General features: G+C 68.4%; 205 protein-coding genes and 3 tRNA genes (2 of these 208 cut by a window edge). 127 read left to right on the forward strand and 81 right to left on the reverse strand.

Annotated elements, in window-relative coordinates:
- Both AC3ENO_RS00280 and AC3ENO_RS00285 read left to right on the forward strand, forming a co-directional pair.
- Positions 1 to 1,347 carry the 3' portion of an ABC1 kinase family protein gene (locus AC3ENO_RS00280; protein WP_434968630.1) on the forward strand. The gene continues 630 nt to the left of window position 1, outside the view, so 1,347 of the gene's 1,977 nt are visible here — the last part of the coding sequence; its start codon lies off the left edge, out of view; the stop codon is at positions 1,345 to 1,347.
- Positions 1,335 to 1,832, forward strand: a complete 498-nt coding sequence (locus tag AC3ENO_RS00285; protein ID WP_434968631.1) for an NUDIX hydrolase — start codon at positions 1,335 to 1,337, stop codon at positions 1,830 to 1,832. Before AC3ENO_RS00280 ends, AC3ENO_RS00285 begins: the two co-directional genes overlap by 13 nt.
- Here the strand turns inward: AC3ENO_RS00285 and AC3ENO_RS00290 are convergent.
- Positions 1,789 to 2,625 carry a hypothetical protein gene (locus AC3ENO_RS00290; RefSeq protein WP_434968632.1) on the reverse strand — a complete coding sequence of 279 codons (837 nt, stop codon included), beginning with the start codon at positions 2,623 to 2,625 and terminating at the stop codon, positions 1,789 to 1,791. The genes AC3ENO_RS00285 and AC3ENO_RS00290 overlap by 44 nt on opposite strands.
- Positions 2,626 to 2,751: 126 nt before the next feature.
- On the opposite strand from AC3ENO_RS00290, the gene AC3ENO_RS00295 reads away from it, so the two are divergent.
- The 10 genes from AC3ENO_RS00295 to AC3ENO_RS00340 all read left to right on the forward strand — a co-directional run bounded on the left by AC3ENO_RS00295 (position 2,752) and on the right by AC3ENO_RS00340 (position 13,096).
- Positions 2,752 to 3,123 (forward strand): VOC family protein, encoded by a 372-nt coding sequence (locus AC3ENO_RS00295; RefSeq protein WP_434968633.1) that lies wholly within the window; start codon positions 2,752 to 2,754, stop codon positions 3,121 to 3,123.
- A 104-nt stretch (positions 3,124 to 3,227) separates the two neighbouring features.
- A complete protein-coding gene (locus tag AC3ENO_RS00300; protein ID WP_434968634.1) occupies positions 3,228 to 3,878 on the forward strand; it encodes a GntR family transcriptional regulator in 651 nt (216 codons plus the stop codon).
- The gene (locus AC3ENO_RS00305; RefSeq protein WP_434968635.1) at positions 3,875 to 5,401 is read left to right on the forward strand and encodes an MmgE/PrpD family protein; all 1,527 of its coding nucleotides are present in this window, start codon (positions 3,875 to 3,877) and stop codon (positions 5,399 to 5,401) included. Before AC3ENO_RS00300 ends, AC3ENO_RS00305 begins: the two co-directional genes overlap by 4 nt.
- A complete protein-coding gene (gene prpB / locus AC3ENO_RS00310) occupies positions 5,401 to 6,303 on the forward strand; it encodes a methylisocitrate lyase (RefSeq protein WP_434968636.1) in 903 nt (300 codons plus the stop codon). Before AC3ENO_RS00305 ends, prpB begins: the two co-directional genes overlap by 1 nt.
- Before the next feature lie 61 nt (positions 6,304 to 6,364).
- On the forward strand, positions 6,365 to 7,549 hold the full coding sequence (locus AC3ENO_RS00315; protein WP_434968637.1) for a bifunctional 2-methylcitrate synthase/citrate synthase: 1,185 nt from the start codon (positions 6,365 to 6,367) through the stop codon (positions 7,547 to 7,549).
- Complete coding sequence (locus AC3ENO_RS00320) at positions 7,546 to 8,721, forward strand: thiolase family protein (protein WP_434968638.1); 1,176 nt, start codon at positions 7,546 to 7,548, stop codon at positions 8,719 to 8,721. Before AC3ENO_RS00315 ends, AC3ENO_RS00320 begins: the two co-directional genes overlap by 4 nt.
- Before the next feature lie 99 nt (positions 8,722 to 8,820).
- Positions 8,821 to 9,609, forward strand: coding sequence for an enoyl-CoA hydratase-related protein (locus AC3ENO_RS00325; protein WP_434968639.1), 789 nt, complete (start codon positions 8,821 to 8,823; stop codon positions 9,607 to 9,609).
- 53 nt (positions 9,610 to 9,662) lie between these two features.
- On the forward strand, positions 9,663 to 10,439 hold the full coding sequence (locus AC3ENO_RS00330) for an electron transfer flavoprotein subunit beta/FixA family protein (RefSeq protein ID WP_434968640.1): 777 nt from the start codon (positions 9,663 to 9,665) through the stop codon (positions 10,437 to 10,439).
- Between the two features lie 10 nt (positions 10,440 to 10,449).
- On the forward strand, positions 10,450 to 11,430 hold the full coding sequence (locus tag AC3ENO_RS00335; RefSeq protein WP_434968641.1) for an electron transfer flavoprotein subunit alpha/FixB family protein: 981 nt from the start codon (positions 10,450 to 10,452) through the stop codon (positions 11,428 to 11,430).
- A 4-nt stretch (positions 11,431 to 11,434) separates the two neighbouring features.
- On the forward strand, positions 11,435 to 13,096 hold the full coding sequence (locus AC3ENO_RS00340; protein ID WP_434968642.1) for a cytochrome b/b6 domain-containing protein: 1,662 nt from the start codon (positions 11,435 to 11,437) through the stop codon (positions 13,094 to 13,096).
- A 42-nt stretch (positions 13,097 to 13,138) separates the two neighbouring features.
- Here the strand turns inward: AC3ENO_RS00340 and AC3ENO_RS00345 are convergent, their stop codons facing one another.
- Together AC3ENO_RS00345 and AC3ENO_RS00350 are read right to left on the reverse strand one after the other, a co-directional pair.
- Complete coding sequence (locus AC3ENO_RS00345) at positions 13,139 to 14,521, reverse strand: permease prefix domain 1-containing protein (protein ID WP_434968643.1); 1,383 nt, start codon at positions 14,519 to 14,521, stop codon at positions 13,139 to 13,141.
- Between the two features lie 2 nt (positions 14,522 to 14,523).
- Entirely contained in the window at positions 14,524 to 14,880 is a 357-nt protein-coding gene (locus tag AC3ENO_RS00350; protein ID WP_434968644.1) for a PadR family transcriptional regulator, read from the reverse strand.
- A 140-nt stretch (positions 14,881 to 15,020) separates the two neighbouring features.
- Here AC3ENO_RS00350 and AC3ENO_RS00355 point away from each other — a divergent pair, with 140 nt between their 5' ends.
- Genes AC3ENO_RS00355 through AC3ENO_RS00365 form a run of 3 tightly spaced genes read left to right on the forward strand, consistent with a single transcriptional unit; the run spans position 15,021 to position 17,826 of the window.
- Positions 15,021 to 16,286 carry a sensor histidine kinase gene (locus tag AC3ENO_RS00355; RefSeq protein WP_434968645.1) on the forward strand — a complete coding sequence of 422 codons (1,266 nt, stop codon included), beginning with the start codon at positions 15,021 to 15,023 and terminating at the stop codon, positions 16,284 to 16,286.
- The gene (locus AC3ENO_RS00360) at positions 16,274 to 16,951 is read left to right on the forward strand and encodes a response regulator transcription factor (protein WP_434968646.1); all 678 of its coding nucleotides are present in this window, start codon (positions 16,274 to 16,276) and stop codon (positions 16,949 to 16,951) included. Before AC3ENO_RS00355 ends, AC3ENO_RS00360 begins: the two co-directional genes overlap by 13 nt.
- Positions 16,948 to 17,826 carry a DUF4097 family beta strand repeat-containing protein gene (locus AC3ENO_RS00365; RefSeq protein ID WP_434968647.1) on the forward strand — a complete coding sequence of 293 codons (879 nt, stop codon included), beginning with the start codon at positions 16,948 to 16,950 and terminating at the stop codon, positions 17,824 to 17,826. Before AC3ENO_RS00360 ends, AC3ENO_RS00365 begins: the two co-directional genes overlap by 4 nt.
- Before the next feature lie 27 nt (positions 17,827 to 17,853).
- Here the strand turns inward: AC3ENO_RS00365 and cofE are convergent, their stop codons facing one another.
- A complete protein-coding gene (gene cofE / locus AC3ENO_RS00370; protein ID WP_434968648.1) occupies positions 17,854 to 18,645 on the reverse strand; it encodes a coenzyme F420-0:L-glutamate ligase in 792 nt (263 codons plus the stop codon).
- A gap of 49 nt (positions 18,646 to 18,694) precedes the next feature.
- Complete coding sequence (locus AC3ENO_RS00375) at positions 18,695 to 19,201, reverse strand: GNAT family N-acetyltransferase (protein ID WP_434968649.1); 507 nt, start codon at positions 19,199 to 19,201, stop codon at positions 18,695 to 18,697.
- Between the two features lie 132 nt (positions 19,202 to 19,333).
- Here AC3ENO_RS00375 and AC3ENO_RS00380 point away from each other — a divergent pair, with 132 nt between their 5' ends.
- Both AC3ENO_RS00380 and AC3ENO_RS00385 read left to right on the forward strand, forming a co-directional pair.
- Positions 19,334 to 19,894, forward strand: a complete 561-nt coding sequence (locus tag AC3ENO_RS00380) for an acyl-CoA thioesterase (RefSeq protein WP_434968650.1) — start codon at positions 19,334 to 19,336, stop codon at positions 19,892 to 19,894.
- Between the two features lie 142 nt (positions 19,895 to 20,036).
- Positions 20,037 to 23,762: a proline dehydrogenase family protein gene (locus AC3ENO_RS00385; RefSeq protein ID WP_434968651.1), complete on the forward strand. Its 3,726-nt coding sequence runs from the start codon at positions 20,037 to 20,039 to the stop codon at positions 23,760 to 23,762.
- An 18-nt stretch (positions 23,763 to 23,780) separates the two neighbouring features.
- Here AC3ENO_RS00385 and AC3ENO_RS00390 read toward each other — a convergent pair whose 3' ends face one another.
- Together AC3ENO_RS00390 and AC3ENO_RS00395 are read right to left on the reverse strand one after the other, a co-directional pair.
- A complete protein-coding gene (locus AC3ENO_RS00390; RefSeq protein ID WP_434968652.1) occupies positions 23,781 to 24,521 on the reverse strand; it encodes a YidC/Oxa1 family membrane protein insertase in 741 nt (246 codons plus the stop codon).
- Positions 24,522 to 24,643: 122 nt separating this feature from the next.
- A complete protein-coding gene (locus AC3ENO_RS00395; protein ID WP_434968653.1) occupies positions 24,644 to 24,916 on the reverse strand; it encodes a DUF6412 domain-containing protein in 273 nt (90 codons plus the stop codon).
- A 189-nt stretch (positions 24,917 to 25,105) separates the two neighbouring features.
- Between AC3ENO_RS00395 and AC3ENO_RS00400 the strand changes: the two genes are divergently transcribed.
- From AC3ENO_RS00400 to rocD, 6 genes are all read left to right on the forward strand, one after another.
- Positions 25,106 to 26,353 carry an FAD-binding protein gene (locus AC3ENO_RS00400; RefSeq protein ID WP_434968654.1) on the forward strand — a complete coding sequence of 416 codons (1,248 nt, stop codon included), beginning with the start codon at positions 25,106 to 25,108 and terminating at the stop codon, positions 26,351 to 26,353.
- A gap of 105 nt (positions 26,354 to 26,458) precedes the next feature.
- Positions 26,459 to 26,893 (forward strand): hypothetical protein, encoded by a 435-nt coding sequence (locus tag AC3ENO_RS00405; RefSeq protein WP_434968655.1) that lies wholly within the window; start codon positions 26,459 to 26,461, stop codon positions 26,891 to 26,893.
- Positions 26,893 to 27,129, forward strand: coding sequence for a helix-turn-helix transcriptional regulator (locus AC3ENO_RS00410; RefSeq protein ID WP_434968656.1), 237 nt, complete (start codon positions 26,893 to 26,895; stop codon positions 27,127 to 27,129). The genes AC3ENO_RS00405 and AC3ENO_RS00410 overlap by 1 nt, the downstream gene beginning before the upstream one ends.
- Positions 27,126 to 28,157, forward strand: a complete 1,032-nt coding sequence (locus AC3ENO_RS00415) for an NAD(P)-dependent alcohol dehydrogenase (protein WP_434968657.1) — start codon at positions 27,126 to 27,128, stop codon at positions 28,155 to 28,157. The genes AC3ENO_RS00410 and AC3ENO_RS00415 overlap by 4 nt, the downstream gene beginning before the upstream one ends.
- Positions 28,158 to 28,385: 228 nt before the next feature.
- Positions 28,386 to 29,273, forward strand: coding sequence for a dimethylargininase (ddaH, locus tag AC3ENO_RS00420; protein ID WP_434968658.1), 888 nt, complete (start codon positions 28,386 to 28,388; stop codon positions 29,271 to 29,273).
- The gene (rocD, locus tag AC3ENO_RS00425; RefSeq protein WP_434968659.1) at positions 29,270 to 30,496 is read left to right on the forward strand and encodes an ornithine--oxo-acid transaminase; all 1,227 of its coding nucleotides are present in this window, start codon (positions 29,270 to 29,272) and stop codon (positions 30,494 to 30,496) included. Before ddaH ends, rocD begins: the two co-directional genes overlap by 4 nt.
- Positions 30,497 to 30,632: 136 nt before the next feature.
- Here rocD and AC3ENO_RS00430 read toward each other — a convergent pair whose 3' ends face one another.
- A complete protein-coding gene (locus AC3ENO_RS00430; RefSeq protein ID WP_434968660.1) occupies positions 30,633 to 32,192 on the reverse strand; it encodes a molybdopterin-dependent oxidoreductase in 1,560 nt (519 codons plus the stop codon).
- Positions 32,193 to 32,292: 100 nt separating this feature from the next.
- Here AC3ENO_RS00430 and AC3ENO_RS00435 point away from each other — a divergent pair, with 100 nt between their 5' ends.
- From AC3ENO_RS00435 to AC3ENO_RS00445, 3 genes are read left to right on the forward strand one after another with little or no spacing between them, the layout of a single operon-like run.
- Positions 32,293 to 33,966, forward strand: coding sequence for a circularly permuted type 2 ATP-grasp protein (locus tag AC3ENO_RS00435; protein WP_434968661.1), 1,674 nt, complete (start codon positions 32,293 to 32,295; stop codon positions 33,964 to 33,966).
- The gene (locus AC3ENO_RS00440; protein ID WP_434968662.1) at positions 33,960 to 34,892 is read left to right on the forward strand and encodes an alpha-E domain-containing protein; all 933 of its coding nucleotides are present in this window, start codon (positions 33,960 to 33,962) and stop codon (positions 34,890 to 34,892) included. Before AC3ENO_RS00435 ends, AC3ENO_RS00440 begins: the two co-directional genes overlap by 7 nt.
- Positions 34,889 to 35,734 (forward strand): transglutaminase family protein, encoded by an 846-nt coding sequence (locus AC3ENO_RS00445; RefSeq protein ID WP_434968663.1) that lies wholly within the window; start codon positions 34,889 to 34,891, stop codon positions 35,732 to 35,734. The genes AC3ENO_RS00440 and AC3ENO_RS00445 overlap by 4 nt, the downstream gene beginning before the upstream one ends.
- Before the next feature lie 30 nt (positions 35,735 to 35,764).
- On the opposite strand, the gene AC3ENO_RS00450 is transcribed toward AC3ENO_RS00445, so the two are convergent.
- Positions 35,765 to 37,258, reverse strand: a complete 1,494-nt coding sequence (locus tag AC3ENO_RS00450) for an MFS transporter (RefSeq protein WP_434968664.1) — start codon at positions 37,256 to 37,258, stop codon at positions 35,765 to 35,767.
- Between the two features lie 83 nt (positions 37,259 to 37,341).
- On the opposite strand from AC3ENO_RS00450, the gene AC3ENO_RS00455 reads away from it, so the two are divergent.
- Together AC3ENO_RS00455 and AC3ENO_RS00460 are read left to right on the forward strand one after the other, a co-directional pair.
- On the forward strand, positions 37,342 to 37,971 hold the full coding sequence (locus tag AC3ENO_RS00455) for a TetR/AcrR family transcriptional regulator (RefSeq protein ID WP_434968665.1): 630 nt from the start codon (positions 37,342 to 37,344) through the stop codon (positions 37,969 to 37,971).
- 141 nt (positions 37,972 to 38,112) lie between these two features.
- Complete coding sequence (locus AC3ENO_RS00460; protein WP_434968666.1) at positions 38,113 to 38,661, forward strand: OsmC family protein; 549 nt, start codon at positions 38,113 to 38,115, stop codon at positions 38,659 to 38,661.
- Between the two features lie 9 nt (positions 38,662 to 38,670).
- On the opposite strand, the gene budA is transcribed toward AC3ENO_RS00460, so the two are convergent.
- A complete protein-coding gene (budA, locus tag AC3ENO_RS00465; protein WP_434968667.1) occupies positions 38,671 to 39,387 on the reverse strand; it encodes an acetolactate decarboxylase in 717 nt (238 codons plus the stop codon).
- Positions 39,388 to 39,428: 41 nt separating this feature from the next.
- On the opposite strand from budA, the gene AC3ENO_RS00470 reads away from it, so the two are divergent.
- Positions 39,429 to 40,547, forward strand: a complete 1,119-nt coding sequence (locus tag AC3ENO_RS00470; RefSeq protein ID WP_434968668.1) for a glycerate kinase — start codon at positions 39,429 to 39,431, stop codon at positions 40,545 to 40,547.
- 32 nt (positions 40,548 to 40,579) lie between these two features.
- Here the strand turns inward: AC3ENO_RS00470 and AC3ENO_RS00475 are convergent, their stop codons facing one another.
- The 3 genes from AC3ENO_RS00475 to AC3ENO_RS00485 form a co-directional block, all read right to left on the reverse strand.
- The gene (locus tag AC3ENO_RS00475) at positions 40,580 to 41,869 is read right to left on the reverse strand and encodes an MFS transporter (protein ID WP_434968669.1); all 1,290 of its coding nucleotides are present in this window, start codon (positions 41,867 to 41,869) and stop codon (positions 40,580 to 40,582) included.
- Complete coding sequence (locus AC3ENO_RS00480; RefSeq protein ID WP_434968670.1) at positions 41,866 to 42,312, reverse strand: MarR family winged helix-turn-helix transcriptional regulator; 447 nt, start codon at positions 42,310 to 42,312, stop codon at positions 41,866 to 41,868. The genes AC3ENO_RS00475 and AC3ENO_RS00480 overlap by 4 nt, the downstream gene beginning before the upstream one ends.
- Positions 42,313 to 42,399: 87 nt before the next feature.
- Positions 42,400 to 43,557: an ROK family protein gene (locus AC3ENO_RS00485; protein WP_434968671.1), complete on the reverse strand. Its 1,158-nt coding sequence runs from the start codon at positions 43,555 to 43,557 to the stop codon at positions 42,400 to 42,402.
- Between the two features lie 197 nt (positions 43,558 to 43,754).
- On the opposite strand from AC3ENO_RS00485, the gene AC3ENO_RS00490 reads away from it, so the two are divergent.
- The 5 genes from AC3ENO_RS00490 to AC3ENO_RS00510 all read left to right on the forward strand — a co-directional run bounded on the left by AC3ENO_RS00490 (position 43,755) and on the right by AC3ENO_RS00510 (position 50,192).
- Complete coding sequence (locus AC3ENO_RS00490) at positions 43,755 to 45,071, forward strand: ABC transporter substrate-binding protein (protein WP_434968672.1); 1,317 nt, start codon at positions 43,755 to 43,757, stop codon at positions 45,069 to 45,071.
- Complete coding sequence (locus tag AC3ENO_RS00495) at positions 45,068 to 45,982, forward strand: carbohydrate ABC transporter permease (protein ID WP_434968673.1); 915 nt, start codon at positions 45,068 to 45,070, stop codon at positions 45,980 to 45,982. The genes AC3ENO_RS00490 and AC3ENO_RS00495 overlap by 4 nt, the downstream gene beginning before the upstream one ends.
- Positions 45,979 to 46,887, forward strand: coding sequence for a carbohydrate ABC transporter permease (locus tag AC3ENO_RS00500; protein WP_434968674.1), 909 nt, complete (start codon positions 45,979 to 45,981; stop codon positions 46,885 to 46,887). The genes AC3ENO_RS00495 and AC3ENO_RS00500 overlap by 4 nt, the downstream gene beginning before the upstream one ends.
- Positions 46,888 to 46,962: 75 nt before the next feature.
- Positions 46,963 to 48,660, forward strand: coding sequence for a glycoside hydrolase family 13 protein (locus AC3ENO_RS00505; protein ID WP_434968675.1), 1,698 nt, complete (start codon positions 46,963 to 46,965; stop codon positions 48,658 to 48,660).
- 83 nt (positions 48,661 to 48,743) lie between these two features.
- A complete protein-coding gene (locus AC3ENO_RS00510) occupies positions 48,744 to 50,192 on the forward strand; it encodes an MFS transporter (protein ID WP_434968676.1) in 1,449 nt (482 codons plus the stop codon).
- A gap of 18 nt (positions 50,193 to 50,210) precedes the next feature.
- Here AC3ENO_RS00510 and AC3ENO_RS00515 read toward each other — a convergent pair whose 3' ends face one another.
- Positions 50,211 to 51,842 carry a DHA2 family efflux MFS transporter permease subunit gene (locus AC3ENO_RS00515; RefSeq protein WP_434968677.1) on the reverse strand — a complete coding sequence of 544 codons (1,632 nt, stop codon included), beginning with the start codon at positions 51,840 to 51,842 and terminating at the stop codon, positions 50,211 to 50,213.
- A 67-nt stretch (positions 51,843 to 51,909) separates the two neighbouring features.
- On the opposite strand from AC3ENO_RS00515, the gene AC3ENO_RS00520 reads away from it, so the two are divergent.
- From AC3ENO_RS00520 to AC3ENO_RS00535, 4 genes are read left to right on the forward strand one after another with little or no spacing between them, the layout of a single operon-like run.
- The gene (locus AC3ENO_RS00520) at positions 51,910 to 52,758 is read left to right on the forward strand and encodes an alpha/beta fold hydrolase (protein ID WP_434968678.1); all 849 of its coding nucleotides are present in this window, start codon (positions 51,910 to 51,912) and stop codon (positions 52,756 to 52,758) included.
- A gap of 28 nt (positions 52,759 to 52,786) precedes the next feature.
- Positions 52,787 to 53,836 (forward strand): lipoate-protein ligase LplAB, encoded by a 1,050-nt coding sequence (lplAB, locus tag AC3ENO_RS00525; RefSeq protein ID WP_434968679.1) that lies wholly within the window; start codon positions 52,787 to 52,789, stop codon positions 53,834 to 53,836.
- The gene (locus tag AC3ENO_RS00530; protein ID WP_434968680.1) at positions 53,815 to 54,678 is read left to right on the forward strand and encodes a DNA-methyltransferase; all 864 of its coding nucleotides are present in this window, start codon (positions 53,815 to 53,817) and stop codon (positions 54,676 to 54,678) included. Before lplAB ends, AC3ENO_RS00530 begins: the two co-directional genes overlap by 22 nt.
- A 33-nt stretch (positions 54,679 to 54,711) precedes the next feature.
- A complete protein-coding gene (locus tag AC3ENO_RS00535; protein WP_434968681.1) occupies positions 54,712 to 55,698 on the forward strand; it encodes an LLM class F420-dependent oxidoreductase in 987 nt (328 codons plus the stop codon).
- An 18-nt stretch (positions 55,699 to 55,716) separates the two neighbouring features.
- Here the strand turns inward: AC3ENO_RS00535 and AC3ENO_RS00540 are convergent, their stop codons facing one another.
- Both AC3ENO_RS00540 and AC3ENO_RS00545 read right to left on the reverse strand, forming a co-directional pair.
- Entirely contained in the window at positions 55,717 to 57,216 is a 1,500-nt protein-coding gene (locus AC3ENO_RS00540) for a carboxylesterase/lipase family protein (protein WP_434968682.1), read from the reverse strand.
- On the reverse strand, positions 57,213 to 57,800 hold the full coding sequence (locus AC3ENO_RS00545) for a TetR/AcrR family transcriptional regulator (RefSeq protein ID WP_434968683.1): 588 nt from the start codon (positions 57,798 to 57,800) through the stop codon (positions 57,213 to 57,215). The genes AC3ENO_RS00540 and AC3ENO_RS00545 overlap by 4 nt, the downstream gene beginning before the upstream one ends.
- 102 nt (positions 57,801 to 57,902) lie before the next feature.
- Between AC3ENO_RS00545 and AC3ENO_RS00550 the strand changes: the two genes are divergently transcribed.
- Both AC3ENO_RS00550 and AC3ENO_RS00555 read left to right on the forward strand, forming a co-directional pair.
- Entirely contained in the window at positions 57,903 to 59,231 is a 1,329-nt protein-coding gene (locus AC3ENO_RS00550; protein ID WP_434968684.1) for an MFS transporter, read from the forward strand.
- A 55-nt stretch (positions 59,232 to 59,286) separates the two neighbouring features.
- Positions 59,287 to 61,572, forward strand: coding sequence for a glycoside hydrolase family 3 C-terminal domain-containing protein (locus AC3ENO_RS00555; RefSeq protein WP_434968685.1), 2,286 nt, complete (start codon positions 59,287 to 59,289; stop codon positions 61,570 to 61,572).
- A gap of 59 nt (positions 61,573 to 61,631) precedes the next feature.
- Here AC3ENO_RS00555 and galK read toward each other — a convergent pair whose 3' ends face one another.
- Positions 61,632 to 62,792 (reverse strand): galactokinase, encoded by a 1,161-nt coding sequence (gene galK / locus AC3ENO_RS00560; RefSeq protein WP_434968857.1) that lies wholly within the window; start codon positions 62,790 to 62,792, stop codon positions 61,632 to 61,634.
- Positions 62,793 to 62,836: 44 nt separating this feature from the next.
- Entirely contained in the window at positions 62,837 to 64,000 is a 1,164-nt protein-coding gene (gene galT, locus AC3ENO_RS00565; protein WP_434968686.1) for a galactose-1-phosphate uridylyltransferase, read from the reverse strand.
- A 47-nt stretch (positions 64,001 to 64,047) separates the two neighbouring features.
- Between galT and AC3ENO_RS00570 the strand changes: the two genes are divergently transcribed.
- On the forward strand, positions 64,048 to 65,049 hold the full coding sequence (locus AC3ENO_RS00570; RefSeq protein ID WP_434968687.1) for a LacI family DNA-binding transcriptional regulator: 1,002 nt from the start codon (positions 64,048 to 64,050) through the stop codon (positions 65,047 to 65,049).
- 43 nt (positions 65,050 to 65,092) lie between these two features.
- On the opposite strand, the gene galE is transcribed toward AC3ENO_RS00570, so the two are convergent.
- From galE to AC3ENO_RS00600, 6 genes are all read right to left on the reverse strand, one after another.
- Positions 65,093 to 66,070 carry a UDP-glucose 4-epimerase GalE gene (gene galE / locus AC3ENO_RS00575; RefSeq protein WP_434968688.1) on the reverse strand — a complete coding sequence of 326 codons (978 nt, stop codon included), beginning with the start codon at positions 66,068 to 66,070 and terminating at the stop codon, positions 65,093 to 65,095.
- 25 nt (positions 66,071 to 66,095) lie between these two features.
- Positions 66,096 to 67,829, reverse strand: a complete 1,734-nt coding sequence (locus AC3ENO_RS00580; protein WP_434968689.1) for a glycoside hydrolase family 35 protein — start codon at positions 67,827 to 67,829, stop codon at positions 66,096 to 66,098.
- Complete coding sequence (gene arfA / locus AC3ENO_RS00585; RefSeq protein WP_434968690.1) at positions 67,826 to 69,352, reverse strand: arabinosylfuranosidase ArfA; 1,527 nt, start codon at positions 69,350 to 69,352, stop codon at positions 67,826 to 67,828. The genes AC3ENO_RS00580 and arfA overlap by 4 nt, the downstream gene beginning before the upstream one ends.
- A 126-nt stretch (positions 69,353 to 69,478) precedes the next feature.
- Complete coding sequence (locus AC3ENO_RS00590; RefSeq protein WP_434968691.1) at positions 69,479 to 70,822, reverse strand: ABC transporter substrate-binding protein; 1,344 nt, start codon at positions 70,820 to 70,822, stop codon at positions 69,479 to 69,481.
- 86 nt (positions 70,823 to 70,908) lie between these two features.
- Positions 70,909 to 71,787, reverse strand: a complete 879-nt coding sequence (locus AC3ENO_RS00595) for a carbohydrate ABC transporter permease (RefSeq protein ID WP_434968692.1) — start codon at positions 71,785 to 71,787, stop codon at positions 70,909 to 70,911.
- Positions 71,787 to 72,707 (reverse strand): carbohydrate ABC transporter permease, encoded by a 921-nt coding sequence (locus AC3ENO_RS00600; RefSeq protein ID WP_434968693.1) that lies wholly within the window; start codon positions 72,705 to 72,707, stop codon positions 71,787 to 71,789. Before AC3ENO_RS00600 ends, AC3ENO_RS00595 begins: the two co-directional genes overlap by 1 nt.
- A gap of 232 nt (positions 72,708 to 72,939) precedes the next feature.
- On the opposite strand from AC3ENO_RS00600, the gene AC3ENO_RS00605 reads away from it, so the two are divergent.
- Positions 72,940 to 73,935: a LacI family DNA-binding transcriptional regulator gene (locus tag AC3ENO_RS00605; RefSeq protein WP_434968858.1), complete on the forward strand. Its 996-nt coding sequence runs from the start codon at positions 72,940 to 72,942 to the stop codon at positions 73,933 to 73,935.
- Positions 73,936 to 74,046: 111 nt separating this feature from the next.
- Positions 74,047 to 75,084: an FUSC family protein gene (locus AC3ENO_RS00610; protein ID WP_434968694.1), complete on the forward strand. Its 1,038-nt coding sequence runs from the start codon at positions 74,047 to 74,049 to the stop codon at positions 75,082 to 75,084.
- Between the two features lie 28 nt (positions 75,085 to 75,112).
- Here the strand turns inward: AC3ENO_RS00610 and pgm are convergent, their stop codons facing one another.
- Complete coding sequence (gene pgm / locus AC3ENO_RS00615) at positions 75,113 to 76,753, reverse strand: phosphoglucomutase (alpha-D-glucose-1,6-bisphosphate-dependent) (RefSeq protein ID WP_434968695.1); 1,641 nt, start codon at positions 76,751 to 76,753, stop codon at positions 75,113 to 75,115.
- Positions 76,754 to 76,851: 98 nt separating this feature from the next.
- Between pgm and pheA the strand changes: the two genes are divergently transcribed.
- Positions 76,852 to 77,826: a prephenate dehydratase gene (gene pheA, locus AC3ENO_RS00620; protein ID WP_434968696.1), complete on the forward strand. Its 975-nt coding sequence runs from the start codon at positions 76,852 to 76,854 to the stop codon at positions 77,824 to 77,826.
- A gap of 66 nt (positions 77,827 to 77,892) precedes the next feature.
- Here the strand turns inward: pheA and AC3ENO_RS00625 are convergent, their stop codons facing one another.
- The 5 genes from AC3ENO_RS00625 to AC3ENO_RS00645 all read right to left on the reverse strand — a co-directional run bounded on the left by AC3ENO_RS00625 (position 77,893) and on the right by AC3ENO_RS00645 (position 83,666).
- A complete protein-coding gene (locus AC3ENO_RS00625) occupies positions 77,893 to 79,260 on the reverse strand; it encodes a cryptochrome/photolyase family protein (RefSeq protein ID WP_434968697.1) in 1,368 nt (455 codons plus the stop codon).
- 72 nt (positions 79,261 to 79,332) lie between these two features.
- Positions 79,333 to 80,415 carry an LLM class flavin-dependent oxidoreductase gene (locus AC3ENO_RS00630; protein WP_434968698.1) on the reverse strand — a complete coding sequence of 361 codons (1,083 nt, stop codon included), beginning with the start codon at positions 80,413 to 80,415 and terminating at the stop codon, positions 79,333 to 79,335.
- A 123-nt stretch (positions 80,416 to 80,538) separates the two neighbouring features.
- A complete protein-coding gene (locus AC3ENO_RS00635) occupies positions 80,539 to 81,048 on the reverse strand; it encodes a CinA family protein (RefSeq protein WP_434968699.1) in 510 nt (169 codons plus the stop codon).
- 72 nt (positions 81,049 to 81,120) lie between these two features.
- Positions 81,121 to 82,488, reverse strand: a complete 1,368-nt coding sequence (locus tag AC3ENO_RS00640) for an HNH endonuclease (RefSeq protein ID WP_434968700.1) — start codon at positions 82,486 to 82,488, stop codon at positions 81,121 to 81,123.
- Positions 82,489 to 82,583: 95 nt separating this feature from the next.
- A complete protein-coding gene (locus tag AC3ENO_RS00645) occupies positions 82,584 to 83,666 on the reverse strand; it encodes a diacylglycerol/lipid kinase family protein (RefSeq protein ID WP_434968701.1) in 1,083 nt (360 codons plus the stop codon).
- A 62-nt stretch (positions 83,667 to 83,728) separates the two neighbouring features.
- Between AC3ENO_RS00645 and serS the strand changes: the two genes are divergently transcribed.
- The 3 genes from serS (at position 83,729) to AC3ENO_RS00660 (ending at position 86,063) form a co-directional block, all read left to right on the forward strand.
- The gene (gene serS, locus AC3ENO_RS00650) at positions 83,729 to 84,994 is read left to right on the forward strand and encodes a serine--tRNA ligase (protein WP_434968702.1); all 1,266 of its coding nucleotides are present in this window, start codon (positions 83,729 to 83,731) and stop codon (positions 84,992 to 84,994) included.
- On the forward strand, positions 84,991 to 85,899 hold the full coding sequence (locus AC3ENO_RS00655; RefSeq protein ID WP_434968703.1) for an HAD family hydrolase: 909 nt from the start codon (positions 84,991 to 84,993) through the stop codon (positions 85,897 to 85,899). The genes serS and AC3ENO_RS00655 overlap by 4 nt, the downstream gene beginning before the upstream one ends.
- Positions 85,900 to 85,975: 76 nt before the next feature.
- Positions 85,976 to 86,063 (forward strand) — tRNA-Ser (locus tag AC3ENO_RS00660).
- Between the two features lie 271 nt (positions 86,064 to 86,334).
- Here the strand turns inward: AC3ENO_RS00660 and AC3ENO_RS00665 are convergent.
- Positions 86,335 to 88,440: a DUF4012 domain-containing protein gene (locus AC3ENO_RS00665; RefSeq protein ID WP_434968704.1), complete on the reverse strand. Its 2,106-nt coding sequence runs from the start codon at positions 88,438 to 88,440 to the stop codon at positions 86,335 to 86,337.
- Between the two features lie 301 nt (positions 88,441 to 88,741).
- Between AC3ENO_RS00665 and AC3ENO_RS00670 the strand changes: the two genes are divergently transcribed.
- From AC3ENO_RS00670 to AC3ENO_RS00710, 9 genes are all read left to right on the forward strand, one after another.
- Positions 88,742 to 90,028: an LCP family protein gene (locus tag AC3ENO_RS00670; RefSeq protein WP_434968705.1), complete on the forward strand. Its 1,287-nt coding sequence runs from the start codon at positions 88,742 to 88,744 to the stop codon at positions 90,026 to 90,028.
- Positions 90,029 to 90,105: 77 nt separating this feature from the next.
- Positions 90,106 to 90,194 (forward strand) — tRNA-Ser (locus AC3ENO_RS00675).
- A 317-nt stretch (positions 90,195 to 90,511) separates the two neighbouring features.
- Entirely contained in the window at positions 90,512 to 91,033 is a 522-nt protein-coding gene (locus tag AC3ENO_RS00680; protein ID WP_228178416.1) for a DUF1877 family protein, read from the forward strand.
- Positions 91,034 to 91,098: 65 nt separating this feature from the next.
- The gene (locus AC3ENO_RS00685; RefSeq protein ID WP_434968706.1) at positions 91,099 to 92,550 is read left to right on the forward strand and encodes a DUF3375 domain-containing protein; all 1,452 of its coding nucleotides are present in this window, start codon (positions 91,099 to 91,101) and stop codon (positions 92,548 to 92,550) included.
- Positions 92,547 to 93,206, forward strand: a complete 660-nt coding sequence (locus AC3ENO_RS00690) for a DUF4194 domain-containing protein (RefSeq protein ID WP_053547123.1) — start codon at positions 92,547 to 92,549, stop codon at positions 93,204 to 93,206. Before AC3ENO_RS00685 ends, AC3ENO_RS00690 begins: the two co-directional genes overlap by 4 nt.
- Entirely contained in the window at positions 93,203 to 96,556 is a 3,354-nt protein-coding gene (locus AC3ENO_RS00695; RefSeq protein WP_434968707.1) for an ATP-binding protein, read from the forward strand. Before AC3ENO_RS00690 ends, AC3ENO_RS00695 begins: the two co-directional genes overlap by 4 nt.
- Entirely contained in the window at positions 96,553 to 97,674 is a 1,122-nt protein-coding gene (locus tag AC3ENO_RS00700) for a DUF3322 domain-containing protein (RefSeq protein ID WP_434968708.1), read from the forward strand. Before AC3ENO_RS00695 ends, AC3ENO_RS00700 begins: the two co-directional genes overlap by 4 nt.
- A gap of 112 nt (positions 97,675 to 97,786) precedes the next feature.
- Entirely contained in the window at positions 97,787 to 98,311 is a 525-nt protein-coding gene (locus tag AC3ENO_RS00705; RefSeq protein WP_434968709.1) for a helix-turn-helix domain-containing protein, read from the forward strand.
- Positions 98,312 to 98,336: 25 nt separating this feature from the next.
- Entirely contained in the window at positions 98,337 to 98,921 is a 585-nt protein-coding gene (locus AC3ENO_RS00710) for a PIN domain-containing protein (RefSeq protein WP_434968710.1), read from the forward strand.
- Positions 98,922 to 99,295: 374 nt separating this feature from the next.
- Here AC3ENO_RS00710 and AC3ENO_RS00715 read toward each other — a convergent pair whose 3' ends face one another.
- Positions 99,296 to 99,925, reverse strand: a complete 630-nt coding sequence (locus AC3ENO_RS00715) for a hypothetical protein (protein WP_434968711.1) — start codon at positions 99,923 to 99,925, stop codon at positions 99,296 to 99,298.
- Between the two features lie 131 nt (positions 99,926 to 100,056).
- Between AC3ENO_RS00715 and AC3ENO_RS00720 the strand changes: the two genes are divergently transcribed.
- Entirely contained in the window at positions 100,057 to 101,235 is a 1,179-nt protein-coding gene (locus tag AC3ENO_RS00720; protein WP_434968712.1) for a MalY/PatB family protein, read from the forward strand.
- 63 nt (positions 101,236 to 101,298) lie between these two features.
- Here AC3ENO_RS00720 and AC3ENO_RS00725 read toward each other — a convergent pair whose 3' ends face one another.
- The 3 genes from AC3ENO_RS00725 to AC3ENO_RS00735 form a co-directional block, all read right to left on the reverse strand.
- A complete protein-coding gene (locus AC3ENO_RS00725; RefSeq protein WP_434968713.1) occupies positions 101,299 to 101,469 on the reverse strand; it encodes a CsbD family protein in 171 nt (56 codons plus the stop codon).
- Between the two features lie 94 nt (positions 101,470 to 101,563).
- The gene (gene ppsA / locus AC3ENO_RS00730; RefSeq protein ID WP_434968714.1) at positions 101,564 to 103,969 is read right to left on the reverse strand and encodes a phosphoenolpyruvate synthase; all 2,406 of its coding nucleotides are present in this window, start codon (positions 103,967 to 103,969) and stop codon (positions 101,564 to 101,566) included.
- A gap of 20 nt (positions 103,970 to 103,989) precedes the next feature.
- Complete coding sequence (locus AC3ENO_RS00735) at positions 103,990 to 104,826, reverse strand: pyruvate, water dikinase regulatory protein (protein WP_434968715.1); 837 nt, start codon at positions 104,824 to 104,826, stop codon at positions 103,990 to 103,992.
- 333 nt (positions 104,827 to 105,159) lie between these two features.
- On the opposite strand from AC3ENO_RS00735, the gene AC3ENO_RS00740 reads away from it, so the two are divergent.
- Complete coding sequence (locus tag AC3ENO_RS00740) at positions 105,160 to 106,326, forward strand: cytochrome P450 (RefSeq protein ID WP_434968716.1); 1,167 nt, start codon at positions 105,160 to 105,162, stop codon at positions 106,324 to 106,326.
- A gap of 45 nt (positions 106,327 to 106,371) precedes the next feature.
- Here AC3ENO_RS00740 and AC3ENO_RS00745 read toward each other — a convergent pair whose 3' ends face one another.
- Together AC3ENO_RS00745 and AC3ENO_RS00750 are read right to left on the reverse strand one after the other, a co-directional pair.
- A complete protein-coding gene (locus AC3ENO_RS00745; protein WP_434968717.1) occupies positions 106,372 to 106,896 on the reverse strand; it encodes a flavin reductase family protein in 525 nt (174 codons plus the stop codon).
- A gap of 35 nt (positions 106,897 to 106,931) precedes the next feature.
- A complete protein-coding gene (locus tag AC3ENO_RS00750; protein ID WP_434968718.1) occupies positions 106,932 to 107,456 on the reverse strand; it encodes an NADPH-dependent FMN reductase in 525 nt (174 codons plus the stop codon).
- Between the two features lie 349 nt (positions 107,457 to 107,805).
- Between AC3ENO_RS00750 and AC3ENO_RS00755 the strand changes: the two genes are divergently transcribed.
- Positions 107,806 to 108,387 (forward strand): TetR/AcrR family transcriptional regulator C-terminal domain-containing protein, encoded by a 582-nt coding sequence (locus AC3ENO_RS00755; RefSeq protein ID WP_434968859.1) that lies wholly within the window; start codon positions 107,806 to 107,808, stop codon positions 108,385 to 108,387.
- A gap of 10 nt (positions 108,388 to 108,397) precedes the next feature.
- On the opposite strand, the gene AC3ENO_RS00760 is transcribed toward AC3ENO_RS00755, so the two are convergent.
- On the reverse strand, positions 108,398 to 108,970 hold the full coding sequence (locus AC3ENO_RS00760) for a hypothetical protein (protein ID WP_434968719.1): 573 nt from the start codon (positions 108,968 to 108,970) through the stop codon (positions 108,398 to 108,400).
- A gap of 30 nt (positions 108,971 to 109,000) precedes the next feature.
- Between AC3ENO_RS00760 and AC3ENO_RS00765 the strand changes: the two genes are divergently transcribed.
- The gene (locus AC3ENO_RS00765) at positions 109,001 to 109,696 is read left to right on the forward strand and encodes a Pr6Pr family membrane protein (RefSeq protein ID WP_488185748.1); all 696 of its coding nucleotides are present in this window, start codon (positions 109,001 to 109,003) and stop codon (positions 109,694 to 109,696) included.
- A gap of 33 nt (positions 109,697 to 109,729) precedes the next feature.
- Positions 109,730 to 110,410: a PhzF family phenazine biosynthesis protein gene (locus AC3ENO_RS00770; protein ID WP_488185749.1), complete on the forward strand. Its 681-nt coding sequence runs from the start codon at positions 109,730 to 109,732 to the stop codon at positions 110,408 to 110,410.
- Between the two features lie 31 nt (positions 110,411 to 110,441).
- Here the strand turns inward: AC3ENO_RS00770 and dacB are convergent, their stop codons facing one another.
- Positions 110,442 to 112,004, reverse strand: coding sequence for a D-alanyl-D-alanine carboxypeptidase/D-alanyl-D-alanine endopeptidase (gene dacB / locus AC3ENO_RS00775; RefSeq protein WP_434968722.1), 1,563 nt, complete (start codon positions 112,002 to 112,004; stop codon positions 110,442 to 110,444).
- A 115-nt stretch (positions 112,005 to 112,119) separates the two neighbouring features.
- On the opposite strand from dacB, the gene AC3ENO_RS00780 reads away from it, so the two are divergent.
- The 10 genes from AC3ENO_RS00780 (at position 112,120) to AC3ENO_RS00825 (ending at position 121,705) form a co-directional block, all read left to right on the forward strand.
- Complete coding sequence (locus AC3ENO_RS00780) at positions 112,120 to 113,979, forward strand: ABC transporter ATP-binding protein (protein ID WP_434968860.1); 1,860 nt, start codon at positions 112,120 to 112,122, stop codon at positions 113,977 to 113,979.
- 130 nt (positions 113,980 to 114,109) lie between these two features.
- A complete protein-coding gene (locus AC3ENO_RS00785; RefSeq protein ID WP_434968723.1) occupies positions 114,110 to 114,328 on the forward strand; it encodes a hypothetical protein in 219 nt (72 codons plus the stop codon).
- Positions 114,329 to 114,399: 71 nt separating this feature from the next.
- Positions 114,400 to 115,416 carry a LacI family DNA-binding transcriptional regulator gene (locus tag AC3ENO_RS00790; protein WP_434968724.1) on the forward strand — a complete coding sequence of 339 codons (1,017 nt, stop codon included), beginning with the start codon at positions 114,400 to 114,402 and terminating at the stop codon, positions 115,414 to 115,416.
- 119 nt (positions 115,417 to 115,535) lie between these two features.
- Positions 115,536 to 116,243, forward strand: coding sequence for an L-ribulose-5-phosphate 4-epimerase (locus tag AC3ENO_RS00795; RefSeq protein WP_434968725.1), 708 nt, complete (start codon positions 115,536 to 115,538; stop codon positions 116,241 to 116,243).
- Entirely contained in the window at positions 116,240 to 117,850 is a 1,611-nt protein-coding gene (locus AC3ENO_RS00800) for a xylulokinase (protein ID WP_434968726.1), read from the forward strand. Before AC3ENO_RS00795 ends, AC3ENO_RS00800 begins: the two co-directional genes overlap by 4 nt.
- Before the next feature lie 32 nt (positions 117,851 to 117,882).
- Positions 117,883 to 119,385 carry an L-arabinose isomerase gene (gene araA / locus AC3ENO_RS00805; RefSeq protein ID WP_434968727.1) on the forward strand — a complete coding sequence of 501 codons (1,503 nt, stop codon included), beginning with the start codon at positions 117,883 to 117,885 and terminating at the stop codon, positions 119,383 to 119,385.
- Between the two features lie 44 nt (positions 119,386 to 119,429).
- Positions 119,430 to 120,395: an aldose 1-epimerase family protein gene (locus tag AC3ENO_RS00810; RefSeq protein WP_434968728.1), complete on the forward strand. Its 966-nt coding sequence runs from the start codon at positions 119,430 to 119,432 to the stop codon at positions 120,393 to 120,395.
- A gap of 45 nt (positions 120,396 to 120,440) precedes the next feature.
- On the forward strand, positions 120,441 to 120,818 hold the full coding sequence (locus tag AC3ENO_RS00815) for a DUF5684 domain-containing protein (RefSeq protein WP_434968729.1): 378 nt from the start codon (positions 120,441 to 120,443) through the stop codon (positions 120,816 to 120,818).
- Positions 120,819 to 120,923: 105 nt separating this feature from the next.
- A complete protein-coding gene (locus tag AC3ENO_RS00820) occupies positions 120,924 to 121,544 on the forward strand; it encodes an asparagine synthase (RefSeq protein ID WP_434968730.1) in 621 nt (206 codons plus the stop codon).
- An 88-nt stretch (positions 121,545 to 121,632) separates the two neighbouring features.
- Positions 121,633 to 121,705: transfer RNA gene (locus tag AC3ENO_RS00825), tRNA-Arg, on the forward strand.
- A gap of 75 nt (positions 121,706 to 121,780) precedes the next feature.
- Here AC3ENO_RS00825 and AC3ENO_RS00830 read toward each other — a convergent pair.
- Positions 121,781 to 121,966 carry a hypothetical protein gene (locus tag AC3ENO_RS00830; protein WP_434968731.1) on the reverse strand — a complete coding sequence of 62 codons (186 nt, stop codon included), beginning with the start codon at positions 121,964 to 121,966 and terminating at the stop codon, positions 121,781 to 121,783.
- A 178-nt stretch (positions 121,967 to 122,144) separates the two neighbouring features.
- Between AC3ENO_RS00830 and AC3ENO_RS00835 the strand changes: the two genes are divergently transcribed.
- The 4 genes from AC3ENO_RS00835 to AC3ENO_RS00850 all read left to right on the forward strand — a co-directional run bounded on the left by AC3ENO_RS00835 (position 122,145) and on the right by AC3ENO_RS00850 (position 125,840).
- Positions 122,145 to 123,341, forward strand: coding sequence for a CaiB/BaiF CoA transferase family protein (locus AC3ENO_RS00835; RefSeq protein ID WP_434968732.1), 1,197 nt, complete (start codon positions 122,145 to 122,147; stop codon positions 123,339 to 123,341).
- Entirely contained in the window at positions 123,325 to 124,500 is a 1,176-nt protein-coding gene (locus AC3ENO_RS00840; RefSeq protein ID WP_434968733.1) for an acyl-CoA dehydrogenase family protein, read from the forward strand. Before AC3ENO_RS00835 ends, AC3ENO_RS00840 begins: the two co-directional genes overlap by 17 nt.
- Positions 124,501 to 124,658: 158 nt before the next feature.
- On the forward strand, positions 124,659 to 125,120 hold the full coding sequence (locus tag AC3ENO_RS00845; RefSeq protein ID WP_434968734.1) for an Hsp20/alpha crystallin family protein: 462 nt from the start codon (positions 124,659 to 124,661) through the stop codon (positions 125,118 to 125,120).
- A 111-nt stretch (positions 125,121 to 125,231) separates the two neighbouring features.
- Positions 125,232 to 125,840, forward strand: a complete 609-nt coding sequence (locus AC3ENO_RS00850; RefSeq protein ID WP_434968735.1) for a TetR/AcrR family transcriptional regulator — start codon at positions 125,232 to 125,234, stop codon at positions 125,838 to 125,840.
- A 31-nt stretch (positions 125,841 to 125,871) separates the two neighbouring features.
- Here AC3ENO_RS00850 and AC3ENO_RS00855 read toward each other — a convergent pair whose 3' ends face one another.
- Positions 125,872 to 126,318: a MarR family winged helix-turn-helix transcriptional regulator gene (locus AC3ENO_RS00855; protein WP_434968736.1), complete on the reverse strand. Its 447-nt coding sequence runs from the start codon at positions 126,316 to 126,318 to the stop codon at positions 125,872 to 125,874.
- Between the two features lie 42 nt (positions 126,319 to 126,360).
- Between AC3ENO_RS00855 and AC3ENO_RS00860 the strand changes: the two genes are divergently transcribed.
- Positions 126,361 to 128,199: a DUF2207 domain-containing protein gene (locus tag AC3ENO_RS00860; protein ID WP_434968737.1), complete on the forward strand. Its 1,839-nt coding sequence runs from the start codon at positions 126,361 to 126,363 to the stop codon at positions 128,197 to 128,199.
- A 384-nt stretch (positions 128,200 to 128,583) separates the two neighbouring features.
- Positions 128,584 to 129,498, forward strand: coding sequence for an aggregation-promoting factor C-terminal-like domain-containing protein (locus AC3ENO_RS00865; protein ID WP_434968738.1), 915 nt, complete (start codon positions 128,584 to 128,586; stop codon positions 129,496 to 129,498).
- A 198-nt stretch (positions 129,499 to 129,696) separates the two neighbouring features.
- Here AC3ENO_RS00865 and AC3ENO_RS00870 read toward each other — a convergent pair whose 3' ends face one another.
- From AC3ENO_RS00870 to AC3ENO_RS00925, 12 genes are all read right to left on the reverse strand, one after another.
- On the reverse strand, positions 129,697 to 130,071 hold the full coding sequence (locus AC3ENO_RS00870) for an HtaA domain-containing protein (RefSeq protein WP_434968739.1): 375 nt from the start codon (positions 130,069 to 130,071) through the stop codon (positions 129,697 to 129,699).
- On the reverse strand, positions 130,071 to 131,588 hold the full coding sequence (locus tag AC3ENO_RS00875) for an aldehyde dehydrogenase family protein (protein WP_434968740.1): 1,518 nt from the start codon (positions 131,586 to 131,588) through the stop codon (positions 130,071 to 130,073). Before AC3ENO_RS00875 ends, AC3ENO_RS00870 begins: the two co-directional genes overlap by 1 nt.
- A 16-nt stretch (positions 131,589 to 131,604) precedes the next feature.
- Positions 131,605 to 132,261, reverse strand: a complete 657-nt coding sequence (locus tag AC3ENO_RS00880) for an HD domain-containing protein (RefSeq protein ID WP_434968741.1) — start codon at positions 132,259 to 132,261, stop codon at positions 131,605 to 131,607.
- Positions 132,258 to 133,550 (reverse strand): NAD(P)/FAD-dependent oxidoreductase, encoded by a 1,293-nt coding sequence (locus AC3ENO_RS00885; protein WP_434968742.1) that lies wholly within the window; start codon positions 133,548 to 133,550, stop codon positions 132,258 to 132,260. The genes AC3ENO_RS00880 and AC3ENO_RS00885 overlap by 4 nt, the downstream gene beginning before the upstream one ends.
- Positions 133,550 to 133,873 carry a 2Fe-2S iron-sulfur cluster-binding protein gene (locus AC3ENO_RS00890; protein ID WP_434968743.1) on the reverse strand — a complete coding sequence of 108 codons (324 nt, stop codon included), beginning with the start codon at positions 133,871 to 133,873 and terminating at the stop codon, positions 133,550 to 133,552. Before AC3ENO_RS00890 ends, AC3ENO_RS00885 begins: the two co-directional genes overlap by 1 nt.
- Positions 133,874 to 133,885: 12 nt before the next feature.
- Positions 133,886 to 134,638 carry an SDR family NAD(P)-dependent oxidoreductase gene (locus AC3ENO_RS00895; protein WP_434968744.1) on the reverse strand — a complete coding sequence of 251 codons (753 nt, stop codon included), beginning with the start codon at positions 134,636 to 134,638 and terminating at the stop codon, positions 133,886 to 133,888.
- Positions 134,635 to 135,345, reverse strand: a complete 711-nt coding sequence (locus tag AC3ENO_RS00900) for an HD domain-containing protein (protein ID WP_434968745.1) — start codon at positions 135,343 to 135,345, stop codon at positions 134,635 to 134,637. The genes AC3ENO_RS00895 and AC3ENO_RS00900 overlap by 4 nt, the downstream gene beginning before the upstream one ends.
- Positions 135,346 to 135,364: 19 nt before the next feature.
- Positions 135,365 to 137,194, reverse strand: a complete 1,830-nt coding sequence (locus tag AC3ENO_RS00905; protein WP_434968746.1) for a PEP-utilizing enzyme — start codon at positions 137,192 to 137,194, stop codon at positions 135,365 to 135,367.
- Positions 137,195 to 137,276: 82 nt separating this feature from the next.
- Positions 137,277 to 138,374 carry a PEP/pyruvate-binding domain-containing protein gene (locus AC3ENO_RS00910; RefSeq protein ID WP_434968747.1) on the reverse strand — a complete coding sequence of 366 codons (1,098 nt, stop codon included), beginning with the start codon at positions 138,372 to 138,374 and terminating at the stop codon, positions 137,277 to 137,279.
- A 5-nt stretch (positions 138,375 to 138,379) separates the two neighbouring features.
- Positions 138,380 to 139,615: a cytochrome P450 gene (locus tag AC3ENO_RS00915; protein WP_434968748.1), complete on the reverse strand. Its 1,236-nt coding sequence runs from the start codon at positions 139,613 to 139,615 to the stop codon at positions 138,380 to 138,382.
- Positions 139,616 to 139,647: 32 nt separating this feature from the next.
- Positions 139,648 to 140,493 carry an IclR family transcriptional regulator gene (locus tag AC3ENO_RS00920; protein ID WP_434968749.1) on the reverse strand — a complete coding sequence of 282 codons (846 nt, stop codon included), beginning with the start codon at positions 140,491 to 140,493 and terminating at the stop codon, positions 139,648 to 139,650.
- A gap of 19 nt (positions 140,494 to 140,512) precedes the next feature.
- Positions 140,513 to 142,195 (reverse strand): phytoene desaturase family protein, encoded by a 1,683-nt coding sequence (locus AC3ENO_RS00925; protein WP_434968750.1) that lies wholly within the window; start codon positions 142,193 to 142,195, stop codon positions 140,513 to 140,515.
- A gap of 161 nt (positions 142,196 to 142,356) precedes the next feature.
- On the opposite strand from AC3ENO_RS00925, the gene AC3ENO_RS00930 reads away from it, so the two are divergent.
- The 5 genes from AC3ENO_RS00930 to AC3ENO_RS00950 are packed head-to-tail and all read left to right on the forward strand — an operon-like array spanning position 142,357 to position 148,722.
- Positions 142,357 to 142,872 (forward strand): acetyl-CoA carboxylase biotin carboxyl carrier protein, encoded by a 516-nt coding sequence (locus AC3ENO_RS00930; RefSeq protein WP_434968751.1) that lies wholly within the window; start codon positions 142,357 to 142,359, stop codon positions 142,870 to 142,872.
- A 3-nt stretch (positions 142,873 to 142,875) separates the two neighbouring features.
- Positions 142,876 to 144,243, forward strand: a complete 1,368-nt coding sequence (locus tag AC3ENO_RS00935; protein WP_434968752.1) for an ATP-binding protein — start codon at positions 142,876 to 142,878, stop codon at positions 144,241 to 144,243.
- On the forward strand, positions 144,240 to 145,805 hold the full coding sequence (locus tag AC3ENO_RS00940; RefSeq protein WP_434968753.1) for a pyruvate/oxaloacetate carboxyltransferase: 1,566 nt from the start codon (positions 144,240 to 144,242) through the stop codon (positions 145,803 to 145,805). The genes AC3ENO_RS00935 and AC3ENO_RS00940 overlap by 4 nt, the downstream gene beginning before the upstream one ends.
- Positions 145,802 to 146,701: an HAD-IIA family hydrolase gene (locus tag AC3ENO_RS00945; protein ID WP_434968754.1), complete on the forward strand. Its 900-nt coding sequence runs from the start codon at positions 145,802 to 145,804 to the stop codon at positions 146,699 to 146,701. The genes AC3ENO_RS00940 and AC3ENO_RS00945 overlap by 4 nt, the downstream gene beginning before the upstream one ends.
- Positions 146,698 to 148,722, forward strand: coding sequence for an acetoacetate--CoA ligase (locus tag AC3ENO_RS00950; RefSeq protein ID WP_434968755.1), 2,025 nt, complete (start codon positions 146,698 to 146,700; stop codon positions 148,720 to 148,722). Before AC3ENO_RS00945 ends, AC3ENO_RS00950 begins: the two co-directional genes overlap by 4 nt.
- A 64-nt stretch (positions 148,723 to 148,786) precedes the next feature.
- Here the strand turns inward: AC3ENO_RS00950 and AC3ENO_RS00955 are convergent, their stop codons facing one another.
- A complete protein-coding gene (locus AC3ENO_RS00955) occupies positions 148,787 to 149,800 on the reverse strand; it encodes a helix-turn-helix transcriptional regulator (RefSeq protein ID WP_434968756.1) in 1,014 nt (337 codons plus the stop codon).
- A 100-nt stretch (positions 149,801 to 149,900) separates the two neighbouring features.
- On the opposite strand from AC3ENO_RS00955, the gene AC3ENO_RS00960 reads away from it, so the two are divergent.
- On the forward strand, positions 149,901 to 150,353 hold the full coding sequence (locus tag AC3ENO_RS00960) for a VOC family protein (RefSeq protein ID WP_434968757.1): 453 nt from the start codon (positions 149,901 to 149,903) through the stop codon (positions 150,351 to 150,353).
- A 120-nt stretch (positions 150,354 to 150,473) separates the two neighbouring features.
- Entirely contained in the window at positions 150,474 to 152,192 is a 1,719-nt protein-coding gene (locus AC3ENO_RS00965) for a long-chain-fatty-acid--CoA ligase (protein WP_434968758.1), read from the forward strand.
- Here AC3ENO_RS00965 and AC3ENO_RS00970 read toward each other — a convergent pair.
- A complete protein-coding gene (locus tag AC3ENO_RS00970; protein ID WP_434968759.1) occupies positions 152,179 to 152,838 on the reverse strand; it encodes an amino acid deaminase in 660 nt (219 codons plus the stop codon). The two genes, AC3ENO_RS00965 and AC3ENO_RS00970, sit on opposite strands and share 14 nt — an antisense overlap.
- Positions 152,839 to 152,977: 139 nt before the next feature.
- On the opposite strand from AC3ENO_RS00970, the gene AC3ENO_RS00975 reads away from it, so the two are divergent.
- From AC3ENO_RS00975 to AC3ENO_RS01005, 7 genes are all read left to right on the forward strand, one after another.
- Positions 152,978 to 153,676: an HAD family hydrolase gene (locus AC3ENO_RS00975; RefSeq protein WP_434968760.1), complete on the forward strand. Its 699-nt coding sequence runs from the start codon at positions 152,978 to 152,980 to the stop codon at positions 153,674 to 153,676.
- Position 153,677: 1 nt separating this feature from the next.
- Positions 153,678 to 154,691, forward strand: a complete 1,014-nt coding sequence (gene phnD / locus AC3ENO_RS00980) for a phosphate/phosphite/phosphonate ABC transporter substrate-binding protein (protein ID WP_434968761.1) — start codon at positions 153,678 to 153,680, stop codon at positions 154,689 to 154,691.
- Positions 154,692 to 154,728: 37 nt separating this feature from the next.
- On the forward strand, positions 154,729 to 155,571 hold the full coding sequence (gene phnC / locus AC3ENO_RS00985; protein ID WP_434968762.1) for a phosphonate ABC transporter ATP-binding protein: 843 nt from the start codon (positions 154,729 to 154,731) through the stop codon (positions 155,569 to 155,571).
- Entirely contained in the window at positions 155,568 to 156,377 is an 810-nt protein-coding gene (gene phnE, locus AC3ENO_RS00990; protein ID WP_434968763.1) for a phosphonate ABC transporter, permease protein PhnE, read from the forward strand. Before phnC ends, phnE (AC3ENO_RS00990) begins: the two co-directional genes overlap by 4 nt.
- Entirely contained in the window at positions 156,374 to 157,246 is an 873-nt protein-coding gene (phnE, locus tag AC3ENO_RS00995) for a phosphonate ABC transporter, permease protein PhnE (RefSeq protein WP_434968764.1), read from the forward strand. The genes phnE (AC3ENO_RS00990) and phnE (AC3ENO_RS00995) overlap by 4 nt, the downstream gene beginning before the upstream one ends.
- A 25-nt stretch (positions 157,247 to 157,271) precedes the next feature.
- The gene (locus AC3ENO_RS01000) at positions 157,272 to 158,084 is read left to right on the forward strand and encodes a MurR/RpiR family transcriptional regulator (protein ID WP_434968765.1); all 813 of its coding nucleotides are present in this window, start codon (positions 157,272 to 157,274) and stop codon (positions 158,082 to 158,084) included.
- 96 nt (positions 158,085 to 158,180) lie between these two features.
- On the forward strand, positions 158,181 to 158,552 hold the full coding sequence (locus tag AC3ENO_RS01005) for a VOC family protein (protein WP_434968766.1): 372 nt from the start codon (positions 158,181 to 158,183) through the stop codon (positions 158,550 to 158,552).
- A 10-nt stretch (positions 158,553 to 158,562) separates the two neighbouring features.
- Here the strand turns inward: AC3ENO_RS01005 and AC3ENO_RS01010 are convergent, their stop codons facing one another.
- The gene (locus AC3ENO_RS01010) at positions 158,563 to 159,324 is read right to left on the reverse strand and encodes a DNA alkylation repair protein (protein WP_434968767.1); all 762 of its coding nucleotides are present in this window, start codon (positions 159,322 to 159,324) and stop codon (positions 158,563 to 158,565) included.
- Between the two features lie 153 nt (positions 159,325 to 159,477).
- Between AC3ENO_RS01010 and AC3ENO_RS01015 the strand changes: the two genes are divergently transcribed.
- Positions 159,478 to 160,524 carry an isopenicillin N synthase family dioxygenase gene (locus tag AC3ENO_RS01015; RefSeq protein ID WP_434968768.1) on the forward strand — a complete coding sequence of 349 codons (1,047 nt, stop codon included), beginning with the start codon at positions 159,478 to 159,480 and terminating at the stop codon, positions 160,522 to 160,524.
- Positions 160,525 to 160,530: 6 nt separating this feature from the next.
- Here AC3ENO_RS01015 and AC3ENO_RS01020 read toward each other — a convergent pair whose 3' ends face one another.
- Positions 160,531 to 163,251: a S8 family serine peptidase gene (locus AC3ENO_RS01020; protein WP_434968769.1), complete on the reverse strand. Its 2,721-nt coding sequence runs from the start codon at positions 163,249 to 163,251 to the stop codon at positions 160,531 to 160,533.
- Between the two features lie 142 nt (positions 163,252 to 163,393).
- On the opposite strand from AC3ENO_RS01020, the gene AC3ENO_RS01025 reads away from it, so the two are divergent.
- The gene (locus AC3ENO_RS01025) at positions 163,394 to 164,218 is read left to right on the forward strand and encodes a formate/nitrite transporter family protein (RefSeq protein WP_434968770.1); all 825 of its coding nucleotides are present in this window, start codon (positions 163,394 to 163,396) and stop codon (positions 164,216 to 164,218) included.
- On the opposite strand, the gene AC3ENO_RS01030 is transcribed toward AC3ENO_RS01025, so the two are convergent.
- A complete protein-coding gene (locus tag AC3ENO_RS01030; protein ID WP_434968771.1) occupies positions 164,187 to 164,552 on the reverse strand; it encodes a DUF2834 domain-containing protein in 366 nt (121 codons plus the stop codon). The genes AC3ENO_RS01025 and AC3ENO_RS01030 overlap by 32 nt on opposite strands.
- A gap of 42 nt (positions 164,553 to 164,594) precedes the next feature.
- On the opposite strand from AC3ENO_RS01030, the gene AC3ENO_RS01035 reads away from it, so the two are divergent.
- From AC3ENO_RS01035 to AC3ENO_RS01045, 3 genes are all read left to right on the forward strand, one after another.
- Positions 164,595 to 165,452: an HAD family hydrolase gene (locus AC3ENO_RS01035; RefSeq protein ID WP_434968772.1), complete on the forward strand. Its 858-nt coding sequence runs from the start codon at positions 164,595 to 164,597 to the stop codon at positions 165,450 to 165,452.
- 38 nt (positions 165,453 to 165,490) lie between these two features.
- Entirely contained in the window at positions 165,491 to 166,324 is an 834-nt protein-coding gene (locus AC3ENO_RS01040; protein ID WP_434968773.1) for an aldo/keto reductase, read from the forward strand.
- Positions 166,325 to 166,440: 116 nt separating this feature from the next.
- Positions 166,441 to 166,770: a hypothetical protein gene (locus AC3ENO_RS01045; RefSeq protein ID WP_434968774.1), complete on the forward strand. Its 330-nt coding sequence runs from the start codon at positions 166,441 to 166,443 to the stop codon at positions 166,768 to 166,770.
- A 13-nt stretch (positions 166,771 to 166,783) separates the two neighbouring features.
- Here the strand turns inward: AC3ENO_RS01045 and AC3ENO_RS01050 are convergent, their stop codons facing one another.
- Both AC3ENO_RS01050 and AC3ENO_RS01055 read right to left on the reverse strand, forming a co-directional pair.
- Entirely contained in the window at positions 166,784 to 167,782 is a 999-nt protein-coding gene (locus AC3ENO_RS01050; protein WP_434968775.1) for a DNA-3-methyladenine glycosylase family protein, read from the reverse strand.
- Between the two features lie 152 nt (positions 167,783 to 167,934).
- Positions 167,935 to 168,624, reverse strand: coding sequence for a winged helix-turn-helix domain-containing protein (locus AC3ENO_RS01055; RefSeq protein WP_434968776.1), 690 nt, complete (start codon positions 168,622 to 168,624; stop codon positions 167,935 to 167,937).
- Between the two features lie 552 nt (positions 168,625 to 169,176).
- Between AC3ENO_RS01055 and AC3ENO_RS01060 the strand changes: the two genes are divergently transcribed.
- From AC3ENO_RS01060 to AC3ENO_RS01090, 7 genes are all read left to right on the forward strand, one after another.
- Positions 169,177 to 170,226 (forward strand): LacI family DNA-binding transcriptional regulator, encoded by a 1,050-nt coding sequence (locus tag AC3ENO_RS01060; RefSeq protein ID WP_434968777.1) that lies wholly within the window; start codon positions 169,177 to 169,179, stop codon positions 170,224 to 170,226.
- 125 nt (positions 170,227 to 170,351) lie between these two features.
- On the forward strand, positions 170,352 to 171,662 hold the full coding sequence (locus AC3ENO_RS01065; RefSeq protein WP_434968778.1) for an ABC transporter substrate-binding protein: 1,311 nt from the start codon (positions 170,352 to 170,354) through the stop codon (positions 171,660 to 171,662).
- A 92-nt stretch (positions 171,663 to 171,754) separates the two neighbouring features.
- Positions 171,755 to 172,735, forward strand: a complete 981-nt coding sequence (locus AC3ENO_RS01070; RefSeq protein WP_434968779.1) for a carbohydrate ABC transporter permease — start codon at positions 171,755 to 171,757, stop codon at positions 172,733 to 172,735.
- Between the two features lie 59 nt (positions 172,736 to 172,794).
- Entirely contained in the window at positions 172,795 to 173,622 is an 828-nt protein-coding gene (locus AC3ENO_RS01075) for a carbohydrate ABC transporter permease (protein ID WP_488185750.1), read from the forward strand.
- Positions 173,622 to 175,883 (forward strand): alpha-xylosidase, encoded by a 2,262-nt coding sequence (yicI, locus tag AC3ENO_RS01080; RefSeq protein ID WP_434968781.1) that lies wholly within the window; start codon positions 173,622 to 173,624, stop codon positions 175,881 to 175,883. Before AC3ENO_RS01075 ends, yicI begins: the two co-directional genes overlap by 1 nt.
- A complete protein-coding gene (locus tag AC3ENO_RS01085; RefSeq protein ID WP_434968782.1) occupies positions 175,880 to 177,370 on the forward strand; it encodes a GH1 family beta-glucosidase in 1,491 nt (496 codons plus the stop codon). The genes yicI and AC3ENO_RS01085 overlap by 4 nt, the downstream gene beginning before the upstream one ends.
- A gap of 47 nt (positions 177,371 to 177,417) precedes the next feature.
- Positions 177,418 to 177,711, forward strand: a complete 294-nt coding sequence (locus AC3ENO_RS01090) for a GNAT family N-acetyltransferase (RefSeq protein WP_434968783.1) — start codon at positions 177,418 to 177,420, stop codon at positions 177,709 to 177,711.
- 18 nt (positions 177,712 to 177,729) lie between these two features.
- Here AC3ENO_RS01090 and AC3ENO_RS01095 read toward each other — a convergent pair whose 3' ends face one another.
- The 4 genes from AC3ENO_RS01095 to AC3ENO_RS01110 are packed head-to-tail and all read right to left on the reverse strand — an operon-like array spanning position 177,730 to position 181,828.
- Positions 177,730 to 178,692 carry an alpha/beta hydrolase gene (locus AC3ENO_RS01095; RefSeq protein WP_434968784.1) on the reverse strand — a complete coding sequence of 321 codons (963 nt, stop codon included), beginning with the start codon at positions 178,690 to 178,692 and terminating at the stop codon, positions 177,730 to 177,732.
- Positions 178,693 to 178,695: 3 nt separating this feature from the next.
- Positions 178,696 to 179,520 carry a carbohydrate ABC transporter permease gene (locus AC3ENO_RS01100; RefSeq protein ID WP_434968785.1) on the reverse strand — a complete coding sequence of 275 codons (825 nt, stop codon included), beginning with the start codon at positions 179,518 to 179,520 and terminating at the stop codon, positions 178,696 to 178,698.
- On the reverse strand, positions 179,517 to 180,473 hold the full coding sequence (locus AC3ENO_RS01105; RefSeq protein WP_434968786.1) for a carbohydrate ABC transporter permease: 957 nt from the start codon (positions 180,471 to 180,473) through the stop codon (positions 179,517 to 179,519). Before AC3ENO_RS01105 ends, AC3ENO_RS01100 begins: the two co-directional genes overlap by 4 nt.
- A gap of 5 nt (positions 180,474 to 180,478) precedes the next feature.
- Positions 180,479 to 181,828 carry an ABC transporter substrate-binding protein gene (locus AC3ENO_RS01110; RefSeq protein ID WP_434968787.1) on the reverse strand — a complete coding sequence of 450 codons (1,350 nt, stop codon included), beginning with the start codon at positions 181,826 to 181,828 and terminating at the stop codon, positions 180,479 to 180,481.
- Between the two features lie 234 nt (positions 181,829 to 182,062).
- Between AC3ENO_RS01110 and AC3ENO_RS01115 the strand changes: the two genes are divergently transcribed.
- The 4 genes from AC3ENO_RS01115 to AC3ENO_RS01130 all read left to right on the forward strand — a co-directional run bounded on the left by AC3ENO_RS01115 (position 182,063) and on the right by AC3ENO_RS01130 (position 188,908).
- On the forward strand, positions 182,063 to 183,109 hold the full coding sequence (locus AC3ENO_RS01115; protein ID WP_434968788.1) for a LacI family DNA-binding transcriptional regulator: 1,047 nt from the start codon (positions 182,063 to 182,065) through the stop codon (positions 183,107 to 183,109).
- A 79-nt stretch (positions 183,110 to 183,188) separates the two neighbouring features.
- A complete protein-coding gene (locus AC3ENO_RS01120; protein ID WP_434968789.1) occupies positions 183,189 to 184,343 on the forward strand; it encodes an exonuclease SbcCD subunit D in 1,155 nt (384 codons plus the stop codon).
- Complete coding sequence (locus tag AC3ENO_RS01125; protein WP_434968790.1) at positions 184,340 to 187,330, forward strand: AAA family ATPase; 2,991 nt, start codon at positions 184,340 to 184,342, stop codon at positions 187,328 to 187,330. The genes AC3ENO_RS01120 and AC3ENO_RS01125 overlap by 4 nt, the downstream gene beginning before the upstream one ends.
- Before the next feature lie 54 nt (positions 187,331 to 187,384).
- Complete coding sequence (locus AC3ENO_RS01130; RefSeq protein WP_434968791.1) at positions 187,385 to 188,908, forward strand: MFS transporter; 1,524 nt, start codon at positions 187,385 to 187,387, stop codon at positions 188,906 to 188,908.
- A gap of 60 nt (positions 188,909 to 188,968) precedes the next feature.
- Here the strand turns inward: AC3ENO_RS01130 and AC3ENO_RS01135 are convergent, their stop codons facing one another.
- Complete coding sequence (locus tag AC3ENO_RS01135) at positions 188,969 to 189,526, reverse strand: phosphorylase family protein (RefSeq protein ID WP_434968792.1); 558 nt, start codon at positions 189,524 to 189,526, stop codon at positions 188,969 to 188,971.
- Between the two features lie 80 nt (positions 189,527 to 189,606).
- Here AC3ENO_RS01135 and AC3ENO_RS01140 point away from each other — a divergent pair, with 80 nt between their 5' ends.
- Positions 189,607 to 190,200, forward strand: coding sequence for a hypothetical protein (locus AC3ENO_RS01140; RefSeq protein WP_434968793.1), 594 nt, complete (start codon positions 189,607 to 189,609; stop codon positions 190,198 to 190,200).
- 7 nt (positions 190,201 to 190,207) lie between these two features.
- On the opposite strand, the gene AC3ENO_RS01145 is transcribed toward AC3ENO_RS01140, so the two are convergent.
- Positions 190,208 to 192,286, reverse strand: a complete 2,079-nt coding sequence (locus AC3ENO_RS01145) for an NAD(+) synthase (RefSeq protein WP_434968794.1) — start codon at positions 192,284 to 192,286, stop codon at positions 190,208 to 190,210.
- A gap of 90 nt (positions 192,287 to 192,376) precedes the next feature.
- Between AC3ENO_RS01145 and AC3ENO_RS01150 the strand changes: the two genes are divergently transcribed.
- Positions 192,377 to 196,072, forward strand: a complete 3,696-nt coding sequence (locus tag AC3ENO_RS01150; protein ID WP_434968795.1) for a TM0106 family RecB-like putative nuclease — start codon at positions 192,377 to 192,379, stop codon at positions 196,070 to 196,072.
- A gap of 45 nt (positions 196,073 to 196,117) precedes the next feature.
- Positions 196,118 to 197,119 (forward strand): magnesium and cobalt transport protein CorA, encoded by a 1,002-nt coding sequence (locus tag AC3ENO_RS01155; RefSeq protein ID WP_434968796.1) that lies wholly within the window; start codon positions 196,118 to 196,120, stop codon positions 197,117 to 197,119.
- Positions 197,120 to 197,139: 20 nt separating this feature from the next.
- Here the strand turns inward: AC3ENO_RS01155 and upp are convergent, their stop codons facing one another.
- Complete coding sequence (gene upp / locus AC3ENO_RS01160; protein WP_434968797.1) at positions 197,140 to 197,772, reverse strand: uracil phosphoribosyltransferase; 633 nt, start codon at positions 197,770 to 197,772, stop codon at positions 197,140 to 197,142.
- A 59-nt stretch (positions 197,773 to 197,831) separates the two neighbouring features.
- On the opposite strand from upp, the gene AC3ENO_RS01165 reads away from it, so the two are divergent.
- Positions 197,832 to 198,269, forward strand: coding sequence for a nucleoside deaminase (locus AC3ENO_RS01165; protein WP_434968861.1), 438 nt, complete (start codon positions 197,832 to 197,834; stop codon positions 198,267 to 198,269).
- A gap of 18 nt (positions 198,270 to 198,287) precedes the next feature.
- Here the strand turns inward: AC3ENO_RS01165 and AC3ENO_RS01170 are convergent, their stop codons facing one another.
- The 3 genes from AC3ENO_RS01170 to AC3ENO_RS01180 are packed head-to-tail and all read right to left on the reverse strand — an operon-like array spanning position 198,288 to position 201,367.
- Positions 198,288 to 199,217 carry an LLM class F420-dependent oxidoreductase gene (locus tag AC3ENO_RS01170; protein ID WP_434968798.1) on the reverse strand — a complete coding sequence of 310 codons (930 nt, stop codon included), beginning with the start codon at positions 199,215 to 199,217 and terminating at the stop codon, positions 198,288 to 198,290.
- A gap of 11 nt (positions 199,218 to 199,228) precedes the next feature.
- Positions 199,229 to 200,212, reverse strand: a complete 984-nt coding sequence (locus AC3ENO_RS01175; protein ID WP_434968799.1) for a cation diffusion facilitator family transporter — start codon at positions 200,210 to 200,212, stop codon at positions 199,229 to 199,231.
- A 42-nt stretch (positions 200,213 to 200,254) separates the two neighbouring features.
- Positions 200,255 to 201,367, reverse strand: coding sequence for an alpha/beta fold hydrolase (locus tag AC3ENO_RS01180; RefSeq protein ID WP_434968800.1), 1,113 nt, complete (start codon positions 201,365 to 201,367; stop codon positions 200,255 to 200,257).
- 160 nt (positions 201,368 to 201,527) lie between these two features.
- Here AC3ENO_RS01180 and proC point away from each other — a divergent pair, with 160 nt between their 5' ends.
- The 3 genes from proC (at position 201,528) to AC3ENO_RS01195 (ending at position 204,495) form a co-directional block, all read left to right on the forward strand.
- Positions 201,528 to 202,364: a pyrroline-5-carboxylate reductase gene (gene proC / locus AC3ENO_RS01185; RefSeq protein WP_434968801.1), complete on the forward strand. Its 837-nt coding sequence runs from the start codon at positions 201,528 to 201,530 to the stop codon at positions 202,362 to 202,364.
- 57 nt (positions 202,365 to 202,421) lie between these two features.
- The gene (locus AC3ENO_RS01190) at positions 202,422 to 203,807 is read left to right on the forward strand and encodes a TrkH family potassium uptake protein (protein ID WP_434968802.1); all 1,386 of its coding nucleotides are present in this window, start codon (positions 202,422 to 202,424) and stop codon (positions 203,805 to 203,807) included.
- Between the two features lie 100 nt (positions 203,808 to 203,907).
- On the forward strand, positions 203,908 to 204,495 hold the full coding sequence (locus AC3ENO_RS01195) for a potassium channel family protein (protein ID WP_488185751.1): 588 nt from the start codon (positions 203,908 to 203,910) through the stop codon (positions 204,493 to 204,495).
- Between the two features lie 39 nt (positions 204,496 to 204,534).
- On the opposite strand, the gene AC3ENO_RS01200 is transcribed toward AC3ENO_RS01195, so the two are convergent.
- Complete coding sequence (locus AC3ENO_RS01200; RefSeq protein ID WP_434968804.1) at positions 204,535 to 205,206, reverse strand: potassium channel family protein; 672 nt, start codon at positions 205,204 to 205,206, stop codon at positions 204,535 to 204,537.
- Entirely contained in the window at positions 205,199 to 206,635 is a 1,437-nt protein-coding gene (locus tag AC3ENO_RS01205) for a TrkH family potassium uptake protein (RefSeq protein ID WP_434968805.1), read from the reverse strand. Before AC3ENO_RS01205 ends, AC3ENO_RS01200 begins: the two co-directional genes overlap by 8 nt.
- Before the next feature lie 91 nt (positions 206,636 to 206,726).
- Between AC3ENO_RS01205 and AC3ENO_RS01210 the strand changes: the two genes are divergently transcribed.
- The 3 genes from AC3ENO_RS01210 to AC3ENO_RS01220 all read left to right on the forward strand — a co-directional run bounded on the left by AC3ENO_RS01210 (position 206,727) and on the right by AC3ENO_RS01220 (position 207,654).
- Positions 206,727 to 207,137: an ArsR/SmtB family transcription factor gene (locus AC3ENO_RS01210; RefSeq protein WP_434968806.1), complete on the forward strand. Its 411-nt coding sequence runs from the start codon at positions 206,727 to 206,729 to the stop codon at positions 207,135 to 207,137.
- A gap of 134 nt (positions 207,138 to 207,271) precedes the next feature.
- Positions 207,272 to 207,463, forward strand: coding sequence for a helix-turn-helix domain-containing protein (locus AC3ENO_RS01215; protein ID WP_127473071.1), 192 nt, complete (start codon positions 207,272 to 207,274; stop codon positions 207,461 to 207,463).
- A 92-nt stretch (positions 207,464 to 207,555) separates the two neighbouring features.
- Entirely contained in the window at positions 207,556 to 207,654 is a 99-nt protein-coding gene (locus AC3ENO_RS01220; RefSeq protein WP_003792170.1) for a 30S ribosomal protein bS22, read from the forward strand.
- A 152-nt stretch (positions 207,655 to 207,806) separates the two neighbouring features.
- On the opposite strand, the gene AC3ENO_RS01225 is transcribed toward AC3ENO_RS01220, so the two are convergent.
- On the reverse strand, positions 207,807 to 209,054 hold the full coding sequence (locus AC3ENO_RS01225; protein WP_434968862.1) for a mechanosensitive ion channel family protein: 1,248 nt from the start codon (positions 209,052 to 209,054) through the stop codon (positions 207,807 to 207,809).
- Positions 209,055 to 209,242: 188 nt separating this feature from the next.
- Positions 209,243 to 210,061: a tyrosine-protein phosphatase gene (locus AC3ENO_RS01230; RefSeq protein ID WP_434968807.1), complete on the reverse strand. Its 819-nt coding sequence runs from the start codon at positions 210,059 to 210,061 to the stop codon at positions 209,243 to 209,245.
- 83 nt (positions 210,062 to 210,144) lie between these two features.
- On the opposite strand from AC3ENO_RS01230, the gene AC3ENO_RS01235 reads away from it, so the two are divergent.
- Both AC3ENO_RS01235 and AC3ENO_RS01240 read left to right on the forward strand, forming a co-directional pair.
- A complete protein-coding gene (locus AC3ENO_RS01235; RefSeq protein WP_434968863.1) occupies positions 210,145 to 210,414 on the forward strand; it encodes a glutaredoxin family protein in 270 nt (89 codons plus the stop codon).
- Complete coding sequence (locus AC3ENO_RS01240; protein WP_434968808.1) at positions 210,411 to 210,713, forward strand: Dabb family protein; 303 nt, start codon at positions 210,411 to 210,413, stop codon at positions 210,711 to 210,713. The genes AC3ENO_RS01235 and AC3ENO_RS01240 overlap by 4 nt, the downstream gene beginning before the upstream one ends.
- Positions 210,714 to 210,722: 9 nt before the next feature.
- Here the strand turns inward: AC3ENO_RS01240 and AC3ENO_RS01245 are convergent, their stop codons facing one another.
- The 5 genes from AC3ENO_RS01245 to aspS all read right to left on the reverse strand — a co-directional run bounded on the left by AC3ENO_RS01245 (position 210,723) and on the right by aspS (position 216,211).
- Entirely contained in the window at positions 210,723 to 211,841 is a 1,119-nt protein-coding gene (locus tag AC3ENO_RS01245) for an ABC transporter ATP-binding protein (RefSeq protein WP_434968809.1), read from the reverse strand.
- A complete protein-coding gene (locus tag AC3ENO_RS01250; RefSeq protein WP_434968810.1) occupies positions 211,838 to 212,641 on the reverse strand; it encodes an ABC transporter permease in 804 nt (267 codons plus the stop codon). The genes AC3ENO_RS01245 and AC3ENO_RS01250 overlap by 4 nt, the downstream gene beginning before the upstream one ends.
- Positions 212,638 to 213,555: an ABC transporter permease gene (locus AC3ENO_RS01255; RefSeq protein WP_434968811.1), complete on the reverse strand. Its 918-nt coding sequence runs from the start codon at positions 213,553 to 213,555 to the stop codon at positions 212,638 to 212,640. Before AC3ENO_RS01255 ends, AC3ENO_RS01250 begins: the two co-directional genes overlap by 4 nt.
- Positions 213,552 to 214,685, reverse strand: coding sequence for an ABC transporter substrate-binding protein (locus AC3ENO_RS01260; protein ID WP_434968812.1), 1,134 nt, complete (start codon positions 214,683 to 214,685; stop codon positions 213,552 to 213,554). The genes AC3ENO_RS01255 and AC3ENO_RS01260 overlap by 4 nt, the downstream gene beginning before the upstream one ends.
- A 182-nt stretch (positions 214,686 to 214,867) precedes the next feature.
- Positions 214,868 to 216,211, reverse strand: coding sequence for an aspartate--tRNA(Asn) ligase (aspS, locus tag AC3ENO_RS01265; protein ID WP_434968813.1), 1,344 nt, complete (start codon positions 216,209 to 216,211; stop codon positions 214,868 to 214,870).
- Positions 216,212 to 216,268: 57 nt separating this feature from the next.
- Here aspS and AC3ENO_RS01270 point away from each other — a divergent pair, with 57 nt between their 5' ends.
- The 7 genes from AC3ENO_RS01270 (at position 216,269) to ccsB (ending at position 222,372) form a co-directional block, all read left to right on the forward strand.
- Positions 216,269 to 216,769 (forward strand): DUF6264 family protein, encoded by a 501-nt coding sequence (locus AC3ENO_RS01270; protein WP_434968814.1) that lies wholly within the window; start codon positions 216,269 to 216,271, stop codon positions 216,767 to 216,769.
- Positions 216,770 to 216,895: 126 nt separating this feature from the next.
- The gene (locus AC3ENO_RS01275; RefSeq protein ID WP_434968864.1) at positions 216,896 to 217,504 is read left to right on the forward strand and encodes a DedA family protein; all 609 of its coding nucleotides are present in this window, start codon (positions 216,896 to 216,898) and stop codon (positions 217,502 to 217,504) included.
- Positions 217,505 to 217,556: 52 nt separating this feature from the next.
- Positions 217,557 to 218,186: a histidine phosphatase family protein gene (locus AC3ENO_RS01280; RefSeq protein WP_434968815.1), complete on the forward strand. Its 630-nt coding sequence runs from the start codon at positions 217,557 to 217,559 to the stop codon at positions 218,184 to 218,186.
- Between the two features lies 1 nt (position 218,187).
- Complete coding sequence (locus AC3ENO_RS01285; RefSeq protein ID WP_434968816.1) at positions 218,188 to 218,808, forward strand: TlpA family protein disulfide reductase; 621 nt, start codon at positions 218,188 to 218,190, stop codon at positions 218,806 to 218,808.
- Positions 218,805 to 219,560, forward strand: a complete 756-nt coding sequence (locus tag AC3ENO_RS01290) for a cytochrome c biogenesis CcdA family protein (protein ID WP_434968817.1) — start codon at positions 218,805 to 218,807, stop codon at positions 219,558 to 219,560. Before AC3ENO_RS01285 ends, AC3ENO_RS01290 begins: the two co-directional genes overlap by 4 nt.
- Positions 219,541 to 221,292 (forward strand): cytochrome c biogenesis protein ResB, encoded by a 1,752-nt coding sequence (gene resB / locus AC3ENO_RS01295; protein WP_434968818.1) that lies wholly within the window; start codon positions 219,541 to 219,543, stop codon positions 221,290 to 221,292. Before AC3ENO_RS01290 ends, resB begins: the two co-directional genes overlap by 20 nt.
- Positions 221,293 to 221,301: 9 nt before the next feature.
- Entirely contained in the window at positions 221,302 to 222,372 is a 1,071-nt protein-coding gene (ccsB, locus tag AC3ENO_RS01300) for a c-type cytochrome biogenesis protein CcsB (protein ID WP_434968819.1), read from the forward strand.
- A 51-nt stretch (positions 222,373 to 222,423) separates the two neighbouring features.
- Here the strand turns inward: ccsB and AC3ENO_RS01305 are convergent, their stop codons facing one another.
- Positions 222,424 to 224,382, reverse strand: coding sequence for a YhgE/Pip domain-containing protein (locus AC3ENO_RS01305; protein WP_434968820.1), 1,959 nt, complete (start codon positions 224,380 to 224,382; stop codon positions 222,424 to 222,426).
- Positions 224,379 to 227,276 carry an MMPL family transporter gene (locus tag AC3ENO_RS01310; protein WP_434968821.1) on the reverse strand — a complete coding sequence of 966 codons (2,898 nt, stop codon included), beginning with the start codon at positions 227,274 to 227,276 and terminating at the stop codon, positions 224,379 to 224,381. The genes AC3ENO_RS01305 and AC3ENO_RS01310 overlap by 4 nt, the downstream gene beginning before the upstream one ends.
- 133 nt (positions 227,277 to 227,409) lie before the next feature.
- On the opposite strand from AC3ENO_RS01310, the gene AC3ENO_RS01315 reads away from it, so the two are divergent.
- On the forward strand, positions 227,410 to 227,507 hold the 5' end (the start) of the coding sequence (locus AC3ENO_RS01315; RefSeq protein ID WP_434968822.1) for a TetR/AcrR family transcriptional regulator. It continues 577 nt past the right edge of the window; only the first 98 of its 675 coding nucleotides appear in the window; the start codon lies at positions 227,410 to 227,412; the stop codon falls past the right edge of the window.

A 227,507-nucleotide genomic window follows, 5' to 3' on the forward strand; every position in this document is an offset into this window, starting at 1 on the left:
CGACCGATCGCCGACGTCTTCGCGTCGATCGAGCCGGAGCCCCTGGCTGCCGCATCCGTTGCCCAGGTGCACGCGGCGACCCTCGTCTCGGGCGAGCGCGTCGTCGTGAAGATCCAGCGTCCGTCGGCGCGCGCACAGGTCACCACGGATCTCGACATACTCGAGCGCCTGGCGCGCGATGCCGAGCGGCGCACCGACTGGGCAGCCGACTACGGCGCAGTGGCTCTGGTCACCGAGTTCTCTCGTGCGCTGACCGAGGAGCTGGACTACCGCGTCGAGGTGGCAAACGCTGAGATGCTGCGCGGGGCCATCGCGAAGACTCACGCGATGCCGCTGCGCATCCCCGAGACGTTCCGAGAGTTGTGCACGCAGCGGATGATCGTCCAGGAGCGCATCGACGGCCTGCCCTTCGGCAAGCTCCCCCCGGGAGCGCTCGAGCCCGGCGACGCTCGTGCGCTTGCCGACGGCGTACTCGACGCCGTGTTCGAGCAGATCGCGGTGCGCGGGGTGTTCCACGCCGACCTTCACCCGGGGAACCTGATTCTGTGCGACGACGGGGCTGTCGCGCTCATCGACTTCGGTGCTGTGGGCGTGCTGGAGGCGAGCATGCGGCGGCTCCTTGTGCCGCTGCTGACCGCGATCGCCGCCGACGACGACCGGGCCGCGACCGATATCGTGCTCCTGCTGTGCGAGCCCGATCCGAGCGGCGTCGATCAGGCAGCTCTCCAGCGGGACATCGGCGCCATCATCACGCGTGTTCGCAACGCGCCCGCCGGTGAGGATGTCTTCCGGCTCCTTCTGGACACCTTGCGCCATCACCGGCTGGCGCTGCCGCCGTCGCTGCTCCTGGTGTTCCGGACGCTCGGTTCGCTCGAAGGAAGCCTTCGTCGGGTCGCGCCGGGCTACGACATGGTCGGTCAGGCGCTCACGCGCGCACCGCACTTCGCTCGCAGCATGCTGTCGCTGCGGACCGCTGCCCTGTCGGCGCAGACGCAGCTCGCGCTCGCGCTGGAACAGGTACGCCGTGTGCCGCGTCGCATCGAGAACATCTCGCGCTCGCTCGAGGCAGGCACCTTCTCGGTGCGCCTGCGCTCGTTCGAGGGAACGGGGGAGCGGCGGTGGATCGAGGGACTGCTGGGTCAGGTGACGAGCACGATCGTCGGGGTCACGCTGTTGGCGACCGGAATCGCCCTCGCGATCTCATCCGGCGGTCCGCCGCTGACCGACGATGTGCCGCTGTTCCCGTTCCTGGGCAGCGTCGTGGGCCTCGGCGGTCTCCTGCTGCTGGTGCGCAGTTTGCGCACAGCTCTGCGCCGTCGCGGCGGTGACAGTTCGTGGTCACCCTGAGTGCGGGCCTGCTGGCCTATCGCCGCCTCTCGTCGTCGGACCATCCCCCGACGTCGTTCGAGGTCTTGATCGCCCATATGGGTGGGCCGTTCTGGCAGCGCAAGGATGCGGGAGCGTGGACGATCCCCAAGGGAGAGTTCGACCCCGCGGTGGAGTCTGCGCTCGAGGCCGCGCGGCGGGAGTTCCGCGAGGAACTCGGTGTGGAGCCTCCCGCCGGCGAGCCGATCGAGCTCGGATCCTTCCCCGCTGCCCGCAAGGTCATCACCGTCTACGCGGTCGACGGCTCCGCCCTCGATCTCTCCGATCTCGTGTTCGGTGAGTTCGAGCTCGAGTGGCCGCCGGGGTCGGGTCGGCGCGCGCGTTTTCCGGAGGTCGATCGCATCGCCTGGCTGCCGCCGGCTGCCGCCGCCGAGAAGCTCACCGCCTCACAGCGGCCCGTGCTCACGGCGTTGGCTGCCGTGCTCGGTGGTCGCGCGGTCGGGTGAGCGGTGGGGTCAGTTCCGCATCCGAGTAGACACCTACCCGATCGCCGACCAGTATGAACTGCAGCTCGGTGCCCTCGCCGAAGCGTTCGAGCGCCTCTGCGGGGGCATCCGCAGCGAGCGGTACCGCGACGATCGCGGGGAACGTTCCCGTACCGCAGCCGGAGTACAGGTTCCCCGAGAAGGACTCTGGGTCCTGATCGCGCTGATCGGTCGTGAAGATCACGAGGCACTCACCGCCTGGGCCATACGTGCTGTTGAGAACCCTCGTCACGGTGAACCCGGCGAACCGGTAGCCGGCGGACTGCTGCGAGGGATCCCCGAAGAACGGCGGCGCCTCGACAGACGGGTCGGGCTCCAGTGCGGCGACCTGTCGTGCGCCGGTCTGGTCGGAGATCACCGGAATCGATGCAAGCGCCCAGGTGACGGATGCCGCGAGCGTCGCGGCGGCGGCGATCGACACGATCCAGAGGGCTCGCGCGAGCGGCGGCGTCCGCGTCAGAGGCGACGACACCGCCCGCTCTGGACGCCCGGGGTCGGCCGCAGAGTCGATTTCCGATGGCTCATCCGCTGGCCGGGCCGGCGCGGCCTGCCCGGCCAGGTCGGTCTGCGCTGACGGCGTCGACACGGGCGCAGGCGGTGCCCCGTCCGCGACATCCGGTTCCTGCTCGCGTCGCGCGTCCGCCTCGAGCTGTTGGAGCCGCTCGTACGCCGCGGGATCGCTGAGGATGTCCGCGTCCGGGCCGTACGCCCGGGCCCGGAGCGCACGCAGTTCAGCCTCGGCCTCCGCATTCATCGCTTCATCGTTGCACGGCACAGTCCGGACATCCGGTGTGACGAGTCCTCTTGTCGCCGGCCCCCGCACGGATCAGACTGGCTGCGTCGCGCGGCCCGCGACGCAGCGCTCACGGAGGAGGACGCCATGGCTCACGGAGACATCACCCACATCGATATTCCGGTTGCGGACATGAAGGCCGCGACGCAGTTCTACGAACGGCTCTTCGGCTGGCAGATTCGGGAGCTCCCCGGATTCGAGGGCTACCCCATGTGGCAGGCACCCAACCAGATCAGTGGCGGCGGACTCGCCCCGCGGAGCGAGGGGTTCACGCAGCCGCGATCGTACGTCGAGGTCGACTCGATCGACGAGACTCTGGCGGCCGCGACGGATGCCGGCGGCTCGATCCTGCTCCCCAAACAGCCGATCGACGACGCGAGCTGGTGGGCGGTGATCACGGACCCCGAAGGAAACGTGATCGGCCTGTACGAGGGCGCGCCGGGCGCGACCGAGGGCTAGCGCCTTCGTCACCCGTTGCGTCCTCTTTGTATACGCAAGAGCCGAGAAGTGTGCGCTAGTCACACCGAGTGCTACTTTGTGTATACAAGAGACGGGAGGCGCCGATGAGGGCGAGCGATCGTGCGTACCGCATGCTCCTCACGGAGATCCAGCACGGCGTCCTCCCGGCCGGCGCTGTTCTGGGCGAGGTCGAGCAGGCCGCACGCCTGGGGGTGAGCCGGACCCCGCTGCGCGAGGCGATCGCGCGCCTCGCGGCGGACGGGCTCGTCGTGCAGCAGTCGCCTCGGGTGACGGTTGTCTCCGACGTGGATGCCGACGACATCCGCGCCCTCTTCGAGTTCCGCCGCGCCCTCGAGGAGGCGGCGGCGCGGATCGCCGCGACGCGAGCCGACCCCGCCGAGTTCGCTGCGCTCGCCGCTGAGTTCGACCGCACGTCACTGCGGGGCGAGGGGCGGGAGCGCTACTACGAGCTGATCTCCCGGTTCGAGGCGGCACTCGATGCCGCTGTCGACAACGCCTATCTGAGCTCGGCACTCCGCACGATCCGGACACACCTGGTCCGAGTCCGCCGTCTCGCGCGCGAGAACCCGACGCGGCTGAGTGCATCCGTCGGTGAGCACCGTCTCATCGCCGCCGCGATCGCCGCTCAGGACCCCGACCTTGCCGCCCACGCGACTCACGTGCATCTGCACAATGCCCTCACCAGCATCCTCGCCTCTCTCTCGGAGGCCCGCACCGAACCCGGAGCAGCATGACCATCACGCACCACGTCCGCGTCCACCGCAGCGACGAGAACCTCCCCCGCGAGGGCCAGCTCGCCTGGCACATTGCCGAGGTCGCTGCCGATCCGGTGCCCGTCGAGCCCGAAGTCGTCGACATGATCATCAACCGCGTCATCGACAACGCGTCAGTTGCCGCGGCATCCCTCACCCGACGACCCGTGAGCGCGGCCCGCCAGCAGGCGCTCGACCACGCGGTCTCGGTCAGCGGCGCGGGAGCCACCGTCTTCGGCTGCGCGAACGAGCGGCGTACGAGCCCCGAGTGGGCGGCGTGGGCTAACGGGGTCGCGGTGCGAGAGCTCGACTACCACGACACGTTCCTGGCGGCCGAGTACTCGCATCCGGGTGACAACATCCCGCCGATCCTTGCCGTCGCGCAGCACGTCGGTACCGACGGTGCAGCGCTCGTTCGCGGGATCGCCACCGGCTACGAGATCCAGATGGACCTCGTGCGGGCGATCTCGCTCCACAAGCACAAAATCGACCACGTCGCCCACCTCGGCCCGTCGGCTGCCGCCGGCATCGGCACGCTGCTGGGCCTGGATGCCGAGACGATCTACCAGGCGGTGGGGCAGGCGCTGCACACGACGACCGCAACCCGCCAGTCCCGCAAGGGCGAGATCTCGACCTGGAAGGCCCACGCCCCGGCCTTCGCCGGGAAGATGGCGGTCGAGGCCGTGGACCGCGCGATGCGCGGCGAGACCAGCCCGAGCCCCATCTACGAGGGAGAAGACGGGGTCATCGCCTGGATGCTCGATGGCAAGGATGCCGCGTACGACGTGCCGCTTCCCGGGCCGGGAGAGCCCAAGCGGGCGATCCTCGACTCGTACACGAAAGAGCACTCGGCGGAGTACCAGGCGCAGGCGTGGATCGACCTCGCCCGCCGGCTCGGCACCGAGCGGCCCGACCTGCGCGACCCCGCGAACATCGCGAGCATCGTGCTGCACACCAGCCACCACACCCACTACGTCATCGGGTCGGGCGCGAACGACCCCCAGAAGTACGACCCGCACGCCTCCCGCGAGACCCTCGACCACTCGATCCCCTACATCTTCGCGGTCGCCCTGCAGGACGGCGCGTGGCACCATGTCGACTCATACCTGCCCGAGAGAGCGGCGCGACCCGACACCGTCGAGCTGTGGCACAAGATCACGACCGCCGAGGATGCCGAGTGGACGCGCCGCTACCACTCCGAGGACCCGGACGAGAAGGCCTTTGGTGGTCGGGTCGAGATCACGCTGACCGATGGGACGACGCTCGTCGACGAGATCGCCGTCGCCGACGCGCATCCGCTCGGGGCCCGGCCGTTCGCCCGCGAGGACTACATCCGCAAGTTCCGGCTGCTTGCCGAGCCGGTGCTGAGGCCTGAGGAGATCGAGCGCTTTCTCGACCTCGCGCAGCGCCTTCCGGAGCTCTCGGCCATCGAGGTGGGACAGCTCAACATCGTCGCGACGTTCGGCATCCTGGCCTCTGCCCCGGCCCCCAAGGGTCTGTTCTGATGCTGTCTGCGACAGCACCAGCCGCCGACAAGCGCCGCGCGCTGCGCGAACGCCTCGCGTCGGGGGAGCTGCTGCGCTTTCCCGGTGCGTTCAACCCCCTCTCTGCGCAGCTGATCGAGCGCAAGGGGTTCGAGGGCGTCTATGTCTCGGGTGCGGTACTCTCGGCCGACCTCGGGCTCCCCGACATCGGCCTCACCACCGCGACCGAGGTCGCCGGGCGCGGCGCCCAGATCGCCCGCGTCACGAATCTGCCGACGCTCATCGACGCCGACACGGGCTTCGGTGAGCCGATGAACGTCGCCCGCACGATCCAGACGCTCGAGGATGCCGGAGTCTCGGGCGCCCACATCGAGGATCAGGTCAACCCCAAGCGGTGCGGTCATCTTGACGGGAAGTCGGTGGTCGACGCCGACACGGCGATCAAACGCATCCGCGCCGCCGTCGAGGCCCGCCGCGACCCCGACTTCCTCATCATGGCGCGCACCGACATCCGCGCCGTCGAGGGGCTGGATGCCGCCATCGACCGCGCGAAGGCCCTCGTGGATGCCGGGGCCGACGCGATCTTCCCCGAGGCGATGCGCGACCTGTCGGAGTTCGAGGCGATGCGCGCCGCGATCGACGTGCCCCTGCTGGCGAACATGACCGAGTTCGGCAAGAGCGACCTGTTCACGGTGGACCAGCTCCGCGACGTCGGCATGAACATCGTCATCTGGCCCGTTTCGCTGCTGCGGATGGCGATGGGGGCGGCCGAGCGGGCGCTGGACACCCTGATCGACGACGGGAGCCTGACCGGCCAGCTGGATCAGATGCAGCACCGTGCCGATCTCTACGAGCTGATCGACTACGAGAGCTACAGCCGCTTCGACACGAACATCTACACCTTCTCCGTCGACCGATCCTGATCAGTCAGCCGAGTCCGGGCAGACGGGCCAGGCGCACCGACACATTGCAAAGGAGCATCCCGTGACCGAAGACATCCGCAAGGGCCTCGTCGGCGTCATCGCCGACGTCACAGCTGTCAGCAAGGTCAATCCCGAAACGAACAGCCTGCTCTATCGCGGCTATCCCGTTCAGGAGCTCGCGGCCACGCAGCCGTTCGACGCCGTGGCGTACCTGCTGTGGCAAGGGGAGTTGCCGACGGATGCCCAGCTGGCTTCCCTGCGCGACACCGAGCGCGCGCATCGCGCCCTCGCCGACAACGTCAAGGCGGCGATCGACCTGCTTCCCCTCGGTGCGCACCCCATGGACGAGGTGCGCACCGCCGTCAGCGTCATCGGCGCCAACGACACGCGCGGCTCCGCGTCGGTGCTCGACACCGCAAGCCCTGAAGAGAACCTTCAGCGCAGCATCCGTCTGTTCGCCGCATTGCCGGCGATCGTCGCCTACGGGCAGCGCCGCCGCCGGGGCCTGGACCCGGTCGCACCGCGTGAGGACCTTGACTACGCCGCCAACTTCCTGTGGATGACCTTCGGTGAGGAGCACGACGAGGTCGTCGTCGACGCGTTCAACCGGTCGCTGATCCTCTACGCCGAGCACTCGTTCAACGCGTCGACCTTCACGGCACGGGTCATCACCTCCACCATGAGCGACCTCTACTCCGCCGTTGTCGGGGCGATCGGCGCGCTGAAGGGCCCGCTGCACGGTGGGGCGAACGAGGCCGTGCTGCACATCTTCGACGAGATCGGCTCCGCCGAGAATGTCACCGCGTGGCTCGACACCGCGCTCGCGCAGAAGCGCAAGATCATGGGCTTCGGCCACCGGGTGTACAAGCGCGGTGACTCGCGGGTTCCCACGATGAAGGCGGCGCTGGACACCCTCGTTGCCCACTATGACCGGCCGGACGTCGCGGCGCTCTATGACGCGCTCGAGTCGGAGTTCATCGCGCGCAAGGGCATCTATCCGAACCTCGACTATCCGTCGGGGCCCGCGTACAGCCTGATCGGTTTCGACACCCTGACCTTCACGCCCCTGTTCGTGGCCGCACGCGTCACGGGCTGGACGGCGCACATCATGGAGCAGCAGGCCTCGAACGCCCTCATCCGTCCACTCTCCGCCTACACCGGTCACGACGAGCGCCACGTCGAAGGCTATGTGCCCGACACCTCGGCGATCGATGTGCGGGAACGACCCGAAGAAGCCGCAGAATGACCGCAGCCGTCATCGTCGACGTCGTCCGGACGCCCTCCGGGCGAGGCAAGCCCGGCGGCGCCCTCTCACGTGTTCATCCCGTCGACCTCGCGGCGGGCACGCTGAGCGCACTCCTCGAGCGCAACGGGCTCGATTCGCGTCAGGTGGATGACGTCCTCATGGGGTGCGTCAGTCAGACCGGCGATCAGGCCGCCAACATCGCGCGCCAGGCGGTCCTGGCGGCCGGGTTCGATGAGACCGTGCCGGCCGCCACGATCGATCGGCAGTGCGGTTCGAGTCAGCAAGCCGTCCACTTCGCCGCCCAGGGCATCATCGCCGGGGCATACGACGTCGTCATCGCGGCGGGGGTGGAGTCCATGAGCCGCGTTCCGCTGGGCTCATCGGGCACGGGTGGCGCGAGTGCTGACGGCATCCAGCGTCGCTATCCCGACGGACTCGTGAACCAGGGCGTCTCGGCGGAACTCATCGCCCAGCGGTGGGGCCTCACGCGGGCGGAGCTCGACGCGTACGCAGCGCGGTCGCATCGGCGGGCAGCCGAGGCCGCGTCGGCCGGCCGGTTCGCATCCGACCTGCTGCCGGTGCGCACTCCCGACGGCCTTGTCGAGACCGACGAGACCATCCGCCCCGCGACGACGGTCGACCAGCTCGCCGGACTCTCGCCCGCCTTCCGTGCCGACGATCTGGTCGAGCGCTTTCCCGACCTCCGCTGGCAGATCACGGCCGGAAACTCCTCACCGCTGACGGATGCCGCCTCGGCCGCCCTCATCATGAGCGAGGACCGTGCCCACGCGCTGGGACTCACCCCTCGGGCGCGGTTTCACGCGTTCGCCGTGGTCGGCGACGATCCGGTCATGATGCTCACCGCGCCGATCCCCGCGACGCGCCGCATTCTGGAACGCACCGGCCTGTCGATCGAGGACCTGGATGCGTACGAGGTGAATGAGGCGTTCGCATCCGTTCCCCTCGCGTGGCTGCGCGAGCTGGAGGCCGACCCGGCCAAGCTCAATCCGTGGGGCGGAGCGATCGCACTGGGCCACGCCGTGGGCGCCTCCGGCACACGGCTCCTCGGAACCCTCGTCGCCTACCTCGAGCACACCGGCGGACGCTACGGGCTGCAGACGATGTGCGAGGGTGGCGGGATGGCCAACGCCACCATCATCGAACGGCTGTAGCCCACCTACAACCGGTTGGCATCGCGCTCGTGCTATAGGCAGGATCAACGCGGGCTGACCCCACGCAGTGTCGCGCAGCAGCGCGAGAGGAGAGCGGACATGAGCGAATTCATCGGAGAGTTCGAGACGATCATCGTCGAGACGCGGGGCCGCGTCGGCTGGATCGAACTGCACCGGCCCGAGGCTCTCAACGCCCTCAACTCCACCCTCGCGAGCGAGCTCGGTGCCGCCGTGGCGGCCTTCGACGCTGACGAGCAGATCGGATGCATCGTGCTGACCGGCTCGGAACGTGCGTTCGCCGCGGGAGCCGACATCAAGGAGATGGCCGACAAGTCGGTGCGCGACATGACCGTCGCGAGCCCGTTCGCGGGGTTGGTGGCTCTTGCCGCCGCGCGCACACCGATTGTCGCGGCGGTCGCAGGCTTCGCGCTCGGAGGCGGATGCGAGCTCGCGATGAGCTGCGACATCATCCTCGCCGCTGACACCGCGACGTTCGGGCAACCCGAGATCAACCTCGGCGTCATCCCCGGACTGGGCGGTACGCAGCGCCTCACGCGCGCGATCGGGTACTACAAGGCCGCCGAGCTCGTCCTGACGGGTCGGATGATGGATGCCGCCGAAGCCGAGCGGGCAGGACTCGTCTCCCGGGTCGTCCCCGCGGCAGACCTCGCCGCGGAGGCGATGACCGTCGCCGAGTCGATTGCGGCCAAGTCCCTGCCGGTCGCATACGCGGCCAAGGAGGCGCTGCGGGCTTCGCAGGAGAGCGGACTGGCCGAGGGCCTGCGATTCGAGCGGCAGGCGTTTGCCGCCCTGTTCGCCCTGGACGACCAGAAGGAAGGCATGGCGGCGTTCCGCGAGAAGCGGACCCCCCGCTTCACCGGCCGGTGACCGGATCCCGTTCGACAGCCGCCCATAGACTCGATGCAAGAAGGAGGAGCGCGATGAGGATTCTCGTCCTGGTGAAGGAGGTCCCCGACACGTGGGGGGATCGGGTGCTGAATCTCGAGACGGGCTTGGCTGATCGCGGTGCCAGCGAAGCCGTCATCGACGAGATCGGCGAGCGGTCGCTCGAGGTCGCGCTCTCGTACGCGGATGCCAACCCCGGCACCGAGGTCGTCGTTGTCATGATGGCGCCGGAGTCCGCATCCGGTTCGGTGCGTAAGGCGCTCGCGATGGGCGCCGCCTCGGCCGTTCATGTCGTGGACGATGCGCTCCTGGGCGCGGATCTGGGACTGACCGCCCAGACGCTGGCTGCCGCGATCACGCGGGCCGGGTTCGACCTCGTGATCACGGGGAATCAATCGACGGACGGCTCCGGGGGCGTCATGGCGTCGATGCTCGCCGAGCTGTTGGACGTGCCGAGCATCACGAGCATGAACAGCGTGACGATCACCGAGACGGAGGTCTCTGGCGAACGGTCCGTCGACGGCGGCTCGATGACGGCATCCGCCGAGCTTCCCGCGGTGATCTCGATCACGGAGCGGCTGCCCGATGCTCGTTTCCCCAACTTCAAGGGGATCATGGCGGCGAAGAAGAAGCCGGTCGAGGTGGTGTCGCTCGCGGATCTCGGCGTCGCCGCCGACGACCCGGATGCGGCGCGGTCGATCATGATCGCGGTGGCGCAGAAGCCACCGCGGTCTGCGGGTGTGAAGGTCGTCGATGAGGGGGACGCGGGCGTGCAGCTCGCGGAGTTCCTGATCTCGAACCGGTTGGCGTAAGGGGCGGATGATGGTGGATATCGCAGCGGATGCGGTGCTGGTCGTTTTGGATGTCACTCCCGGTGGCGCGCTCGCGGCCAGCAGTGCGGGTCTGATCGGTGCCGCGGCCGGTGTGGGAACCCCGGTCGCGCTGATCGTCGGGGAGCACGCCGAGGCGCTCGCTCCCGCGGCTGCCGAGCAGGGCGCGGCCCTCGTGCTGACGGCGACGCCCGCCGGTCACGGCCAGGCGCTGGGGGTGCCGGCGACGGATGCCGTTGCCGCTGCTGCCGCGTTCGTGAACCCGGATGCTGTGCTGCTGTCGCACTCGATCGAGTCGCGCGAAACTGCGGGCCGGTATGCTGCCCGCGCTCGTGCGGCGCTGTGCGTCGATGCCGTGGGCGTCACGCGCGATGACGAGGGGATCGTCGCGCACCACTCCGTGTACGGTGGCGCGTACAACGTGCAGGCTGCGGCGACGTTCGGCGCCCCCGTGATCACCGTGCGTCAGGGGGCTGTCGACGCTCGCGCGCAGGCGCAGCCCCTCGTGGTGGAGAAGCTCGAGGTCGCAGCATCCGGCCGCAAGGCCGCGACCATCGGGTCGGTCGACGAGGTCGTCGTGACCTCCGCCCGTCCGGAGCTGCGGGGAGCGGCCAAGGTCGTGTCAGGAGGGCGCGGGCTGGGCTCGGAGGAGAAGTTCGCGCTCGTCGAGCAGCTCGCCGATGTGCTCGGCGCCGCCGTGGGTGCCTCGCGCGCCGCGGTCGATGCGGGCTACATCGCGCAGTCCGCTCAGGTGGGACAGACCGGCGTCTCCGTCGCGCCGCAGCTGTATGTCGCCCTCGGGATCTCGGGGGCGATCCAGCACAAGGCGGGGATGCAGACGGCCAAGACGATCGTCGCGATCAACAAGGACGCCGACGCCCCGATCTTCGAGATCGCCGACTTCGGTGTCGTCGGCGACCTGTTCACCGTCGTCCCGCAGCTGATCGAGACGCTGCAGGCGAAGAAGGCCTGACGCGATGGCGACCTACGGGCGCACCCTGCGTCGCGGACTGCCCCGCATCCCCGGGGGCGAACCCTGGCCCCCCGCCGGCGAAGTGCCCGGTACCGCGGCGGCTGCCGCATCCGTGCCCGCAGCATCCGCCGCCGCATCCGGGCCCGCAGACGGTGCAGCGTCAGCGAGCGTAAGCCCTGCGGAGGTGTCGAACGAAGCCGCGACGTCGGCGCACGAAGCCGCAGCGCCGGCGGTGGCGGATGCCGCTCCCGCCGTGTCGGCAGCGCGGACCGTGCGCCGAGGTCTGCCTCGCGTGCCGGGCGGCGACCCCTGGCCCCCCGCATCCGCCGCCCCCGCCGCACCCGCCCCCGCCGCTGCGCCCTCCGTTGTGGCATCCGCGCCCGCTGACGTGCCGCAACACGCCGTGCCCGCCACGGCCGAAGAGCGGTTTGAGGCAACCGAACGATCCTCGCGCGTCGTTCGTCGGGGACTGCCTCGCGTCGCCGGCGGTGAGCCGTGGCCGACCGCCGAGATGGTCGCGGCGATAGCGGCATCCGGCGCCGAGGTTCGTGTGTCGCAGGGCGTCGGTTCCGACGGGGGCGTACGGCGTGTTGAGGCACACGAAGCGCACCCGGATGCCGACGCTGTCGCCACCGAGTCTGACACCGCCGTCGCGGTCGCCGAGCGCCCGGCGTACGACGTCACCGTGCCGCTTCCGTTCACGCCGACGGTCTGGGAGGGGGCATCCGCGCGGACGCGCCCGGCGCCCCGACCGGAGCCCGCTCGCATCGGCCCCTTCACGAAATCCCAGTGGGCCGGAACGGTGATCGTCGGTGGCCTGGGGCTGCTGTTTGCGGCCGCAATGGCGGTTCTCGCGGTGCGCTGGCTGATCTCCCTCGACGGGATGCAGGACTTCCTCGCAACCTATCCGGGCGAGTACCACCTGCCCGAGGGCGCGCCGGTCGGGTTCCCCGCGTGGCTGGGCTGGCAGCACTTCTTCAACGTGTTCCTGATGGTGCTGATCATCCGGTCGGGGCTCACGATCCGCACCGAGAAGCGGCCCAGCGTGTTCTGGGCGCCACGCAACAACCCCAAGGGCAAGGTGAGCCTGACGATCTGGTTCCACCAGGCCCTCGACATCCTGTGGATCGTCAACGGCGTGATCTTCGTCGTGCTGCTGTTGGTCACCGGACAGTGGATGCGGATCGTCCCGACGTCGTGGGACGTCTTCCCCAACGCGCTCTCGGCAGCGTTGCAGTACGTGTCGCTGGACTGGCCGACCGAAAACGGGTGGGTCAACTACAACTCGCTGCAGCAGCTGGCTTACTTCACGACGGTGTTCATCGCGGCGCCGCTGGCGATCATCACCGGCGTGCGGATGAGTGGAATCTGGCCGAAGAACGCGAAGGCGCTGAACAAGGCGTACCCGGTCGAGTGGGCCCGTGCGGTGCACTTCCCGGTGATGCTCTACTTCGTCGTGTTCATCATCATCCACGTCATCCTCGTGTTCGCGACCGGGGCCCTGCGCAACCTCAACCACATGTACGCCGCGACCGACGCGGACAACTGGGTCGGGTTCTGGCTGTTTGTGCTCTCGCTCGTCGTGATCGCCGCCGCCTGGGTCGCCGCGCGGCCGCTCGTGCTGGCACCCATCGCCAAGCTGTTCGGAAACGTCTCCGGTCGCTGACGGAGCGCCGCGCGCTCGTTCGGGAGCGCGCGGCGCGGCGGCTCACTGGAACGCGAACAGCGGCGGCAGAATCGCGGCCACCGCGAACGCCCACACGGCATAGACCGGCAGGAAACCCGTCTGCCACCTCTCGCGCGCCGCATGCGTGGTCTTCCCTCGCAGGTACCCCACCTGCAGCCAGGCTGCACCGGCGAGGCACGCGAGCAGGATGAGATTCAACCCCAGCGATGCGAGCTTGTTCGGGCTCGCGCCGAACTCTCCGATTCGGGTGAGCATGGCCGCGAGGACGAGCAGATCCACCGCGATGGCCGCGACGAGCATGACCAGCTGCAGCGTGTCGAACCAGCTCGCGGGAGCGTCAGATCTGTGCGCCGACAGGGTGTAGAGCAGCAGACCCAACACGACGACGAGGGTGACGTCGAAGATGATGAGGACGTCTCGCTGCGAAGCCATGCCCAGCAGCCCGGTCTCGGCATCCGCGCTCGCGGTGATCGTCTGCACCGCGGCCGCGGCGAGGAACGTCAGCAGCAGGAGGGTGAACAGCGGCGTGAACAGCTTGGTCAGCACGGGTGCCATGTTCTCGATGACGCTCTTCTTGGCGTCCACGAGCCATGCCGCCACGACGACAGCGCCCGCGGCACCGCACGGCAGGATCCAGTCCTCGGCCACACCCTCGATCGTGACGCCGATCGCGCTGAAGACCCCGAGCGTCAGCGCCACAAGTACGCCCCCGCCGATCGCGATGAGGGCGAGGTACACGACCCACTCACCGGTGAACCGGATGAAGTCCATGCGCGCCGAGGTGCTGCGCCACCCGGAGCCCACGTACGCGATGCCCACCGCAATCCACAGGGCGACTGTGAGGTGCAATACCGTCAGCAGGAGCGTGTCGGCGCCCGGCGCGAAGGGGAACGCGTTGACGATCACGGCGGCAGCCGCGAACGGCACCGCGACGGCGATCCAGGTGCGCCATCCCCGGGAGCCGCGCACCAGCAGATATGCCGCGAGCGCACCGAGGATGAGGATCGGTGCATTGCGCATCGTCACCTCGTCGGGGGCGCCCCACAGCGCCGGGAGCTTGATGACCACCGCTGCCACCATCGCGAACGCGACAGCCAGCAGGCCTCCCCGGCTCGGCCGTGTGGATTCGGCGGAACCCAGCACGAGCTGCTTCCAGAGCCGATCGGAGTGCTCCCGGGCGAACTCCCGCGAGAGCTGGTCGACGCGGCCGAGCCTGCGCACGGCGATGAGGAACGCCTCGTCCGGGGTCAGCCCCCGGCTCCGCAGGTCGTCGATCCGGTCACGCAGGTGATCCTCCAGCTCGTCGAGATCACCGTCGCCCAGGGCAGGATGGGCCTGCAGGAACGATCGCCACTGCATGATCTGTCGTTCCAGCTCGGCATCCGTGGTGCCTGTCGTCTCCATCGTCACGCCCCCACCGGTTCGGGACCTGACCAGCCGGTCGACCAGACGCGGTGCAACGCGCCAGACACGACTGCCCACTGCCGCCGCTGCTCGGCGAACGTCTCCCGTCCTGCAGCGCTGAGCCGGTACTGCTTACGACGGCGGCCCGTGGGGGCCTCGATCCAGCGTGCCTCGATCTGCCCGTGGCGCTCGAGCCGATGCAGCAGCGGGTACAGCATCCCTTCGCTCCACTCGAGTTCGCCGTCCGAGAGCTCCGCAATCCGTTGCAGGATCGAGTACCCGTAGGACTCGCCTTCCGCGAGGATGCCGAGCACGAGCGGTGTCGCGGCTGCCGCGACGAGATCCTTGCCGACTTTCATCTGCGCTCCCTGTTCGCGACGATCATATACATAGAACAGCAAGGTACATAGAGGTTCTAGGTCAACCGGGGGATATCCCCCGCGGACTCGACCGGCTGGCAGGGAAGCGGAACAGGGATGCCGAACCCTAGCGTGGAGGCATGACGACAACGTATTCGCCACCACGGCCGGTTGCGACGCCCGCCCGTATCGCCGGAGCCACCGCTCAGCTCGCGGCACTCGGTGTGATCGGGCCCGGCGTGTTCGCCCTGCTCGCGACGCTGCTGGGTCTCGGGCTCGGGCTGCTTCCGGTCCTCGGCATCGGTCTCCTGTTCCTTCTCCTCTTCGTCTACGTGCTGTTCGCCCTCAGCTGGCTCGAGAATGCACGCATCGACGGGCTCTACCGCTTCGGGCTGCCCCCTCGCCGCCCGCGCCGCAGCGACAAGTCCGGCTTCGGAGGCTTCCTCCACACGATCTGGCTCCAGTTCATCGATCCCGGGATGTGGCGCGCTGTCGCCAACGGCGCGATCGCGACGGTCCTCGGCTGGATCGTCCTCAGCCTCGTCGGGATCGCGGCCTCGGGGGTCGTGCTCGCGTTCTCGCCGCTGTACGCGGGCACGGCGGATGCTGTTCGGCTCGGCAGCACGTGGATCGACGTGTCCACGGCCTGGGCGGTTCCGGTCGGGGTCGTCGCGTCGCTTCTCGCGCTCGCGACGATTGTCGGCCTCGCCTTTCTGCACGGTGTGTTGGCGCGCGCCATCATGATCCCTTCGCGCGAAGCGGTGCTGGCAGAGCAGGCGCGGCAGTCCCAGGCGCAACGGGCCGGAGCCGTACGCGCCGCGGACGTGGAACGCACGCGCATCGAGCGCGACCTCCACGATGGCGTCCAGCCGCGGCTCGTGTCCGTCGGCATGACCCTCGGGCTTGCTCAGCAGAAGATCGACACCGACCCGGCGGCCGCGAAGGAGCTCATCTCCGAGGCGCACACGTCGACGAAGGCGGCGATCACGGAGTTGCGACAGCTGGCGCGCGGCATCCACACCTCGGTTCTCGACGACCGCGGCCTCGACGCTGCCCTGTCTGCCCTGGCCGCGCGATCGCCCGTGCCCGTCGTGCTCGATGTCCGGATCACCGAACGCTGCGCACCGACCGCCGAGGCCGCCGCCTACTTCGTCATCGCGGAAGCCCTGACCAACGCGGCGAAGCACTCGCGCGCTACGGAGGCCCGCGTGCTGGTACGGCAGCGTGAGGGCGGGGTCCTGTGGGCCCGTGTCGAAGACAACGGCATCGGTGGCGCTCGGGTCATTCCGGGCGGGGGCCTCGACGGGATCTCGAACCGCGCGATCGGCGCCGGCGGCACGTTCTCCGTCGACAGTCCCATCGGCGGTCCGACGACGGTGGAGGTGAGCCTGCCATGCGCATCGTGATCTGCGAGGACTCCGTCCTGCTGCGCGAGGGTCTCGTGCGGTTGCTCGAGGATGCCGGCCACGACGTGGTCGCCGCTCTCGGCGACACCGATGGCCTGACCGAAGCGGTCGCCGACGTGGACCCCGGGCTGTGCATCCTGGACGTGCGGCTGCCCCCGACGCGAACGGATGAAGGCATCCGCGCAGCCGTCAGCCTCCGCGCCGCTCGCCCCGACCTTCCCGTGCTCGTTCTGTCGCAGTACGTGGAGGAGCGCTACGCGAGCGACCTCATCGCCGGTCGCGGCGGCGCCCTCGGATACCTGCTCAAGGATCGGGTCGCCGATGTCGCCGAGTTCCTCGAATCCGTGGAGACCATCGCCGCGGGCGGCACCGTGTTCGACCCTGAGGTCGTCGCCCAGCTCCTGGGTCGGCGTGCGCGGGACGAGCGGATGCGTCGCCTGACCGAACGGGAAGCCACGGTGTTGGCACTGATCGCGGAGGGCAAGTCCAACCAGGCCATCGGACGCACCCTTCACATCAGCGAGGGCAGCGTCGAGAAACACATCACGGCGGTCTTCCAGAAGCTCGAACTCGAGCAGGACGACTCCGGAAACCGGCGGGTGCTCGCAGCCCTCGCCCACATCGCTCACGGCGGACTGCCGCCGCAGACAGGAGAACTCTCATGACCACCGATCTCACCCCGCCGTCGCCCGCGCAGACTCCCGCGTCGCAGTCGCAGGCGACTCCTCCCGGGGAAGCGCCGGACTCGCCCGTCACGCGCGGCTCTTCGACTGTCGTCGCGGTGCTGCTGATCGTTCTCGGCGCGCTCATCGTGCTCGGGGCGATCGCCGGGGCCGTTTTCAGCACCGTTCGCGCCGCAGCCGTGTCGACCGACTCGCGGACCGTCGCGGTCGCGGGTGTCGACGCTCTGTCGATCGAGCTGAACGCCGGCTCACTGGCCGTCGAGTACGCGGATGTCGACGAGGCCGAGCTCGAGGTGACCTCGCCTTTCGGAGGGGATCGCTGGACCCTTGAGCGCGATGGTGACACACTCACTGTCGCGTCTCCGCGGTGGGAGTGGGGCATGGGGTGGATCTTCGGCGGCAGCGGACGCGCCGTGCTGCTGCTTCCCCAGTCCCTGGAGGGTCTGGACGCCGACGTGCAGATGGCTGCCGGATCGGTCCGCGCCGACGGTGAGTTCGGCGTCGTGGACCTGAACGTCGGGGCGGGGGAGCTCGCGGTGTCGGGCGCGGCGGACGATGTGACCGTCGACCTCTCGGCCGGGCGCGCGACACTCGACCTCGCGAACGTGGACACTGCCGATCTCACGGTGAGTGCGGGGTCGATGGATGCCGATTTCGGCGGCGCACAGCCCAGCGACATCCGCGCCGGAGTCAGCGCCGGCTCTCTCACCCTCGTCGTTCCCGACGGCGCCTACGACGTCACGTCGGATGTGTCTGCCGGCAACTTCCGCAATGGCTTGGGTAGCGATCCCGGTGCCGACAGCACGATCTCGGTCGAGGTCTCCGCGGGGCAGGTGACGTTGCGCGCGGCGCGCTGATCGGAGCACGCGGGGGAGGGGCGAAGCTCAGGGCTTCGTCCCTCCCCCGCTCGTGTCCGATCCGGCAGCCCGTCCCGCCGAGTAGCCGGCGGCATAGGACTCGGCCGCGCCGGTGTGGAACATGTCGTGCTCGTGCGCGCGCACGATCGATCGTGCTCCGGGCAGGTCGAGAGGCCCGACCAGATCACCCCTGCCGCGGATGACGGCAACCGGCGTCCGCGCCGTCTTGCCCTTCACGAGATCCGCCGCGGCGGCGAGTTCATCGGCAACGCACGGCATCGTCACGACCAGCGGCCGCCCCTCGGCATCCGTCGCGCCGCGCAGGTCCTCGAACACACGGATCCCTGCCGCCCCGATCGCCGCATCCGTCTGCCCCTCACGCCACGCGCGCCCCAGGGTGTCGCTGATCAGGACGCCCACGTCGGCACCCGTCGCCGCGCGCAGTCCGGCGGCGAGGGAGCGCGCCGAAGCGTCCGGATCGATCGGGAGCAGCAGCACGGTTCCTTCGGGGGTGTTGGATGCGTCGACCCCGGCGGCGGCCGCGATGATTCCGAGCCGGTTCTCGACGATGCGCGTCGTGTGACCGGATGCCGCGACCCGCGTCGCGACGGTCCGCACGGTCTCGGCGGTGATCGCCTCCTCACGGTCGGTGGCGGAGACGAAGCGGCCCTCCGCCTTCGAGACGATCTTCGAGGTGACGACGAGGATGTCGCCGTCCACGAGTGAATCGCCAGCGGCGGTCGCGAGGACCGCGACGAGGTCATCGCCCGCAGTGATCTCGGGGATCCCCTCGAGGGGCCAGATGCGCAGTGCCGTCACGGTCGACTCGCCCGGTCTGCGCGATCAGAGCCAGCGCGACGGAGTGGAGTCACCGAACGAAGCGGACCTCGGTGAGGGTCTCGCCGAGGAACGCCTCGTCATGGGTCGCCCCATCGAGGGTGAAACCGTTGCGGGCATAGAACCGGTGCGCGCGGGGGTTGTCCGCCGCCACCCAGAGGTACAGGCCCTCTCCCTCCGCGACCGCCGCGTCGAAGAGTTGCTGACCGATCCCGGTGCCGTGGAACTTGTCGAGCAGGTAGATGAAGTAGAGCTCGCGCTCGCGCGGGGCGTCGTCGTCGCGTGCCGGCCCGGAGCCGACGAAACCGACGATCTCGCCGTCGACGAGCGCCGCGCTCATCCGGTATTCCTCGCCCTGCTCAGCCCAGTGTGTCCACAACTCCGCGAGTCTCTTCGGTGAGACGTTCTCCAGAGCTGCCTTGCTGATGAGGTGGTCGTAGGTCTCGTGCCAGCACGTCGCGTGGACGCGACCGAGTTCCTGTGCGTCGACATCCCGCACGGGCCTGACGATGACATCCGTCTGCGTTTCGGCGTTCATGGCCAGACTCTACGCGGGCGATCACGGGGAGAGAAATCGGCGCAAAGACGGGGGTGGTGCGCCACGCCGTCGCTGTGGGAATCCCACAACCTCGTGACCCGATGAAGAGAAATCCCTCTAGCATCGCCCCTCGTGAACGTACTGTGGCGAACCCTCCTGGTGATCTGGAGAGCGCGGTGGCGCAGGCGCCGGGAGGGGCAGATCTCGCCCACGGGTGTCGCCCGGATCCGGCTGACGACCCTGCCGACCGACATCGACATCCTGCGCCACATGAACAATGGGCGATACCTGTCCTTGTTCGACCTGGGCCGGTGGGATCTGTTGGTGCGTTCGGGACTGCTGGACGCGATGCGCGCGCAGGGGTGGTACGCCGTCGTTTCGAGCGAGACGATCTCGTTTCGCAAGTCGCTGCAGCTCTGGCAGCGTTTCGACATCGAGTCTCGCTTCATCGGGCACGACGACAAGGCGCTCTACCTGGAACACCGCGCGGTCGTGGACGGCGAAGTGTTCGCGCGGGCGATCATCAGGTCGCGGATGCTCAAGCGCACCGGCGGAACCGTGAGTCACGACGAGTTCTTCGCCGCTGTCGGCCGCCCGGATGACACCCCCGATGTGTCGTCGTGGATTCACGAGTGGGCTGCCGCGTCCGCGCTGCCGCCGACGAAGGCAGCTGCGCCGAGCGTGTGGAGCTGAACGGGCAGCCACCCCCGCGTGGCGGACCCTCGAGAACCGGGTCAGGGCCGCGATGATCGAGTCCGCGGGAGTCTGCATCGGCGCGGGTGCGGGCAGTTGTGTGCAACGCGGTCAGCGGCCCCACGCGACGTAGGCTGATCGCATGCAGGACATGCCCGAATCGGCGCCATCCGCGCCGCCGGGCGAGCTGGCGCAGCGGGCGATCGACCTCGCCGCGCGCTGGGTCGCCGACGCCGCCGACATCCCGGCCGATGCCTCAGCGGAGCGCCTCGCGGGAGTCCTGAAAGACCCGAACGGGCTGCCCTTCACGATCGGGTTCATCGACGGTGTCATGCGTCCCGAGAGCCTCACCGCCGCGGCATCCACCCTGTCACGAATCGCGCCCCTGGCGCCTGGCTTCTTGCCCTGGTACCTTCGCGGCGCCGTGCGGGTCGGCGGGGCGGTCGCGCCGGTTCTGCCGTCGCCGGTCGTGCCGATCGCGCGTCGCGCGCTGCGGGAGATGGTGTCGCACCTCGTCGTCGACGCGCGCCCGGAGAAGCTCGGCCCTGCTCTGGCGGCGCTGCGCGAGAGCGGGGCGCGGTTGAACCTGAACCTCCTCGGCGAGGCGGTGCTCGGCGAGCGTGAGGCGCGGCGACGCCTCGAAGGTATCCACGACCTCATCCGTCGTCCCGATGTCGACTACGTCTCGGTGAAGGTGTCGGCCATCGCGAGTCGTCTTTCCATGTGGGCGTTCGATGAACTCGTCGACGCCGTCGTGGAGCGGCTCCTGCCGTTGTACTTGACGGCCGCGGCGGGGCTGCCCGAGAACGGCGGCCGCACCTTCATCAACCTCGACATGGAGGAGTACCGAGACCTCGACCTCACGGTGGCGGTCTTCACGCGCCTCCTTGAGGACGAGCGGCTGCGGGACCTCGAGGCGGGCATCGTGCTTCAGGCCTACCTGCCCGACGCGCTTCCCGCGCTGCGCGAACTCACCGCCTGGGCGCGCCAGCGGGTCGCCGAGGGCGGCGCGCGCATCAAGATTCGGCTCGTCAAAGGGGCGAACCTGGCGATGGAACGGGTCGACGCGATCATGCACGACTGGCCGCTCGCCACGTATGACCGCAAGGTGGACGCGGATGCCAACTACCTGCGTTGCCTGGACGAGGCGCTGCGACCCCGCAACACGGATGCTGTCAGGGTCGGTGTCGCCGGTCACAATCTGTTCGACATCGCCTACGCGTGGGTCCTCGCCGGCGACCGCGGCGTCCGCGATGACATCGAGATCGAGATGCTCCTCGGCATGGCACAGGGGCAGGTTGCGGCCATCACGCGCGATGTCGGTCACGTGCTGCTGTACGTGCCGGTCGTCCATCCTCACGAGTTCGATGTCGCGATCAGCTACCTCGTGCGGCGCCTCGAAGAGAACGCGTCGAGCGAGAACTTCCTGTCCGCCGCATTCGAGCTCGCCGGTCATCCGGAGCTGTTCGAGCGGGAGCGGGATCGCTTTCTGGCGTCGCTCGATCGCGCGGCCGATCCGGCGCTTCCCGCGGGGCCCCATCGGCGCCAGAACCGCGGCGCAGAGGCTGAGCGCGAAGGCCGCGCCGACGGGCGCATCCTCCGCGACGCACCCCCGCCGCAGGCGGGAGGACTGACTCAGGCGGTGCTCGGCATCGCCCGCTCGTCCGAGTCCGACGACGGCATCGCCCGGTTCGGCGGGGTCGACTACGTCGAGACCGCGATCTACGCTCCGACGGAGTCCGACGCGGTGGCGCCGGGTGCGCCGGGCTTCCGCAACGCTCGCGACACCGACCCGGCCCTTCCCGCCAACCGCGAATGGTCGCGAGGGGTGTTCGAGCGCATGGCCGTGTCGACCGCCGGCGACCGGACCATCGCGGCGGCGCGCGTCACGGATGCCGATCACCTCCAGCAGATCATCTCGGGCGTCCGTTCCGCGGCGGGCCAGTGGGGGGCGCTCCCGGCGGCTGATCGCGCGGCCGTGCTCCAGGCAGCGGCGAGCGCGCTGGAGGCGCGGCGCGGCGAGCTCATCGAGGTCGCCGGGTCCGAGACCGGCAAGGTGTTCGCTGAGGCGGATGTCGAAGTGAGCGAGGCCGTCGACTTCGCGAATTACTACGCCGCCACCGCCCGCGAGCTCGATCGTGTCGCCGGAGCGGTGTTCGTTCCCGCCCACGTGACCGTCATCACCCCGCCGTGGAACTTCCCGATCGCCATCCCCGCGGGGGGAGTGCTCGCCGCGCTCGCCGCGGGGTCGGGTGTGGTCTTCAAACCGGCGCCGCAGGCCCGGCGGTGTGCGGCTGTCGTCGCCGAGGCACTGTGGGACGCCGGCGTGCCACGCGATGTCCTCGCCCTCATCGACCTCGACGAAGGGGCGCTGGGACAACAGCTGCTCACGCATCCGGATGTCGATCGGGTCATCCTCACCGGTTCGTTCGAGACCGCCGCGTTGTTCCGGTCGTGGCGGCCCGATCTGCCGCTGCTGGCCGAGACGAGCGGCAAGAACGCGATGGTGATCATGCCGTCGGCGGACCTCGATCTCGCCGCATCCGACCTCATCAAGAGCGCCTTCGGGCACGCCGGTCAGAAGTGCTCCGCCGCATCCCTTGCGATCCTCGTCGGTCCCGTCGGGCGCTCCGAGCGCTTCGCACGCCAGCTCGTGGACGCCGCGACCTCGCTGCGCGTCGGGCCGCCGACCGATCCGCTCGCGGAGATGGGGCCGGTGATCGAGCCGCCGCGCGGCAAGCTGGAGTGGGCGCTGACCACCCTCGACGAGGGCGAGCAGTGGCTCGTGGCGCCCGAGCCACTCGATTTCGGTCCCGAGTACGACGGTCGGTTCTTCCGTCCTGGCATCCGGGTCGGGGTGCAACCGGGCTCGCGCGTGCACCTCGAGGAGTTCTTCGGGCCGGTGCTCGGGGTCATGCACGCGAGTTCCCTCGCGCACGCGATCGAGCTGCAGAACGCCGTCGCGTACGGCCTCACGGCAGGTCTGTACACCCAGAACCCCGAGGACCTGGCGCTGTGGCTCGACCGGGTCGAGGCGGGCAATCTCTACGTCAACCGGGGGATCACCGGCGCGATCGTGCAGCGGCAACCCTTCGGTGGGTGGAAACGCTCGTCCGTGGGGCCGGGCGCGAAGGCCGGCGGTCCGAACTATCTGATCGGTCTCGGCAGGTGGCGGGGCACGGATGCCGGCGCGCCGTCCTCGACGCTGCATCTGCGCGGGCTCGATTCGCGCATCACGACCGTCATCGAGGCGGCGCAGGCGTCCCTCGACTACCGGGCGTTCGAGTGGCTCCGCCGTGCGGCACTCTCGGATGCCGTTGCCTGGAACGAGGAGTTCGGCCGGGTCAAGGATGTCTCACGTCTCGGTGTCGAGCGGAACCTGTTCCGCTACCGGCCGGTGGAGGTCGCGATCCGCGCGACAGGGGATGCGACCTGGCAGGCGTTGCTCCGAGTGATCCTCGCCGGTATCCGCACGGGGTCTGCGATCACCGTCAGCGCTCCGGTCGGTCTGCCCGCCGCGGTGCGTCGTGCGCTCAGTGATCAGGACGTCAACGTCTTCGTCGAGACCGATGAACAATGGCTTGACCGGGTCGCGCGGCCCGAGCAGGACGTCGCTGACGCCGTCGCCGGGGAGCCCGGGCCGGTCAGGCCGCCGCGAGTGCGCCTGGTCGGCGGTGCGGATGCGGTCGCGGTCGCGCACCGGGCGCTCGCGGAGGCGATCGGCGGTGACCCGGATGTCGCGATCTACGACAACGAGGTGACGACCGCCGGACGGATCGAGCTGCTGCCGTTCCTGCACGAGCAGTCGATCACGATCACCGCCCACCGCTTCGGCAACCCCGACGACTGGTCCGAGGGTGTGATCTAGGGACGCGCCCGCCGCGCATCACTCGAGCGGATAGGCCCGGCGCAGGATCCAGCGCTGGGCGAGGGTCCAGATGACAGTGACCGCAAGGTAGATCGCGGCCGCCAGCGGCACGAACGCCGCGAACACGACGCTCAGGTAGGGCAGGAAGCCGAGCGCGCGCTGCATTCCTCCGGATGTCAGCGGTGAGGCATCCGGCTCCGGGGGAAGGGTCGGGCGGAAGACGCGTCGGGTGATCTCGGCGACAACCGTCATCAGCGCGATCAGGATGCCGAACACGACAGCGGTCTCGACCGAGAACGTCCCGACCGACCCGACGAGGCTCGTGCCGAGCGGTACGCCGAGCAGGTGCTCGTTCAGCAGATCGTTCGGGTGGTCGCTCACGATGCTCCGCAGGAACACCGCGTAGATCAGGCCGACGATCGGAGCCTGGATCAGGGCGGGCAGGATGCCGGCAAACGGTGAGGTGTTCTCATCGCGATACAGCTGCATCATCTCGCGCTGCATCCGTTCGGGGTTCTTGCGGAACCGCCTCTGGATCTCGCGCAGCTGGGGCGCCAGGCGGGCGCGCATCTGCTCGGATCGCGCCTGGGCGATCCCGGCAGGCACGAGTGCAATGCGCACGAGGAGGGTGATGATGACGATCGCGAGGGCTGCGGAGGCGGCACCCGCGAGAGGGCTCAGAAGGGCTGACACGCTCATGAGGACGCGGTAGGCGGCGTCGAGAAGGAAAGCGAACGGAGGAAAGGCGAACAGGTCCACGGCGGACTCCCGGGTCGATGACGGATGCGGATGCGTCTGGCCGCAGGGTCATCGAACGTCCGTGTGCACGTCATGACGGATGCGTGCGTGAACTCCGGAAGAGGCGAACGAACGGGCGCGGCCTAGGCCGCGAGTCCCGGGGCCCTCGGGCGGGCGTGGCCCTCGGCATCCGGGTCGCTCTGCTCCACGAGCGCGGAGGGGTCGATCTGTCCGCCGGCTCGGGCGAGGCGCTGCCGGGCTGAGCCCGGGCGAGTGATCGCGTGGAGGGCGAGGACGGCGAGCGCGATCGTCGTGACGACGACAACCGCGAGCGTCACGGTGTTCGCATCGGCGAGTGTCAGCAGGCCGAGCGTCGAGAGGATGAGGGCGAGCAGCGCAGCGGTCGCGTTACGCATCCGTCGGCCTCCTCTCACCAGTGACACGGTAACACTGGGTTCTCGCGCGGCGCCGGTGAGGCGCAGCGGCGCAGATCGTGCGCGACGCGCCGGGACCGGCATCCGTGTGTCGGCGGGTCGGTCAAACCGTGCGCCGTTGCGACCAGCCGACTCCGCATGGCGCGGCACGGGCGTGCTGGAATGGGGGGCATGGTCGAGACGAACTGGGCGGGAAACCTCACGTATCGAGCCGAGGCCGTGCGGGCGCCGCAGAGCATCGACGAGCTTTCCGACATCGTCACCCGCAGCCCGCGGGTCCGCGCGCTCGGCAGCCGCCACTCGTTCAGCTCCATCGCCGACACGGAGGGCACGCTCGTGTCGCTGGCGAGGATGCCGCGGGAGATCGAGATCGACACGGATGCCGCCACGGCTCGTGTCTCGGCGGGGCTTCGGCACGGCGATCTGGTGCCCGCACTGGATGCCGCCGGGGTCGCGCTCGCCAATCTCGCGTCGCTCCCGCACCTCTCCGTCGCCGGTGCAGTGCAGACCGGTACACACGGCTCGGGGGACCGAACCGGGTCGCTTGCCACCCAGGTGCTCGGCGTCGAGATGATAACCGCCGACGGCGAGGTCCTGACACTGCGACGCGGCGATCCCGACTTCGATGGCGTCGTCGTGGGACTCGGCGCGCTCGGCATCGTCACGCATCTGACGCTCGCGCTCGAACCGGCCTACGAGATAGCACAGACGGTCTATGACGGCGCCCGGTGGGACGACGTGCTTGCCCGGTTCGATGCGGTCACGGGAGCGGGAGACAGCGTCAGCCTGTTCACCACGTGGCAGGATGCCGACACGATCGACCAGGTCTGGGTCAAGGCCCGCTTGGGGCATGCGACGGTCGACGCCGTGCTGGCAGCCGGAGGGCGCGAGGCAGATGGCCCGCGGCATCCGGTGCCCGGGGTTGGCCCCGAGCCCTGCACGGTGCAGGGCGGAGTTCCCGGTCCATGGCACTCGCGGCTGCCGCACTTCCGGCTCGAGTTCACGCCGTCTGCCGGCGCAGAACTGCAGAGCGAATACCTCATCGACCGGCGCGATGTTCCTGTCGCGATCGAGGCGCTGCGCGCGCTCGCGCCGGCGATCGCCCCGCTGCTCTACGTGTGCGAGGTACGCACGATGGCAGCCGACGACCTCTGGCTGAGCCCCGCATACGGCCACGAGACCGTGGGGCTGCACTTCACGTGGCGTCCCGACTCGGCCGGTGTCGAAACTGTGCTCCCCAGAATCGAAGACACCCTGCCCAAGTCGGCGCGGCCGCACTGGGGCAAGGTCTTCACGATGGATGCCGGACCCGTCAGCAGTCGGTACTCGCGGTGGGACGAGTTCGCAGCGCTGCGCGCGCGAATGGATCCGCACGGACGGTTCACCAACGACTATCTCGCGCGCCTCGGCCTCGGCTGATCTCACCGCGATCCGCAGATATGTAAAGAAAACTTGACATAGCGAGCGGCGGGGTCGTACGCTCGGGAATGTCAAAGATTCTATACATGAAAGGGGAAGATCGACATGGGATACGTGGAGAGAAATACCTGGTCGCAACTAATCGCGAGCGGCGCGGGAACCATCGTCTACCTCGCACTGGTGCTGCCACAGGTGTGGTCGATGCCGGTGGCCGCGATCGCCTGGCAGTGGCCCATGGTCTGGACGATCGCGGGGGCCATCGTGGTCTCGATCGTGATCAGCATCCTGTGGGGGATCGGCGCTGGGCTGCGTGATCCCGACGACGAGCACCGTGCCGACCAGCGCGACCGAGAGATCGAGCATCTCGGCGACCGCGTCGGTCAGGCCTTCATGGTCCTCGGCGGGTTGGCGGCGCTCATCCTGGCGATGGTCCAGGCCGAGTGGTTCTGGATCGGCAACGCGGTCTTCTTCGGGTTCTTCCTCTCCGCCTTCATCGGCGGTATCGCACGCATCGTCGTCTACCGTCGCGGGATGCCCTGATGGTCAAGCCGACAAGAATCACCAACACCATCCGCGCGACGCGGGAATCTGCCGGGATGACGCAGGCCGAGGTGGCGCGCCGCATCGGGGTCACCCGCCAAACGCTCATCGCGATCGAACAGGGCAAGTACTCGCCCTCTCTCGAACTCGCCTTCCAGCTATCGAGGCTCTTCGGAATAGCGATCGACGATCTCTTCCACTATCCGCCCACCACCGAAACGGACGTGACCCCATGAACGACAACGAATCCGACGCGGATTCACCCAAGGCCGCGCCGACGACCACGATGGCCGCGTGGCTCCAGCACCGCTACGGCGGACCCGAGGTCGTCGAGTCCGATCGGCTGCCCGTGCCCGCACCCGGCCCCACCGACCTTCTCGTCCGGGTGCGCGCGTGCGGAATCCACGCGGGCGATGCGCGCCTGATGCGCGGCGATCCCTACCTCGTGCGGCTTGCTTTCGGCATCCGTCGCCCTCGCGCAGCCGTTCGCGGGATGGATGTCGCAGGCACCGTCGTCGCCGTCGGCTCCGGGGTCACGGATTATCGACCCGGAGATGAGGTCGTTGCCGAGATCGGTGTCGGCGGGGGCCTGGCCGAGTACGCGATCATGCCCGCCGCCCGCGCCGTGGCCCGGCCCGACCACGTGCCGGCTCAGCTCGCCGCCGCGCTGCCTGTGTCGGGCGGAACCGCAGTACAGGCCCTGGATGCCGCCAGTGTCGGATCCGGAAGCCGCGTCCTGGTCATCGGTGCGGCGGGCGGTGTCGGCACCTTCGCCGTCCAGCTCGCCGCCCAGCGCGGAGCCGACGTGTGGGCGCTGGCGGGGGAGCGGGCGCTCGATCTCGTGACGGAGCTCGGTGCCGCCCACGTGTTCGACTATCGGCGGGTGCAGCCGGGATCTCCCGAGCTCCCCGCGGCATCCTTCGACGCCGTCATCGACATTGCGGGCACGGCGCCCCTGTCCGTGCTGCGCGGACTGCTGCGCGAGGGCGGGACGGTGGTTCTCGTCTCCGGGAGCGGCGGGCGGGTGCTCGGTCCTATGGGACGGATGCTGAAAGCCGCGTTCCTTTCGCGCCGGCGTCGCCGCATCCGTTCCCTCGCCGCCACGGCGAAGCCCGAGGTGGTCGCGCAGCTGCTGGAGCTGACGGGTCAGGGAAGCATCCGACCGGTGATCGAGCAGACGTACTCGTTCGCCGCAGCGCGGGATGCTCTCGCCCACGTGGATGCCGGACACACCGTCGGCAAGGTGGTCGTGACGGTCGAGTGAGGCGCTTCGGTGGGCGGGATCAGCTTCCGTCGGAGAGTTGTGGCGGATGTATCCGACCGAGGCCTCAGCGTCCGACCGGATCGGCGGGTCCAGACTCGGCGATATCTCTCGGCTGTTCGTGCCGAGGTCGTGCGAGAATAGTGCCCGGCGTGCCCGTGTCGCCGGCATCCTTCTGCTCCGCCGGGCCTCTGGACAGCGTCCGCCACCCGCACTCTCCAGGAGAACGACGTGACGACCACGACGCCCGCGCACACCACCGGAACGACCCGCACGGCTCACCGCCGCCGCTACCTCATGTGCCGCCCCGAGCACTTCACTGTCAGCTACACCATCAACCCGTGGATGGAGCCCGCCAAGCCCACCGATACCGCCAAGGCCGTCGCGCAGTGGCAGGTGCTCTATGACACGTACCTCGAGCTCGGACACGAGGTCGAGCTCATCGACCCCGCCGAGGGACTGCCCGACATGGTCTACACGGCAAACGGCGGCTTCGTGATCGACGGCATCGCCTACGCGCCCAAGTTCCGTTTCGCTGAGCGTGCGGGCGAGGAGCGCCACTTCATCGACTGGTTCCGCGCTGCAGGGTTCGAGACCGTCATCCCCGACGAAGTCAACGAAGGCGAGGGTGACTTCCTGCTCGCCGGCGACGTCATCCTCGCGGGCACCGGGTTCCGCTCCACCGGCGACAGCCACCGGGAGGTCGGCGAGGTCTTCGGCAGAGAAGTCGTGTCGCTGACGCTCACCGACCCGCGCTTCTACCACCTCGACACGGCGATCTCGGTACTCGACCCCGTGATCGGCGCGGACAACGGCGGCCCGGACGCGGCGAACATCGCGTATCTTCCTGGCGCATTCGACCAGCGCAGCCAGCAGATCCTTGCCGAGCGCTTCCCCGACGCGATCCGGGTGGCGGATGCCGACGGCGCCGTCTTCGGTCTGAACTCCGCGAGCGACGGATACAACGTGTTCATCTCGCCGCGTGCCGCCGGGTTCGAGGCGCAGCTGCGCGAGCGTGGCTACAACCCGGTTCTCATCGATCTGTCCGAGCTCCTGCTCGGAGGTGGCGGCATCAAGTGCTGCACCCTGGAGTTGCGCGCGACGGAGGCGACGGCGTGAGCGGCGCGCAGATTCCTGTCGACACGACGACGCTCGAGATCATCCGGGCCGAGGACGAACACCTCGCGCACAACTACCACCCGCTGCCGGTGGTGATCTCCCGCGGCGAGGGTGCGTGGGTCACGGATGTCGAAGGCAAGCGCTACCTCGATCTGCTGTCTGCGTACTCGGCCCTGAACTTCGGCCACGGGCATCCGGCGCTTCTCGCGGTGGCGCGGGAACAGCTCGACCGGCTGACGTTGACCAGCCGGGCCTACCACAACGACAAGCTCGGGACCTTTGCCGCGTCGCTTGCCGATCTGGCAGGCAAGGACATGGTGCTGCCGATGAATACCGGTGCCGAGGCTGTCGAGACGGGAATCAAAGTCGCCCGCGCGTGGGGCTATCGCGTCAAGGGAATCCCGGCCGACTCGGCGCGAGTGATCGTCGCCGGCGGCAACTTCCACGGTCGCACGATCACGATCGTCGGATTCTCGGATGATCCTGCCGCCCGCGATGCGTTCGGACCGTACAGCGAGGGGTTCGTGCAGGTGCCGTTCGGCGATGCGGATGCCATCGCGGCGGCGATCGACGAGAACACGGCAGCTGTCCTTCTGGAACCGATCCAGGGTGAGGCGGGGATCGTCATGCCGCCGGACGGATATCTCCGCGCCGTCCGCGATATCTGCGACCGGCACAACGTGCTGTTCATCGCTGACGAGATCCAGTCCGGCCTCGGGCGGGTCGGGGAGACGTTCGCCTGCGACCGGGAACAGGTGGTGCCCGACGTCTACCTGCTCGGGAAGGCCTTGGGCGGCGGCATCCTTCCCCTGTCTGCCGTTGTCGGGAACGCCGACGTCCTCGGGGTGATCCGTCCGGGCGAGCACGGCTCCACCTTCGGCGGCAACCCCCTCGCCGCGGCCATCGGGGAACGCGTCGTCGAGATGCTCTCGACGGGCGAGTTCCAGGAGCGTGCTCGCGCACTCGGGGCGCACCTGGAATCGCGCCTGGTCGAACTCGTCGGCCACGGCGTGAGCGCGGTCCGGGTCGCCGGCCTCTGGGCCGGCATCGACATCGACCCCCAGGTCGGCACAGGCCGGGAGGTCGCTGAGCGGCTGCTTGCGCGCGGCGTGCTGGTCAAGGACACCCACGGTCAAACGATCCGGATCGCGCCGCCCCTGGTCATCCGTGCCACCGAGATCGACTGGGCGGTCGAGCAGCTCCGCGTCGTGCTCGCGCACTGAGGTTCCCGCCGCCCGCCGCCCGCCCCCCCGCCCCCCCCGAGGCGCGAACCCACAGCATCCGCGCCGAACCCACAGGTTCTTGCGCGTGTAAGGTGTGGGCTCGCCGCGGACGGTGTGGGTTCGGCGGATGGCGGGGTCAGGCGACGTTGGCGATGATGGTGTGCCAGCCGGTTGCGCCATCGGGAGCGGGGGGCGCCTGGTCCGGCGTCTGGGTCTGGCCCTCGACGTTGGTCGCGCGGCACCGGATGGTGTGTTGGCCGGGCTCGTCAGCAGCCCAGGGGATGCTCCACTGCACCCAGGTGTCGTCGGAGATCGCCGGGGCAAGATCGGCCTGCCGCCAGGGGCCGTCGTCGATCTTCACCTCGACCCCCGCGACCCCGATGTGCTGCTGCCAGGCCACACCCGCGATGACGGTCTCGCCGACCGGAAGGGTGATTCCCGAACGCGGGACGTCGATGCGGGATTGCAGCTTGATCGGACCGAGCGCCGACCAGCCCCGCGGCGTCCAGTACCCCTCCGCCCGATCGAATCGGGTGACCTCGAGGTCCACGACCCACTTGGTCGCCGAGACGTAGCCGTACAGGCCCGGCACGACCATCCGCACCGGAAAGCCGTGCTCGGGCGGCAACGGTTCCCCGTTCATGCCGATCGCCAGGATCGCGTTGCGGTCGTCGGTCAACGCCTCCAACGGAGTCCCCGCGGTGAAGCCGTCGACCGACATCGATAGCACCATGTCGGCCTCAGCGGTCGGCCGCGCCCGGGCGAGCAACTCCCGGATCGGGTAGCCGAGCCACACCGCGTTGCCGACGAGGTCTCCGCCGACGTTGTTCGAGACGCAGGTGAGTGTCGTGGTGCTTTCCTCCAGCGGCAGGTCGAGAAGCTCGTCCCACGTGAGCTCGATCTCCTCCTCGACCATGCCGTGGATGCGCAGGCTCCACGTCGCAGGGTCGACCTGCGGAACGACGAGGGCGGTGTCGATGCGATAGAACTCGGCGTTCGGCGTGATGAGGGGGGAGATGCCCGGGATGTCGAGTTCGGCACCGGCGGGTACCGGGGGCGCCGCGGTCGCGGGCGCGGGGAGGGTCAGTGCCTCGCGCACCGTCGTGACCGCGCGTGCTCCGCCACGGGCGATGTTTCCGGCCACTGCCGCGATGACGCCCACGACGGTGGCGCCGCCCATCCACGCCAACGCCTGACGGCGGCTGGGGCGGGTACCCGCGTCCGGCGCATCCTCCACCGCGCGATCGGCGCGGCGCTGCAGCATCCGGACGAGAAGGTGGAGCGTCACGACCGCCACGGCGCCGGCGATGACCGAGGGGAGCCAGGCGATGCCGCTCGCGTCGCTGCGGGTCAGGGCGACGACGGCTCCGACGGCGCCGAACGCGCCGAGAAGCACGAGTCCCCACGGCGGTCTGCGCACCTGCAGGATGCCCGCGAGCCCAGCGAGCAGAACCAGGACGATCCCGATGCCCGTCAGCAGCGCGATCTTGTCATTCGTGCCGAACAACGCGATCGCGAGGTCCTTGCCCCAGGGGGGTGCCGCGTCGATGATCGCACCGCCGATGACCGCGAAGGGGCTGGATGCGGGAGCGAACAGAGCCGCGGACAGCTCTCCGATCCCCGCTCCGAGGACCGCCGCGGCGGCTCCTGCGAGAGCGGCGACAGCGGTGTCTTTCGTGCGTCGGGTGTCACCCACGTTCCCGAGGCTAATGGCGTATCGGCAGGGTGCGGCCCGTCCGTAAGGAATCGGAAAGATGGAAACACCCGTGCAACACGCCCGCGGCTAGGCTCGTGCCATGGGTGACCTGTTCGACGGATACGGCTCCACCGCGTCGACGCGAAAGACCGCTTCCGGAGTCCCTCCGTTCGACGAGATGTTCGCGAAGGCACCTGCCAAGGACGGATCCGCCGAGTCTCGGCGCGCATATCGGGAGCTGTATCAGGCGCTCGCGCAGATGACGCAGGAAGAGCTGCGAGGTCGCACCGAGTCCCTGGCAAGCTCGTACCTCGCGCAGGGGGTGACCTTCGACTTCGCGGGGGAGGAACGCCCTTTCCCGCTGGATGCCGTGCCCCGGGTCATCACCTACGACGAGTGGTCGCGGATCGAGGCGGGTGTGTCGCAGCGGGTGCGGGCGCTGGAGGCCTTCCTCGACGACGCGTACGGCCGGCAGCACTGCGTCCGCGACGGTGTCCTGCCTGCGGCGTTGATCGCCTCGTCGCAGTACTACTACCGGCAGGCGGCGGGCATCCACAGCGCCAACGGTGTACGCATCCAGGTCTCGGGCATCGACCTCATCCGTGACGAGCACGGCGAGATGCGCGTACTCGAAGACAACGTGCGCGTGCCCTCCGGGGTCAGCTACGTCATCTCGAACCGGCGCGTGATGGCCCAGACCCTTCCCGAGCTGTTCGTGTCGATGCGGGTGCGTCCGGTCGGCGACTACCCGAACAAACTGCTGGGTGCGCTGCGTGCGTCGGCGCCCCCCGGCATCGAGGATCCGAACGTCGTCGTGCTCACGCCCGGCGTGTACAACTCCGCCTACTTCGAGCACACGCTGCTGGCTCGCCTCATGGGGGTCGAGCTCGTGGAGGGCCGAGACCTCGTCTGCATCGGCGGCAAGGTCTTCATGCGCACCACTCGGGGACCGCAGCGCGTGGATGTCATCTACCGGCGCGTCGACGACGACTTCCTCGACCCGCTCCAGTTCCGGGCCGACTCCATGCTCGGAGCTCCCGGTCTGCTGCTGGCGGCACGACTGGGCAACGTCACGATCGCGAACGCGGTCGGCAACGGCGTTGCCGACGACAAGCTCCTCTACACCTACGTGCCCGATCTCATCCGCTACTACCTCGCCGAAGAGCCGATCCTGCGCAACGTCGACACGTGGCGCCTGGAGGACCCCACCGCTCTCGAGGAGGTGCTCGACCGCCTCGACGAGCTCGTCGTGAAGCCCGTTGACGGCTCGGGCGGCAAGGGTCTTGTCGTCGGGCCGGATGCCTCACCCGCCGAACTCGAGCGGCTGCGAAAGCGGCTGCTGGCCGACCCCCGCGGATGGATCGCGCAACCGGTTGTCATGCTCTCGACCATCCCGACTCTGGTGGAGGAGGGAGTGCGGCCGCGGCACGCCGATCTGCGCCCGTTCGCGGTGAACAACGGCGACGAAGTGTGGGTGCTTCCCGGAGGCCTGACCCGCGTCGCCCTGCCCGAGGGGCAACTGGTCGTCAACTCCAGTCAGGGTGGGGGATCGAAGGACACGTGGATCGTCGGCGGCGACGCCCCGCCCCACGTCGAGTACGGACAGGGCCACGGGCTTGCCGGGCTCGTCGCCGATCAGGCCTCGGTCACGGAGGCGATTCCGATCATCTCCCCCGAGCAGACCCAGCCGACGCACTCGCCGCAGGAGCGGCCACGCTCGCACTCCGAGCAGCAGGAGCAACAGCAGCAGGGCAAGGATGGCGCACCATGCTGAGCCGCATCGCCGAGAGTCTCTTCTGGATCGGTCGCTATATCGAGCGTTCCGACGGGACCGCTCGTATCCTCGACGTGCACCTCCAGCTGTTGCTCGAAGATCCCTGGATCGACGAAGACACCGCCTGCCGTTCGCTCCTGAGTGTCATGGGATCGGTTCCCCCGGACGGGCTGGAGGTCGTCGGTCGCGGGGACGTTCTGCAGCGGCTCGCGGTCGACCGGATGAATCCATCGAGCATCGCGTACTCGGTCACCTCCGCGCGCGAGAATGCCCGACGCGCGAGGGAGATCGTCTCCACCGAGCTGTGGGAGTGTCTGAACACGACGAACTCCCGGATGCCGCGACGTCTCCAGACCGACAAGGTGCACGATTTCTTCCAGTGGGCGCGTGAGCGGGCGGCGCTCGCGGTGGGGATCGTCGATTCGTCCACGAGCCGGGACGAGGCCTGGCAGTTCTTCACCCTCGGACGCAGCATCGAACGCGCCGACATGACCGCCCGGCTCCTCGCGACGCGGTCGCTGACGGAGGCGTCGGGGCCGTCGTGGACGACGATCCTCCGCTCGTGCGGCGCATACGAGGCATATCTGCGCACCTACCGCGGCATCCCGAGTGCGCGCAACGCGGCGGAGTTCCTGCTGCTGGACCGCCTGTTTCCGCGGTCGATCATCTACTCCATCCAGCAGGCCGAGGAGTGTATGTCAGCCATTGACCCGCGCGCCGACCGCGTGGGGCATTCCAACACCGTGCTGCGCGTCCTCGGCCGCATCCGCAACGAGCTCGAGTACACGCCCGTCGCCGACATCCTCAGCGATCTTCCCGACGAGATGGAACGCGTGCAGGTCGTGACCCGCGAGGCGTCGGAGGCGATCCGTCAGCGTTTCTTCCCGACGCAATCAGAGCCCAGCTGGATCGGAGAGCTCTCATGAAGCGCCTGCGCATCGAGCACCAGACCGCCTTCGCGTACCAGGGCGATGTGTCGGCGTCGTACAACGAGGCGCGGATGCTGCCGGGTTCGACCGACAGCCAGTTCGTGCTCAGCGCGTCCCTCGACATCGAGCCGTCGACGTCGGTCAACCACTACGTGGACTACTTCGGCACGCGCGTGACCTCGTTCGACATCCTGTCGCCGCACGCCGCGCTGACCCTTACTGCACGCTCGTTGGTCGAGGTGAGGCCACGCCCCCTTGAGCACGCCGACATGACGTGGGATCAGCTGCGCCGAGAGTCCGCGCGCTCCGTGGAGATCGTCGAGCAACTCGGGCAGACGGCGCGCACGGCGCCGCACCCCGAGGTGGCCGAGATCGCCCGCTCCATCGCCGCGCAGCACGACCAGCCCGGGCAGGCGGCGCACGCGATCGCGATGGCGATCGGCGACGCCGTCGAGTACGTCCACGGGGTCACCGGCGTCCACTCCGCCGGCGCCGAGGCATGGGAGGCGCGCAAGGGCGTCTGTCAGGACATCGCACACATCGTGCTCGGAGCCCTGCGCGAGGTCGGCATCCCCGCCCGCTACGTCTCCGGATACCTGCACCCGAAGGCGAACGCCGAGGTCGGCGTGCCCGTCGAGGGGGAGTCGCACGCCTGGGTCGAGTGGTTCTCGGGGTCGTGGGAGGGCTTCGACCCGACCAACAACACCGAGATCGGCGACCGCCATGTGCTCGTGGGGCGCGGGCGCGACTACAACGACGTGCCGCCGGTGCGCGGCGTCTATGCGGGGCCGTTCAAGAGCGACATGTCGGTGAAGGTGACGATCACGCGCGAGGCGTGAGAGGCATCCGGCAGCAACCCCGCGACGGCGTCAGTGCGCGAGGGCGGGTGACTCCGCCGTCTCGCTGTGGAAAGCGCTCGCGACCGAGAATCGCTTGCGTCGGAAGAGCACGGCCGCGATGACGGCGCCAACGATGAAGAACGCGGCGCTCCACCAGTACGCAACGGTGTAGCTGTGCACCGCGGCGTCGGCCAGGACCGTGTCGGAGACCGGCTGGTTGGCGGCGACGTAGTCGGCCAGCGCGGTGGCTGCGAGCGTGTTCAGCAGGGCAGTACCGATCGAGCCGCCCACCTGCTGGCTCGTGTTGACCATGGCCGAGGAGACGCCGGCGTAGCGGCGGTCCACTCCGAGTGTGGCCGTCTGGATGGCGGCGGGCATGATCGTTCCCATCCCGTACCCCAGGACCAGCAGCGGGGCCAGCGCGTCGAGATAGGTGCTGTCCGTGCCCAGGCGCGTGAACAGGATCATCGCCGCCGCGGCCAGCAGCATTCCGGTGGGCACGAGAATCTTGGGTCCGAGCCGGGGCAGCAGGACGTTCGTGCTCAACTGCGCAGCGAACACGAGCATGACGATCATCGGGAGGAAACCCACGCCGGTCTGCATGGGTGTGTAGGCGAGCGTCAGCTGGAAGTAGTACGTGACGAACAGGAAGACACCGAACATGCCGGCGCCGGTGATCATGACCGAGATGAAGGATGCGCCGCGGTTGCGGTCGACGACCACCGGGAGGGGGAGGAGGGGGTGCGCGGTCACGCGCTGCCACACCACGAAGCCGACGAGGAGCACTGCCGCGGCAACGAGCGACCCCCACGTCAGCGGCGCATCCCACCCGTCTGACTCCGCGCGGGAGAACCCGAAGACGAGGGCGAACAGGCCCGCCGAGGCCAGGAGCGTGCCGGGGATGTCCAGCTGCGGACGCGGCCCCTGGCGGCTGGCCGCGGGCACGAACACGAGAGCGAGCACGAAGGCGATCGCCGCGAAGAAGACGTTGATGGTGAGGTTCCAGCGCCAGTCGAACTGCTCGGTGAGGAACCCGCCGAGCAGGAGCCCGACGGCGCCACCGGCTCCCGCGATCGCTCCGAAGACGCCGAACGCCCGGGAGCGTTCGCGCGGGATGGTGAATGTCGTGGTCAGCACCGCGAGAGCTGTCGGGGCCAGAAGTGCCGCGAAAACGCCCTGCAGCGCACGCGCGGCGACCAGCATCTCGAAGGATCCCGCGAGACCGCCCAGGAGCGAGGCGACGGCGAAGCCGATGAGCCCGATGAGGAAGGCGAGCTTGCGTCCGATCAGATCGGACAGGCGCCCGCCCAGAAGCAGGAGACTCCCGAAGGCGAGGGAGTAGGCGGTGACCACCCACTGACGATCACCATCGGAGAACCCGAGATCGGCCTGCGCAGCCGGCAGCGCGATGTTCACCACTGTCGCGTCGAGGACGACCATGAGCTGGGCGATGGCCACCGTGCCGAGCGTCCACCATCGGCGCGTTGCAGGAGTCGTCGGGGCCGGGGAGGTCGGAGTCGTCACGCCGTCAGCGTATACGAAACCGACTAGTATCGGAAATGAACGGTTCCCGAAGTAGACTGGCTGAACGGACAGCGAGGAGTGTGATGGATTCGGAGACGACGGCCTCCACCGCCGCGCCCCGCCTCGGCCGGCCCCGCGATGCCTCTCGCGACGCAGACATCCTCGATGCGACGATCGCCGTGCTCGCAGAACAGGGGTTCGACGGGATGACCATCGACATGGTCGCGGCCCGGGCCGGGGCGGGCAAGGCGACTGTCTACCGCCGGTGGCCGTCGAAGGCCGATCTGGTCATCGATGCCGTCGCCTGCATGAAGATGAAGGATCTCGACCCTGCGCACCTGCCCGACACCGGGACTCTGCGCGGAGACCTTGTCGCTCTCGTGCGGGCGCCGGCCGCCGCAGATGCCGACCAGAAGATGCACGTCATGGGCGGCATCGTCTCGCTCGTCTCCCGTGAGCCCGAACTGGCCCGTACCGCGTACGCGGCGATTCTGCAGCCGCGGATCACGGCAAACCGCATCCTTCTTGAGCGCGCACGAGAGCGGGGCGAGACTCGCCCCGACATCGACGTGGATCACCTCGCTGCGCTCATGCCCGCCATGGTGTCCTTCCGCACGCTCGCGCAGCGCGAGCCGATCACGCGGGAGTTCCTCCTCTCGATCATCGACGAGGTGCTCTTGCCCGCGGCGGGAGTCGTGCGCTCCGACTCGTGAGAGCGCTTCGACTGACCTGGGTGGCGCGGCGCAGTACGCCGGATGACGATAGATGACCGCGCATGACGGGAGATGACCCGGCGTGACCGTAGATGACAGGCCGACTTCGAGCCGTGCCGGTCCAGGGTCTACCGTCGCCGCATGACTACTCTCGTCTCTTCATCCGCATCTGACATCGCCAGCGAGCGCGCGTCCCGGCTGGATGCTGCGGCATCCGCCTGGGGAGCGCGAATCGACGCAGACCGCACCGCAGCCCACCTCACCTACCGCGTTCGCGGTGTCGGCGAGGGAGCTGTCGCGACTCGTGTCCGCGCGGGCGGACACGAGTTCGTCATCGACGAACCGGCCGCGCTGGCCGGCGACGACGCGGCAGCGAGTCCTGTCGAGTACGCGCTCGGCGCGATCGCCGCGTGTCAGGTCGTCGTCTTCCGGTTGTATGCGCACGCCCTCGGCATCCCGCTCGATGGCATCGAGGTCACGGCAGAAGGCGACCTCGACGCCGCTCGGCTCTTCGGCAAGGACGACACGGTCCGGCCGGGGTTCTCCCAGGTGCGGGTGTCGATCGAGGTCAGCGGGGACGCCAGCGCAGCGGACTATGAGCGCCTTCGCCAGGTCGTGGACGCCCACTGTCCCGTGCTCGACCTGTTCGCCAACCCCACGCCGGTCACCACCGCGATCACCGTGCGCTGATCGACCCCCTCAGGACTCGGCCCGGTCGACCTGTTCGCGCAGGTCGTCCGGGTCGAGGTGCGCCCGGGCGAACTCATCGCTACGCGGCAACTCGAGGTGCAGATCCGTTCCGACGCACACGTGCACTTCTCCGTGTGTCATCACATGGTCCAGGACATGTCCGCCGCCGGTGCGATCGGACAGCAGAAAATGGGCGTGATAGCCCGGAACAGACAGGCCCTCCTCGAACGCCGGGGTGCGGAAACCGACGACTGTGCCCCGCACGCCGGAGAAGGTGGTCACGGCCTGCTCGGCCGTCGCCTCCACGAGCGGGCGGTACGGATGCTGCTGAACGTGCACCGCCCGAACCGTCATCCGTTCGTACACGCCCTCCACTCTCACGGCGTACATGTAGTTCGAGGATCCGAGGGTCGCGTCGATCATCGCGGTGACCTCCGCGCGCGTGTGCGTCCCGTCGATCGTGAAGGAGTGGTGAGGAGTGAACCGGGTGACGACGGCGTACGGCACGCTCTCGTCGTCCCCGGCCACAGAGGCGGAGCCGTCGTCGCGGAGTCGGTAGCAGGTGCCGTCGACGAGGACGAGCTCGCCGTCGAGCCCCGCAAAGGTACCGATGCCGAAGTCGCCACGGCGGCGGAGCGTGCCGACGGTCGTCTCACCGTCGTAGACCCCGTCCACAAGCGCGGCGATGACACTCGTCTGGTGAATGGTGTGGCGCGGTGTGGTCACGACCCGAGGCTAGCGCTCCCCGCATCCGTATACTCCCGGGCATGACGGTGCGGCGGCGGGTGGTGATCGCGCCCGACAGCTTCAAGGGTTCGATCTCCGCGCACCACGCCGCAGAAGCGCTCGCGCGCGGATGGCGTCGTGAGAGCCCCGGTGATGAGGTCGTGCTCCGGCCACTGGCGGATGGTGGGGAAGGAACCCTCGAGGCCTTTCTGGCTGCGATTCCCGGCGCGCGTCGACGCCACGTCCGCGTGACGGGCGCCGACGGTGCGCGCCACGACAGCGTGTGGGTGCTGCTGCCGCCGGATCCGCGGGGAGGCGGCGCGACCGGCGTCGTGGAGGTGGCGTCGACCTCGGGGATCGAGGCTCTCGCCGGCAGGCTGCGTCCCTGGGATGCGGGCACGGAGGGGCTGGGACAGGCGATGGCCGCGGCATTGGCTGACGGTGTGACGCGGCTGGTCGTCGGCCTGGGCTCGAGTGCTTCCACGGACGGCGGCGCGGGCATGCTGCGCGCGTTGGGGGCGCAGCTCACCGATGCGGAGGGCTCGCCCATCCGCCCCGGCCTCCGGGGCCTGCGCGACCTCGTCCGTGTCGACCTCTCGGGCATGGCGCGCCCACCCGCCGGCGGAGTCGTCGCGCTTGCCGACGTCGACAATCCGCTGTGCGGTCCTCGGGGCGCGGCTGCCGCCTTCGGGCCGCAGAAGGGGTTGCAGGCCAGCGAGGTCGCCGAGGCGGACGCGATACTCGCGCGGTGGGCGGGTCATCTCGCCGGGCCGCACGACATGCCGGGCGGCGGCGCTGCCGGCGGTACGGGGTTCGCGCTACGGGCCTGGGGCGCGCAGCTCGTGTCGGGCGCGGCATACGTGGCAGAACTCGCCGGGCTCCGCGACCTGCTTCACCCCGACACTGTCGTGATCACGGGAGAGGGGTCCTACGACGTCGGATCGGCGTCGGGGAAGCTGCCGTGCGTCGTTGCCCGAATCGTTCGCGACGCGGGGGCGCGTGCAGCTCTGGTGGCCGGGCGTATCGAGCAGGGCGCAGACCTCTCCGCCTTTGCCACGACGCTCTCGCTGACCGACATCGCCGGAGAGGGGGCATCCGCGCGGGCGGAGCCGCAGCGTCACCTCGAGACAGCAGGCGCCCTCCTCTCGCGGCGGCTGTAGCATCCCGCGCTGGCGCACGGCGTCGCCAGTGCTCAGCGAGGCGACGGGGTGTGCGCAATCGGTTGGGTGACGATCCGCAGCGGGCGGGTCTCATCCAACCGAAGCCGCAGTCGGCCGCCGCGGTGCAGGCGCCCGGACCACACCAACCAGGTGATGGCGATCGCCGCGGCGATGAGCGCGGCAAGGGTCCCCAGCTGGATCGCGGCGCGGGGGCCGAGCTCGTCGGCGACCCATCCCACGATCGGCGCGCCCACGGGTGTTCCGCCCAGGAGGATCGCGATGTAGATCGCGAGGACGCGACCGCGCATATGCGCATCCGTCGTGGCTTGGACGTAGCCGTTGGCGGTCGACAGGATGGTGACCACAGCGAACCCCGTGAACACCAGCGTCACCGCGTAGAGCGCATACGTCGGCATGACCGACGAGACCGCGGATGCCACCGCGAAGCCGAGGACCCCCGCGATGACGACACGGACCCGCGCGCGGTCGCGTCGTGCGGCGAGCAGGGCCCCCGTGAGCGAGCCGATTGCGAGCACCGAGTTCAGGAGGCCGAAGCCGTCGGCTCCCGCGCCGAATTCCAGCGCCATCGTGGATGCGTAGATCGGGAAGTTCATACCGAAGGCGCCGACGAGGAACACGACGATGAAGACCACGATCAGATCGGGTCGCGTCCCGACGTAGCGGAAGCCGTCCGACAGGCGTGAGCGGCCCTCCATGATGACCCGGGGGGCCAGCTCGCGCCGGCGCATGGCCAGCAGCGCGCCGATCGTCGCGAGAAAAGTCAGCGCGTTGACCAGGAACATCCAGCCGGTACCGACCAGCACGATGAGAAGGCCCGCCACGGCAGGTCCGATGATCCGTGCCGCGTTGAAGGATGCCGAGTTGAGGGCAACCGCATTGCTCGTGTTCTCGCGCGTGACGAGGTCGGACACGAAAGCCTGACGCGCCGGGTTGTCGAATGCGGCGACCAGGCCGAGCGCCAAGGCGAAGGCATACATGAGGGGCAGCGTCATGGTGCCGGTGAGGATGAGTGTTCCGATCGCTGCCGCGAGCAGGAGCGAGACCGCCTGCGTGGCCAACAGAATGTGGCGGCGATCGAATCTGTCGGTCACCCAGCCGGTGACCCCGACCAGGGCGAGCGGGGGGCCGAACTGGAGGGCCATGGTGATGCCGACGGCCCCCGCGTCGCCCGGGGTCAGCTCGGTCAGCACCACCCAGTTCTGCGCGGTCGACTGCATCCAGGCGCCGATGTTGGACACGAGCGCGCCGATGAACCAGACGCGGTAATTGAAGATCCCGAGGGACCGGAACATGGTGCTCATGCTCCGGCCAGTCCCTGCATGATGGCAGCGGCACGGACGAGGACTTCGCGGTCCGAGCTCCCCAGGGACGCGAGCGTCTGCTCGACCCACGCGTCGCGGCGCTTGACGGTCTCCTCCACGACAGCGCGTCCGCTCTCGGTGATCGTGACGATGACTTTGCGTCCATCGGTGGCGTCGGCCGATCGCTCGACGTAGCCCGAGTCCTGTAGGCAATTGACGGTGCGGTTCATCGACGGCGCCGACACGCGCTCACTGTCGGCTAGCTGACCCGGCGTCTGCGGGCCGTTGATCACGAGCGAGGCAAGCACAGAGAACTGTCCGTCGCTCATCGAGTCGATGGCGCGCTGGGTGCGCATGCGCCTGGCGAAGCGGAATACGCCGATGCGTACCTGTGTCGCCTCATCGGCGAAGGGGTGATCCTCGGAGGGCGCGGACTGGCTCATGTCGGTTACTTAGCATAGCTCATTAGCTTTGTTAAAGAATCGTGGGCGAACGCGGGGCATCGGCGTGGGCGAGCCCGCGGTGCGTTGTCAGCGCCGACCGCGCGGCGGCCAGACGTCGAGGGTCTGGGCGCGAGCCTGGGCGGCTGCGGCGGCGACTGCCCCTCGCGCAACGACGTCCGCGCCGAGTGTCGAGGCGATGAGGTCGGGGGCGGGCAGGTCGATGTCCGTCGGCAAGGACCGCCGCGCGGCGGCGACCACCTCGTCGATCCCGTCCGCGATCGCACCCGAGACGATGACCCGCTGGGGGTCGTACATGCTCCCGAGCACGCTGACGATGCGCGCGAGGATGTCGCCGACCTGATTCACGACGCGGCGCGCGACGGGGTCCCCCGCGTGCGCGTGCTCAAGCACGGTCTTTCCATCGAGCTGACCGGGTCCCAGCGTGCGGAGGGAACTGCTCGCGCTCGCGTCCGTCGCTGCGAGCGCATCCTCGGCAAGGCGCGCCGCGCGGATGCCGAGCCCGTCCGCTCCGCCGACGCCCTGGACATAATCGAAAGCCACCATCTCGCCGACGCCCCCGTGTCTACCGCGCAGGAGGTGTCCGTCGACGACGACCCCCGCCCCGAGACGGTCGCCTGCCAGGAGGGCGACGTAGTCCTCGCATCCTCGTGCCGCGCCCCACTCTGCTTCGGCGAAGGCCGCGAGCGAGGCGTCGTTTTCGATCCGCACCAGCGGTGCCCAGGAAAGGACGTCGACCAGGTCCGGGTTCATGCGCTCCCAGAAGCCATTCGGGTGACGGGGGGAGCGACCGGACCTGTCGACCGGAGCAGGGACGCCCACGCACACCGCGAGGACGTCCTCGCGCGTGCGGTTGCTCGCCGTGAGTGCGTCGTCGATCAGCCCTGAGAGCAGACCCTGGCGCGTCGGCCCGTCGTCGCTGTCGAGGGCGCGCGTCGCGCGTTGCTGCGAGAGGGGGTGTGATCGGAGATCCGTGAGGGTGACGCCGATGTGGCTGTTCCCGGCGTCCACGCCGACCAGAACGGCGGCGTCGGCGCGAAGGATGAAGCGGCGAGCGGGGCGCCCTTTGCGGTAGTCGCCGGCTTCGCGGGCGTTGGGCAGCTCGACGACCAAGCCGAGCTCGCACAGGGTGTCGATGGCTTCGATGGTGGTCGACCGGGTCAGGCCGGTAGCGCCCATGGCGTCGCTGGCGGTGAACTCTTCCGCGTCCCACGCGTATCGAAACATGGCGTACAGGCTGGCCGGACGGGGAGGGGCGGGGTCGCGGGACACCGATTCAGGAGTCGTGAGCGGCGTGGGCATAAGGGTCTTGATCTTTCGGGCGATGTCCTGCAATACTGCCGGGAGAACTTTGATTTGGCGAGTAAATTTAATCAACGACGATTTTGCTCACACGGAGGACGACGGTGTCACGATCACGACGGATGCTCAGGACCGCGGGAGCCGCCGCAGCCGTGGCCGCCATGAGCGCCACGATGCTGGCCGGCTGCTCTGCGGACGGCCGAGAGACGATTCGCTTCACGTTCAGCAAGCGTGAGGCCCTGGACTTCATGAGGGCGCTCGTCGAGGACTACAACGCCTCGCAAGGCCAGGTGCGCGTCGAGATGGACACCTCGGGAGTCGACGTCGTCTCGGCAAGCTTCGTACGCGGAAACCCACCGGACATCATGCTCGCCAACTACAACTACGAGGTCGCGCGGTTCGTGCAGCGATGTGCGCTGAGCGACCTGTCCGGTACCGAGGCCGCCGCGCGGATCCGCCCCGATCTCCAGCCGCTCATGGACCAGTACGGCACGTGCCCCGACCGGACGAGCGCACTGCCCTACTCGGTGATGGCGGCATCCGTCATCTACAACGAGGAGATCTTCGAGCAGCTGGGGCTCGACGTGCCCCAGACGTGGTCGGAGCTCCTGGCCACGGCAGACGCGCTGGAGGCTGCGGGCATCACGCCGTTCTACGGAACCTTCAAGGATGACTGGACGGTCGGGCAGGGCTGGTACGACTACTCGGTCGGCGGCTCGCTGGACGTGCTGCGGTTCTTCGACGACCTCGCGGCCGAAGGCGCCGACGTCGGTCCGGACTCCGCCGTCTCGTTCGAGCGGGACTTCGCGGAGCCGATGGACCGGATGATGCAGCTGGTCGAGAACTACGTGAATGCCGATGCGCCGAGCCGCGGATACGGAGACGGCAATCTGGCCTTCGCGCAGGGACAGGCAGCGATGTACCTGCAGGGTCCGTGGGCGCTCGGCGAGATCGCCAAGACGTCGCCCGACCTGAAGGTGGGCACCTTCCCGCTTCCGATGACCGAGGACCCCGACGATCTCGCGGTGCGCGTGAACATGGACCTCGCGGCCATGATCCCCGAGGGCTCTCGGCATCAGGAGGCCGCCCGCGACTTCCTTGAGTACCTCTATCAGCCCGAGAACATCGAGGCCTACAACGAGTCGCAGCTCGGCTTCACGCCGATCACCGGTGCGCCGGCGCCGAGCGATCCTCGGATCGCGGGAATGCGCGAGTACTACGACGCGGGCCAGGTCTATCAGGGGCCGTCCGTGCTCGTCCCCAAGACGATCCCGGTCTTCAACTACGCGCAGGCCATGGTGCTGGGTGCACCGCCGGCATCCGTGCTGGCCACGATGGACGAGGACTGGGCGCGTCTGGCTTTCCGCCAGCCCGCACCCACGACCGGCGACGCGCTCGGGGCGCCCGCCCAGACCGAGACGAAGGAGTCCGGACGATGACCGCCACTTCCACCCTGGTGACAGGAGCCGACCGACGCGGGCAGCGCAGCACGCGTCGTGTCGAGCCGATCTATTACGTGTTCCTGCTGCCCACGCTCGCCCTGTTCACGCTGGCGATCACCGTGCCTGCCGTCATGGGCATCTTCTTCAGCTTCACCGATTCGATCGGCATCGGATCCTGGAACCTCATCGGGTTCACCAACTACATCGCGTTGTTCAGCGACCCGGCGATCCTGCAGAGTTACCTCTTCACGATCGGCTTCTCGATCGCGACAGTCATCGTGGTCAACGTCGCCGCGTTCCTGCTCGCTGTGGGGCTGACCTCTCGCATCCGGTTCCGCACGGGGCTTCGCGCGGTGTTCGTGATCCCGATGGTGATCTCGGGCATCATCATCGCCTACGTCTTCAACTTCCTCTTCTCGAACTCGCTCCCCGCCGCCGGGGCCGCTCTCGGGGTCCCGTTCCTTGAAACGAGTCTGCTGGCCAACCCCGACCTCGCGTGGATCGCGATCGTCATCGTCACCGCCTGGCAGGCCATTCCGGGGACGCTGCTGATCTACATCGCGGGGCTGCTCTCGGTGCCCGGCGATGTCTACGAAGCTGCGGACCTCGACGGTGCATCGAAGACGCAGCAACTCCTGCGCATCACCCTCCCGCTGGTCGCCGGCTACGTGGTGATCAACGTCATCCTCGGCTTCAAGGGCTTCCTCAACGCATACGACATCATCGTCGGGCTGACAAACGGCGGCCCCGGCACCGCGACACGCAGCGTCGCCATGACGATCATCGCGGGCTTCAACGGGGGCGACTACGCCTACCAGATGGCCAACGCGACGATCTTCTTCCTCGTGGCCGTGGCTATCTCGATCCTCCAACTCTCGCTCACGCGCGGAAGGAACCAGATCTCATGACCAGTCAGCCCGCGCTCGCCTTCGAACAGGCCGATGCCGCCCTCGCGCCCCGCGCCCATCGTGAACGGCCCGCGAAACGCCGCGGCGAACGCGTCACCTGGTCGGGCACGATCATCCTCCTGCTGTGCTCGGTGACGGTGCTGCTGTCGCTCTACGTCACGATCAGCATGTCGCTGAAGACGACCGAACAGGCAGTCGACGGCAACGCATTCTCGCTTCCCGCGCCCTTCAGCGTCGATGGGTTCGTCGAGGCGTGGACCCTCACCAGGTTCCCGATCGGCGCGGCGGTGTCGATCCTGGTGACGGCGGGCACGGTGTTCGCGACCATCGTCCTCGCCGCATTCGCGTCGTACGCGATCGTGCGCAACTGGGACCGTCGACTGTTCCGCTACTCGTTCTTCTACCTGCTCGCCGCGATGTTCATCCCCTTCCCGGTCGTGGCTCTGCCTCAGATCCAGCTGACCGGCAGGCTCGGGCTGGACAATCCGCTGGGGGTCATCCTTTTGGCCACGATGTTCCAACTGAGCTTCAGCGTGCTGCTGTTCACTGCGTTCCTGCGCTCGATCCCGATCGAGCTCGAAGAGAGCGCGCGTATCGACGGTGCTACCACGTGGCAGACCTTCTGGAGGCTGATCTTTCCGCTCCTGGCACCCATGAGCGCGACAGTCGGGATCTTCGCGTTCCTCTACGCCTGGAACGACTTCATGATGCCCTCCCTCATCATCTCCGACCCCGCGCTCCAGACTCTGCCGGTGCGGCAGAACCTCTTCCAGAACCAGTTCAGCAACAACTACAACGTGTCGTTCGCCTCGTATCTCATGGCCATGGCACCCGCGATCGTCGCGTACTTGTTTGCTCAGCGCTGGGTCATGGCGGGAGTCACCCAGGGTGCGATCAAGGGGTGAGCCCCGCATCCGGCGCTTTCCGCTCTCGATCTGCCCTCCCGAACCGATCCCGAAATCGATCCCGAAAGGACCGCTGTGCCCGCGACTGAGACCGAACTCGACACCCGCACCGACCTCGCCCCGGCACCGTGGTGGCGGCAAGCTGTCGTCTACCAGATCTATCCCCGCAGTTTCGCGGATGCCGACGGCGACGGCCTTGGCGACATCCCGGGCATCACCTCTCGCGTGGACTACCTCGCCGAGCTCGGTGTCGATGCTGTCTGGCTGAGCCCGTTCTACCCGTCGGAGCTCGCCGACGGCGGCTACGACGTCGCCGACTACCGCAACGTCGACCCGCGCCTGGGAACGCTCGAGGACTTCGACCGGATGCTGGCCGCCCTGCATGCGCGCGGCATCAGAGTCGTGGTCGACATCGTTCCCAACCACACCTCCGACCAGCACGCGTGGTTCCAGGAGGCTCTTGCGGCCGGCCGCGGATCGGCGGCCCGGGAACGCTACATCTTCCGGGAGGGGTCCGGGCCCGAGGGCGCGGAGCCCCCCACCGACTGGGTGTCGATCTTCGGCGGCTCCGCGTGGGAGCGCGTTGCCGACGGACAGTGGTACCTGCACAACTTCGCGCGCGAACAGCCCGACCTGAACTGGGATCACCCGGAGGTGCGCGAGGACTTCGTGAAGACCCTGCGGTTCTGGTCGGATCGCGGCGTCGACGGTTTCCGCATCGATGTCGCGCACATGTTGACCAAGGACCTGACCGAGCCGCTGCCCTCCAAGGACGAGCTCGCACTCATTCCGCGGGACGGCAATCATCCGCTCATCGACCGCGACGATGTGCACGACATCTATGCGCAGTGGCGTGCTGTGTTCAACTCCTATGACCCGCCGCGCACGGCAGTCGCCGAAGCCTGGGTGGACCCCTCGCGGATCCACCTCTATGCCCGGCCCGAGAGCCTCGGACAGGCGTTCAACTTCGATCTGCTCGAGGCGGACTTCGATGCGCAGAGCTTCCGTCGCATCATCACCGACAACCTTGCGCTCGTCGCCGCGTCCGGCTCCTCGAGCACGTGGGTGCTCTCCAACCACGACGTCGTGCGGCACGCCACGCGCTACGGACTGCGCACGCCGACCGCGGAATCGACGGTGCCGACCCGACACGGTGGGCAGTGGCTCCTGGACGGCGGTCCCGAAGAGGGCCTCGACCGCGCACGGGGACTGCGGCGCGCGACGGCGGCGACGATGTTCCTGCTCGGGCTGCCGGGATCGACATACCTCTACCAGGGAGAGGAGCTCGGTCTCCACGAGGTCGCCGACATCGACCCCGCACAGCGTCAAGACCCGACCTTCTTCCGCACCGAGGGCGCGGAGATCGGACGTGACGGATGCCGCGTTCCGTTGCCGTGGCACGGCGACGGCCCGGGCCTGGGATTCGGGGCGGCGCAGCCCCATCTGCCGCAGCCGGCGTGGTTCGCGAATCTTGCGGTGACGCTGCAAGAGGACGACCCCCGGTCGACGCTTGCCCTCTACCGTCGCGCGCTGCACCTGCGCCGCCGGCTGGAAACCGCCGAGGAGCTGGAGTGGATCGAGACCGGTCGAGATGACGTGCTGCGATTTGCCCGACCCAACGGTTGGCAGGTGATCACGAACTTCGGCTCGGACCCGTATCCGCTGGACGCGTCGCTCGGTGGTGAGGTCGTGCTCGCGACATCCGGCGGCCCAGTCGCCGACGTCCCCGGCGAATCGACGGTGTGGATCGCTCCGCAGGGGATGAGCGACTAGCCGTTCGGGTTGCCGGCGCGCGTTTTCCCAGCGTTCACCTCGACGTCTCTCGGCGGGACGCGGCCTTGGCCACAATGGGGGTCATGTCCGCTCATGGAATGGCTCGGCACCTCGACGGACTGCGCTTCGGGCGCACCCATCGGAAGGTCTGGGTGCTGTCGGCGCTCGGCATCATGCTCGACGGGTTCGACTTCTTCATCATGGGGGTGGCGATCCCCCTGATCGTCGCCCAGTGGAACATCTCGCCGTTGGAGACGGGCATGGTCTCGAGCGCGGCGATCGTGGGCGCGATCGTCGGTGCGTCGGTCATGGGGAAGATCTCGGACCGGATCGGGCGGAAGCTTGCCTTCCGCATCGATCTCGGGATGTTCGTCGTCTTCGCGCTGGCCTCGGCGGTGGCCCCCGACATCTGGTGGCTCATCCTCTTCCGTTTCCTGCTGGGGATCGGTGTCGGCGCCGACTACCCGATCGCGTCGAGCTATGTGGCAGAGATCTCGCCGCGCCGGCTCCGCTCGCGGCTGCTGATCGGCGCGTTCAGCTTCCAGGCCGTCGGGCAACTGCTCGGCGCCCTCGTCGGACTGCTCGTTCTCAGCCTCGACCCTGTGCCCGAGGCGTGGCGGTGGATGCTCGCGTTCGGTGTCGTCCCCGCGCTCATCATCGTGATCCTTCGCCGGAATGTCCCCGAGAGCCCGATGTGGCTCGCCTCGATGCGCAAGTACGACGAGGCGATCGACGCGGTGACGCAGTTCACCGGTCGCACGCTCACGGTGGAGGAGGTCCGCCAGGTGACCGAGGAAGAAGCGGTCGCCGGTGTCGTCGAGCCCTCGGAGGAACGCGTGACGCGAGAGGAGCGCCGAGCCCTCTTCTCGAAAGGCGTACGCGGGACGACCGCTCTGACTGCCGTTCCCTGGTTCTTCATGGACATCGCAACCTACGGCGTGGGCGTGTTCACCCCGACGATTCTCGCGGCGCTCGCGCTCTCGTCATCCGCGAACTCCCAGTTCATCGCCGATGACATCACGTCCACGGAGGGCGCCGCCTTCCTCGACATCTTCCTCATCATCGGTTTTGCTGCCGCCATCCTCCTGGTGCGCAAGCTCGGCCTCATCGTGATGCAGACGACGGGTTTCATCGTGATGGCCGTGGGGCTCGTGGTGCTCGGGATCACGGACTTCCTGCCGCAGGACTCACCGCTCCAGCTCGCGCTGGTGTTCTCTGCGTTCGCAGCGTTCAACCTGTTCATGAACGCCGGGCCGAACTCGACGACGTTTGCGCTGCCGGCAGTCGCCTTCAGAACCGAGAATCGCGGCGCGGGTGCGGGCTTCGCCGCCGCGGCGGGCAAGACCGGCGCCGCGGTCGGGACGTTCTTCTTCCCGATCCTGCAGGCGGGGCTCGGGTTGTTCCCGACGCTGCTGATCATCGCCGCCGGATGCCTCGTTGCCGCGGCGGTCACCGTCGCCTTCCGTGCTCGCGCGCGCGGCGGCGTCGAGGGCGACGAGCGGACGATCCCGGTCGAGCCCGCGGGAGTCTGACGGCGCGATCGGCGTCGGTCACGTCGACTCGGTCTTCTCGGGCTCTCCAGACGCGTGCGCGGGAGCGCGGCCGTCGAGGGGATCCTCCGGGCGCCGCGACGACAGCGCGATCGTGGCCAGCAGTCCCACGGCGAGGAAGCCGGCGGCGGTGTACGCGGCAAGGCGGGTTCCGTCCGAGAAGGCGGTCTTGGCATCCTGGGCGATCGGCGCCGTGTCGGACGACTGCTCGAGCCCCGCGATCGCCGCACCCGCGCTGTCGACGACGGAGGTGACGACCTGATCGATCTGCTCGGGAGCAAGCCCGCGCTCCTGCAACGTGGACGACAGGATGCCTGCCGTGCTCGTGAACAGCACGGTGCCGAGGATCGCGATGCCCAGCGCCGAGCCGATCTGCCGCGAGGTGGATTGGGTGCCCGAGCCCTGGCCGCTGTACTCGACCGGGACATCCACCAGGATCACTCCCGTCAGCTGGGCGGTCGCGAGGCCGACGCCGAACCCGTAGACGAACAGGCCGGGAAGGATCCAGCCCCACGCGGCATCCGGTGCGATCACGATCGCGACCGCGACGATTCCGACGATCTCGGCGGCGATCCCGATGCGCACCACGATGACGGCGGATACCCGGTTGCTCAGAGCCGCCGCCGCTCCGCTCGCGACGAACGATCCGATCGCGAGCGCGAGGAGGATCAGGCCCGTCTGCAAGGCATCCAGCCCGAGAACGAACTGGAGCCACAGTGGGAGGGAGAGAATGAGGCCGAACTCCCCGAGGGAGACGACCAGTGCGGAGAGGTTGCCGTTGCGGAAGCTCGCGATCGAGAACAGGCTGAACGCGATGAGCGTCGACCTGCCCGCTCGCTCGCGGTGGATGCCCCATGCGATGAAGGCCGCCATGCCGAGGATCGCGATCGCGAACGCCACCGGCACGGGCGAGATCGCCCACGGCCACGTCCAGCCGCCGACCTGGAACTGGCCCTCACTCTGCCACCATCCGAGCGTTCGTCCCTCGATGAGCCCGAAGACGAGAGTGCCGAAGGTGAGGAACGAGAGCAGCCCGCCGACGTAGTCGATCGATCGCACGTGCTCGTCGCGGGACTCTGCCACCGTCAGCAGGACGCCGATGATGATGACGATGCCGAGGGGGATGTTGATCCCGAAGGCCCAGCGCCACGAGAACTCCGTGGTGAGCCACCCGCCCAGAAGAGGCCCGACGGCCGCCATCCCGCCGATCGTCGACCCCCACACGGCGAAGGCGATCCCGCGCTCCCTGCCCCGGAAGGTCGCGTTGATCAGCGAGAGCGTCGTGGGGAGGATCATCGCGCCGCCGACGCCTTGAACGAGGCGCGCGAGGATCAGGAGGTCGCCGGTCGGTGCGAAGGCCGCGGCGATCGACGAGCCCGCGAACAGAACGACGCCGATGATCATGAGTCGGCGGCGCCCGAAACGGTCGGCGAGCGACCCGAACACCAGCAGCAGCGACGCGAAGACGAGCGTGTAGGCCTCCTGCACCCACTGCACCTGGGTGGACGAGATCCCCAGGTCATCGACGATCGCGGGGATCGCGACGTTCACGATCGTCGAGTCGACGATGATCAGCGAGACGGCGATGGAGATGAAGACCAGGCCGAGCCAGCGGCGACGGGATGACACCATAGTCGCTAGATTATCTAGCGATATCGCGCATGCCAACCCACTCGTGCTGATCGCTAGGCTCGGCACCATGCCCGAGTTCATCGACGCGCACGGCGTCACGATCGTCTACGACGTCACCGAGCCCCGCTCTGCCCCCCGCGGCGTCGTCCACATCCTCCACGGTGTGGGTGAACACGCCGGGAGATACGGGGCGCTGACGACCGCGCTCGTGGATGCCGGATTCGTCGTCTACGCCGATGATCACCGCGGCCACGGTCGGACCGGGATGCGACAGCACGGCGATGCCGAGCGGCTCGGGCGGCTCGGTACCGGCGGGCACCGCGCGACCGTCTCCGCGGTGTGGCAGCTGATCGAACGCATCCGCGCGCAGCATCCGGATCTGCCCTTCATCCTGCTCGGCCACTCCTGGGGATCCTTCCTCGCGCAGATCATCGTCAATGACCACCCGCAGGCCGTCGACGCACTCGTCCTGAGCGGTTCGGCGCTGCGATGGCCCGGTTCGCTCAATTCCGGAGACCTCAACGCGCCGTGGAAGGGTCCGGAGGCGACGGGTGTCGAATGGCTCTCATCCGACCCAGCCGTCGGTGCGGAGTTCCTCGCGGACCCGCTGACGACCACCACGCCGCTTGCCCGGCTGTTCGGACTCCGCGACTCGCTGCGCATCATCGGACGCCCCCGGCGCAACCTGCCGAAAGACATCCCGACCCTCATCATGGTCGGCCGAGAGGACACCGTCGGCGGACCGCGCAGCAACCATCGCCTTGCCGATGCGTACCGAACCCGCTCCGGGTTCACCGACGTGACGACCCTGGTCTACCCGGGTGCGCGGCACGAGATCTTCAATGAGGCGCAGCAAGCAGAAGTGCGCGCGGATCTGCTCGCCTGGCTTGATGCCCGGTTCCCCGCCCGCGACTGACGTGCACACGCCCTCCTAGGCTGGTCCCATGCATGGTGAGTACAAGGTCCCCGGAGGCAAGCTCGTCGTCGTGGACCTCGATGTCGTCGACGGGCGGCTTTCGCAGGTGCAGCTCGCGGGGGACTTCTTCCTCGAGCCCGACGACGCGCTTGCGGCCATCAACGCGGCGCTCTCGGGACTGCCGGTCGAGTCGGATGTCGCCACGATCGCCGCAGCGGTCCGCGCTGCGCTCCCGGAGGGGGCGCAGCTGCTGGGGTTCACTCCGGAAGCAGTCGGCACCGTTGTGCGTCGCGCTCTGGTGACGGCATCCGGCTGGAAGGATTTCTCGTGGCAGATCGTCCACGATCGTCCGGTGTCGCCGCGGATGAATCTCGCGCTCGACGAGGTGCTCACCACCCGCGTCGGTGACGGGCGACGGATGCCGACCCTGCGGCTGTGGGAATGGAACGAGTCGGCCGTCGTCATCGGATCGTTCCAGTCGTATCGCAACGAAGTCGACCCCGAGGGTGCGGCGCGACACGGGTACGACGTCGTCCGCCGTATCTCGGGCGGCGGCGCGATGCTCATGGGCGCCGACGCGATCATCACCTACTCGCTGTCGGTGCCCGCGTCGTTGGTGGCGGGGATGACCTTCGCGGACTCGTACGCGTTCCTCGACGACTGGGTACTGCACGCGCTGCGCTCGCTCGGAATCGAGGCGACCTACCAGCCCCTCAACGACATCGCGAGCCCGCAGGGAAAGATCGGCGGGGCCGCGCAGAAGCGGCTCGCCAACGGCGGAGTGCTGCACCATGCAACCCTCAGCTACGACATGGACGGCCAGGTGCTCACGGATGTGCTGAGGATCGGGCGGGAGAAGCTCAGCGACAAGGGTACGACCTCGGCGGCCAAGCGCGTCGACCCGTTGCGCCGTCAGACGGGTCTGCCGCGCGAGGCGATCATGCAGAAGTTCGCTGACACGTTCGCGTCTCTGTACGGCGCCGAACCGGGTTCTATCACGCAAGAGGAATATGCCGAGGCTGAGGCCCTCGTCGCCTCGAAGTTCGCCACCGACGCATGGCTGCATCGGGTGCCGTGACCGTCACGATCCATCGCGGCGACAACCTGCCGCTGATGCGCGCGATGCCAGATGCCACGTTCGGTCTGATCTACCTGGATCCGCCTTTCAACACGGGTCGACTGCGGGAGCGGTCGGTCGAGTCGGCGGCAGCGCCCGGGGAGGTTCCGCTGCCCGGGTCCGTGACCAGGCGCGGCTTCCACGGCCGCGACTATGAGCGGCTTCGCGGCGACCTGCGAGTCTACGACGACCGGTTCGACGACTACTGGGGCTTCCTGGAGCCGCGACTGGTCGAAACGTGGCGGCTGCTCGCCCCGGACGGCACCCTCTACCTGCACCTGGACTACCGCGAGGCGCACTACGCCAAGGTGCTGCTGGACGCCGTCTTCGGGCGAGACCGGTTCCTCAACGAGATCATCTGGGCCTATGACTATGGCGCGAAGACCCGCAAGAGGTGGCCGACCAAGCACGACACGATCCTCGTGTACGTCAAGGACCCGACCCGGTTCTGGTTCGACTCGGATGCCGTGGACCGCGAGCCGTACATGGCGCCGGGGCTCGTGACCCCGGAGAAGGCGGCGCGCGGAAAGCTCCCCACCGACGTGTGGTGGCACACGATCGTCCCGACGACGGGCCGCGAGAAGACCGGCTATCCCACGCAGAAGCCCGAGGGTGTGCTCCGGCGCATCGTGCAGGCATCCGCGCCCCCGGGGCGCCCTGTTCTCGACCCGTTCGCGGGCTCGGGGACGACGGGCGCGGTCGCGCACGCGCTGGGGCACGATGCAGTGCTCATCGACAGCAACCCCGAGGCGATCGCCGTCATGCGCGCTCGACTGCCTCACGCGGCCGTGCTCGAAACCTGAGCGCGTCCGTCGAGCCCGCTCTACGCTGGCGGTATGCGATTCGGAATCTTCATCCCGCAAGGCTGGCGTCTGGACCTCGTGGGGATCGATCCCGCGCAGCAATGGGAGGCGATGAACGCACTCGCGCAGCGCGCCGATGCCGGGCCGTGGGAGTCGCTATGGGTATACGACCACTTCCACACGGTTCCGGCGCCCACCGAGGAGGCCACGCACGAGGCGTGGACGCTCATGGCAGCCTTCGCCGCGTCGACCAGCCGCATCCGGCTCGGGCAGATGTGCACCTGCATGGGCTACCGAAACCCCGCCTATCTCGCGAAGGTGGCCGCGACCGTGGATCTGGTCTCGGGTGGACGCGTCGAGATGGGCATCGGCGGCGGATGGTATGAGCACGAGTGGCGCGCGTACGGGTACGGCTTCCCCGAGCTGCGTGACCGGCTCGCGATGCTGCGCGAGGGTGTCGAGATCATGCATCAGGCGTGGACGACCGGGTCGGCCTCGCTCGATGGAAAGTACTACCAGGTCGACGGGGCCATCGTGCGGCCGCAACCGCTGCAGCGCCCGGGGATTCCCTTCTGGATCGCGGGCGGCGGCGAGAAGGTCACCCTCAAGATCGCCGCGAAGTACGCCGCCTACACCAACTTCGCGGGCAGCATCGAGGAGTTCGATCACAAGCGTGCCGTCCTGCACGAGCACTGCGCCGCGCTCGGGCGCGACCCGTACGAGATCACGCAGTCCTCGAACGTCAACACGATCGTGGGCGCGACAGAGGCCGAGGCTGAAGAGCGCCTCGCCCGGGTGCTGGCGCGGCTTGCTCCGCTGGTCGGCGCCGAGCACCTCGCCGGGATCGAGGCGGAGTATCGCGGCTCGCCTGGGTTCGGCACCCCCGAGCAGATCGCCGAGCGCCTCCAGGAGCGCGCGGCCCACGGGCTCGGATACGCGATCCACTACTTTCCCGAGGCGGCATACGATGCCAGCGGTATCGAGCTGTTCGAGCGGGAGGTCGTCGCGCACCTCGTGTAGACGGAGGCGGGCTCGCTGTCAGAGCAGGGCGCGGACGCTGGCGTAGCCGTCGCCGAGTGTCTCGGGCCCGGTGACGTCGAAAACGCGCGTGCGCCCGGGATCCTCGGACCATGCCAGCCATCCGGGAGTCCCGCTGCGCACGTACGCCGAAGCGGCGCCGTGCAGGACATCCGCCAGCGCTTGGGGCGGGTCATCGCCCGTGAGCTGGTCCACGCGTTCCCGGTCGAGCACGTCGAACCAGAACGGCACGTCGATGCAGTGGCATGCCCAGCCAATCCGCGTCGAAGCCCACGAGAATCGATAGACCCACGTCGGCGATGCTCTCCGCGCCCCCGCGATCCGGGCGACTCCCGCCCGGAACACCTTGTCGGACACATAACGGCCGAGGAGTGCGGCAGTTCCGCGGGCGCGCTGATCGGTATTGTCCGCCAGAAACCTGCGAGCCCGTCGGCGATCCACGCCCAGAGCCGCGAGCGCCACTCCTGCGGGCACGAACCTGAGCCGACCCTTGACGCCGTCAGTGACCATCGTGAACTCGTCGTCGGTCGCGCCCAGCACGAGCTCCTTGTCGGCGCCGACGCCGTGGGCGATCGAGTCCGGCGTCGGCGCCGTGAGCAGATCCCCGTCGATGAGCGGACCCCACGGCAAGCCCTCGTCGAGGAGGCGCCGCACGCCCGCCAGCTGAGTGCCGCCCGATGACCCCGCATCTTCTTGGAGTCCGACCAGGACGTCAGGGTCCGCGGCGGCGAACCCCTCCCGGGTGGCGGGGACCCCGGCGAGTTCCGCCAGACGCGCCGCTGCCGCCGTCGCACGCGACCGGGTGACATCGCCCAGCGCAGGTGAGAGAGCCCAGACTCGATGGAAGAGGTGCTGGGCGGCGGGCATCCCGAGCAGCGTGAGCACCGCGCCACCGCCGGCCGACTGGCCCGCGATCGTCACCGCGCCCGGATCCCCGCCGAACGCCGTGATCTCCCGCTGCACCCACTCCAGTGCTGCCAGCCAGTCGCGTACCCCACGGTTGCTCGGTGCGCCGTCGACGAGCCCGAACCCGTCGAAACCGAGGCGGTATGAGATCACGACCGTGACGATGCCGTGACGGGCGAACGTGCCACCGTCGTACCACGGGCTTGCGGGGGACCCTGAGACGTAGCCCCCACCGTGGATCCACACCAGCACGGGCAGCCGGGCCGTGGAGTCGCCGGGCCTCGGGGTGAACACGTTGACGTTGAGTGTCGAGTCGCCCGGTACGGATGGCTCGGGGATGAGTGTCACCTCGGCGACTGGTCCGCGCTGCGGCGTCGCACCGAAGGCCGTCGCGTCACGCACTCCGGTCCAGGGTGCCATGGGCGCGGGAGCGGCGAATCGGAGTTCGCCGACAGGGGCCTGCGCGAACGGAATGCCGAGGAAGGCCGCGCTGCGTTCCCCCGCCCGTTCGCGCCACACGCCGCGAACCGCACCGAGGCGTGTCTCGACGACCGGTGCGGCAGAGGCCGGGCCCGACTGTCGGGGCGCCGTCACCGTGTGCTCGATTCGCGAGGCTGCAGCGCGGCGAAGAGTTGGTCGACGATTTCGGCCATGTCGATCGTCGGGTCGAGCAGCCACTGAAGCTGCAGGCCATCTGCGACCGCCTGGAGGATGCGTGCGAACACGTCGGGGGACAGCGTCTCCGGCGCCGGCGTGAGGGCGAACGCCTCGCGCAGCGCGGTGCCGCGTTCCACGAAGTACGCGTGAGCGGGGTGGTCCGGGTGTGCAGCCTCGACGGCGAGCCTCGAGAAGAGCTCGACCAGTCCGGGAACGTCGGCGTTGTGGCGGATGACGCGCACAAAGCCCGCCCGGGCCTTCTCGCTGTCGGTTTCCGCCACGTCGGGGAGGACGCCGAAATGCTGGGCATCGTGCTCGTCGCGCTTGCGCAGCACTTCGGTGAACAGCTCTTCCTTGCTGTCGAAGTAGTGCAGCAGGCCCGCCTGACTGAGCCCGACGGCCTCGGCGATGCGTTTGACGCTGGCGCCGCTGTAGCCCTCGGTTGCGATCACGTCGAGCGCGCGTTCGAGGATCTCCTCACGCTTGGCGACGCCTTTCGCATACGAACCTCGTTGTGCCATGAGATGAGTGTGCCGAATGGCGCTTGTTTTTCAAAACCTAGTGTCATATGGTTTTCGGCGAGTCCACCGTCGGACCGCTTCCTTGCCCGAAGGGTATGTGCCATGACATCGCCGTCTGATTCCCCCCTGAGCCCCGCCGATCCTGCGCTGGTCGCGGCCGCCGGCCCCATGACCGAGAACACGTTCGTGGCCTCGGCATCCGGTACCGATGACCCGCCACCACCGATCAAGGGCCTTCGCCGATTGATGTGGTGGATCATCCCTGCCAACCTCGGCATCTTCATGCTCTGGGGCGCGATTCCCGGCATCCTTCTGCCGCAGCAGATCACCGTGCTGTTCGGGGAGGCGGACAAGGTCGCCAACCTCACGGTCGTCGCCACGATCGGTGCGTTCGCCGCCATGGTCGCTCAGCCGATCGCCGGACAGATCTCCGACCGCACGCGCACCCGGTTCGGCCGCCGGGCGCCGTGGCTGATCATCGGTGCGCTCGCGGGCTCCCTTGCCCTCGTAGGTCTGGCCTTCGCGAACTCGTTGGTCGGCGTCATCATCGCGTGGACCCTCGTGCAGATCAGCTTCAACTTCGCGCAGGGTCCGCTCTCGGCGGTGATGCCCGACCGCGTGCCGGTCGCCCGCCGCGGCACGTTTGCCGCCCTCACCGGTATCGGACTCATGGTGGGTGCGCTCGGCGGCTCGATCCTCGGCGCATTCTTCTACAACAGCGTCGCCGTCGGGTACATCGTGTTCGCCGTCTTCGCGGTCGCGATGCTGAGCCTGTTCGTGCTGTTCAACCCGGACTACTCGAGCCATGGTCTCCAACCGGAGCCGTTCAAGCTCGGGGACTTCCTCCGTACGTTCTGGGTGAGTCCGATCACCCACCCGGACTTCTTCTGGGCCTTCACCGGCCGCCTCCTGCTCTACACGGGCTACTTCGCCGTGACGGGATACCAGCTGTTTCTGCTGACCGACTACTTCCGCATCGAGGCTCCCGAAACCGTCATTCCGGTCCTTGGGCTCCTGAGTCTTGTCGGCATCCTCATCTCGACTGTCGTGTCGGGCCCTCTGTCCGACCGCATCGGGCGCCGCAAGCCCTTCGTCTTCGCTTCGGCGGCTGTCGTGAGTCTCGGCTTCCTGCTGCCGTGGCTCTGGCAGGACGTGACCGCATGGATCATCATGACCTTCATCGCCGGCTTCGGCTTCGGGATGTTCCAGGCCGTCGACACCGCGCTGATCAGCGAGGTGCTCCCGTCCGCGAAGTCCTTTGCAAAAGACCTCGGCGTTGTGAACATCGCTGCGACGCTCCCGCAGACACTCGCGCCCGCGGTGGCTGGAGCGATTGTGCTGACGTTCGGATACCAGGGCCTGTTCCCGGTGGCGATCGTGCTCGGCATCCTCGGCGCGCTCGCGGTATGGCCGATCCGATCCGTCAAGTAACCTCTCGCCCAGGTGAACCTGCCTTGGGCATGCCCGTCTCCCCGAAAGGAACCCCATGACCAACAACGACAGCGTCGATGCCACCGTCGCGGATCTGACCCTGGAAGAGAAGGCGTCGCTGACCAGCGGGCTGAACTTCTGGCACACCAAGCCTGTCGAGCGGGTCGGCATCCCGTCGATCATGATGACCGACGGTCCGCACGGCCTGCGCAAGCAGGCGGGAGCCGGTGACCACCTCGGCCTCGGCTCGAGCGTGCCCGCAACCTGTTTCCCGCCCGCTGTGGGACTGGGCTCGTCGTGGGATGTGGAGCTGGTCGATCGGGTGGGCCGGGCCCTCGGCGTCGAGACATCGATCGAGGATGTCGCCGTCCTCCTCGGCCCGGGCATCAACATCAAGCGCTCGCCGCTGTGCGGTCGGAACTTCGAGTACTTCTCCGAAGATCCGCTGGTCTCGGGAGTGCTGGGCGCGGCGTTTGTGAAGGGCGTCCAGTCGCAGGGTGTCGGCACCTCCCTCAAGCACTTCGCCGCCAACAATCAAGAGACCGACAGGATGCGGGCAAGCTCGGACATCGACCCCCGGCCGCTGCGCGAGATCTACCTCCGCGGGTTCGAACGGGTCGTGCGCGATGCGCAGCCGTGGACGGTCATGTGCTCCTACAACCGGATCAACGGCGTCTACGCGTCGGAGGACCCGTGGCTGCTCACCCGCGTGCTGCGCGACGAATGGGGCTTCGAGGGCCTCGTCGTCTCGGACTGGGGCGCCGTCAACGACCGGGTGAAGGGTCTTCCCGCCGGCCTCGACCTCGAGATGCCCTCCTCCAACGGCCGCACGGATGCCCAACTCGTCGCCGCGGTCCGCTCCGGCGAACTCGATGAGTCGGCGCTCGATGTCGCAGCAGGACGGGTCATCGATCTCGTTCGCAAGGCCCGGGCAGGAGCAGGGAAGGTGGCGGGACCGCTCGACGTCGACGCGCACCACGCCCTCGCCCGCGAGGCTGCCGGTCGCTCCATCGTGCTCTTGAAGAACGAGGACGGCATCCTGCCCCTGGCCAAGGACGCGACCCTTGCCGTCATCGGAGCGTTCGCCGAGAAGCCGCGTTATCAGGGTGCCGGCTCGTCGCTGATCAACCCGACCCGCCTCGACACGGCGCTCGAGGAAATCCGCGCGCTCGCCACCGGCGAGGTCGCCTATGCCCCCGGGTTCTCGCTGGCTGCCGATGTCGACGAGTCCCACGCGACGCGGTTGCGTGATGAGGCGGTGGCTGCGGCATCCGCTGCCAAGGTCGTCGTGCTGTTCCTCGGACTGCCCGCGCGACTGGAATCCGAAGGCTATGACCGCGACGACATCGATCTGCCCGCCGAGCAGCTCGCGGTGCTGGATGCCGTGCGAGAGGTCAACCCGAACGTCGTCGTCGTGCTCTCCAACGGCGGGGTCGTGGCGCTGCCCTTTGCCGAAGACGTCCCCGCGATCCTGGAGGGGTGGCTGCTCGGACAGGCCGGCGGCGGGGCGACCGCCGATGTCCTGTTCGGTGAGGTCAACCCGTCGGCCAAACTCACCGAAACGATCCCGCTGCGGCTGTCCGACACTCCGGCCTACCTCGACTTCCCCGGCGAGTTCGGACATGTCCGCTACGGCGAAGGGCTGTTCGTCGGCTACCGCTGGTATGACGCGCGGGACCTGGATGTCGCCTATCCGTTCGGTCACGGCCTGTCGTACACGACGTTCTCGTACACGGATGCCGCGGCATCCGTGACGGCGGACGGCGACATCGAGGTGCGGGTCACCGTCACCAACACCGGTGAGCGGGACGGGCGTGAGATCGTGCAGGTCTATACGTCGCTGCCGGGCTCGACGGTGCAGCGTCCCGTCCGCGAGCTCACGGGGTTCGCCTCGGTCGCTCTTGCCGCGGGCGCGTCGGCGGAGGTCATCGTGCCGGTCCGTCGAGCCGACCTCGCCTACTGGGACATCCGTGTCGATGGCTGGGTGGTCGAGGGCGGCCGGTACACGGTCGATGTGGGAGCGTCCAGCCGCGACATCCGCGCCTCGGTATCCGTTGCGGTGGACGGCGATTCGCTGCGGCTCCCCCTTTCGCGGGAGTCCTCGCTCGCTGAAGTGCTCGCCCATCCCGTCGTCGGTGAGATGGTCCAGGGAGCCTTGCAGCAGATGATGGCGGGAATGGATGGTCTCGAGTCGGTCATGCCCGAGGGCGTGTCGATGGAGAAGATGATGCTCTCGTTCCCGATCGGCCGGATGTCGATGATGGGCGGCGACCAGGTCAGCGCCGAGATGATCGACGGCCTCATCGCCATGGCCAACGCGCCTCAGCAGGAGCGGGCGTAGGTGCACATCGCTGAGGGAGGACGAGGGGCGTTGCCATCGTCCTCCCTCAGCGATACCTCCTACCGCGGTGAAGCTCCGCCGGGGTCGTCGCGGTGGGCGCCCGCGGAGGGCCGTACCGTGAACACCCGCGGCGTGCGGAATCCGGATGCCGAGAACGCGGCGGTCACGGCATCCGTCACCTCCGCCACGCGATCGCGGGGGACGAGAGCGATCGCTGCGCCGCCGAACCCGCCGCCGGTCATCCGGGCGCCGACCGCGCCACCGACCATCGCGGCTTCCACGGCGGTGTCGAGCTCGGGCACGGAGATCTCGAAGTCGTCGCGCATCGACGCGTGCGAGGCCAACAGCAGTTCACCGATCGCCAGCGGCCCGTCGCTGCGGAGCACGCGCACCGTCTCGATGACGCGCGCGTTCTCGGTCACGATGTGGCGCACGCGCCGGAACGTCTCGTCATCCATCACGGATGCCGCGCGCTCGAGGTCATCCAGCGTCAGGTCGCGGAGCGCGGCGACGCCCATCGCTGCGGCTCCGCGTTCGCAGGAGGCGCGGCGCTCGCGGTAGCCGCCGGTCGAATGCGCGTGCGTCACGAGCGTGTCGATCACGAGCACCTCGAGCCCGGCGTCCGAGAGCCCCAGGGGTACGACCTCGGTCTCGAGTGTCCGGCAATCCAGGAACACCGCGGCGTCGGTCTCGCCGAGCATCGAGGCGGTCTGATCCATGATGCCCGTCGGTGCGCCGACGGCCTCGTTCTCGGCGGTACGGCCCACGCGCGCCAGCTCCCGCTTCGAAAGCCCGGCGTTCCAGAGTTCATCGAGGGCCACCGCGACGGCGCACTCGATGGCCGCGGACGACGACAGCCCCGCGCCGACCGGCACCGACGAGGCGATTGCCAGATCCAGACCGTGCGCCGAGGCGGACTCTCCGGCGGCATGACGCAGGGCCCACGCCACCCCGAGCGGGTACGTCGACCATTCGGGGACAGATGCCGGCGCGGCGGACGCGAAGAGCTCATCGAGTCCGGCGATCGGAACTGACGCCGGGGTCTCATCGAAACTGGAGCGCACCCGCAGGACCTCGTCGGTCCGTGGCGCGACGGCGACTGCCGTGCGCGCATCGATCGCGAACGGCAGCACGAACCCGTCGTTGTAGTCGGTGTGCTCGCCGATCAGGTTCACGCGACCCGGTGCCGACCAGACCCCCAGGGGCGCGGCATCCGTCATCTCCCGCAGCAGCCCGAGGGCGGCGGCGTGCGGATCGGCGGCGCTCACAGCTGGACCCCCTCGACGGCGTCACGGAGGCGGGCCGCTGCATCCTCGGGCGGGATGTCGCCGATCCAGGCGCCCATCGCCGCCTCGGAGCCGGCGAGGAACTTCAGCTTGTCGGCCGCGCGCCGCGGCGAGGTGATCTCCAGCCGCAGGCGCACGCTGTCGCGGCCGACGTGGACGGGCGCCTGGTGCCAGGCCGCGATGTAGGGCGTCGGCGTCTCGTAGAGGGCGTCGATCCCGCGCAGCAGGCGCAGGTAGAGCGCGGCAAGCTCGTCGCGTTCGGCATCCGTCGTCTCGGCGAAGTCGGCGACGTGACGGTGCGGCATGAGGTGCACTTCGATCGGCCACCGCGCGGCAAAGGGAACGTACGCGGTGAAGTGATCGCCCGCGAGCACGACCCGGGGCCCGGTCTGCTCGAACTCCAGGACGCGCGCGAGCAGGTCGGGGCTGGTGAGGTCGATGTTCTCGAGCAGCCGGCGGGTGCGCGGCGTCACGTACGGGTAGGCGTAGATCTGACCGTGCGGATGCGGGAGCGTGACGCCGATCGCTTCGCCGCGGTTCTCGAACGGGAACACCTGCTGCACGCCCGGCAGTGCGGACAGTGCGGCGGTGCGGTCGGCCCAGGCCTCGATCACGGTGCGGGCGCGAGTCACCGTCTGCGTGCCGAACGAGCCGGTGTGCTCGGGGCTGAAGCACACGACCTCGCAGCGTCCGACGGACGTGCGCACGCGGCCGAGCCCCGGTGCCTCGAGGTCGTCGAGGCCGCGGGGCGGGTTGGATGCCTCGGGCGCCGTCCCGTGCGCCTCGGCCAGCGCCGGTCCGAACGAGGGGGAGCGGTTCTCGAACACCGCCACGTCATAGCGCGACGGGATCTCCGACGGGTTGGTCGGCGTCTGCGGGGCGAGCGGGTCGAGCTCCGCCGGCGGCAGGAACGCGCGGTTCTGACGCGCCGCCGCAATCGAGATCCAGTCGCCGGTCAGGATGTCCTGCCGCATCGTGGCGGTCTCGGGTCGGGGGTCGAGCGGGCGGGCGTCGATGGCGCGCTCCGCGCCGAGCGCGGTGCCCGGGTCGTCGTAGTAGAAGAGGTCGCGGCCGTCCGCGAGTGTCGTGTCGTGGCGGACGACACCGGCTCCGAGAGTGGTCGGTTCGCTGGGCGTGTTCACGATAACACGCTAGTCGTCGAGCGTGATACCGTCAACACGGAGGCTTCATGACCGGGCAGCGCCGCACATCCATGGCAGACGTCGCCGAACTGGCGGGGGTATCGGCCCAGACCGTGTCACGCGTCGTGAACGGAAGCCCCCGCGTCGACCCCGCCACTCGCGAGCGGGTCGAGGCGGCGATGGCAGCATCCGGCTACCGCGTCCACCGAGCCGCCCGGGCGCTGCGCACCGGGCGCACAGGCGTCATCGGCGCTGTCGTATCGACCCTCGCCACGGTCGGCAACTCGCTGCTGCTGCAGTCGGTCGTCGACGAGGCTTCCGTCCGCGGCTATGCCGTCGCCATCGCCCGTATCGGCGCAGGGGGGCCCGCGGAGGCGTTCGACCGGCTGCGTGAACAGGGAGTGGATGGCGCGATCGTCGTCAATGAGGCATCCGCGCTCTTGCGGGATGTCGCATTACCCGCTGACCTGCGCCTGGTCGTCGTCGACTCACCGCCGGACGAGCGCTACCCCGGGGTGGCAACTGCCCACGCGGAGGGCGCGGCGCTCGCCACGGCTCACCTGCTCGACCTCGGGCATCGTGTGATCGCGCACGTCGCGGGCCCCGCGTCCTCCTACGCCGCCACCGAGCGCGAGCGAGGGTGGCGCGAGGCGCTGGCCGCCGCGGGGTGTGAACCCGGCCCGGTCATGCGCGGTACCTGGTCCTCGGCATCCGGCTTCGACGCGGGGCAGCAGGTGCTGGATGCCGTCACCGGGCGCGCAGCGGTCACGGGCGTGGTCGTCGCGAACGACCAGATGGCCCTCGGGATGCTGCGGGCGGCGTCGGAGCGCGGCATGTCTGTTCCGGGCCGGCTGAGCGTCGTCGGGTTCGATGACGTCGACGACGCCGCGAACTACACACCCGCGCTCACGACCGTGCGGCAGCGCTTCGATGTGCTCGGGCAGCGCGCGGTCGCCGCGGTGATCGACGGGGCCGACGCCGGTTCGAGACAGGTGGTCGACGCCCCGCTGGTCGTGCGAGCGAGCACCGCTGAACCGGCCACCTCCTGATCAGGCGGCGCGAAACAGTCCTGCGCCGACCTCAGCGGCTGACTTAGCTCGCCCTCCGACGTGCTTCCCAGCCCGAACGCACCATCTCGTCGATCGAGTAGCGCATCTGCCAGTCCAGGTCGCGGGCGGCAAGCTCCCCGGTCGCGACGATCCGGTCCGGATCCCCTGGGCGACGGGGGCCGATCTCGGGGGTGAAGGCGATGCCGGTGACCCGTGCCATGGCATCCATGATCTCCCGCACCGACAGCCCGTTCTGGGAGCCGAGGTTGTAGGCGGCCTCGACCGGTTCACCCGCCAGCAGTCGCTGCGCGGCGGCGACGTGCGCGGCCGCGATGTCGCCGACGTGCACGTAGTCGCGCACGTTGGTGCCGTCGGGAGTGTCGTAGTCGTCGCCGTTGATGCGGGGTGTCTCGCCGGCCAGCAGCTTCTCGAACACGATCGGGAAGAGGTTGTGGGGGCTCGTGTCGTATACGGTGGGGTCGGCCGAGCCGACGACGTTGAAGTAGCGCAGCGAGGTGTGCCGAAGCGGGGCGTCGGTGTCTGCTGTCGCGCGAGCCTGGTCGGCGATCAGCCACTCGCCGATGAGCTTCGACTCCCCGTACGGCGAGGCCGGACGTTTGGGGAGGTCCTCGACCACGAGCGGCACGTCGGGCGTTCCGTAGACGGCCGCGCTCGAGGAGAACACGATGTTGGTCACGCCCGCCGCGGCCATCGCCTCGAGTACGACGCGGGTGCCTTCGACGTTCTGGTGGTACGTGTGCAGGGGCCGGGTGACCGAGACGCCGGCGTACTTGTAGCCGGCAACGTGGATGACGCCGTCGACGCCGTGCTCGCGCAACGTCTTCTCGACGAGGTCTCGGTCCAGAATGGACCCGCGCACGAGCGGCACACCGTCGGGGACGAACCCGTCATGCCCGCTGGAGAGATCGTCGATGACGACGGGATCCATTCCCGCGGTCGACAGTGCGCGGACGACGTGGGCACCGATGTATCCGGCACCGCCGGTGACAAGCCAGCTCATGGGTTCCATCCTGTCAGGTTCGCGCTCATTCCTCGGTGGGTCCGAGGAGGGCGGATGCCTCGAACCGCGCGGTCGCAGCCGTTGCGGCATCCAGCGTCAGAACGACGATCTCGTTGCGGCCCGCGCGCGTGACCGGCCCGGGAACATAGAGCGTGCGCTGCGGCCCGGCGCTCCAGAATCGGCCGAGGAAGAACCCGTTGACGAAGGCGAAGCCCTTGCCCCACGTCGCCGTGTCGACGAACAGGTCGGCGGCGGCGGCCAGGTCGAACGTGCCGCGCAGGGTGTCGCGGCCACCGACCGCCGACCCATTCGCGCCTCCCGGCACGGTGGCGACGGCGCGCTCGAGATGGACCGGCTGTGTCGTCCACCCGGTCAGTTCCGCGCCATCGATCCGGACCTCGCCGATCAGGCCCTTGGGCTCACCGAGGCGGATGTCGTAGTTGACGCGACCCTGGTCCTCGACCGTGATCTCGAGCACGGCCCCCGAGGGAAGACGCAGCGCCGTCTCGTGGAGTGTGCGCGAGAGGCGACCGATCTCGACGCCGTCCACGCGTACCCACGCGAGGTCCCGCACCTCTCCGACCGTCAGCAGTCCGCCGCTGCCACCGGGAAGGTCGGCGCGATAGTGCACGAGCGGTCCGACGTGTGCGAGATCGTCGAAGCTCGCGAGACCGTCGGTGCTCGCGCCGAGCGCGCTCGGCAGCCAATCCCCCTCGCGGGCGAGCTCGACCTCGAAGACGGGCGCTGCGGATGCCGTGGCCGGCAGCTCTGCGGGCACCTCGGTGTAGCGGGCGATCACCTCGCGGAACGCGTGGAACTTCTCGGTCGGGTTCCCCGCCTCATCCAGCGGCGCGTCGTAGTCGTACGAGGTGACGATCGGGGCGTACCGCCCCTTATCGTTGGCGCCATTGGTCGTTCCGAAGTTCGTGCCGCCGTGGAACATGTAAATGTTCACCGAGGCGCCCGCTGCGAGCAGGTCCTCCAGTTCGGCAGCGGATGCCGCGGCATCCGTCGTGTGATGTACCCCGCCCCACCAGTCGAACCAGCCGTCCCAGAACTCCGAGCACATCAGCGGTCCGGTGGGCTGGTGCTCGCGCAGGGTCGCCAGACGCTCGGTGGCCTTCGAGCCGAAGGAACCGGTGCGGTGCAGCGTCGGGAGGCTCCCGTTTCGCAGCATGTCGGGCATCGGCTGATCGACGGTCGTGAGGGGAACGGTGATGCCGGCAGCCTCGGTGACCCGCACGAGTTCTTCGAGGTAGGCGACATCTGCCCCGTAGGCGCCGTACTCGTTCTCGATCTGCACCAGGATGACGTTGCCGCCCTGATCGATCTGGCGCGGCGTGACGATCTCGTACACGCGCTGCAGATACTCGGTGACCGCCGCGAGGTACTGAGGTTCGCTGCGGCGCAACCCGATGCCGGGGGTGCTGGTCAGCCACACCGGCAGCCCGCCGTTGTGCCACTCGGCGCAGATGTAGGGGCCGGGGCGCACGATGGCGTACATGCCTTCGGCGGCGACGGCGTCAAGGAAGGCGCCGAGATCGTTCCACCCGGTGGCATCCCACTGCCCGCGCTGCGGCTCGTGCGCATTCCAGGCCACGTAGGTCTCGATCGTGTTCAGCCCCATGAGTCGAGCCTTGCGGATGCGGTCGGCCCAGTGGTCGGGGTGTACTCGGAAATAGTGGAGGGCTCCGGCGAGGATGCGGAAGGGGGCGCCGTCGAGAAGGAAGTCGTTCTCGCCGATGGCGAAGCGGGTCACAGTGCATCTCCTGCAGGGGAATCGAGCTCGACACGCACGCATGCCCAGCTCACGGGGGGAAGGGTGAAAGTGTGTGTGCCGCCGGCGCTCGCGATCGCAAGCTCGCGCGGGGCGACGAGTTCCGCCTCGGGACCGTTCGTCGCGCGGATATCGCCGTCCGGGCCCGCGAGGACGTGCGCGGCGACGACACGGCCCGGCGCTGTGAAGCTCACCTCCTGCGGCTCGGTCAGGCCGCGGTTGACCGCGAACAGAGCGAGACGGTCCTCCTCGAGCGTCGCCACGCTGGCGATCGTCGGAACAGTGCCGTAGCGCGCCGTGTCCACGGCCGCCGACTCGATCACCGGAACGACGACGCGACCGCGAGCGTGATGGGCGGCATCCGCGAACGGGAAGTAGGTGGGCTGGCGCCAGGCGGCGCCGCCGGGTTCGCACCGGATGGGGGCGATGACGTTGACCAGCTGGGCGAGGTTGGCCATCGAGACGCGGTCGGCGTGCGAGACGAGGGAGATCAGCAGAGAGCCGACGACGACCGCATCCAGCGCCGTGTACTCGTCCTCGATGAGGCGGGGCGCCTCAGGCCAGTCTCCGCTGAACACCGCGGGCTTGTCGACTTCGTTCCAGCGGGTCTGGTTCCAGACGTTCCACTCGTCCACGCTGATGCCGATGGGGCGGGTGATCCCGCGCTCTGCGCGCACCTCGTCGATGATGCCCGCGACCTCCTCGAGGTAGGCATCCAGCCCGACGCTTGACGCGAGGAAGCTCGCGGTGTCGCCGTCGTGTTCCTCGTAGTAGGCGTGCACCGAGATGTGGTCGACGAGGTCGGCGGTATGAGTGAGCACGGTGCGCTCCCACGTGCCGAAGGTCGGCATCTCGTGGTTGGAGCTTCCGGCGATCACGAGCTCGACATCCGGATCGATGAAGCGCATGAGCCGCGCGGTCTCGGCGGCGATGCGGCCGTATTCGTCGGCTGTCTTGTGGCCGATCTGCCACGGGCCGTCCATCTCGTTGCCCAGGCACCAGACACGGATGCCGAACGGGGCCTCACGGCCGTTGCTGCGGCGCCAGTCGCTGAGGGCGGTGCCGGAGGGGTGGTTCGCGTACTCGAGAAGCTGCGCGGCCTCGGCGGGACCCCGGGTCCCGAGGTTGACGGCCTCCATCAGTTCGAGACCGACGCTTTCGGCCCACGATGCGAACTCGTGCAGGCCGACGGCGTTGGACTCTGTGCTGTGCCATGCGGCATCGAGGCGCCGGGGACGCTCCTCGCGCGGTCCGACGCCGTCTTCCCAGCGGTAGCCCGAGACGAAGTTCCCCCCGGGATAGCGCACGATCGTCGCGCCGAGGCCCCGGACGAGATCACGGATGTCGCCCCGGAATCCGGCCGCATCGGCCGTGGGGTGGGTGGGTTCGTAGATGCCCTCGTAGACGCAGCGTCCCATGTGCTCGACGAACGTCCCGAAGATGCGGGGGGAGACGGGGGCACCGGGGGAGGAGAGATCGAGGGCGATCATCGCCGTGCGTGTCATGGATGACTCTCTTGCGGGGTCTCGCGGCGTGTCACTGCCGGGGTGGAAGGCGCAGTTGGTGAGCGCCGTGTGTGGATGGGGGCGGGGCGGCCGGTTCGCCACCCCGCCCCCATCGGCTGTCGGGCCTTACTTGTTGACCGTGAAGCCCTGGTCGTTGCCGTAGGTCACGAGCTGGTCCTGCCAGGCCTGGAGACCGACGTTGAGGTCGCTCTGGGTCTGGTAGGACTGACCGACGGTGTCGCCGAAGATGCTGTTGGCGTACACCTGGTACGGCAGGTATTGCCAGCCGGTGCGCACGTCGGCTGCGGCCTGAGTGAGCACCTGGTTGATCTGCTGACCGCCGAAGTACTCCGACTCCTGGTCGACGAATGCCGGGTCGCTCAGCTGAGCGGTCGTCGAGGGGAAGCCGCCGCTCTCGGCGAAGATCTCCAGGCTCTCGGGGTCGTTGTTGAGCCACTTCAGGAACGCGGCAGCGAGGGCCGGGTTCTTGCTCTGCTTCGTCACGGCCTGTCCGCCACCGCCGTTCTCGGCGCTGACCGGGGAACCGTCATACGAGGGCATGGGAGCCACGCGCCAGTCACCGGCACCGTCAGGGACCGACGACTCGAGCACGCCGGGCATCCAGGCACCGATCACGAGCGACGCGATCGTGCCGTCACCCAGGCCGGTGAACCACTCGTCGCTCCACGCGGGGATGTCGGCGAGCAGACCGTTCTCGAGCAGCTGGTTCCACATGTCGGCGAACTGCGTCGACCCCTCGTCCTGCAGGTCGATGGTGATGGTCGTGCCATCCGTCGTCTGGAACGGCTGGCCGCCGGCCTGCCAGATCATGCTCGTGGTGAAGCCGGCGTCGCCCGTGTCGGCGGCGATGAACTTGGTGGGGTCAGCGGCCTGAAGCTTCTCACCCGCGGCGATGAACTCATCCCACGTCGTCGGAACCTCGATGCCGTACTGGTCATACACGGTCTTGTTGTAGAACAGAGCCATGGGGCCGGAGTCCTGCGGCAGGCCGTAGATCTTGCCGTCGAAGTCCACCGAGCCCCAGGGGCCGGCGCTGTAGTCGCCCTCGAGGTCGGCGAAGCCGTACGGCGCGAGGTCGAGCAGCGAGTCCGACAGGGCGAACTGCGGGAACGCGTAGTACTCGATCTGCACGACGTCGGGGGCGCCCGAGCCCGCCTTGATGGCGTTCTGCAGCTTCGTGTATTCCTCGGTGTTGGTGCCCGCGTTCACGAGGTTCACGGTCACGTTCGGGTACTTCGCCTCGAACGCCTCGACCTGCGCCTCAGCGGAGGGTGTCCAGCTCCAGTATGTGATCTCGCCGCCGGCCTCGAGGGCCGCTTCGAGGTCGTCAGCCGAGCCGCTGCCGCCGCCGTTGTCGCCGGACGAGCACGCGGCCAGCGAGCCGCCTGCCAGCAGCACGGCGGCCGCTGCGACGCCTGCGCGGCGCAGAACCGTCTTCTTGAGTGTCATGAGAGTTCCTCACTTCGTTGTCGATGAACCCGGTGCAGGACGCGCCGGTGAGGGGTGGGGTTTTCGTCGGAGCAATGGCCCTCATCTCATTGCTTGACGCTTCCGGCGCTCAGCCCCGACTGCCAGAACCGCTGCAGCACGAGGAAGGCGACGACAATGGGGATGATCGAGAGGACCGAACCTGTGATCACCAAGTTGTAGATCGGCTGAGCGCCGACACCGATGGCCTGCGCGTTCCACTGGTTGAGCCCGACGGTGAGCGGATACCAGGTGGGGTCGCTGAGCATGATCAACGGCAGGAAGTAGTTGTTCCAGGTGGCTACGACCGCGAACAGCGCGACCGTCACGATCCCGGGCGTGAGCAAGCGGATCGAGATCGTGAAGAACGTCCGGAACTCGCCGGCACCGTCCATCCGTGCCGCCTCGAGCAGTTCCGTGGGAACGGCATCCGTTGCGTACACCCAGATGAGGTAGAGGCCGAAGGGGCTGATGAGTGAGGGGATGATGATCGCCCAGGGGGTGTTGGTCAGGCCCAGCTGGCTGAACATCAGGAAGGTCGGCACCGCCAGGGCCGTCCCGGGGACGGCGATCGCACCGAGCACGACGGCGAAGACCGCGCGGCGGCCGCGGAAACGATACTTGGCCATGCCGTAGCCGGCCATCGTCGCGAGGATCGTCGCACCGCCGGCGCCGACGACGACATACAGCAGAGTGTTGCCGAGCCAGCGCAGGAAGATCCCGTCGTTGTAGGTCAGCGTTTGGACGATGTTGTCCCAGAGGGCGAAGTCATCCGAGAACCAGAGACCGAACGTCGTGAACAGGTCGGCCTGCGTCTTGGTCGCGTTCACGAGCAGCCAGAACAGCGGCAGGAGCGTGTAGATCAGGTACACGCCCATGACGAGCGTGAGAACGAGCGAGCGCCGCGCGTGCGTCGGCGACGTGCGAGCCAGAGCCGGGGCGGCCATCAGCGGATCTCCTGTCGGCTGCCGCGAAGCTGCACGACATAGGCGATGATCGCGGTGATCAGGCCCATGATGATCGCGATGGTCGCGGCGTAGTTGTACTGCTGTCCGGCGAAGGACAGGTTGTAGGCGTACATGTTCGGCGTGTAGTAGGTCGTGATGACGTTCGGGGCCAGCGGCTTCAGGATGTTCGGCTCGTTGAACAGCTGGAAACTGCCGATGATCGAGAAGATCGTGGCGATCACAATCGCTCCGCGTACGGCGGGGATCTTGATCGAGAAGATCTGACGCCAGGCACCCGCGCCATCGATGGATGCCGCCTCGTAGAGCTCCCCGGGGATGGTCTTGAGCGCCGAGTAGAAGATCAGCATGTTGTAGCCGACGAACTCCCACGTCACGATGTTTCCGATCGACAGCAGCATCCACTCGGGGGTGAACGGCGCCAGCAGAGGGAAGCCGAACAGATCGTTGATGTTGCCGGTGAGGCCGAATCGGTCGCCGTAGATGTACCCCCACATCAGCACCGCGACCACGGCCGGGACCGCGTACGGCAGGAAGATGACGATGCGGTAGAAGCCGGATGCGTGCAGACGCGCACTGTCGATCGCAAGCGCTGCGGCCAGCGCCAGCACGAGCATGATCGGGACCTGGATGATGAGGAAGAGGAAGACGCGACCGAAGCCGTCCCAGAATTGCGGATCCGTGAAGGCGGTGACGTAGTTCGACAGGCCGACCAACGCGTTGCCGCCGACCAGCTGATCGCGGAACAGGCTCAGGTACAGCGAGTAGAGCAGCGGTGCGAGGAAGACCAGCGCGAACACGACCGCGAACGGAGCGACGAACAGCCACCCTCGTTGCTCAGTGGCCGACTGCGTCTTGCGTGAACGGCGTACGCGCGCCGGGTGTGCGCTGATGGTCGCCATTGTCCGTTGCCTCTTCCGTGAGCCCTAGGGGTCAGTGATGATCGCCCGGGTTGTTGCCGTGGTGGTCCGCACGAGGATTCGCGGAGTGGCGAACGCTCATGTTTACGTCAACATAACTCCCTCGGTCTAGGATGTCAACGTCAACATTGGAGTGAGGCACATGGCTGAAGCGGAGCCGTCGGGTGGTCGGCACAGCGGAATGGCGCGGGCTGCCCGCCGCCGTGAGACGTCCATGGCGGATGTCGCGCGGCGCGCGGGGGTGTCGGGCCAGACCGTCTCTCGCGTGGCGAACGGGCGTGACAACGTCGACCCTCTCACGCGCGATCGCGTGATCGCTGCCATGCGGGAACTCGGGTATCGACCCAACAGCGCCGCACGCGCACTACGCTCGGGACGCTTCCGCAGCATCGGCGTCATCATGTTCTCGCTGTCGTCCTACGGGAACATGCGCACCCTGGATGCGATCGCCTCCGAAGCCTCCGGCGCCGGTTACTCCCTCGCGCTCATTCCGCTGGACTCGGCAACGCAGTCGGACGTGTCGGGGGCGTTCGATCGACTCAGCGAGCACGCCGTCGACGGAGTGATCATCCTCATCGAAACCCACCAGCTGGATGAAGCGGAGATCGCCCTGCCCACCGGGCTTCCCGTTGTCGTCGTCGACTCGAGCGCTCGCTACGCATATCCCGTCGTCGACACGGATCAGGCGCAGGGGGCGACGCTCGCCACCGAGCATCTGCTCGACCTCGGCCACGAGACCGTCTGGCATATCTCGGGGCCGCGGGAGTCCTATGCGGCCGAGCGTCGCCGTGCTGCGTGGGAGGTTGCTCTCGAACGTCGTGGCGCGCGGATCCCCGACGTCCTCATCGGCGACTGGACGGCGGAGTCGGGGCACGAGCTGGGCCGCATCCTCGCGGCCAGGGCGGATGTCACGGCTGCATTCGTTGCGAACGATCACATGGCGCTGGGCGTCATGCGCGCCTTCCATGAGGCGGGACGGACCGTGCCGGGCGACCTCAGTATCGTCGGCTTCGACGACGTGCCCGAAGCTGCCAACTTCTGGCCGCCGCTGACGACCATCCGCCAGCGTTTCGACCGGGTGGGCGAGTCGGCGATGCGCGCGCTCATCGCCGAGATCGAGGGAGAGAGCCCCTCGGGCCGCGAGCTCGTGCCGACGACTCTCGTCGTGCGCAGCAGCACGGCCGTCCCGGATCGTGCTGCACGGCGTTGAGTCGTGCTCCTGGTGTTCGTGCTGCTGCAGCGACTTGTCACGACGCGGCGAGAATGACGCGGCGGAACCGGGGTGTCCGCGCCCGGTCCGCCAAGCCCCTACGATGTCGGCATGCGGGAGCTATGGGCGAGCCTCTTTCGCCTTGATCCGCTGACGGCTCCCGCCTGGCCCAGGGCGATCCGCGCTGCGGTCGCTCTGGGGCTCCCGGTGGCGATCGCGGCGCTGCTGGGTGTTCCGCATCTCGGCTACACCGCTGCGGTCGGCTCGTTCGCGGCCCTGTACAGCGGCACCCTGCCCGCGCGCGAGCGCGCCAAAGCCGTTCCGTTCATCGCGGTCGGCCTGGTGATCGCAGCGGCCTTGGGGGTCGCGGTGGGTTGGTCGAGGCCGCTGACGGTCCTGGTGCTGGCGCTGGTGGCGATCGTCGCGGCCGTCCTCGTGTACGGGTTCTCGGTGGGGCCGCCGGGTGTCATGTTCTTCGTGCTCGTGTACGGGATGTTCGCGCATGTGCGCGCCCTCTCCTCTGAGCAGGCAGCCATCCAGAGCCTTCTGGCGCTCGTTCTCGGGACGCTCCTGACCTACGTCATCGCCATCGCGCCGCTGTTCGAGAAGCGGCCGGATGCTCCGACCCGGCCCCTGCGTGAGATCCTTCCGCGCTCGCGCTGGGACGACGCGGCGCGCCTGCTGCTGGAGCGAACCATCATCGTGGCGGTGGTCGGATCGGTTGCGGGCCTGTTCATCGATCCGGTGCGGGCATATTGGATCGTCGCGGCGGGCGTCACCGTCGTGGGGATATCGGTCGTGCGCACCGCGACGGTCGGTCGTGGCGTCCATCGCATGGTCGGCACCGTCGTCGGCGCGGGCGTCTACCTGGTGCTCGTGCTCTTCCCCTGGGAACCGCTCGGAATCGCGGTGCTGCTGGCGGTACTGCAGTTCGGTATCGAACTCGTCATCGCGCGCAACTATGCGCTCGCGCTGATCCTCATCACGCCGCTCGTCCTCGTCCTGACGGGAGCGGCGGCGGGGCAGTTCGGCTCGGTGGAGATCGCGGGCGAGCGGATCGTGGACACGATCGTCGGCTCTGTGCTGGCGGTCGCCGTCACCTTCGTGCCGCTCCCGGCGCTCCGTGGCCGTCGGGGCGCGCGCGGCTGAGGCCCCCGAGGAATGACGAGCGGAGGGGTCAGGCTCCCAATGCGGCCGAGACGACGGCGCGCGCCTGCTCCTGCACCTCGCGCAGGTGCTCCTCGCCCTTGAGGGATTCGGCGTAGAGCTTGTAGACGTCCTCGGTGCCTGATGGACGTGCGGCGAACCAGGCGCTCTCGGTCTGCACTTTGAGACCCCCGATCGGAGCTCCGTTGCCGGGCGCGTGCGACAGCTTGGCCGTGATCGGCTCGCCGGCAAGTTCGGTGGCGGTCACCGACTCGGGCGAGAGCTTCGCGAGCGTCGCCTTCTGCGCGGGGGTGGCCGGCGCGTCGACCCGCTGATAGACGGATGATCCGAACTGCGCTTCCAGTTCGGCGTAACGCCGGGACGGCGACGTGCCGGTGACGGCGAGAATCTCGGCGGCCAGCAGGCACAGCAGGATGCCGTCCTTGTCGGTCGTCCAGACGGAGCCATCCGTGCGGAGGAACGACGCGCCCGCCGACTCCTCGCCGCCGAACGCGACCGAACCGTCCAGGAGCCCCGGCACGAACCACTTGAACCCGACCGGCACCTCGTACAGGTCCCGGCCGAGGGCGGCGACGACCCGGTCGATGATCATCGACGAGACGAGGGTCTTGCCGACAGCGGCATCGGGCCCCCATCCATCGCGGTGCGAGAACAGGTAATCGATGGCGACCGCGAGGTAGTGATTGGGGTTCATGAGCCCGGCATCCGGAGTCACGATGCCGTGGCGATCTGCGTCGGCGTCGTTGCCGGTGAGGATGTCGAACTCGTGGCGACGTGCGACGAGAGCGGCCATCGCGGACGGCGACGAGGGATCCATGCGGATCTTCTCGTCCCAGTCGAGCGTCATGAACTTCCACGTCGGATCAACATCCGGGTTCACGACGGTGAGGTTGAGGCCGTACACCTCGGCGATGAGCGCCCAGTACTCGACGGATGCCCCGCCGAGCGGATCGGCGCCGATCCGGATGCCCGAGCGCGCGATCGCACCGACGTCGATGATGTTCTCGAGGTCGCGCACGTAGGCGTCGCGGAAATCGTAGGAGCCGATGCGCTCGCCATCCATGTCGGCGTAGCGGACCCGCTTGACTCCTTCGAGGCCGGCGGCGATCAGCTCGTTGGCTCGATTCGCGATCCAGCCGGTCGCGTCGGTGTCGGCCGGGCCCCCGTGGGGTGGGTTGTACTTGAACCCGCCATCGCGGGGAGGGTTGTGCGAGGGGGTCACGACGATGCCGTCGGCGCGCGTCGGATCGTCGGGCGCCTTGCCTCGGTTGTAGGTGAGGATCGCGTGACTGAGCGCAGGGGTCGGAACCCATGAGTCACGCGAGTCGACGCGCACCCCGACACCGTTTGCCACGAGCACCTCGATCGCGCTGCGCTCGGCGGGGCGCGACAGCCCGTGCGTGTCGCGTCCGAGGAACAGCGGGCCCGCGATGCCGTTCGCGGTGCGATAGTCGACGATCGCCTGTGTGGTGGCGAGGATGTGCACTTCGTTGAAACTCGTCGAGAGGGACGAGCCGCGGTGGCCGCTCGTACCGAAGGCGACACGCTGCGAGGGTACTGCGGGGTCGGGCACCCGCTCGTAGTACGCGGCGATCAGTTCGTCGATGTCGATGAGGTCGGATTCTTCGGCGGGAAGACCTGCGCGGCTCATGCTCCCAGTCTGTCACCCGCGGGGCCCCGCGCAATGCCTTGACGGTCACGAGGATCCCCGCCTGCGGGAGGTCGAGCCGCGGTCTAGGCTGGGTTGCCGTGAGCGACGAGCCCGAAGCGAACCGCCGGACCTACAGTTACCTCGGTCCCGCGGGGACTTTCACCGAAGCCGCCCTGGCGCAGGTGCCCGAGGCGCGCGGTCAGATCTGGCGTCCGGTGCGCAACGTGGGTGAGGCGCTCGCTGACGTGGTCGAGGGTCGCTCGGACGCGGCGATGATCGCGATCGAGAACTCCGTCGACGGCGGTGTCTCGACCGCGCAGGACGCACTGGCCACCATGCCGGGGCTGCGTATCATCGGCGAGTATCTCGTGCCGGTGGAGTTCGTGCTCGTCGGTCGTCCCGGCACTCGCCTGGAGGATGTGTCGCTGGTGGCGGCGCATCCGGTCGCCTACGCCCAGTGCTTGCGGTGGCTGACGGCGAACCTGCCCGCGCACGCGCACATCCCGGCGTCGTCGAACGTCGCCAGCGCTGTCGGGCTCGTCGACGGGACATCCGACGCGCAAGCCGCGATCGCGGCTCCCGGCATCCTGGAGCACCTTGACGTGGAACTGCTCGCGGAGGGAATCGGTGACAACGCCGAGGCTGTCACGCGGTTCGTTCTCGTCGGTCGCACCGTCGCGCCGCCCGAGCCGACCGGTGCCGACAAGACCTCACTCATCGCGGAGCTGCCCGATGACCACCCTGGTGCGCTGCTCGAGATGCTCGAGCAGTTCGCGACCCGCGGGATCAATCTGAGTCTGCTCGCGTCCCGGCCGATCGGGGACGCGCTGGGACGCTACCGATTCGTCATCGACGCCGACGGGCACATCAAGGACGAGCGCATGGCCGATGCCCTGTTGGGGCTTCGGCGGTTCAGCCCCAAGGTGATCTTCCTCGGTTCCTATCCGCGCGCCGACCACGCGGTCGTGCGATACCCCGATCGGTACTCCGACGACGTCTTCGTCGAAGCCCGCGATTGGCTGCGCGGCCTTCTGTCGGGCGAGCCCGACGCTGACGCTGAGCCTGGCGTCTGAGTCCGGTGCTCGAGTCGGACTCGACGGCAGGGAATCGACGCGTCGCCGCCGACGGGCTCGAGGTCGTCAGCGGTTCTTGACGACCTCGTAGGCTGCCAGCGCCGCATCACGGGTCGCCTTGAGGTCGACGATCGGCTCCGGTGCGCCCTCGCCGGCGTACTCCGGAGCCCAGCGGTGCACGTACCTTCGGTCCGGGTCGAACTTTGCGGCCTGCAGCTCCGGGTTGAAGATGCGGAAGTAGGGGGCGGCGTCGGCACCGGATCCCGCGACCCACTGCCAGCTGAACGGGTTCGATGCGGCATCCGCGTCCACCAGGGTGTCCCAGAACCACTGCTCGCCCTTGCGCCAGTCGATCAGCAGATTCTTCGTGAGAAAGGATGCTGTCACCATCCGCACACGGTTGTGCATCGTGCCGGTATGCCAGAGTTCACGCATTCCGGCATCCACGAGGGGAACTCCGGTGCGCCCCCGCTGCCACGCCTCCAGCCGCGCCGGGTTCAGCCGCGGCCACGGGAACGCGTCGAACTCAGAGCGCCAATTCTTGGTCGCCAGGTCCGGGAAGTGGAACAGGATGTGCCATGCGAACTCTCGCCATCCGACTTCGGCGAGAAACTTCTGCGCCGCGGCGGCGTGGGGGCCGTCGGCGTAGCGGGCACGGGTCTGGTGCCAGACCTCGTGCGGGCTGATCTCGCCCCACCGCAGGTGCGGAGATAACCGCGAGGTGACGGGGCGGTCGGGCCTGTCGCGCCCCTGCGCATAGTCGGGCAGATCCTCGGCGAGGAATGCCGCGAGACGGGACTGGGCGGACGCTTCGCCGGGCTCCCACGTGTCGCGCAGGCCCTGGGCCCAGTCCGGGTCGGTGGGAAGAAGGCCCCAGTCCTGGAGGTCGTCGCTGTCGATCTCGAGGCGGGCGCCGCGAGCGGCGGTGGGCGCCGGCAGCGGGTCGCGCGGCTCGGGCAGGGCCAGACAGGCTTTCCAGAAGGGAGTGAACACGCCATAGGGCGTGCCCGACCCGGTGCGGACGGTCCAGGGCTCGAACAGGAGGTTGGCGCCGAACGAGCGCACGTCGAGGCCGGCATCCCGCAGATCCGACTTCAGGCGCGCGTCGAGCTCGCGTTCGGGCGCGGCATAGCGGCGATTCCAGTAGACCGCGTCGGCATCCGTCTCGGCGACGAGGGCCGGGATGACCTGACCCGCCGCCCCGCGACGCAGGACGAGCGAGACGCCGAGCTCGCCGAGGTCGCGCCGGAGCGCGTTCAGGCTGTGGTGCAGCCACCACCGGCTGGCAGCGCCGAGGGGACGGATGCCGGGGGAGTGCTCATCGAGGACGAAGACCGCGACGATCGGCTCTCCGCGCGTCACGGCTTCGTGGAGTGCGGGGTTGTCACCGATCCGCAGGTCGTCTCGGAACCAGACGATCGTGCGAGGAGTCACCTTGGGATGCTATCCGCGTCCTGATGCCGTGGGGCGCGATCGGGCGGCATCCGTGTGTGCCCGCGAGGCGACTCACGCCGCTGCGGCGAGGAGCTCCAGTGTGCGCAGGCGTGCGGGAGCGGCATCCATCGGGTCGTTGTCGCGGGCCGCCGAGACGGGGGAGATCATGATCTCGTCCACCTGCCACTGCGTCGCGAACGACCGGAGGCGCTCGGCGACGGCGTCCGGCGTCCCGATGAACCACCGTTCGCGAGCCCAGGAGATCAGCGGTGCTGCCAGCCCGTCCGTCTGCTCGGCTGCCGCGGCCTCTTCGACGGTCTCGAGAGCCGTCAGCGGGCGCCCGGTACGCAGCCGTGCCATCATCCGGACCTGGGGAAGTGCGAGCGCGTGCGCGTCGGCATCCGTGTCGGCGACCACGACGTTCGCGGTCAGGAACGTGCGCGGCTCGTCGCCGTCGACTGCGGGACGGAACTGCGATCGGTACAGGCCGAGCGCACGCTCGAGCCCTTCTCCGCTGAAATGGTTCGCAAACACGTACGGAAGTCCCATGGATGCCGCCAGCTGCGCCGAGTAGTCGCTCGAGCCGAGCAGCCATACCTCGGGTGCGGCGGTTGCCGCGGGCGTCGCGTGCACGGCATACTCCTGCCCCGACGTGAATCTCAGGCTCGCTCCTTCGGGGGAGGAGAGGGCGAGGATGTCGCGGATGTTGTCGGGGAAGCGCTCGACGTCGCTGGTGGTTCCGGACTGTCGCAGGAGTTGCGTGATGACGGGGTCGCTGCCGGGTGCTCGACCGATGCCGAGGTCGATGCGGCCGGGGGCGATCGCTTCGAGGGCAGCGAACTGTTCGGCGACGACGAGGGGCGAATGGTTGGGGAGCATGACCCCGCCCGAGCCGAGGCGGATGCGGGAGGTGCGCGCCGCTGCGGCTGCCACGAGCACGGGCGGTGACGTCGAGGCGACGGCCGGCATGTTGTGATGCTCGGCGAACCAGTAGCGCCGGTACCCGAGGCGGTCAGCGGCCTCCACGACGGCGAGGGACGCGCTGATCGCTTGCGCGCTCGTCTGCTGCGAACGGACGGGGACGAGGTCGAGGACCGAGAGGGCCAGTGGTGCGGCAGACATCATCAGTGACAACGGCGAACCGCGTGATCTCATTCCGAGAGCCTGTTCCGCGCAGCCGCCGACGCGTCTCCTCGCCCGGGGGCGGATCGGTGCGCGGGGGGTGAGGGGCCATCCGGGCGGGGGAGCTCGGGCGAATCGCCGGCCCGTGCGCTGTCACTATCGAGCGCTAGCCACTGCCCGCTCGGCGGTGTCGGCGAGGAGTGCCACGGCCGCGTCGACGGCGGCGGGCAGAACGTCATCGGGCTCGTCGCCGAGATGTAGGCGTACGTGGCCCGCCGCGGTCGCGGTCGCCCACCCGAGATACACCGTGCCCGGCGGATGGCCGTCCGCAGGTTCGGGCCCGCCGACGCCCGTCGTCGAGACGGCGATGTCCGCGTCCAGCAGCTGTCGCACGCCGGCGGCGAGCTGCTCCGCGCATTCCGGAGAGCACGGATCGAGGTCCGGTTCGACGCCGAGGACGTGTTGCTTGACGTCATAGAGGTACGCGACCACTCCGCCGGCGAACCACTGACCCGCCTTCTCGCCCTTGCCCACCTCGCTGGCGACAAGGCCCGATGTCAGCGACTCGGCCACGGCGATCCGCAGCCCATGATGCTGCGCGATCTCGGACAGTCGACGGATGGCGTCCTGTCCATGGTCGTCGTCGGCCAGTCGGATGTCGTTCATGGTCACCTCCGCGAGCAGGATAACCGCCGAGGTGCGCCACGGCATGCTCCGTTGCGGGGGCTTGCGCGGGAGTCAGAAAGGTGCTGGGTCGCTGGGGTCGTCGGGGGTGAAGTGCACGGAGACAGGGGGCGGATGGTCTGTGTAGATCCGGCCGGTGGGCGAGGTGAACTGGAGGATGCCACCGTCGAGCTGTCGAATGCGCCAGGCAGTGAACTGCTTCATCGAATGATGTCGTTGACACAAGTGGCACAGGTTCCCGTGCTCGGTCTTGCCGCCCTTGGCGTAGTCGTCGTTGTGGTCGACCTCGCAGTTGATCGCGGGGATGCGGCATCCGAGCGTTCGGCAGTGTTGGTCTCGGGCTCGAAGCCAGCGATTCAGGGCCGCAGGTCTGGCATACCCATCTGCGGCCAACACCGCCCCGCTGACCGGGTGGGTGACCAGCCGCTCCCACCAGGTTGCGCCGGCCGCGAGCTGGCGCGCGGTCTCGGGGTCGATGGGGGAGTGCCCCACGAGGTCCGCGGGTCCGGCCGTGTCGGTGGTGCTGCCGACAAGGGTGAGCGCGGGGATGACGACCTGCACCTTCGCGCGAATGGCGCCCAGGGGGCCCGTTCCGTCCCCGGCAAGGGGGTCGACAACGGGCGAACCAGCGAGCAGCAACTGTGAGAACAGGTCGGCTCGGATCTGGTCTATCGTCCGGGTATCCCCGGTGAAGGTGTGTCCGTCAACGTCGGGTTCTTCCTCGGCGGCATCTGGGGTCGGTCGCGAATCGATGACGAGTCTGGCCATCTGAGTGAGCCGGTCGTGGATGCCGATAGCGATCACCGTCGGCACCGGTGCGCAGACCTCGCTCATCCCGCCCGACAGGGGCCTGATCCGAACGGCGCGTCCCTCGCGTGCTTCCAGGTGACGCTCCGGCATGGTGCGCGGGTGCATGCGCTCGGCGAGGATCATGATCGACGAGCGAACCCGGTTCGCCGAGTCGGTCAGGCACCGTTCGGTGGCCAGGCGGTCGAACTCCGCGCGCACGTCGGGAGGCAGCGGGGCGCCGGCCTCGACGACGAGGGTGACGTGCTGACGGGTGATCGCCCCGGTCTCGCGTGCCGCGAGCAAGGTGGGATAGTCCTCGACGAGTTCGACAGCGTCATTGATCTGGCGCTGCATCGACCTGTCACTGACGCGCGAGGCGGCCGCGAGCTCCAGGGCGACCGAGCGCAGGGCCATATCGTGCGCGCGAACCCTCGCGCCCTGCCCGGATGCCTGCTTGCGTGCCAGCTGCCCGGCCCGAGCGAGCACGCGCACACGCGCCACCTCTTCGCGGGCTGCCCGAATCTCCACGTCCTCGAAGTCGGAGAGGATCTGGCGCAGGGCGCCGAGGTCGGCATCCGTGTACCCGATCACCGACCCGATCGGCCGGTCACCCTTTCCATCATTCGAAGACATGTTCTAATGATGGCAGGGGCCCCCGACATTGCGTGAGCGTGTAGGGCCGGAGCATTCTCATCGGCTGCGACCGACCTGACGGCGCTCGCGGCCTCCTACGGTGCGGTGATGTCGTGTCCGGCGGGAATCGCGATCACGAGACTCTTCTGCTCGACGCGGCACTCGATTCGTACGGCCTCACCGAACTCGTCCCCGTCCAACTGAACGTGCTGTGGGGCCTCGGGCATGATCTCGACGGTGGTGCCGCGCGAATAGACGATCGCGTTGTCGGCGGTGCGCAGTTTCAGCAGGGCCTGGGTGCGCTGGAAGCGACGGCGCAGGAAGCCGTTGATCCACGCGACCCTGCGCCACACGAAGAACCAGCCGAAGAACCCCTTGGGCTGGATGACGGCCACATCGAGCTGCCCGTCCGCGACGGATGCTTCGGGGATCAGCGTCAGTCCCGCCGGCAGTGAGCCGCAGTTCGCGAAGAGGACGCTCTGCACGCGGGCGGTCCGCATCCGCTGACCCGACACCTCGTACAGGATGCGGAACGGTTTGGCCGTCCACAGGGAACGTGCGGCCCCATCGACGTAGGCGATCCAGCCGAGCCGCTTCTTGAGATCGCTGTTCGTGTTCGCGATCATCGCCGCATCCATGCCCATGCCGCCCATGACGACGAACGCGTGCTCATGGTGCGATCCGTCCGCGCGCCGGATCTGGGCGATTCCGACGTCGATCGTCTCGTGGTCGCCGGAGAACGTCGCCGTCACCATCGCGTCGGGAGGTGACAGGGGCAGCTGCAGGTTGCGGGCCAGGAGATTCCCCGTGCCCGACGGAACGATCGTGAGCGGGACGCCGGTGCCGGTGAGCGCCTCGGCAACGGCGCGGACGGTGCCGTCACCGCCGGCGACGAGCACGGCATCCGCCCCCGCCTCCAGCGCTTCTCGCGTCGCGAGCTGGCCCAGATCATCGACCGTGGTCTCGAAGAACAGGGGGTTGCCCCAGCCGGCCTTTGCCGACTCGCGTTCGACCGACGCGCGGATGGCGTCCTCGTCGACCTTGATGGGGTTGTAGACCAGCGCGGCGCGCTTCTTGTCGGCCGGTTCGGTCTCGTGGCCCGCGGAATCGACCGGGGAGTCCGTTCCAGGGGTGTTCGTCGACGCGGCTTCCTCGTCGGGTGGGGAAGCGTGCGTCATGCACACACGATAACCCTCCCGCGGCGGGGAGCCGGATCAGGCCGCTGTGACAGACTTGTCGGGTGATCGATCCTGTGCTGCTTCGTGAGAATCCCGAGCTGGTCAAGCGCTCGCAGGAGGCTCGGGGGCACTCGTCCGACACCGTGGATGCCGCTCTCGCTGCCGATCGTGAGCGTCGAGCGGCGCTCACGGCCTTCGAGGAGCTTCGGGCTGCGCAGAACGCCCACGGCAAGAAGGTGGCGCAAGCGCCCAAGGATGAGAAGGCGGCGCTCGTCGCCGAGGCCAAGGAACTGAGCGAGAAGGTCAAGCAGGCCCAGCAGCGGGTCGCTGTTGCCGAGGAGGCGGCCGAGGAGGCGCTCTCGCGCATCGAGAACATCGTGATCGACGGTGTTCCTGCCGGTGGTGAGGCGGACTTCGTGACGCTGCGCACGCACGGCGAGCCGCGCGCCTTCGATTTCACGCCGCGTGACCACCTCGAGATCGGCGAGATCCTCGGCGCCATCGATGTGGAACGGGGCACCAAGGTGTCGGGCAGCCGCTTCTACTTCCTCACCGGCGTCGGGGCGCGCCTCGAGCTGGCCATCATGAACCTCGCGCTGGACCGTGCCCTGCAGGCCGGCTTCACTCCGGTCATCCCCCCGACACTCGTGCGCCCCGAGGTCATGCGGGGCACCGGCTTCCTCGGTGAGCACGCCGATGAGATCTACCACCTCGGTGAGGACGACCTGTTCCTCGTCGGCACGAGCGAGGTTCCGCTCGCCGGCTACCACATGGACGAGATCATCGACTTCGCCAAGGGCCCGAAGCGCTACGCCGGCTGGTCGACCTGCTACCGGCGTGAGGCGGGTTCGTACGGAAAAGACACCCGCGGGATCATCCGTGTTCACCAGTTCAACAAGCTGGAGATGTTCGTCTACACCACGATGGAAGACGCGGAGGCGGAGCACCTTCGCCTCGTGGGGATGCAAGAGCGGATGCTGCAAGATCTCGGCCTGGCCTACCGGGTGATCGATGTCGCCGCCGGCGACCTCGGCTCGAGTGCTGCGCGCAAGTACGACGTCGAAGCCTGGCTTCCCACGCAGGGCGCATACCGCGAGCTGACCAGCACGAGCAACTGCACGACGTTCCAGGCGCGACGTCTCGACATCCGGCACCGGCCAGACGGCGGCAAGACGCAGCACGTGGCCACGCTCAACGGCACTCTCGCGACCACGCGCTGGATCGTCGCGCTGCTCGAGACGCATCAGCGGGAGGATGGATCGGTCGCGGTGCCCGAGGTGCTGCGTCCGTATCTCGGTGGGATGGAGATCCTGGAGCCGGTCGCGTGACGGATGCCGCGCTGCCGCGCACTGGTGAAATCGAGGCGGTTCCCGAGGAGGATGCCGGCGAGATCGTCGAGGAACTCGCCGAAGTCACCGAGCGTCATCCGGGGAGCACCCCGCGTCTGCTGATTGCTCTGGACATCGACGGCACCGTTCTGCTCGAAGACGAAACGCTCAGCCCCGGGGTCGTCGACGCCGTCGAGCATGCGCGCCGGGCCGGACACGAGGTCATGCTGGCGACCGGTCGCTCGTGGTCGAGCACTCGCGGCGTCGTCCGCGTTCTCGAGATCGAACCCGACTACGTCGTCTGCTCGAACGGAACCGTCATCCTCAAGAAAGTGGAGGGTGACGAGGCGCACTACGAGCAGGTGCACACCGAGACGTTCGACGCGACGGAGGTCGTCACGCTCCTGCGCGAACACCTCCCCGACGCGAAGTACATGGTCGAGCTCGAGGACGGCAGCCGCCTCTACACCGAGGAACTGGACGACTGGAATCTGCTCGGCGCCCGCCGGGTGGAGTTCGACGAGCTGACGCGAGAGCCGGTGTGCCGCGTCGTGGTCGTCTCACCCGATCACGCCGAGGGCGACTTCGTGGACCTTGTTGCGCAGGTGGGCCTGAACGAGGTGTCGTACGCGATCGGCTGGACGGCGTGGCTCGACATCGCCCCTCCCGGCATCGACAAGTCGACCGCACTGGAGATGGTGCGAGAGTGGCTCGGCTTCGACCCGCACGACGTGCTCGTCATCGGTGACGGCCGCAACGACCTGGGCATGTTCGCGTGGGCGCTCGAGAACGGGGGTCGCGCGATCGCGATGGCGCAGGGTCCGCAGGAGGTTCTCGATGCGGCGGGCGAGGTGACGACATCCGTCCACGAGGGTGGTGTCGCGGCCATCCTGCGCGCGCTCTGACTCGGCGGGAGGAACCTCGCCGAGGTGGTCGGATAGAGTGGACGCCGTTCGATGGATGCCGTGTGCGGCGTCGTCGGGAGGGTTGTCCGAGCGGCCGATGGACCTGGTCTTGAAAACCAGTGGGCAGCAATGTCCCGTGGGTTCGAATCCCACACCCTCCGCCATCGGAAGAGGCGTCGCCCGGGGGGCGGCGCCTCTTTCGATTCTCGGGCGCGGCGGGTTCGAACCCTTGGGTGGGCCCACGCCGCCGGAGGCTCCGCGCGCCGCGTAGCGGCGTGTGGAGTGGCGGTGGGGACGAATCCCACACCCTCCGCCACGAGCAAAGCGGGTCCCGCAGGGGCCCGCTTTGCTCGTTATCGCCGGTTGAGCGGGATGCGAACGGAGTTGGGCCCACGCCGCTGGAGGCTCCGCGCGCCGCGCAGCGGCGACGAATTCTCAGCCGATCTTGGTGAGGGAGATGTTCGTCGAGCCCTCGGGGCTGGCGAAGAGGCTCGCGCAGTTCGCGTCGACCGTGACCTCGGTGTCGTTCGCGCCCGGCGTGTGACGAAGCTGCAGCGGGCCGAGAGGGCCCTCCGGGAGCTGAACCGTGTACGACACCGTGCGGGATTCGCCCATCGGCAGAAGCAGCGTGCGGCTCAGCCCTTCATTCCCGTGGTCGATGCCCGAGCGGTCGCGGAAGTACGAATCCTGGTAGTCGCCGCGCTTCGGGTCAGTCGAGAGGATCTCGCCGCCGGGAGGTGCGAAGAAGAGGACATCGAGCATCATCGTGCGCGGGTCGATCCCGCGGTTCACGTTGCGAAGCCCCAGCGTGTACTCGCTCTTGATGTCCTCCGTGATGCTGTTGTGGAGGTTCATCGTGACAGTGATGGTGCGCTCGTCGACGTTGCACGTGGCGTGCTGGTCGTAGGTGAGGTGATAGTTCAGCTTGCCGATGGAGTAGTCGTTGAAGTAGATGCCGAGCTGGGTGGCATCCGTGTTGTCTTCGCGCAGCGACGCGTCGAGGCCGTACTCCGTCGCGAACGCTTCGAGGCCGGGGTCGTCGAACCACATCTGTATGCGGCCCTCCGCGGCGCTGCGCACGAGCTGATCCCACATCGCCCCGAACTCCCAGTCGCCGCTCGTGAGGGCGCTGAACATCTTGGACGTCACCTCGTTGAAGAAGGCATCCATCGCGGCGTTGTCAGCGCCGAACCTTTCGTACGGCTCGCTCATGAGCAGCGACGCCGTGTTCTCGGGCGTGACCTGCTCTCCCGAGTCGAGGGTGAGGGGCCCGGTCGCCTCGATGAGGTGGGCCAGCACGATCGGGTCGATGGAGATCGCGCCATCGAACTCTGGCAGGTCTTCCCACTCGCGAGTCGCCTGGAACAGCTCCACGGCGCGCGGGAACTCCGGGGTCATCGTGAAGTTCGATGACCAGCTCACGAGTTCGCGGGGGTAAAGAGACCGGACGTCGCGAGGGAGGGTGATCAACGAACCGTTCACGGTGTCGAATCCCAGCGACGGAAGCCGCGAGTACATCAGATCGACGCCGTTGTCTTGCCCGACGAGTTCCGCCTGCCCGTTGTCCACTTTCAAGATCAGCCAGTGGGCGACCCCGCCGCCGGTCGCACGGATCTCGGCCGGGGTCTGGATCATGACCTGGTACAGCATCGGCCCATTGGCGCCGGCTGCCTGCAAGAGCGCGGGAAGGTTCTCTTGGGCGACCTTGAGGATCGGCACCGCCTGATCGAGCAGCGCGACCATCTCGTCCATCGGTTCGTAGACGGCGGGCAGGACGTCAGTACGGTCCATGCTCGCCGCAATGGCCGAGGCATCCTCGAACGACGAGATGACCGTCGGAAGCACCGTCTCGGCCTCCAGGAACGGCTGGAGGTTGATTCCGAGGCTTCCCTCGGCGCGCTGCTGATCGACGTTTGCGGCCGACACCATATCGACGACGGGCGGGATGGACTGGCTCGCGATCGTGTTGACCGCTTCTGCCACGGTGCGCACAGCAAGCACGTTGTTTCCGACGCGGGGAATGTTCGCTGCCAGATCCCACAGGGGGCCGTTCGCGGTCTCTGAGGCGCGCTGTGTGCGAGCCACGATGTCATCGCCGGCCTGCTGCAGCCGTTCCACGTCCGCAGAGACGGCGGCTTCGGCGAGACCACCCAGCTGTGACTTCACCACCTCCAGGTCGTCGCGAACCTCGAGTACCTGCAGCGCGAAAACGCCGCCGAGGATGACGGTGGCCACCGCGATCGCGCCGAGAGGGCTGAGTGCCAGCCAGAAGTTGCGCCACCCTCGACGCCGACGCTCGGCCCTCGTCTCGGGCGCGGCATGGCGTGCGATCGGCCGCGCGGGGCGCCGTCGTGTCCGCGCCTCGCGCCGGGTCATCGGCGCTCGCGCCGGCGTCGAGGAGGGCCCACGGGACGATCGCCGCGTCGTGACCGCTTCTGCGGGCACGCGCGAGGGGACCGCGGACTCAGTTCGCGGATTGTCGGGATCGGGTTCGCTTGCCGGGACGGAATCGGCCAGCCGGTCGCCGTCAACGGTGGTCACGGCGCAGATGTTACCGGTGGAGGGTTGCGTGAAAGCCGAGCAGAGGCCGTGAAAGACCGAAGCGGGTCGGCGCGAATCTCAGTGGACGCTCACACCGTGGTCAGCGAGCCCACAGTGCATGCTCAGCAGGTATGGCATAACCTACCTTTCTTAGGGCATCCATCGTTCGGCCGTGCCAACACCCGACGTATCCGACCTCAACGTTCCGTGGCCGGATGGTGTCTTGAGGGGCCGAAGTGGCCTTTCGGCGCGGCGTGAGCTGCTCGTCGCGGGCTGCGACGGTCGCCCGGAAGGGATCTTGGTGAGCAGGACAACACCGCAGCGCGGTCGTCGCACGGTGGCCCGTCACGGGGCGCTGAGGTCGCCGCATCCGTTCTCGGTCTTCATGAAGGCACTCGGCATCGTCGTCGCCGTCGTCCTCGTGTCGGGGACCGGGGTCGCCGCCTACACGGTCTATGACCTGGCCGCCAGCTACGCCACCGAGAACACGGTGGATCTCGAGGACCAGCCGCCCGTTCCGCCCGACATCGGCGCGATCGAGGGTGGGGTCAACCTCTTCGTCGCGGGCACTGACGCCTGTGAGCCCGAGTTCGCAGCGATCTTCGGTGACCGCTGCTCGGGCTCCGATTCCGAGGGTGAGCTCAACGACGTCAACATGCTCGTGCACATCTCGGATGCGCCGCGCCGGGTGACCGTCATCTCGTTCCCCCGCGACCTCATGCTCCCGATCCCCTCCTGCGACCGTGGCGACGGCTCGACGTCGTCCGCCATGAGCAAGCAGCCCCTCAACTCCGCGTTCTATGCGGGCGGAGGATCCGAGGGCGGCGGGCTGTCGTGCGTTGTGAAGACGATCTCGCAGTTGAGCGGCCAGAGCATCCCGTTCGCCGCCAAGGTCACCTGGGGTGGCGTCATCAACATCACCGATGCGATCGGCGGCGTGGATGTATGCGTCGAGGGCGGCATCAGCGATCCGCTCGCAGGCCTCTATCTGCCCGACGGGATCTCGACCGTATCGGGCACTCAAGCTCTCGCGTTCCTGCGCACACGGAAGGGCGTCGGCGACGGCTCGGACCTCGGCCGGATCAGCAACCAGCAGCAGTACATGTCGAGTCTCGCCAAGAAGCTCGTCAGCGAGAACGTCCTTTCGGACCCGACGACGCTGTATCGCCTGGCGACCGTCGCGATCGACAACATCACCAAGAGCTCGAGCCTGACTAACCCGCTGACGCTCGTTCAGATCGCGCTCGCGATCAAGGATGTGCCGTTCTCGGACATCGTTTTCATCCAGTACCCCACCTTGGGTGACCCCGACGACCCGAACAAGGTCGTGCCGAACTATGCCGCCGCCGACGAGTTGTGGGCGGCGCTCGAAGCGAACGTTCCGCTGGAGATCACCGGCAAGGCGGGCGTGAACGGGAGCGTCGTCGACGTGACCCCGACCGAGGAGCCGGCTCCCGCGCCGACCACGGACCCGACTGCGACACCCGCGCCCACCGAGGCTCCGGCTCAGGAGGCCGCGGTCCTCCCGAACTCGATCAGTGGCTCCACGGCGGCGCAGACCACATGCTCGGTCGGAAACCTCGGCTGACAGCATCCATTCGTCTCGTCAGACGGCAGCGGTTAGTATTGACGAGGTCGTTCGCCCGGTTTCGGTGACGGATGCCTGGAGACGTCGCATAGTCAGGCCTAGTGCACCACCCTGCTAAGGTGGAGTCCCCTCACGGGGACCGAGGGTTCAAATCCCTCCGTCTCCGCCGAAGAAGCCCCGGTCAGGGTGGTTTTCTTCCGCTCCTGCCACGATTTCCGCCATTTCTGCCACGTTTGCGAAGCGTTCCGTTCTGGGCGATCTGAGCTCGATCATGAGTTCCCGCTCATCAACCTGCTCGGTTGCGGCTGGACCGGGCGAAGGTTCAGTGCCGCTGCCCGCGAGACCGCGAGCGCATATCCCTCGGTCTCCAGGGGCGGGGCCATGCGAAGGCCGCCGTTCCTCCACAGCGGCGGATTCGGGCGCGTTCCCCCACGGCGTCGGTTGCGGTGATCGTGGCTGCGCCTGCGTCGGGATGCTGGCCGCATGGGAATCCGCTACTACGCCTATGCCTTCGATGCCGACCTTGCTCAGCAGGCGGTCGATGACCCGCACAGCATCCTCTCCAGCGACCCGCTCGCTGACGCGTGGGGCCTGGAGCCGCACGCGAGCGTGAGTGTCGCGACGTTCGAGCAGGTCTCACCGAAGCGCGACATGCTCTATCTCGACAAGGCATGGTCCGCTTTGCAGTCCCTCACGCGCTCGGGGCCCGGAAGTTCCGCCGCCGGCTCGTGCTACCGGATGTTCGAGGGGAACGTGACGATGCACGACATGGGCTGGGACCCGTGGGTGAGGACGATCCTCCCCGAGGAGGTGCCAGCGATTCGGGACGACCTCTGTGCGATCGACGAGGACCAGGCGCGAACGTGGGCGCGCACTTGGCGAAGCCGGCACGGAGTCGACGATGACGACGAGCTCCGCTACGTCCTCGACTACCTCACGCGGGCACAGGAATTCGTCGAGGCGCTCGCGACAGACGGTCGCGGGATGGTCTACCTCATCGGGTGACTCAGCCCGAGCTATCCGCCGCCGCCGCGTCAACGGATGTCGGTGTGTTCCTTCAGAATGGACGCGTGCCCGCCGTCGCCCAGGTTCTCGAGCTCGCCCAGCTTGCGGAGCGCGATGCGGCGTGGAAGCTGCTTCGAGCCGACAGCGCACCCGTGGTCGCCGGTCTTCTCGGCACCCACCTGGGCGGAGACGAGCGCCGAGTCGACGCGGAGGAGCTGTACGAGCGGATCGATGCCGACCTCGAGCGGCTCCGTGCGCAGGGGCTGATCTTGCCGCTGACTGCGAAGGGGTACTGCGGGGAGTGGCGATCGGCCGGCTTCCTGGTGCGTCGGCCGTCATCGGAAGCGCGGGGTGAGACGCTCGAGCTTTCCCCGGATGCGATCGCCGGGATCCGCTTCTTGCAGGGGCGTGCCGCCCCGCGTTCGAGTGTGACCGAGTCTCGGCTTGCGAGTCTTGCGGCGCAGGTCCGTCGCCTCGCGATCGACACCGATCCTGACGTGTCAGCGCGCATCGCGCTACTCGAGGAAGAGATCGAGTCGATTGAGCGGCGGATCGAGAGCCTGCGTTCCGGTGACGAGTCCGCGATCGATGAAGACCGGGCGCTCGAACGCGTTCGCGACGTGCTGGCGCAGGCGGCGGACGTGCCGGACGACTTTGCTCGGGTGCGTGCCGAGTTCGAGACGCTGAATGCGTCGCTGAGGGCGAAGATCGTCGAGTCCGATGTTTCTCAGGCGTCAGTCGTCGACGAAGTCTTCCGCGGAATCGACCACATCTCCGACTCCGATGCCGGCCGCAGTTTCGCTGCCTTCTCCCAGCTCGTGCTCGACCCTGCACTCGGTGCCGCATTCGAGGCCGACATCCGCCGCATCCTCGACCGCAGATTCGCTCGTGATCTCACCTCGGATGAGCGCCGGGCACTGCGCGCCTTCCTCGCAACGCTCAAGGGACGAAGCGCGGAGATCCACGACGTCATCACCCTGTTCGCCCGGGCGCTCCGCCGCTACGTGCAGTCGCAGGACTACCAGCGCGACCGGGTCCTGCGGACTCTTCTGCGGGAGGCTCAGCACGCGGGAATGGAAGCCGCCGCACACACGCGTCCGTGGCATCCGACGTCTCTCACGCTGGATCTCTCGGCCGTTGCGCTGTCGAGCGTCGGGGCGATCGACCTTCACGACCCCGCCGAATTCGCCGCCACCGAAGAGATCGTCACGCAGACGACAACCCTCGCGAGCCTCGAGGAGCTGCGGGCGATCGCTCGCGAAACCGAGATCGACTTCGACGAACTCACCCGGAACGTCAACGACCTGCTCGCCGAGGTGCCCTCGTGCACCGTCGCAGATGTCCTTGCTCGATACCCCGCGACGCAGGGGGTCGGCAGCGTGATCGGACTTCTCTCGATCGCCGCCGAGCAGGGCACCGTTGACGATGAGCCCGAGGTACTCGCTTGGCAGGGCGCCGACGGAGTTCCGCGTGCGGCGATTGTGGCCGCGCACCGATTCACAGGAGCGGTGGCATGACCGAGTCGACCACGGCGGATGTCGCCCCCGACGAGCACGGGGGCCTCTGGCGTGGCGACGCCGGCGAACTCCCTGATCGCACGAGGCGCGTCTTGCTGCGTCTGGTGCGTGGCCCGTATCTTTCCGGAGCGCGCGAGGCGCAGCTGTGGGCGGTGCTGCTCACCGACGAGGCTGTCCTCCGCTCCCGGCTCGCCGATTTGTTCCTCGAATTGGTCATCGATCGGGACAACGAGTTCGCCTTCGTCCGCAACGCTCCGTCCGAGGACGCCCCGAAGGCAGTGCGGTCTGAGGCGTTGACGTTCCTCGACACCGCAATGCTGCTTGTCTTGCGCCAGACGCTGCTGAGCGAGGAGGGTCGCGGTCGGGTGATCGTCGGGCAGGCGGAGGTGTTCGAGCAGCTCGCCGTGTTCCGCACCCCGGACCGTGATGAGAAGGACTTCGCGAGCCGCGTCAACTCGTCGTGGAACAAGATGCAGAACAAGCTCCGCGTGCTGCACGCCGTCGGCGATGACCGTGCCGAGATTTCGCCCGTGCTCCGACTGCTCGTCGATGCCGACCAGATCCGCGCGATCACATCGGAGTACCACCGGATCGCCCGAGAGGGTGGAGGAGAATCCGCTGCCCCGTCGACGGATGCGGAGGATGACACAGAATGACGATGCTGAGCTTCCCCACCGACGAGCCGGAGGTCGATCCGACCGGGCCCGGCCAGTGGCGCCTTGCCCAGATCGAACTCGTCAACTGGGGCACGTTTGCCGGCCACGTCGCCGTGGATGTCGCGCGTGTCGGCCACCTGCTAACCGGCGCATCCGGATCGGGCAAGTCGTCGCTACTCGACGCGATTGCCGCCGTCCTCACCCCCGATAGGTGGTTGCGTCTCAACGCGGCGGCTCAGGATGGCGCTTCCCGGCAGAGCGATCGGACGCTGATGAGCTATGTGCGTGGCGCCTGGAGCAAGGAAGCTGACGAGACTGCCGATCGGGCCACCACGACCTACCTGCGCTCGAAGGCAACCTGGAGCGGCATCCTGCTGCGCTACGAGAATCTCCGCGATGAACCGGTCGTCCTGCTGCGGGTGTTCCACGCACCCGGCACGCGCACCGAACCGACCGCGTTGAAGGACGCGCGGATCTTCACCCGAGGTCACATGGAGCTTCTCGACGTGAAGCCGCACGTCGAAGGCGGAATTGACGCGCGCCGCATGTCGAAGGCCTTCCCCGACGCGCTGATCACCACCGGCGGACGACACGGACGCTTTCACGAGCGGGTCATCCGTCAGTTCGGCTTCCGCGGAGATGCGACGCTTCAGCTTCTCCACAAGACACAATCAGCGAAGAACCTCGGAACCCTCGACGCGCTGTTCCGCGGGTTCATGCTCGACCAACCGGGGACCTTCGCGCGGGCCGAGACCGCCGTTGAGCAGTTCACGGAGCTCGATGCCGCGCACAAGCACGTGGTCGACCTGAGGAAGCAGGCTGATGCGCTCCGCAAGGTCGACGAGGCGATCACCGCGTTCGACCTGGCCGACGCGGAGATGGCTGCGATCTCCGACCTCCACGACGCGGTCGAGCCCTTCACAGCGGGACTCAAGCTTCGGCTCGCGAAGGAAGCCGCGGGCCCCGCACGCGCCGCGCTGGCGCGCGCCGAGAGCGACCTGAGCGACGCCGCGCGAGAGCAGCGGTTGGCGGCAGAGGCGCTGGAAACCGCGAAGGCGCGGGTCCGGGACGAGGGCGGCGCGCGCGTAGAGCTTCTGCAGGAGCGGATCGACAGTGCGCAGCGTGCCGAGGACATCACTAGGCAATATCGAGCCCAGTTGACCGCCGAGCTGATGCGCATCGGCGCACCAATGCCCGAAGACCCCGAGCAGTTTGCGGAGCTCCTTGCCGCGGCCGTCACCGAGGTTGCGCGCGACATCCCCGCTGTCTCGTATGAGGTGCGTGACGCCGCGAGTCAGGCGCGTAAGGCGCTGGACGAAGTCACCAGGCAGATTCAGGCGCTGAGAGATCACCGGAGCAACCTCGACGAGAAGCTTCTGAGCGCACGACGATTCCTCGCGGACGCTGTCGGTGTGCCGGCATCGGCATTCCCCTTTGCGGGCGAGCTGATCTCGGTCACCGAGCAGCACTCCGCCTGGCGCGGCGCGGCAGAGCGAGTGCTCGCTCCGTTTGCGTCGACGCTCCTCGTGCGGGACGAACATCTTGTCGCCGCACGTCGGGCAGCCGACTCGCGGACACTCGGTGTCCGGCTCGTCATCGAAGCGGTCCCGCACGCCGTCGACGAGCCGCGTCGCCCCAAGGATGCCCGCTCACTCGTTCATCGCCTCACGGTGAGCGACGGGCCCTTCGCGTCCTACGTCCGCAGGCGCATGGCCTCCGAGTTCGACTACGCCTGCGTTTCGCACCCCGACGAGCTTGATGACGTCGAGCGTGGCGTCACGATCGGCGGCCTCGTCAAGCGCAACTCACGCAGGTACGAGAAGGATGACCGTCACGAGGTCGGTGATGCCACTCGATGGGTGCTGGGCGGCGACACCCACGCGCGGCTCGAGGCTTTGCTGGAGCGTCGGCGGGAAGTGATGGCGGCGATGGAGGAAGCATCCGCCCGCGACGCCGAGGCCGACTCGCTTCGTCAGGACGCTGTCAGTCGGCGCGACGTCTTCACACGCGTATCGACGTTCAGCTGGGACCAAGTGGACCTCGCATCCGCGATGGCGGTCACCGCGGCCCAGCGCGACGATCTCCGGGTGCTCACCAGCGAATCGGGGACTCTCCGCGAAGCACAGGAGGCCGCGGAGCGAGCGACCCAGCGACTGGACGAAACGAACGCGAAGCACGCACGGGCGCTCGGAGCCCACGCTGTCGCCCGCAATCACGTCGAAAGCATCGAGGCACACGTCGCCGGACTCGAGGCGACCCCATATGCACCGGTCGAGGAGCGGATCGCCGACGCCCTCGAGGGCCGGTTCCGAGCCGAGCGACGCTCGGTGATCCTGGAGACGGTGGACGAAGTCGCGCGAAAGGTGCAGTCGGCACTCTCGAAGGAGAAGGACGCCGCGGCCAGCCGTGCAGCGGATGCTGAGGCCAGCTTCGCCGGGCGCGCCGCCGAGTTTCGGCTCGGGTGGTCCGCTGCATCCGCAGAGTTGACTGCTGACATCCGTGACCGCTACGGCTATCGGGAGCTGCGGGAGGGCATCCTCGCCCGCGGCCTGCCCGAGAAAGAGTCCGAGTTCCGCAAGCTGTTGCGGGAACGATCGCAGGACGTCGTCGCACACTTGCTCAGCGATCTCCGCGACGCCCCGGGTCTCATCCGCGAGCGAATCCTCCCTGTCAACGCATCCCTGGGGCGGTCCCCGTTCGAGGGAGCGGACCGCTTCCTCGAGATCGATGTGAAGACGACGCGGACCCCGGAGGTCGACGAGTTCCTCACCGACCTCCGCCGCATCGTGGAAGGCAACTGGGCCGACGAGTCGGCGTCCGGTGCGGAGCAGCGATTCGCCGTGTTGCAGCGAGTGATCGGTCGACTTGGATCCAAGGACCGCGTCGACGTGGACTGGCGCAACCGAGTGCTCGACACGAGGCTGCATGTGAGCTTCCTCGCGCGGGAGAAGGACGTCACTGGGCGGGTCCTGCGGGTGTATGACTCGGCCGAGGGGCTGTCGGGCGGCCAGAGGCAGAAGCTTGTCATCTTCTGTCTTGCCGCAGCGCTGCGGTACCAGCTGACCGAGGAAGAGGACGAGGTTCCGCGGTTCGGTTCGATCGTGCTCGATGAGGCGTTCGACAAGGCTGACAGCCGATACACGCGTAACGCGATGGAGGTGTTCCGAGAGTTCGGATTCCACATGATCCTCGCGACACCGCAGAAGCTGCTGCAGACACTCGAACCCTACGTGGGCGCGATCACATCGGTATCGAATCCCGACCGCAACGCCTCACGGCTCGCGAACGTGGTGTTCTCGGTCGATGAGACTGAGGTCGCCGCCCCGCCGCACGCGGAGTCGCGCGCGTGACCACGCTCGTCACTCCGGCCGATGTGCGCGCGCGGGCGAAGAAGCTCTTCGACCGCGACGCACGCACGTGGGCAGCCGAGCAGCAGACGGATGTCGTGCTCGACGTTCCGCTACGTCCGCCAACCGAGCGCGAGGCGCTGAGCGACCTCGATCGCGTTCGACAGTGGGTCGACGGCTGGCGTGGCGTGAGCGAAGACTCGGGAATAGAGCTCGAGTGGGCCGTCCGCAATTGGTCACGCATCGGGTCGCAGGAAGTCCCCGTTCGCGCGGTGCTGCGCGGTTCGGATTCGATCGCTCGAGCGGCGGGCGAGACGGATGGCTGGCGACTTCTGGTGGCGCGACTTGACGAGTTGAGAGGCCTGGCCGGTTCCGACGCCAGCAGTGTGCTCCGCGCCAGTGCCCGTGCGATCGCCGATCTCGATGGCGCGGATTTCGACAGGCTCGTCCATGTGCTGGCCTGGTTGCGCGAGAACCCGGAATCGGGCCACCTGGTGCGGGAACTGCCGATCCGCGGCATCCACACCAAGTGGATCGAATCTCGCCGCGGGCTCGTCGAGGCGTTGCATCGGGCGGGAACCGGCGCGCCCGGACTGGGCCTTCGCGAGCTGTCACCGCTCATACGGATCCGTGCTCTCGATCCGTCGCTCTCGTTCCAGGGGCTCACCGATGTGTCGGCGCCCGTCGACGACCTTGCGGCAAGCACGATCCGGCCCGAGCGCGTGTTCGTGTTCGAGAACCTCGCCACTCTGCTCGCGATGCCGGATGTGCCCCGAGCTGTAGCAGTGCACGGTGGTGGTCACCGCGTCGATCTCGTCGCCCGCCTCCCGTGGGCGCAGACGGTCACCTACTGGGGCGATCTCGATTCGCACGGATTCGCCATACTCAACCGACTTCGAGCCAGGGGAGTGGACGCAACGTCGGCATTGATGGATATGGATACTCTGTTCGCTCACCGTGATCTGTGGGGGACCGATCCGGATCCGAACGTCGGCGTGTTCGAGCTGCTCACGCCTGATGAGCGCGCGACTCTTCAGTCGCTGAGCGCGGAGGGCAACATACGCCTCGAGCAGGAGCGCCTCCCGTGGAGTTACGCGCTCGAACGGCTCGGGGTGTCCTGACGAGGCATCTAATCGTTGCCCCAGCGCGCTCCTATTGACCTGTCGGCAACGCGTGCTACCGTAATCGCAACAAACGCAACTTCCTGCGTTTACGTGTATTGAGGTGATTTTCGTGTCTCGCGCTGCCGTCGTTGAAGAGACGTACCTTCCCAGCAGGGGCGTCGAGCTTGCCCCTGTGCTGGACTTCCTCACCGCCCATGAGGCCGCCGGCCGGGCTCTTCCCGAACCAAAGTACTTCCTTGCCGGGGCTCGTCCAGGTGACCAGGTAGAGCTTCCGGAAGAGGTCTACCTCGCTCTCCGCAAGATCGTGGACGCAATGCAAAGCGGGCTCGCCGTGTCAGTTGTACCCCAGACAACACGGCTCACCACCCAGCAGGCAGCGGATCTCCTGAACGTGAGCCGCCCAACCATTGTGAAGATCCTCGACGAGGGCGAGATCCCGTTCGAGAAGGCGGGAACGCACCGACGCGTTCTCCTCGCGGATCTGCTCGAGTACCGAGAGCGCCGGCGGGCGCGTCAGTACGACATGCTCGCCGCCACGCGTGACGGTGTCGGCGAAGACAACATCGAGCAGACGCTCGAGGACCTCAGGGCGGCGCGGAAGGCGGTCGCGGCGAGGCGGGCTGCCCGACTCTGACCTCGCAGGCTGACAGGATGGGGGCGTGTTCACGGCGACCCTCGACACCAGCGTGCTGTGGCCGAGTCTGCAACGTGACTTTCTCCTGTCCCTCGCGGTCGAGGGCGCGTATCGACCGACCTGGAGTTCGGTGAACCTTGACGAGCTCGAGTTCCACGAGGAGGCCAAGCTCGTGAAACGGGGGATACCCGTGACCGAGGCTGCTGGCCGTGCAGCGACCCTCATCGCCGCGATGCGGCGAGAGTTCGCCGACGCGGAGGTCGAAGGCTGGGAGCCGCTGGAGGGCACGTTCGGGCTTCCCGATCCCGACGACGAGCATGTGGTCGCCGCGGCCGTCATCGCGGGAGCCGGAGCGATCGTCACGGAGAACCTGAAGGACTTCCCTGCAGGCAGGATTCCGCCGGGCATCCAAGTGCTCAGCGCCAAGGAATTCGCGAAGAACACCGTTGTACTCAACCCAAGGCACGCGCTCGCCGCGGTGCAGGAGATCGCGAGTCGTTCCGGCCGCTACGGTGCAGTGCTCACCGTCGAGGAGATCCTGGACACGTTGCGGGACCGGTACGACATGATCGAAGCCGTCGAGATGATGGTCGAAGCTGCGTCCGCGTAGTCTCCAGCTCGCGTGACTGAAGGGCGAGTGCAGCCACCTGATTTCGAGCCGATACCCGCCACATTTCTGCCACGAATCGAACCCGGCCGACCTGATCCAGGAGTACGTCGGCGACGTCAGAATCCGCGTAATCATGCGGTTTGAGTTGGGTTCGATTGTCATTGGCGCGATTTCAAATCCCTCCGTCTCCGCCACGAACCGCTGGGCAGGGCCGCTTCACGGCATGCTCTGACAAGACCCGCCCGCATCTGACGATCTGCTCTCCGCCTCGCCGCGACTCTGCGCGCTCGGGCGCGCGAGCGTGCCGGAACCGTGAGCTTCGAACGGGTCCGCTGACCTTGTCGCCCTCGCAGCTTCACCACAGGACGACGGGTTCAGCCGCCGGGTCCGGTGGGGTCGATCGGGGCTCCGTCGCCGTTCTCGGGGATGTCGCCGCGCTGCACGGGTTCGGCGGGGCCGTCCGGAAGATCGGAGAAGAGCAGTTCGAGCTCGGCAGCAGAGGGCACGTGCACGGCCTGTGCGGCAGCCAGAAGATCCCCGGGGTCAGCGTTGTTCATCCCCGTGACGAGAATCAGCGTGTCGTCGCGCGCGACGATGTACTCGTGGGTGCTGCCTGATGTTCGATGCCAGCGGCCACCCTCGTCGGTGCAGGCGACCGGTTCGTTCCCGCCGTCCCACAGGGGGATGTCGGGGCAGGACGCGGCCGTGATCTCGCCGTGCTCCATGCGGATCGTCAGTATCCCGCCGGTGGCGGTGTTGACCCAGGATGCCGACATCCCGCCGCTGGGTGTCTCGCCGACCGACTGTGGCGCGAGATCGTAGCCGTCGACCGTTGTCGTGTAGACCAGATCGGCAGAGATGTCGGTGGCCGCTACGCGCTCGGCGATCGCTTCCGGATCGGCGGGCGCCGTCGACGCGCAACCGGCGACGGACCCGAGGACGAGTGCGGCTAACGCGATCGAGGCCCCGAGCGACGCCGGGTGGAGTGCCCCCGGTCTACCCATGTGCCCATTGTTCCTCATCGCCCGATGGCGTCGGCACCCCGCTTCGCCCCCTGGCCGATCGGAGCAGCCCGCGGGAGAGGCCGTCGTGCGCCGGGGTTAGGGTGAGAGCTGCCAGCCAGAAGGGGCACCGCATGACCGACTTCGCCCGGCGCGTCAACGCCATCACCATCGATCAGCTCCGTGCCACGGGAGCCACGAAGTGGGCGGGGACGGATGGCTCGATCGGCGCATTCGTCGCCGAGATGGACTTCGGCATCGACCCTCACATCACCGCCGCGTTGCACGCCGCGGTCGACCAGGGCGCGTTCGGCTACATGCCGAAGTACATCGCGGCAGATCTCTCGGACGCGACTGCCGGGTTCCTCGAGCGCCGCTACGGGTGGCAGGTCCCGGCGAGCGATGTGTGGGCCATCCCGGACGTCATCATGGGGCTGGAGCTCGCAATGGAGCATTGCTCCGCGCCCGGGTCGAAGATCATCGTCCCCACTCCGGCGTACATGCCGTTTCTCATGGTGCCGCCCATGCGGGGGCGCGAGGTCATCGAGATGCCGCTGGCGATCCGAGACGGGCGGTACGAGTTCGACCTCGACGCGCTGCAGCGCGCATTCGATGATGGTGGCAACCTGCTCCTGCTCTGCAACCCCTGCAATCCGGTCGGCCGGGTGTTCACGGCCGACGAGATGATCGGGATCAGCGAGGTCGTCGAGCGGAACGGCGGGAGGGTCTTCTCGGACGAGATCTGGGCTCCGCTCGTGTTCAGCGGTTCGACGCACATCCCTTACGCGACAGTGTCCCCTGCAGCGGCCGAGCACACGATCACCGCGATGAGTGCGTCGAAGGCCTGGAACCTCCCGGGACTCAAATGCGCCGAGCTCGTGCTCACGAGCGACCGCGACCGCGAGACCTGGGAGCGGATCGGACCGTTCGCTGGGCACGGCACCAGCAATCTCGGCGCGATAGCCAACACGGTCGCCTTCCGCAGCGGGGATGCATGGCTCGGGGACCTCGTGCCCTACCTCGAGGGGAACCGCGACCGTCTCCTCGCGCTTCTCGCGGAACACATTCCGGGGGCCTGGATGCCGAAGCCCGAGGGCACCTACGTGGGCTGGATCGACTTCCGCGGCGCCGGTATCGCCGAGCGCCCGGCGGAGTACTTCGGCGCAGCGGCATCCGTCGCTCTGACCGAGGGCACGATGTGCGGTCGCGCAGGCGACGGCTTTGCGAGACTGATCTTCGCGACGCCGCAGCCTGTGCTGGATGAGATCATTCGCAGGCTCGGGAAATCCCTCCCGGCCTCCGCTACGGCGTGAGCGGCGGCCGGCGGGGCTGAGGCGTGCGCGGGAGCTCTGCCCCGCACACGCACCGAGCGGATATCAGGACAGGGCGTCCTTCGTCTTTTCGCCGGCCTGCTTGAGGTCAGCCTTCGCCTGGTCTGCCTTGCCTTCGGCCTCAAGGCTCTCGTTGTCGGTCGCGTCGCCGACACCTTCCTTGGTCTTGCCCTTGAGGTCTTCGGCTGTGTTCTTGATCTTGTCGTCGAGTCCCATGATGCGTCTCCTCTCGTTGTGAGGTGGATGAGACGGCCACGATAGCCTCGGCCCGTGAGCCGGCGAGGGGGGTTGCCCTCGCTCCGCGATCAGGTTACGGACGACCCGGCCGCCCCACTGCAGCGTCAGCGGGCGTCTGCGCTGCCAGCCGCATCCAGGTCTCGACCACCGTGTCGGGGTTCAGGGAGATCGACTCCACGCCCTGAGCGAGCAGCCATTCGGCCAGATCGGGATGGTCGCTCGGCCCTTGCCCGCAGATCCCGACGTACTTCCCCTGGGCGCGGCATGCCGCGATCGTCATCGACATGAGCTGGAGGACCGCGGGGTCGCGCTCGTCGAAGGTGTTCGCGACGAGCGCGCTGTCACGGTCGAGGCCGAGAGTGAGCTGGGTCATGTCGTTCGAGCCGATCGAGAACCCGTCGAAGAACTCGAGGTACTGGTCGGCGAGCAGCGCATTGGTGGGCAGTTCGCACATCATGATGACCTTGAGCCCGTTCTCGCCGCGGCGCAGCCCGTTCTCGGCGAGCATCTCGACGACGGCATGGCCTTCGCCCACGGTCCGCACGAACGGGATCATGACCTGGACGTTGGTGAAGCCCATCTCGTCGCGCACGTACCGCAGCGCCTCGCACTCCATGTCGAAGCAGGCGCGGAAGTCGGGCGAGATGTAGCGGGATGCCCCCCGGTAGCCGATCATCGGGTTCTCCTCGTGCGGCTCGTAGCGCTCGCCGCCGATGAGGTTTGCGTACTCGTTCGACTTGAAGTCGCTCATCCGCACGATCACCGGCTCGGGTGCAAAGGCCGCGGCGATCATGGAGACACCCTCGGCGACGCGCTGCACGAAGAAGTCCCGCGGCGACGGGTAGGCGGCGACCCGCTCGTCGACCTGTGCGCGCAGCTCGTCTGGGAGGTCCTGTTCGAGCAGAGCACGGGGATGGATGCCGATCTGCCGGTTGATGATGAACTCCAGCCGCGCGAGTCCTACGCCCCGGTGCGGGAGCCTCGAGAAGGAGAACGCCTGGTCGGGCGTTCCGACGTTCATCATGATCTTGACGGGGAGTTCGGGCATCCGGTCCAGATGCGTCTCCTCTTCCACGAATGAGAGCAGACCGTCGTAGACGAAGCCCGTGTCGCCCTCGGCGCACGACACCGTGACCTCCTGGCCGTCCCGGAGCACCCGGGTCGCATCGCCGGCGCCGACGACGGCGGGGATGCCCAGTTCGCGCGCGATGATCGCCGCGTGGCACGTGCGCCCGCCTCGGTTGGTCACGATCGCGGCGGCCCTCTTCATGATCGGCTCCCAGTCGGGGTCGGTCATGTCGGCGACCAGGACGTCACCGGCCCGGAACGTCGCCATGTCGGCGAGGTCACTGAGCACCCGCACAGGTCCCGCGCCGATGCGCTGCCCGATGGCCCGTCCGGCTGTCAGCACCGTGCCCTTCTCGTGGAGCCGGAATCGGCGGATGACGTTCGCCCCCGGGCGAGAGACGACGGTCTCGGGCCGGGCCTGCAGGACATAGAGGCGGCCGTCGATGCCATCCTTGCCCCACTCGATGTCCATCGGTCGTCCATAGTGCTCCTCGATCACGAGGGCCTGACGAGCAAGCTCCTCCAGTTCGGCATCCGTCACGGAGAAGCGCGCGCGATCGGCGGGCGGGACGTCGACGAAAGTGGTGCTGGCTCCCGCCGACCGGCTGTCGGTGTAGCGCATGGCGATCGCCTTCTCGCCCACAGAGCGTTTCAGGATCGCGGGCCGTCCGGTCCGCAGGGCGGCCTTCGAGACGTAGAACTCGTCGGGGTTGACCGCGCCCTGCACGACCGCTTCGCCCAGGCCGTACGAGCTCGTGATGAACACGGCGCCGTCGAAGCCGGACTCGGTGTCGACGGTGAACATGACGCCTGCGGCGCCCACATCCGAACGCACCATCCGCTGCACTCCGGCGGAGAGTGCGACATCGGCGTGCGCGAACCCATGGTGGACCCGGTAGGCGATCGCCCGGTCGTTGTAGAGCGAGGCGAACACGGAGCGGATCGCCTGCAGGATGTTCTCGATTCCCGCGATGTTCAGGAACGTCTCCTGCTGGCCGGCGAACGAGGCCTCGGGCAGGTCCTCTGCCGTGGCGCTCGAACGCACCGCCCAGCTGACGCCGTCGGGGTCGGCATCCTCGGACACCAGTCGTGCGTAGGCGGCACGGATGCCCGACTCGAGCTCCGCCGGGAACGGCTGGTTCTCGACCCATTCCCGCACGGTCGCCCCGACCCGGGCGAGTTCGGCGACGTCCTCGGGATCGAGCGCGTCGACCGCGGCGCGGATGCGCTCTTCCAGACCGTCGTGCGCGAGGAAGGCGCGGTAGGCGTCGGCGGTCGTGGCGAAACCCCGGGGTACGGAGACCCCCGCCGACGACAGCTGCGAGACCATCTCGCCGAGAGAGGCGTTCTTGCCTCCCACCCGCGGGACGTCTGTCATTCCGAGGTCTTCGAACCAGGCGATGTGTGACATGGTCAGTTCCTTCGAACGGGTCATCCGTGCAGCTTCATGGACTGCATGATGACGGCGGACATCTCCTCGACGCTCTTGGCCGAGGAGTTGATGAAGGGCACGCGGGTGCGGCGGAACAGCTCCTCGGCGCGGCGCAACTCGAGAGTGCACTGCGCGATGCTCGCGTACCGGGAGTTCGGCCGGCGCTCGTGGCGCACCTGGCTCAGGCGCAGCGGCGTCGTGGTCAGGCCGAAGCAGCGCTCGCGGTAGGGCGCCACCATCGGCGGCAGCCCGTCGGTGGGGAAGTCGTCGTCGGTGAGCGGGTAGTTGGCCACGAGCAGTCCGTGATGCAGGGCGAGGTACATCGTCGTGGGGGTCTTGCCGCACCGCGACGGCGCGACGATGATGACGTCGGCGATCTCGAGGGCGCGCTCACTCTGGCCGTCATCGTGTTCGATCGCGTACTCCACGGCCCGCATCCGGGCGAAGTACCGCTCCACGTTGCCCAGGCCGTGGTACTGGCCGGGTTGCTCGGATGCGGTCACCCCGAGCGCCTGCTCGAGATCGGTCAGATGATCGCTCAGCAGATCGATGGTGGTGCCGGGGGCCGCGTGGAACACCGCCTTCACGGACGGGCTGCGCAGCGTCGTGAACACCAGGGGGACGGGCCCCGTCTCGGCGGCGGCCCGGATGTCGCCGACGACGCGCTGAGCCTTCGCGACGCTGTCGACGAACGGCACGGTCTCGCGCGCGAAGGTCACGCCGGGGAAGTTCGCCAGTAGTGCACTGCCCAGCGTCTCGGCGGTGACCCCGGTGCTGTCGGAGACGAAGAAGACAGCACGCGGATGCGGCGAAGGCGCGTCATCCGTCGTCGTCATACCCTGACGCTACGAGAAGAAGTCGATCCCTCCCGGCTCGCTGGCCTCGAAAAAAAGGCGGAAATTGACGGCTGAGCAAGGGGAGCGTCTGCCTCGCGGTCGGGCGAGGGCGTGCCTGCAACCTGCCGTCGAGTCAAGGCCCTGCCCGGCGCCGGCAGACGGGGCGTAGACCGGTGCGATCGGCGCCGACGGTGCGTCGTCGGACAGGAGCTATGCCATGGCACGACCGCGCCCTCCTGCACAGGCAGGGCATCGATCCGGGCGAGATCGCCGAGCGCATCAACTCGGCGCCGTGAGGGGGACACGGCAATGACGATCCCGCGGCTACGAACGATGGATGACTCGCTTCGGCTCCTTCGCGACGGCTACCTCTACGGCGGACGAGGGTTCCGACACGTCGGCGCCGACGAGTTCCACACGCGCCTCCTCGGCCGTCCCGTCACCGTGATGCGCGGGCTCGACGCGGCACGTTTCTTCTACGAGGAGAGCCGTTTCGACCGGTCGCCAGGGGCGGTGCCCCGCTCGGCGGTGCGTCTGCTGCAGGACGACCGAAGCGTCCAGACCCTGGAGGGTCGCGCCCACCAGGAGCGGAAGGCGCTCATGCTGTCCGCGCTGGCAGGCTCCGACGGTCTCGTCGCGGCCTTCCGCGAGCAGTGGGTATCGCGCGCGGAAGCATCGCGCGGCGAGGTCAGCCTGCTGGACTTCGCCTCTCAGGTGCTGTGGTGCGCGGCGGCGGAGTGGGCTGGCGTAGACGAACGCGCCATCCGCGTGACCGAGCTGACGTCGATGATCGACAACGCCGGCGTTGTGGGGCCGCCGAACTGGATCGCCCGAGCGCGGCGCGCGAAGACGGAGCAGACTGTCGGCGACATCATCCGCGAGCTCCGGCGCACGCCCGAGATCGCCCTCCCGGCCAGCCGGATCGCTCATCACCGGGAGGATGGTCGGCTTCTCCCGGTCCAGGTCGCCGCCGTGGAACTGCTCAACCTCCTTCGTCCCGTCGTCGCCGTCGCCCGGTTCGTCGTCTTCGCCGCGTACGCACTCGACCGCCAGCCTGATGCGGCCCACGGGGCACACGACCCGCGCGGAGCGAGGGCGTTCGCCAACGAGGTCCGCCGGTTCTTTCCCTTCTTTCCGATGATCGGAGGGCATGCCACCCAGCCCGTGGAGTGGAAGGGGGAGGAGCTGTCAGCGGGTGCCTGGGTGATGCTGGACCTGTACGGGACAGACCACCATCCGCTGCAATGGCAGTCTCCGTCCCGGTTCGATCCCGGACGATTCCGCGGCAACACCCCGGCCGTTGTGGCGCAGGGATTCGGAGACGACGTCGCCACGCACCACTGCCCCGGGGAACCCGCGACGAACGATCTCATCAGCGCGGCAGTCGGGCTTCTCCTCGACGGCCCGCCGTATCACGTACCCGAGCAGGATCTCCGGATCAGTCTGCGCCGCTTCCCTGCTGCCCCGCGCGACGGGTTTCGGATCGAATTCCTCCTCTAGAGCCCCTCCGCGCCCTATGGGGGCACCCCGAGGTCGTCCCCGCGCTCATCCTGTGAGTTCGTCCATCGCGCGCAGATGCCGGTAGGCACCCTTGAAGTAGAGCAGCGGCTCGTGCCTGTGCCACTCCGGCGGGCTCATGGCCACGACCCGCCCGAGGACGATGAGGTGGTCGCCGGCCTCGTACTCGGCCCACAGCTCACAATCGACCCACATCAGGGTGTCCGCGATGAGGGGGTTCCCCGACGGTGCCGGAGCCCAGCGGACACCTGCCCACTTGTCGGTGCCCCGGCGGGCGAACTGGCTGGAGATCCCGTCCTGATCGTGAGCGAGGACGTTGACCGCGAACCTGCCGTCGACCGCGATGCGCGGGTAGGTGGTCGACTCCTTCATCACCGTGAACGAGACCAGCGGCGGATCGAGCGAGACCGACGAGAACGACTGGCAGGTGAAGCCGACGGGCTCCCCGTTGTGGATGCCCGAGACGATCGTGATGCCGGATGCGTAGTGGCCCAGCGTGTCACGGAATTGCCGGGGGTCGAACGCCGTGGGTGTGATGGCGGACTGCGACATGTGTGTTCCTCCTTCTTCGTCGTGTCGCAATCGGTTCAGGAGCGAACGGATGTCGCGATCCGTCCCACCCGGGTCATGTTCGCCGCGTACTCGGCGGCGGCGGCCGTCACGACCTCGTCGACTCTCTCGAGTTGGCTGAGCGCGAGGTAGAAGCCGCGGCCGGGCACCGTCGCGCCCAGCTCCACCAGAAGGGGCGCGAGCGTGAACGTCGGACCCATCGCGTGAGTGAAGTCCGCCCCGGTGTGCACCGGGATCGCCGTCACGCCGGCCAGGCCGTTCGCGGGGTAGCGGTCCAGGAACGCCTTGAGAAGACCCGTGTAGGTCGCCTTGTAGGTGGGGGAGGCGAACACCGCCAGGTCGCTGTCGGCGACCTGGGTGTTCAGCTGCGCCATCTTCTCGGAGGGCCAGGCGAAGATCTCGTCGGTGTGCTCGGCGAGGTCGATGACGGATGCCTCGTAGGTCCCCGGCTCCAGGAGCTTCTCGACGAGGAGCTCGGCGATCTTGCGCGTGCGGGATGCAGGCTTGGGGTTGCCCACCACGATCGAGACCCTCAGCGACATGTATTACTCACTTCCGTACCGATTGACAGGAATCGGAAGAGTCGCTGCCCACACCGGTACCGGGACGTGGAGCAAACGACATCTCCACACGCCCCGGGGTCTTGTGGCCCAGTGCGCCCGCAACGGCTTACGCTGCACCACCATTGTGCACACGCTTGTGTTTCGGTCGCGTAAACCGCTTCTCACAGTCCCCGCATCTGCATCTGCTCGGGCCAGGCGGTGAGCCGCGCGTGTTGCCCGGGGTGATACCGACGGCTAGGTTGTCCATGCTCACGCCCACGGTCGTCAACTCGTTGCCGAGGAGGTTGTCATCGGCCGCCCGAATCGCCCCATCCTCAGTCGGAAGCTCATCGCCGACACCGCGCTTGCGCTCATCGACCGTCATGGTGCGGATGGGCTCGGCATACGGCAGGTGGCAAGCAAGCTCGGCGTGAACCCGGCATCGCTCTACAACCACGTGCCGAACCGGGCGGCGATGATCGAGGATGTTCGCGCGATTGTCTCGGCGAGCATCGACTTCCGCCCGTTGCGCGAGCTGCCGTGGGAAGAGGGTCTTGTGGCCTGGGCGCGCTCGTACCGCCGTGCGTTCGCCCGCCACCCCAAGGCGATCCCACTGCTCATGACCACTCGCGCATCAGCGCCGGTTCTTCTCGCCGGGTATGAGGACTTCACCATCGCGGCCCAGGCGGCCGGGTGGGCGCAGCGGGATGTCCTTCCGCTGCTGACGGCGTTCGAGTCCTTCATCCTGGGGAGTGTCCTGGACATGTCAGGGCCGAGCGTGGTCTTCGATCCGACCGGGCAGGAGTCCGACGTCCCGCGCTTCGCCGCGGCATACGCCACGCTCGCCACCGAGAACCCCGACGACCCTCTTGCCACTCGGGCGTTCGAGCTGGGGTGGCGGATGCTGGTCGCCTCGGCACGACCCCGGTAGCGTCGCGGCCTCACAGGTCCGCGCAGTGGCGCGTGAGCCAGACGGTCAACCTTTCGCTCGCCGATTCGATGACCTCCAGGATCAACGGCGGCGTGGCCGACGGATGCGGCGTCGGTGAGGAGGTCGGTGACGGCGATCGAGGAGACGCTGCCGCGGATGTCGGGGTGGGGGCTGCGGCATCCGTGCGAGGGAGCTCTCGAACCGCGTCTTCGACCGAGCGATAAGTCGGGCGCAAGTCGGCGGGTGCGAGTTCCCGCATCTCAGCGAGTTCATCCAGAATCGCCTCCGCCCCGCCCTCGCTCAGCCCGATCTCGGCGGTCCCCTCGATGGTCTGGAGCGTGATCAGGTCGTCGGCGATCGCCGTGCAGGCCTGCGACAGGCTGTCGTAGCCACCGGGCCCCGAGGTCGGCGTCGGGGTCGCTGTGGCAGAGGCCGACGCGGTCGAGGGCGGGGTCGCCGATCCGGTGCACCCTGCAAGACCCGCCATGACGGCAAGAGCGGCCAGCACCGCCGCGGCGCGCGTAGGCTCGATGATGTGCGCGGGCGGATGCCGGAAGAGTCGGCGCCTGCTGCGCGCGCTCATCCGGTGACCTCCCCGGCGAGGCAGCGCGGAGTGCGCGCCCTCGTCATCGCGCTGCGGTCGGCGGCGCTGATCACGACGGCCTGGGCCCTCATCTCGCGCGCCGACTGCGTCTTTGCCACCACCTGTCGAGCCACCAATCTGCTGAGCTACTTCACCGTTCAATCGAACATCGCTTTCGTGCTGTTGACCACCCTCCTGATCATCTGGACGGCGATGGGTCGCGCCGAGACATCCTGGCTGACGACGGTTCGCGCGATCGTGACAAGCTACCTGGTCATCTCCGGCGTGACCTTCGCCATCCTGATGGAGACCGCGGGCCTGCGAGAACTCTCCTTTCTCGTGCCGCTGTCGTCGAAGGTGCTGCACTTCGTGGTTCCGGTGTACGCGGTGATCGATTTCGCTGTGTTCCCGGGGCGGCGTCGCGTGCCCCTTCATCGGGCCCTCTGGGCACTGCTGTACCCGCTCGCGTACAGCATTCTGATCACTGCGCGGGGCAGGTCGCTCAACTGGTACCCGTACGTCTTCTTCGACCCCGAGTGGGTCGGCGGGTATGCCGGGGTGCTCGCGTATGCGGCAGTGTTGGCGGCCGCCCTGGTCGCGGTCGCCGCTCTGCTCGTGCTCGTCACCCGCTTGCCGACGCCGGCACAACCACGGCCTGTGCGCGGATCGGCACGTCCCGGGCCGTCGCGCCGTGCCGGGATGCCCCGTGATCGCCCAGGGGGCTGACCCCGACGGATCGGCGTGCAAGACTGGCCTGCTATGGGCATCCTCGCGACGGTGGTCAACGTCTTCGTCGACGAAGCGGGTGAGCACGGCAACCCGCTCGGGATCGTGTGGGCCTCACGGGCGACGCGCGGCCGCGAGCAGGAGATCGCCGCAGACCTCGGGTTCAGCGAAACGGTGTTCATCGACGAGGTCGACGGCCGCACCGTGCGCGCCCGAATCTTCACCCCGAAACAGGAACTACCCTTCGCCGGACACCCGACGGTGGGCCTCGCGGCGTGGCTGCGGGCGGCGGGCGACGATATCCGCCACGTCACTGTTCCGGCCGGCTCGGCGCGGGTGCGTGCCGATGGGGACCTCACCTGGATCAGTGCCCAGGTCGCGTGGGCCCCCGAGTTCGAGATCGAACAGCTCGATTCGCCCGCCGAAGTCGACGCCGTCGATCCGGATGCCTACACCGAGGGAATGCACTACGTCTGGGCCTGGCTCGACGAGGAGGAGGGGCGCGTGCGTACGCGGATGTTCGCCCCGGGACTCGGCATCCGCACTGACGAAGCAACCGGATCCGCGGCGATCCGGCTCACCGCTGCGCTCGGACGCGACCTGAGGATCGAGCAGGGTGCCGGGTCGCAGCTGTTCACGCATCGCCGAAACCTCGGTCGCGAGGTCGAGGTCGGCGGACGCACCACGGCGGGCCGCGACGTCGAGCTGGCCTGAACGGTCTCGGAACGGCCAGCCCGATGAGGCGTCAGTAGAGCTGGAACAGCTGCGAGGCGATCGCGCCCAGGTCGGCGTTGGCCTGGAGGACGGCCTGCACCTGGTCTATGGGCACGTCATTGACGAACACCGCGAATGCGAGGCGCCGGCCGGACGCGGCCTCCAGATAGCCCGCGAGCGCCTTGGTCTCGAGGACGTAGGGTGTGTCGGTTCCCGGGCCCACGAGTGTGCCCGTCTTGGCGTGCGCGGAACCGATCGCGGGGTCCCCATCGGGCAGGACGTTCGCGAGGGACCCGTCGACACCGAGGATCGGGGTGGAACCGAGGAACGTCTCGAACCAGGGGGCTTTCGTGACGAACGCGAGGTAGGTGGTCATCGCCGCCGGGGTGATGCGGTTTCCCGGCAGCCCCTGACCATCGGTGATCACGACGTCATCCGGGCCGAGCCCTGCATCCGCGAGAACGCCCATCTGCCGTGCGAGACCGGCCGCCAGGGTTCGCTCGCCCGCGTGTGCCGCGAGGAGCAGCGGTAGTTGATTCGCCCCGAGATTGTGGCTGACCTTGTTGATCAGGCGCGCGGTTTCCGAGAACGGCGGCGAGGTGAACGCCGCGACCGGGGTTGCGGCGTCGAGGTCGTCCATCGGTGGAAGCGCACTCGAGCTCGGTGACCGCGGGTCAGCCTCGACGGCGACCCCTGCCCGGCTCAGCGCCTCGATGAACAGCGTCCGGGCCCACGCCGCGGGGTCGGGAACCTGATACGTCTGCACCACCGGATCGACGCCCACGGGGATCGTCCCTGCGGCGGTGAGGATGCCGTCCTCCTCCGTGATCGTCACATCGAACCCGCTGTCGGCATCCGCTGTGCTCACCCGGTTGTCGAGGGAGTAGGCGGAGGTCTGGGGTCGCCAGCTCGCGGTCGTGGGATCGCCGACCGCCGCACCCGGCGTGATGACGATGTCGATGAGGTTGTCGTTGACCACGATCGGGGAGATCGGCACACCGTCCAAGACGGGGGGATCCCAGAGTCGGTCGTCGACGAGGACCTCCCCCTCGATGGCACGGATGCCTGATGCTGCGACCTGCCGCGCGAGATCGTCGAGACCCGCCAAAGGGTCCTCGGGCGTCAGGGTTGCAAGGCCGGGGAGGACGTTCGCGTCGTAGTGGTCGAAGATCGGCACGTCGATCGTCCCGTCGACGCTCGTTCGGCCCCCGAGGGTGAGGTCTCCGGACCCGCGCAGAACGAGGTCTCCCTCGAGGATGCCTTCCGTGACCTGGCCGACGGCGAAGACGGGGGTGGTGAATGTCGCGTCGGCACCCAGCAGGTCGAGGGCTGCGGTGACGGACAGGATCTTCGCGGTGGACCCCGTGAGGAACTGTTCGTCGGAGTTGAGGGCGATGAGGGTCTCGCCGCTGTCGATGTCGATCACCGACATCCCCCAGCTGCCGCCCTCGTAGGTGGGTTGGTCCATGATGGCCGCGATGGTCGGGGGTACATCAGAATCGGCGACAGGCGGGGAGACGGTGCAGGAGACCAATCCCGCTGAGAGGCCGACGACCGCTGCCACCGCCACCGTTCGTCGGGTGCGACGGAGCATGAGGCAGAGTCTAGCGAGCCACCCCTCCCGTCTCCGCCCTCCCGGAGTTCGGGGGAGGTACGCTTTACATGTACTAAGACATGGAAAGCGTCGGAGGGAGGCGTGGATGAGCATGATGCGCGGAGGCTTCGGCGGCGGGCTCACTCGAGGAGCCGACGAGCGAACGCAACGGGCGCGTAACGCGGAGGCGCCGCACATCCCGCACCTCGGTCGCCGCATCATCGCCCTGTTCGCCCCGTACCGCGGTCGGCTGATCGTCACCGCGTTCCTTGTCGTGCTGAGCGCGGCGCTCGGTGTCGTTCCCGCACTTCTGGTCGAGCAGGTGTTCGATGTCGCGCTGTTCCCGCCCTCCGGCGCCCCTGACATCCCACTGCTCGTGGAGCTGGTGGCCCTCATGGTCGGGCTGTTCGTGGCATCCGCCGGCCTGAACGTCGTGCAGACGTGGCTGACCTCATCTGTGGGAAACCGCGTGACCGGCGACCTGCGGGTGGGGCTGTTCCGCCATCTGCAGTCGATGGAGCTCGCCTTCTTCACGCGCACCAAGACGGGCGTCATCCAGTCCCGGCTCCAAAACGACGTGGGCGGCGTCGCGAGCGTCCTCACCAACACCTTCACGTCCATCCTCGGGAACACCGTCACCGTCGCCGCGTCGCTGGTCGCGATGATCATCATCGACTGGCGGCTCACGCTCGTCGCGGTGGTCATGCTGCCCGTCCTCGTGGTGATCCAGCGCCGTGTCGGCCAGGTGCGGGCTCGTATAGCCGCCCAAGCTCAGGAGTCGCTCTCCGCGCTCACCGCGATGACACAGGAATCACTCTCGGTGTCGGGAATCATGCTGACCAGCTCGTTCAACCGATCCGAGTATGAGACTGCCCGCTACGCCGACGAGACCCGCCGGCAGGTCTCGCTGCAGATCCGTCAGGCCATGAGCGGACAGGGATTCTTCGCTGTTGTCGGCGTGATCATGTCGGCTGTTCCAGCCATCATCTATCTGCTGGCCGGAGTGTTCATCACCGGGGGCGTCGACATCACGGCAGGCGCGATCGTGGCCTTCACCGCCGTGCAGGCGCGTCTGCTCTTCCCGCTGACGGCGCTCATGCGCGTCGCGCTCGACGTCCAGACGTCGATGGCGCTGTTCGCCCGCATCTTCGAGTATCTCGATCTGACTCCCGCGATCGTCGATGCTCCGGGCGCCATCACGGTCGCGGAAGCTCCCGGACCGATCGGCAGAGTCGAGTTCCGGGGCGTGTCCTTTCGGTACCCGGGCTCGGGGACGGAGGCCCAGACCCTGCACGATGTCTCCTTCGTCGCCGAACCCGGTCAGCACGTCGCCTTCGTCGGATCCAGTGGCGCCGGCAAGACGACGATCCTCTACCTCGCTCCGCGCATGTACGAGGCGTCTTCTGGGGCGGTGCTCTTCGCCGGCGCTGACGTCCGAGAGCTGCAGCGCGCGTCCCTGCTCGAGAGCGTCGGGATCGTGTCGCAGGAGACCTACCTGTTCCACGCGTCGATTCGGGAGAACCTGCTCTACGCGAAGCCGGATGCCTCACTCGACGAGATCGAGCAGGCCTGCCGGGGTGCCCATATCCACCATGTCATCGAGGCCTTCCCCGAGGGGTACGACACGATCGTGGGCGAACGAGGGTACCGCCTCTCGGGCGGGGAGAAGCAGCGCATCGCGATCGCGCGGGTGCTGCTGAAGAACCCGCCCGTGCTGCTGCTGGACGAAGCGACCAGCGCTTTGGACACCGTGTCGGAGCGGGCCGTGCAGCAGGCGCTGGACACTGCTGCTCGGGGGCGGACCACCCTCACGATCGCACACCGCATCTCGACGATCGTCAGTGCGGATGTGATCCATGTCGTGGAGGCCGGTCGCATCGTGGAGAGCGGGACACATGCCGACCTGCTCGCAGCAGGAGGCTCGTACGCCCGGCTCGTCGCCCACCAGCAGGAGGCTGCGCTGTCGTCGCTGTAAGGATCGTCTCGGCCGCGCCGCGCCGCGCCGCGCGGCGAGGTTCCCTCGACGCTTGCCGTCGCGGATGCCCGCTGGGATGCTGGGATCGCGTGAGCTCCCGTATCCGCGGGCCGCGCGTGAAGGGAAGACCATGGCCGCCAGGTTCGACTTGGACACGACGACTCTCGGGCAGCTGCTCGATGACCCCGAGGCGCGGGCCGTCATCGAGGAGCTGGTGCCGGAGCTGCCCGGTCATCCGATGATCGGGATGGCCAAGGGGATGCCGGTGAACACCGTCCTCTCCTTTGCGGGCGGGCAGATCGACCCGCAGCTGGTCGCCACGCTCAAGGAACGCATCGCCGCGCTCTGAGCGGTGTCCACTGGCGCCGCATGTGCCGCCGCCGCTGTCACCGAAGCGGCGCAGCACTACGCTGAGGGCCCATGAGCGATGTCACCCAGCCGGCGCGCCCGGCCGGTGTGCGCGAGGTCGCCCGTCTGGCGGGGGTGTCGACCCAGACGGTCTCGCGGGTCATCAATGACTACCCCCACATCCGTCCCGAGACGCGGATCCGCGTGCTCGACGCGATGCGCGTCCTCGACTACCGGGTCAACAACGCCGCTCGGGCGCTGGGGACCGCGTCGACGCGCACGATCGGTGTCATTGCCACGGATGCCACGCTCTACGGCCCCACCGTGGGGATCACCGCGCTCGCGGAGGCAGCGCGGGAGGCTGGTCGCTGGATCGCCACGGCGTACGCGGATGCCAGCGACCCCGCCGCGATCGACAGCGCGGTCGCCCACGTTCTGGCTCAGGGCATCGACGGTCTCGTGCTCGTCGCGCCGCATGCGCGGATGGTTTCCCTGCTTCGCGAGCGCGCGCTGGGCGTGCCGGTGGCCGCGTTGCACGCTGACGAGGGTGCGGCAGCGCAGCACGAAGGGGCGGCTCTGGCAGCGAGGCATCTGCTCGACCGCGGTCATCGCAGGATCGGGCGACTGGGAGGCCCGGTCGACTGGCTCGAAGAGGCAGCGCGCGCCGAGGGGGCAGTTGCCGCGCTCGAGCGGGCCGGTACAGCGCTGTCCCACCAATGGCGCGGTGACTGGTCGGCGCGATCAGGTGCCGCGGTGGCGCGGGAGGTCGCTGCGGCGGTGCGCGCGGGCGAACTGACGGCTGTCCTGGCCGCGAACGACCAGATGGCGCTCGGTCTCATGGCCGGGCTCGCCGAGGAGGGCATCCGGATCCCCGACGAGCTCGCCGTCGTCGGGTTCGACGACAACCCGGATGCTGCCTTCTATTCGCCCGCGCTGACGAGCGTGCGCGTCGATGTGCTCGGCGATGCGCGTCGTTGTGTGGCGCATGTGCTGGGCTCGGCCCGTCCCGCCGCGCCCAGGCACGCGTCGGGGCGGGAGGGTGCCCCCCGCCTCGTCGCTCGCGCCTCCAGCGAGCCCGGTCGGGGATAGGCCTTTCCCGGTCTACTCCGGCGGACTGGTGCGTCCGATGTGTTACCGGTAACATTCCCAGGGAGCCTGGTCGGCGCATCGACGCGCGGCGACGAGGGCGTCTCGGAGGGAAAGCAGCCATGACCGAACTCGACAATGACCTCGCCGCCGCGATCACGCGTGTACGGGCCGACGTCGCACGGCTGCACAGCGAGCTCGTCCGCTACGGACTTGTCGTCTGGACCGGCGGCAACGTCTCGGGCCGCGTCCCCGGCGCCGACCTGTTCGTGATCAAGCCGTCGGGCGTCTCGTACGATGACCTCGCCCCCGAGAACATGATCCTCTGCGACCTCGACGGCAACGTCGTGCCCGGAAGCGAGGGCAGCGAGCGCTCGCCCTCCAGCGACACCGCCGCTCACGCCTACGTGTACCGCCACATGCCCGAGGTCGGCGGTGTTGTGCACACCCACTCGACCTACGCCGTCGCGTGGGCCGCGCGCGGCGAGGAGATCCCCTGCGTCATCACCGCGATGGCCGATGAGTTCGGTGGACCCATCCCCGTGGGTCCCTTCGCGATCATCGGAGACGACTCGATCGGCCGTGGCATCGTCGAGACGCTGCGCGGTCACCGCTCGCGCGGCGTGCTGATGCAGAACCACGGCCCCTTCACGATCGGATCGAGCGCGAAGGATGCCGTCAAGGCAGCCGTCATGCTCGAGGATGTCGCCCGCACCGTGCACATCGCGCGGCAGGCGGGACCCGTGATCCCGATTCCCCAGGAGGCGATCGACAGTCTCTACAACCGATATCAGAACGTGTATGGCCAAGCGACGGATGACCGTCGATGAGCGCTCTGGACACCGCATCGGCCCGCGATGCCATCGCCGCGGGACGCGCGAGCCTGGGGATCGAGCTCGGCTCTACGCGCATCAAGGCCTGTCTTGTCGCTGCCAACGGCGCCGTGCTCGCCGTCGGCAGCCACGAGTGGGAGAACAGCTTCGTCGACCGGATGTGGACCTACCCTCTCGACGAGGTCTGGGCGGGCCTCCGCGCTGCCTACGCGGCACTGGCCACCGCGGTGCGAGAGCGCTACGACGTCGCGCTCGAGTCTTTGGCGAGTGCGGGCGTTTCGGCGATGATGCACGGTTACCTGGCCTTCGACGCGCGCGGCGAGCTCCTCGTTCCCTTCCGCACCTGGCGCAATACCACGACAGGTGCCGCCGCCGAGGAGCTCAGCGAGCTCTTCGGGGTCAACATCCCGCTGCGTTGGTCGATCGCCCACTATCGGCAGGCGATGCGCGACGCCGAGCCGCATGTGGCTCGCATCCATCGGCTGACGACGCTCGCCGGGTACGTGCACGAGGCGCTCACCGGTCGTGACGTTCTGGGGGTGGGGGATGCCTCCGGGATGTTCCCGATCGATCCCGCCACCGGCAGCTACGACGCGGAACTCGTCGCGCGGTTCGATGCCCTTGCCGGGGATACTGCCCCGCGACCCTTGCTCGAGCTGCTGCCCGAAGTGCTCACGGCCGGCGCGGACGCGGGGGAACTCACGCCCGCAGGCGCCGCGTTGCTCGATCCGGCGGGCGCGCTTCGACCCGGGGCGGTGTTCTGTCCACCCGAGGGCGATGCGGGGACGGGGATGGTCGCGACCGGCGCCGTCGCTCCCCGCACCGGCAATGTCAGCGCCGGCACGAGCATCTTCGCCATGATCGTGCTCGAGCGTCCGCTGTCCGCTCCCCACGACGAACTCGACATCGTCACGACTCCGGCGGGAGACCCCGTCGCCATGGTGCACTGCAACAACGGAGCGTCCGAGCTTGCCGCGTGGGTCGGGGTCTTCCAGCGCTTCGCCGACCTCATCGGCTCGCCGTTGCCGCCGGATGTCGTCTACCAGGCGCTGTTCACCGAAGCGCTTGCTGCCTCTCCGGATGCCGGTGGCATCCTGTCGTACAACCACCTCTCGGGAGAGCCGATCGCCGGCCTGGAGGAGGGACGCCCCCTCGTCCTGCGGACGCCGGACAGCGAGTTGACACTCGCGAACTTCCTGCGTTCGCAACTGTCCGGGGTGTTCGCCACGCTCAGCCTCGGCATGCGGGTGCTCGACGACGAGGGTGTCGAGGTCGACCGGATGCTGGCTCACGGCGGGATCTTCCGCACCGCCGGGGTGGCGCAGAAGGTGCTCGCGGCCGCCCTCGATGTCGCCGTGTCGGTCGAGCGCCGCGCCTCCGAGGGTGGAGCGTGGGGAATCGCCGTCCTCGCCGCCTACACCGCCGCCCGCCGCGGGGGCCAGACGGATGCCTCGCTACCCGACTACCTCAGTGAGGTCGTCTTCGCGGACGCCCAGTTCACGACCGTGCAGCCCGACCCTTCCGATGTCGCCGGCTACACCTCCTACCTCGAGCGCTACCGCGCGGGCCTCGCGGCCGAGCGTGCGGCAGTGACCGCCCTGTGATTCCCCCTTACCCCTCACCGAAGAAGGACCCCATGACTTCTCTTCACACGTTCGCCGCCCGCGAGGTCTGGTTCGTCACCGGCAGCCAGAACCTCTATGGGGAAGAGACCCTCCGCCAGGTCGCCGAGCAATCGAAGGCCGTCGTCGCCGGTCTCGACGGACTGCCGATCCGCGTCGTGTGGAAGCCCGTCCTCAAGGATGCCGACAGCATCCGCCGTCTCGCGCTCGACGTGAACGCGCGCGACGAGGTCATCGGGATCATCGCGTGGATGCACACCTTCAGCCCCGCCAAGATGTGGATCGGTGGGCTCGAGGCGCTGCAGAAGCCCCTGCTGCACCTGCACACGCAGGCCAACGTCGAGCTTCCCTGGGCGGAGATCGACTTCGACTTCATGAACCTCAACCAGGCTGCGCACGGCGACCGCGAGTTCGGGTACATCCAGACCCGGCTCGGGGTGCCCCGCAAGACCGTCGTCGGTCACGTCTCGAACCCCGCCGTGCGCGACCAGATCGAGACGTGGCAGCGTGCTGCGGCGGGCCTTGCCGCCATCCGCAGCCTCAAACTCGCGCGATTCGGTGACAACATGCGCTACGTCGCAGTCACCGAGGGCGACAAGACCGAGGCCGAGATCCGCTTCGGTGTGCAGGTCAACACGTGGGGTGTCAATGAGCTCGCCGACGCCGTCGCGGCGGCATCCGACACCGCGGTGGATGCCCTCATCGACGAGTACGAGGAACTCTACGACGTCGTTCCCGAGCTGCGTCGCGGTGGCGAGCGCCACCAGTCGCTGCGCGACGGTGCGGCGATCGAGGTCGGGCTGCGGTCGTTCCTCGAGGCCGGCGGCTTCGGGGCGTTCACCACGAGCTTCGAAGACCTCGGCGCCCTGAAGCAGCTCCCGGGTCTGGCAGTGCAGCGCCTCATGGCCGAGGGCTACGGTTTCGGCGCCGAGGGCGACTGGAAGACCGCGATCCTCGTGCACGTCGCCAGCGTCATGGGCGAGGGGCTGCCCGGGGGAGCGAGTCTCATGGAGGACTACACGTACGACCTCGTCGCCGGAGACGAGAAGATCCTCGGCGCGCACATGCTCGAGGTCGCCCCGACCCTGTCGAGTCAGAAGGCGAGCCTCGAGATCCACCCGCTCGGCATCGGCGGTAAGGACGACCCGGTGCGCTTGGTCTTCACGGCCGACCCCGGCCCCGCCGTCGTGGTCGCCATGAGCGACATGCGCGACCGGTTCCGTCTGGTCGCCAACGTCGTCGAGAACGTCGCTGCGCCCGATCTTCCCCGACTCCCCGTCGGACGCGCCGTGTGGAAGCCCGCCCCCGACTTCGCGACCTCGGCCGCGTGCTGGCTCACGGCGGGGGCTGCTCACCACACCGTCATGTCGACCGCGGTCGGGATCGACGTCTTCCGTGACTTCGCGGAGATGGCCCAGACCGAGCTCCTCGTCATCGACGAGGACACGACGGTGCGCGGCTTCCAGAAGGAAGTCCGCTGGAACCAGGCGTACTACCGCCTTGCGCAGGGCCTGTGAGCGGCGCGGAGACCGGTGAGCTCGCCGTCGGGCAGACTGGGGACATGAGCGTCGAATCCGCAGCGGTGGTTCCCGCATCCGGGGTGCAGCACACGATCACCGCCGGCGACTACGAAGCGACGATCGCGAGTGTGGGCGCGACCCTTCGCACCCTGACCTATCGCGGACGCGATCTGGTCGTGCCGTTCGAGGCCGACACGGTGCGCCCCTTCTTCCGCGGCGCGACCCTCGCGCCGTGGCCCAATCGGATCGTGGATGGGCGCTACGAGTTCCGTGGGCGGCCGTACGAGGTGGCTCTCACCGAGCCCAGTCGCCAGCAGGCACTGCATGGCCTGGCATCCTGGTTGGACTTCTCGCCGGTGGAGAGCGCCGACAGCTGGATCACTCTGAGTGCGACGATCCAACCGCAGCAGGGCTACCCCTGGCGCATCCGGGTCGACACCACGTTCGCGCTCGGTGCCGATGGACTCACCCAGCGGGTCACGGCGACCAACCTCAGTCGCGATTTCGCGCCGTGGGGAACCGGACCGCATCCGTATCTCGTGGCTCCGCACGGGGAACTCGACGAATGGTCGCTCACGCTCCCCGCCGCGCACGTGCTCACCGTGACGCCCGATCGGCTTTCGCCCGTCGGCCTGCAGCCGGTCACCGCGGATGCCGAGCGATTCGACTTCCGCGAGGCCCGAACGATCGGTGCCGTGAAGATCGACCATGCCTACACGGACCTGGTGCGGGACCGTGACGGGCTCGTCACGGTGAGGGTGGCTGACGCGCAGGGCGCGGGGGCCTCGATCACGTGGGATTCGCGGTGCCCATGGGTGCAGATCCACACCGCCGACCAGCCCGGCGGCGCAGGCGCGCCCGGTCACCGCGCGGGACTTGCGGTCGAGCCGATGACGTGCGCGCCGGATGCCTTCAATGACGGCCGCTACCCCTTCGATACCGGGCTCGCGGTGATCGCACCGGCCGACTCCCACAAGGCATCCTGGCGGATCTCGGCGCTTTCCTGAGAGTTCGCTGGAAGCCGAGACGGCTTTCCCTCTAGGCTGTGGCTCATGCTTGCAGCTTCCATCACCGATCAGGCCAGTCTCGCGTCCGCCTGGACGTCATCGATCATCGGCCTCGCGTTCTACGTCGTCATTGCGGTCGCACTGTGGCGCGTCTTCACCAAGGCGGGTTGGCCCGGCATCCTCGCCATCATCCCGATCGTCAACCTCTTCATCCTGGTGAAGATCGCCGGCTACTCGGCGTGGCTGGGTCTGCTCTACTTCATCCCGATCGCCAACCTGATCCTGATGATCATCGTCGCCATCAAGGTCGGCGCGGCGTTCGGCAAGGGCGGCGCCTTCTCGTTCTTCTTGCTGTTCCTGCTGCCGTTCATCGGCTACCTCATCCTCGGCTTCGGCGACGCCCGCTACAGCAAGCCCGCCTGAGCTTCACACCCTCGATGCCGCAGGCCCCCGAGCGATCGGGGGCCTGCGGCGTTCGTCCGGGACGCTGGCGCCCGCCGCCCGATACCCTCTATCGAGGAGGTGGCGATGGGAAAGACCGCCGACGCGATCGCGGAGGGCGTCATCATCGCTATCGCGGCGGCCCGCCTCGCCATCCGCAACCGGATCCTCGTTGACGCGATCCGGCACGACGCGACCTTCTCGTTCGACGCTCTCAAACCGTTCGCGCGCCAGACTCTTGAGGCGCTCGCCGACGAGCAGTCCGCTGCAGCCGAGCGCGCCCGCGCGGACTGGCGGCGGGCATGGGGGCGGCAATCCGATCCGAGCGGCACGCACGACTATCGAGGGCGGGACTCCCGAAACCTGCGTCGGCGGGCACGGCAGTACACGGGCGTCGCGAAAGAACTCAGACTGCGCGCGACCGACGATGCAGCGCTGGAACAGCTGATCGCTCAGGCGCGCGATGCTGCGTGGGGCGATGTCGAGTCGAACCTTGAGCGGCGCCTGATCGTCGAGGCGATGAGACCAGACCTCGATCCCGATTACGGTGCCATGCGGGCGGCGCGCATGCAGTCGATCAGGCTCATCGATCTGCCCCGGCTCGCGTCGCATCAACGGCGATTCAGCACCCCTGCGGCGCGGGCGCCGATCACGGATGCCGACGACGCGGATCGTTCTCGGGACCTCGATCTGCCGGAAGCGGAATGACCCGCGGCGAGAACCGCCACGATTCGCTGTCAGGGGCATTCGTGGGGTAACCTGGACGCTGGTTTGCTCGCGAAAGCGCGCAGATCATGCGCCCGTAGCTCAATGGATAGAGCATCTGACTACGGATCAGAAGGTTAGGGGTTCGAGTCCCTTCGGGCGCGCGTCTGGTTGAGACAGGATGCGGTCCCTGAGTCTATTGCTCGGGGACCGCATCGTTTCGTTCCGGCTCACCTCGTTCAGGGAAGCTTGCCCCGTCGGGACAGGACCAGTGTGACGGTGCCGTAGCCGACCGCGAAGCCGCCGACCATCGTGAAGACGTGCAGGAACGACGGACCGCCCCAGATGTCGCCGAGCAGGCACAGGATGCCGACGATCAGCCCGCCGACGATCAGCCCGAGCGCAATGCCTTCTTGGTTCTTCATGCGCGAGAACGTAGTGAATCCGCGCTCTGAAGGCACCCCCCTTGCGTCTGGATCACGTCTGTGTCAGAGGATGCTGACGGTGCGGAACCCGCGCACCCCGAAGGTCTCGGCTTCGGTGCGGTAGCCGCCGTCCTCGCTACAGTGAGGAGAGCATCTCCGCAACAGAGCGAGGAACCGGATGCCTGGTCCGATGCCCCTGGACGGCGTCATCGTCGCCGACTTCAGTCGTGTGCTCGCCGGACCGCTTGCCACCGTGACCCTCGCCGATCTCGGCGCTGACGTGATCAAGGTCGAGCGTGCCGGATCCGGCGATGACACGCGCCAGTGGGGCCCGCCATGGACGGACAACTCCTCGTCGTACTTCGAATCCGCGAACCGAGGGAAACGTTCGATCGCGCTCGACTTCGACGACCCCGCTGATCTCGACCTCGCACATCGTCTCGCGGCGCGCGCCGATGTTCTCGTCGAGAACTTCCTTCCGGGCACTCTCGACCGCTTCGGCCTGGACTACGGATCGGTGCGGAAGGCGAATCCCGGCGTCGTGTACGCCTCGATCACCGGCTTCGGCAGCGGCGCCGGTTCGCACCTCGCCGGATACGACTTCCTCATCCAGGCCGTCGGCGGGCTGATGGACATCACGGGCCCACCCGACGTGCCCTCCAAGGTCGGTGTCGCCATCGTCGATGTCCTGACGGCGAAGGACGCCACCGTCGCGATCCTCGCCGCCCTTCACGAACGCTCTCGAAGCGGCCAGGGTCAGTATCTGGAGGTTGCGCTCCTGACGAGCCTCCTGGCAGCGCTTGTCAATCAGGGATCCGCCTACCTTGCCACCGGTCACTCGCCGCACTCGCTCGGCAATCGGCATCCCTCGATCGCGCCGTACGAGACCCTCCGCACCGGAGACGGCGTCCTCGCGCTCGCCATCGGTAACAATGCCCAATTCGCGCGTCTGTGCGAGGTCCTCGACGCCGATGACCTCGCCGCTGATCCGCGTTTCGCATCGAACGCGCAGCGGGTCACGCATCGAGACGCCCTCGCGACGGCGCTGGAGTCGCGACTGCTGACCGACTCGGCGGCCTCATGGGCGGCGCGGCTGATGGATGCTGGTCTTCCGGCGGGAACGATCGGCACCGTCGCCGACGGATTCGCGCTGGCCGAGCGTCTCGGCCTCTCGCCACGGGCTCCGGTGGCCGAGGGGACCGATCAGATTCGGTCTCCCCTTCGGTTCGACCGCACGCCGATCACCCGGTATCGACGCCCGCCCCGGTTCGACGAGCACGGCGACGACATTCGCCGGTGGCTCGCTGCCGATGCTGACACTCCTGCTCACTCGACTGGATCTTCCGAAGGAGAAGCCCGTGGCATCCCTGCATGAGGCGATCGACATCGCCGATATCGACGCGTTGCTCAGCGACGACGAGCGGGCGACCCGTGATGCCGTCCGCGAGTTCGTGGAACGTCGCGTCACGCCCTCCATCGCCGAGTGGTTCGAGCGTGGGGAGATCGATGACCTTCGGGGTCTCGCGGCCGACCTCGGGCACCTCGGCGTTCTGGGCATGCACCTGGAGGGCTACGGCTGCGCCGGGATGTCGGCGGTCGAGTACGGCCTGGCCTGTCTGGAGCTGGAAGCCGCGGACTCCGGCATCCGCTCCCTCGTCTCGGTGCAAGGGTCGCTCGCGATGTTCGCGATCTGGCGCTGGGGGAGCGAGGAGCAGAAACAGCGATGGCTGCCTGCGATGGCGGCGGGCGAACTGATCGGATGCTTCGGTCTGACCGAACCCGATGCCGGGTCGGATCCGGCCAGTATGCGCACGTACGCACGGCGCGACGGTGACGACTGGGTGCTGCAGGGCCGCAAGATGTGGATCACGAACGGTTCCGTCGCCGACGTCGCGGTCGTGTGGGCCCAGACGGATGACGGCATCCGCGGGTTCGTGGTCCCGACGGATGCCGCCGGCTTCTCGGCGCCGCGGATCCACCACAAGCTGTCGCTGCGCGCATCCGTCACCTCCGAACTCGTCCTCGATGGCGTGCGGCTCCCCGCCGACGCCGTCCTCCCCGAAGTAGTCGGCTTGAAGGGTCCGCTCAGCTGCCTCAACGAGGCTCGATACGGCATCACCTGGGGCGCGCTCGGTGCGGCCCGGTCGTCGCTGCTGGCGGCCCTTGCCTACGCGGGGGAGCGGGTGCAGTTCGGCAAGCCGATAGCAGCGTTTCAGCTCACTCAGCAGAAGCTCGTCGACTGCGTCGTCGAGTACGAGAAGGCCCTGCTGCTGGCCTTCCATCTCGGTCGCCGGAAGGATGCCGGGCTGCTCACGCCGCAGCAGGTGAGTCTGGGCAAGCTCAACAATGTTCGGGAGGCTCTGGAGATCTGCCGCACGGCTCGCACGATCCTGGGCGCCAACGGCATCTCGCTGGAGTACCCGGTGATCCGGCACGCGGCGAACCTGGAGTCGGTGCTGACATACGAGGGCACCGTCGAGATGCACACCCTCGTGCTCGGACAGGCGCTCACCGGCGTCCCCGCGTTCCGCTGACCGGCCGGAACTGTTCGCTCACGGCGATGATCTCGCGCACCCAGACACCTGGCACTCGAGGGCTGCGAGTGCTAATCTGAGGTCAGTTGAGTCACCACGACTCAACTTTCAGAACTCGGCCGGATGTGGCATCCGGCCCCGCTCACAAAGGAGACGAGATGGCAACCTATGACCCGCTCCGCGAGATGGAGCGATTCGCGAACGCACTCTTCGACGGCAACCGGCGCGGCCCGCGTCAGATGCCGATGGACCTGTACCGTGACGGCGACCACTACGTGCTCTCGGCCGACCTGCCGGGCATCGACCCGGGATCGGTCGATGTCGACGTCGACGGTCAGCTGCTGACCATCCGCGCCGAGCGCACGCTCACCTCGCAGGAGGGCGTCAAGTGGATCACGCGCGAGCGTGAGGCCGGCAGCTTCCTGCGCCAGCTGAGCCTGGGACAGGGAATCGACACCGAGGGGATCGCGGCCAGTTACGCGCACGGCGTGCTGACGGTCACGATTCCGGTGAGCCCCAAGGCCCAGCCCCGCAAGATCGAGATCGCGACGGATGCCCCCGCCACGATCACGGTCGACGAGTCCAAGAGCGAGATCCAGGAGACCGGCGCGAGCGCCTGATTCCCGTGACCGACGTCCCCGGCACCGCGCGACGGTGGCGGGGACGTCTCCGTGCGGGGCGGCCCTGAGCGGGTCCGCGACCGGTGGTGGTCTCGCGCGTAGGCTGACGGCATGCCCGAGTACGCCGTTCCTGCACCCAAGCGGAGGCGGGGACGACCGCCCGGCGCGACGTCGACCGCCCGGGAACGCATCTTGGCGGCAGCGATCGACGAGTTCGGTGACCACGGATATGACGGTGCCACCATGCGCGCGATCGCGGCGCGGGCAGAGGTCGATGCGGCCCTCGTGCACCACTACTTCGGAACGAAGGCCGATCTCTTCAGCGAGACCATCGGTGCGCCATTCCGTCCCGATCTTGAGCTGCCCCGGATCCTCGCCGGCCCCCGCGACGGGGTGGGTGAGGGCATCGTGCGCTTCGTTCTCACCGCATGGGACAAGCCGGAGGTGCAGCGCCGCGGCGTCGTGCTCATGCGCGCTGCGCTGGGAAACAAACTGACGACTCCGCTGCTCACCGGCTACCTTTCCCGCGAACTCGTCGGTCGGATCGCCCGCGAGCTCGGGTCCGCGGATGCCGAGTTGCGCGCAAGTCTCGCGGCATCGCAGATCGCGGGCCTGATCGTCGCTCGATACATCGTGAAACTCCCCGGAGTCGCGGGTGCATCGATCGATGACCTCGCGTCGCGGGTCGGCCCCGCGGTGCAGCGCTACCTCCTCGGCTGAGGAGACTGCCCGGGGTCGAAGCGGCCCTCGATCAGCAGTCGTCGACGACGCGGGGTCGGCGCAGCTTCGTGGTCAGGGAGCGCAGCTGCCGGAGTTCGTCGTCGCTCAGACTCGACATCCGTTCGGCGATCGACCGACCATGAGCTGCCGCGACCTTCCGAAACAGCGCGGCGCCGTGGGGCGTGGCCGTCACGATCGCTCCCCGGCCATCGTCGGGGTCCGAGCACTTGGTGACCAGGCCGGAGGCGACCATCCGGTCGACCAGTCGGGACACACTCGGCTGGCTGATCAGCATGTTCGCGGTGACATCCCGCAGCCGCGCCGACATCTCGGGCGCGCGCGTCACGGTGAGCAGCACGTCGTACTCAGCCTGGGTGAGTTCTCCCACGACGAAATCCCCGCTGATCTCGGCGAGGACCTCGTGCTGCGCGCGGAACAGGCTTTCCCAGGCGTCGATCGCCAGTCGCCGGTCCGTCATGCACACCAGAGTACGACCCCAGCGGCGCCCTAGGCTGATCACATGGCAGCCCGGATACTCGTGCGGCGATCCCTCGGTGCCGCCGCCGCAACCCTCGCCGCACTGCTCACCCTCGTGGCGTGCTCCTTCAGCGTTGCGGTCGGCGACAGTGCGGCCGCGGTGTCGACCGACGTCGACGACTTCACGTTCCAGAGCATGGACGCCGACTACACGCTCGGACGCACCGACGACGGGGTGAGCACGTTGCGGGTCGTCGAGACCTTCGTCGCGGTGTTCCCCGAGTACGACCAGAACCGGGGGATGCGTCGAATCCTTCCTGACTCGTACCTGGGCGCGCCGCTGCATCCCGAGCTCGTCTCCATCACCGACGGCGAGGGAAACCCGCGACCTGCGGAGGTCGAGAGCGAGGATGGCGTCTACGCGATGACCTCGCGGTCCGATGACTATGTCCACGGCTCCCAGACCTACGTCTTCACGTACACGCTCGAGAATGTCACGCGCTTTTTCGAGGACACCGGCGTGGACGAGTTCTACTGGAACGTCAACGGCGTGGATTGGGCTCAACCCTTCGGAACGGTGACGGCGACGCTGCACGTGCCGGCCGAGCTGGCGCCCGAGCTGACGGGGGCGCAGGCCTGCTACGCCGGCAGCGCCGGTGCGACCGACCCCTGCTCGATCGCCTCGACGACGGATGCTGACGGCGGCGTCACGGTGACCGCATCCGCCACCGATCTGCAGCCCTCCCAGACCGTCACCGTTGCTGTCGCGTTCGCGGCGGGCACCTTCACGGCGTTCGACAGCTCCTACTTCGCCTCGCCCTACGGCTGGCTGCAGCTGTTCGCCTTCACGGCTGCCATCGGATCTTTGGTGTGGGCGATCGTTTTTCGGGTCAAGAGGCTGCGGGATGAGCCGGGCAGGCCGACGATCATCGCCGAATACACCCCGCCGCCGCGCATTGATGCACTCGAGAGCGCGGTACTTCTCGGCAAGTCGGCCAAGGCCATCCCCGCCGAAGTGCTGGAGCAGGCGGTGGTCGGCAGCATCCGCATCGAGGAGGCGGGACGCAAACTCTTCGGCGGAGTGAAGCTCAAGGCGGTACTGCGGGATCCCTCGCGTGCGGATCGCGACGGCGTGCTCCTGCTTCAGGGTCTGTTCCCGCACATGACCCCCGGCGACGAGTACGAATTCGGATCGAATGACACGCGGCTCTCGTCTGCCGCGCGGCGCATCATCAAGGCTGCCGAGGAGGAACTCAGCGCGGGAGGTCTTCGCCGCGTGGTCCCGAGCGCCGCGAGGTTCTGGCCGATGCTGGGGTCGATCGTCTTCGGCATCCTGACGATCGTGTTCGGGTTCATGGCATTCGGAGCCTTCGTGGACTCGCCGATCGTGTTCTTGTTCATGGTCGCGGCATTCGTCATGGTCTTCGTGGTCGCCGCCCTCGTCTCGCGCAAACCCCTGACTGCGGCGGGCGCCGAAACGCGCGACCACCTCAAGGGGCTGCAGATGTTCATCGAGTGGGCGGAAGCGGATCGGATCCGGATGCTGCAGTCTCCGCAGGGCGCGGAGCGGGTCGCGGTGGACGACCAGGGTGCGCGTGTCGACCCCGCGAACCCCCGCCAGATGCTGCGGATCTACGAGACGTTGCTGCCGTACGCCGTGGTGTTCGGGCAGGAGAAGGAATGGGCCGAGCGCCTGGCTGTGCTCTATGACCAAACCGGTGTCCCCGGCTGGTACATCGGGACCGCGGGCTTCAACGCGGCGGCCTTCTCCTCAGCGATCTCAACGCTGTCGACCACGACCACGTCGTCCACCTCGGGGGGCTCCAGTGGCGGCGGCAGCGCCGGCGGCGGTGGCGGTGGCGGTGGCGGTGGCGGCGTCTGACCCACGCCGGCGGCGATCAGGGATGGCCGCCGCGTCGTGACAAAGTAAGGGCCGGTCGGAGAGGCTTCCGACCGGCCCTTGTCCCTTGCACCAAGAGTGTCCTGCAATCACATGCCGGTAGCTGCCACAGCAAAACAACTACCGTGCAAGCACTCTATAACGGTGAGGTAACGGAAGGGAAGACCTTGCCGTTATCTTTTTGTGATTCTCTGCCACCCATGCCGCGGTCAGGGTTCGTGGAGGTTTCGTTCAGGAACAACACCCAGACTCGGACACTTGTGTGCCATCCCGAGGCACCCTCGTCCGGGCCCATCGATGCTGCCCGCCCCGATTCCCCTCATCAGGAAGCCGCTGACCTTCGTGCGTACACGCCCTTCGTCATCCATGTCCGCCTCTCACCCTCGCGCCCGGGCCGTTGCCACAGCAGCTCTCGGTCTCACCCTGCTGTTGGGAGCTCCGTCCACTGCCGCGTTCGCGCAGACGACAGCGCCGGGGAGTGCACCGCGGGCAGACAGCGCTCCGCCGTTGCCCGCGTCGATCCAGCCCGTCTCGGCCACGGTCCAGTCGCTGACCACGGATGCCGAGGCTGCACTCGCTGCCGCGGCATCCGTCATCGCCGACGCCGCCGCGCTCAACAGTGAGGTCGCTGCGTCGGGGCTGACCGTCGACGGGCCGACCACGGTGTCGGTCTCCGCGGTCGATGCGGCAGTTGCCGACCTCGACGACCTGGATCTCCTTCCGATCGTCCTTCTGCCCTCGCTGACCGCAGCGGTCGCCGATGTCGTCGCCGAGGCCGAGAAGGACGTCGACGGACTGCGCGAGCGGCTCGCTGCGGCAGTGGCTGCCGAGGAGGCTCGCCGCGCTGCTGAGGAAGCCGCGGCCAAGGCCGCCGCCGAAGAGGCTGCACGCGTTGCCGCCGAGGAGGCGCGGCGCGCCGCAGCGGCTGCCGCTCCGGCCGTGTCGGGGCCGGTGGCCTCCACCGGCGACAACTCACCGGGCGCTGCGCAGGCAGCGGCTCGCGACATCATGGCTTCCCAGTACGGCTGGGGCGACGGTGAGTTCTCGTGCCTCGTGTCGCTGTGGAACAAGGAGTCCGGCTGGAACTACGCCGCCTACAACTCCTCGAGCGGCGCGACCGGCATCCCCCAGGCCCTACCGGGCAGCAAGATGGCCTCGGCCGGCGGCGACTGGGCGACCAACGCCGTCACCCAGGTGCGCTGGGGTCTCGGCTACATCGCCGGACGCTACGGCTCGCCGTGCAACGCCTGGGGTCACTCCCAGTCGGTCGGCTGGTACTGATCGCGGTCGGTGTCGATCCCGTCGTGACAAAGTAAGGGCCGGTCGGAGAGGCTTCCGACCGGCCCTTGTCCCTTGCACCAAGAGTGTCCTGCAATCACATGCCGGTAGCTGCCACAGCAAAACAACTACCGTGCAAGCACTCTATAACGGTGAGGTAACGGAAGGGAAGACCTTGCCGTTATCTTTCTGTGACTGTCTTCACTCGACCCGCAGCGGCGCCAGGGCGGTGCCCGGCGGGTAGAAGCTCCCGAGCAGGAGTGAGCCGTCCACGGTCAGTCGCACGCCCTCCTCGCCGATCGTTGCGAACGGCACCCGGGCTCCCCGGCGGCCCGCGAGCGTCAGGCGGGTCCCGTTCTCGTCCAGCCGTGGTTGCGCGATGAGCCAGTCCATCAGCCCGCCGTGGGCGACAAACCGGACGAAGCCGGTGAACGCTCCCTCGAGTGAACCGTCTGCGGGGAAGACGACGTCATCCCCGTCCAGCCGCGCCCCGTCGCCGGCCTCGATCGTTCCCTCCGAGGAGCGCACATAGTCGTGCAGGCTCTGTTTGACGCCCCAGCGCAGCGCGCCGGTCATCAGCGCACCCGCCGGTGCACGGACTGGTAGGTGAGGTAGGCGTGCAGGCCCTCGATGCCGTACTCGACCCCGAGGCCCGAGTCGTGGCGACCGCTGAAGGGGGCGGCGTGGTTGGAGGCGAAAAAGTTCACGCCGATCGACCCCGTGTCGATGCGCCGCGCGACCTCGAAGGCGCGGTCCTCATCGGCGCCGAAGACGATGCCGCCGAGCCCGAACGGCGTGGCGTTCGCGATCGCCACGGCGTCGTCGATGTCCCGCGCCGGGATGATCGAGAGCACAGGCCCGAAGATCTCCTCTCGGGCGATGCGCATGTCGGGGGCGACGTCGGCGAACACGGTGGGGGTGACGAAGAACCCCTCGGCGATCGCCGGGTCGACGTCTCCTCCCGTTACCGGACGGGCGCCCTCGGCGATGCCGCTGCGGATGTAGCCGCGCACGATGTCGCGCTGAGCCCGCGTCGCGGACGGGCCGAACACCGTGGCGCCGTCGAGCGGATCGCCCTGGACCGCTTCGCGGATTGTCGTGGCGACGGCCTCCACGACCTCGTCGTAGCGCTCGGGCGTGACGATGAGGCGCGTCGAGATGTAGCAGGTCTGCCCCGTGTTGCGCATGCACGAGCGGATCAGCACCCGCCGAAGGTGATCGAGGTCGGCATCCGGCAGCACCAGCGCCGCCGACTTGCCGCCGAGCTCGAGGGTGACGGGGCGCAGGAGTTCACCGCAGGCAGCGGCGATGCGGCGGCCGACCGGGGTGGAGCCGGTGAACGCGACCTTGTCGACATCCGGATGCCGCACCAGGCGATCGCCGACCTGACCGTCCCCCGTGACGAGGTTGATGACGCCGTCGGGGATGCCCGCTTCCACGGCGGCATCGAGCACGAAGCGGATCGACAGCGGAGTGGGCGACGCGGGCTTGATGACGACGGTGCAGCCGGCGATCAGCGCGGGCGCGAGCTTGATCACGACGAGGTTGATGGGGAAGTTCCACGGGGCGATCAGCGCGCACACGCCGACCGGGTCGCGACGCACTGTCGTGGCCTGTGTGGGGTCGAGAGGGGCGATGCGGATGTCGTCCTGCTCGAGGAGGGGCGCGAGCTCCGCGAAATAGCGGATGATGCCCGCCGCGTTGGCGGCAGCTCCCGCCGTCTCGGAGATCGGCGAACCGTTCTCGAGGGTGCTGGTCACTGACAGTGGCCCGGCGCGGCGCTCGAGCGCGTCGGCCCAGCGGCGCATCCGTTCGGCGCGCTCGCTCGGCGACACGGCAGCCCACGCGGGGAACGCCGCCCGTGCGGCAGCGACAGCGCGGTCGACATCCTGCTCCGACGCCTTCGGCACCGACGCCCAGATCTCCCCGGTCGCCGGGTCCACCACCTCCTCGACGCCGTCGCTCGCATCGGACCGGCGGTAGTGGCCGCCGACGAACACATCGTCCACGTACCGGTAGGGGAGGGTCAGCGCCGCGGCGCGGTGGCTCGCCATCATCGGCGTTGCGGATGCTTCCCGCAGTGCGTCGGACATCGTCAATGCTCCTTGGTCACAGCAGGTCGATCTTGAGCAGCTCGATCGTGCGTCCCATCTCGGCCTCGGCCATGCGCCTGCCCGAGGCGGTGATGAGCTCGTCGAGCACGACAGCCTCGAGGTTCGCGACGATCTCCCGCGGCGTGACCCCGAACCACTCGGCAGAGAACGCGGTTCCGGTCGGCGTGAACCGCCAGAGCCGGTCGGCGTCGCGCACGATCGCGTCCTCGAGCGAGTGGTGGTCCAGCCGGGTGTCGTGCCCGTCGATGATGTCGGTGACCTGCGTGATGAACGCGTCGTCGAAGCCGAGTCCCGGCAGCAGTTCCCGGGCGATGTTGCAGCCCTCGATCTCGTGCTGGATGCGGGCGTCGGAGGTGCGCCAGTTCTCGGACCGGAACCCTTCGGCGATCGTCTTGTCCGCGTCGACCCGCGCCCACCCCGTGTCGTGCAGCAGGATCGCGACCCGGGTCACGAGCTCATCGGCGTCGGGATAGTCATCCAGCAGCAGCTCGGCGAAGTAGAACGAGAGCGGGATGTGGACGTCATTGCGTCGCGCCCGCATGTAGGGCTCGGCCGCGCGCCACAGGTCGTCGAGATCGGTGTAGCTGCGCCGCGGCGTCTGCCCGTTTCCGACGGTCTGCACCGAGTCGAACGTGTTCACATACTGGGTCATGAGGCCTCCCGTTGTGCCACCAGCGGTTCGGTGATCGACTGCTTCAGGGGTGTGGACAGGTCGGCTGCCGCCTCCGGCGCGATGGTGTGCCCCTTGCCGAGTGCCCCCCGGATCGCGAGGAACTCGGCCGGCTGGTTGACGCAGTCCGCCGCGATCAGCCGCCCGTCCCGGTAGTAGAGCACCGCGAAGCGCTCATCCTCGGGGCGGCCTCGCACCACGACCCTGTCGTATCCGGTGCTCAGTCCCGCGATCTGCAGCTTCAGGTCTGCCTGGTCCGACCAGAACCAGGGCACCGACCGGTACGTCGGGCGCTCCCCGAGCAGGCTCGCGGCAGCAATCTTGGCCTGTTCGAGGGCGTTGTTGACGCTCTCGATGCGGGTCGGGCCCGGGATCCCGAGTGCGTAGGGGTTGGGCATGACCGTGCAGTCGCCGGCGGCCACGGTGCGGCCGTCCGAGGCGAGGGCGTGCTCGTCGACGACCACTCCCCGGTCGACCTCGAGGCCGAGCTGGACGGCGAGTTCCGTGCGGGCGATGACCCCGATCCCGATCACGACGAGGTCGGCGGGGATCCTGGTGCCGTCGGCGAACTCGACGGCCACGACGCGAGAGCGTCGGCCGGCGGCATCCGCTACCCCGCCGACGATGCGCGTGAGCGAGGCGCCGAGAACGACCCTGGTCCCGCGGCGCCGGTGCGCGGCGAGGTAGAACGCGCTGGTCTCTTCGGACACGACACGCCCGATCAGGCGCGGCGCTGCCTCGAGGACGGTGACTTCCTTGTCCATGCTGCGGGCCACGGCGGCGATCTCGAGGCCGATGAAGCCGCCGCCGATGACCACGATGCGCCGGTGCGCGGGGTCATGGAGCGCTGCTTCGAGGGCGAGGGCGTCGTCGGCGTCGCGCAGGTAGTGCACCCCGTGGAAGTCGGTCCCGGGTATCGTCAGGCGCCGCACCGAGGATCCAGTGGCAAGGGCCAGACGGTCGAAGCCCAGGCTCCGGCCGCCCTGGGTCGTGGCGATCCCGCTGCCATCCAGATCGCGGTGCACCGTGACGACCCGGTCACCGCTGATGAGTTCGACGCCCTGCGCGTCGTACCACTCGCGGGTGCGCAGAATCACGTCGCCCGGGACGAGCTCGCTCTTGAGCCATTTCTTCGACAGCGGTGGTCGCTGATACGGACGATGCGGCTCCTCGCCGACCAGCACGATCGGGTCGGTGTCGCCGAGTTCGCGCAGGGTCGCCGCGATCTGGACACCGGCCTGCGAGGCGCCGACGATGAGCGTGGTGCCCATCAGATCTGCGCCTTCGGGGTGCGGACGCGGTACTCGACGCCTTCCTGCAGCGTGATCTGGCACGACAGCCGCGAGGTCTCCTCGCGCTCGACCGCGGTGCCGTCGAGCATGTCGTCCTCGAGGGGACCCGCGGGCCCGCCGACGAGCGCGAAGGTCTCGGGTTCGACGAAGACGTGACAGGTCGCGCAGGAGAGGCTTCCGCCGCACTCGCCGACGATCCCCTTCACGCCGTTGCGGACGGCGGTCTCCATGACCGAGTCGCCGGGGCGTCCCTGGATCGTCGTTTCGGTGCCGTCGTCGGCGATGTAGACCACAGTGCTCACGGGTGCTCCTTGTCAGATGAACTGCTTGCCGCCGTCGACGACGATCGTCTGCCCGGTGATGTAGGCGGCGTCGGGGGAGGTCAGGAAGAGGGCGGTGCCGACGATGTCCTCGGGAACGCTGGCCCGTTTGATCGCTCGCGCCGCGACACCGTAGGTCTCGGCATCCTCGATCTGAGCCAGGGACGCCTCGGTGAGGGTGAAGCCGGGCGCGATGACGTTCGCGGTGATCCCGAGCCCGCCGACCTCGCGGGCCAGCGTCCGGGTCATCCCGATCACGGCGCCCTTGGAGGCGACGTAGTGCATCCACTGCGGGGAGCCGCTGAAGACCGTCGCCGAGGCGATGTTGACGATCGCGCCGCCCTCGCTCATGCGCGAGACGGCGGATGCCGAGCACAGCCACGTGCCCTTGACGTTGACCGCCATGACCCTGTCCCACTCGTCGGGATCGATCTCGGCGAACGGGGCGCGATGGATGGTCGCGTAGATCGCGGCATTGTTGACGAGGGCATGGATGCTGCCGAACCGGTCGACAGCGGCATCCATGAGCGCGTCCGTCGAGGCGCGGTCGGTGACGTCCGTGCGCACCGCGAGCGCCCCGACGCCCCGCGCCCGCACGAGCTCGGCCGTCTCGGCGGCGCCCGGCTCGTTGACGTCGGCGATGACGACGTTCGCGCCGCGCTCCGCGAATCCGAGGGCGAACGCGCGGCCGAGGCCTGCCGCGGCGCCCGTGACCACGACAGTGCGGTCGGCGTGGGTGGTGCTCATGCGTCCAGCTCCCGGGGGGTCGTCTGGGTCCACTGCGGGCTCTCGGTCATGCATTCCCACGCGAGGAATGCGCGTGACATGGCTTTGGCTTCGGGGGTGAAGAGGTCATCGACCGCGCGGGAGGCGTTGAGGATCGCCGACTCCTCACGGGTCAGGCCGAATCGCGGGACGGCGACGTCGATGCCGTGCGGGGAGACCCGCCAGACCTTGTCGGCATCCTTCACGACCGAGTCGTTGAGACTGATCGCGGTGAGCCGGGTGTCGTGCCCGTCGATGATCGCGACGACCTCCTCGATCACCGCCGGCGCGTGCCCGAGGCCCCCGAGCACCTCGCGGGCGATGCGAGCGCCTTCCTTCTCGTGCTGGATGACGATGTGGTGCAGGCTGCCGTCCCGGTCGGGGGCGATCGCGTTGAACGCAACGACTTCATCGACAGTGGACCACCCGGTGTCGTGCAGGATGATCGCCGGCAGGACCACATCGGGGTCGGCATCCGGGATCATCTCGCACAACGCCCGGGCGATCCCATACGACACGAGCGTGTGGGCGTCGTTGTCGCGGGTGCGAAGGAAGGGGAGTGCGGCGTTCCAGACGGCGTCATCCCGCTCCCTCATCTCGAACATGCCCTTGGTGGCGTCGCGCGACGGGATGTGCGCGGAGACGTCTCGTCCGAGCAGATTGACGGGGGAGCGGGATGTACGCGTCATGGTGTTCGCCTCCTGACCCTCAGTCGAGGATCGTGACCTTGCCCTGGTTGCCGTCCACCCGCAGGCGGGTGCCGGTGGTGATGGTGGTCGACGCCTTGCCGGTACCGGTGACGGCGGGGACGCCGTACTCGCGGCAGACGATCGCGGCGTGGCTCATCATGCCGCCGATGTCGGTGACGGTCGCCGCGATCTTGCCGAACACCGGTCCCCAACTGGGGGCCGTGACCGGGGCGACGAGGATCTCACCCTGCTCGAGTTCGCCCAGCTGCGACGCGTTCGTGATCACCCTGGCGCGACCCTCGACGACGCCGCCGGAGGCAGCCATGCCGGTCAGGACGCCTTCTTCGGCGTCGTCGGTTCCCAGCCACTGCTGCACCTGCTCGGTGGTGATACCCCACAGCATGACGGTGAAGGGCTCGCTGATCTGGGCGGGCGGCGTGTTGAACGCCGGCTGCGGGCGTTCCTTCTCGAGCGCGGCGACGATGGCGCGACGGCGTTCGATCTCGGCAGGCCAGTAGGTCGGGCCGATCGGTTCCGTACCCACCGCCCACGCGCTGGCATAGTCGAACAGCACGGGGCGCACCTCGTCGCGGCTGAGGTAGAGCAGATCGTTGGGCTGCGGCCAGAAACCCTGCTCGTGCAGCAGGTTCGACAACTGGCGGACCTTGCGCCAGAACACGCCCATCGTCCAGTGCTCGATGTAGAAGTTGTGGTCTTCCACGTACGGGTAGACGGTGCGGGCAAGGCCCAGCTTGCCCTCGAACGTGGCGCGGGCCTCGTCGTCGAGCACGGAGGCGTACTCCTCGGCGATCCGGTCGCGCTCGGCGAGCAGCTCCTCCTTGGGCCGGCCGAGCGTCTCGCCTGCCGCCACCCGTTCGACGTAGTCGCGGATGTAGCCCATCGGGATGTCCAGGTCGTCGCGCCAGTACTTGTCGTCGCCGTAGAAGCCGTTCCCCGACGTGTAGTTGAACCACGGGTCCTGCGCGGCTTCCCATGCCTGGATCCACTCCTGACCGCCGGCGGTCTCGCGCAGGAGGGCAAGCGTCGCCTCGGCATTGCCGTCGCCCTGGGCGAAGGCATCCTGCACGCCCAGCTCGACGGCGAGCTCCGACAGCTTCTTGAGCTCGTCGTCGGGACGGAACAGCACCGAGTCGACGCCGGCGACCATCTTCGCGATCGCCAGGTCGGGGATGCCGGGGAAGGCCTCCTTGCAGAACTGGAACAGGTCGAGGTAGGCGACGTATCCGAGGTTCAGGAACTCCATGTGGTGCTCCCAGTTGCGATAGGCCAGCGCGAGGAGCTTGTCGTATGCCTCAAACAGGTCCACCGAGGGGTCATAGCCGACGCCGTCGGTGATCGTCTCCATCGGCACCATCTCGGGCAGCGGCGTGAACTCGATCGCCTCGAGCTCCCTGATGTTGTCGGTCACCTTGGTGTGCCAGTTCTCCAGCAGCGACTCCCAGTTCTGGAAGTAGTGGCCGGCGCGGGCCAGGAAGTGCGGCACACGATCGGCGATCTGCTCGGGCGGCACCGGTACGGGGCTGAAGTAGGTGTAACCGTTGTGGATGCGGTAGTCGATGCCGTTGGCCGGCGGGACCAGGTAATGCCGGGTGTTGTACGCGCCGAGGTTGCGGCTGGCGAACTCGACCGCGGTCACCTCGAACGGCTTGAACACGTTCGGCCAGTGCTGACTGTCGCAGAACCAGAAGCGGCTGTCTTCCTTCTCACGCAGCTCCTCGCGGAAGACGAGGTTATAGGGGTACAGCGACTCCCAGCCCTCCGACCCCGCTGGCGCGGTGAGTTCATACGGGGAGGGGAAGGACTTGGACGTGGTTGCGGTGTCGGACATTGCATCTCCTTCGATACGTCCGCGACGTGCTCGGCGAGCGACGTCGTCTCGGGTGGTGTGGGCGGTGGAGCAGTACGCCGGGTCAGCGGATGCCGAGACTCGAGAGCATCGAGGTGGCGATGGCCGCGATCCCGGAACCCTTCGACGTGATCGTGATCGTGTTGGTCGTCGACTTCGGCGACCAGATCGTCTCGGGGCGGGCCTGAAGCAGCAGGACATTGCCGCCGGCCGGAAGGTCGGCGTCGATCGCCCACTCGATGTCCTGCGGCCGGCCGTAGTGCTTCTCGGCGGCCTTGGCCAGGCGCGCGACGGCCATCAATTCGTCATCGCTCAGACTCGGGGCACCGGCCCGGTCCTCCGCCACGGCCCGGCGCACGATTCCGCCGCGGCCGTTGGGGACGAGTTCCTCGCCCTTGTGGCTGATCGCGCGGGTGACCACGGTCATCATGACCTTGTCGAGGAGGAAGTTGTCGGGGGTGACCTCGCCCGAGACGACCATTTCGCCGAGTCCCCAGCTGGATTCCACGACGATCTTGGTGCGATCGCCGGTCTGCGGGTCGAGGGTCATCGCGACGCCGGACGAGCGCGAGTTGACCATCTTCTGGACGGCCACAGCCATCGACAGGCCCTCGTCGGGGATGCTGTTGCTCAGGCGGTAGGTGATCGCGCGAGCCGTGTAGAGGCTTGCCCAGCACTCGCGGATCTTGTGCATGACGTTGTGTTCACCCACGATCCATAGGTAGGTGTCCTGCTGTCCGGCGAAGCTCGCATCGGGGAGGTCTTCGGCTGTCGCGCTGGAGCGCACAGCGACGGCGACCTCGCCGCCGCAGTGCTCCATGAGTGCCCGGTAGGCACTTACGACCTCTTCGCGGACGTCATCCGGGATCTCCTGCGTGAGGATGAGCTCGCGCACGTGCTCGGCGCGGCGTTCGACCTCTGCCACGTCGGCGACGTCGTGAACGTTGAGATCCGCGAGGATCTCGAGGATGCGCTGACGCAGGCCGGTGCCGTCCATGACCTTGTCGAAGGCATCGGTGGTCACGGCGAACCCGGGCGGCACGGGCATGCCGGCGGAGGTCATGATGGCCAGGCTGTTGCACTTGCCGCCGAGACGCCCGATCGAGGGCTGCTCGCCGGAGTCGAACGCGAAGGTGTAGATCTGGGGGAGGGCGGGACTCACGGCGATCAGCTCCAAAGGACGGGGACAGCGTCGGGAACGCGGAAGGACAGGTTGTCGCCGAACGTGATCTGCACGTCCGGTACGAGGCGGAGGTTCGGAAGGCGGCGGGCGATCTCCTCGACGGCGATCTTCGTCTGCAGCTTGCCCAGCATGTTGCCGATGCAGTAGTGGATGCCGTAGCCGAACGACAGATGCGAACGGGCATTGCTGCGTGTGATGTCGAACGTGTCGGGGTCGGGGAAGACCGCGGGGTCACGGTTGGCGGCGCCCATCAGCAGCAGGACTTTGGCGCCGGCGGGGATCGTGACGCCGGCGATCTGCCCCTCCTTCTCGGCGTGACGGCGCCAGGCGATGATGCTGCCGCTCACCCGCAGCACCTCGTCGATCGCCCCGGGGATAAGGGAGGGGTCCTCACCGATGCGGGCGAACTCGTCGTTCGCGAGCAGTTCGCGGACGGTGTTCGAGATCAGGGTCGTCGTCGTCTCATGACCGGCGAAAAGGAGGCTGTAGAGGAAGGAGGCGATCTCGTGATCGCTGATCTCGTCGCCCTCGGCCTGGAAGCGGACCATATCGGACACGAGGTTGTCGCCGGGGGAGGTCTTCGCGTCGGCCACGAGCTGGCGGCAGAAGCGCCAGTACGCCACGAGGTTCTCGGCGTGGGGAACCTGCTCCTCGTCGGTGAGGTCGCTCCAGGTGATCGCCGTGCGAGAGCTTGCCCACGCCTTGACCGTCTCGATCATGTCGACCGGCACGCCGATGAGGGTGAAGATCGTGATCGTGGGCAGATCCCAGGCGATGTCGGTGAGGATGTCGCCGGGCTCGCCCTTCGCGACCATCCGATCGATCAGCACGTTGACGTTGTCGCGGATGAAGGGCTCGAGCACCTTGTAGCGGCGCGGAGTGAAGGCTTTGGTCGCGATCGCTCGAATGCGTGTGTGCTCCGGAGGGACGCGCGCGGAGAGCCCCGAGTAGGCGGTGAAGTCGCCGTCGGCGAGCACCTTCTTGGCCGCTTCGCCGAGCGGTCGGATGGGCTGCTGCGCATTGGCCGACGAGAACGTCTCCCAGTCGTCGAAGACGCCCTTGACGTCCTCGTAGCGGGACACGACCCAGTAGCCGATCCGATCGTCGTAGAAGACAGGTGCCTCCTCGCGGAGCGCCTTCCACGACCCGAACGGATCGGTGAGCTTGAACGGTTCGAACCCGTGGTAGTCCCGTGCCGCAGTCGGTGCGGTCCTGCTCATGCTGTTCCTCCTCGAACGAGTGCCTCGACTCTTCAACGAGGATCGACGGCGTGCAACCGGGTTTTCTCACCGCCTGAGAAAGATGCGGCCTGGGGAGCGATGCGTCGCATCACGGCGCCGGCGCTTCCTCCGCGCATCGCACGGCTGATCTTGTCAGCGGTGCCCTTGACCGCGGGGCGGAGGCGCTCGATCTCGCCTGCCTGGCTGATGTCGAACACCAGGGCGACCGAGGCCACGGTCTCTTCCTCGTACACGATGGGGGCTGCCAGCGAGATCGCGCCGAGCCGCATCTGCTCGTACGTGACCGACAGACCCTCCCGCCGGACCGTGTGGATGATCTCGGCCAGTTCCCCGGGGTCGGTCACCGTGCTCGGGGTGGGGCTCTCGAGCTCGCGGGCGAGGTAGGCGTCGACGAACCAGTCGGGTTGTGCGGCCAGGAGCACACGCCCGACCGCCGTGGCGTGCAGGGGCAGCCGGCCCCCGATCCGTGACACGATCGGCAGCTTGCGTGAGTTGTAGACCTTGTCGATATACAGCGAGTACAGCCCGTCACGAATCGCGAGATGAACGTTCTCGTGAGTCAGGTCGAAGAGGTCCTGCAGGAACGGATGAGCTCGGTCACGCAATCGTCGTCCGGCCTGCTGGCCCAGCGACCACAGCCGGAAACCGATCTGATATCGCCCGTCGGAGCCCTTGCGCAGCGCTCCCCAGCCCTCCAGTGACGCCACGATCCGGTACGTCGTCGAGACGGGCAGCCCCGCCCGCTGGGCGATGCCGGCCACGGTGAGGGAACCCGTGGTCCCTTCGAAGGCGGCGAGGACGGCCAGGACGCGGTCGATCACGCCGTGGGGTCCGTGTTTGTCCTCGGCGTCCGTCATCCTGGCTCCTCCATCGCGCTCACGTCGCTGCCGGCACCTCGACGAGCTCGGGGTCGGGCTTGCGGATCTCCGCGTGCGGGTCGATGCCGAGATCCTCGGCGATCTGGTGCCAGGCATTGAGCGAGCTGCCGCGGCCGATACCGGAGCCGGAGTGGACGTTGGACGAGCAGTTGTACAGGTTCGGCAGGATCGTGCGATAGCCCGCGAGTTCGGGGATCGGGCGGAAGCGTCCCAGCTGGCTGGCCAGATGCGCTCCCTCGACGTAGCCGCCCTCGATCATGTCCGGGTGTGTGGAGCGCACGCGAGGCGGAAGGAACCACTCGATCGCGGCGATGTTGTCGGCGGTCATGTTCTTCGCGTACGTCGGCCACTGGGCGCGGATGCGCGCGTCGAACTCCTTCTCGAGGCGGGCCCAGCCGTCATCGTCGAAGAACCGGATCGGGGCTGTGAACTCCTCGATGCCCGTGATGTGCTGGCCCTTCGGCGCCCGGGTGGTGTCCCACTGCGAATCCGTGCTCGAGAGCATCAGCATCCTGGGCGAGATGCCCTCCGAGAAGATGTGTGCCTGATAGCGGGTCGCGAACCAGTCGGGATCCTTCGGACCCCAGTACAGGCGGGGCTGCGCACCGGCCTCGGCGACGCCGGTGGTGCCCGCGTAGTCCGGAGCCTCGTGGGTGACGACGTTGGCCCACACGAGCTGGCCCCGGTCGTACACGACGTTGCGGAGGCGGTGACGGATCCGCTCGGCCACCTCTCCGTGGCGCATGAGCTGGAGCACGGTCTGGGGTAGGCCCAGGTCCGAGACGACGATGTCCGCCCCGACGAACGAGCCGTCGGCGAGTCGGATGCCGGTCGCCCTGCCGTTTTCCTGCACGATCTCATCGACGCGCGCACCGGTGACGTACTGCACCCCGCGCATCCTGCCGGCCCTGACCAGAGCCGCGGTGATCGCCCCCGTTCCCCCGATCGCGATCGCCGCGGGTTCGAGCGAAAGCACGAGCGCGAGGTTATGGATGAACCCCTGCAGGCCAGGAACGTCATCCGGGTAGCACCCCGTGGAGGTGACCCCCGCGCGCATGAACAGCGTGCGCAACTCGTCGGACTCGAACATGTCGTAGGCGAGCTGACGCATCGTCATGAACTGGTGCACGGGTTCGATGAGCGACCCGGGCACGTCGATCAAGGCTTCGAGCGGGTCGGGGGTCCCCCACGGTGGCGGCGGAGTGAACCGCTGCCGACCGAATGCGCCTTTGATATGCGCGGAGTAGGCCTCGTGCACCCGCAGGTACGTGTCGGCATCCCGGCTGCTGAAGGCGCGGATGTTGGCCTCGGTGCGGGCGACGCCCTCATCCCACGGTTCTGCGCGGCCGGACTCGTCGACCACGCGGGCTGCGGAGTAGCCGATGAAGACGGAGCCGTCGTCGAACACCATGGCTTCGTTGCCTTCGGGGAAGACGTAGCTCAGGCCGAGATCGCCGAGTCCGAAGTCCTTATAGGCCGGATGCCCGTAAAAGCGCGTCCAGTGCGCACAGGGGTTCTGCGTCACCCCCGCCGTGGGCCCGGGCATGCTCTGTGCGCCGCCGCCGAGGTGCGAGCGCGCCTCGAAGACGGCGACGCTCAGGCCCGCCCGCGCCAGGTACGGCGCGATGATCGTTGCATGGTGTCCGCCGCCAATGATGACGGCGTCAAAGTGATCGGTCACGTTTCATCCTCGAAGTCGCGATCTGGTTCGTCCCTGGTAGGGCGATCAACGTAAACCGACCGCGTGTGCCGTGACCACGGCCCTTCTCATCATATGAGAACGGCTGTTGCCCCTGCCATGGGGTCCCCGCACGATGGTGCCTCAACCAGAAGGAGGGCGACGTGGCCCAGGAACCCCTGAGCTGGCAGCAGCTGCTCGACCTCGTCACCGCTATGGACGGCGGTCACTACGACGAGGTCGCGATCACGTGGGGCGAGGTGTCGGTGCGGCTCTCGCGCACCGGGCCCATCGATGCGCCGGTTGCGCCATCCGTCACAGCCGCCCCGGCGCCCGCCATGGCCGCGTCCCCTGCCCCCGCGTCTCCTGCCCCCGCGTCGCCCGCGCCCGTGTCGCCCGCGCCGGCCCCCGTCGTCGACGCCGCCGCGACGGAGAGCGCCGTCGGAGCGGCGATCACGGCACCGATGCTGGGCGTGTTCTACCGCCGACCCGCTCCCGGCGCGGCGCCCTTCGTCGAGCCCGGAGACGCCGTCGAGGCCGACACCACGATCGGGATCATCGAGATCATGAAGCTCATGAACCCCGTCGTGGCAGGTGCCGCCGGCACGATCGCGGCCTTCGAGGCGGAAGACGGCGCGCAGGTGCAGTTCGGTCAGGTCCTCGCACGGTTCGAGGCGTGACCGGTGAGTGCTGACCGACCCGTCGTCCTCGTCGCCAACCGGGGCGAGATCGCGGCGCGCGTCGTGGCCGCGGCGCAGCGGATCGGCGCCGAGGCGGTCCTGGCCGCCAGCGCCGCCGACACGGACTCGCTCGCCGCGCGCGCGGCCGATCGGGTCCTCGTGATCGGTCCTGCACCGTCGGCGCAGAGCTACCTCAACCCCGAACTGATCGCCCAGGCCGCCGTCAACGCCGGCGCGGATGTCGTGCATCCGGGGTACGGCTTCCTCAGTGAGCAGCCGCGCCTGTGCGAGCTGCTCGAGGAGGAGGGGATCGCCTTCGCCGGGCCCCGCCCCGAGACCCTCCGCGCGGTCGGCGACAAGGGCAGCGCGCGGGCTGTGGCAGTGGCGGCCGGTGTACCCGTCGCCCAGGGCAGGGTCATCAGCGACGTGCACGACGTCGCGGCCCTCGGCGCCGAGATCGGCTACCCGCTGCTGGTGAAGGCCATTCACGGCGGCGGCGGGCGCGGCATCCGTCTTGCCACCACCGAAGCCGAACTCGTCGCGCTCGCTCCCCAGGCGGCGCAGGAAGCCGCGGCGGCCTTCGGCAACGGGGACCTCTACATGGAGCGGTACTACGGCTCGGCCCGCCACGTCGAGGTGCAGGTCTTCGGCGACGGCGAGGGCGGCGCGCTGATCTTCGGTGATCGCGATTGCTCGGTGCAGCGGCGCCACCAGAAGCTCATCGAGGAGTGCCCGGCCCCCGGGATCTCGGTGGAACGTCGCCGCATCCTGCACGATGCCTCCCGGGCGCTGGTGGCAGCCCTGCGCTACCGCGGCGCCGGCACCGTCGAGTTCCTCGTCGACACGCTCAGCGACGATGTGGTCTTCCTCGAGGTCAATGCCCGCATCCAGGTCGAGCATCCCGTGACGGAGGAGGCCTTCGGGGTCGACCTGGTCGCCGCGCAGTTGCTGCTGGCCCTCGGCCTGCCCACCGGTCTGCCGGTGCCGCCCGCCGTACCGCCTGCGGCGGCGATCGAGCTGCGCATCAACGCCGAGGACCCGGCCGCAGACTTCCGGCCGAACGCGGGTCGGGTCACCCACGTGCGGTGGCCCCGCGGCCCCGGCATCCGCATCGACACGCAGATCGAGTCCGGATTCGACTTCCCGCCCTACTACGACAGCCTCGCCGCCAAGCTCATCGTCCGCGCCCACGATCGCGCCGCGGCCGTCGAGGCGGCCCTCGCGGCGGTCCGCGGCACCCGGGTGGAGGGGCTCACGACCACGCTGCCGATGCTCGAGGCGGTCCTCGCGCACAAGGACTTCCGGGCCGGCCCCGTGCCGACGACCTGGTTCACCCGGGAATGGGAACGCATGAGGGAGGACACCCGATGACGGAGCACTCGCGCGCCGCCCACCTGTCGCCCCTCGGGGGCCGTCGCACCCGGGGACCCGTGCGCATCGTCGACACCTCGCTGCGGGACGGAAACCAGAGCCTGTGGGGCGCGACCGGGATCACGACCGGGATGGCGGAGGCGGCGGCGGTCGATCTGGGACAGATGAACCTCGCTGCCATCGATTTCACCAGCTCCACGCACCTGTCGGTCGGGGTGAAGTTCCATCAGGAGAATCCCTGGGAGCGGCTCGACCGTGTCAGCGCCGCGGCGCCCGGCGCCCTGCTGTCGGCGATCACGACCGGGATGCGCTTCATGTCGTGGGAGAAGGCCAGCGAGCCGGTCATGCGCCTCGCGCTGCGGATGCTCGCCACCCACGGGGTGCGTCGCCTGCAGATCGCCGAGCCGATGAACGACCGGGATGCCACCATCCGGGTGGCCCGCTGGGCGAAGGAGGAGGGCTTCACGCAGATCGTCGCCGGAGTCGTCTTCACCGAGAGCCCCGTGCACACCGACGAGAGGTACCTGGCCAACGCCGCCGCTTACGAGGCCGAACCCGCGATCGACCGCGTCTACCTCAAGGACCCCGGAGGGCTGCTGACGGTGGAGCGGGTCCGCGATCTCGTCCCGCTCCTGCGGGGCGCTGTGCGCAAGCCGCTGGAACTGCACAGTCACACGACCACCGGGGCGGCATCCCAGCTCTACGTGACCGCCGCCGCCCTGGATGTCGATGTTCTCCACACCGGACTGGGTCCCCTTTCCAACGGCACCGCCCAGCCGAGTCTCGAGCACCTCCTGACCAATCTCGACGCCGTCGGGATCCCCGTGGACATCGACCGGGATGCCGCGGCACGCGCCGCAGAGACGCTGTGGGCGATCGCTCGCTCTCAGGGGCTCGCGGCGGGCGCGCCGACCGAGTTCGATCTGGGCGCGCACGTGCACCAGGTGCCCGGCGGGATGATGGGGACGCTGACGCGCCAGCTCGGCGAGATCGGGATGGCCGACCGCCTGCCGCAGGTGCTCGAGGAGTGCGTGCGCGTGCGCGCCGAGTTGGGGTACCCCATCATGGTGACGCCGTTCAGCCAGTTCGTCGGCAGCCAGGCGCTCATGAACGTGCTCGCCGTCGAGAGCGGGCAGCCGCGGTACAGCCGCATCCCCGATGAGGTCGTGCGGTTCGTGCTGGGGCACTTCGGCGTGCCGGAGGGGGCGATCGACCCCGATATCGAGGAGCGGGTCCGTGATCTGCCGCGCGCCGCGGAACTGGATCGCCCCGTGCCCGAGCCGTCGCTGGAGGAGCTGCGCCGGATGCACTCCGAGCGGCTCGGACGGGCGCTGTCGGATGAGGACCTGCTGCTGGCGATCGTGCTGCCGCACGACCAGTTGGCCGCGATGTATGGCGCCGGCCCCGCGCCGCGCTGGTCACCGACACCGTCGGTGCCCCCGCCCACCGATCTCACGTCCTTCGTGGCAGCCGCGAACGCCCTGCCCCGCTGGCGCTCGCTGCGCATCGACGTCGGCGGCACGCGCATCGCCCTCGATCGCCCCGCTGAGGAGGACCGATGACGTCCCACATCCTTCCCCGGCTCGCCGCCGTCGACGGCGTCATGTTCGATGTCGACGGATGCCTCGTCATCTCTGACGGTCCCGCCGGCCAAGGGGGAACCGCCTTGCCCGGCGCGGCGGAACTGATCGACCAGGTGCGCGCGTCGGGCCGTGCGGTCTGCGTGTTCACCAACGGCACCGCCCAGGCCCCCGAAGACATCGCCGCCCACCTGCGAGGGCTCGGCCTGGATGTCGCCGACGCCGAGGTGCTCACGCCCTCGGTCGCGGCAGCCCGCGCACTGCGGGAGCGCTACGGCGACCAGCCTGTGCTCGCGTACGGCGGCGACGGGGTGATCCCCGTCCTGCGTGACCACGGGGTGAACGTCATCGATCCCGCCGAGCACGCCTCGGGCGCGGCCACCGGTGCCGCAGCGATCCTCGTCGGTTGGGACACGGAGTTCACCAAGCCGAAGCTGCAGTTCGCCGCCGAGGCGATCCTGGCCGGCGCCGCGCTGTACTGCACCTCGGACGCCCCCGCGTTCGCGAGCAGGGATCGCCTCAACGTCGGCGTCTCGGGCTTCATCGTGGCGGGGCTCTCGCACGTGACCGGTCGGCCGTGGACCGTGCTCGGCAAGCCCTCGCCGTTCGCCCTCGAGACGGTCTGCTGGGCACTGGGAACCACTCCCGAGCACACGCTGGTGCTCGGTGACGACGTCTATCTCGAAAGCGGCATGGCCCGTCGCGGCGGCGCGGTCGCGGGCATCGTGCTCACGGGCATCACGACTCCCGAGAAGCTCGCCGACACCCCGGCATCCGACATGCCCGACCTGGTCGTGGCCTCGATGACAGAGCTGGCGGCCCTGCTCGCCGATGCGGACGGGCTGCGGATGCCGGTCTCCTCCGGGTCGGAGCGATGACGGTGCCGGCGCACGGCGGGGCGGCGCACGAGGTGCTGTATCGTCCGGCGGCGGTCGTGCGCGATGCATCGGTGATGGCGCAGTTCCTGCGGTGGCTGGAGCGCGAGCGCGGTCTCTCGTTCGCCGATACCGCGACCCTGCACGCCTGGTCGGTGCGGGAGCTGGAGGCGTTCTGGCAGAGCGTCTGGGACTTCTTCGAGGTGCGCGCGCACGCCGCACCGCGTGCGGTGCTGTCAGGACAGGCGATGCCCGGGGTCTCGTGGTTCGAGGGCGCCGAGCTCAACTACGCCGAGCACTGCCTCCGCCATGATCCGGGCAGTCTCGCGATCTTCGCCACCTCGCAGACCCGGGGGGAGATCGCGCTGACCTTCGGCGAGCTCGCCGAGCAGGTGCGTCGGGCGCGGGCGGGGCTTCGCCGGCTCGGGGTCGGGCCCGGCGACCGGGTCGTCGCCTACCTGCCGAACATCCCCGAGACGGTCGTCGCGTTCCTGGCGGCGGTGAGCCTCGGAGCCATCTGGGCCAGCTGCGCCCCGGAGTTCGGCGCGCGCGCGGTGCTCGACCGGTTCGGACAGCTCGATCCCGACATCCTGCTCGTCACCGGCGGATACCGGTTCGGCGACAAGCCGGTCGACAAGACCGAGGATGTCGCGGCCCTGCGCGCCGGGCTTCCCACCGTGCGGCACGTGATCGGGGTCCCCTATGGTGAGTTCGACGTCGAGGCCGACGTGGCGTGGGCAGAGGTTGCTGCGCCGACCGAGGAGCCGCTGACCTTCACCCCGGTGCCGTTCGCGCATCCCCTCTTCGTCCTGTTCTCGTCCGGCACGACGGGGGCCCCGAAGCCCATCGTGCACGGCCACGGCGGCATCCTGCTCGAGCACCTCAAGACGCTCGGACTGCACTGGGATCTGCGGGCCGGGGATCGGCTGCTGTGGTTCACGACGACGGCGTGGAGGATGTGGAACACCCTCGTCTCCACGCTGCTGCACGGTGCCGCGGCGGTCCTGATCGAGGGAAACCCGCTCTATCCGGACCTCGATGCCCAGTGGCGTCTGGCCGATCGGACCAGGGCAAGCCTCCTGGGTCTCAGCCCCGGATTCGTGACCGCCTCGCGCGCTGCCGGGCTCACTCCCACGGCGACCCACGACCTGTCGTCGGTGCGGCAGGTCGGGGTCGCCGGCAGCCCGCTGACGGCGGAGGGCTTCGTGTGGATCCACGACCAGTTCGGTGACGACGTCGTGCTCAACGTGGGAAGCGGCGGCACCGACGTCTGTTCGGCGATCGTGCAGGGCTCGCCGTTGCACGACGTGTGGCTGGGCGAGATCAGCGGTGCGTCCCTGGGGGTGGATGCCGCAGCGTTCGACGCCGACGGCGCAGCCGTGGTGGACGAACTCGGCGAGCTCGTCATCCGTCGCCCGATGCCCTCGATGCCCCTGGGCTTCTGGGGCGATGCGGACGGCAGCAGGTTCCGCGAGGCCTACTTCGACATGTATCCCGGGATCTGGCGCCATGGCGACTGGGTGCGATTCGGGCCCGGCGGCAGCTGCGTCATCGCCGGACGGTCGGATGCGACCCTCAACCGGGGCGGCGTGCGCCTGGGGACCTCGGAGTTCTACCGGGTCGTCGAGGAGCTTCCCGATGTGGCCGACAGTCTCGTCGTCCATCTGGAGGACGCGGATGGCGGACCCGGCGTGCTCGTGCTGTTCGTCGTCCCCGCCCCGGGAGCGGGGAACCGGCCCGGCGAGTCCGCGGTGCGCAGCGGGTGGGACCACGAGCAGCGCGTTCGCCGCATCAACGCCGCTCTGCGTTCGGCGCTGACCCCCCGGCACGTGCCCGATCACATTGCCGTCGTCTCCGCCATCCCGCGCACGAAGACCGGGAAGAAGCTCGAGGTGCCGGTCAAGCGCGTGATGCAGGGAAGCGATCCGGTGGAGCTGGCCGCGCTGTCGTCCCTGGACGACCCGCACGCTCTTGAGGAGTTCGCGGCCTTCGCCCGCGCGCACGGTCTGCTTCCGGAGCGGTAGTCCGGCCGGGTCCGGTGCGCCGCGGCCGAGCTGTCGCCTACGGATGCTGCGTGTTCGCGCGGGGTCAGTCGGCGTCGGTTGGCCCGGTCCTGTGTGCCGACGCGTAGCGGTCGGCGAGCGTCGCGAAGGCCGCGGTGAGCTCGGCCGGACCGACGACCTCCAGCTGCGCCTCGAACCTCCCGAACCACGCCGCCAGCGCTCCCCATGACCAGGATCCCGCCTCGAGGCTGCAGGTGTGCTCATCGATGGCCGTGACCGTTGCGTCGCCGGCGAAGGGGAGGACCTCGCGGGCGGGGAGGTGCACGATGACGCTACCGCGGCACGGCCAGGCGTTGACGTCGGCCCCCTTGAAGCGGGCTGCGACGAGGTCCTCGACATCGCCCCCGGGAACCGTGCGCGGCGCGAAACGCGGGCCCAGCGGGATACGCGGGCGCATGCGGTCGGCCCGGTAGAGGCGCCAATCGTCGCGATCGAGGTCCCAGCCGAGGAGGTACCAGCGTCCGTGCGAGGAGACGAGGTGGTGCGGTTCCACGCGCCGGGCCGGACGGGAGTCCTGGGGGGTTCCGCCGCCCGGGCCGGTGCCGGTGTCGCCCGAGGCCGAGTAGTCGAAGCGCAGTGTCTCCCGGTCGCGGATGGCATGGGCGATCGTGACCAGGGTCTCCAGCGGGATGTCGGTGGGCGCCGCCTCGCCGGGCCGGGCGACAGTGGTGACCTCGAGGGCGTCGAGGCGGTGGCGCAGGTGCGAGGGCATCATCTGGCGGATGGTGCCGAGGGCGCGGACCGCCGCCTCGGCTATGCCCGCGCCCATGGCTGGTGCCGTTCTCAGGGCGAGGGCGACCGCGAGTGCCTGATCGTCATCGAGCAGAAGCGGGGGCAGCTCGCTGCCCGCGTCGAGGCGGTATCCACCATCCGGGCCCTTGGTTGCCTGGACGCGATATCCCAGCTCGCGAAGACGGTCGATGTATCGGCGCACGGTGCGGTCGCTGACATCGAGGCGCGCCGCCAAGACCGACCCGGGCCAGTCCCGGCGGTTCTGCAGCAACGACAGCAGGGCGAGCAGCCGCGATGTCGTCTCCATGTCAACGACCCTAGATCCCATATAGGACAGAAGTTGACCTATACGGGTGCGAGCGTGGAGGTGTCGAGCCGATCGGGCCGACTCTCATCAAGGAGAAGACATGACCATTCAGACGACCCCGCACCTGAACTTCCGTGGCGATGCGCGCCAGGCGCTGGAGTTCTACCAGTCCGTCTTCGGCGGCAACGCCGTGATCAACACGTACGCCGACTTCGGCATGCCGGCCGAGCTGCCGGGCGCCGAGAAGGTGGTGTTCGGTCTGCTAACGGCAGAGAACGGCTTCCGGGTGATGGGCTATGACATCCCCGGCCAGACCGAGGGCTCGATCGCCGGCGGCGGCTCGACCCGCCGCGAAAACAACACCACCCTCACCGACCAGGCCCTGTTCGTCTCGATCGGGTCCGACAGCTTCGACGAGCTCCAGGGATACTGGGACGCGCTGGCGGTGGACGCCGTCATCGTCGAGCCGCTGGCCGCGTCGGCGTGGAGCGCCGGCTTCGGCATGCTCACTGACCGATTCGGGGTCACCTGGAGTGCCAGCGTCACCGCATGAGTCCCGTCGTCGCGGCGTGGGCTCACCGGGCCCGCGCCGCGGCGGACGGCCCCGCCGCGGCCCCGGCACGGGGGCGGGGACCGTAAACTGGCGCCGCGTAGCCGACCGAGGAACGAGACGATGAGCAGCCAGACGCACGCCCAGGATTCATCCCCGCTGGCCCACCGCCCGTGGCTGGCCGCGTATGCCGACGGCGTGCCCGCCGAGATCGACCCCGTCGATCAGACGCTCGTCGACCTGCTCACGGCATCCGTCGCCCGCTACGGCGATGCTGTCGCGCTCGAGTTCTTCGGGGCGACGACGACCTACAAGGAACTCGGCGAGCAGGTCGAACGGGTCGCGAACGGTCTGCGCAGGCAGGGCGTGAAACCCGGCGACCGGGTCGCGCTCGTGCTGCCGAACTGTCCGCAGCACGTGGTGGCCTTCTATGCCGTCCTGCGGCTGGGTGCGATCGTGGTCGAGCACAACCCGCTCTACACGGCGCGCGAGCTGCGCCACCAGTTCGAGGTGCACGGCGCGGTCGCCGCGATCGTGTGGGACAAGGTGGCCGACACCATCGCCGAGATGCCCTCGGACATCAGACCCAAGGCGATCGTGCCGGTCCGGATGCCTGACGCCCTGCCGTTCGTGAAGCGTCTGGCCCTCCGGCTGCCCTTGCCCGCGGCGCGCAAGACCCGCGAAGCGATGACGGCCGCTCCGACCGCCAAGAGGCTTGTCGCATGGAAGAGCCTCGCCGGTTCCCGCCCGTTGCCGGCGAAGGTCGCCACCCCGGGCCTTGATGACACGGCACTGCTGCAGCTGACCAGCGGGACAACCGGCATGCCCAAGGCGGCGATCCTGAGCCACCGAAACCTGCGATCGAACGCCGCGCAGGGCCGGGCGTGGGTGCCGGGGCTGAAGGAGGGCGCCGAGACGTTCTATGCGGTGCTGCCGCTGTTCCACGCGTACGGGCTGACGTTGTGCCTGACGTTCGCGATCTCGATCGGGGCGCGTATCGTGCTGTTCCCGCGGTTCGACGTCGACTCGGTCATCGCTGCCGCGAAGTCGTCGCCGCCCACCTTCCTGCCTGCCGTTCCGCCGATCTACGACGCCCTTGCGCGGGCTGCCGCTCATCGCCGGATCGATCTGCGCAGCATCCGATTTGCGATCTCGGGTGCGATGAGCCTGCCGATTCGCACCGTGACCCGGTGGGAGGAGGCCAGCGACGGGCTCCTGGTCGAGGGGTACGGGATGACGGAATCCTCGCCGGTCGCCCTCGGCAACCCCATCGGGCCCACCCGTCGCCCCGGCACCGTCGGCGTGCCGTTCCCCAGCACGGAAATCCGTGTCGTCGATCCCGAGGACCCGCGAACCGATCGCGCCATCGGCGAAGCCGGGGAGCTGCTCATCCGCGGACCGCAGGTCTTCCAGGGCTACTGGCAGCGCCCCGACGAGACGGCGGCGACGCTGCTGGAGGGCGGGTGGCTGCGCACCGGCGATATCGTGACGGTCTCGGAAGACGGCTTCGTCACGGTCATCGACCGGGTCAAGGAGCTCATCATCACGGGCGGCTTCAACGTCAGCCCGAGCGAGGTCGAGCAGGTCCTCACGCTGCATCCGGATGTCGATTCGGCCGCGGTCGTGGGGCTGCCGCGGTCGTCGGGGGGCGAGGATGTCGTCGCCGCCGTCACGATGCGCGACGGAGCTCACTTCGATTCGACCGCGCTACGTGACTTCGTGCGGCCGCACCTGGCCGCGTACAAGGTGCCCAAGCGCATCGTCGAGGTACCCGATCTGCCGCGCTCGCAGATCGGCAAGGTGCTGCGCCGCGTGGTGCGCGAGAACCTCATGTCTGCGTGAGTCCCGCCCCCGGGAGGATGGCGTTCCAGCGTGGCCGCTGCGCCGTGGAGTCGATGTCGGCGAGAATCGCCGCCGCATCCGCTACCGGGAACATCGTCACGATGCGCCGGCCCGTCGTCGGCGTCTGCAGCGCGTAGGCCAGCGCCGCCGCACCGTGCGTGCGGGTCAGGGCGATGTGGGCGATCACGTCGCCCAGATCCTGCATCCGGCACAGGTGTCGATCCAGAACCGCCTGTCCGGCTGCCGTGACTCGTTCGAGCAGAGTGCGTCGACTCGCCCAGGGGATGAAGCTGCTCGAAGGAAGGCCGCACAGGGCCGCGAGCTCGCCTCTCGTCCACCGTTCGTGCTTGCGTCCGAACGGCGTCATGACCGGCGACAGGAGATAGCCGTAGACGTGGAGGAGTCCGGCGTTGCCGACGGGCCACTGTGCGTCCAGGCGCGCACGTTCATGCAGTGCCGCGAACAGTTCACGGCTCAGCACCGGCTCGCGGGTGTTCTCGTCGATCACGGTGGATCGGCCCCACACGACGAACCGGCCGGCCGCTGCGTCGGCGTCGATCGCTTCACCGAGCCAGGGCTCCGAATCGAGAGCGGCGCCCGGGTCGTGGATCGCGAGCGCGGACGCGGCCTCCAGGATCTCCGGCACGCCCCCAGCGTAGACGGCCAGCGGGGGGCGCACCGCCCCGGATTTCACGAGCTGTTCACCTTCTCATGGCCGAAACGTCCACATGATGATGCAACCATGGACGCAACGTCCCAATCGTTGCGGGCGGGAAAGCAGATCTGTGACAGCGACAATCGTGTTCGACTTCGACGGTACTCTCGCCCTCGGTACGGGGCCGATCGTCGCCTTCGCCCGGGCTACGGCCCGCCTCGCGGGAGACCCCGGCTTCCTTGACCGAGCGCTGATCGCGCTTGCGGCCTTCGAGGCCGGCAACGCGGATTACCGCGACGGATATGACGTCGTCGGCTCGCTCGCGGAGGACGCAGGAATCGACGCGAGCGTCCTCAGCGAGTCCTACTTCGCGTCGCGCGCCCTGCTGGGGTCGGCTGACGCGCCCGTGGCGGCTCCCACGGGTCTCGCCCCGTTCCTGACGCGGATCACGCGTCATGCGCAGATCCTGTTGGCGACGAACGCGCCCAGCGACAGCATCCTTCCCCTCCTGTCCACCTGGGGGGTTTCTGAGGCCTTCGATGCGCTGCACTTCGCCGTCGGCAAGCCCGACGGGCTGCGGCCGATCCTCGCTCACGCCCTCGAGACGGGCCCCGTGCTCTCGGTCGGCGACATCGTCGACCTCGATCTGGCGCCTGCCATGGACCTCGGCGCTGACACCGCGCTCGTCGGCGCGACGGCGTCGCGCGCCACTGCCCCCGTGACGATGCGCGGGGCCACACTCCACGACCTCTACCCCGATATCGAAGCCTGGGCCGCATCCGCGGCATCCGGGTCCTCCCGCACCATCCCACTCGAAAGGCACTTCTGACATGCGCAAGTCCCTGATGGTCACGGGCGTCGCGGCCGTTGCCGCCCTCGCCCTCGCCGGCTGCTCCGCAGCCTCCGACCCCTCCGCGTCCGGCTCGACCGACACCGCCTGGCCCGAATCGATCACGATCTCGCTCGTCCCGTCCGTCGAGGGTGAGGACCTCGCGGAGGCGCTCGACCCACTCACGACCTACCTGTCCGAGAACCTCGGGATCGAGGTCAACGGCGTCGTCGCGACCGACTACGCCGCGACTGTCGAGGCGCTGGGAACCGACCAGGCGCAGGTCATCATCACCGACGCGGGTTCGCTCTACAACGCGATGAACCGCTACGACGCAGAGCTCATCCTGCGTGACGTGCGCTTCGGGGCTACCTCGTATGCGTCGGTCGCGTTCACCAACAATCCCGACAAGTACTGCGCCGAAGCGCCGATCATGTCGACCTACGCGGCCAGCGGGATCGAACTGTCGTACTGCAACGGCATCGAAGGCGACGGCGAGAACGCCACCGGGCAGGGTCCTGCGGCGCTGGATGCCCTCGAGAAGATCGATGAGGGCACGAAGGTCGCGCTGCAAGCGGCGACCTCGCCTGCCGGATACCAGTATCCGGTGGTCGCGATGCGCGAGGCAGGGATCGACACCGACGCGGGAATCGTGCAGATCCCCGTCGAGGGCAACAACAACGCGGTCCTGGCGGTCTACAACGGCGACGCCGAGGTGGGCTTCGCCTACTGGGACGCGCGCACCACGGTCGCCGAAGAGGCCACCGACATCGCCGACAAGGTTGTGGCCTTCGCCTACACCGACATGATCCCCAACGGCGGTGTCGCGGTCTCCTCCGCGCTCCCGGCTGACCTCGTCTCGCAGCTCACGGAGCTCATGGACGGCTACGCCGACTCTTCGGAGGAGGCCAAGACTGTCATGTTCGACCTGGTGGGCCTCTCGGACTGGACGGACCAGACTGCTCCGGAGGAGATCACGCGCTATGGCGAGATCCTCGCGCAGTTCCAGAACTGATCGAACCGCGCGGTTCCCGCACAGAAAGTCGCGGTGCATGCACACTGATCCGCAGCGCGCGGAGGCCGAGGACACCCCCTCGGCCTCCGCGCCCGCGCCGTCGCCCGCCGCGTGGGCGATCGGTCTCAAGGACGTCTCGGTCGTCTACCCCAATGGCACTCGTGCGCTGCGTGGCGTGAGTCTGGAGATCGCCGCCGGCGAGATGGTGTCGATCGTCGGTCTGTCGGGATCGGGCAAGTCCACCCTCATCCGCGCGATCAACGGCCTGGTGCCGGTGACGGACGGGCAGATCACGGTCGGACCATCGGTGGTGACGGGCATGCGGGGCAGGCAGCTGCGCCGGTTGCGCGGTCACATCGGCATGATCTTCCAAGGATTCAACCTCGCCGACCGGGCGAGCGTGTACCGCAACGTGCTCGTGGGGCGCTTCGCGCACACGCCGACCTACCGCACCCTTCTCGGACTGACGAGCGCCGCCGACCGCGAGCTGGCGCTTCGCTCGCTCGATGCCGTCGGGATGCTCGAGAAGGTGTGGGTGCGCGCCGGTCAGCTCTCGGGGGGACAGAAACAGCGCGTCGCGATCGCCCGCGCCCTCACCCAGCAGCCGAGCATCATGCTCGCCGACGAGCCCGTCGCAAGCCTTGACCCGCCCACCGCCCACGCCGTGATGGACGACCTGCGCCGGGTGAACGTCGAGGACGGCCTCACGGTGCTGGTCAACATCCACCTCATGGACCTGGCGCGCCAGTACACGACGCGCATGATCGGTCTTCGCGCTGGTGAACTCGTGTACGACGGCCTGGCCGCCGACGCCACGGATGCCGACTTCGAGCAGATCTACGGGCGTCCCATCCAACCGATCGATCGGCTCGACCGGTGAGCCAGGCGCTCTCGCGATACACGCTCCCCGCGCGTCCGCACGCGCGGGGACGGACAGCGCTGATCGTGCTCGCGGTCGTCACCTTCACGGTCGCGACCTGCATCCCGGCGATCGGCGGGATCGAGCTGGATTTCGGTGCGATCATCCGGAACTGGAGCAACGGCTCCGGCCTCCTCGCCCAGTTCCTGCAGCCCGACTTCTCGTTCCTTCCGCGCACGATCGGGCCGATGCTCGAGACGTTGCAGATGGCGGTTGTCGGCGCGTTCTTCGCGGCGCTCGTGTCGGTGCCGCTGACCCTGTGGGCGGCAGTCCCGACGAATCCCCACGCGATTTCGCGCCGTCTGGTGCGCGCCGTGATCAACGTCATCCGTTCCGTGCCGGATCTGGTGTACGCCACCGTGCTGGTGGCGATCATCGGCGTCGGCGTGCTGCCGGGTGTGTTGACCCTCCTTCTGTTCGACATCGGCATCGTCGTCAAGCTCGTATCCGAAGCGATCGATTCCGCCGACCACGCGTACATGGAGGCGGGGCGGGCCGCGGGCGGGACCCAGACGCAGATCAACCGCACCACTGCGCTGCCGCAGACGTGGCCGCTGTTTGCCAACCAATGGCTTTACACTCTCGAGCTCAACGTCCGCATTTCGGCGATCCTCGGCATCGTCGGGGCGGGCGGAATTGGTCGGCTGCTGGATGAACGGCGGGCGTTCTACGCGTACGACGACGTCTCGGTGATCGTCCTCGAAATCCTCGTCGTCGTCGTCCTGATCGAGGTGTTCTCGAACTACCTTAGAAAGCGGCTGACATGAGCGCATCCGCTTCCGCGCGCGAACTCGGGTTGGAGCTTCCTCCGCCACCGTCTCGCCTCGCCTCGACGCTCACCGCTGTCATCGTGGGTGCGGTCGTGCTCTGGGCCACCGCCGGGCTGCCGATCGACTGGAGCGACCTCGGCGCCATTCCCGGAGAAATCCTCCACTACGGCGCGCTGATGTTCGCCGATCCCAACTGGGAGAAACTCCCGCGCGCTCTGTTCGAGACGTGGCGGTCGATCTCGATGGCCTGGATCGGTGCGATCCTCTGTGTACTGGTCTCCATCCCGCTCGGGATGCTGGCAGCTCGGGGTGTCGGTCCCGCCTGGATCCGGCTGCCGCTTCGGGGCGTGTTCGCCGTCATCCGTGCCGTCCCGGAAGTGATCATCGCCCTGCTTCTGCTGACCGTGACCGGGCTGACGCCCTTCACGGGAGCCCTCGCCCTGGGGATCGCGGGAATCGGTACCCAGGGTAAGTGGGTCTACGAGACCATCGAGTCGGTCGAGGAGGGCGCCTCCGAGGCCGTCCGCGCGGCGGGCGGCGGCACGGCGGAGGTCACCCGGTGGGCGCTGTGGCCGGCCGCGGCTCCTGCGCTGATGTCGTTCGCGCTCTATCGCTTCGAGATCAACATCCGCACATCGGCCGTGCTCGGGCTCGTCGGTGCGGGCGGAATCGGAAGCATGCTGGCCAACTACACCAACTTCCGGCAATGGGATACCGTCGGAATGCTGTTGATCGTGGTGGTCGTCGCCACGATGACGATCGATGCGATCTCGGGAGCGATACGCCGTCGGATCACGCAGGGGGCCCGGGTGCGCGGAATCAGACGATCCTCGAAAGGACGCCAGGATGTGGTCGGGATCCGCTGAGACGCCGCCGACGATGAGAATCGCGATGCTCGCTCCGTCTCTTCAGCCGACCGAGCGCCGAGTCGCAGAGTCCATCGTCGCCGACGTGGAGGCTGCGATCGAGCGCACAGCGCAGGAGATGGCAGATCTCGTGGGCGTCGGGCGGGCAAGCGTCATCCGCACCGCGCAGTCATTGGGCTACGAAGGGTACCCGCAGCTGCGGGTCGCGCTGGCTCGTGAGGTATCGCTGGGTGGTGCTCCCGTCGCGCCATCCGATGGGACGATGCTCGGCGCGCTGCGCGGGGCGGTTGACCGGTTCGCGTCGCGGCTGAGTCACACCGTGTCTGCCCTCACCGAGGCGGGACTGGAGGCCTTCGTCCGCGAGATCGATCAGGCGCAGCGGTTGCTCGTCGCGGCGAACGGGCTTTCGTCGCCGCTGGGCATCGACCTCGCGATGCGGTTGACGTCCGCGGGCCGCCCGACGGAGTACATGCCCGACACACTCGGTCAGCAGATCGCCGCGAAGCAGCTGGGGCCGACCTCAGCGTGTCTGGTCGTCTCGGGCTCGGGGGCGAACCGTGCCTCGCTGGATGTCGTCACCGAAGCACGTGCGAGCGGGGCGCGTGTGCTCGCGATCACGTCCTTTCCGCGTTCCCCGGTCGCCGAGGCGGCGGATGTCTCACTCATCGTCGCTCCGGTCAACGACTCGTTCCACGAGGAGTTGGTCCACACGTCGCGTGCGGCCCTCATGCTCGTGACCGAGTCCGTGGTGGGTCTGCTCGTCGCCCGTCGCGGCGACAGCGCCCGAGCCGCCCAGGCCGCCACGCTCTCGGTCCTCAGCCGCTCGCTGTCCGAGTAGCGTCACGATCTCGCCCGCGGCATCCGGGGAGGCAGACGGCAGACCGACCCGGTGTTACCGTGGTGCGCAACGACGACGAGCGGAACGGTGGGTGCCATGGACCTTGGAGCGTTCTCCCTCAGCCTCGCGGTAGCCGACCTCGACGCCTCACGCGAGTTCTACGCGCGTCTCGGGTTCGAGGCCTTCGGCGGCGAGGCGGAGCAGGGCTGGCTGATGATGCGCAATGGGAGCGCGGTGATCGGTCTGTTCGCCGGAATGTTCGAGCGCAACATCCTGACATTCAATCCGGGATGGGATGAGAGCGGTCAGGCGGTGGATCCCTTCTCGGATGTGCGCGACATCCAGCGGCGTCTGCGCGAGAGCGGCGTGGAACTGCATGAGACGGTCGACGAGGAGAGCTCGGGGCCGGGGTCGATCGTCGTGGTCGATCCCGACGGAAACCCGATCCTGATCGATCAGCATCGGTGAGCCGCCCCGGTCAGCTCCTCGGGATGTTGCGCAGCCGCGCCCTCTCGTCGGCATCGAGGTGTTCCGAGGCATAGCTCAACGTCGTCCGCGACATGGCGCCGGCATGCTCGTCGAGGAACGCGACGAGTTCGGCGTGACTGACGCGTTTGCCGACTTCGCGCAGCATCCAGCCGGTGGCCTTGTGGATGAGGGGCTGGTCGTCTGCCCGGAGAGCCAGCGCCACCCGAAACGCGGGCCGGGGGTCACCCGCGCGCGTCCAGGCCAGCGTGGCGATCGTGGCGATCCGTCGTTCCCAGAGGCTCTCGCTGCCGAGGAGTCGATCGATAACGCTGCGTGCTACCGCATCGGGCTGGTCGCGCAGCCATGACCCGACGAGAACTTCGGCGCTCGAATCGACGATGTCCCAGTTGTTCACAGAGCCGCGCGTCGCTGCGGTCAGGTACGCCTCGTGCAGACGAGCACGTGCGCCCTCATTCCGGCTTCGCGGCCTGCTCGCCTGCTCGAACTGCCTGACCATCACCAGCACTGCGGCCAGCCGAAACTCGTGAATCGGGCTGGCGAGCAGCTTCTGGGTCTCCTCGAGCGGCAGGCGATCGAAGACCTTCACGGCGCCGCGGAGTGCGGGCAGACGCACCCCGAGGAACACCTCGCCCTCGCCGTACTCTCCCGGCCCGGTCTTGAAAAAGCGCCGCGACGTCTCGGCGTCGCGATCGCTCGCCGCCGACTCCAGCGCCGCGGCCAGCGCCGCGGCTGTCATCGAAGCGGTGCCCACGCCGCGAGCGTAGCAGCGCGTGATCGAGCGTCTGGCTCTGTGTAACCCGGGCGAAACGCTGCGCGCGTATCGTGACGAGCAACGCTCATGAAAGCGAAAGCCCACACCGGGTGGGCGAGTGGAAAGCATGAAGCGGCTCGAGAAGGAGTTGCTATGACATTCCAGGTTCCCCTCGTGGACATCACCGCCTACGTCGTAGACGGAACACCCGAGGCCAAAGCGGAGGTCGCCCGGCGCATCGACGATGCGTGCCGCACCGTCGGGTTCATCCAGATCACCGGCCACGGCATCCCGGATGCCGTCATCCGCGGGCTCACCGAGGCGATGGATGCCTTCTTCGCGCTCGACCTCGAAGCGAAGAAGGGGTACCGCACGCCGCCTCAGATCAACCGTGGGTACAGCCCGCCGAAGTCAGAGTCTCTCAGCCTCAGCCTCGGTGTCGAGCAGGCCAGTCGCATGAACGACTTCTTCGAGGCGTTCAACATCGGAGCATCGGCCGCCACGTATCCTCACATGGCGGAGCTCCCGCAGCCCGACTACGCCGAGAACATCTGGCCCGCGATCGACGGATTCCCGTCTCAGGTGCAGGCCTACTTCAGCGAGGCTGCGCGCGTCGCCCGTGTCATGACGCGGATCTTCGCCGACGCGCTGGGGCTCGACCCGGAGTTCTTCGCCTCCCGGACCGACCACTCTCTCGATGTCATGCGTATGAACAACTACGCGCTCCCGCCCGGCACGGATGTGACCCTGGACGGTGATCTGGTCGGTATGGGAGAGCACACCGACTACGGGATCGTGACGATCCTGTGGGCCGATCAGGTCAAGGGTCTGCAGGTGCTCGGCGCGGACGGCTCATGGAACGATGTGGCGCCGGCCGACGACGCGCTGCTGATCAACCTCGGCGATGTGACCGCTCGGTGGACCAATGAGCGGTGGATGTCGACGCTGCATCGCGTGAAGCCGCCCGTGATCGACGGCACCATCGAGCGGCGACGGTCCGCTGCGTTCTTCCACGACGGCAATGTCGATGCACTGATCGAAACGCTGCCCTCGTGCGTAGATGCGGACCATCCCGACCTGTACGAGCCGATCACGGTGGGAGAACACATCGCGGCAAAGCTCGCCGGATCCCGTGCCGGCGTGCGCAACGACTCGGCCGCGCGTGAGTACGCCAGGGTGCTGGCCAGCCAGCGGAGCTGAGCCGGGTCAGAGCCGCCGTCGGCGTTTGCCCGCCGCTGCGGCAAGGCCGGCTCCGGCGAGGACGATCAACGCCGCTGCGGGAAGCAGAACCGCGGGACTCTCGCTCGGTCCGGTCGCACTGAGCGAGGCCCGGGTGTTCACGGCTGCGGGAACTGCTGAGTCGGCTGCGACGCTCACGCCGGTCCATCCGAGCAGCGTGCCGTCGGCCGCGAGCACCGCGAGCCGGTGAGCGCCCGCCGGCACCGTTGCGGGGATCGTGAAGGTCGCGGTGCCTGACGCGCCCGTCCATGCCCATCCGAGCGACGTCGGCGTCGAGTACAGGTATCCGGACACCCAGTTCAGGGGAGGGAGGCCGGTGACGGTGACGCTGTCTCCGACAGTCAGCGCGCTGGGCGAGGCTGCGATACCTCCGGTGCCGCCCGGTGTCAGCGAATCAGGTGTCGGTGGCGTGGGTAGGGGGGTCGGTTCCGGCGGGCGCGGTGTCGTCACGGATGCCGTCACGCCCGTGCCGGCGTAGCCCTCGCCGTCGACGACCGAGACGGTCACCGCGTAGGAGGTCTCCGGGTTCAGGTCGGCGTAGGTGACGGCGGTCTCGTCGTCGGCGAGGGTTGCCGCATCGATCAGTTCGTCGCTCGAGCGCAGCTCGACGTGGTAGCCGCTCGCGGTCTCCACGGCATCCCAGCTGACGGCGATGCTCGTGGCCGCGATCGCCTCGGCGCTCAGTCCCGAGACCGTGGGCGTGGGAAGTGCGGCGAGCGTTCCGTAGGCGTCGGCCAGGCCGGCTCCGAACACCTCCTCATCCGCAAGGTACTCCGGAAAGGGGTTGGTCATCCCCGCGGCGGTGTCCAGGATCGCCGAGATGATCTCGTCGGCGCTGGATTCCGGTGCGTACTGGGCGGCGAGCGCGTGGATCGCAGCGACGTGCGGGGCCGCCGCTGACGTCCCGGAGAAGCGATGCTCTCCGTCGGTGGTGTCGGCAGGGAAAAAGCTCGTCTGCGTCGCGTCGACGCCCGTGATCGACGGTGCGGGTACCGTGACAAGCTCGTCGTACTCCTCGGACGGTTCACCCGAGGCGGGGTCCACAGGGGCGAACCGCAGGAATCCCGGGCCGGGGGAGGTGAACGACTCGGGTGAGCCCGCCCCGTCCCACGGCGCGGCGGCGACGCCCACCGCATCGCCGTGAGCAGGGTGGCCGAAGCTGACCGGTCCCACCAGGTCGTCTCCGGCGCTCTCGTCGTACTCGAGCCACGTCAGGTTCTCGACTCCGGTGAAGAACGTGATCCACACGGCGGGCGAGGTCACGTCTTCGTCAGCGAGGCCGGTGAGATCCCGCATCAGCACGAGCTGATAGTCGGCAGTGTCGGCATCCTCGGTGAAGCCCGACAGCTGCACCGGGACGGCAGGATCCACGACGCTCGGCGCGCTGACCGCGCGAGGTTCGGCATCCGTCGTGTACGCGAAGAGCCCGAACTCCGTCGCCACCGCGTACTGCGGTTCTGCCCAGCTCAGCTGCAGGACCGGTGCCGTGCTCTCGAACAGGCCGAACGTCAGGGTGGGGTCCGCGCCGACGCCGGGGTCGAAGTCGAGACAGTCGTAGCGCTCGACGCCTGCCCCCGGGTCCACCCAGTCAGGGCAGTCCATCCCCCGGTAGGCCGTCGTCTGCCAGGAGGAGATGGGCTTGCCCTCGCTGGGGGTGCCCTCGGCGCCCTGGACACCACTGTTGCCCGCGGAACTGTAATACGCCACTCCCTGATCCCGGACCTGGGCGATCGCGAGCGACACGACACTCTGCTGGTAGTACGGTTCGTCGGCGAATCCGAGGTCGTCGACGATGATGTCGGCTCCGGCGTCGGCGAGGTCGAGGATGGCATCGGCGGTCGCGGCACTGCCCGCGTAGCCGGTCGCGAAGACCAGTTCTGCGCCCGGCGCGATCCCGTGGATCAGCTGCGCCATGGCGCGACCCTCGTCCTTGCCCTCCTGCGAGTCGTCGAGCACGCGGACGGGTGTCTCGTATCCGCACGGGTTGCCCGGTCCCGGCAGCAATCCGGCGGCGACGTCCTCCTCGGGTGTCGTCGTCTCCGTGAACCGTGCGTAGGAGTCCGAGATGATACCGATCGTGATGCCGCTCCCGTCCACGCGATACACGTCGCGGGCACGATCGGAGCGGTGCGGCTCGTCGGCCTCGACGGGAAGGCTGCGACAGGATGCATCGGCGCTGGCGAACGGAGCAGCCCGCGTGAACTCGCTCCAATCGCCGGGCGGTAGGGCGCCGGCCGCCGCCTCGCGCCCCGTGCTCGGTCGGACGACCGGCACGACCGAACTCACTCCGGGCACCGCTGCGAGCGCATCGAGGTTCTGTGGCTCCACGGATGCCTCGACGGTCGGGGTCAGGCGGTGCACCCGGTTGACGGAGCCGATCGCTTCGACAGCGGCGATGTCTGCCGCTGTGGGACGCGAGGTGAAGGTGACGGTGACGGTCAGGCGGCCCGCACTGTCCGCGGCAAGACTTCCCGCGCCCTCGACCGGAAGCGCGGCGGCGGCGGACAGCTCCTCGGCAGAGGTCGCGCCCGCGCGGGTGGCCTCGGTGATCCTCTCCAGGACGGTGCTGGGTGCGGCGCCGGTGTCTTCGGGGTCGGTGGTGGCGGCCGCGGGGTGGGCGACACACACGCTCACGGTCAGGGCAGCGGCGGCTGCGGCGGTCGCGAGCGCGCGAGTAGCACGATGCATGACGATGTCCCCCCGAAAATGACTGCAGGCATACTCTTCCATAGGGCGAGCCGGCCGGTGAACAACTCCACGCGGGAGCGGCGAGCCGGGACAGGGACCTCCGCCCCTACATGTGGCCTGACCACAGCGGTACCGTGCCGATGTGCGCACGATCGAAGACACTCTCGACCTCCAGGCCGACGCCGCCCTCCACAAGATCGAGGGGATGCGGCATCCGATGCGGTTCGCGGTCTCGGGAATGCTCGCCGGCGCCTACGTCGGCGTGGCGGTCGTGCTGATGCTCAATGCGGCCGGACCGCTCGCCGAGGCGGGGGAGGGGTGGGCCAAGCTCGTCAGTGGCCTCGTCTTCGGCGTCGCGCTGACCCTCGTGGTGTTCGCGGGCGCCGAGCTGGTGACCTCGTCGATGATGACACTCACGCAGGGCACGCTCATGCGCGCCACGTCGCCCGGTCCGGCGTCCGGCGCGCTCGGGTTCACGTTCGGTGCAAACCTTCTCGGCTCCGCGCTGTTCGGGCTCCTCGTCGCGACCTCCGGTGTCCTCCACGCGAATCCCGCCGCTGGCGCGATGCTCGAGGGGATGCTCGATGCCAAGGCGCACGAGTCGCCGATCGAACTGTTCGTGCGCGGCATCCTCTGCAACGTGCTCGTCTGCCTCGCGATCTGGATGGTGGCCCGCTCCACGACCGACGGTCCGAAGCTCGTCGTCATCTTCTGGGCTCTGCTGGCGTTCATCACCTCGGGTTTCGAGCACGTGGTGGCCAACATGACGACGTTCACGCTGGGACTTGCGACCGGCGTTCCGAGCGCCACGTGGCTTGCCTTCGGCACGAACATGCTGTGGGTCGGGCTCGGAAACCTCGTCGGCGGCGCGGCGGTCGTCGGGCTCGCCTACTGGGTCGTCGGCGGTTCACCGCGCTGGCCCGAGGCCCACGCGCTCACTCCGGCCGATGCGGAGGCATCGGTGTGACGGATGCCGCCAGCTGCGACATCCGCCTCTGACGCATCGCCAGGAACAGCGGGAAGGTGAATGCGAACGCGGTGAGCCCCGACGCGAGGATGTACAGCCACGCCCCCCGCATCCCGAGCCGTCGCGCTTCGACCACGATGAAGACGCAACCGGCGATCGCGACCACCAGCAGATCGACCGTGATCGACGAGACCGCGGGCCCACTTGTGACGAGGTCGCCGATGAAGTCCCGCAGCTGGATGATCGCGAGGGTGTTGAAGTACCAGGTTCCTCCCAGGCCGGCGACCGCGAGCACGAGATAGGCGACGGCGAGGGGACTCCAGTGGCGGTTCATGGCTCGATCCTGGCAGGTGCGCGCCTCGGGCAGGATGGAGGCGTGACCGATGACCCCGCCGCCCGAACTCCGTCCGAGCCGACCGACCTCGATGCTCTGGCCGGCCGAGGCAGCGAGATCCGCCTGATCGCGGTGGACATGGACGGCACCCTGCTCGACGGCGACGGAAAGGTTCCGCCGGGGCTGTGGTCGATGCTCGACCGGCTGCGGGAGGCCGGGATCGCCTTCGCCCCCGCAAGCGGCAGGCAGCACGCGACGCTGCGCCGCGAGTTCGGAGCCCACGGTGACGAGCTCGTCTTCATCGCCGAGAACGGCACTCTCGTGACGCGTGGGGACGACGAGCTCAGCTCCGATCCCATGGACCGCGTGTTCGTCGACGAGCTCCTCGAGGACATCCGCGGTTTCCGCCACGACGTGGGGGTCGTCCTGTGCGGCAAGGCTTCGGCATACATCGAGCGGACGGATGCTGCCTTCCGCAGCCAGGCCGAGAAGTACTACGCCCGTCTGGCTGACGTCTCCGATCTGACCGCCGTAGACGATGAGATCCTGAAGGTCGCGGTGTTCGATGTCGAGGATGGCGAGAAGCACACGGCTCCTGCGCTCGAGCGGCACCGACTGACACACCAGGTGGTCGTATCGGGTCACCACTGGGTGGATGTCATGAACGCGGGCGTCTCCAAGGGCCGGGCCCTGCGGGCGATCCAGGATCTGCTGGATGTCACCCCTGAGCAGACCGCCGTGTTCGGGGACTACCTCAACGACCTCGACATGATGGACGCCGCCGACTTCTCATTCGCGATGGCCAACGCGCATCCGGACATCGTCGCGGCCGCCCGCTACCGCGCACCGTCCAACCTCGACCACGGCGTCATCCGGGTCCTCGAGCGCCTGCTGGGCTGACGGCCCTTCCTGTCGGCGCAACGCGGCAGGATGGAAGCATGATCTCGATCCCCACCGTGACCCTCGCCGACGGCAGCGCGTTTCCCGAGCTCGGTTTCGGCACCTACAACCTGCGCGGTGCCGATGGCACGGATGCGATCGTTTCGGCGATCCAGGCCGGCTACCGGTTGCTCGACTCGGCCGTCAACTACGAGAACGAGCGGGAGGTCGGTGAGGCGGTGCGCCGCAGCGGCCTTGACCGCGACGAGCTGATCGTGACGACGAAGATCCCGGGCCGTGACCACGGATACGACCAGGCCCGCCGCAGTGCGCGCGAGTCCCTCGAGCGACTGGGCCTCGACCGCATCGATCTGTATCTCATCCACTGGCCGAACCCGAGTGTCGACGCCTACGTCGACACGTGGCGGGCGATGATCGACCTTCGGGCCGAGGGTCTCGTCCGCTCGATCGGGGTATCCAACTTCACGGAAGCCATGCTCGACCGCCTCCAGGGCGAGACCGGCGTGATGCCGGTCGTGAACCAGGTCGAACTGCACCCCTACTTCCCGCAAGCGACGTTGCGCGCGTATCACGCCGAGCACGGCATCCGTACGGAGAGCTGGAGTCCCCTCGCGCGCCGCTCCGAACTGCTGAGCGAGCCTGTGATCACGGGCCTCGCGGCGGACCTCGGGGTCAGCCCCACCCAGGTCGTCCTGCGCTGGCATGTGCACCTGGGCTCGACGCCGATCCCCAAGTCCGGTCACGCGGGGCGTCAGCGCGAGAACGCGGATGTCTTCGGCTTCTCGCTCACCGAGGAGCAGGTCGCGGCGATCTCGGCGCTCGAGCGAGGGCGTCTCTGGGACGGGGACCCCGACACGCACGAAGAGATGTGACGGTCGGAGCCGGACGCCACCCACGGGTGTCAAGGCCCTCCCCGCGCTCGGTACCGTCGCGCACGCTGGTGCGATACCCGCTGCGCGGACGGCGCCAGGCGGGGGAGGGAGCCGACATGACAGACAGTGCCCGCGATCCGCTCGAGGAAGCTGACGTGGTCGAGCAGATCGCGCCGATCGAAGGAGCGGACTCCACGGTCGATCCGCAGCGTTCGTCGGAGGACGGTTCCGTCGAGGATGCCACGGTGGACATCGATCCCGATGTCCAGGCGAGCGGGGAACGGCCGTCAGACTCCGCAGCGGCGTCAGGACAGCACAATCCTGCGGCTCAGCCCGATGCGGAACCGGCATCGGACGTGCAGCCGGAGACGCAGGGGGAGGATCCCCTGCACGCCGACCTGGGCGAGATGGGACAGGGAGACCTCGCGCCGGAGGACGAGGCGTAACCTCGCCCGAAACTCAGCGGAAGCGGTGGTCTTCGGGGTGAAGCCGGGCGCCCCGCCTCGGCTCCCGGGGACCGCCGGACGCCAGGAGACGGATGACGCGCTGCCGATGACCTTCCCACGGGGCGAGGAGTTCGAGCATGCCGTCATCGTCGGTGCGCGATCCGGTGAGCGCGTAGCCCACGTCGTGCGCCAGGTGATAGTCCCCGACGCTGACGGCGTCGGGATCGCCGAACGCTTTGATGCGCGTTTCGGCCGCGGTCCACGGGCCTATCCCGGGCTGGCTGAGCAGGATCCGATCGATCTGCTCGGCATCCGGGGCTCCCAGAACGGCGCGGACGACCGATGCGCCGCGCTCAGCGATCCGCGCGATCGTCCGAGACTGCGGGGGTTCGAGGCCGGCGCGGTGCCATGCCCACGAGGGCACGCGTCGCCATCCGTCGATCGCGGGGGGTGCGAACAGTTGCCGCGGAGTCGGTCCCGGCGCTGGCGTTCCGTGCGTCGTCACGATCCGGCGCCAGGCGGCGAACGCCTGCAGTCCGGTGACCTTCTGCTCGACGATGGAGCTCACGAGCGCATCGAAGACGAGGTCGGTGCGGCCCAGTCGAAGGCCCGGGTTGCGGTGTGCGAGGTGCGCGACGACGGGATGCCGAGCGGCGTCGAACCCCGTCGTGTCGTCCTGGGCGCCGCACAGCGCCGGCGCCTGGTCGAGTGCCCATTCCGCTCCCGCGCCCCACGCTGCCACGCGCACCGAGCCGTCGGAAGCGCCACGCAACGCGATGGTCGCGACGCCGAGCGGCGTGCGGCTGGCGCGCCAGATGACGGAGCCCTCGACCGTCATTGTGGGGTCGTGCGCCCCGCGTCGCTGGAATCCGACCGTCGCGCGCAGGTCCAGCGGGTGTCGCGGGTGATAGACGGTCTCGATCGGACGTGCCTCACGCGCGCCGGTTGCGGCGCGCCGGTCGCGGCGTGCGCTCAGCGCTGCCGTCGCGGGAGTCGGCGCGAGCGATGTCATGCGATCACGATACGTGCGTGCGGAGACATCCGGCGGTGTGGCGATCGTTCGGTCGCGTCGTCGTGTGGGTGCGGGGCAGCGAGATCCGCGTCAGGGCGCGACCGAACCGAATGCATGGTGTCGCGCGTGCACCCGTGCGCTGCCAGGAGCGCTCAGAACCGGTCGGGCGAGGGGGTGCCGTGGCCGTAGCGGATGACGACGTCGGCATGGCGGTCGAATCGGTATCCGACGCCGCGCACCGTGCGCACGATGTCTTCATAGCGCCCGAGCTTGGAGCGCAGTCGGCGCACGTGGACATCGATCGTTCGCTCGCCGGGAACCTCGCCGTCCTCACCGCTCTGCCACAGCGACGACACGAGCTCAGACCGCTCGATCGTGCGCCCCTCGCGGAGGACGAGGTACTGCAGCAGTTCGAACTCGGTGAAGGTGAAGGGCGCTGTCTCCCCGTCGATCACCACGCGCTTGCGGGAGATATCGAACACCACGCCGCGAGCCGAGCGGTCAGTGTCCTCGGGTTCGGTCGCAGCGGTGACCGCGGCTACTGCGGAGGGCTCGCGCAGGGCGCGGCGCACGACGTCGACATCGCGGCCGCCGGCGCCGCGGGGAGCGAGGGCGACCGTGGCATAGGTCTCGGCGTCGGGAGCGAGCTCCGCGAGCGTGCGGCGGAGCGCATCGACGAGCACCGGGAGCGATACGCCCGCGGCGGCGGCTTTGGCTTCGTCGAGTCCGACGTAGAGAGCGAAGCCGCGCGGGGTGCGGGCGGGCGGTTCCTCGGTGATCGCGGGAACCGCGTGCAGGTGACGGGTGGGAGCGGGGCGGGTGAGAAGGGCGGTGTTCGACATGGGGATGATGGTCCTTGCGGAGGGCCCGGACGGTTCGGGCAGAGGTGTTGCGGTGACCCGTGAGGTCGGTGTCGAGCGGATCGGAGGGACGCGCTCGGGGAAGGGGCGAGGGGTCGCGCGATCTGGAGTGCAGAAGGCGCCCCGCTGACGTGTCGTCAGCGACACATTCGACAACACATGACTGCGCGGCCGGCCATCATCATGCCGGCAGTTCCGTTCGCCTCCCAGGCGGACAGGACATGCGCGTTGTCAGTCATGCGGCCGATTATGACCGAACGCGTCGAAGTGCGTCAAATCGCCACAATTGCGCCCGGAGCGGCGCCTCATCCTCACGCAATGTGCTCACTCCAGCCTCCTGGGGGTTCACATCTTGCGGACGGTCCCCGCGGGCGTGGCTCCGCGATGGGTCCGCCCGCCGGCGATCACGAACGCATCACGGTTTGTTGTTCATGGAGACAAAAGGTTGCGCTCGGCATCTTCTGTGCATAACATCGCCGTCGAAGCGTTTAGCGAAGCGCTTCGAGTACCCGGTAGGACAACAGCGGAGTCGTCATGGCGAAGATCAACGAGGTGGCAGAGGCTGCCGGCGTGTCGATCAGCACCGTGTCGTACGCACTCAGCGGAAAGCGCCCCGTATCGCCGGCGACCCGCAAGAGGATCGAAGACGCCGTCGCCAAGCTCGGGTACAGCCCGAATGCGAGCGCGCGGATGCTGGCGGGGCGCCGCACCAACATCTTCGCGCTCACCGAGCCGCTGCGCACCGACACCCATGTGCCGACTCACATGGCGTTCGTGCTGGCGACCGCGGTTGCCGCGCGTCGCCATGACTACGACATCCTGCTGCTGACCGAGGAGCAGGCCGTGTCGGGGATGAGCCGCGTCGCCTCGAGTGGTCTTGCCGACGCGATCCTGGTCCTGGATGTCGCGCCCGACGACGAGCGCGTGGCGTTGGCGCGCAGTATCGCCACGCCCACCGTGTTCATCGGCGTGCCCGACGACCACGACGGATTGGTGTGCGTCGACCTCGACTTCGAGGCGGCGGCGCGCACTGCAGTGGACAAGCTTGCCGCCCTCGGCCACACGCGCATCGGCATGCTCGGCATGACCGAGACGGCCTACGACAAGTCCAACTTCCCGCCCCGGGTGAGAGCAGCGTACGAGCGCCGGGCGGCTGAGCTGGGCGTCGAGACGTTCTTTCGGGCCAGTGGGCGGGTCCAAACCGATCGAAACGGATGTCGTGCAGCGCTGTCCGAGCTCCTGGCTGCCGGGGTCACGGCGCTGATCCTGCACTCGAACGAGGACGCGCACGCCATCGTGCTGTCCGAGCTCGATCAGCGCCAGATCAGCGTGCCGTATGACCTGTCACTCATCTCGGTCGGCAACAGCTTCGACATCGACACTCTGGCTCGACCGATCGACGCGCTTCCGCTCATCCCTGCCGAGTCCTGCAATCGTGCCGTCGAGCTCGCGCTTGAGAGCCTTGATGGAGACCGGCCGGAGCCGGGGCTTCACCTTGTTGCGCCCACGTATCTGTCCCGCGACTCGATCGGGCCCCGGGTCCGGTCGGCGGACGGCGCCTCGGAGACGGTCGCGGGTCCGTGAACCCACCACCGACCCCGCCCACGCGTGTCGTTTGTCGAAACGCTTCGATGACTTTCCACCCACAACTTCACAGCCCTTCCGATAACACCCGACCGACGCAGGTCACCAAGAAAGGAGTGCCACCGATGGCACGCTTCACCCGCACCACACAGCGAACACTGGTCGCCGCGAGCGCGATGACCGTAGCCGCACTCGCCCTGGCCGGATGCTCGGGCTCCTCCGAAGGCGAGAGCGGAGACACTCTCGTCCTCTGGCACTACGAAGGCGAAGACAGCGCGATGGGCAAAGCCTGGGATGCTGCGATCGAGGTCTTCCAGGAGGAGAACCCCGACGTGACCGTCGAGTTTGAGGCCAAGGGCTTCGAGCAGATCCGCTCCACCGCCAGCCAGGTCCTCAACTCCGACGAGGCCCCGGATGTCATGGAGTACAACAAGGGGAACGCGACCGCGGGCCTGCTCGCGAGCCAGGGTCTGCTGACCGACCTGAACGAGGTCGTCGCCGAGTACGGCTGGGATGAGCTGCTCGCGCCGTCGCTGCAGACGACTGCGAAGTACAGCGCCGACGGCGTGATGGGTGGCGACACCTGGTACGGCGTGCCCAACTACGGCGAGTTCGTCACGGTGTACTACAACGAGGACATGTTCGCGGCAGCCGGCCTCGAGGTGCCCACGACCTACGACGAGTTCATCGACGTGCTCGACGCGTTCGTCGCAGAGGGGATCACGCCGCTGGCCGAGGCCGGCGCTGAATACCCCCTCGGTCAGCTGTGGTACCAGCTCGCCCTGAGCCAGGCAGATCGTCAGTGGGTCGATGACTACCAGCTCTACGCGAACCCCGTCGACTGGCAGGGCGAGCAGATCTCCTACGCCACCGAAACCCTCAAGGAGTACATCGACGCCGGCTACATCTCGGCGGATGTCGCGGGCATGAAGGCCGAGGATGCCGGTACCGCATTCATCGCCGGGCAGTACCCGATCTTCGTGTCGGGCAGCTGGTGGTACGGCCGCTTCCTCAGCGAGATCACCGACTTCGAGCTCGGGCTGTTCCCCTTCCCGGGCTCTGACCTGAGCCTGGGCTCCTCGGGCAACCTCTGGGTCGTTCCCGAGAACGCCCAGAACAAGGAACTGGCCTACAAGTTCATCGACATCACGATGCGCCCCGAGATCCAGGCGATCATCGGCAACAACGGCGGTCTTCCCGTGGCCGCGAATGAAGCCGACATCACCGACGAGGCGAGCCTGAAGCTCATCTCCGCCTTCAACGCCGTGACCGCGCAGGACGGCCTCGCGTTCTACCCCGACTGGCCGACCCCGACGTTCTACGACGCCATCGTGGCGAACCTCCAGGAGCTGGCCAACGGAACGGCCACACCCGAGCAGGTGCAGACCTCGCTCGGCGAGGAGTACGACTCGTACGCCGAGCAGTACTGGCAGTAACCCGGACGCGGTGGGGGCGGGCAGCCCCCGCCCCCACCGTGCCACTTCCCCGGCCGGCCGCCCGGCCCCCCATCCACCCGAGGAATCGGAACATGACCGCAGCAGTCCCCTTCGTCCGGCGCAGCCGGACCCCGCGGCTCCCTCCAGAGGAGCCCCTGATCCCCCAGCGGGGACGCGCCCGCTCCGGTTCGTACTGGCTCTATCTGCTGCCGGGACTCGTGCTGCTGCTGGTGGTCGTGATCATCCCCCTGGTCTGGAACTTCTACCTCACGTTCACGGAGTGGCGCGGCATCCGCCCGCCGATCTGGATCGGACTGGAAAACTGGGCCGCGCTGATGCAGGACCAGAAGTTCTGGACGTCCTTCGGCAACAGCATCTGGATGATCGTCGCGATGGTCGTCGTGCCCACCGTCATCGGACTGATCCTCGCTGCGGTCCTCTTCGACCTCGTCGGCCGGAAGTTCGGGGGCCGCTTCGCGAGCTTCCTGCGTGCGACCTATTACCTTCCGCAGATCCTGCCGGTCGCCGTAGCCGGTATCGTCATCGGCTGGATCCTGCGCCCCCAGGATGGTGCGCTGAACACGATCCTCGAGAACATCGGCCTGGGCTTCCTCGCCCACAACTGGCTGGGAAGCCCCGACACGGCTCTGCCCAGCATCATGGTCGTCCTCATATGGGTGCAGATCGGGTACCCGGTCGTCATCTTCATGGCGGCGCTGCAGCGCGTGGACCCCGAGCTGTATGAGGCGGCCGAATTGGACGGAGCGAACTGGTTCCAGCGATTCCGCGCCATCACGGTCAGCATCATCCGTCCCGAGATCTATGTCGTGACCCTCACCACGACGATCGCTGCGCTGAAGGTGTTCGGTCCCGTCTATGTGCTGACCCGCGGTGGCCCCGGCACCTCCACGATCGTCCCCGCCTATTACGCCTACTCCGAGTTCTTCCAGGCTCAGCAGGTCGGCTACGGCGCCACGATCGCCACGGCGCTCACTCTCGTCATTGGCGTCATCGCCGTCGTGTTCATCCGGGCCCAGACGGCCTCGGAGCGCAAGGAAAGGGCGGGGCTGTGATGGCGACCGCAACCATGACCACCCCCGGAGCCAGAACGCCCCGGCGTCGTCGAGGCGGCATGAACACGCCGCGCGGGATCGACTGGCTGATGGTCGCGTTCGTCGTCATCGGCGCGCTGCTGGTCGTCGCGCCGTTCTATCTGATCATCGTCAACTCGTTCAAGTCACCCGCGGAGTATTCCAACAGCGGGCCGCTGTCGATTCCGACGGAGTTCTACGTCGACGGCCTCGTCGCCTTCTGGGAACGGGTCAACTTCCCCGAGAAGCTGTGGAACTCCTTCTTCGTCTCGGGCGCCGTGGCCGTGCTCGCCGTCCTCATCTCGATGCTCAACGCGTTCGCGATCGGGATCGGCCGCGTCCGCGGACGGAGCTGGATCGTGCTGCTGTTCCTGCTGGCGAACCTCCTGCCGCAGGAGGCGCTGCTGTACCCGCTGTACTACATGGCCAAAGCAGTCGGGCTCTACAACACCGTGTGGTCGGTGATCATCATCTTCACCGTCATCCAGGCTGCCTTCGGGACGTACCTCCTGGCATCCGTCTACGGCACCTTCCCGAAGGAAGTGCTCGAGGCGGCATCCATGGACGGCGCCTCCCGGTGGCAGATCCTGTGGCGGGTCGTCTTCCCGATCAGCAGGCCGACCCTCTCGGTGCTCCTGATCTTCTTCTTCATCTGGACCTGGAACGAGTTCCTCATCCCGTTGACGTTCCTCGTCTCCAACGCGACCCAGACGGTACCGGTCGCCATCAGCGTCCTGCAGGGCGACCGTCTCATGGACGTGACCACCACGAGTGCGTCGGCGCTGCTGGGCATCCTTCCGACCCTCCTCTTCTTCCTCATCTTCCAGCGCACGCTGACACGCGGCATCACGGCAGGAGCAGTCAAGTAATGAGATTCACCGACGGGTTCTGGCAGTTGCGCCCGGGCGTCACCGCGCTGTACGCGCAGGAGGCCTACGACATCTGGCAGGCCGTTCACCCCCAGGACGGCGACGCTCTGACCGTCACCGCTCCCACCGTCCGGATCGCCAAACGCGGCGACGTCCTGAACCGGCCGACCCTCACCGTCACGCTGTCCTCGCCGCTCGAAGGTGTCGTGCGCGTGCGGATCGCCCACCACGAGGGCGGGCACTGGCACGGCGGGTTCGCGCTCCCGGGTGCGACCGGCGGCGCGGGGACGGCTGTCGTGACGGATGCCGAAGGCACCCTCTCGACGGGAGCCCTCACCGCGCGAGTGACCCACGGTGCCCCGTGGTCGCTGTCCTTCGAGGTCGACGGCGTGCCCGTCACCGCGAGCGGACACAAGTCGGCCGGCTACATCCGTCTGGCGCCCGATGCCGACGTCGCGCACGGTGTGGCAGGAAACGCGCGCACGGGGCTTGCCGCCCCGGCATCCGACACCTACGTACACGAGCAGCTCGACCTCGGCGTCGGGGAGCTCGTGTACGGCATGGGCGAGCGGTTCGGCCCGCTCGTCAAGAACGGGCAGTCGGTGGAGATCTGGAACGCCGATGGCGGAACCTCCAGCGAGCAGGCCTACAAGAACGTCCCGTTCTACCTGTCCAACCGCGGCTACGGCGTGCTGGTCAACGACCCCGGACACGTGTCGTTCGAGGTCGGCTCGGAGGCTGTCGAGCGCGTGCAGTTCTCGGTGCCCGGCGAGGTCCTCGAGTACTTCGTCATCGCGGGACCGACCCCGGCCGACGTGCTCGGTCGCTACACCGCGCTCACCGGTCGCCCCGCGCACGTGCCGGCGTGGTCGTACGGGCTGTGGCTGTCGACCTCGTTCACGACCGACTACGACGAGCAGACCGTGACCTCGTTCATCGACGAGATGGCTCGGCGTGAGCTGCCCGTCTCGGTGTTCCACTTCGACTGCTTCTGGATGCGCGAGTTCAACTGGTGCGACTTCGAGTGGGATCCGCGGGTCTTCCCCGACCCCGACGGTATGCTCGCGCGCCTGCACGAGAAGGATCTGCGCGTGTGCGTGTGGATCAACCCCTACATCGCGCAGCGCTCGCCGCTGTTCGCCGAGGCCGCTGAGCAGGGATACCTGGTCACCCGTCCCGACGGATCGGTCTGGCAGTGGGATCTGTGGCAGGCCGGTATGGGGCTCGTCGACTTCACCAACCCCGACGCGACAGCGTGGTACCAGTCGAAGCTGCGCCGCCTCATCGACCAGGGGGTGGATGCCTTCAAGACCGACTTCGGCGAGCGCATCCCCCTCGATGTCGACTACTTCGACGGCTCCGACGACGAGCGGATGCACAACCTCTACACGCAGCTGTACAACCGCGCCGTGTATGACGTGCTCGCGCAGGCCCGGGGAGAGGGCGAGGCCGTGCTGTTCGCGCGGTCGGCCACGACCGGCGGACAGTCGATGCCGGTGCACTGGGGCGGAGACTCGACCTCGACGTTCACGTCGATGGCCGAGACGCTGCGCGGTGGGCTGTCGCTGGCGATGAGCGGCTTCGCGTTCTGGAGCCACGATATCGGCGGGTTCGAGGGAACCCCCGACCCGGCGGTGTTCAAGCGCTGGACCGCGTTCGGCCTCCTGAGCTCGCACTCGCGCTTCCACGGCTCGGAGTCCTACCGCGTGCCGTGGGCTTTCGATGAGGAGGCCGTGGACGTCACGCGGCTGTTCACGCGGCTGAAGATGCGGCTCATGCCGTACCTGTTCCAGGTGGGTCAGGATGCGGCATCCACGGGTCTTCCCGTCATGCGCCCGATGCAGCTCGAGTTCCCGGGCGACCCGGCCGTCGCCTACCTGGACCGTCAGTACATGCTCGGCTCCGACATCCTCGTCGCGCCCGTCTTCAGCGCCTCGGGTGAGGTGAGCTTCTACCTCCCGCCCGGAACCTGGACCCACCTGCTGACGGGGGAGCGGGTCGAAGGCGGCGGATGGCGCACCGAGGTGCACGGCTTCGACAGCCTGCCGCTGTACGTGCGGCCCGGCGCAGTGCTCCCGTGGGGTGCTCGGGACGACCGTCCCGACTACGACTATCTCGACGGACTCGCGATCCGCGTCTTCCCGGGGGGAGAGGGGATTGCTAGCGTCACCATCACGAACCCCGACGGTCACACCGAGACCTTCTCGGTCGACCGCGCCGCCGTCACCGAGCACGGACCGGTCGACGGGGAGCGCGCATGACCCCCGATGACGCACGCCTCAGCACGAAGGACACCCCCACGATGATCGGTTCCGCCGACTACCGGGATTCCGGTCTGGTCTTCCCGCAGGACTTCACGTTCGGTTCCGCGACCGCCTCCTACCAGGTCGAGGGCGGGTTCGACGAGGACGGGCGCGGTCCCTCGATCTGGGACACGTTCAGCAAGACGCCAGGCAAGGTGTGGAACGGCGACACCGGGGATGTGGCGTGCGACCACTACCACCGGTGGGAGAGCGACCTCGATCTGATGGCCGAGCTGGGTCTGGACGCCTACCGGTTCTCGATCGCGTGGCCGCGGATCGTGCCCACCGGTCGCGGAGAGGTCAACCCCGCGGGACTCGACTTCTACTCGCGCCTGATCGACGGACTGCTCGCGCGGGGCATCAAGCCGGTCGCGACGCTCTATCACTGGGACCTGCCGCAGCCGCTCGAGGATGCCGGCGGCTGGGCGAACCGCGCGACGGTCGACGCCTTCGAGGAGTACGCGCGGGTCGTCGGGGAGGCCTTCGGCGACCGGGTCCACACCTGGACGACCCTGAACGAGCCGTGGTGTTCGGCGTACCTCGGGTACGGCCAGGGTGGTCATGCTCCGGGCCGCCATGAGCCGGCCGCCGCGTTGGCTGCCGTCCATCACCTCAACCTCGCCCACGGTCGCGCCCTGCAGGCGCTGCGCGCGACCTCCACCGGCGACCCGCAGTACTCGGTGACGTTGAACTTCCACGTGCTGCGCGGCGAGGGCGAGCGTGCGTCGGAGGCGATGCGCCGGATCGATGCGCTCGCCAACCGGGCGTTCACGGGACCCATGCTCCGGGGGGAGTACCCGGCGGATCTGCTGGAGGATACGGCGTCGGTCACCGACTGGTCGTTCGTGCACGACGGCGACCTCGCCGACATCCACCAGCCGATCGATGTGCTCGGGGTGAATTACTACTCCACCGCGACCGTCCGGATGTGGGATGGCATCTCTCCCAAGCAGCAGAACGACGGGCACAAGGGCGCGGAGGGCGGCACCGCGTGGCCGGGCAGCGACCAGCTCGTCGAGTTCGTGGAGCAGCCCGGGCCGTACACCGCGATGGGGTGGAACATCGCTCCGGAGGGTCTCGAGGAGCTTCTCGTGTCGTTGCACGAGCAGTTCCCTGAGCAGCCGATGATGGTCACCGAGAACGGCGCGGCCTTCGACGACGCCGTGGCAGAGGACGGCTCGGTGCCCGACCCCGAGCGTCTGGACTACCTGCGGCGCCACTTCACCGCAGCCCATCGCGCAATGGCCAGGGGCGTGGACCTGCGCGGTTACTTCGTGTGGTCGCTGCTGGACAACTTCGAGTGGGGCTACGGCTACGCCAAGCGCTTCGGCATCGTGCGGGTCGACTTCGACACCCTCGAACGCACCGTCAAGGACAGCGGGCGCTGGTACCAGGAGCTCGTGCGTACACGGGTGCTCCCCGCGTCGCGCCCGACGACGTCATGAGGCGCAACACCGGCCGCGGGCTGGTCCCGCAGGCGTAGCCTGGGGGCATGAGCGAGACACGGTTCGCGAACGAGACGGATGCCTCCCGCTACACGCTGCACGTGGGCGATGACCTCGTCAGTGCGCTCGACTACAACGATGACGGCCGCTCGATCGCCCTGACGCGCGCATACACCGTTCCGACCTTCCGGGGGCACGGGTACGCCGCCGAGATCGTCGCGCGTGCCGTCGCCGAACTCGAGGAGCGCGGCGACCGCGAGGTGATCCCGGTGTGCTGGTATGTCGCTGAGTGGTTCGACCGGCACCCCGAGCACGCCGGCATCCTCAAGCCCCGCGTCTGAGCGTCCGATCGGGCGCCGTCAGGCGGGAACGCGCGCCGCGGCGAGTTGCCGCGTGAGCCACTGGACTCGAGCCGCTCGAGCCTGCTGGGAGAGAACCGCCTCCGGAGCCAGCGCATCGAACCCGTGCACGCCGCCGGCCCACACGTGCAGTTCAGCCTGTCCGCCCGCCGCCCAGATGCGTTCGGCGTAGGCGATGTCCTCATCGCGGAACGTCTCGGCACTGCCCACGTCGATGAATGTCGGCGGCAGTCCCGAGAGATCCTCCGCCAGGGCGGGGGAGGCGTAGGCAGAGATCTCGCCTGGTTCATCGCCCAGGTACGCCGACCAGCCCGTATGGTTGGCCACGCGATCCCACGCACCCCTCCCCGCCATCTGGTGACCGGATGCCGAGTCGTTGCGCGCATCCAGCATGGGGCACAGCAGCATCTGCGCGAACACCGCTGGCCCTCGCCGGTCGCGGGCCAGCAGCGCGGTCGCCGCAGCGAGCCCCCCGCCGGCGCTCACGCCGTGGAGCACGATCCGATCGGGATCCATGCCCAGCGAGGCCGCGTGCTCCGAGATCCAGGACAGGCCGGTGTACACATCCTCGACGGCCGCAGGAAAGGGGTGCTCGGGGGCCAGCCGATACGTCACCGACGCGACGGCGACCCCCGTCTGCGCGGCGAAACGCGCGAGGGCCGGCAGTTCGTCGTACGGGGTGCCGACGATCATGCCTCCGCCGTGGGCGTGGAACAGCACCGGCAGCGCCCCGTCGCGGGCCACCGGCCGCAGCAGAACCACCTCGGTGGCGGGGTGCCCGGCACGGGCGGCCAGATGCACCGTCAACTCGAACGCGCCCGACATCGTCATATCGTCGAGGCTCGGGCGCACGGCCCGTTCCCGAAGTGCGGTGATCTCGTGAGGGTGCAGTGTCGTCACGACATCCGGCGTCGATGCCAGCACCTGCTGGAGCTCGGGATCGATCGGGGGAGGTGTGCTCACCGCTCAGCCTTTCACGGAGCCCTGAAGCAGCGCCGAGACGAACTGACGCTGGAAGATCAGGAAGACGATGAGGGTCGGGGTCAGGATCAGCAGCGAGCCGGCGCACAGCAGCGGGATGTCGGTACCCCACTGCCCCTGGAACGCGCCGAGAGCGCCCGCCATGGTTCGCTTCGTCGGGTCGTCCACCAGCACGATCGCCAACAGGAACTGGTTCCACGTCCACAGGAACAGCAGGATCCCGAGCGAGGAGATCGCCGGCAGCGAAAGCGGAACGTGGATGCGCCAGAACAGCTGCCAGGTGGTCGCGCCGTCCATCCGGGCCGCCTCCGACAGGTCCTGGGGCATGTTCACGAAGTGCGCGCGCATCCAGGTGACGGCGAACGGCATGAACAGCCCGATCAGCGGCAGGATGATCGCCCAGCGCGTGTTGAGCAATCCCATGTCGCGGATCTGGTAGTACAGCGGCACGATGACGCCCTCGAAGGGCAGCGTCAGGCCCAGCAGGAACACGATGAACACGATGCGTCCGCCGACCGGACGCAGGTGTCCGAGAGCGAAGCCGGCCAGCGTGGCGATGATGATCGCGATTGGAACCACGCCCAGCTCGATGAGGATGCTCGACCACAGCAGGGCGGGCATGTTGGCTGCGTTGAAGGCGAGGAGGAAGTTCTCCCAGTGCGGCGTCTCCGGCAGGCTCAGGCCACTGGGATAGGTGCCGGGCTCGTGGAGCGCTGTCACGAACAGGCTGATGAACGGGACGATCGTCACGAGCATCATGAACACGAGCAGGATCCGGCCGAGCCACTTCTCGGTCGTCGAGACGATCATCCGTCGCGTCCTCTCAGTAGGCGTTGCAGCGGCAGCACGACCAGCAGCACGAGCGCCATGAGCGCGATACCCAGCGCCGAGGCGGTGCCGATCTCGCGCTCGAAGAAGGCCAGGTAGTAGATCTGCAGTCCCGGCACCAGAGTCGCGTTGCCCGGGCCGCCCTGCGTGGAGATGTAGATGATGTCGAAGCTTGCCAGCGCGGCGATGACGGTGATCGTGATCGCCACGGCGAGCTCCTGGCGCAGGCTCGGCAGGGTGATCGAGACGAACTCGCGCACCGGGCCGGCGCCATCGATGCGGGCCGCCTCATAGAGGTTGGGGTCGATCTTGGTCATTCCCGCCAGGAGGAGCAGCAGACAGAACCCGAACTGCACCCATGCTCCGATGACGCCCACGGCGGGCAGCGCCGTGGCGAAGTCGCCGAGCCAGGCGCGCGTGATCCCGCCGAGTCCGATCGCTCGCAGCAGCTGATTGACCAGACCGTCGGTGGCCAGCAGCCAGGTCCACATGATGCCTGCCGCCACCAGAGGGATCACCTGCGGCAGGAACAGGACGGTTCGGGAGACCCCGGCCAGACGCGAGGCGGCGATGCCGCGGATGATGTTCGCGGCGAACAGAGCCAGAACGACGGGGATGATGCTGAAATACAGGATCAGCTCGAACGAGTTGAGGATGGAGCCGACCAGCTTCGGGTTGGTGAAGACCTCGACGTAGTTGTCGAACCCGGCCCACGTCGCGGGGCCGATACCGTCCCAGTGATACAGCGAGTACTGCGCCGTCCGCCCGATCGGCAGGAGGACGAAGGTGACGTAGAAGAACGCGGCGGGAACCACGAGGAGGTAGATCCCCGCCGCGTTCCGAAACCGACGCGCGGGCTGCGTCGGGGTTCGGGGGAGTTTCGTGGCGGGGGCCGCGCCGGCGCGCGGCGCGGCCCCCGTGGGACGAGAGGTCATGAGCGTTACTCGCTCACTTCCTGCTCATAGTCGGCCTGCACGTTGCTGAGCAACGTCGCCGCATCCTCTTCACCGGCGGCAAGGCGCTGGACGTTCGGAGTCCAGCTCTGGGCGTAGATCGACCCGGTCGCGTTCGCGATGAAGTCCATCGCTCCGTTGACCTCGTTGATCGTGTTGCCCGCGGCCAGGGTCGCTGCGGTGACCGAGTCGGGGTCGACCTCGGGCATGAACGCGTCAGCGGGACCCATGGGGTGCGAGCCGCCGACCTCGACCGTGATGGTGCGCGCCGTCTCGTCGGTCGCGATCCAGTTGAGGAAGTACGCCGCGCAATCCGGGTGCTCCGCGCCGGCCGCGATGCCGTAGGTCAGCGGCGCGGACATCGCGCCCATCTGGCTGCTGCCCTCGAGCGGCGGCATCAGGAAGAAGCCGGCGTTGCCGGGCATCTGGGCGTCGAGGTTTCCGGACTCCCAGTCGCCGCTGAAGACGAACACGCTCTCGCCGCCGATGAACCGGCTCATCATCTGCGAGTAGTCGAGCGAGTTGATGTCGGGCGCGAAGTACCCGGCATCCACCCACTTCTGCAGGTGCTCGGCAGCGGCAAGGTTCTCGGGAGTGTCGATCGTGGCTCCGGGAGCCTGGAAGATCCAGTCGTTGATCGGCGCGGTGGGCCCGTATGACGCCATGAGGGCCTGGAGCGGGAAGAGCAGTCCGCCGGTAGCGCCGCCGTTGAACTGAGCCATCGGGGTGAGTCCGGCGTCCTTGGCCGCCTGCAGGTAGGAGTCGAACTCTTCGAGGGTCTGAGGAGGCTCGTCCATACCGATCTGCGCGGCCAGCTCCTTGTTGTAGAACACGCCGGTCATGGAGAAGTTCAGACCCATGCCATAGAGCGGGCCGGTTCCACGGCGGCCGTCCTCGTCCACCCGCAGCTGCTCGAGCTGCGACTCGGGCCAGTCGACCCAGCCGTAGGCCTCGGCGTACGGGTCGAGATCGAGCAGGAGACCGCCCGAGGCGAGCTCGGACATCTGCGGCAGGCGCATGAGGTCCGGCGGCGAGTCCTGCAGGACGCGGGGCGCGTTCTGCGTGATGACGGCGAACTGGTCCTCGCGGATGTCGAACGTGACGTTCGGGTGCTGGTTGGTGAACTCGGCGGCGAGCTCCTTGGGGAGGGGGAAGCCCGTCTCGATGTACATGTCGAGGACGACGTCATCGGTGCCGCATCCTGCGGCGGGGTCCACCGAAGCGGCGGAGGTCGGGGCGCTGTCGCCGCCGGGCGGGGCACAGGCGGTCAGCGCCAGGCCTGCGGCTGCGCCGACGGCGAGGATCGCGAGGGCTCGGGAGCGTGGGACTCGAGACATCGGTGTCTTCCTTCCGGTTGCGGGGAGGTACGGCGACGGCGCCATGGCTGTGTAACTTTCTGCGTCCGCGGAAGCGGATGCGGCATCCCTCGTCGTGCTAAATCGGATTAGCAAGGCCATCCTCCGTCACATCCACCGTTCTGTCAACCGCGGCGACCATACATCCCCGCGCACGGCCCGCGCGGCTCTCTCTGGCCCGGCGCTCTAGGATGCTGCGAACGAAGGAGATTCGTCGTGAAATCGAAGCGCGTGACCCTCGCCGATGTTGCTGCGGCGGCCGGGGTGTCCCGGACGACGGCTTCGCTCGTGCTGTCGGACCGCGGCGACGAACTGCGCATCTCGGAGGCGGCGCAGCAACGTGTGCGCCGCGTCGCCTCAGAGCTGGCCTACCGCCCGAACATCCTGTCATCGGCGTTACGCGGTGGGTCCAGCCGCACGATCGGTTTCGTCTCCGACACCGTGGCCACGTCACAACTCGCCGGTGACCTCATCAAGGGCGCTCTCGAGCACGCGCACCGTAGCGGCTACATGCTCTTCATCGGTGAGACCGAGGGTGCCCCCGATGAGGAGCGCCGGCTCGTCCAGGGGATGATCGATCGTCAGGTCGATGGGCTCATCATCGCGTCGATGTTCACCCGTGTGCGTGCGCTGCCGGCGGGCGTTGACCCGCGCAGCGCGGTCCTGCTGAACGCGCTGCCCGAAGACGGTGCCGCGGGGAAGGTCCCCGCTATCGTGCCCGACGAGTATTCCGCCGGACGCGCGGCGGTCGACGTGCTCCGGGCGGCGGGGCACTCCCGCATCCACCTCTTGGGTGCCGGTCCCGGCCTCGACGACGTCCCCGTGCAGACCGTCGCCGGAACCGAGCGGCTGCGGGGAATCCTCGATGCGCTGGCCGATGACGGTCTTGAGCCCGCCAGCGCCCGGCTCTGCTCGGTGTGGCTGCCCGAAGACGGGTGGGCGGCCACCCGGTCCCTCCTGGACACGGGTGCGCGCGGCGAGGCCCTCATCACCTTCAACGACCGCCTCGCCTTCGGTGCGTACCAGGCGATCCAGGAAGCCGGACTGTCGATCCCCGGGGATTTCTCGATCGTCTCGTTCGACGACCACCAACTCGCGAGCTGGCTGCGGCCACGGCTGACGACCTTCGCGCTGCCGCACTACGAATTGGGTGCCCTCGCGCTCCAGGTCTTGCTCGAGAACGACCCCTCGGAATGGGGGAGCATCCGGCGGGTGCCGATGCCGCTGCGCTCACGCGAGTCGGTGGCTGCTCCCGGGGCATGATCAGTCTCCGCGCCTGTCTCGTAGCCGCATCCCCGTGAGTCTTGGAACGGATGTCGGAGGCGCGCCGTAGCGTGTGAATATGCGCATCCTGCACACCTCCGACTGGCACATCGGGAGGTCGTTTCACGGCCACTCGACGCTGCCCGCGCTGCGCGAGGTGCTCGCCGCACTCGTCGGCCAGGTACGGGAGAACGCTGTCGATCTCGTCATCGTCGCGGGCGACGTCTTTGACTCCTCCACGCCACCCGCTGAGTGCTACACGCTCCTCACCGATACTCTCTCCGCACTGGCCGGCGCCGGAGCCACCGTCGTTGTGACCAGCGGCAACCACGATTCGGCGGCCCGGCTGGGGTTCCAGTCCGCTCTCCTGCGCGAGGGTATCCACGTCCTCACCGATCCTGCCCGCCTGAATGCCCCGGTCACGCTGGCCGACGCGGATGGACCCGTCCACGTCTACGGCATCCCCTTCCTCGAACCGGCGCTGCTGCGACGGGTGTGGCCCGGGGAGCCGCTGCGCACGCAGCACGACGCGATCGCCCATGCGATGCGGCTCATCCGTGCAGACCTCGCTACGCGGGGCGGCCGGTCGATCGTCGTGTCGCACTGTTTCACCGCGGGCGTCGATCCCACTCCCGGCCTCGAGCGAGACATCCAGCAGGGCGGACTCGATGTCGTCCCCCTCGCCGAGTTCGACGGCATCGACTATGTCGCTCTCGGGCACATCCACGGGCGCCAGCAGCTCGCGCCCTCGGTCCGCTACGCCGGCGCGCCCCTGCACTACAGCTTTGGCGAGGCCGACAAGCCCCGCGGCTCGTGGCTTGTCGATATCTCGGCATCCGGTGAGGTCTCGGCAGCCTGGCTCGATCTGCCGATTCCGCGCCGCCTCGTCACGATCCGGGGGACGCTCGATGAGCTGTGCTCCGCCGCCGAACACGAGCACGCCGCGGCCGCGTGGGTGCGCGCCGAGTACACGGATGCCACGCCGCAGCGCGACCCGTTGCGCCGGCTGCAGGAGCGCTTCCCGTTCTGCGCGTCGATCGTCCATGCGCCGCGACGGCAGCTCGATCACGATGGAAAGACGTACGCCCGTCGTGTGCGCGCCGCACGAACGGATGCCGACCTCATCGACGCCTTCCTCTCGCACGTCCGCGAGGGTGAGGGCGCAACCGATGCCGAGTCATCGTTGATCGCGCAGCTGCTGGAGGATCGCACCGTCGCGGAGGCCCTCGCGTGAGGATCCACCGGGTACAGATCGAAGGCTTCGGTCCGTTCCGCGAGGCGCAGCAGGTCGATTTCGATGCTCTGGCTCCGTCCGGTGTGTTCGTGATCGCGGGCCGGACGGGTGCGGGCAAGTCCAGCATCCTCGACGCGATCTGCTTCGCCCTCTACGGGACGGTCCCCCGCTACGACGGAGCCGAGCGCCGGCTGCGCAGCGATCACTGCGGCCCGGACGACCCGACGCGGGTGACCATGGAGTTCACGGCGGGAGCCGATCGATGGCGCATCACCCGTTCGCCGGACTACGAGCGCCCCAAGCGCCGCGGCACGGGCATGACCGTCGTCGCGGCGGATGCGTTGCTGGAGCGGCTGGAGGGGGTCGCTGCCCCGGATGGAAGCGGTGCAGAGCACTGGGTCGGCTACGCGGCGGGCCCGCGAGACGTGGGTCACGCCATCGACGACGTGGTCGGTCTTTCCCACCAGCAGTTCCTGCAGGTGATCCTGCTCGCGCAGAACAGGTTCTCGCAGTTCCTGCTGGCAGGAAACGCCGACCGGCAGCGGGTGCTGCGGACGTTGTTCGGAACGCAGATCTACGAGGACTACGAGAAGCGTCTCGACGAGCGTCGGCGAGAGTCCGAGCGTGAGCAGGAGCGGGATGCCGAGCATCTCGAGCGCCTTCGTCGTGAGCTCGAGACCCTCGGACGCGACTCGGGGTGGCTTCCCGAAGAGACGCCGATCGATCTCGAACGGATGGCGGCGCGCGCCGCCTATGACCTGCAGACCCGCGAGGAAGCTGTCGACCGCGCCGACGCGGCGCTGGCTGCCGCCGAAGCCGAGCATGCCCGCCTGCGGGCCGTGCGCGAACAGCAGCAGCACCGCACGAGCGCACGCGAACGTCTCGCGGCTCTGGAGCTCGAATCCGACGCGCTGGCGCCCGATCGCGCGCGCCTCGAGCAGGCCAGGGCCGCCGAACACCTGCGCGCGCCGGTGGAGCAGGCTCGCCGGGCCCATGCCGATGCCGACTCGGCCGGCAGTGTCGAGACGACCGCCGTTGCGGATGCCCCTGCCGATCTGGACACGGGACTCGATGTCGATGCCCTCGTCTCACTTGCACAGCACCTCACTGGCGAGATCGCGCGGTGGCAGGACGTGCAGACCGTCGAGCGGGGACTGGCGGCTGACCGTGACGAGGCCGACCGGGTCGCGAGCGAAAGACAGGCGTTGCGGGCGGCGTTGGCCGCGATGCACGATCACCGCGTCGACGCACAGGATGAGTTGACGCGTCTGGGCGAGCAGATCGAGCGGCTGTCCATCGCGGCCGCGATGCTCGAGGCGGCACGCACCGAGAGCGACGACGTGGCAGCCCGGCTCACGGCCGCGCGCGAGGCCGATGCATCAGCGCAAGAGCTCGCCCAGGTGACCGCTGATCGCCTGGCGGCATCGCGCGGGGTCGAGGATGCGGTAGCAGCGTGGGGACTGCTCATGCGGCGGCGCCTGGCGGGGTTCGCCGCGGAGCTTGCCGCAGAGCTCGATGACGACGAGCCCTGCCCCGTGTGCGGCTCGGTGGATCATCCCGCGCCCGCCCCGAGCGAGCACGACCCGGTCACGGATGCGGCGCTGGCCGAGGCGGAGGCCGCCCGCGATCGAGCCCTCGAATCCGACCGAGAAGCCGCTGCCCGCCACGCGGACGTCGCATCGCGCGTCGAGGCTGCCCGGGGCCGGGCGCGGGGAACCGTCGACGAGCTGGTGGAGAGGGAGCGCGACGCGCGCGCCCGGCTCCAGGCGGCCGAAGAGGCCGCGCACGCCCTGAGCGATGCCCGTCGTCGCCGTACGGAGCTCGATGCGCGCGAGGCGGATCTGCAGCGGGAGATCGACCATGCATCAGCCCGCATCGTTGACCTCGACACCGCGCACGCGGTGGTCTCGGGGCGCATCGAGCAGGCCGAGCACGCTGTCGCGGCTGCTCGAGGAACGTTCCCCACCGTCGAGGCCCGAATCGCCGACGCGCATGCGCGCCGCCACGCCGCCCAGCAGATCGCTGACGCACGTCGCGCCCACGCGGTGGCCCTCGATCGAGTTCGCGAGGCCGACCGCGCCCTCGACGAGGCAGTGGCGGGATCCACGTTCCCGGATGCCGAGTCCGCGCGTGCCGCATTGCTGTCGCCGGCTCAGTTCGAGGCGCTCGCCGCACGACTGACCGACCACGACGCCGCGATGAGGATCGCGAAGGAGCGGCTCCTCGAGCTCGAACTTCACCTTGCCGACGCGCCGGAAGAGCTCGTCGACATCGACGCGTCACTGCACTCGGCGGCGCAGGCCCGCGAGGCGTGGCAACGCGCGGTGGCCGAGCTCGCGACGGTTCGCGAACGCGTCGCGCGTTTCGGCGACCTGCGGGCAGCCGTCGAGGCTCTCGACCGGGACGGCGAGGTGCGCCGCGAACGCCACCGGACGCTCGTGCGTCTGGCGGACACCCTCGCTGGGCGTGCCCCCAACACGATGCGGATGACGCTCGAGACGTTCGTCCTGGCGGCCGAGCTCGAAGAGATCGTGGCAGCGGCCAACCTTCGTCTTTCCGATATGTCGGACGGCCGCTATCGCTTGGAACACACCGACGCCCTGGCGCGTCGCAATGCCGCCTCCGGGCTCGGGCTCCACATCCACGACGCGTACACCGGCCGTACCCGCCCTCCGCAGTCGCTGTCCGGGGGTGAGACGTTCCTCGCGTCCCTTGCCCTCGCGCTGGGACTCGCGGAGGTCGTCACGAGCCGGTCCGGCGGCATCCGTCTGGACACGCTCTTCATCGACGAGGGGTTCGGATCACTGGATGCCGAGACGCTCGATCTCGCCCTGCGAACCCTCGACGAGCTGCGCTCGGGCGGCCGCACGATCGGCGTCATCAGCCACGTCGAGGCAATGAAGGAACAGCTTCCGATCGGCATCCTGGTCGAAGCGACCCCCTACGGCCCGAGCGTGATCACCGAGGCGGTGCCCCACCTGCTCTGACCAGACGCGTCTCGATCGGAGCCCGTCGCCGGTCGGGGGGCATACGCTGGCAGGATGGGTGCGGATTCCGGGACGACATCACATCCCCGAACCACCGACATCGCGCTCACCAATCCCGCCCGGTGGCGGGCGTTCGGGGTGGCGGCCGCCGTAGCAGCCATCACGATCCTGGACCTCTCGAAAGTCAACGTCGCGCTGCCGTCGATCGAACAGGCTCTGGGTGCGGGGTCGACCGAACTCCAGCTGATCGTTTCGGGCTACGTGCTCACCTTCGGCCTCTTCCTGGTGCCCATGGGGCGCCTGGGCGACCAGCGCTCACGGCGAGCGCTGTTCCTGGTGGGCCTCGTCCTCTTCACGCTCTCGAGCCTCGCGTGCGCGCTGGCCCCGAACATCATCGTCCTCATGGTCTGCCGGTTGCTGCAGGGGGTTGCTGCCGGCATCCAGATGCCCCAGGTTCTCGGACTGATCCAGCAGATCTTCCAAGGCGCCGAGCGGGGGCGCGCGTTCGGCCTGTTCGGCGCGACGATCGGGCTCGCGACAGCCTTCGGCCCGACACTGGGCGGACTTATGATCGCTCTAGGCGGGCCGGATGACGGTTGGCGCTGGATCTTCTGGATGAACGTTCCGCTGGGCATCGCCGCCATCGCCGCCGCGGTGTGGGTCTTGCCGACCACGCGCGTCCACACCGGGCGGCGGGTCGCGCTCGACCCCGTCGGCGTGATCCTGTTCGGGATCACCGTGCTCGCATTGATGTGGCCCTTCCTGTTCACGACCGGGTCGCCCGATGACGACCCGCGCCGGTGGTGGCTGCTGACCGTGTTCCTCCTGTTCGCGGGCCTGTTCGTCGCCTGGGAACGGCGGTACGCTGCCCGGGGAAACGCGCCCCTGATCCCGTTCTCGCTGTTTCGCATCGGGTCCTACCGCAACGGCACCCTGCTCGCGACGTCGTACTTCGCTGCGCTGCCCGCACTTTTCCTGCTGACGACGCTGTATCTGCAGACCGGACTGGAGCTCGAGCCGGTCTTCGCCGGGATGGTCACGATCGGCTTCGCCATCCCGAGCGCGATCGCCTCGTGGGTGGGCGGCAATCTCGTGAGCCGCGTCGGCCGACCGCTCGTGGTCGGCGGGCTCATCATGGTGCTCGTCGCGGCCGGGGGCCTGGTCCTGGTGGCGGTCTTCGCCTCACCCGCGGCGACGCCCTGGATCATGGGAGCTGTCATGATCCTCGGGGGCCTCGGCGGCGGTCTCGTGCTCTCCCCGAACCAGACGCTCGCTCTCGCGGATGTTCCGGTGAGGGAGGGGGGTCTGGCCGGTTCTGTCGGGCAGCTCGGCCAGCGGATCGGCACAGCTGTCGGTACCGCGGTGGCGCTCGCGCTCTTCTACGCCACGATCTACCGGGAAACCGGCACGCGCGACTCGCTCGTCGTGTACCACGACGCGTACCTCATCGGAATGTCCTCCGTCGCGGTGTTCATCGCGCTGGCGTTCATCGTCTCGATCGTCGATATGTCTCGTCGGCGGGCCGCGGCGCGTGAAGAGGCGTCCGAGGACGAGCAGTTGCGCGCCGGCCCGACCTGACCGCTGGCGTTGGCGCTGAGGCCGACCACGGCGCCGAGGATGACGTCGGCGGCTCGGGACCTACAACCCGTAGTCGTTGCGGATCCGTTCCCGGAGCAGGGCGCTGCACGCATCCGTTGACTCGCCCCAGTCCGCCAGTGCCCCGTCTCGGGCGCGATCGGACACCGCCTTGAGGACGCGGATCGGCACGTCGTACTGCTGTGCGACCCACACGTACGCGTATACCTCCATGTCGACAAGGGATGCGCCGAGGGCCTGGATGCCGGCGGCGACCTCGGCGTCATCGATGAAGTGGTCGCCCGTCGCGATGGTGTGGCCGTCCTGGCCCAAGGTGAGCACGGCGGGAAGAGACACGTGCTGTCCGACGACGTGATCGAGGTCGGTGACGTCGTGTTGGATCGCGGATGTCACGTCGTGGACCGTGGCCTCGACATCCTCGTGGATCGCGCCCGCGGTGCCGACGACGACGATCTCTTCGTACCTCGTGCGTTCGAGCGCTCGGGTGAGAGCGTGGGTGGCCTGAAGCTTGCCCGGACCGGTCACGAGGCGCTCGAACCCCGGTAGTTCGGCGGGGAAGGCGACGAGTTCGCGCTCGAGCGCTGCGACGAGGAGTCTCATGGCTCCATTTTGCCTGGCGGACTCGGCTGGCCCCTGCTGCTCGTACGCGGGAGGATGGAGGCGACGACAGGAGGACGCGAGTGAAGTCTGTGCTGCTGGAAACCCCCGCCGGAATCGACGCGAGGTTGGGGTGGGACCCGTCGATGAGCGAACACGATCGCAAGCGGGTGCTCGCGAGGGAGCTGGTCGCCACGAGACTCAAGATCGACCCGAAGGACGTTCGTGTCGAGCGCGAGGCGCCCGCCCAGTTCGGCTTCCACACGCAGCTGTTCGCGAGCGTCGACGGTCAAGAGCTGTCGTTCCAGATCCGCAATGCCAGCTTCCGGGCGGCGACGGTGGTCGCTCTCACCGATCAGCCCTACACGATCGGACTCGACATCCGCGACCTGCACCCCGACGACTCGACGATCCATGAGATGCAGCGTCACTCCCACCTGTTCGACGAGAGCAACATCCTGAACCTCATCGACCACTGGACGCGCGTGCAGGCCGTCCGAGAAGCCGACGGTCGAGGGGCCCGGGTGGTTCCGGATGTCGTCAAGCTCGACGCGACCCGGGTGCGCGGCTGGATCCCCGACCGCAAAGCGCAGTACACGATCGCCGATCTCTCTCGCGACGGCTTCGTGATCACCCTCGCCTTCGCCGACGCCGAAGACGCCCGCACTCCCGTGTGAGGTGACGTCAGGCGTCGGATGCCGGACTGAGCGCGGCATCCAACTCTGCGAGCCAGGCTCGGGCATTGCCGTCGGAGGGAGCGCGCCAGTCCCCGCGCGGGGACAGCGACCCGGCCGGCGAGACCTTGGGCCCGTTCGGGATCGCCGAGCGCTTGAACTGCGCGAAGCCGAAGAACCGCTGCAGGAAGACCCGCAACCAGCGGACGACAGCGTCGCGATCGTAGGCGAAGCGCTCATCGAGCGGGAACCCGGGCGGCCACTGCCCGGCATCCGGATCGCGCCACGCCCGTTCGGCGAGGAAGGCGATCTTCGAGGGCCGGATTCCGTACCGCAGCACGTGGAAGAGCGTGAAGTCATGCAGCGCGTAGGGACCGATGCGGTCTTGCGTCGACTGGATCTTGCCGTCCTCGCCGGCGGGGACCAGCTCCGGGCTGATCTCGGTGTCGAGCACCGACTGCAGCACGGCAGTCGCCTCGGCGCTGAGAGCGGCGGCGCCCTGCGCCTCGTCGTGAGAGATGACCCACCGGATCAGGTGCTGAATGAGGGTCTTCGGGACTCCCGCATTCACCGCATAGTGACTCATCTGGTCACCGACGCCGTAGGTCGCCCAGCCCAGCGCGAGCTCCGACATGTCGGAGGTACCGATGACGATCCCGCCGTTCTGGTTCGCGAGACGGAACAGCAGATCGGTGCGCGCACCCGCCTGCACGTTCTCGAAGGTGACGTCGTAGACGGGCTCGCCCTGGCTGAACGCGTGCCCGATGCCGCGGAGGATCTCGGTCGCTGTGGGGCGGATGTCGATCGTCTCGACCGAGGCGCCGATGGCCGCCGCGAGCGCGATCGCGTTGGACTTGGTGTGGTCGCTGGTCGCGAAGCCGGGGAGCGTGTAGGCGAGGATGTCGGAACGCGGACGCCCCATGCGGTCCATCGCGCGCGCGACGACCAGCAGGGCGTGGGTCGAGTCCAGCCCGCCGCTGACGCCGATGACGGGCTTCGGGTCGCCGATCGCTCGCATCCGCTGGACGAGACCCTCGACCTGGATGTTGAACGCCTCGTAGCAGTCCTGCGCGAGGCGGGCGGGGTCATCGGGGACGAACGGGAAGCGATCGAGGTGACGACGAAGCCCGACATCCGCTGCCGGCGGATCGAGGATGAACTCGACGGTGAGGAACTCGTCGCGCGGGAGCGTGCCACGGTTGTCGTCGAAGGTTCCCTGACGGATGCGATCCTGACGCAGCCGGTCGAGGTCGACATCGGCGACGCTGCGGCGCGGGCCGTCGGGGAAGCGCTCGGTTTCGGCCAGCAGAGTCCCGGCTTCATAGATCATCGTCTGGCCGTCCCACGAGACGTCGTTCGATGATTCGCCCACTCCCGCCGCCGCATACACGTAGGCGCTCAGGCACCGCAGCGACTGGGACTGCACGAGGGTGCGCCGGTCGTCCGCGCGGGCGATCGTGATGGGGCTGCCGGACAGGTTCGCGAGCACCGTCGCGCCCGCCAGCGCCGCCCGCGAGGACGGGGGGACGGGGACCCAGACGTCTTCGCAGACCTCGACGTGCAGCACCAGACCATCGACGTCTCGAGCATCGAAGAGAAGGTTGGTGCCGATGACGGTCTCGTGAGCGCCGATCCGTATTGCCTCGCCCGACCACTCCTGGCCGGGGGCGTACCAGCGTCGCTCGTAGAACTCGCGGTACGTCGGCAGGTACGCCTTGGGCACGACGCCGAGGATCTCGCCGCGATGGATCACCACGGCGCAGTTGTAGAGGCGGTTGCGGTGCTGCAACGGTGCGCCGACCACGAGCACGGGGAACAGATCCACGGATGCCGCCACGAGGCGTTCGATCGCGGTCACGACCCCGTCCAGCAGCGCGTCCTGCATCACCAGGTCATCGATCGCGTATCCCGACAAGCACAGTTCCGGAAAGACCGCGACGGCCACGGCATCCTCATCACAGGCGCGCGCGGCGGTGAGGACCGCCTCGGCGTTCGTGACGGGGTCGGCGATCGCGACCGGAATCGTGCACGCCGCCACCCGCGCGAAGCCATGGCGGTACGCGCTCTCGAACGGCAATGTCGTGCTCACCGTCCCAGTCTCGCACCTCGCGTCCCTCGGCGTGCGGGCGTCATCGAGGGTGTCGGATGCCCCGACTATCGTCGGAGGCGGAAAGGCATCATGCGATACATCGAGCAGGAGCGTCGATTCGTCTGGAGCGCGAGCGACCTCAAGGCAGCAGCCGAGTGCGAGTTCGCCTGGGTTCGGGCCGTCGACGCGAAACTCGGCCGGATCGATCCCGTCGAGGATCCGATCGACCTCACCCTGGAGCGGGCCGGTCGGCTCGGCGGTGTGCACGAACGCCGCACACTCGCCGCGTACCGGGAGCGATTCGGTGCCGCCGTCGTCGAGATCCCCGAAACCTCCTCGTCGGATGCAGACGCGCTCGCGCGCGCCGTTTCGCTGACGAACGAGGCCCTGCGCTCAGACCGCGCGGCCGTCATCTACCAGGCGACGTTCGCCGACGACGAGTTCGTCGGCTTTGCCGACTTCCTCCTGCGCGGGTCGGACGGGCGCTGGGTCGTGCAGGACACGAAACTTGCGCGCCACGCCCGGGTCACGGCCCTCATGCAGCTTGCGGCATACGTCGACCGCCTCGACAAGCTCGGGGTGCCGCGGGCGGATGAGGTACAGCTGCTGCTCGGTGACGGGACCACCAGTACGCACCGGGTCGACGATCTCGCTCCTGTCTATGCGCTCCGCCGCGACCGCCTGCGCGCCTTGCTGGCCGACCGGCAGGCGGCATCCGTCCCGATCGCGTGGGACGATCCCCGCGGCGAGCTGGGTGTCGTCGCCTGCGGACGGTGCCCCACATGCGAACTCGAGGTCGTCGCGACGCGGGATCTGCTTCTGGTCGCCGGCATCCGTCCCGTGCAGCGAGAGCGCATGCACGCCGCGGGCATCCGCACGATCGACGAGCTTGCTGCGGCTGACGCGGCACCCTCGGGGATGAACCCCGACACGTTCGCGATGCTGCGGACGCAGGCTCGGCTGCAGCTGCAGACTCCCGCCGGCGTCGGAGCCTTCGCTGCGCCCGCAGGCGCGGTCGGGGAGCGCCCGGGACCCGGTGCCGCAGACGGCGGTGACCCCGTCGCTCACATCCCCGCGCCCCCTCCGTACGAAGTGGTCGCGCCCGCCGCCCTGGCGGCGCTGCCGCGGCCCGACCACGGCGACCTCTTCTTCGATTTCGAGGGCGACCCCCTCTACACGGAGTCCGGCGATCGCGACCCGTCCGGCCGCGAGCAGACGATCTCCTGGGGTCTGGACTACCTGTTCGGCTGGGTGGATGACCGAGAGCAGTACAGCGCCCTGTGGGCCCACTCGTTCGATGAGGAACGGGCCGCGCTCGAGGCCTTCCTCGACATGGTCGCGCTGCGCCGGCGTGCGCATCCCGACATGCATATCTACCACTACGCGCCCTATGAGCCGACGCACCTGCTGCACATGGCTGCCCGCTACGGCGTGCGTGAGGCCGAGGTCGACCGGCTCCTGCGGGATGGCGTCTTCGTCGATCTCTACCCCGTCGTTCGGCGCGCTCTGCGCGTGGGTTCGCGATCGTATTCGATCAAGAAGCTGGAACCCCTGTACATGGGGGCCGAGGTGCGCACGAGCGATGTGCAGCGCGGGGATGATTCGATCGTGCGCTATGTCGAGGCGCGCGCCCTTGCGGAAGACGGCGACACGGATGCGGCCGGTCTCATCCTCGACGACATCGCCGAGTACAACCGCTATGACTGCGTCTCGACCCGGCGGCTGCGCGACTGGCTGGTCGATCGCGCGCGGGAGACGGGTCGGCGTCCCGCCGCCAACCCCGAGCCCAGCGAGACGGGCTACGAGCCCTCGCCGCAGGCGACGACGCTCCTGCGCCTGGCCGGCGAGACGACGTCCGAGGCCGACGCTCAGGCGCTGCGCCTTGCCGCCGCGGCGATCGACTACTACCCGAGAGAGGCCAAGTCGTTCTGGGCCACCCACTACCTCCGGCTGCGCGAGCCGATGTCGCTGTGGGAGGACACACGGGATGTGGTCGCGATCGACCCCGGGCGATCCCGCGTCCGCGAGGACTGGCACCGGCCCGAGGGATCGCGCTCGGACCGGCGCATCATCGAGGTGCGGGGCGAGCTCGCGCCGGGTACGCGCCTGCGGCCCGGCGCCGAACCGTTCGCGATCTACGAGCTTCCGGCTCCGTTCCCCTTCGAGGCTTCCCCGCGGTGGATCCACGCCGACCACCGGGTGAGCGTCATCGAGGAGCTCGAGGACGGCGTCGTCATCGAGGAACGCGCGGTCGAGGGACTGACGTGGCAGGACCTGCCGATCGCGTTGACGCCCGCCGCGCCGCCTCGAGCAGCGAACCAGCAGACGGCGATCGATGCGTGGGCTGCGGCGGTCATCGATGCCTCCCCCGGTTTCCCTCGGGACCCGGCATCCGACATCCTGCGCCGCCTCCCCGCACGCTTCGTAGCCGATGCCGTCGGCAGCGCCGCCGCGTCCGTCCCCGCCGATCCGAGCGCCGCGAGCGACGACGTGGCTGTCCTCGTCGATGCGGTGCGGCGGCTCGATCACAGTGCCCTGTCGGTGCAGGGTCCGCCCGGCACCGGCAAGACCTACGTCGGATCGCACGTCATCGAGCGACTCGTGTCCGGCTACGGCTTCCGCGTGGGGGTCGTGGCCCAATCGCACGCGGTCGTCGAGCACATGCTGGCGCGCGTGATCGCCGCCGGGGTCCCCGCTTCTCGCGTCGCGAAGGCGCCGAAGGATGCCGACGCCGATGCCCCGTTCACCGTGATCCCCAAGAACGGCATCCCGGCGTTCGCCGCGGAGAACGCCCAGGGTGGGTTCGTCGTGGGCGGTACCGCGTGGGACTTCAGCCACGAAGGACGAGTGCCGCGCGGAAGCCTCGACCTCCTCGTCATCGACGAAGCGGGTCAGTTCTCGCTGGCGTCCACGATCGCGGTCTCGGTCGCCTCCCCGCGGCTGCTGCTGATCGGTGACCCGCAGCAGCTTCCGCAGGTCAGTCAGGGCACGCATCCGGAGCCGGTGGACACCTCAGCGCTGGGGTGGGTGATGGACGGCGAGGATGTCATCCCCCCGAGCTTCGGCCGTTTCCTCGCCGCGACTCGGCGAATGCACCCCGCCGTGACCGATCCCGTGTCCGGGCTCTCGTACCGGGGAGCTCTGCGGGCACACCCCAGCACGGCGCTGCGTCGCATCGAGGGGATCGCGCCCGGGGTCCGACCCGTCCCGGTGCGGCATCGCGGCCGCGCCACGCAGTCACCGGAGGAGGCCGAGACCGTCGTCGCGATCGTGCGCGACCTCATCGGCCGGTCGTGGACGGATGTCGAGGTCGACGACGATGACCGAGCACTCGTGTGCGCGCCCCGGCCGCTGCGCGACACCGACATCATCGTCGTGACGCCCTACAACGCGCAGCAGGTGCTCGTCGAGCGCGCGCTCGCGGCCGCGGGCTTCCCCGAGATCCCGGTGGGGACCGTCGATCGCTTCCAGGGGCAGGAAGCTGCCGTCGCGATCGTCTCGCTCGCAGCATCCTCGGGGCGAGACGCTCCCCGCGGCCTGGAGTTCCTGCTGCTGCGCAACCGCCTCAACGTCGCGATCTCGCGCGCGATGCATACGGCCTATCTCGTGTATTCGCCGGGTCTGCTCGATGACCTGCCGCGCACGCCGGAGGGGGTCGCTCGCCTCAGCGGGTTCGCCCGACTCGTCGGCGCGGTGCCGGGCGATGTCACGCCCACGGCGGGGAGGGGCGCGGCCGTGGCCGGCGCAGCCGCTGTCGTTCCCGGCGGCGATACCGGCGTCGGCTAGGATCCGGCCGAGACGCACACACGTCTCGGACTTCGGGAGTGCACCATGCCAGTGATCGACAGCGCCATCTACGTCGACGGGGTCCGCGTCGAGAGCCCCGCCTCACTGGAGGAGGCGTACCGGCTGCGCCAGGAACTCCACGGCTTCGCGTGGATCGGCCTGTACCGGCCGACTCCCGAGGAGTGGGACTCCGTCTCGCGCGAGTTCGACCTGCATCCGCTCGCGGTCGAAGACGGCTCCACCGGCCACCAGCGTGCGAAGGTCGAGCGGTACGACCGCACCCTGTTCGTCGTGCTCCGTCCGGCACGCTACGACGACGTCCGGGAGCGAGTGGAGTTCGGCGAAGTCCACCTGTTCGTGGGTCACGGGTTCGTGATCAGCATCCGCCTGGCCGAATCGCCGGACCTCGCCGCAGTCAGGCAGCGTCTCGAGCACTCCCCAGAGCTCCTGCGGCTGGGCTCGGAAGCGGTGCTCTACGCCGTGCTCGATCGCGTCGTGGACGAGTACGAGCCCGTGATCGAGGGCATCGAGAACGACGTCGACGAGATCGAGGACCAACTGTTCGGTGAGGGCAACGACGACATGCTGTCGCGTCGCATCTACGAGCTCTACGGCGAGGCCGCGGCGTTCGGACGCGCGGTCCATCCCCTCCTCGGGATGATCGAGTGGCTGCGCCGCGCCTACGAGAAGTTCGACGTCGATCTCGAACTCCGCAGGCACATGCGTGACGTGCTCGACAACGTGACCCGCGTCAGCGAGCGCGTGCAGGCGTCCCAGGCTCTGCTCGACAAAGCCCTCACGGTGCACTCGGCTCTCGTCGCCCGTCACCACACCGAGGTCTCGATTCGGCAGGACGAACAGGTCAAGAAGATCTCGGGGTGGGCGGCGATCATCTTCGCGCCCAGTCTCATCGCGGGGATCTACGGGATGAACTTCGACTACATGCCGGAACTCCACTGGCCGTGGGGCTACCCGATGGCGATCGGGGCGATGCTGGCGTTTGCGGGCGGGTTGTACGCGATCTTCCGCTCACGGAAGTGGCTCTAGCGAACCTCGCCAGAGCCGGGTCAGACCGTCCCGTAGAGGCGGTCGCCGGCGTCACCGAGCCCGGGGACGATGTACCCACGCTCGTTCAGGCGCTCGTCGACGGCGCCGAGAACGAGAGTCACGTCGCGATCGCCGACCAGTTCCTCGATCGCGGCGACTCCCTCCGGCGCCCCCAGGAGGCAGATCGCGGTGACGTCTTGCGCACCGCGATCGAACAGGAAGTCGATCGCCATCCCCAGCGAGCCGCCCGTTGCGAGCATCGGATCCAGCACGAAGCACTGTCGATCGCTCAGATCTGACGGCAGACGTTCCGCGTAGGTCGTCGGCTCGAGGGTCTCCTCGTTGCGGACCATGCCGAGAAAGCCGACCTCCGCAGTCGGCAGGAGCTTGACCATTCCCTCGAGCATGCCTAGTCCGGCCCGCAGAATGGGAACTACGATCGGGCGCGGCTCGCTGATCTTGACGCCGGTCGTCGTGGTGACCGGAGTACGGATCTCGATCTGCGACACCCGCACACTTCGTGTGGCCTCGTACGCCAGCAGCGTCACGAGTTCCTCGGTCAACTGGCGGAACACGGGCGAACTCGTGCGCTCGTCCCGGAGGACCGTGAGCTTGTGCGTGATGAGCGGATGGTCGGCGACGTGCAAGCGCATACGCCTCAGAGTAGTCCTAGGCTCGTGACGTGACCCACGCCGACGCCGACCGTGCGGCGATGGGCCGTGCCCTCGAGCTCGCGCGAGACGCCGCCGCCGCCGGCGAGGTCCCGGTCGGGGCCGTTGTCACGGATACTGCCGGCCGCATCATCGGAGAGGGGCGGAACGCCCGCGCGCAGACGACCGATCCCACCGCTCACGCAGAGGTGGTGGCGCTGCGGGAGGCGGCGCGGGCGACAGGCTCCTGGAATCTCAAGGGATGCACACTCGTGGTGACACTCGAGCCGTGCCTGATGTGCGCCGGAGCGCTCCTTCAGGCCCATGTGTCTCGTCTCGTGTTCGGGGCCTGGGATGAGAAGGCGGGAGCGGCGGGATCGCAGTATGACGTCGTGCGCGACCGCCGGTTGCCGGTGCGCGCCGAGGTGATCGCCGGAGTCGAGGCGGATGCCGCGGCATCCGTGCTGCGGGACTTCTTCGCCGCTCGGCGCGACGGCTGATCCGGCCCGGGACGAGGGCTAGCGAGGCAGGTGCGGCAGGATCTCGGTGCCCAGCTCGTCCAGTTGCTCGAGATCGGTCAGATCCATCTGCTGGAAGTAGATCCGTGAGGCTCCGAGCGAGGCCAGGCGTTCGACCTTCGCGGCGATCTGCTCGCGCCCGCCGAGGAACATCGCCTCACCCTCCACGCTCGACCTCTCGCGGCCGATCGCGGCCAGGCGGCGATCCAGCAGGACATCGTCGTGCGCAACGACGGTCGGCAGCGCCACCGACAGCCTGAGGGAGTCCGGATCGCGGTCGATCTGCTCACATGCGGCCCGCACGCGCGCGAAGCTCTCCGCAATGCGGTCTTCGTGCTGGAACCCGATATTGAACTCCGTCGCAAACAGCGCGGCCAGCGCCGGCGTTCGCGCGGGGCCCGCACCGCCGACGATCACCGGAACCGGCGACTGAATCGGCTTGGGGAGTGCCGGCGAGCGCTCCAGTCGGTAGTGGGCGCCGTCGAAGTCGAAGGTCGACCCCACCGGCGTCTGCCAGAGTCCGGTCACGATGGCGAGCTGCTCTTCGAGCAGACCGAAGCGTCGTGACGGGAACGGGATGCCGTATGCGCTGTGCTCCTGCGCGAACCAGCCTGCGCCGAGTCCGAGCTCGGCGCGGCCGTTCGACATCTCATCCACCTGCGCGACCTGGATCGCGAGGACACCGGGGTGACGGAAGGTGACCGGCGATACGAGAGTGCCCAGGCGCACGCGCTCGGTCTCCCGCGCGAGTCCTGCCAGCGTCGTCCAGGCATCCGTCGGTCCTGGAAGCGGGTCACCGTCGCCCATCGCGAGATAGTGATCCGATCGGAACCAGCCGTCGAATCCGTGCCGCTCGGTCAGCTGGGCGCTTGCCACCTGCTGCGCGTACGAGAACCCCTGCTGGGGTTCGGTGAAGATGCAGTACTCCATGCCGGTCTCTCTCAGGGATGCGTGCTCGTGCGGTCGGTCACGGTGGCGTCGTGGGCTCCGGCATCCGTTCGCGGTTCCCCGGGTGCGTGGTAGATGTCGGGTTCGAAGTAGATGACGCGAGCGATCGGGACCGCTTCGCGAACCCGCGCCTCGATGACGTCGATGTCGGCGGCGACCTCGCGGAGCGTCTTGTCGGGCGCGAATCCGAGCTTGCCGGCGACCATGAGCTCGTCGGGTCCGAGGTAGAGCGTCTTGAGGTGGATGAGTCGCTCAATGCTGCCGCTGTTCTCGATCGCCGCGACGATGTGGTCCCGGTCAGCCCGCGTCGCCCCCTCACCGACCAGCAGGCTCTTCGTCTCGATCCCGAGCGTGAGGGCCACGAGGATCAGCAGGGTGCCGATCATGAGCGTTCCGATCGCGTCGAAGACAGGATTGCCGGTCAGCCACGACATTCCCACGCCGAACAGCGCGAACACGAGCCCGGTCAGCGCTGCGACGTCCTCGAGCAGCACGACCGGCAGTTCCGGCGCCTTCGCGTGGCGGACGAACGAGACCCAGGATTGGCCCTTCGTCCGCACGAGGTTGCTCTCGTGGATGGCCGTGCGCAGCGAGTACGACTCCAGGACGACGGCGATCAGCAGCACGGTCACCGGGAGCCAGACGTTCTCGAGTTCGTGGGGGTGCGTCAGCTTGTCCACGCCCTCGTAGATCGAGAACAGGCCGCCGACCGAGAACAGGATGATGGACACCACGAACGCGTACACATAGCGCTCGCGGCCGTAGCCGAACGGGTGTTCCGCGTCCGCCGCTCGGCGCGATTGGCGCCCGCCCAGCAACAGGAGAAGTTGGTTTCCCGAGTCGGCGACCGAGTGGATGGCCTCGGCGAGCATTGCGGCCGACCCCGAGAAGAACCACGCGGCGAACTTCGACAACGCGATCCCCATGTTGGCGAGGAACGCCGCGATGATCGCGCGGTTGCCGCCCGATGCGCTCATGCGCGCGATTCTATGCCCGCCGCGTGACAGGGCGGAGACAGATCAGTCGGCGGAGCGGAGGATGATCGTCTCGGTGGCCGGCAGCGACGTGGGCGGCTGACCGACGTACCCGATGACCTTCAACAGCGCCGCGCGGACATCGGCTGGGCGCTCGAGATGCGGCGAGTGTCCGACGCCCTCGAGGCTCAACTCCTCGACGTGACCTCCCGCGGCGGCGTATGCCTCGAGCACATCCCGCGTCTGGGACACCATCTGTTGCGCGGGGGCGACGTCTTCCCCAGGCCACCCGGGCACGACCCCGATCTGTCCGAGGTAGTTCAGGTCATAGAACGACGTGTCCGACACGATCGCGTCGGCGGTGCCGTGGACCCACAGGATCGGCGGCTTCGGCTCGAGGTCCACAATCGACGAGGTGTTGAAGTACTTCGGGGCCATGGTGTTGAGCACCCCGACGGTCCCCGCGGCGAAGCCCGGCCAGTTCTCGCTGGGAACACCGTCGCCGGGGTAGTTGCCGGATGCGGTGGAGGTCGTCAGCATTGACTGCACCCACACATCCTCGTGCTCGCTGCTGTAGCCGGGTGCGACATAGCCGGAGCGGAAGACGCTGCGTGGTGATGTCTGTGCCTCATCACTCGTGTCACCGGCGTTGAGCCGCTCGACGAAGTCCGGGTTGCCGCCGCCGCCGCCCGTGCCGGCGTCGTCGTCGGTCAGGCGGCTGCCGTCACGGCGGGTCCCGCCGAAGCCGTAGGGGGAGACCGGCGCCTGGAGCGTGAGGCTCAGCACCGGGTGGTCGAGCGCGTACTGCATGACGACGCCGCCCCCCATCGACCAGCCGACGAAGTGCGCGGTCGGGATGCCTAGAGCCTCCATGGTCGCGAACACGTCGTCGCTGAAGTCCCGGACGCCGCGCGTGGCATCCACGGGCAGGCTCTCGCTGCCACCGAAGCCGCGCAGATCGATCGCAATGACGCGAAGGTCCGACGGCAGGTCCTGCATCATCTCCTGCCAGAACAGTGCCGACGACACGTTCCCGTGGACGAACACGACAGTCCGGTCGGCGGGCGTCGCCGGATCGTCGCCGGTGCGCTCCAGGATGTTCACGGCAAGGCGGGGGGTATCGATGGTGCGGGAGACGATCCCATCGAAAAGCGTCATAGCGGATCCTTGGTTCTCGAGTGCCGCTGGGTCCGGGGTGATCCAGGGCGGATGCGGTGCGACCGGTGCACCGCCTCTTCCGACGATAGCCCGCACCTGCCGCCGGAGGGGAGACGCCGAGCGTGAATATTGACAGAATGCGCCCGCCTAGGATGTCGCCATGACCTTCCCCGCGCTCTCTCCCGTCGTCGCCGTCCTCGGAGCAGGATCCATGGGGGGCGCGATTGCGCGGGGGGTCGCCGCGTCCGGATCTGCCGACGTCATCGCGACCAATCGGTCGCGGGAGAAGGCCGCCCTGCTCGCCGGTGTCCCGGGCATCCGCAGCTACGCACTGGGCGAGCATCCCGAGCGCAACCGCACCTCTGCGGCCGAAGCGGATGTCGTGCTCGTGGGAGTCAAGCCCGCGATGGTTCCCGATCTGCTCCGCGAGATCACCCCGTCACTGCGCGCGGGGACGATCGTCGTGAGTCTCGCGGCAGGGGTCACGACCGCCACGTACGAGGCGATCCTGCCGGAGAGTGTTTCCGTGCTGCGCTCGATGCCCAACACCCCCGCGCTTGTCAACCGTGCCGTCACCGGGCTCGCTGCCGGAAGCCGCGCGAGCGCCGACGACGTGGCAACGGTCCGCGCGCTCTTCGAGACCGTCGGGGTCGTCGTCGAGCTGGACGAGGAGCAGATCGACGCGCTCGGCACGATTTCGGGCTCCGGACCCGCGTACGTCTACCTGCTCATGGAGGAGCTCTCTCGCGCGGCCGAGGCCAAGGGTTTCACCCCGGAACAGGCGCGACTTCTGGTGGAGCAGACCTTCATCGGGGCAAGCGCGCTGCTGGAGGCATCCGGGGAGACACCGCAGGAGTTGCGACGGCAGGTCACCAGCCCCAACGGCACGACCGAGCGGGCGATCGCCGTGCTCCAGGATGCAGGGCTGAGCGACCTGTTCGGCCGGGCGACGGATGCGGCGCTGGCCCGATCTCGCGAGTTGGCCGCCGGCGCCTGACCGGGCACGCGGTCACGCCGTCGCGTCAGATCTGAGCGCGGCGTATGCTTCTCGATCGTGGCGGCGTCGGGCTGGTGGTTGGGACGCTCCGCGGTGACCCCGCCGGGACGACGTGGCCGGTGGCGTCCGCACCCGGCGCAGGTGATCGTGTTCGGATTCGCCTGCGCTGTCCTGGCCGGTACTGCCCTGCTGCTCCTGCCGATCTCAACGGTCGACGGGCGCAGCACGGATGTCATCGACGCCCTGTTCACGGCAACCTCGGCGGTGTGCGTGACCGGTCTGACGGTCGTCGACACGGCGACCCACTGGACCGGGTTCGGGCTCGCGGTGATCATGCTGCTGATCCAGCTCGGCGGTCTGGGGATCATGATCTTCGCGTCGATGGTCGGTTTGCTCATCGCCCGGAGGTTCAGCGTGCGCGCGCGGATGACCGCTGCCGCCGAAGCGGGTGCGCTCTCGACGCGGGATGTGAAGGGACTCGTCCGCGGAATCGTGCTGATGTCCCTCGCGATCGAGGCTGTCGTCTTTCTCTTCCTCTTCGCGAGGTTCCTCTTCGGATACGGGTACGGAATCGGGGAAGCCGCCTGGCACGCGCTGTTCCACGCCGTCTCGTCGTTCAACAACGCCGGCTTCGCGCTCTACACCGACAACCTCATCCCGTTCGCGACCGATCCGTTCATCGTGCTGCCGATCTGCGCCGCCGTGATCCTCGGTGGACTCGGGTTTCCCGTGCTGCTGCAGCTGCGCAAGGAGTTTCGCAGGCCGCTCCACTGGAGCATGAACACCCGCATCATGCTGTGGGGCACCGTCATCCTGCTGGTGGTCGGCACCGTCTACATCACGCTGCTTGAGTGGTCGAACGAGCGCACCTTCGGCACGTACCCGCCGGCGGCCCGCGTGTTGATGGGATTCTTCCACTCGGTCCAGACCCGCACCGCCGGATTCAACTCTGTCGACATCGGACAGATGCACGACGAGACCTGGCTCGGGATGGACGTGCTGATGTTCATCGGAGGCGGCCCGGCGGGAACCGCCGGTGGCATCAAGGTCACGACCTTCGCCGTCCTGTTCTTCATCATGTGGACCGAGCTGCGGGGCGAGGGAGCGGTGAACGTCTTCGGAAAGCGCCTGTCGCGTGCTGTTCACCGGCAGGCGATCACGGTCGTCCTCATCGCGCTAGGGGCGGTCATGGTCGGCACCATCACGCTCATGATCATGACGGGACGGGGGTTTGACGAGGTCCTCTTCGAGGTCATCTCCGCGTTCGCGACGGTGGGTCTGAGCACGGGCATCACCGCCGATCTGCCACCCGGCGGCGATATCGTCCTCGTGATTCTGATGTTCCTCGGTCGCCTCGGTCCACTGACTCTCGGTTCCGCGCTCGCGCTGCGTGAGCGCCGCATCCTCTATGAACTCCCCAAGGAAAGGCCCGCCATTGGTTAGGTTCGCGCTCTTCGCCGACTCCTCCCGACGCATCGCGGAGGCGGACTCCGTCGCAGTGATCGGACTCGGACGGTTCGGCAGCTCCCTGGCCAGGGAGCTCATGGCCGCCGGCACGGAAGTGCTCGGCATCGATACGGATGAGGACCTCGTCCAGGCGCACAACGGCGAGCTCACGCAGGTCGTGCGCGCGGACTCCACCAAGGTGGAGGTGCTGCGCCAGCTCGCCGTGGACGAGTTCGACCGCGTCGTCATCGCGATCGGTCAGGACCTCAAGGCGTCGATCCTCACGGCATCGCTGCTCATCCAGTTGAAGGTTCCGGTCATCTGGGCCAAGGCCGTCGACGACCAACACGGTCGGATCCTCGAGCAACTCGGCGTCCACCATGTGATCTACCCCGAGAAGGACATGGGTCGCCGTGTCGCGCACCTCGTTCGCGGTGCGGCGAAGGACTACCTCGAGATCGAGCCGGGGTACTCCCTGGCCAAGATCACGACACCGGACCTGGTGGTGGGGACCCCGCTCGGTCAGACCACCCTCCGGCGCAAACACGGTGTGACGGTGACCGCCTTCAAGCACGGTGACGAGCCCTGGATGAACGCCGACAACGAGACCGTGCTCGCCCATGGCGACAGCATCCTCATCGTCGGCCCCACCGACCGAGTCGAGGCTTTCGCGCAGCTGCGCTGAGGGCCTTGCGAGTCGGGTTCCGCGGCGCAGATGCGGGGCTCAGCGGTCGAGGGCGGCGAAGCGCTCGATGTCGCTGTTGGTGCCCGACACGATGATGAGGTCGTGATTGGTCACGACGGTGTTCGCCTCCGCGTACCGGAACGGCTTGCCGGGGCTCTTGACCCCCACGACGGTGACGTTGTACTTCGTTCGAACCCCGGACTCGCTCAAGCCGACACCGCGGATGAACTTCGGGGGATACATCTTGGCGAGGACGAAGTCGTCGTCGAACCTGATGAAGTCCAGCATCCGCCCGCTCACGAGGTGGGCGACGCGCTCGCCGGCTTCGCGTTCGGGGTAGATGACGTGGTTGGCCCCCACACGAGCGAGGATCTTGCCGTGTGACTGGGAGACGGCCTTCGCCCAGATCTGCGGCACCTTCAGGTCCACGAGGTTGGCGGTGATGAGCACGGATGCCTCGATCGAGGACCCTACCGCGACCACCGCGACTTGGAACTCCTGAGCGCCGATCTGCTTGAGCGCGTCGATGTTGCGCGCGTCGGCCTGCACGGTGTGCGTGACGCGCTCCGACCACTTCTGCACGAGCTCGAGGCTCTCGTCGATCGCGAGCACCTCGCGTTCGAGTCGATCCAGCTCGCCGGCGCAGGCGGCTCCGAACCGCCCGAGCCCGATGACCAGGACGGGGGAGTCGCTCCGGATGCGCTCAACCAACGATGGGCCTTTCCACGGGCAGCGAATACAGCTGCGAACGGGATGTCGCGGCCACGGCCGCGGCGAGTGTCACTGTACCAACGCGCCCCATGACGATCGTCACGGCCAGCACGTATTTCGCCGAGTCCGGCAGCTGCTCGGTCAGTCCGGTCGACAGTCCGACGGTCGCGAACCCCGAGATGACGTCGAACAGGACCGATGCGACATCGGCCTTCGTGATCTGCAGGATGATGACCGTCGACACCGCGACGATCGTCGATCCCCACGCGAGCACCGAGAGGGCGACGCGGAGCACGTCGCTCGGGATGCGGCGGCGAAACACCTGGGTCGAGGTGCGCCCCTTCGCCTCCGACCACACGGCCAACGCGATGACCGCGAGAGTCGTGACTTTGATGCCACCGGCTGTCGAGGCGGATCCGCCACCCACGAACATCAGCATCATCGCGACGATCTGGCTCGACCCGTTCAGCTCTGACATGTCCAGTACGGCGAAACCGCCCGATCGGGTCATCGCGGAGAGGAAGAACGACTGCATCGTCGTGTCTGCGGCATCGAGGCTGCCGAGGGTCGCGGGATTGTTGAACTCCAGCCCCAGGAAGATGAAGCCTCCGGCGAAGAACAGGGTCGTCGTCGTGATCAGCGTGAGCTTCGTGTGCAGCGGCCAGCGGCGGATATGCCAGAGCTCGCGGCGCAGCGCGAAGATCACCGGGAAGCCGATGGACCCGAGGAAGACGCCGCCCATCAGGACGGTGAGGACCCAGTAGTTGTCGGCGAAGGCCGCCACGCCCTCGACGTTGGGTGTGAAACCGGTGTTCGTGAACGCCATCGCGGCGTAGAAGGGGGCCTCCCAGAGGGCGACGTTCCATTCGATCCCGGATGCCAGCATGCCGGGGTACAGGAGGATCGCGACCACCAGCTCGATGACCAGGGTCGAGAGAGCCACGACGCGGAGCAGGGAGCCGATCTCCCCGAGTCTTACCGTTTGGCTCTCGTTGACCGGCCCGCCATGGCTGCGCAGGGGATTGGTGTCGCCCGCGGCGAGGAGTTTCGCCCGCAGGCCGAGTCGCCGTGAGATCACCAGGCCCAGGATGGAGGCGAGAGTCAGCACACCCATCGCGCCGATCTGCACACCGATGAAGATGATGACATGCCCGAACGGCGACCAGTGGGTGGCCATGTTGACCGTGGCCAATCCCGTCACACAGATCGTCGAGACTGCGGTGAACAGTGCGTCAGCCAGCGGCGTCACCTGACCGTCGGCGGCGGCGATCGGCAGGGAGAAGAAGCCCGTGAAGATCAGGATGAGGCCGACGAACACGAAGATCGCGAACCGCGAAGGGGAGTTCTGCGCGAGCGTGCGGAACACGTCGAACAGTCGGTGTCCGAGGGTGCGCAGGGGATGCGGCGTTGCACGCACGCCTTCGGACATCCCCACCCTCCCTGGTGTCGTGCTGGTCTCTCGCTCGGCCGGATCGCCCCCTCATGCTACTGCCGGGCGCGGGCGCGACTACCCTGAACACATGGCGGACATCTTCGACGTGATCGCAGACGGCACCCGGCGCGACATCCTGCGGCTCTTGCTCGACCGCGAGTCGGACGCGGGGACGAGCGTGTCCCAGATCGTGAGTGAGCTCGGGGTGAGCCAGCCCACCGTGTCCAAGCACCTCAAGGTGCTGCGTGATGCCCACCTCGTGTCCGTCCGCGAAGAGGGGCAACACCGCTACTACAGCCTCTCGCCCGAGCCCCTCGATGAGGTGGATGACTGGCTGATGCCGTTTCTCACCACCGACGATGATCTCGAGGTCGATCTGCCCCTCGCGTTGCCCGAGTCGGCGGTGCACGCCGCCGAGGCGGTCGGACGCGCCGCGGCATCCGCGCGCTACGCCGTCACCAACGCGTGGCGCAAGCTCCCCGGCCGCCAAGCCGAATAGCAGTCGGCGCAGCGGCGGTCAGCACATCCGTCTCAGCAGTCACACCGGTTTACACGCGTCTCGCGCAGGCTCTAGAGTGTTCGCTACTGCCGGTCGCTTCGGATGCCGGCGGGCGGTGTGCGGAAAGGGAGGCCATGGCAGAGCTGCCGGACGTGCGCTTCCTCACGGTCGCTGAGGTGGCGGAGCTCATGCGCGTCTCGAAGATGACCGTCTACCGGCTCGTGCACAGCGGTGAACTGCCCGCGGTGCGCTTCGGGCGCAGCTATCGCGTGCCGGAATCGGCGGTGACAGCCGCCCTTCAGCGGCCGATCGCCGACGTCGGCTAGACTAGTCCGAGGCATTTTTCCATTCATGCCCGTTCCCGGGCGAGAGCGCACGCAGCGCTCGACGCCCAGACCCCGACATTGTGAGGTTCTCCGTGGGTTCTGTCATCAAGAAGCGCCGCAAGCGCATGGCGAAGAAGAAGCACCGCAAGCTGCTTCGCAAGACTCGCCACCAGCGCCGCAACAAGAAGTAAGTCGCGGCCACTACACCAAGCGCCTGTCCGATGGACGGGCGCTTCGTGTTTGCGTGGTGCCCATGACGGCATCCTGCACCGTTCACCCGCGGTACCCGCCGCATGGAGGAAGGCGTTCTCGCCGACGTAGGACAGCCTCGCGCCGAATCGTCCTACCGGGCCGATTTCTCCTGCCTCGGCGACTCCTGGCGGGCCGGCTCCTCGTCACCGTCGCCGTCGGGGTCGCCATCCTGGACGGGAATCGCGTTGGTGTACTGGGCGGCACGCGCGTCTCCTTGCGCGCTCCCCGAGAACAGCCCCTCCGCCGCGCCGGTGTTCGTACTCTCGGCTTCGGTGGCCTCGGCCGGCTGCGTGACCAGAATTCGCTGCACCGGGAGGGCGTCGGGATTGGTGCGGCGCACCCAGGCCACCATCTCCTCGCGGACCAGGCACCGCAGGTCGAACAGTGTCCCCGCATTGGCAGCCGTGACCAGGATGCGCACCCGCACCAGTCCGCCGGTGGCTTCGGTCACCTGCAGCACGGCTGTGCGACCGTCCCACAGCTCGGTCTCGCCGACCACGCGCTGCAGGTGTTCGCGCATGCGGGCGGTGGAGATCCGCCAGTCCACGTCGAGTTCTACCGCTCCGAGCAGTTCGCTGCCCTTGCGTGTCCAGTTCTCGAACGGCGTTGTGGTGAAGTACGTGCACGGGAGGATGAGGCGGCGGTCGTCCCAGAGGTCGAGCACGACGTAGCTGAGGGTGATCTCGCCGACCCGACCCCACTGGCCATCGGCGACGATGACGTCATCGACCCGCAGCGCCTCGCTGAATACCAACTGGATGCCGGCGAACATGTTCGCGAGCACAGACTGCGCTGCGAGCCCAGCGACGATCGAGGCGATACCGGCGGAGGCCAGAACGCTCGCGCCGAAGGCCTGGATCGACGGGAACGTCAACAACGCGGCGCCGATCGCGAGGACGACGATGATCACCATCGCGACGCGTCGGAGGATCAGGACCTGGGTGCGGATGCGCCGTGCCACGCGATTGTCGGGCACGTCGATGCGGTAGTGGCCGAGCGCCATCTCGGTCGCAAATCGCACGAGCTCGATGAGCAGCCACGCGGCGGCGGCGATCGATCCGATCGCTGCCACGCGGTCGATGACGACGTCCCACGCGGCGTTGTCGGCACTATCGCCCCCGGCCAGTCCCAGCGGGAAGTACTGGTCAACGGCGATCCACAGCGCGATGATCAGGACGATGGTGCGGAACGGGCGACGGGAATGGCGAACGAAGCTCGACCCCCACGACCGTTTCCGCAGCGCCAGCCCCACCACCCCCGACACGATCAGGCTGAGGACAAGCCCGGCGGCCAGTGCGATGAGAACTGCGATCGCGAACACCATCCATGGGCCGAGCACCGTTGCCGTGGCATCGGCGACGTCGACGGCGGCTCGCCACCCGAGCGCGTGCTGGTCAAGCATCCGTTCCCCTCTCGTGGGTCTTCGTCCACGCTACGTGGCGCTGCCCGGGGTCCCGCAACCCGGCTCCACGGATACCGAGGCACGGGGACGCAGCTGCCCGGGATGCGACGACAGCGGTGTACGGGTCAGGTGAGGCGTCGGCGGAGGGTGTCGACGTCGTCGTCCGTGAGGCCGCTTGAGCGGAGGTAGTCGGCCGAGCCACCGTGCTCCGCCGCGACCCACTCCAGCGCGGTGACGATGGCGGACGGCGGGGTCGCGGCGACGAGGTCGTCAAGTGCAGGCGTGCGAGGCAGGCCCATCCCCTCGAGCATGGCGAACATTCGATCCGTCCACGGGCCCGCGAGGTTGCGCTCGGAGATGGAGTAGTCGGCGACGATCGCGTCGCGCTCGACCCCGATCGCGTCCAGGATCAGGGCGATCGCGACGCCGGTACGGTCCTTGCCCGCTGTGCAGTGCACGAGGACAGCGCCCTCGGAGCGAGCGACGGTGCGTGCCGTCTCGGCGAAGGCGCTCCCACCGTGCGTGAGCATCGACACGTAGAGGTCCGGGAGGGGCGGGATCTGCGCGAGCGCCTCATCGATGATGCGCGAAGCTGCCTGCGGGTCGCCGGCCGCCGAAGCGGAACGCAACACGCGCTGCGCCATCCCTGCCATCGCTCCCTCGAGTACGCCGAGCTGGACGACGTGTGGCGGGCGCGATGCGGGGAGCCGGTCCGGCGCCATCTGCTGCTCCATTGCCGTACGGAAATCGACAACGACGCCGATATCCGAGCCCGCGAGCTGCTCGAGGCCTCGATCGGTGAGCGCGCTGAGCGCATCTGACCGGTACAGGACCCCGGTTCTGGTCGCGCCGCCTGCCGACAGCGGCAACCCTCCGATATCGCGGAAGTTGTGCGTTCCTTGGGGGGCGAGGTCGGAGAAGTCGGATGCCGAAACCGAGGTCATGCCTCCAGCGTAGGCGCGGCGGGACCACGCTTCGGGGTGCCTCGGGACCTCGCGATCTGGGGCAGATCTAGGATGGGTGCGTGATGACCCTCACTCTCATCGGCCGCGACGGGTGCCACCTGTGCGAGGTGGCCCGCGGCGTCATCGACCAGGTGCTCGCTGATCTCCCCGACAGTCGCGCCGATCAGATTGAGCTGGTCGACGTGTCCGTCGACGCCGATCCGGCGCTGAGGGAACAGTGGGGGGAGAAGGTTCCCGTGATCCTCGTTGACGGACGGCTGCATTCGTATTGGCGGGTCGACGCGACCCGGCTGAAGGAGGCACTCGAGCCGAGTCGGGAGCCGGTGTCATGACGATCCGACACATCGTCGTCTGGTCGGTCACGGGAGACGATGACCGTGCCCGCGCCGAGAACGCGCACGGGATCGCCGAGCGGCTCCGGTCCCTCGAGGGTGTCGTTCCGAGCATCCGTGCCCTCAGCGCCGGACCCAACGTGGCCTATGCCGAGGTGAATGCCGACGTCGCTCTCGTCGCCGATTTCGACGACGTCGCCGGGCTCGATGAGTACCAGCGCCATCCGGCGCACCTGGAGGTCGCGGGCTTCATCCGCAGCGTCGCATCCGCGCGGATGGCCGTCGATCTCGAGGTCTGAGCCGCGGGTTCAGCGTCCGGTGTCGCGCGACGTCGGCCGCACGACGACCGGGGCGGGGAGTAGCTGTATCGCGACGGGTTGGTCGTATTCGACGCGTTCGGCGGCGGGGTGCCGGACGCGGACGAGCGTGCCGTCGTCCGTTCTGACGAGGGTCCGCCGGAAACTGCCGAGGAACGTGCTCTCCTGCACCCGTGCCGGAGTACCGGACTCTGCCGCCGGGGCGATCCTGACGTTCTCGGGGCGCACGAACACCTCGACCTCGCCGGCGGGTTGCGCGGCGTCGTGGAGGGGGAGGCGCTGACCCCAGACCGTGACGGTGTCGCCTGCCACGACGCCGGGCACGACGCTCGAGACGCCCACGAAGCTCGCAACGGTCGCCGTCGCCGGACGCAGGTAGAGGTCCTCGGGTGAGCCGATTTGCTCGATGCGTCCCGCGTTCATGACCGCGATCCGGTCCGACACCGCGAGGGCTTCCTCCTGATCATGCGTCACGAACACCGTCGTGATCCCCAGCCGCAGCTGGATGCGGCGGATCTCGTCGCGCAGTTGCACGCGCACCTTCGCATCCAGCGCCGACAGGGGCTCGTCCAGCAGGAGCACGCGGGGCTCGGTGACGAGGGCGCGTGCGAGCGCGACCCGCTGCTGTTGACCGCCCGAGAGCTGATGCGGGTATCGATCGGCGAGGTGCCCGAGACCGACGAGGTCCAGCGCGTCGGCGGCACGTCGCGCGGCGGCGGCCTTACCCAGCCCCCTCCGGCGCAGCCCGAAGGCCGTGTTGTCGATGACGCGCAGGTGCGGGAACAGCGAGTACGACTGGAAGACCATGCCGATGTCGCGCTTGTTGGTCGGCGTGCTCGAGACATCCGAGCCGCCGACGTAGACCGCTCCGCCTGTTGCGCTCTCGAGACCTGCCAGAACGCGCAACGCGGTCGTCTTTCCGCACCCCGAGGGCCCCAGCAGCGAGACGAACTCGCCGGGCGCGATGTCGAGGTCGAGCCCGTGCAGCACCCGTGTGCTGCCGTAGTCCTTGACGATGCCGCGGAACTCCACACGGGTTCCTGCGCCCTGTTCGGCGAGAAGGAGATTGTCGGCGGTGCGGGGGAGTGGATGCGGGGAGGTGTCGGTCATGATGTCGGGGTCCTTTCGGGACGGCCGCGCCCGACGCGACCGATGACGAGCAGCAGCAGGAAGACGAACAGGAGCGCGAGGAGCGTGAAGATCGCCGCCGCAAAGCCGTCGATCCGACTGACGACGAGAATTCCGGTCTGGAACACCTGGCGGTTGAGCAGCGACGCGATCGTGAACTCGCCGAGTACGACGGCGACCGAGATGAGACACGCCGCCAGCAGGCCCTGGCGCAGGTTCGGGGCGAGTACGCGCAGCAGCACCGTCCACCAGTTCGCGCCGAGCGAGCGGGCCGCCTCTGACAGCGTCCGCATGTCGACCGCGTCCATGTTCGCCTGGATCGAGCGGTACGCGAACGGGAGCACCGTGATGCCATAGGCGAAAGCGAGCGTCCAGGCGCCCGTACCGAGGGTGCGCCCGATCTGCAAGTAGATCGGCGCCAGACCGACCACCAGTACGATCGCCGGGATGGAGATGGGAAGAAGCACGAGGAACTCGAAGACCGGCTTGAGCGTGGCGAAGCGCAAGTTGATGAGCACCATCGTGGGCGCAAGCAGGAACAGCACGATCGCCACGGTCACGACCGCGAGGACGAGCGAGTTGGCAAGGCCCGTCCAGATCGGCTGGTAGAGCCGAGGGTCCGCAGGGTTGAACAGGTCGACCCAGTGCGCGAGGGTCAATCCGCCGGTGGTGTTGTCGCGCAGCGTGAACAGCAGTGTCGCGACCACCGGCACCACGAAGAACGCGCCGACGGCGATCGCGATGATCCACCGGGTCAGGGCTGAGGGGCCGATGCGCGTCATGACTGCCACCTCGCTGCACGTCGCTGGACGAAGGAGTACGCCGACATCACGATCGCGATCACGATGATCATCCCGAGCGCGAGGGCACCGGCGAGGTTCTCGCGCCCCAGCACCGTCTCACTCGTGAGTGCGGTGCGGATCTGCAGGGGAACGATTTGCGAGCCCTGGCTGGCGAGGGCCGCTGCCGTGGCATACGACGAGAAGGCGTTCGCGAACAGCAGCAACAGGCTCGCGAAGAACGCCGGCGCCAGGACCGGGAAGCCGACGCGCAGCCAGAAGCTCGTGGAAGTCCCGCCCAGGACGAGGTTGGCCTCCGCCCACTGGGGTCGCAGGGCTGCGAGAGCGGGCATGAAGGTGATGACCATGAGTGGGATCTGGAAGAACACGTAGGGCAGGATCAGGCCGGGCAGCTCATAGATCCAGGGGCCTCCCGCGAAGATGTCGATCCCGAGCACGTCCTTCAGAAAGAGGGTGACCATGCCGTTGAGGCCGAGGGTCGCGATCCACATGAACGCCAGCATCACGCCGCCGAACTGCGCGAATACCCCGGATGCGGCATCCACCGTGACACGCACCGGGTTCTCGTCGCGGAGGGTGAGCATCGCGTAGCAGACGAGTGCGCCGATGACGGCGCCGAGAACCGCCGTCAGCGCGGACAGCCAGGTCGAGTTCCAGAACGTGCGAAGGATCACCGGGTCGGTCAGGGCGGCGACGTTCTCGAAAGTGAACTCGCCATCGGAATCGAAGAATCCGGACCCGAGGGCAAGAACGGTGGGCAGGGCGAGGAAGACGAAGAGGTAGACGACGAAGGGGGCGAGGCCGAGCCACGCCCAGGCGGCGGAGCGGAGGGCGGACCTCCGCTGCACCGGGACCGAGGACCCCGGTGCAGCGGAGACGAGTGTGTCGGAGGTCACTGAACCGCCGCAGCCCACTCCTGGCCGAGCAGCTCGCCGGCTGCCGTGCTCTGCGCCTCAGTCGGGACGACTGTCTCGGCGGGGGCTTCGGGCAGTGCGGCTGCCAGCTCGGCGTCGATCGTGCCGGCCTCGGTCATCGCCGCCATGCGCACGGGGCGCGCGCCACCGGCGAGCCAGAGGTTCTGCACCTCGTCGCTGTACAGGAACTCCTGCCACAGGCGCGCCGCCGCGGGGTGCGGTGCGTCGATGTTGATCGCCTGGTTGTAGTAGCCCGCGTAGCCCACGCCGGGGAAGACGACGGTCTTCCAGTTCGGGTTGTCGGCGGTGTGGGTCGCGTTCAGGTAGTCCCAGTCGAACACGACGGGGGTCTCGCCGCTGGCGATCGTGGCCGTCGTCACGTCGACCTTCAGCAGGTTGCCTGCCGCGTTCAGCTCCGAGAAGAAGTCGATGCCAGGCTGGAAGTCGTCGAGGGTGCCGTCGTTCTGGACGGTCGCCAGGCCGACGGCCGCGAAAGCCGCGCCGGCCTGGGTCGGGTCGCCGTTGATCGCGACGGCACTGGTGAAGTCGGAGCCGAGCAGGTCCTGGATCGTCTCGGGCTCGGGGTAGAGCGACGAGTCGTAGCCGATCGACATGTACCCTCCGTAGTCGGCGACGAACAGACCCGAAGGCTCCTTGAGCGCATCCGGGATCTCATCCCAGGTCTGCACCTGGTACGGCGCGAACCAGTCGGTGTTCTGCAGAGCGACCGTCAGCCCGAGGTCGAAGACGTCGGGAGCCGTGTCCAGCCCTTCGTTGGTCTCGGCCGCCTGGATCTCTTCCGCGCTCGAGATGTCGGGCGAGAGCTCATTGACGGCGATGCCGGGGTAGGTCTCGATGAACAGGTCGATGATCTCGCCGTAGTTCGCCCAGTCCCGGGGGAGGGCGATGACGTTGAGCTGGCCTTCGGCCTCGGCGGCGGCGACCAGGTCCTCCATGGTGCCGAAGTCGGCCAGGCTCGTCGCCGTCGCCGCGTCGACGCCGGACCCGGACTCCGTCGCGGTTCCGGAGCAGCCGGCGAGGACGAGGCCGGCGAGGGTGACAGCGGCGGCGGCCGTGGTGAGTCGGCGCGCGCTGGGCAGGGTGATGCGCATGGGATTCCTCTCGTGGTGGATGCCCCGAGTGCTCGCGAGAAGCGGGTCGCGGGAGGGGGTGAGAGGAAGCTACCGAGCGTGAGTGACGTACTCGCTTGCTTCGGGTGAACGACACGCGCGGAGCCGGTGACGAGCTGGTCGGCCGCTCGCGCGCCGTTCACCGCGATGTCGGCGGCGAAGACTCAGGGGGCCAGGCGTGTGGGGCCGCGGAACAGGAACGTCACCTCGCGGATAGAGGATTCGCCCAGCAGCAGCATCAGCAGGCGCGCGAGGCCCATCCCGAAGCCGCCGTGGGGCGGCACGCCGTAGCGGAAGAAGTCGAGGTAGTGCTCAAGGCCCGCGACATCCAGCCCCTTCTCGACAGCCTGCTGCTCGAGCACCTCGACGCGGTGCTCGCGCTGGGCGCCCGTCGTGATCTCGGTGCCGCGGTACAGCAGGTCATAGCTCTTGGTCATTCCGGTCTCGGGATCGCGCATGTGGTAGAACGGGCGGATCTCGGGGTGGTAGTCGGTGACGAACACGAAATCGTGGCCGTAGGTCTCCTTGACGTATGCCGACAGCTGGCGCTCACCCTCGGGGTCGAGGTCGCCGTCGGCGCGGGGGATCTCATAGCCGCGCTCGGCCACGATGCGGCGCGCCTCGGCCAGCGGGATCCGCGGGAAGGGGAGGGTCGGCACTGTCACCTCGAGGCCGAACAGCTCCTCGATCTCGGCACCGTGCTTGTCCTTCACTGCCTGGATCGCGACCTGCAGCAGCTCCTCCTGCATCCGTGCGACGTCCTCGTGGGAGTCGACCCAGCTGATCTCGGCGTCGATCGAGGTGAACTCGGTGGCGTGACGGCTCGTGAAGCTCGGGTCGGCGCGGAAGGCGTCGGCGATCTCGAACACCTTGCCAAAGCCCGCTGCCTGCGCCATCTGCTTGAAGTGCTGCGGGCTCTGGGCGAGGTAGGCGGTCTGGTCGCCGAAGTACTCCAGCGAGAACAGTTCGGCGCGCGACTCGGCGGGGCTGGACATGAGCTTGGGGGAGTGGATCTCGATGTAGTCGCGCTCGACCCAGTACGTGCGCATCGCGTGTTCGAGCGTCGTCTGCACGCGGAAGATGAGGTTGTTGCGGGCCTGACGCAGATCGAGGAAGCGCCAGTCCATGCGCTTGTCGAGACCGCTGTCGGCGGCGATCGGGGTCTCGGGGTCGGATGCCGCGGCGATGTCGAGCTCGGCGATCTTGATCTCGACGCCGCCGAGCTTGACGCGCTCGTCGTGCTTGAGCTCCCCGGTGACGGTCAGGAACGTGCCCGTCGACAGGGCCGAGATCGTCTCGGTCAGCGTGAGAGCGCTGCGCGCCGCGTCGTCGGCATCCTCCGGCAGCTCGCGGGTCGCGGGATTCACCAACTGCACGGCACCGGTCTCATCGCGCAGGATGACGAACTGCACCTTCTTCTGGTCGCGCACCGTCTCGACCCATCCGGAGACGGAGACGGTGCCCGCGGGCAGTTGCTTCAGCTGGTTCACCAGGACGCGTTCACTCACGAGCGCCCAGTCTACGGGCCGGTGCGGCCGCAACCCCCGGAGCCCTAGGATGGGCCCGTGAGCGACCCCAAAGATCCCGTGTTCCGCATGGATCCGAGCACGTTCCGCGTGCAGGAGCCGGCACGGAGCGAGCACACCGAGGTGCCCACCGAGACGGATGCCGGTTCCGCGGCCCCCGGCAACGGCGACGCGGATGCTGCTCTCCCGGTCGCTCCCCGGACACGCAGGCCCCGCCGCCCGATCCGGTGGGCGGACATGATCGTCTCGATCGTGCTGCTCGTCCTGCTCGCGGGGGCCGCGGTGACGGCATCCGTGTTCGGGGCCTTCCTCTCTTTCGCCTCCGACTCCTGCGGCGTCACGGGGTGCAACTTCAGCGTCATGAGCATCGGTGTCTGGTTCGCGGTGCTTTCGCCGTGGGTCGTCTTCCTGATCGCGCTTGCCGGCACGATCGTCATGATCGTGCTGCGCCGGATCTCGTTCTGGATCCCGATCACCGCGTTCGTCCTGATCGTCGCGCTGTGGCTCATCGGCGCCGTGCTCGTGTGGGCGGGAACCTGACCTGACCCGCCCTACACAGCGCGCACCCAGCCCGCCGTAACCTGGCGCCCGTACCGTAGCCGGGTGCACACCGAGACAGCAGACGGCTCGTGGATGACGCATCTGATCGACTGGTCGGTCTCGCTCATGGAGATCATCGGACCGGCGGGTGCCGGAGTCGCGATCGCGCTTGAGAACGTCTTTCCGCCGCTGCCGAGCGAGGTCATCTTGCCCATGGCCGGCCTGTCAGCCAGCCGCGGGTCGTTCTCGCTTGCCGAGGCCCTGATCTGGACGACGCTGGGCTCGCTCGTGGGGGCTTTCCTTCTGTACGGCATCGGAGCGTGGCTCGGTGTGGACCGACTGCGCGCGATCGCGGCGAAGGTTCCGCTGCTGCATCCGGAAGATATCGACCGCACCGTCGCGTGGTTCCAGCGCCACGGCGGCAAGGCCGTCTTCTTTGGTCGGATGGTGCCGATCTTCCGCAGCCTGATTTCGATCCCGGCGGGGGTGACCCGGATGCCGCTGTGGAAGTTCGGTCTACTGACCGTGGCAGGCAGCGCCCTGTGGAACACGGTCTTCGTTCTCGCAGGCTTCTCCCTTGGCGAGGCGTGGCCCGTCGTTGAGCGGTACGCGGACATTCTGCAATACGTCGTGATCGCCGCTGTCGTGATCGGTGTCGCCTGGTTCGTCTATGTCCGCATCCGAGGCCTGCTCGCTTCCCGCAATGGCAGCGATCCGGCAGCGTCGCCCGACTGATCAGCGGGCGCTCTCAGCCCGTGCAAAGCGAACCCCCACGTAGACTGGGGGTGTGCCCGCTGACCGTGTCCATCTCGTGCGTCACGGGGAGGTCTTCAACCCGAATCGGGTTCTGTACGGACGGCTCCCCGGCTACGGGCTGAGCGAAGACGGGCAACGGATGGCGCAGCAGGCCGCCGACTGGATCGGTGGACTGGAGCGTCCCCTCGCCGCGCTGCTGGTCTCTCCGCTCCAGCGCGCGCAGGAATCGGCGCAGCCCTTCGTCGACAAGTTCGGGCTGCGGGCGACCACCGACGAGCGCGTGATCGAGCCGACGAACGTCTTCGAGGGAAAGCGAATGAAGCGTGCCCTCGCGAACCCGCTGAACTGGCGCTACCTCGCCCGTCCCGCCGTGCCGAGTTGGGGTGAGCCGTATGCCCAGGTCGTCGCCCGCGTGGACGCCGCGATGACGGATGCCTGGGGCGAGGCCGACGACGGCGATGTCGTGATCGTCTCCCATCAGCTCCCCATCTGGGTCACCCACCTCGCCGTGGCGGGCCTTCCCACCCAGCATGATCCCCGCCATCGCCGCTGCGCGCTCTCGAGCGTGACGAGCTTCGAGCGCTCCGGAGACGGGTGGGTCGAGGTCGACTACGTGGAGCCGGCTTCGACCTCCCACGCCATCGACGTAGGAGCGGTCTGACATGGTGATCCGTCGCGGCCGGGGGCCGGCATCCGTCGCGCTGGCGCTGTCCGGTCTGCTCGTTCTCGGGGGCGCACTGGCGGCGTGCACGGCCGATCCGCTTGCCGAGCAGTACCGCGCGGGCGACAACAAGGGGTTCATCGCCGCAGACGGGCTCGAGACCGTGGAGATTCCTTCCGAGCAGCGGTCGGCACCGCTGGAGTTCACGGGCGTCAGCGATACCGGCGAAACGATCACGAGCGAGGACTTCCGCGGCCAGGTGCTCGTCGTGAACTTCTGGTATGCCGCGTGCGGCCCGTGCATCGTCGAAGCGCCGGAGCTCGAAGCCGCCTACCGTGAAGTCGGCGGCCCCGACGTGGCGTTCCTGGGCATCAACACGGCCGATCAAGCCGCGACGGCCCGCTCGTTCGCGAAAGACAACGGCATCAGCTACCCGAGCCTGATCTCGGTCGGAGACCGGGAGCTCAAGCTGGCGTTCGCCGAGGCGACCCCCCTGAACGCGACTCCGGTGACCCTCGTCGTCGACCCCGACGGGCGCGTCGCCGCGCGCGTCATCGGGGCAGTCTCCGACGCATCGATCCTCACGACGCTCGTGAAGGACACGCTCGCGGAGAACGGATGAGCGTCGGCGAACTCATCGGCGGCGGCGCTCTCTGGGTCGCGCTCCCGATCGCGCTGGCTGCGGGCCTGCTGTCCTTTCTGTCGCCGTGCGTCCTCCCGCTCGTGCCCGGCTACCTCGGTTTCATCGGCGGATCGGTGACGACGGCTCGTGATGCCCAGGGGGTTCCGGTGCCCACCCGCGGCCGGCTGCTGTGGGGCGTCGCGCTGTTCATTGCGGGGTTCACGATCGTGTTCATGGCGATCACGATCCTCGGTGGCGCGCTCGGACAGTTCTTCATCCGCTACGGCGACGTCATCACGCGCATCCTCGGGGGCGTGATCGTCTTCCTCGGGCTCGTGTTCATCGGGCTGTTCGGCTTCGCGCAGCGCAGCGTCCGCCCCCAGGTGCGCGGCAACCTCGGCCTCGTCGGAGCCCCGTTGCTGGGCCTGGCGCTCGGTCTCGGGTGGGTGCCCTGCATCGGTCCGACACTCGCGGCGATCACCTCGCTGTCGTGGAATCTCGGCGACCCCGGGCGGGCGGCGGTCCTCGGTCTTGCCTACTCCCTCGGACTCGGCATCCCCTTCATCCTTCTCGCGCTGGGACTCGGCTGGGCGACCACCGCGGTCGCCTTCCTCCGGCGCCACATCCGCGCCATCAACATCGCGGGAGGCATCCTGCTCGTGCTGCTGGGCGTCCTCATGCTCACCGGTGTCTGGACGACGCTGATGATCTCGCTGCAGGGGGTGTTGGCCAATGTCCCCCTCCCGCTCTGAGGACGCGGTCGTCGATCCGCTCCGACCCGCTGATCACGCCGATGCCGGTCGCGACGCCGCCGACGACGCCGTAGGTGCGTCATCCGGAGACCGTTCCCCGGACGGCGGGGTGACCTCCCCCGCGCTGGGCCCGGTCGGGTGGGCGCGGTGGGGATGGCGGCAGCTCACGAGCATGCGCACCGCGCTGCTGCTGCTTCTTCTGCTGGCGATCGCGGCGATCCCCGGCTCTCTGGTTCCGCAGCGCAGCGCGGACCCCAACGGCGTGACGCAGTACTACGCCGACAACCCCGACCTGGCCCCCGTTCTCGACGGGCTCCAGCTGTTCGACGTGTACACGTCGGTGTGGTTCTCGGCGATCTACATCCTGCTGTTCATCTCTCTCATCGGATGCGTCATTCCGCGCACGCAGCACCACTGGAAGGCGTTGCGGGCGCGGCCCCCGCGCACCCCGGCGCGGCTCGAACGACTCGCCGCCTACCGCGAAAGCCTCGTCGAGGCAACGGATGTCGAACCCGCCGCGTACGCCGAAGAGGCCGTCGCGATCGCTGAACAGCAGTTGCGGCGGGGCGGATACCGCACGGAGCGCTACGACACAGGGCGTCCGGCCGGGTCGAGCTTCAGTGTCTCGGCCGAGCGCGGTTACCTGAAGGAGACGGGAAACCTGGTCTTCCACGGCGCGCTCGTCGGCGTGCTCATCGCCGTGGGAGTGGGCGGCGGATTCACCTACACGGGTCAGACGGTCATCGTTCAGGGCGACACCTTCACCAATGCGCTGGTGGATTATTCGTCGTTCAACCCGGGCCGTTTCGTCGACGAGAACGCGCTCGTTCCCTACGCGCTCACGCTCGACGAGTTCGGTGTGACGTACGTCGCGCCCGATCAGAGCGGAGCGGGGCAGGCCGGGGACTTCGTGGCCCGGCTCACCACCCAGCTCGCCGGGCAGGAGCCCACCCAGGGCGATGTCCGCGTCAATCAGCCACTCGATGTCGCGGGCGACCGCATCTTTCTCATGGGTAACGGATACGCGCCGACGATCACCGTGCGCAATGCCGACGACGAGGTGGTGTACTCCGCATCCGTGCCCTTCCTGCCGCAGGACCGGAACCTCACGTCGCTCGGTGTCGTCAAGGTGCCCGACGGGTTGCCCGAACAGATCGGCCTCGTCGGCTTCTTCTATCCAACGGTCGCCGAGCTCGAAAGCGGCGCTCTCACGTCCGGTTGGCCCGCGCTGGTCTATCCCGAGCTCACGTTCAACGTCTTCGAGGGTGATCTCGGCATCGACGGTGGCATCCCTCGCTCGGTGTACACGCTCGACACGACCGACATGACGCAGTTGACCGGAGGAGACACCGGGGTCGACTCGATTCGCTTGCGGCCCGGTCAGACCGCCGAGATTCCGGGGGGACGCGGCACGATCACCTTCGAAGACGATTCGGCCGTCACCCCGGTCGGTGAACCGGTCAAACGATTCGTGTCGCTGTCGATCCACCGGGATGCTGCCGCGACGTGGGTGCTCGTGTTCGCCTCGCTCGCCGTCGCAGGGCTGCTTGCCGCCCTGTTCGTCCCGCGCCGCCGGGTCTGGGTGAAGGCGACAGTCCAGGGACCCACTGTGCGGATCGAGTACGCCGGCCTGGCGCGCGGTGAGGACCCGACCCTGGCCGCGACGGTCGATCGGGTCGCGCGAGACCACGGCGCCGCCCTCGCGGGACGCCGCTCCGGCGAGCCCACGTAAACTGGGTCCATGCCCGTCGATTCCGCGTTGTCCCTCGAGTCGGTCTCGTTCCTCCTCGTGTGGACCGCGATCGCGATCTATGCGCTCGCGTTCATCGCCTACGTCGTCGACCTTTCACGCCGGTCGGTCGCCGCGGTGGACGCCCGACCGGCTCAGCGCGAACTCGTCGCCGTCGGTGCCGGTGAGGCTGGGGCCTCTGCGGGAGCCGCGGATGCCGCATCCGCCGTCGACAACCTTCGCGCGCAAGAGCGAGCCGCTGAAGACAACCTGAACGCCGCGCCCGGACGTCGCGCGCGCCTGCTGTGGGCCCGCATCGGCACGAGTCTGACCTGGCTCGCGTTCCTCTTTCACCTCGGCGGCGTCATCACCCGAGGCATCGTCGCCGGCCACGTCCCCTGGTCGAACATGTACGAGTTCGCGCTGACAGGGACGATGCTCATCGTCGCCGTGTACCTCGTCGTGCTCTTCCGATACGACCTGCGCTTCCTCGGCTCGCTCATCACGGGCATGGTCGTGCTCATGCTCGGTGGCGCGTCGTTGCCGTTCACGTTCTACGTCGAGGTCGTCCCGCTTGCGGATCCGCTCAAGAGCGTTTGGCTCGTCATCCATGTGTTCGTCGCGTCGCTCGCGACCGCGCTGTTCGCCATCGCGTTCGGACTCTCGGTGCTTCAGCTGATGCAGGCTCGCCGGGAGCAGCGCGCGATCGCCGCGGTCGGCACGGGCGCGACGGTGCGGTCCGGCCCCGGGTTCTTGCGCACCCTCCCCGGTTCCGAGGCGCTCGAGTCGCTCGCGTACCGCTTCGCGATCATGGGCTTCGTGTTCTGGACCTTCACGCTGATCGCCGGATCGATCTGGGCGAACGACGCGTGGGGCCGCTACTGGGGCTTCGATACGAAGGAAGTCTGGACCTTCGTCATCTGGGTGCTCTACGCCGGCTACATCCACGCTCGCGCGACACGCGGCTGGCGCGGGGCGCGTTCGGCGTGGCTGTCGATCGTCGGATTCACTGCCGTCATCTTCAACTTCACGATCGTGAACATGTTCTTCAAGGGTCTGCACGCCTACAGCGGCCTCAGCTGAGGTCTGCTCGCCCGACGTGAACTGCGTCCGCACTGAGGCGTGGCGTTGCGGTTAGCTCGCGGCCGACGAGGCGAGGATGGCGCGGGCTGTCGTCGTGCGGCGTGCGGCGACCGCGAGGATGGTCGCAACGAAGGCCAGGCCGCCCCAGATCAGGAGACCCGCGACCCCGGCGCCGACGCCACCCGAGCCGGTGAGGGCGCCGAGCATCGCGTTGTAGGCCGGTGAGATGGGCAGGACCGTGTCGATCGCCGTCAGCACCCCGGGAACCGTGGACACGATTCCCGTCGCGACCGCGAGCACGCCGATGAGCGCCGCGATCCAGCGTCCTGCGCCGCCGAAGACGGCCACGAGCGCCTGGTTCACAGCCGCGAAGGCGACACCGGCCAGGATGCTGACACCGGCGAAGATCGACCAGTCACCCCAGTCATATCCCGCGGAGATCTGCACAATCCCTGCCACGAGCAGACCCTGAACGGCCCCGATCGCCGCCGCGGGCACAAACGAGCGCAGGGCGAGAAGGGGCGAGGCCGCCCGGGAAGCGAGGGTGCGGGCCGGGAAAGCCCGGAGTGCGACGAACGAGCCGAGCGCGCCGAACCACAGCGCGAGAGCCGTCAACAGCGGAATCGCGGATGCTCCAAAGAGGTCGGAGCCGACGCCCTCCGCTGCCACGGGGTCGGCGACGACCTCCGCGAGGCTCGCGGCTTCGGCATCCGTGTACGAGGGGAGTTCCTCGACGGCTGTGTGGAGCCCGTCCGCGAGGGAGGTTGCGCCCCCCGCGAGCTGTGTCAATCCGTCGGTGAGGCTCGTGGCGCCGGTCGCGGCCTGCGCGGCGCCGCTCTGCAGGCTCTGCGCGCCGGATTGCGACTGCGTGGTGCCGTCGGCCAGTTGCACCAGTCCGTCGGCGAGGCTCTGCGTCTGGGTGGCGACCTGTCGCAGGCCGGCGCTGGTCTGCGAGATGAGGGTCGAGATGCCCGGAACGACATTCTCGCCGTACCCGGCTGCCGTCCCCGCTGCAGTCGCCGCCGCTCCAGCATTCTGTGCGACCGTGGCGGCGTTCGCTGCGGCCGCGGCGACCTCCTGGCAATACCCGACCGAGCCGTCGCACGTTGCGGCGAGTGCCCCCAGTTTCTGCGCGAGCGCGAGCGCGCCGGGCTTGCCGTCCTCACCCTGCAGGACGGTCACCGTCTCTGCTGCGGCCGACTGCATGTAGCCGTACATCTCGTTCGCGGCCCCGGGAAGCGGCGCCGCATCCAGCCCGTCCGCGATCTGGTTCTGGGCAGCTGCCAGCTGCGCCGCACCGCCCGCAGCCTGAGAGGTCGAGGTGGCGAGGGTTCCGAGACCCGAGCCGAGCGCGCCGGCCCCGGAAGCGAGCTGGTCGATGCCGCCCGCGAGCTCCGCGGACCCGTCCGCCGACTGCCGGATGCCGTCGGCGAGCTGATCGGCGCCGCCCGCTGCCTCGCCGAGCTGATCGCCGAGGGTCGTGAACCCGAGGAACACGTTCTCGAGGTACTGGGTCGAGATCTGCTCCCCGGTCAACGTCGCCGCGGTCGAGGTGATCTGAGCGGTGATGGCGTCATCGACGATGAGGCTGTCGGGGGGAGTCGTGACCTCGATCGTCGCCTGCTCGGGGGTTTCGCCCGGCCGCGTGGAGGTGGCTGCGGCGGAGAAGTTCTCGGGAATCGTGACGACCGCCGCGTAGGTGCCGTCGGCAAGCCCCGCGGCGGCGTCGTCGGCGTTCGAGATGGTCCAGGTCAGGTTGCTGTCGGCATCCCCCGAGCCTTCGACGAGCCCGGCCGAGAGCTGGCGCCCCAGCGGAACATACTGGCCGTCGATCGTGACAGGTTCGTCCTCGTTCACGATCGCGGCGTTCATCGTGTCCAGTCGCGTGGTCGGGTCGTACAGGGCGACCACGAGGATGCCGCCGATGACGGCGGGTAGCAGGATGACGCCGAGGATCGTGAGCCACGTGATGGGCTTGCGGCTCCGGGCGCGTTCGACGGACATACTCATGCGTGCTCCTCCGCGGGTGCGGGAACTGTCGTTTCGTGCCGCGAGCTCAGCGCGAGCGAGCTCACAGTGACGCGGCGGGCTTCGGTCATCAGCGCGCGGGCGGCGTCCTCGCGCTGCGTCGAGGCAAGGATCGTCAGGGCCGAGGACCCATTGCCCGGGCGCTCGCGGCGCGTGAGCGCGGCGTCACGCAGGAGCGCTGCCGCCTGGTCGCGCATCGCCTCGCTCTCCAGCCTGTCAAGACCGTCGATCACGATGATCTGGGCGGATCCGCGCAGGGGATGGGCAAGTTCCGCGATCGGATCGTCGGCATCCGCGAGGAGGGCGACCCCCACGTGCGAACGCACCCAGGCCGCGCGCTCGGGCAGCAGGTGCCCCGACACGCGGAGGCGGCCCCCGGTCGGGGCCAGGCGCCCGGCGATGGCCAGCAGGAAGGCGCGTGTTGCTCGCGGATCGCCGTCGACGAGCACGGTGTCGCCGAATTCCACGCGGGTGCTCACGCCCGAGAACACATCAACATCGCTTCCGTGCCGTCGCCCGAAAGCGTGCAGTGCGAGGTCTTCCGCAACAACGGCGGCCGTCGTGTTCGGCTCGGGCCAGTTCCGCAGCGAGAGCTCGCGCTCCACGGCTTCGCCCTCGATGTCGAAGTGCGGAAGCACGCGATGCATCCACCGCGGCATCCACCACGCGTGCTGCCCCAGCAGCGCCATGACGGCGGGGACGAGCGTCATGCGCACGAGGAACGCATCGATCGCGATGCCCGCCGCAAGGCCGAGCGCGATGGGTTTGATGTTGATGTCGCCCTCGGGGACGAATGCGGCGAACACCGCGAACATGATGACGGCGGCGGCGGTGACCACGCGGGCTGACGCGGTGAAACCCGACCGGACGGCGCTGATCGCGCTCGCGCGGTCGGCGCGTCCGCCGCGGGCCCGTCGCAGGTGCACATAGTCCTCCCGCATCCGGGACACGAGGAAGACCTCGTAGTCCATGGCCAGTCCGAACAGCACGCCCATGAGGATGATCGGCATGAAGCTGATGACCGGTCCGGTCTTGGACACGTGCAGGGCATCGGCGAACACGCCCCACTCGAACACGAGCGCGACGATGCCGAACGCGGCGGCGACCGAAAGCAGATAGCCGGCCGCCGCCTTCAGGGGCACCCAGATCGATCGGAACACGATCGTCAGCAGCACCAGCGACAGCCCGACGACGAAGATGCCGAACGGGAGGAGGGCGCCGCCGAGGCGGTCCGAGATGTCGATGGCGATCGCGGTGAAGCCCGTCACCTTCAGGTCGACGCCATACTCGTCGAGGAGTCGGTCGTGCTGGGCGCGCAACTCGCGCACGAGCTCCGCGGTGGCGGGGTCATCGGGTGCCGTCTCGGGAACGATCTGCACGATGCCCGTGTCGGCGGTGCGGTTCGGAGTCGCCAGGGCCACCTCCTTGACCCCGGGGATCGTCGCGATGTCGTCGCCGAGATCCTGCATGAGCGTCAGTGGATCGGTGGAGGTGACGATCGTGCCGGTCATGATCAGGGGGCCGTTCGCGCCGGCGCCGAAGTGTTCGGCGACGAGGTCGTAGCTCTGGCGCGCCTCGTTGTCTTCGGGCAGCATCCCCGCGTTGGGAAGAGCGAGCGCGAGGCTCCCCGCCGGGATCGCGAGCGCCGCCAGCAGCGTCACGACAGAGACCGTGGTGACGATCGGATGCCGCGTGACCAGGGTCACCCATCGGTTCGTCCTTTTCCCGGCCCCGGCCGGACTGGCGGATGCGGGGGCCGCCGTCTCAGCGCCCGCCGCCGCCTCATCGAGAGGAGCAGCGGCAGTGCGCGCCGACGCCTGGCGCCGCCGCTGCGTCCGAGTGCGGCGTCGGGGCCAGCCCACCACGCGACCCTTGACGAATCCCAGGAAGGCGGGGGTGAGGGTCACGGCGATCGCGACGGCGATCGCGACGGCCACCGAGGCCGCGATCCCCATGGTCGTCAGGAACGGGATGTTCGCGAACGAGAGGCCGATGAGGGCGATCAGCACCGTGGCGCCGGCGAAGACGACAGCCGACCCCGCCGTTCCGGTGGCGCGCGCGGCCGCTTCTTCGGGGTCGACGCCCTCGCGCACGGCATCCTGCTGGCGGGAGATGATGAACAACGCATAGTCGATGCCGACGGCCAGCCCCAGCATGAGGGCGAGCATCGGCGTCGTCGACGAGATCGTCGCGAAAGCCGTCGAGATGAAGATGAGCGCCATCGACAGGCCGACGCCCAGGATCGCGGTGATCAGCGGGAGTCCTGCCACGACGAACGAGCGGAACGTGACGATCAGCACGACCAGGGCGAGTGCGACACCGAACAGCTCGACGATCGAGAGGGTGGGCAGGGACTGCGAGAACAGGTCTCCGCCGAGCGCCACCGTCGTCCCCGCGGGAAGCTCGGCCTGCAGGGCATCCGTGATCTCGAAGAGCTGGTCCTTGGTCTCTTCGGACACCGAGGATGCCTGACCTTCGAATTGGAAGCGCACCAGAGCCGCCGACCCGTCATCGGAGATCAGGCCCGAGATCGACTCGTCATACGGATCACTGACCGCCAGGACTCCGTCGATGCCCTCGATCTGATCGATGGTGGCCTCGATCTCGTCGGGGAACGGCGCATCCTCGACCGTCGTGCCGTCGGGGGCGACGACGATGAACTGCGCGCTGGTCCCCGAGACCTCGGGAAAGGTCCGTTGGAGCTCCTTGAGTCCTTCCTCGGACTCGGTGCCCGGGATGGAGAACGTGTTATCGGTGCCCTGCTGAAAGAGCAGTGCGCCGCCGCCCGCGAGGATCAGCACGAGAAGCCAGGAGGTCAGCACCCGCCACGGATGCCGATACGCCCATCTTCCGAGGGCATACAGAGCGGTGGACACGGGTCTTCCTCCGGGAGTCGTCGAGTGAGGGTTCGATACACCGGTGTATCCGATACGCATGTGTATCGTAGACGATTGCAGAGACGCCCAGGCTGAAGGCTCGGTGTGAACGCGTCGACGGGAGGAGGTCGTGATGGAGCAGTCGGATGACGCTGCCACTCGCCACATCCTGGACGCCATCGACGGGATCGTGCCCGAGGAGGCCCGCGGCCGCGAACGCACGAAGGCCCG

Source organism: Microbacterium sp. bgisy207 (assembly GCF_057706855.1).

Bases quoted from the DNA above. Each gene is read 5' to 3' on its own strand.
- AC3ENO_RS01205 (WP_434968805.1), bottom strand. From the start codon at position 206,635: ATGTCCGAAGGCGTGCGTGCAACGCCGCATCCCCTGCGCACCCTCGGA.
- AC3ENO_RS00410 (WP_434968656.1), top strand. From the start codon at position 26,893: ATGGTCAAGCCGACAAGAATCACCAACACCATCCGCGCGACGCGGGAA.
- AC3ENO_RS00510 (WP_434968676.1), top strand. From the start codon at position 48,744: ATGTCCGCTCATGGAATGGCTCGGCACCTCGACGGACTGCGCTTCGGG.
- AC3ENO_RS00295 (WP_434968633.1), top strand. From the start codon at position 2,752: ATGGCTCACGGAGACATCACCCACATCGATATTCCGGTTGCGGACATG.
- AC3ENO_RS00695 (WP_434968707.1), top strand. From the start codon at position 93,203: ATGACGATGCTGAGCTTCCCCACCGACGAGCCGGAGGTCGATCCGACC.
- AC3ENO_RS00690 (WP_053547123.1), top strand. From the start codon at position 92,547: ATGACCGAGTCGACCACGGCGGATGTCGCCCCCGACGAGCACGGGGGC.
- AC3ENO_RS00645 (WP_434968701.1), bottom strand. From the start codon at position 83,666: ATGACGCACGCTTCCCCACCCGACGAGGAAGCCGCGTCGACGAACACC.
- AC3ENO_RS00715 (WP_434968711.1), bottom strand. From the start codon at position 99,925: ATGGGTAGACCGGGGGCACTCCACCCGGCGTCGCTCGGGGCCTCGATC.
- AC3ENO_RS01110 (WP_434968787.1), bottom strand. From the start codon at position 181,828: ATGTCTCGAGTCCCACGCTCCCGAGCCCTCGCGATCCTCGCCGTCGGC.
- AC3ENO_RS01245 (WP_434968809.1), bottom strand. From the start codon at position 211,841: ATGACCGACACCTCCCCGCATCCACTCCCCCGCACCGCCGACAATCTC.
- AC3ENO_RS01260 (WP_434968812.1), bottom strand. From the start codon at position 214,685: ATGCGCATCACCCTGCCCAGCGCGCGCCGACTCACCACGGCCGCCGCC.
- pgm (WP_434968695.1), bottom strand. From the start codon at position 76,753: ATGAGCCGCGCAGGTCTTCCCGCCGAAGAATCCGACCTCATCGACATC.
- AC3ENO_RS00400 (WP_434968654.1), top strand. From the start codon at position 25,106: ATGGTCGAGACGAACTGGGCGGGAAACCTCACGTATCGAGCCGAGGCC.
- galE (WP_434968688.1), bottom strand. From the start codon at position 66,070: ATGAGCTGGCTTGTCACCGGCGGTGCCGGATACATCGGTGCCCACGTC.
- AC3ENO_RS00760 (WP_434968719.1), bottom strand. From the start codon at position 108,970: ATGAGCGCGCGCAGCAGGCGCCGACTCTTCCGGCATCCGCCCGCGCAC.
- AC3ENO_RS01180 (WP_434968800.1), bottom strand. From the start codon at position 201,367: ATGACGCTTTTCGATGGGATCGTCTCCCGCACCATCGATACCCCCCGC.
- phnD (WP_434968761.1), top strand. From the start codon at position 153,678: ATGCGCAAGTCCCTGATGGTCACGGGCGTCGCGGCCGTTGCCGCCCTC.
- AC3ENO_RS00810 (WP_434968728.1), top strand. From the start codon at position 119,430: ATGAGCGTCGAATCCGCAGCGGTGGTTCCCGCATCCGGGGTGCAGCAC.
- AC3ENO_RS00515 (WP_434968677.1), bottom strand. From the start codon at position 51,842: ATGGTGTCATCCCGTCGCCGCTGGCTCGGCCTGGTCTTCATCTCCATC.
- AC3ENO_RS00750 (WP_434968718.1), bottom strand. From the start codon at position 107,456: ATGTCGCTGAGGGTCTCGATCGTGGTGGGCAACCCCAAGCCTGCATCC.
- AC3ENO_RS00940 (WP_434968753.1), top strand. From the start codon at position 144,240: ATGACGGAGCACTCGCGCGCCGCCCACCTGTCGCCCCTCGGGGGCCGT.
- AC3ENO_RS00875 (WP_434968740.1), bottom strand. From the start codon at position 131,588: ATGTCCGACGCACTGCGGGAAGCATCCGCAACGCCGATGATGGCGAGC.
- yicI (WP_434968781.1), top strand. From the start codon at position 173,622: ATGAGATTCACCGACGGGTTCTGGCAGTTGCGCCCGGGCGTCACCGCG.
- phnE (WP_434968764.1), top strand. From the start codon at position 156,374: ATGAGCGCATCCGCTTCCGCGCGCGAACTCGGGTTGGAGCTTCCTCCG.
- AC3ENO_RS00445 (WP_434968663.1), top strand. From the start codon at position 34,889: ATGAAGCGCCTGCGCATCGAGCACCAGACCGCCTTCGCGTACCAGGGC.
- AC3ENO_RS00470 (WP_434968668.1), top strand. From the start codon at position 39,429: ATGACGGTGCGGCGGCGGGTGGTGATCGCGCCCGACAGCTTCAAGGGT.
- AC3ENO_RS00595 (WP_434968692.1), bottom strand. From the start codon at position 71,787: ATGGCCGCCCCGGCTCTGGCTCGCACGTCGCCGACGCACGCGCGGCGC.
- AC3ENO_RS00870 (WP_434968739.1), bottom strand. From the start codon at position 130,071: ATGACCGGCGCGCTGCGCTGGGGCGTCAAACAGAGCCTGCACGACTAT.
- AC3ENO_RS00920 (WP_434968749.1), bottom strand. From the start codon at position 140,493: ATGACGGACGCCGAGGACAAACACGGACCCCACGGCGTGATCGACCGC.
- AC3ENO_RS00895 (WP_434968744.1), bottom strand. From the start codon at position 134,638: ATGAGCACCACCCACGCCGACCGCACTGTCGTGGTCACGGGCGCCGCG.
- AC3ENO_RS00845 (WP_434968734.1), top strand. From the start codon at position 124,659: ATGGCAACCTATGACCCGCTCCGCGAGATGGAGCGATTCGCGAACGCA.
- galK (WP_434968857.1), bottom strand. From the start codon at position 62,792: ATGACGGATGCCGCGCCCCTGGGGGTCTGGTCGGCACCGGGTCGCGTG.
- AC3ENO_RS01065 (WP_434968778.1), top strand. From the start codon at position 170,352: ATGGCACGCTTCACCCGCACCACACAGCGAACACTGGTCGCCGCGAGC.
- AC3ENO_RS00900 (WP_434968745.1), bottom strand. From the start codon at position 135,345: ATGACGCGTACATCCCGCTCCCCCGTCAATCTGCTCGGACGAGACGTC.
- ppsA (WP_434968714.1), bottom strand. From the start codon at position 103,969: ATGTCACACATCGCCTGGTTCGAAGACCTCGGAATGACAGACGTCCCG.
- AC3ENO_RS00785 (WP_434968723.1), top strand. From the start codon at position 114,110: ATGGCCGCCAGGTTCGACTTGGACACGACGACTCTCGGGCAGCTGCTC.
- AC3ENO_RS00395 (WP_434968653.1), bottom strand. From the start codon at position 24,916: ATGCGTAACGCGACCGCTGCGCTGCTCGCCCTCATCCTCTCGACGCTC.
- dacB (WP_434968722.1), bottom strand. From the start codon at position 112,004: ATGCTCCGTCGCACCCGACGAACGGTGGCGGTGGCAGCGGTCGTCGGC.
- AC3ENO_RS00555 (WP_434968685.1), top strand. From the start codon at position 59,287: ATGACCAACAACGACAGCGTCGATGCCACCGTCGCGGATCTGACCCTG.
- AC3ENO_RS01210 (WP_434968806.1), top strand. From the start codon at position 206,727: ATGGCGGACATCTTCGACGTGATCGCAGACGGCACCCGGCGCGACATC.
- AC3ENO_RS00475 (WP_434968669.1), bottom strand. From the start codon at position 41,869: ATGAGCACCATGTTCCGGTCCCTCGGGATCTTCAATTACCGCGTCTGG.
- AC3ENO_RS00415 (WP_434968657.1), top strand. From the start codon at position 27,126: ATGAACGACAACGAATCCGACGCGGATTCACCCAAGGCCGCGCCGACG.
- AC3ENO_RS00855 (WP_434968736.1), bottom strand. From the start codon at position 126,318: ATGACGGACCGGCGACTGGCGATCGACGCCTGGGAAAGCCTGTTCCGC.
- AC3ENO_RS01285 (WP_434968816.1), top strand. From the start codon at position 218,188: ATGGTGATCCGTCGCGGCCGGGGGCCGGCATCCGTCGCGCTGGCGCTG.
- AC3ENO_RS00770 (WP_488185749.1), top strand. From the start codon at position 109,730: ATGGGCATCCTCGCGACGGTGGTCAACGTCTTCGTCGACGAAGCGGGT.
- AC3ENO_RS00950 (WP_434968755.1), top strand. From the start codon at position 146,698: ATGACGGTGCCGGCGCACGGCGGGGCGGCGCACGAGGTGCTGTATCGT.
- AC3ENO_RS00500 (WP_434968674.1), top strand. From the start codon at position 45,979: ATGACCAGTCAGCCCGCGCTCGCCTTCGAACAGGCCGATGCCGCCCTC.
- AC3ENO_RS00570 (WP_434968687.1), top strand. From the start codon at position 64,048: ATGACCGGGCAGCGCCGCACATCCATGGCAGACGTCGCCGAACTGGCG.
- AC3ENO_RS00880 (WP_434968741.1), bottom strand. From the start codon at position 132,261: ATGACCCAGTATGTGAACACGTTCGACTCGGTGCAGACCGTCGGAAAC.
- AC3ENO_RS01020 (WP_434968769.1), bottom strand. From the start codon at position 163,251: ATGCATCGTGCTACTCGCGCGCTCGCGACCGCCGCAGCCGCCGCTGCC.
- AC3ENO_RS00885 (WP_434968742.1), bottom strand. From the start codon at position 133,550: ATGGGCACCACGCTCATCGTCGGCGCCTCGCAGGCCGGTGTCCAGATC.
- AC3ENO_RS00915 (WP_434968748.1), bottom strand. From the start codon at position 139,615: ATGAGCAGGACCGCACCGACTGCGGCACGGGACTACCACGGGTTCGAA.
- AC3ENO_RS00435 (WP_434968661.1), top strand. From the start codon at position 32,293: ATGGGTGACCTGTTCGACGGATACGGCTCCACCGCGTCGACGCGAAAG.
- AC3ENO_RS00860 (WP_434968737.1), top strand. From the start codon at position 126,361: ATGGCAGCCCGGATACTCGTGCGGCGATCCCTCGGTGCCGCCGCCGCA.
- AC3ENO_RS00530 (WP_434968680.1), top strand. From the start codon at position 53,815: ATGGCTGCATCGGGTGCCGTGACCGTCACGATCCATCGCGGCGACAAC.
- AC3ENO_RS01085 (WP_434968782.1), top strand. From the start codon at position 175,880: ATGACCCCCGATGACGCACGCCTCAGCACGAAGGACACCCCCACGATG.
- AC3ENO_RS01070 (WP_434968779.1), top strand. From the start codon at position 171,755: ATGACCGCAGCAGTCCCCTTCGTCCGGCGCAGCCGGACCCCGCGGCTC.
- AC3ENO_RS00815 (WP_434968729.1), top strand. From the start codon at position 120,441: ATGCTTGCAGCTTCCATCACCGATCAGGCCAGTCTCGCGTCCGCCTGG.
- AC3ENO_RS01175 (WP_434968799.1), bottom strand. From the start codon at position 200,212: ATGAGCGCATCGGGCGGCAACCGCGCGATCATCGCGGCGTTCCTCGCC.
- AC3ENO_RS00355 (WP_434968645.1), top strand. From the start codon at position 15,021: ATGACGACAACGTATTCGCCACCACGGCCGGTTGCGACGCCCGCCCGT.
- AC3ENO_RS01250 (WP_434968810.1), bottom strand. From the start codon at position 212,641: ATGACGCGCATCGGCCCCTCAGCCCTGACCCGGTGGATCATCGCGATC.
- AC3ENO_RS00365 (WP_434968647.1), top strand. From the start codon at position 16,948: ATGACCACCGATCTCACCCCGCCGTCGCCCGCGCAGACTCCCGCGTCG.
- upp (WP_434968797.1), bottom strand. From the start codon at position 197,772: ATGCGCTTGCACGTCGCCGACCATCCGCTCATCACGCACAAGCTCACG.
- AC3ENO_RS00680 (WP_228178416.1), top strand. From the start codon at position 90,512: ATGGGAATCCGCTACTACGCCTATGCCTTCGATGCCGACCTTGCTCAG.
- AC3ENO_RS00830 (WP_434968731.1), bottom strand. From the start codon at position 121,966: ATGAAGAACCAAGAAGGCATTGCGCTCGGGCTGATCGTCGGCGGGCTG.
- AC3ENO_RS00375 (WP_434968649.1), bottom strand. From the start codon at position 19,201: ATGAACGCCGAAACGCAGACGGATGTCATCGTCAGGCCCGTGCGGGAT.
- AC3ENO_RS00460 (WP_434968666.1), top strand. From the start codon at position 38,113: ATGACTACTCTCGTCTCTTCATCCGCATCTGACATCGCCAGCGAGCGC.
- AC3ENO_RS01235 (WP_434968863.1), top strand. From the start codon at position 210,145: ATGACCCTCACTCTCATCGGCCGCGACGGGTGCCACCTGTGCGAGGTG.
- AC3ENO_RS00610 (WP_434968694.1), top strand. From the start codon at position 74,047: ATGCGGGAGCTATGGGCGAGCCTCTTTCGCCTTGATCCGCTGACGGCT.
- AC3ENO_RS00590 (WP_434968691.1), bottom strand. From the start codon at position 70,822: ATGACACTCAAGAAGACGGTTCTGCGCCGCGCAGGCGTCGCAGCGGCC.
- AC3ENO_RS00790 (WP_434968724.1), top strand. From the start codon at position 114,400: ATGAGCGATGTCACCCAGCCGGCGCGCCCGGCCGGTGTGCGCGAGGTC.
- AC3ENO_RS00640 (WP_434968700.1), bottom strand. From the start codon at position 82,488: ATGTCTTCGAATGATGGAAAGGGTGACCGGCCGATCGGGTCGGTGATC.
- AC3ENO_RS00480 (WP_434968670.1), bottom strand. From the start codon at position 42,312: ATGAGCCAGTCCGCGCCCTCCGAGGATCACCCCTTCGCCGATGAGGCG.
- proC (WP_434968801.1), top strand. From the start codon at position 201,528: ATGACCTTCCCCGCGCTCTCTCCCGTCGTCGCCGTCCTCGGAGCAGGA.
- resB (WP_434968818.1), top strand. From the start codon at position 219,541: ATGTCCCCCTCCCGCTCTGAGGACGCGGTCGTCGATCCGCTCCGACCC.
- AC3ENO_RS00490 (WP_434968672.1), top strand. From the start codon at position 43,755: ATGCTCAGGACCGCGGGAGCCGCCGCAGCCGTGGCCGCCATGAGCGCC.
- prpB (WP_434968636.1), top strand. From the start codon at position 5,401: ATGCTGTCTGCGACAGCACCAGCCGCCGACAAGCGCCGCGCGCTGCGC.
- AC3ENO_RS00405 (WP_434968655.1), top strand. From the start codon at position 26,459: ATGGGATACGTGGAGAGAAATACCTGGTCGCAACTAATCGCGAGCGGC.
- AC3ENO_RS00340 (WP_434968642.1), top strand. From the start codon at position 11,435: ATGGCGACCTACGGGCGCACCCTGCGTCGCGGACTGCCCCGCATCCCC.
- AC3ENO_RS01075 (WP_488185750.1), top strand. From the start codon at position 172,795: ATGAACACGCCGCGCGGGATCGACTGGCTGATGGTCGCGTTCGTCGTC.
- AC3ENO_RS01155 (WP_434968796.1), top strand. From the start codon at position 196,118: ATGCCAGTGATCGACAGCGCCATCTACGTCGACGGGGTCCGCGTCGAG.
- AC3ENO_RS00740 (WP_434968716.1), top strand. From the start codon at position 105,160: ATGGATGACTCGCTTCGGCTCCTTCGCGACGGCTACCTCTACGGCGGA.
- AC3ENO_RS00630 (WP_434968698.1), bottom strand. From the start codon at position 80,415: ATGAGATCACGCGGTTCGCCGTTGTCACTGATGATGTCTGCCGCACCA.
- AC3ENO_RS01130 (WP_434968791.1), top strand. From the start codon at position 187,385: ATGGGTGCGGATTCCGGGACGACATCACATCCCCGAACCACCGACATC.
- AC3ENO_RS01005 (WP_434968766.1), top strand. From the start codon at position 158,181: ATGGACCTTGGAGCGTTCTCCCTCAGCCTCGCGGTAGCCGACCTCGAC.
- AC3ENO_RS00455 (WP_434968665.1), top strand. From the start codon at position 37,342: ATGGATTCGGAGACGACGGCCTCCACCGCCGCGCCCCGCCTCGGCCGG.
- AC3ENO_RS01275 (WP_434968864.1), top strand. From the start codon at position 216,896: ATGGAGATCATCGGACCGGCGGGTGCCGGAGTCGCGATCGCGCTTGAG.
- AC3ENO_RS01135 (WP_434968792.1), bottom strand. From the start codon at position 189,526: ATGAGACTCCTCGTCGCAGCGCTCGAGCGCGAACTCGTCGCCTTCCCC.
- AC3ENO_RS00290 (WP_434968632.1), bottom strand. From the start codon at position 2,625: ATGAATGCGGAGGCCGAGGCTGAACTGCGTGCGCTCCGGGCCCGGGCG.
- AC3ENO_RS00820 (WP_434968730.1), top strand. From the start codon at position 120,924: ATGGGAAAGACCGCCGACGCGATCGCGGAGGGCGTCATCATCGCTATC.
- AC3ENO_RS01045 (WP_434968774.1), top strand. From the start codon at position 166,441: ATGACAGACAGTGCCCGCGATCCGCTCGAGGAAGCTGACGTGGTCGAG.
- AC3ENO_RS00535 (WP_434968681.1), top strand. From the start codon at position 54,712: ATGCGATTCGGAATCTTCATCCCGCAAGGCTGGCGTCTGGACCTCGTG.
- AC3ENO_RS01230 (WP_434968807.1), bottom strand. From the start codon at position 210,061: ATGACCTCGGTTTCGGCATCCGACTTCTCCGACCTCGCCCCCCAAGGA.
- AC3ENO_RS01015 (WP_434968768.1), top strand. From the start codon at position 159,478: ATGACATTCCAGGTTCCCCTCGTGGACATCACCGCCTACGTCGTAGAC.
- AC3ENO_RS01030 (WP_434968771.1), bottom strand. From the start codon at position 164,552: ATGAACCGCCACTGGAGTCCCCTCGCCGTCGCCTATCTCGTGCTCGCG.
- AC3ENO_RS00600 (WP_434968693.1), bottom strand. From the start codon at position 72,707: ATGGCGACCATCAGCGCACACCCGGCGCGCGTACGCCGTTCACGCAAG.
- AC3ENO_RS00345 (WP_434968643.1), bottom strand. From the start codon at position 14,521: ATGGAGACGACAGGCACCACGGATGCCGAGCTGGAACGACAGATCATG.
- AC3ENO_RS00850 (WP_434968735.1), top strand. From the start codon at position 125,232: ATGCCCGAGTACGCCGTTCCTGCACCCAAGCGGAGGCGGGGACGACCG.
- AC3ENO_RS00720 (WP_434968712.1), top strand. From the start codon at position 100,057: ATGACCGACTTCGCCCGGCGCGTCAACGCCATCACCATCGATCAGCTC.
- AC3ENO_RS00350 (WP_434968644.1), bottom strand. From the start codon at position 14,880: ATGAAAGTCGGCAAGGATCTCGTCGCGGCAGCCGCGACACCGCTCGTG.
- lplAB (WP_434968679.1), top strand. From the start codon at position 52,787: ATGCATGGTGAGTACAAGGTCCCCGGAGGCAAGCTCGTCGTCGTGGAC.
- AC3ENO_RS01195 (WP_488185751.1), top strand. From the start codon at position 203,908: ATGGCCGCCGGCACGGAAGTGCTCGGCATCGATACGGATGAGGACCTC.
- arfA (WP_434968690.1), bottom strand. From the start codon at position 69,352: ATGACACGCACGGCGATGATCGCCCTCGATCTCTCCTCCCCCGGTGCC.
- AC3ENO_RS01100 (WP_434968785.1), bottom strand. From the start codon at position 179,520: ATGATCGTCTCGACGACCGAGAAGTGGCTCGGCCGGATCCTGCTCGTG.
- AC3ENO_RS01050 (WP_434968775.1), bottom strand. From the start codon at position 167,782: ATGACATCGCTCGCGCCGACTCCCGCGACGGCAGCGCTGAGCGCACGC.
- ccsB (WP_434968819.1), top strand. From the start codon at position 221,302: ATGCCCGTCGATTCCGCGTTGTCCCTCGAGTCGGTCTCGTTCCTCCTC.
- AC3ENO_RS01090 (WP_434968783.1), top strand. From the start codon at position 177,418: ATGAGCGAGACACGGTTCGCGAACGAGACGGATGCCTCCCGCTACACG.
- AC3ENO_RS01000 (WP_434968765.1), top strand. From the start codon at position 157,272: ATGCTCGCTCCGTCTCTTCAGCCGACCGAGCGCCGAGTCGCAGAGTCC.
- AC3ENO_RS01215 (WP_127473071.1), top strand. From the start codon at position 207,272: ATGGCAGAGCTGCCGGACGTGCGCTTCCTCACGGTCGCTGAGGTGGCG.
- AC3ENO_RS01060 (WP_434968777.1), top strand. From the start codon at position 169,177: ATGGCGAAGATCAACGAGGTGGCAGAGGCTGCCGGCGTGTCGATCAGC.
- phnC (WP_434968762.1), top strand. From the start codon at position 154,729: ATGCACACTGATCCGCAGCGCGCGGAGGCCGAGGACACCCCCTCGGCC.
- AC3ENO_RS00550 (WP_434968684.1), top strand. From the start codon at position 57,903: ATGACATCGCCGTCTGATTCCCCCCTGAGCCCCGCCGATCCTGCGCTG.
- AC3ENO_RS00635 (WP_434968699.1), bottom strand. From the start codon at position 81,048: ATGAACGACATCCGACTGGCCGACGACGACCATGGACAGGACGCCATC.
- AC3ENO_RS01305 (WP_434968820.1), bottom strand. From the start codon at position 224,382: ATGAGTATGTCCGTCGAACGCGCCCGGAGCCGCAAGCCCATCACGTGG.
- AC3ENO_RS00945 (WP_434968754.1), top strand. From the start codon at position 145,802: ATGACGTCCCACATCCTTCCCCGGCTCGCCGCCGTCGACGGCGTCATG.
- AC3ENO_RS00330 (WP_434968640.1), top strand. From the start codon at position 9,663: ATGAGGATTCTCGTCCTGGTGAAGGAGGTCCCCGACACGTGGGGGGAT.
- AC3ENO_RS01120 (WP_434968789.1), top strand. From the start codon at position 183,189: ATGCGCATCCTGCACACCTCCGACTGGCACATCGGGAGGTCGTTTCAC.
- AC3ENO_RS00735 (WP_434968715.1), bottom strand. From the start codon at position 104,826: ATGACGACGACGGATGACGCGCCTTCGCCGCATCCGCGTGCTGTCTTC.
- AC3ENO_RS00325 (WP_434968639.1), top strand. From the start codon at position 8,821: ATGAGCGAATTCATCGGAGAGTTCGAGACGATCATCGTCGAGACGCGG.
- AC3ENO_RS00955 (WP_434968756.1), bottom strand. From the start codon at position 149,800: ATGGAGACGACATCGCGGCTGCTCGCCCTGCTGTCGTTGCTGCAGAAC.
- AC3ENO_RS00495 (WP_434968673.1), top strand. From the start codon at position 45,068: ATGACCGCCACTTCCACCCTGGTGACAGGAGCCGACCGACGCGGGCAG.
- AC3ENO_RS01170 (WP_434968798.1), bottom strand. From the start codon at position 199,217: ATGGAGTACTGCATCTTCACCGAACCCCAGCAGGGGTTCTCGTACGCG.
- AC3ENO_RS00385 (WP_434968651.1), top strand. From the start codon at position 20,037: ATGCAGGACATGCCCGAATCGGCGCCATCCGCGCCGCCGGGCGAGCTG.
- AC3ENO_RS00545 (WP_434968683.1), bottom strand. From the start codon at position 57,800: ATGGCACAACGAGGTTCGTATGCGAAAGGCGTCGCCAAGCGTGAGGAG.
- AC3ENO_RS01040 (WP_434968773.1), top strand. From the start codon at position 165,491: ATGATCTCGATCCCCACCGTGACCCTCGCCGACGGCAGCGCGTTTCCC.
- AC3ENO_RS00300 (WP_434968634.1), top strand. From the start codon at position 3,228: ATGAGGGCGAGCGATCGTGCGTACCGCATGCTCCTCACGGAGATCCAG.
- AC3ENO_RS00795 (WP_434968725.1), top strand. From the start codon at position 115,536: ATGACCGAACTCGACAATGACCTCGCCGCCGCGATCACGCGTGTACGG.
- AC3ENO_RS00905 (WP_434968746.1), bottom strand. From the start codon at position 137,194: ATGTCCGACACCGCAACCACGTCCAAGTCCTTCCCCTCCCCGTATGAA.
- AC3ENO_RS01290 (WP_434968817.1), top strand. From the start codon at position 218,805: ATGAGCGTCGGCGAACTCATCGGCGGCGGCGCTCTCTGGGTCGCGCTC.
- AC3ENO_RS00440 (WP_434968662.1), top strand. From the start codon at position 33,960: ATGCTGAGCCGCATCGCCGAGAGTCTCTTCTGGATCGGTCGCTATATC.
- AC3ENO_RS01105 (WP_434968786.1), bottom strand. From the start codon at position 180,473: ATGACCTCTCGTCCCACGGGGGCCGCGCCGCGCGCCGGCGCGGCCCCC.
- AC3ENO_RS00780 (WP_434968860.1), top strand. From the start codon at position 112,120: ATGCGCGGAGGCTTCGGCGGCGGGCTCACTCGAGGAGCCGACGAGCGA.
- AC3ENO_RS01240 (WP_434968808.1), top strand. From the start codon at position 210,411: ATGACGATCCGACACATCGTCGTCTGGTCGGTCACGGGAGACGATGAC.
- AC3ENO_RS00485 (WP_434968671.1), bottom strand. From the start codon at position 43,557: ATGTTTCGATACGCGTGGGACGCGGAAGAGTTCACCGCCAGCGACGCC.
- AC3ENO_RS00835 (WP_434968732.1), top strand. From the start codon at position 122,145: ATGCCTGGTCCGATGCCCCTGGACGGCGTCATCGTCGCCGACTTCAGT.
- AC3ENO_RS00305 (WP_434968635.1), top strand. From the start codon at position 3,875: ATGACCATCACGCACCACGTCCGCGTCCACCGCAGCGACGAGAACCTC.
- AC3ENO_RS00745 (WP_434968717.1), bottom strand. From the start codon at position 106,896: ATGTCGCAGTCCGCCATCACACCCACGGCGTTCGACCCCCGGCAATTC.
- AC3ENO_RS00865 (WP_434968738.1), top strand. From the start codon at position 128,584: ATGTCCGCCTCTCACCCTCGCGCCCGGGCCGTTGCCACAGCAGCTCTC.
- AC3ENO_RS00520 (WP_434968678.1), top strand. From the start codon at position 51,910: ATGCCCGAGTTCATCGACGCGCACGGCGTCACGATCGTCTACGACGTC.
- AC3ENO_RS00605 (WP_434968858.1), top strand. From the start codon at position 72,940: ATGGCGGATGTCGCGCGGCGCGCGGGGGTGTCGGGCCAGACCGTCTCT.
- AC3ENO_RS00960 (WP_434968757.1), top strand. From the start codon at position 149,901: ATGACCATTCAGACGACCCCGCACCTGAACTTCCGTGGCGATGCGCGC.
- AC3ENO_RS01150 (WP_434968795.1), top strand. From the start codon at position 192,377: ATGCGATACATCGAGCAGGAGCGTCGATTCGTCTGGAGCGCGAGCGAC.
- AC3ENO_RS01165 (WP_434968861.1), top strand. From the start codon at position 197,832: ATGGGCCGTGCCCTCGAGCTCGCGCGAGACGCCGCCGCCGCCGGCGAG.
- AC3ENO_RS00800 (WP_434968726.1), top strand. From the start codon at position 116,240: ATGAGCGCTCTGGACACCGCATCGGCCCGCGATGCCATCGCCGCGGGA.
- AC3ENO_RS00320 (WP_434968638.1), top strand. From the start codon at position 7,546: ATGACCGCAGCCGTCATCGTCGACGTCGTCCGGACGCCCTCCGGGCGA.
- AC3ENO_RS00965 (WP_434968758.1), top strand. From the start codon at position 150,474: ATGAGCAGCCAGACGCACGCCCAGGATTCATCCCCGCTGGCCCACCGC.
- AC3ENO_RS01055 (WP_434968776.1), bottom strand. From the start codon at position 168,624: ATGTCGAACACCGCCCTTCTCACCCGCCCCGCTCCCACCCGTCACCTG.
- AC3ENO_RS00335 (WP_434968641.1), top strand. From the start codon at position 10,450: ATGGTGGATATCGCAGCGGATGCGGTGCTGGTCGTTTTGGATGTCACT.
- araA (WP_434968727.1), top strand. From the start codon at position 117,883: ATGACTTCTCTTCACACGTTCGCCGCCCGCGAGGTCTGGTTCGTCACC.
- AC3ENO_RS00360 (WP_434968646.1), top strand. From the start codon at position 16,274: ATGCGCATCGTGATCTGCGAGGACTCCGTCCTGCTGCGCGAGGGTCTC.
- AC3ENO_RS00725 (WP_434968713.1), bottom strand. From the start codon at position 101,469: ATGGGACTCGACGACAAGATCAAGAACACAGCCGAAGACCTCAAGGGC.